Annotated in this window: 215 protein-coding genes, 1 tRNA gene, 2 pseudogenes and 1 riboswitch (2 of these 219 only partly in view); of the genes and pseudogenes, 106 read left to right on the top strand and 112 right to left on the bottom strand. The window is 64.9% G+C overall.

The annotated features are described in order from the left end of the window. The 6 genes from ileS to arfB all read left to right on the top strand — a co-directional run. Positions 1 to 657: the end of an isoleucine--tRNA ligase gene (gene ileS, locus ABIB78_RS14065; protein ID WP_429025242.1), read on the top strand. It extends 2358 nt beyond the left edge of the window; 657 of the gene's 3015 nt are visible here — the last part of the coding sequence; the start codon falls outside the window, past its left edge; the stop codon is at positions 655 to 657. A 168-nt stretch (positions 658 to 825) separates the two neighbouring features. After that, positions 826 to 1323 (top strand): signal peptidase II, encoded by a 498-nt coding sequence (gene lspA, locus ABIB78_RS14060; protein WP_429025240.1) that lies wholly within the window; start codon positions 826 to 828, stop codon positions 1321 to 1323. Between the two features lie 102 nt (positions 1324 to 1425). Continuing rightward, complete coding sequence (locus tag ABIB78_RS14055) at positions 1426 to 2157, top strand: hypothetical protein (RefSeq protein WP_429025238.1); 732 nt, start codon at positions 1426 to 1428, stop codon at positions 2155 to 2157. Positions 2158 to 2310: 153 nt separating this feature from the next. After that, positions 2311 to 3702, top strand: coding sequence for a M16 family metallopeptidase (locus ABIB78_RS14050; RefSeq protein ID WP_429025236.1), 1392 nt, complete (start codon positions 2311 to 2313; stop codon positions 3700 to 3702). Further along, the gene (locus ABIB78_RS14045; RefSeq protein WP_429025233.1) at positions 3699 to 5063 is read left to right on the top strand and encodes a M16 family metallopeptidase; all 1365 of its coding nucleotides are present in this window, start codon (positions 3699 to 3701) and stop codon (positions 5061 to 5063) included. The genes ABIB78_RS14050 and ABIB78_RS14045 overlap by 4 nt, the downstream gene beginning before the upstream one ends. A gap of 188 nt (positions 5064 to 5251) precedes the next feature. Further along, the gene (arfB, locus tag ABIB78_RS14040) at positions 5252 to 5671 is read left to right on the top strand and encodes an alternative ribosome rescue aminoacyl-tRNA hydrolase ArfB (protein WP_429025230.1); all 420 of its coding nucleotides are present in this window, start codon (positions 5252 to 5254) and stop codon (positions 5669 to 5671) included. Positions 5672 to 5930: 259 nt separating this feature from the next. Here arfB and ABIB78_RS14035 read toward each other — a convergent pair whose 3' ends face one another. After that, positions 5931 to 6236 (bottom strand): hypothetical protein, encoded by a 306-nt coding sequence (locus ABIB78_RS14035; protein WP_429025227.1) that lies wholly within the window; start codon positions 6234 to 6236, stop codon positions 5931 to 5933. A 387-nt stretch (positions 6237 to 6623) separates the two neighbouring features. Here ABIB78_RS14035 and ABIB78_RS14030 point away from each other — a divergent pair, with 387 nt between their 5' ends. From ABIB78_RS14030 to ABIB78_RS14015, 4 genes are read left to right on the top strand one after another with little or no spacing between them, the layout of a single operon-like run. Then, positions 6624 to 6944 carry a c-type cytochrome gene (locus ABIB78_RS14030; protein WP_429025359.1) on the top strand — a complete coding sequence of 107 codons (321 nt, stop codon included), beginning with the start codon at positions 6624 to 6626 and terminating at the stop codon, positions 6942 to 6944. After that, positions 6945 to 7340 (top strand): VOC family protein, encoded by a 396-nt coding sequence (locus ABIB78_RS14025; RefSeq protein ID WP_429025225.1) that lies wholly within the window; start codon positions 6945 to 6947, stop codon positions 7338 to 7340. Positions 7341 to 7372: 32 nt separating this feature from the next. Next, positions 7373 to 7921, top strand: coding sequence for a gluconate 2-dehydrogenase subunit 3 family protein (locus ABIB78_RS14020; protein ID WP_429025222.1), 549 nt, complete (start codon positions 7373 to 7375; stop codon positions 7919 to 7921). Between the two features lie 25 nt (positions 7922 to 7946). After that, positions 7947 to 9515, top strand: coding sequence for a GMC family oxidoreductase (locus tag ABIB78_RS14015; protein ID WP_429025219.1), 1569 nt, complete (start codon positions 7947 to 7949; stop codon positions 9513 to 9515). 88 nt (positions 9516 to 9603) lie between these two features. Here ABIB78_RS14015 and ABIB78_RS14010 read toward each other — a convergent pair whose 3' ends face one another. Further along, on the bottom strand, positions 9604 to 9924 hold the full coding sequence (locus ABIB78_RS14010; protein WP_016848007.1) for a ribbon-helix-helix domain-containing protein: 321 nt from the start codon (positions 9922 to 9924) through the stop codon (positions 9604 to 9606). Positions 9925 to 10157: 233 nt separating this feature from the next. Here ABIB78_RS14010 and mutL point away from each other — a divergent pair, with 233 nt between their 5' ends. Next, positions 10158 to 11972: a DNA mismatch repair endonuclease MutL gene (mutL, locus tag ABIB78_RS14005; RefSeq protein WP_429025216.1), complete on the top strand. Its 1815-nt coding sequence runs from the start codon at positions 10158 to 10160 to the stop codon at positions 11970 to 11972. Between the two features lie 3 nt (positions 11973 to 11975). On the opposite strand, the gene ABIB78_RS14000 is transcribed toward mutL, so the two are convergent. The 3 genes from ABIB78_RS14000 to ABIB78_RS13990 form a co-directional block, all read right to left on the bottom strand. Then, entirely contained in the window at positions 11976 to 12599 is a 624-nt protein-coding gene (locus ABIB78_RS14000) for a hypothetical protein (protein ID WP_429025213.1), read from the bottom strand. Positions 12600 to 12698: 99 nt separating this feature from the next. Next, a complete protein-coding gene (gene rsmD, locus ABIB78_RS13995) occupies positions 12699 to 13256 on the bottom strand; it encodes a 16S rRNA (guanine(966)-N(2))-methyltransferase RsmD (protein WP_429025210.1) in 558 nt (185 codons plus the stop codon). Between the two features lie 201 nt (positions 13257 to 13457). Beyond that, positions 13458 to 15644 carry a pseudouridine synthase gene (locus ABIB78_RS13990; RefSeq protein WP_429025209.1) on the bottom strand — a complete coding sequence of 729 codons (2187 nt, stop codon included), beginning with the start codon at positions 15642 to 15644 and terminating at the stop codon, positions 13458 to 13460. A 140-nt stretch (positions 15645 to 15784) separates the two neighbouring features. Between ABIB78_RS13990 and ABIB78_RS13985 the strand changes: the two genes are divergently transcribed. Further along, a complete protein-coding gene (locus ABIB78_RS13985; RefSeq protein WP_429025207.1) occupies positions 15785 to 16231 on the top strand; it encodes a nucleoside deaminase in 447 nt (148 codons plus the stop codon). Positions 16232 to 16304: 73 nt separating this feature from the next. On the opposite strand, the gene ABIB78_RS13980 is transcribed toward ABIB78_RS13985, so the two are convergent. Further along, positions 16305 to 17210, bottom strand: a complete 906-nt coding sequence (locus ABIB78_RS13980) for an alpha/beta fold hydrolase (protein ID WP_429025205.1) — start codon at positions 17208 to 17210, stop codon at positions 16305 to 16307. A 123-nt stretch (positions 17211 to 17333) separates the two neighbouring features. Here ABIB78_RS13980 and ABIB78_RS13975 point away from each other — a divergent pair, with 123 nt between their 5' ends. After that, the gene (locus tag ABIB78_RS13975; RefSeq protein ID WP_429025203.1) at positions 17334 to 18566 is read left to right on the top strand and encodes an acyl-CoA dehydrogenase family protein; all 1233 of its coding nucleotides are present in this window, start codon (positions 17334 to 17336) and stop codon (positions 18564 to 18566) included. Between the two features lie 139 nt (positions 18567 to 18705). Here the strand turns inward: ABIB78_RS13975 and purD are convergent, their stop codons facing one another. Beyond that, positions 18706 to 19983 (bottom strand): phosphoribosylamine--glycine ligase, encoded by a 1278-nt coding sequence (purD, locus tag ABIB78_RS13970; protein WP_429025201.1) that lies wholly within the window; start codon positions 19981 to 19983, stop codon positions 18706 to 18708. Positions 19984 to 20148: 165 nt separating this feature from the next. On the opposite strand from purD, the gene xseA reads away from it, so the two are divergent. After that, positions 20149 to 21768 carry an exodeoxyribonuclease VII large subunit gene (xseA, locus tag ABIB78_RS13965; RefSeq protein ID WP_429025198.1) on the top strand — a complete coding sequence of 540 codons (1620 nt, stop codon included), beginning with the start codon at positions 20149 to 20151 and terminating at the stop codon, positions 21766 to 21768. Here xseA and ABIB78_RS13960 read toward each other — a convergent pair. Further along, positions 21765 to 22595, bottom strand: coding sequence for a dienelactone hydrolase family protein (locus ABIB78_RS13960; RefSeq protein ID WP_429025196.1), 831 nt, complete (start codon positions 22593 to 22595; stop codon positions 21765 to 21767). The two genes, xseA and ABIB78_RS13960, sit on opposite strands and share 4 nt — an antisense overlap. Before the next feature lie 186 nt (positions 22596 to 22781). On the opposite strand from ABIB78_RS13960, the gene ABIB78_RS13955 reads away from it, so the two are divergent. After that, positions 22782 to 23009 (top strand): DUF2093 domain-containing protein, encoded by a 228-nt coding sequence (locus ABIB78_RS13955; RefSeq protein WP_429025194.1) that lies wholly within the window; start codon positions 22782 to 22784, stop codon positions 23007 to 23009. A gap of 14 nt (positions 23010 to 23023) precedes the next feature. Here the strand turns inward: ABIB78_RS13955 and lpxK are convergent, their stop codons facing one another. From lpxK to ABIB78_RS13925, 6 genes are all read right to left on the bottom strand, one after another. Further along, complete coding sequence (gene lpxK, locus ABIB78_RS13950) at positions 23024 to 24046, bottom strand: tetraacyldisaccharide 4'-kinase (protein WP_429025191.1); 1023 nt, start codon at positions 24044 to 24046, stop codon at positions 23024 to 23026. Further along, positions 24039 to 25343 carry a 3-deoxy-D-manno-octulosonic acid transferase gene (locus tag ABIB78_RS13945; protein ID WP_429025189.1) on the bottom strand — a complete coding sequence of 435 codons (1305 nt, stop codon included), beginning with the start codon at positions 25341 to 25343 and terminating at the stop codon, positions 24039 to 24041. Before ABIB78_RS13945 ends, lpxK begins: the two co-directional genes overlap by 8 nt. After that, positions 25336 to 26049 (bottom strand): lysophospholipid acyltransferase family protein, encoded by a 714-nt coding sequence (locus tag ABIB78_RS13940; RefSeq protein ID WP_429025187.1) that lies wholly within the window; start codon positions 26047 to 26049, stop codon positions 25336 to 25338. Before ABIB78_RS13940 ends, ABIB78_RS13945 begins: the two co-directional genes overlap by 8 nt. Then, on the bottom strand, positions 26046 to 26294 hold the full coding sequence (locus ABIB78_RS13935; RefSeq protein ID WP_016848023.1) for a DUF4170 domain-containing protein: 249 nt from the start codon (positions 26292 to 26294) through the stop codon (positions 26046 to 26048). The genes ABIB78_RS13940 and ABIB78_RS13935 overlap by 4 nt, the downstream gene beginning before the upstream one ends. A gap of 145 nt (positions 26295 to 26439) precedes the next feature. After that, a complete protein-coding gene (locus ABIB78_RS13930) occupies positions 26440 to 27249 on the bottom strand; it encodes a 3'(2'),5'-bisphosphate nucleotidase CysQ (protein WP_429025184.1) in 810 nt (269 codons plus the stop codon). Next, the gene (locus ABIB78_RS13925; RefSeq protein WP_429025182.1) at positions 27236 to 28624 is read right to left on the bottom strand and encodes a TldD/PmbA family protein; all 1389 of its coding nucleotides are present in this window, start codon (positions 28622 to 28624) and stop codon (positions 27236 to 27238) included. Before ABIB78_RS13925 ends, ABIB78_RS13930 begins: the two co-directional genes overlap by 14 nt. Positions 28625 to 28899: 275 nt before the next feature. Here ABIB78_RS13925 and ABIB78_RS13920 point away from each other — a divergent pair, with 275 nt between their 5' ends. Continuing rightward, on the top strand, positions 28900 to 29424 hold the full coding sequence (locus ABIB78_RS13920; protein WP_429025179.1) for a DUF6101 family protein: 525 nt from the start codon (positions 28900 to 28902) through the stop codon (positions 29422 to 29424). Positions 29425 to 29748: 324 nt separating this feature from the next. Here the strand turns inward: ABIB78_RS13920 and ubiA are convergent, their stop codons facing one another. From ubiA to ABIB78_RS13905, 3 genes are all read right to left on the bottom strand, one after another. Further along, entirely contained in the window at positions 29749 to 30681 is a 933-nt protein-coding gene (ubiA, locus tag ABIB78_RS13915) for a 4-hydroxybenzoate octaprenyltransferase (RefSeq protein ID WP_429025177.1), read from the bottom strand. A gap of 25 nt (positions 30682 to 30706) precedes the next feature. Continuing rightward, entirely contained in the window at positions 30707 to 31444 is a 738-nt protein-coding gene (locus ABIB78_RS13910) for a hypothetical protein (RefSeq protein ID WP_429025174.1), read from the bottom strand. Between the two features lie 463 nt (positions 31445 to 31907). Further along, on the bottom strand, positions 31908 to 32378 hold the full coding sequence (locus ABIB78_RS13905) for a hypothetical protein (RefSeq protein WP_429025173.1): 471 nt from the start codon (positions 32376 to 32378) through the stop codon (positions 31908 to 31910). 96 nt (positions 32379 to 32474) lie between these two features. Here ABIB78_RS13905 and ABIB78_RS13900 point away from each other — a divergent pair, with 96 nt between their 5' ends. The 6 genes from ABIB78_RS13900 to ABIB78_RS13875 all read left to right on the top strand — a co-directional run bounded on the left by ABIB78_RS13900 (position 32475) and on the right by ABIB78_RS13875 (position 38580). Next, a complete protein-coding gene (locus ABIB78_RS13900; protein WP_429025170.1) occupies positions 32475 to 33224 on the top strand; it encodes a 16S rRNA (uracil(1498)-N(3))-methyltransferase in 750 nt (249 codons plus the stop codon). A gap of 230 nt (positions 33225 to 33454) precedes the next feature. Next, entirely contained in the window at positions 33455 to 34633 is a 1179-nt protein-coding gene (locus ABIB78_RS13895; protein WP_429025168.1) for an ATP phosphoribosyltransferase regulatory subunit, read from the top strand. Continuing rightward, the gene (gene hisG, locus ABIB78_RS13890) at positions 34630 to 35607 is read left to right on the top strand and encodes an ATP phosphoribosyltransferase (RefSeq protein ID WP_429025166.1); all 978 of its coding nucleotides are present in this window, start codon (positions 34630 to 34632) and stop codon (positions 35605 to 35607) included. The genes ABIB78_RS13895 and hisG overlap by 4 nt, the downstream gene beginning before the upstream one ends. Positions 35608 to 35746: 139 nt before the next feature. Continuing rightward, entirely contained in the window at positions 35747 to 36793 is a 1047-nt protein-coding gene (locus ABIB78_RS13885) for a glycosyltransferase family 2 protein (protein WP_429025164.1), read from the top strand. Then, a complete protein-coding gene (locus tag ABIB78_RS13880) occupies positions 36790 to 37635 on the top strand; it encodes a ChbG/HpnK family deacetylase (RefSeq protein WP_429025162.1) in 846 nt (281 codons plus the stop codon). Before ABIB78_RS13885 ends, ABIB78_RS13880 begins: the two co-directional genes overlap by 4 nt. A gap of 129 nt (positions 37636 to 37764) precedes the next feature. Beyond that, on the top strand, positions 37765 to 38580 hold the full coding sequence (locus ABIB78_RS13875; protein ID WP_429025161.1) for a DUF2076 domain-containing protein: 816 nt from the start codon (positions 37765 to 37767) through the stop codon (positions 38578 to 38580). Between the two features lie 208 nt (positions 38581 to 38788). Here ABIB78_RS13875 and ABIB78_RS13870 read toward each other — a convergent pair whose 3' ends face one another. Then, positions 38789 to 39595, bottom strand: a complete 807-nt coding sequence (locus tag ABIB78_RS13870; protein WP_429025159.1) for a L,D-transpeptidase — start codon at positions 39593 to 39595, stop codon at positions 38789 to 38791. 307 nt (positions 39596 to 39902) lie between these two features. On the opposite strand from ABIB78_RS13870, the gene ABIB78_RS13865 reads away from it, so the two are divergent. Further along, positions 39903 to 40679 (top strand): protein phosphatase CheZ, encoded by a 777-nt coding sequence (locus tag ABIB78_RS13865; RefSeq protein WP_429025158.1) that lies wholly within the window; start codon positions 39903 to 39905, stop codon positions 40677 to 40679. Positions 40680 to 40994: 315 nt separating this feature from the next. On the opposite strand, the gene ABIB78_RS13860 is transcribed toward ABIB78_RS13865, so the two are convergent. Next, positions 40995 to 41513, bottom strand: coding sequence for a hypothetical protein (locus ABIB78_RS13860; RefSeq protein WP_429025157.1), 519 nt, complete (start codon positions 41511 to 41513; stop codon positions 40995 to 40997). A 319-nt stretch (positions 41514 to 41832) separates the two neighbouring features. On the opposite strand from ABIB78_RS13860, the gene ABIB78_RS13855 reads away from it, so the two are divergent. Both ABIB78_RS13855 and groL read left to right on the top strand, forming a co-directional pair. Continuing rightward, complete coding sequence (locus ABIB78_RS13855; protein WP_429025156.1) at positions 41833 to 42129, top strand: co-chaperone GroES; 297 nt, start codon at positions 41833 to 41835, stop codon at positions 42127 to 42129. A gap of 190 nt (positions 42130 to 42319) precedes the next feature. Further along, entirely contained in the window at positions 42320 to 43966 is a 1647-nt protein-coding gene (groL, locus tag ABIB78_RS13850; protein ID WP_429025155.1) for a chaperonin GroEL, read from the top strand. Positions 43967 to 44683: 717 nt separating this feature from the next. Here groL and ABIB78_RS13845 read toward each other — a convergent pair. Further along, on the bottom strand, positions 44684 to 44938 hold the full coding sequence (locus ABIB78_RS13845) for a hypothetical protein (RefSeq protein WP_429025154.1): 255 nt from the start codon (positions 44936 to 44938) through the stop codon (positions 44684 to 44686). 16 nt (positions 44939 to 44954) lie between these two features. Next, positions 44955 to 45323, bottom strand: coding sequence for an antibiotic biosynthesis monooxygenase family protein (locus ABIB78_RS13840; RefSeq protein ID WP_429025152.1), 369 nt, complete (start codon positions 45321 to 45323; stop codon positions 44955 to 44957). Positions 45324 to 45419: 96 nt separating this feature from the next. On the opposite strand from ABIB78_RS13840, the gene ABIB78_RS13835 reads away from it, so the two are divergent. Further along, entirely contained in the window at positions 45420 to 45896 is a 477-nt protein-coding gene (locus ABIB78_RS13835) for a MarR family winged helix-turn-helix transcriptional regulator (RefSeq protein WP_429025150.1), read from the top strand. 132 nt (positions 45897 to 46028) lie between these two features. Beyond that, a complete protein-coding gene (locus ABIB78_RS13830; RefSeq protein ID WP_429025148.1) occupies positions 46029 to 47228 on the top strand; it encodes a hypothetical protein in 1200 nt (399 codons plus the stop codon). 8 nt (positions 47229 to 47236) lie between these two features. Here ABIB78_RS13830 and ABIB78_RS13825 read toward each other — a convergent pair whose 3' ends face one another. Continuing rightward, positions 47237 to 47434, bottom strand: a complete 198-nt coding sequence (locus ABIB78_RS13825) for a hypothetical protein (protein ID WP_429025147.1) — start codon at positions 47432 to 47434, stop codon at positions 47237 to 47239. 248 nt (positions 47435 to 47682) lie between these two features. On the opposite strand from ABIB78_RS13825, the gene ABIB78_RS13820 reads away from it, so the two are divergent. Continuing rightward, a complete protein-coding gene (locus ABIB78_RS13820; protein ID WP_429025146.1) occupies positions 47683 to 48147 on the top strand; it encodes an ester cyclase in 465 nt (154 codons plus the stop codon). An 83-nt stretch (positions 48148 to 48230) separates the two neighbouring features. On the opposite strand, the gene ABIB78_RS13815 is transcribed toward ABIB78_RS13820, so the two are convergent. Both ABIB78_RS13815 and ABIB78_RS13810 read right to left on the bottom strand, forming a co-directional pair. Further along, entirely contained in the window at positions 48231 to 48698 is a 468-nt protein-coding gene (locus ABIB78_RS13815; RefSeq protein ID WP_429025144.1) for a PaaI family thioesterase, read from the bottom strand. A gap of 12 nt (positions 48699 to 48710) precedes the next feature. Beyond that, positions 48711 to 49289 (bottom strand): bifunctional transcriptional activator/DNA repair enzyme AdaA, encoded by a 579-nt coding sequence (locus ABIB78_RS13810; RefSeq protein WP_429025357.1) that lies wholly within the window; start codon positions 49287 to 49289, stop codon positions 48711 to 48713. A 309-nt stretch (positions 49290 to 49598) separates the two neighbouring features. On the opposite strand from ABIB78_RS13810, the gene ABIB78_RS13805 reads away from it, so the two are divergent. Further along, the gene (locus ABIB78_RS13805; protein ID WP_429025142.1) at positions 49599 to 50207 is read left to right on the top strand and encodes a hypothetical protein; all 609 of its coding nucleotides are present in this window, start codon (positions 49599 to 49601) and stop codon (positions 50205 to 50207) included. A gap of 16 nt (positions 50208 to 50223) precedes the next feature. On the opposite strand, the gene ABIB78_RS13800 is transcribed toward ABIB78_RS13805, so the two are convergent. Beyond that, a complete protein-coding gene (locus ABIB78_RS13800; protein ID WP_429025140.1) occupies positions 50224 to 50628 on the bottom strand; it encodes an META domain-containing protein in 405 nt (134 codons plus the stop codon). A 157-nt stretch (positions 50629 to 50785) separates the two neighbouring features. Next, a complete protein-coding gene (locus tag ABIB78_RS13795; protein ID WP_429025139.1) occupies positions 50786 to 52456 on the bottom strand; it encodes an L-lactate permease in 1671 nt (556 codons plus the stop codon). A 308-nt stretch (positions 52457 to 52764) separates the two neighbouring features. On the opposite strand from ABIB78_RS13795, the gene ABIB78_RS13790 reads away from it, so the two are divergent. Continuing rightward, positions 52765 to 54510 (top strand): ABC transporter ATP-binding protein/permease, encoded by a 1746-nt coding sequence (locus ABIB78_RS13790; RefSeq protein WP_429025138.1) that lies wholly within the window; start codon positions 52765 to 52767, stop codon positions 54508 to 54510. 156 nt (positions 54511 to 54666) lie between these two features. On the opposite strand, the gene ABIB78_RS13785 is transcribed toward ABIB78_RS13790, so the two are convergent. Continuing rightward, positions 54667 to 55662, bottom strand: coding sequence for a TorF family putative porin (locus tag ABIB78_RS13785; RefSeq protein WP_429025135.1), 996 nt, complete (start codon positions 55660 to 55662; stop codon positions 54667 to 54669). Positions 55663 to 56173: 511 nt separating this feature from the next. Here ABIB78_RS13785 and ABIB78_RS13780 point away from each other — a divergent pair. Next, on the top strand, positions 56174 to 56494 hold the full coding sequence (locus ABIB78_RS13780) for a hypothetical protein (protein WP_429025133.1): 321 nt from the start codon (positions 56174 to 56176) through the stop codon (positions 56492 to 56494). A 184-nt stretch (positions 56495 to 56678) separates the two neighbouring features. Here the strand turns inward: ABIB78_RS13780 and glcF are convergent, their stop codons facing one another. The 3 genes from glcF to ABIB78_RS13765 are packed head-to-tail and all read right to left on the bottom strand — an operon-like array spanning position 56679 to position 59952. Further along, the gene (gene glcF / locus ABIB78_RS13775; RefSeq protein ID WP_429025132.1) at positions 56679 to 57995 is read right to left on the bottom strand and encodes a glycolate oxidase subunit GlcF; all 1317 of its coding nucleotides are present in this window, start codon (positions 57993 to 57995) and stop codon (positions 56679 to 56681) included. After that, positions 57992 to 59230 (bottom strand): FAD-binding protein, encoded by a 1239-nt coding sequence (locus tag ABIB78_RS13770; protein WP_429025129.1) that lies wholly within the window; start codon positions 59228 to 59230, stop codon positions 57992 to 57994. Before ABIB78_RS13770 ends, glcF begins: the two co-directional genes overlap by 4 nt. Before the next feature lie 32 nt (positions 59231 to 59262). Then, a complete protein-coding gene (locus ABIB78_RS13765) occupies positions 59263 to 59952 on the bottom strand; it encodes an ArsR/SmtB family transcription factor (protein WP_429025128.1) in 690 nt (229 codons plus the stop codon). On the opposite strand from ABIB78_RS13765, the gene ABIB78_RS13760 reads away from it, so the two are divergent. Together ABIB78_RS13760 and ABIB78_RS13755 are read left to right on the top strand one after the other, a co-directional pair. Next, complete coding sequence (locus tag ABIB78_RS13760; RefSeq protein ID WP_429025125.1) at positions 59951 to 60124, top strand: hypothetical protein; 174 nt, start codon at positions 59951 to 59953, stop codon at positions 60122 to 60124. The two genes, ABIB78_RS13765 and ABIB78_RS13760, sit on opposite strands and share 2 nt — an antisense overlap. Positions 60125 to 60141: 17 nt before the next feature. Further along, on the top strand, positions 60142 to 60627 hold the full coding sequence (locus ABIB78_RS13755; protein ID WP_429025123.1) for a putative quinol monooxygenase: 486 nt from the start codon (positions 60142 to 60144) through the stop codon (positions 60625 to 60627). 53 nt (positions 60628 to 60680) lie between these two features. On the opposite strand, the gene ABIB78_RS13750 is transcribed toward ABIB78_RS13755, so the two are convergent. The 3 genes from ABIB78_RS13750 to ABIB78_RS13740 all read right to left on the bottom strand — a co-directional run bounded on the left by ABIB78_RS13750 (position 60681) and on the right by ABIB78_RS13740 (position 64816). Beyond that, the gene (locus tag ABIB78_RS13750) at positions 60681 to 61835 is read right to left on the bottom strand and encodes an acyltransferase family protein (protein ID WP_429025122.1); all 1155 of its coding nucleotides are present in this window, start codon (positions 61833 to 61835) and stop codon (positions 60681 to 60683) included. A 92-nt stretch (positions 61836 to 61927) separates the two neighbouring features. Then, the gene (locus ABIB78_RS13745; RefSeq protein ID WP_429025120.1) at positions 61928 to 63115 is read right to left on the bottom strand and encodes an acyltransferase family protein; all 1188 of its coding nucleotides are present in this window, start codon (positions 63113 to 63115) and stop codon (positions 61928 to 61930) included. 207 nt (positions 63116 to 63322) lie between these two features. After that, positions 63323 to 64816: an FAD-linked oxidase C-terminal domain-containing protein gene (locus tag ABIB78_RS13740; RefSeq protein ID WP_429025118.1), complete on the bottom strand. Its 1494-nt coding sequence runs from the start codon at positions 64814 to 64816 to the stop codon at positions 63323 to 63325. 248 nt (positions 64817 to 65064) lie between these two features. Here ABIB78_RS13740 and cycA point away from each other — a divergent pair, with 248 nt between their 5' ends. After that, positions 65065 to 65460: a cytochrome c-550 CycA gene (gene cycA / locus ABIB78_RS13735; RefSeq protein WP_429025116.1), complete on the top strand. Its 396-nt coding sequence runs from the start codon at positions 65065 to 65067 to the stop codon at positions 65458 to 65460. 60 nt (positions 65461 to 65520) lie between these two features. Here cycA and poxB read toward each other — a convergent pair whose 3' ends face one another. Next, a complete protein-coding gene (gene poxB / locus ABIB78_RS13730; protein WP_429025115.1) occupies positions 65521 to 67257 on the bottom strand; it encodes a ubiquinone-dependent pyruvate dehydrogenase in 1737 nt (578 codons plus the stop codon). Between the two features lie 83 nt (positions 67258 to 67340). Continuing rightward, positions 67341 to 68324 carry an alpha/beta fold hydrolase gene (locus ABIB78_RS13725; RefSeq protein WP_429025113.1) on the bottom strand — a complete coding sequence of 328 codons (984 nt, stop codon included), beginning with the start codon at positions 68322 to 68324 and terminating at the stop codon, positions 67341 to 67343. Between the two features lie 344 nt (positions 68325 to 68668). On the opposite strand from ABIB78_RS13725, the gene ABIB78_RS13720 reads away from it, so the two are divergent. Next, entirely contained in the window at positions 68669 to 68845 is a 177-nt protein-coding gene (locus ABIB78_RS13720) for a hypothetical protein (protein ID WP_429025111.1), read from the top strand. A gap of 96 nt (positions 68846 to 68941) precedes the next feature. Here ABIB78_RS13720 and ABIB78_RS13715 read toward each other — a convergent pair whose 3' ends face one another. Further along, the gene (locus tag ABIB78_RS13715; protein ID WP_429025109.1) at positions 68942 to 69625 is read right to left on the bottom strand and encodes a tetratricopeptide repeat protein; all 684 of its coding nucleotides are present in this window, start codon (positions 69623 to 69625) and stop codon (positions 68942 to 68944) included. A gap of 124 nt (positions 69626 to 69749) precedes the next feature. Beyond that, complete coding sequence (ykgO, locus tag ABIB78_RS13710) at positions 69750 to 69875, bottom strand: type B 50S ribosomal protein L36 (protein ID WP_002718645.1); 126 nt, start codon at positions 69873 to 69875, stop codon at positions 69750 to 69752. A 462-nt stretch (positions 69876 to 70337) separates the two neighbouring features. On the opposite strand from ykgO, the gene ABIB78_RS13705 reads away from it, so the two are divergent. The 4 genes from ABIB78_RS13705 to ABIB78_RS13690 are packed head-to-tail and all read left to right on the top strand — an operon-like array spanning position 70338 to position 73332. Then, positions 70338 to 71222 carry an amidohydrolase family protein gene (locus ABIB78_RS13705; RefSeq protein ID WP_429025106.1) on the top strand — a complete coding sequence of 295 codons (885 nt, stop codon included), beginning with the start codon at positions 70338 to 70340 and terminating at the stop codon, positions 71220 to 71222. Between the two features lie 36 nt (positions 71223 to 71258). Further along, positions 71259 to 72101: a dienelactone hydrolase family protein gene (locus ABIB78_RS13700; protein WP_429025104.1), complete on the top strand. Its 843-nt coding sequence runs from the start codon at positions 71259 to 71261 to the stop codon at positions 72099 to 72101. Then, a complete protein-coding gene (locus ABIB78_RS13695) occupies positions 72098 to 72841 on the top strand; it encodes a haloacid dehalogenase type II (RefSeq protein WP_429025102.1) in 744 nt (247 codons plus the stop codon). Before ABIB78_RS13700 ends, ABIB78_RS13695 begins: the two co-directional genes overlap by 4 nt. A 5-nt stretch (positions 72842 to 72846) precedes the next feature. After that, positions 72847 to 73332: a YbaK/EbsC family protein gene (locus tag ABIB78_RS13690; RefSeq protein WP_429025100.1), complete on the top strand. Its 486-nt coding sequence runs from the start codon at positions 72847 to 72849 to the stop codon at positions 73330 to 73332. A gap of 2 nt (positions 73333 to 73334) precedes the next feature. Here the strand turns inward: ABIB78_RS13690 and ABIB78_RS13685 are convergent, their stop codons facing one another. Both ABIB78_RS13685 and ABIB78_RS13680 read right to left on the bottom strand, forming a co-directional pair. Then, positions 73335 to 73694 (bottom strand): hypothetical protein, encoded by a 360-nt coding sequence (locus ABIB78_RS13685; protein WP_429025097.1) that lies wholly within the window; start codon positions 73692 to 73694, stop codon positions 73335 to 73337. A gap of 532 nt (positions 73695 to 74226) precedes the next feature. Further along, a complete protein-coding gene (locus ABIB78_RS13680; RefSeq protein ID WP_429025095.1) occupies positions 74227 to 75141 on the bottom strand; it encodes a LysR family transcriptional regulator in 915 nt (304 codons plus the stop codon). 116 nt (positions 75142 to 75257) lie between these two features. Between ABIB78_RS13680 and ABIB78_RS13675 the strand changes: the two genes are divergently transcribed. The 4 genes from ABIB78_RS13675 (at position 75258) to ABIB78_RS13660 (ending at position 78640) form a co-directional block, all read left to right on the top strand. Beyond that, positions 75258 to 76010, top strand: a complete 753-nt coding sequence (locus tag ABIB78_RS13675; RefSeq protein WP_429025094.1) for an SDR family NAD(P)-dependent oxidoreductase — start codon at positions 75258 to 75260, stop codon at positions 76008 to 76010. 70 nt (positions 76011 to 76080) lie between these two features. Further along, on the top strand, positions 76081 to 76779 hold the full coding sequence (locus ABIB78_RS13670; RefSeq protein ID WP_429025092.1) for a pirin family protein: 699 nt from the start codon (positions 76081 to 76083) through the stop codon (positions 76777 to 76779). A gap of 141 nt (positions 76780 to 76920) precedes the next feature. After that, complete coding sequence (gene wrbA / locus ABIB78_RS13665) at positions 76921 to 77520, top strand: NAD(P)H:quinone oxidoreductase (RefSeq protein WP_429025089.1); 600 nt, start codon at positions 76921 to 76923, stop codon at positions 77518 to 77520. Between the two features lie 172 nt (positions 77521 to 77692). Further along, positions 77693 to 78640: a DUF5996 family protein gene (locus tag ABIB78_RS13660; RefSeq protein ID WP_429025087.1), complete on the top strand. Its 948-nt coding sequence runs from the start codon at positions 77693 to 77695 to the stop codon at positions 78638 to 78640. A 31-nt stretch (positions 78641 to 78671) separates the two neighbouring features. Here ABIB78_RS13660 and ABIB78_RS13655 read toward each other — a convergent pair whose 3' ends face one another. The 3 genes from ABIB78_RS13655 to ABIB78_RS13645 are packed head-to-tail and all read right to left on the bottom strand — an operon-like array spanning position 78672 to position 80842. Continuing rightward, entirely contained in the window at positions 78672 to 79418 is a 747-nt protein-coding gene (locus ABIB78_RS13655; protein WP_429025085.1) for a GNAT family N-acetyltransferase, read from the bottom strand. Next, the gene (locus ABIB78_RS13650) at positions 79334 to 79861 is read right to left on the bottom strand and encodes a hypothetical protein (protein ID WP_429025082.1); all 528 of its coding nucleotides are present in this window, start codon (positions 79859 to 79861) and stop codon (positions 79334 to 79336) included. Before ABIB78_RS13650 ends, ABIB78_RS13655 begins: the two co-directional genes overlap by 85 nt. A gap of 33 nt (positions 79862 to 79894) precedes the next feature. Continuing rightward, on the bottom strand, positions 79895 to 80842 hold the full coding sequence (locus tag ABIB78_RS13645; protein WP_429025080.1) for a cupin-like domain-containing protein: 948 nt from the start codon (positions 80840 to 80842) through the stop codon (positions 79895 to 79897). Positions 80843 to 81087: 245 nt separating this feature from the next. Between ABIB78_RS13645 and ABIB78_RS13640 the strand changes: the two genes are divergently transcribed. Beyond that, positions 81088 to 82179 (top strand): hypothetical protein, encoded by a 1092-nt coding sequence (locus ABIB78_RS13640; RefSeq protein WP_429025078.1) that lies wholly within the window; start codon positions 81088 to 81090, stop codon positions 82177 to 82179. Here the strand turns inward: ABIB78_RS13640 and ABIB78_RS13635 are convergent. Together ABIB78_RS13635 and ABIB78_RS13630 are read right to left on the bottom strand one after the other, a co-directional pair. Continuing rightward, on the bottom strand, positions 82176 to 83489 hold the full coding sequence (locus tag ABIB78_RS13635) for an O-antigen ligase family protein (RefSeq protein WP_429025077.1): 1314 nt from the start codon (positions 83487 to 83489) through the stop codon (positions 82176 to 82178). The genes ABIB78_RS13640 and ABIB78_RS13635 overlap by 4 nt on opposite strands. After that, positions 83486 to 84481 carry a glycosyltransferase family 2 protein gene (locus ABIB78_RS13630; protein WP_429025074.1) on the bottom strand — a complete coding sequence of 332 codons (996 nt, stop codon included), beginning with the start codon at positions 84479 to 84481 and terminating at the stop codon, positions 83486 to 83488. Before ABIB78_RS13630 ends, ABIB78_RS13635 begins: the two co-directional genes overlap by 4 nt. Positions 84482 to 84877: 396 nt before the next feature. On the opposite strand from ABIB78_RS13630, the gene ABIB78_RS13625 reads away from it, so the two are divergent. Next, the gene (locus tag ABIB78_RS13625) at positions 84878 to 85966 is read left to right on the top strand and encodes a radical SAM/SPASM domain-containing protein (protein ID WP_429025071.1); all 1089 of its coding nucleotides are present in this window, start codon (positions 84878 to 84880) and stop codon (positions 85964 to 85966) included. 79 nt (positions 85967 to 86045) lie between these two features. On the opposite strand, the gene ABIB78_RS13620 is transcribed toward ABIB78_RS13625, so the two are convergent. Beyond that, positions 86046 to 87014: a glycoside hydrolase family 26 protein gene (locus ABIB78_RS13620; RefSeq protein WP_429025070.1), complete on the bottom strand. Its 969-nt coding sequence runs from the start codon at positions 87012 to 87014 to the stop codon at positions 86046 to 86048. A 418-nt stretch (positions 87015 to 87432) separates the two neighbouring features. On the opposite strand from ABIB78_RS13620, the gene ABIB78_RS13615 reads away from it, so the two are divergent. The 7 genes from ABIB78_RS13615 (at position 87433) to ABIB78_RS13585 (ending at position 96601) form a co-directional block, all read left to right on the top strand. Then, positions 87433 to 88359, top strand: a complete 927-nt coding sequence (locus tag ABIB78_RS13615; RefSeq protein WP_429025068.1) for a DUF6492 family protein — start codon at positions 87433 to 87435, stop codon at positions 88357 to 88359. After that, positions 88353 to 89801 carry a lipopolysaccharide biosynthesis protein gene (locus ABIB78_RS13610; protein ID WP_429025066.1) on the top strand — a complete coding sequence of 483 codons (1449 nt, stop codon included), beginning with the start codon at positions 88353 to 88355 and terminating at the stop codon, positions 89799 to 89801. The genes ABIB78_RS13615 and ABIB78_RS13610 overlap by 7 nt, the downstream gene beginning before the upstream one ends. 4 nt (positions 89802 to 89805) lie before the next feature. Beyond that, complete coding sequence (locus ABIB78_RS13605; RefSeq protein WP_429025064.1) at positions 89806 to 90621, top strand: class I SAM-dependent methyltransferase; 816 nt, start codon at positions 89806 to 89808, stop codon at positions 90619 to 90621. After that, complete coding sequence (locus ABIB78_RS13600) at positions 90618 to 91370, top strand: polysaccharide deacetylase family protein (RefSeq protein ID WP_429025061.1); 753 nt, start codon at positions 90618 to 90620, stop codon at positions 91368 to 91370. Before ABIB78_RS13605 ends, ABIB78_RS13600 begins: the two co-directional genes overlap by 4 nt. A 153-nt stretch (positions 91371 to 91523) precedes the next feature. Then, the gene (locus ABIB78_RS13595; RefSeq protein WP_429025059.1) at positions 91524 to 93839 is read left to right on the top strand and encodes an exopolysaccharide transport family protein; all 2316 of its coding nucleotides are present in this window, start codon (positions 91524 to 91526) and stop codon (positions 93837 to 93839) included. A 67-nt stretch (positions 93840 to 93906) separates the two neighbouring features. After that, positions 93907 to 95013 (top strand): glycoside hydrolase family 5 protein, encoded by a 1107-nt coding sequence (locus ABIB78_RS13590; protein ID WP_429025057.1) that lies wholly within the window; start codon positions 93907 to 93909, stop codon positions 95011 to 95013. Between the two features lie 94 nt (positions 95014 to 95107). Further along, the gene (locus ABIB78_RS13585) at positions 95108 to 96601 is read left to right on the top strand and encodes a hypothetical protein (protein WP_429025054.1); all 1494 of its coding nucleotides are present in this window, start codon (positions 95108 to 95110) and stop codon (positions 96599 to 96601) included. A gap of 67 nt (positions 96602 to 96668) precedes the next feature. Here the strand turns inward: ABIB78_RS13585 and ABIB78_RS13580 are convergent, their stop codons facing one another. After that, positions 96669 to 97274: a 3-keto-disaccharide hydrolase gene (locus tag ABIB78_RS13580; RefSeq protein WP_429025052.1), complete on the bottom strand. Its 606-nt coding sequence runs from the start codon at positions 97272 to 97274 to the stop codon at positions 96669 to 96671. 213 nt (positions 97275 to 97487) lie between these two features. Here ABIB78_RS13580 and ABIB78_RS13575 point away from each other — a divergent pair, with 213 nt between their 5' ends. Next, on the top strand, positions 97488 to 97958 hold the full coding sequence (locus tag ABIB78_RS13575) for a cupin domain-containing protein (RefSeq protein ID WP_429025050.1): 471 nt from the start codon (positions 97488 to 97490) through the stop codon (positions 97956 to 97958). Positions 97959 to 98014: 56 nt separating this feature from the next. After that, a complete protein-coding gene (locus tag ABIB78_RS13570; protein ID WP_429025047.1) occupies positions 98015 to 98356 on the top strand; it encodes a hypothetical protein in 342 nt (113 codons plus the stop codon). Here the strand turns inward: ABIB78_RS13570 and ABIB78_RS13565 are convergent. Continuing rightward, on the bottom strand, positions 98330 to 102436 hold the full coding sequence (locus ABIB78_RS13565) for a bifunctional diguanylate cyclase/phosphodiesterase (RefSeq protein WP_429025045.1): 4107 nt from the start codon (positions 102434 to 102436) through the stop codon (positions 98330 to 98332). The genes ABIB78_RS13570 and ABIB78_RS13565 overlap by 27 nt on opposite strands. A gap of 403 nt (positions 102437 to 102839) precedes the next feature. On the opposite strand from ABIB78_RS13565, the gene ABIB78_RS13560 reads away from it, so the two are divergent. The 3 genes from ABIB78_RS13560 to ABIB78_RS13550 are packed head-to-tail and all read left to right on the top strand — an operon-like array spanning position 102840 to position 106082. Then, positions 102840 to 103892 carry an Ldh family oxidoreductase gene (locus ABIB78_RS13560; protein WP_429025042.1) on the top strand — a complete coding sequence of 351 codons (1053 nt, stop codon included), beginning with the start codon at positions 102840 to 102842 and terminating at the stop codon, positions 103890 to 103892. A 24-nt stretch (positions 103893 to 103916) separates the two neighbouring features. Further along, a complete protein-coding gene (locus ABIB78_RS13555; protein WP_429025040.1) occupies positions 103917 to 105284 on the top strand; it encodes an LLM class flavin-dependent oxidoreductase in 1368 nt (455 codons plus the stop codon). 12 nt (positions 105285 to 105296) lie between these two features. Next, a complete protein-coding gene (locus tag ABIB78_RS13550; RefSeq protein ID WP_429025038.1) occupies positions 105297 to 106082 on the top strand; it encodes a fumarylacetoacetate hydrolase family protein in 786 nt (261 codons plus the stop codon). Between the two features lie 815 nt (positions 106083 to 106897). Here ABIB78_RS13550 and ABIB78_RS13545 read toward each other — a convergent pair. Further along, positions 106898 to 107818, bottom strand: a complete 921-nt coding sequence (locus ABIB78_RS13545; RefSeq protein WP_429025035.1) for a LysR family transcriptional regulator — start codon at positions 107816 to 107818, stop codon at positions 106898 to 106900. A 132-nt stretch (positions 107819 to 107950) separates the two neighbouring features. On the opposite strand from ABIB78_RS13545, the gene ABIB78_RS13540 reads away from it, so the two are divergent. The 3 genes from ABIB78_RS13540 to ABIB78_RS13530 all read left to right on the top strand — a co-directional run bounded on the left by ABIB78_RS13540 (position 107951) and on the right by ABIB78_RS13530 (position 109877). Continuing rightward, positions 107951 to 108364 (top strand): hypothetical protein, encoded by a 414-nt coding sequence (locus tag ABIB78_RS13540; RefSeq protein WP_429025034.1) that lies wholly within the window; start codon positions 107951 to 107953, stop codon positions 108362 to 108364. 45 nt (positions 108365 to 108409) lie between these two features. Next, a complete protein-coding gene (locus ABIB78_RS13535; protein ID WP_429025032.1) occupies positions 108410 to 108910 on the top strand; it encodes a hypothetical protein in 501 nt (166 codons plus the stop codon). A 136-nt stretch (positions 108911 to 109046) separates the two neighbouring features. Next, entirely contained in the window at positions 109047 to 109877 is an 831-nt protein-coding gene (locus ABIB78_RS13530) for an MFS transporter (protein WP_429025029.1), read from the top strand. Between the two features lie 95 nt (positions 109878 to 109972). Here the strand turns inward: ABIB78_RS13530 and ABIB78_RS13525 are convergent, their stop codons facing one another. Further along, positions 109973 to 110428 carry an Lrp/AsnC family transcriptional regulator gene (locus ABIB78_RS13525; RefSeq protein ID WP_429025027.1) on the bottom strand — a complete coding sequence of 152 codons (456 nt, stop codon included), beginning with the start codon at positions 110426 to 110428 and terminating at the stop codon, positions 109973 to 109975. A gap of 157 nt (positions 110429 to 110585) precedes the next feature. On the opposite strand from ABIB78_RS13525, the gene ABIB78_RS13520 reads away from it, so the two are divergent. After that, on the top strand, positions 110586 to 114146 hold the full coding sequence (locus ABIB78_RS13520; protein ID WP_429025024.1) for an indolepyruvate ferredoxin oxidoreductase family protein: 3561 nt from the start codon (positions 110586 to 110588) through the stop codon (positions 114144 to 114146). Here ABIB78_RS13520 and mctP read toward each other — a convergent pair. From mctP to ABIB78_RS13500, 4 genes are all read right to left on the bottom strand, one after another. Then, the gene (gene mctP, locus ABIB78_RS13515) at positions 114117 to 115607 is read right to left on the bottom strand and encodes a monocarboxylate uptake permease MctP (RefSeq protein WP_429025022.1); all 1491 of its coding nucleotides are present in this window, start codon (positions 115605 to 115607) and stop codon (positions 114117 to 114119) included. The two genes, ABIB78_RS13520 and mctP, sit on opposite strands and share 30 nt — an antisense overlap. Before the next feature lie 10 nt (positions 115608 to 115617). After that, positions 115618 to 115803, bottom strand: a complete 186-nt coding sequence (locus tag ABIB78_RS13510) for a DUF3311 domain-containing protein (protein WP_429025020.1) — start codon at positions 115801 to 115803, stop codon at positions 115618 to 115620. Positions 115804 to 115948: 145 nt separating this feature from the next. After that, positions 115949 to 116920, bottom strand: coding sequence for a tripartite tricarboxylate transporter substrate binding protein (locus ABIB78_RS13505; protein ID WP_429025017.1), 972 nt, complete (start codon positions 116918 to 116920; stop codon positions 115949 to 115951). Positions 116921 to 117086: 166 nt separating this feature from the next. Continuing rightward, positions 117087 to 117998, bottom strand: a complete 912-nt coding sequence (locus ABIB78_RS13500) for a LysR family transcriptional regulator (RefSeq protein WP_429025015.1) — start codon at positions 117996 to 117998, stop codon at positions 117087 to 117089. Between the two features lie 143 nt (positions 117999 to 118141). Here ABIB78_RS13500 and ABIB78_RS13495 point away from each other — a divergent pair, with 143 nt between their 5' ends. The 3 genes from ABIB78_RS13495 (at position 118142) to ABIB78_RS13485 (ending at position 121699) form a co-directional block, all read left to right on the top strand. Further along, positions 118142 to 119290 carry an HlyD family secretion protein gene (locus tag ABIB78_RS13495; protein ID WP_429025013.1) on the top strand — a complete coding sequence of 383 codons (1149 nt, stop codon included), beginning with the start codon at positions 118142 to 118144 and terminating at the stop codon, positions 119288 to 119290. 295 nt (positions 119291 to 119585) lie between these two features. Then, complete coding sequence (locus tag ABIB78_RS13490) at positions 119586 to 121205, top strand: MDR family MFS transporter (RefSeq protein WP_429025011.1); 1620 nt, start codon at positions 119586 to 119588, stop codon at positions 121203 to 121205. Positions 121206 to 121240: 35 nt separating this feature from the next. Beyond that, positions 121241 to 121699 (top strand): carboxymuconolactone decarboxylase family protein, encoded by a 459-nt coding sequence (locus ABIB78_RS13485; RefSeq protein WP_429025009.1) that lies wholly within the window; start codon positions 121241 to 121243, stop codon positions 121697 to 121699. A gap of 156 nt (positions 121700 to 121855) precedes the next feature. Here the strand turns inward: ABIB78_RS13485 and ABIB78_RS13480 are convergent, their stop codons facing one another. From ABIB78_RS13480 to ABIB78_RS13435, 10 genes are all read right to left on the bottom strand, one after another. After that, entirely contained in the window at positions 121856 to 122716 is an 861-nt protein-coding gene (locus ABIB78_RS13480) for a D-amino-acid transaminase (RefSeq protein ID WP_429025007.1), read from the bottom strand. Positions 122717 to 122918: 202 nt separating this feature from the next. After that, positions 122919 to 123650: an amino acid ABC transporter ATP-binding protein gene (locus ABIB78_RS13475; protein WP_429025005.1), complete on the bottom strand. Its 732-nt coding sequence runs from the start codon at positions 123648 to 123650 to the stop codon at positions 122919 to 122921. An 18-nt stretch (positions 123651 to 123668) separates the two neighbouring features. Beyond that, on the bottom strand, positions 123669 to 124361 hold the full coding sequence (locus tag ABIB78_RS13470) for an amino acid ABC transporter permease (RefSeq protein ID WP_429025002.1): 693 nt from the start codon (positions 124359 to 124361) through the stop codon (positions 123669 to 123671). Positions 124362 to 124363: 2 nt separating this feature from the next. Then, positions 124364 to 125095 (bottom strand): amino acid ABC transporter permease, encoded by a 732-nt coding sequence (locus tag ABIB78_RS13465; RefSeq protein WP_229183736.1) that lies wholly within the window; start codon positions 125093 to 125095, stop codon positions 124364 to 124366. A gap of 151 nt (positions 125096 to 125246) precedes the next feature. Beyond that, positions 125247 to 126164, bottom strand: a complete 918-nt coding sequence (locus tag ABIB78_RS13460) for an amino acid ABC transporter substrate-binding protein (RefSeq protein WP_429025000.1) — start codon at positions 126162 to 126164, stop codon at positions 125247 to 125249. Positions 126165 to 126194: 30 nt separating this feature from the next. Further along, positions 126195 to 127058 (bottom strand): alpha/beta fold hydrolase, encoded by an 864-nt coding sequence (locus ABIB78_RS13455; RefSeq protein ID WP_429024998.1) that lies wholly within the window; start codon positions 127056 to 127058, stop codon positions 126195 to 126197. After that, positions 127055 to 127471: a hypothetical protein gene (locus tag ABIB78_RS13450; RefSeq protein WP_429024995.1), complete on the bottom strand. Its 417-nt coding sequence runs from the start codon at positions 127469 to 127471 to the stop codon at positions 127055 to 127057. The genes ABIB78_RS13455 and ABIB78_RS13450 overlap by 4 nt, the downstream gene beginning before the upstream one ends. Before the next feature lie 152 nt (positions 127472 to 127623). Continuing rightward, entirely contained in the window at positions 127624 to 128469 is an 846-nt protein-coding gene (locus ABIB78_RS13445) for an IclR family transcriptional regulator (protein ID WP_429024993.1), read from the bottom strand. Between the two features lie 187 nt (positions 128470 to 128656). Then, entirely contained in the window at positions 128657 to 129940 is a 1284-nt protein-coding gene (locus ABIB78_RS13440; RefSeq protein WP_429024991.1) for an MFS transporter, read from the bottom strand. A gap of 139 nt (positions 129941 to 130079) precedes the next feature. Then, complete coding sequence (locus ABIB78_RS13435; protein WP_429024989.1) at positions 130080 to 131465, bottom strand: M20 family metallopeptidase; 1386 nt, start codon at positions 131463 to 131465, stop codon at positions 130080 to 130082. Positions 131466 to 131716: 251 nt separating this feature from the next. Here ABIB78_RS13435 and ABIB78_RS13430 point away from each other — a divergent pair, with 251 nt between their 5' ends. Then, on the top strand, positions 131717 to 133102 hold the full coding sequence (locus ABIB78_RS13430) for an LLM class flavin-dependent oxidoreductase (protein WP_429024988.1): 1386 nt from the start codon (positions 131717 to 131719) through the stop codon (positions 133100 to 133102). Positions 133103 to 133284: 182 nt separating this feature from the next. Here the strand turns inward: ABIB78_RS13430 and ABIB78_RS13425 are convergent, their stop codons facing one another. From ABIB78_RS13425 to ABIB78_RS13415, 3 genes are all read right to left on the bottom strand, one after another. Then, complete coding sequence (locus ABIB78_RS13425; RefSeq protein WP_429024986.1) at positions 133285 to 134949, bottom strand: thiamine pyrophosphate-binding protein; 1665 nt, start codon at positions 134947 to 134949, stop codon at positions 133285 to 133287. 130 nt (positions 134950 to 135079) lie between these two features. Further along, positions 135080 to 135598, bottom strand: a complete 519-nt coding sequence (locus ABIB78_RS13420) for a GFA family protein (protein WP_429024984.1) — start codon at positions 135596 to 135598, stop codon at positions 135080 to 135082. A 47-nt stretch (positions 135599 to 135645) separates the two neighbouring features. After that, positions 135646 to 136773, bottom strand: coding sequence for an alkene reductase (locus tag ABIB78_RS13415; RefSeq protein ID WP_429024982.1), 1128 nt, complete (start codon positions 136771 to 136773; stop codon positions 135646 to 135648). A gap of 102 nt (positions 136774 to 136875) precedes the next feature. On the opposite strand from ABIB78_RS13415, the gene ABIB78_RS13410 reads away from it, so the two are divergent. Beyond that, on the top strand, positions 136876 to 137259 hold the full coding sequence (locus tag ABIB78_RS13410) for a winged helix-turn-helix domain-containing protein (protein WP_429024979.1): 384 nt from the start codon (positions 136876 to 136878) through the stop codon (positions 137257 to 137259). A 387-nt stretch (positions 137260 to 137646) separates the two neighbouring features. Here ABIB78_RS13410 and ABIB78_RS13405 read toward each other — a convergent pair whose 3' ends face one another. Next, entirely contained in the window at positions 137647 to 139143 is a 1497-nt protein-coding gene (locus tag ABIB78_RS13405; protein WP_429024977.1) for an aldehyde dehydrogenase family protein, read from the bottom strand. Positions 139144 to 139344: 201 nt separating this feature from the next. Here ABIB78_RS13405 and ABIB78_RS13400 point away from each other — a divergent pair, with 201 nt between their 5' ends. After that, the gene (locus ABIB78_RS13400) at positions 139345 to 140196 is read left to right on the top strand and encodes an SDR family NAD(P)-dependent oxidoreductase (RefSeq protein WP_429024975.1); all 852 of its coding nucleotides are present in this window, start codon (positions 139345 to 139347) and stop codon (positions 140194 to 140196) included. A 345-nt stretch (positions 140197 to 140541) separates the two neighbouring features. Here the strand turns inward: ABIB78_RS13400 and ABIB78_RS13395 are convergent, their stop codons facing one another. Next, positions 140542 to 140922 (bottom strand): hypothetical protein, encoded by a 381-nt coding sequence (locus ABIB78_RS13395; RefSeq protein ID WP_429024973.1) that lies wholly within the window; start codon positions 140920 to 140922, stop codon positions 140542 to 140544. A 335-nt stretch (positions 140923 to 141257) separates the two neighbouring features. Between ABIB78_RS13395 and ABIB78_RS13390 the strand changes: the two genes are divergently transcribed. Both ABIB78_RS13390 and ABIB78_RS13385 read left to right on the top strand, forming a co-directional pair. Next, positions 141258 to 142667, top strand: coding sequence for an aldehyde dehydrogenase family protein (locus ABIB78_RS13390; RefSeq protein ID WP_429024971.1), 1410 nt, complete (start codon positions 141258 to 141260; stop codon positions 142665 to 142667). A gap of 67 nt (positions 142668 to 142734) precedes the next feature. Continuing rightward, complete coding sequence (locus ABIB78_RS13385) at positions 142735 to 143310, top strand: DUF2478 domain-containing protein (protein ID WP_429024969.1); 576 nt, start codon at positions 142735 to 142737, stop codon at positions 143308 to 143310. Positions 143311 to 143317: 7 nt separating this feature from the next. On the opposite strand, the gene ABIB78_RS13380 is transcribed toward ABIB78_RS13385, so the two are convergent. The 8 genes from ABIB78_RS13380 to ABIB78_RS13345 form a co-directional block, all read right to left on the bottom strand. After that, positions 143318 to 143524: a hypothetical protein gene (locus ABIB78_RS13380; protein ID WP_429024967.1), complete on the bottom strand. Its 207-nt coding sequence runs from the start codon at positions 143522 to 143524 to the stop codon at positions 143318 to 143320. 89 nt (positions 143525 to 143613) lie between these two features. After that, positions 143614 to 144609 carry a hypothetical protein gene (locus ABIB78_RS13375; protein WP_429024965.1) on the bottom strand — a complete coding sequence of 332 codons (996 nt, stop codon included), beginning with the start codon at positions 144607 to 144609 and terminating at the stop codon, positions 143614 to 143616. Beyond that, positions 144606 to 145727: a GNAT family N-acetyltransferase gene (locus ABIB78_RS13370; protein ID WP_429024963.1), complete on the bottom strand. Its 1122-nt coding sequence runs from the start codon at positions 145725 to 145727 to the stop codon at positions 144606 to 144608. The genes ABIB78_RS13375 and ABIB78_RS13370 overlap by 4 nt, the downstream gene beginning before the upstream one ends. After that, entirely contained in the window at positions 145724 to 146923 is a 1200-nt protein-coding gene (locus ABIB78_RS13365) for a hypothetical protein (RefSeq protein WP_429024960.1), read from the bottom strand. Before ABIB78_RS13365 ends, ABIB78_RS13370 begins: the two co-directional genes overlap by 4 nt. Continuing rightward, positions 146920 to 147795: a HesA/MoeB/ThiF family protein gene (locus ABIB78_RS13360; protein ID WP_429024957.1), complete on the bottom strand. Its 876-nt coding sequence runs from the start codon at positions 147793 to 147795 to the stop codon at positions 146920 to 146922. Before ABIB78_RS13360 ends, ABIB78_RS13365 begins: the two co-directional genes overlap by 4 nt. Continuing rightward, complete coding sequence (locus tag ABIB78_RS13355; RefSeq protein ID WP_429024954.1) at positions 147792 to 148847, bottom strand: hypothetical protein; 1056 nt, start codon at positions 148845 to 148847, stop codon at positions 147792 to 147794. Before ABIB78_RS13355 ends, ABIB78_RS13360 begins: the two co-directional genes overlap by 4 nt. 174 nt (positions 148848 to 149021) lie before the next feature. After that, the gene (locus ABIB78_RS13350) at positions 149022 to 149297 is read right to left on the bottom strand and encodes a YiaA/YiaB family inner membrane protein (RefSeq protein ID WP_429024952.1); all 276 of its coding nucleotides are present in this window, start codon (positions 149295 to 149297) and stop codon (positions 149022 to 149024) included. Positions 149298 to 149352: 55 nt separating this feature from the next. Next, positions 149353 to 150048: a PspA/IM30 family protein gene (locus ABIB78_RS13345; RefSeq protein ID WP_429024949.1), complete on the bottom strand. Its 696-nt coding sequence runs from the start codon at positions 150046 to 150048 to the stop codon at positions 149353 to 149355. A gap of 112 nt (positions 150049 to 150160) precedes the next feature. Here ABIB78_RS13345 and ABIB78_RS13340 point away from each other — a divergent pair, with 112 nt between their 5' ends. From ABIB78_RS13340 to ABIB78_RS13325, 4 genes are all read left to right on the top strand, one after another. Then, a complete protein-coding gene (locus ABIB78_RS13340; protein WP_429024948.1) occupies positions 150161 to 150769 on the top strand; it encodes a TetR/AcrR family transcriptional regulator in 609 nt (202 codons plus the stop codon). Positions 150770 to 150983: 214 nt separating this feature from the next. After that, entirely contained in the window at positions 150984 to 151193 is a 210-nt protein-coding gene (locus tag ABIB78_RS13335) for a cold-shock protein (RefSeq protein WP_429024946.1), read from the top strand. A 232-nt stretch (positions 151194 to 151425) separates the two neighbouring features. Then, complete coding sequence (locus ABIB78_RS13330) at positions 151426 to 152544, top strand: acyl-CoA desaturase (protein ID WP_429025354.1); 1119 nt, start codon at positions 151426 to 151428, stop codon at positions 152542 to 152544. A 300-nt stretch (positions 152545 to 152844) separates the two neighbouring features. Beyond that, positions 152845 to 153081, top strand: a complete 237-nt coding sequence (locus ABIB78_RS13325; RefSeq protein WP_429024944.1) for a hypothetical protein — start codon at positions 152845 to 152847, stop codon at positions 153079 to 153081. 23 nt (positions 153082 to 153104) lie between these two features. Here the strand turns inward: ABIB78_RS13325 and ABIB78_RS13320 are convergent, their stop codons facing one another. Together ABIB78_RS13320 and ABIB78_RS13315 are read right to left on the bottom strand one after the other, a co-directional pair. After that, positions 153105 to 153470, bottom strand: a complete 366-nt coding sequence (locus tag ABIB78_RS13320; protein ID WP_429024942.1) for a cupin domain-containing protein — start codon at positions 153468 to 153470, stop codon at positions 153105 to 153107. Positions 153471 to 153590: 120 nt separating this feature from the next. Further along, complete coding sequence (locus tag ABIB78_RS13315) at positions 153591 to 153791, bottom strand: hypothetical protein (RefSeq protein ID WP_429024939.1); 201 nt, start codon at positions 153789 to 153791, stop codon at positions 153591 to 153593. Here ABIB78_RS13315 and ABIB78_RS13310 point away from each other — a divergent pair. After that, positions 153781 to 154065 (top strand): hypothetical protein, encoded by a 285-nt coding sequence (locus tag ABIB78_RS13310; protein WP_429024937.1) that lies wholly within the window; start codon positions 153781 to 153783, stop codon positions 154063 to 154065. The two genes, ABIB78_RS13315 and ABIB78_RS13310, sit on opposite strands and share 11 nt — an antisense overlap. 59 nt (positions 154066 to 154124) lie before the next feature. On the opposite strand, the gene ABIB78_RS13305 is transcribed toward ABIB78_RS13310, so the two are convergent. From ABIB78_RS13305 to ABIB78_RS13290, 4 genes and pseudogenes are all read right to left on the bottom strand, one after another. Beyond that, positions 154125 to 154949, bottom strand: a complete 825-nt coding sequence (locus ABIB78_RS13305) for a molybdenum storage protein subunit alpha (RefSeq protein WP_429024935.1) — start codon at positions 154947 to 154949, stop codon at positions 154125 to 154127. 14 nt (positions 154950 to 154963) lie between these two features. Beyond that, positions 154964 to 155777, bottom strand: a pseudogene (locus ABIB78_RS13300) (uridine kinase). Positions 155778 to 155956: 179 nt separating this feature from the next. Continuing rightward, the gene (locus ABIB78_RS13295; RefSeq protein ID WP_429024934.1) at positions 155957 to 157261 is read right to left on the bottom strand and encodes a sensor histidine kinase; all 1305 of its coding nucleotides are present in this window, start codon (positions 157259 to 157261) and stop codon (positions 155957 to 155959) included. Further along, a complete protein-coding gene (locus ABIB78_RS13290) occupies positions 157258 to 157920 on the bottom strand; it encodes a response regulator transcription factor (protein WP_429024931.1) in 663 nt (220 codons plus the stop codon). The genes ABIB78_RS13295 and ABIB78_RS13290 overlap by 4 nt, the downstream gene beginning before the upstream one ends. A 259-nt stretch (positions 157921 to 158179) precedes the next feature. Between ABIB78_RS13290 and ABIB78_RS13285 the strand changes: the two genes are divergently transcribed. The 3 genes from ABIB78_RS13285 (at position 158180) to ABIB78_RS13275 (ending at position 160233) form a co-directional block, all read left to right on the top strand. After that, positions 158180 to 158935 (top strand): COG4705 family protein, encoded by a 756-nt coding sequence (locus tag ABIB78_RS13285; RefSeq protein ID WP_429025351.1) that lies wholly within the window; start codon positions 158180 to 158182, stop codon positions 158933 to 158935. A 56-nt stretch (positions 158936 to 158991) separates the two neighbouring features. Then, entirely contained in the window at positions 158992 to 159387 is a 396-nt protein-coding gene (locus ABIB78_RS13280) for a hypothetical protein (RefSeq protein ID WP_429024929.1), read from the top strand. 75 nt (positions 159388 to 159462) lie between these two features. Beyond that, positions 159463 to 160233 carry a COG4705 family protein gene (locus ABIB78_RS13275; RefSeq protein WP_429024927.1) on the top strand — a complete coding sequence of 257 codons (771 nt, stop codon included), beginning with the start codon at positions 159463 to 159465 and terminating at the stop codon, positions 160231 to 160233. Between the two features lie 68 nt (positions 160234 to 160301). On the opposite strand, the gene ABIB78_RS13270 is transcribed toward ABIB78_RS13275, so the two are convergent. Continuing rightward, positions 160302 to 161285, bottom strand: coding sequence for an MDR family NADPH-dependent oxidoreductase (locus tag ABIB78_RS13270; protein WP_429024924.1), 984 nt, complete (start codon positions 161283 to 161285; stop codon positions 160302 to 160304). A gap of 125 nt (positions 161286 to 161410) precedes the next feature. On the opposite strand from ABIB78_RS13270, the gene ABIB78_RS13265 reads away from it, so the two are divergent. Continuing rightward, a complete protein-coding gene (locus ABIB78_RS13265; RefSeq protein WP_429024922.1) occupies positions 161411 to 161986 on the top strand; it encodes a TetR/AcrR family transcriptional regulator in 576 nt (191 codons plus the stop codon). Positions 161987 to 162127: 141 nt separating this feature from the next. Beyond that, positions 162128 to 162484 carry a hypothetical protein gene (locus ABIB78_RS13260; RefSeq protein WP_429024920.1) on the top strand — a complete coding sequence of 119 codons (357 nt, stop codon included), beginning with the start codon at positions 162128 to 162130 and terminating at the stop codon, positions 162482 to 162484. A gap of 38 nt (positions 162485 to 162522) precedes the next feature. Here the strand turns inward: ABIB78_RS13260 and ABIB78_RS13255 are convergent, their stop codons facing one another. The 4 genes and pseudogenes from ABIB78_RS13255 to ABIB78_RS13240 form a co-directional block, all read right to left on the bottom strand. Then, complete coding sequence (locus tag ABIB78_RS13255) at positions 162523 to 164598, bottom strand: pyridoxamine 5'-phosphate oxidase family protein (protein ID WP_429024918.1); 2076 nt, start codon at positions 164596 to 164598, stop codon at positions 162523 to 162525. A gap of 61 nt (positions 164599 to 164659) precedes the next feature. After that, positions 164660 to 165277: a glutathione S-transferase family protein gene (locus ABIB78_RS13250; protein WP_429024915.1), complete on the bottom strand. Its 618-nt coding sequence runs from the start codon at positions 165275 to 165277 to the stop codon at positions 164660 to 164662. Positions 165278 to 165529: 252 nt separating this feature from the next. After that, positions 165530 to 165778, bottom strand: coding sequence for a Rieske (2Fe-2S) protein (locus ABIB78_RS13245; RefSeq protein ID WP_429024913.1), 249 nt, complete (start codon positions 165776 to 165778; stop codon positions 165530 to 165532). Between the two features lie 26 nt (positions 165779 to 165804). Continuing rightward, positions 165805 to 165951: pseudogene (locus ABIB78_RS13240) on the bottom strand (amidohydrolase family protein); the annotation flags it as partial. A gap of 181 nt (positions 165952 to 166132) precedes the next feature. On the opposite strand from ABIB78_RS13240, the gene ABIB78_RS13235 reads away from it, so the two are divergent. Together ABIB78_RS13235 and ABIB78_RS13230 are read left to right on the top strand one after the other, a co-directional pair. Further along, positions 166133 to 166612 carry a hypothetical protein gene (locus tag ABIB78_RS13235; protein WP_429024911.1) on the top strand — a complete coding sequence of 160 codons (480 nt, stop codon included), beginning with the start codon at positions 166133 to 166135 and terminating at the stop codon, positions 166610 to 166612. A gap of 122 nt (positions 166613 to 166734) precedes the next feature. Beyond that, positions 166735 to 167247, top strand: coding sequence for a lipocalin-like domain-containing protein (locus ABIB78_RS13230; RefSeq protein WP_429024909.1), 513 nt, complete (start codon positions 166735 to 166737; stop codon positions 167245 to 167247). A gap of 121 nt (positions 167248 to 167368) precedes the next feature. Here the strand turns inward: ABIB78_RS13230 and ABIB78_RS13225 are convergent, their stop codons facing one another. Further along, the gene (locus ABIB78_RS13225; protein ID WP_429024907.1) at positions 167369 to 168103 is read right to left on the bottom strand and encodes a DJ-1/PfpI family protein; all 735 of its coding nucleotides are present in this window, start codon (positions 168101 to 168103) and stop codon (positions 167369 to 167371) included. A 64-nt stretch (positions 168104 to 168167) separates the two neighbouring features. On the opposite strand from ABIB78_RS13225, the gene ABIB78_RS13220 reads away from it, so the two are divergent. Further along, entirely contained in the window at positions 168168 to 169163 is a 996-nt protein-coding gene (locus ABIB78_RS13220) for a GlxA family transcriptional regulator (protein WP_429024904.1), read from the top strand. 57 nt (positions 169164 to 169220) lie between these two features. Here the strand turns inward: ABIB78_RS13220 and ABIB78_RS13215 are convergent, their stop codons facing one another. After that, entirely contained in the window at positions 169221 to 169769 is a 549-nt protein-coding gene (locus ABIB78_RS13215; protein ID WP_429024902.1) for a carboxymuconolactone decarboxylase family protein, read from the bottom strand. A gap of 192 nt (positions 169770 to 169961) precedes the next feature. Beyond that, the gene (locus ABIB78_RS13210) at positions 169962 to 170876 is read right to left on the bottom strand and encodes a LysR family transcriptional regulator (protein ID WP_429025348.1); all 915 of its coding nucleotides are present in this window, start codon (positions 170874 to 170876) and stop codon (positions 169962 to 169964) included. A gap of 117 nt (positions 170877 to 170993) precedes the next feature. Here ABIB78_RS13210 and ABIB78_RS13205 point away from each other — a divergent pair, with 117 nt between their 5' ends. The 3 genes from ABIB78_RS13205 (at position 170994) to rnk (ending at position 172811) form a co-directional block, all read left to right on the top strand. Beyond that, positions 170994 to 171560 carry a chromate transporter gene (locus ABIB78_RS13205; protein ID WP_429024899.1) on the top strand — a complete coding sequence of 189 codons (567 nt, stop codon included), beginning with the start codon at positions 170994 to 170996 and terminating at the stop codon, positions 171558 to 171560. After that, the gene (locus ABIB78_RS13200; protein ID WP_429024897.1) at positions 171557 to 172087 is read left to right on the top strand and encodes a chromate transporter; all 531 of its coding nucleotides are present in this window, start codon (positions 171557 to 171559) and stop codon (positions 172085 to 172087) included. The genes ABIB78_RS13205 and ABIB78_RS13200 overlap by 4 nt, the downstream gene beginning before the upstream one ends. A gap of 343 nt (positions 172088 to 172430) precedes the next feature. Then, on the top strand, positions 172431 to 172811 hold the full coding sequence (rnk, locus tag ABIB78_RS13195; protein ID WP_429025345.1) for a nucleoside diphosphate kinase regulator: 381 nt from the start codon (positions 172431 to 172433) through the stop codon (positions 172809 to 172811). Positions 172812 to 173098: 287 nt separating this feature from the next. On the opposite strand, the gene ABIB78_RS13190 is transcribed toward rnk, so the two are convergent. Continuing rightward, positions 173099 to 173296: a hypothetical protein gene (locus ABIB78_RS13190; RefSeq protein WP_429024894.1), complete on the bottom strand. Its 198-nt coding sequence runs from the start codon at positions 173294 to 173296 to the stop codon at positions 173099 to 173101. A 141-nt stretch (positions 173297 to 173437) separates the two neighbouring features. Then, positions 173438 to 174502: a ketopantoate reductase family protein gene (locus ABIB78_RS13185; protein ID WP_429024891.1), complete on the bottom strand. Its 1065-nt coding sequence runs from the start codon at positions 174500 to 174502 to the stop codon at positions 173438 to 173440. A gap of 94 nt (positions 174503 to 174596) precedes the next feature. On the opposite strand from ABIB78_RS13185, the gene ABIB78_RS13180 reads away from it, so the two are divergent. The 6 genes from ABIB78_RS13180 to ABIB78_RS13155 all read left to right on the top strand — a co-directional run bounded on the left by ABIB78_RS13180 (position 174597) and on the right by ABIB78_RS13155 (position 181201). Next, on the top strand, positions 174597 to 175871 hold the full coding sequence (locus tag ABIB78_RS13180) for a TetR/AcrR family transcriptional regulator (protein ID WP_429024889.1): 1275 nt from the start codon (positions 174597 to 174599) through the stop codon (positions 175869 to 175871). A 277-nt stretch (positions 175872 to 176148) separates the two neighbouring features. After that, entirely contained in the window at positions 176149 to 177387 is a 1239-nt protein-coding gene (locus ABIB78_RS13175) for a branched-chain amino acid ABC transporter substrate-binding protein (protein ID WP_429024887.1), read from the top strand. 136 nt (positions 177388 to 177523) lie between these two features. Then, the gene (locus ABIB78_RS13170) at positions 177524 to 178471 is read left to right on the top strand and encodes a branched-chain amino acid ABC transporter permease (protein ID WP_429024886.1); all 948 of its coding nucleotides are present in this window, start codon (positions 177524 to 177526) and stop codon (positions 178469 to 178471) included. Continuing rightward, positions 178468 to 179760, top strand: a complete 1293-nt coding sequence (locus ABIB78_RS13165; protein ID WP_429024884.1) for a branched-chain amino acid ABC transporter permease — start codon at positions 178468 to 178470, stop codon at positions 179758 to 179760. Before ABIB78_RS13170 ends, ABIB78_RS13165 begins: the two co-directional genes overlap by 4 nt. Continuing rightward, positions 179757 to 180506: an ABC transporter ATP-binding protein gene (locus tag ABIB78_RS13160; RefSeq protein ID WP_429024883.1), complete on the top strand. Its 750-nt coding sequence runs from the start codon at positions 179757 to 179759 to the stop codon at positions 180504 to 180506. Before ABIB78_RS13165 ends, ABIB78_RS13160 begins: the two co-directional genes overlap by 4 nt. Beyond that, on the top strand, positions 180506 to 181201 hold the full coding sequence (locus ABIB78_RS13155; RefSeq protein ID WP_016847028.1) for an ABC transporter ATP-binding protein: 696 nt from the start codon (positions 180506 to 180508) through the stop codon (positions 181199 to 181201). The genes ABIB78_RS13160 and ABIB78_RS13155 overlap by 1 nt, the downstream gene beginning before the upstream one ends. A gap of 80 nt (positions 181202 to 181281) precedes the next feature. On the opposite strand, the gene ABIB78_RS13150 is transcribed toward ABIB78_RS13155, so the two are convergent. Both ABIB78_RS13150 and ABIB78_RS13145 read right to left on the bottom strand, forming a co-directional pair. Beyond that, on the bottom strand, positions 181282 to 182274 hold the full coding sequence (locus ABIB78_RS13150) for a helix-turn-helix domain-containing protein (RefSeq protein WP_429024881.1): 993 nt from the start codon (positions 182272 to 182274) through the stop codon (positions 181282 to 181284). 263 nt (positions 182275 to 182537) lie between these two features. Continuing rightward, entirely contained in the window at positions 182538 to 182789 is a 252-nt protein-coding gene (locus ABIB78_RS13145; RefSeq protein WP_429024878.1) for a hypothetical protein, read from the bottom strand. A gap of 38 nt (positions 182790 to 182827) precedes the next feature. Here ABIB78_RS13145 and ABIB78_RS13140 point away from each other — a divergent pair, with 38 nt between their 5' ends. Next, positions 182828 to 183007 (top strand): hypothetical protein, encoded by a 180-nt coding sequence (locus ABIB78_RS13140; protein ID WP_429024876.1) that lies wholly within the window; start codon positions 182828 to 182830, stop codon positions 183005 to 183007. Positions 183008 to 183126: 119 nt separating this feature from the next. Continuing rightward, complete coding sequence (locus ABIB78_RS13135; protein ID WP_429024874.1) at positions 183127 to 184389, top strand: OpgC family protein; 1263 nt, start codon at positions 183127 to 183129, stop codon at positions 184387 to 184389. A 35-nt stretch (positions 184390 to 184424) separates the two neighbouring features. On the opposite strand, the gene uca is transcribed toward ABIB78_RS13135, so the two are convergent. The 11 genes from uca to ABIB78_RS13080 all read right to left on the bottom strand — a co-directional run bounded on the left by uca (position 184425) and on the right by ABIB78_RS13080 (position 203184). Next, positions 184425 to 187967 (bottom strand): urea carboxylase, encoded by a 3543-nt coding sequence (gene uca / locus ABIB78_RS13130; protein ID WP_429024872.1) that lies wholly within the window; start codon positions 187965 to 187967, stop codon positions 184425 to 184427. Between the two features lie 3 nt (positions 187968 to 187970). Next, positions 187971 to 188624: an urea amidolyase associated protein UAAP2 gene (locus tag ABIB78_RS13125; protein WP_429024871.1), complete on the bottom strand. Its 654-nt coding sequence runs from the start codon at positions 188622 to 188624 to the stop codon at positions 187971 to 187973. Further along, positions 188621 to 189466, bottom strand: coding sequence for an urea amidolyase associated protein UAAP1 (locus ABIB78_RS13120; RefSeq protein WP_429024869.1), 846 nt, complete (start codon positions 189464 to 189466; stop codon positions 188621 to 188623). Before ABIB78_RS13120 ends, ABIB78_RS13125 begins: the two co-directional genes overlap by 4 nt. Further along, on the bottom strand, positions 189463 to 190296 hold the full coding sequence (locus ABIB78_RS13115; RefSeq protein ID WP_429024867.1) for an ABC transporter ATP-binding protein: 834 nt from the start codon (positions 190294 to 190296) through the stop codon (positions 189463 to 189465). The genes ABIB78_RS13120 and ABIB78_RS13115 overlap by 4 nt, the downstream gene beginning before the upstream one ends. Beyond that, on the bottom strand, positions 190293 to 191111 hold the full coding sequence (locus ABIB78_RS13110; protein ID WP_429024865.1) for an ABC transporter permease: 819 nt from the start codon (positions 191109 to 191111) through the stop codon (positions 190293 to 190295). Before ABIB78_RS13110 ends, ABIB78_RS13115 begins: the two co-directional genes overlap by 4 nt. 111 nt (positions 191112 to 191222) lie before the next feature. Continuing rightward, positions 191223 to 192296, bottom strand: coding sequence for a putative urea ABC transporter substrate-binding protein (locus ABIB78_RS13105; RefSeq protein WP_429024863.1), 1074 nt, complete (start codon positions 192294 to 192296; stop codon positions 191223 to 191225). Positions 192297 to 192374: 78 nt separating this feature from the next. Then, positions 192375 to 192485, bottom strand: a riboswitch (guanidine-I (ykkC/yxkD leader). A gap of 295 nt (positions 192486 to 192780) precedes the next feature. Next, complete coding sequence (locus ABIB78_RS13100; protein ID WP_429024861.1) at positions 192781 to 193479, bottom strand: hypothetical protein; 699 nt, start codon at positions 193477 to 193479, stop codon at positions 192781 to 192783. A gap of 361 nt (positions 193480 to 193840) precedes the next feature. After that, positions 193841 to 194419 (bottom strand): invasion associated locus B family protein, encoded by a 579-nt coding sequence (locus tag ABIB78_RS13095; protein WP_429024859.1) that lies wholly within the window; start codon positions 194417 to 194419, stop codon positions 193841 to 193843. Continuing rightward, a complete protein-coding gene (locus ABIB78_RS13090) occupies positions 194416 to 199500 on the bottom strand; it encodes a beta strand repeat-containing protein (RefSeq protein WP_429024858.1) in 5085 nt (1694 codons plus the stop codon). Before ABIB78_RS13090 ends, ABIB78_RS13095 begins: the two co-directional genes overlap by 4 nt. Positions 199501 to 199833: 333 nt before the next feature. Beyond that, the gene (locus ABIB78_RS13085) at positions 199834 to 200886 is read right to left on the bottom strand and encodes a helix-turn-helix domain-containing protein (RefSeq protein ID WP_429024856.1); all 1053 of its coding nucleotides are present in this window, start codon (positions 200884 to 200886) and stop codon (positions 199834 to 199836) included. 828 nt (positions 200887 to 201714) lie between these two features. Next, positions 201715 to 203184 carry a peptidoglycan-binding domain-containing protein gene (locus ABIB78_RS13080; protein ID WP_429024854.1) on the bottom strand — a complete coding sequence of 490 codons (1470 nt, stop codon included), beginning with the start codon at positions 203182 to 203184 and terminating at the stop codon, positions 201715 to 201717. A gap of 78 nt (positions 203185 to 203262) precedes the next feature. Here ABIB78_RS13080 and ABIB78_RS13075 point away from each other — a divergent pair, with 78 nt between their 5' ends. From ABIB78_RS13075 to ABIB78_RS13065, 3 genes are all read left to right on the top strand, one after another. Beyond that, a complete protein-coding gene (locus tag ABIB78_RS13075) occupies positions 203263 to 203652 on the top strand; it encodes a hypothetical protein (protein WP_429024852.1) in 390 nt (129 codons plus the stop codon). Between the two features lie 288 nt (positions 203653 to 203940). Continuing rightward, positions 203941 to 205326, top strand: coding sequence for a cytochrome P450 (locus ABIB78_RS13070; RefSeq protein WP_429024851.1), 1386 nt, complete (start codon positions 203941 to 203943; stop codon positions 205324 to 205326). Positions 205327 to 205508: 182 nt separating this feature from the next. Next, positions 205509 to 205934: a hypothetical protein gene (locus ABIB78_RS13065; protein WP_429024849.1), complete on the top strand. Its 426-nt coding sequence runs from the start codon at positions 205509 to 205511 to the stop codon at positions 205932 to 205934. Positions 205935 to 206140: 206 nt separating this feature from the next. Here the strand turns inward: ABIB78_RS13065 and ABIB78_RS13060 are convergent, their stop codons facing one another. Beyond that, positions 206141 to 206584 carry a hypothetical protein gene (locus ABIB78_RS13060; protein ID WP_429024848.1) on the bottom strand — a complete coding sequence of 148 codons (444 nt, stop codon included), beginning with the start codon at positions 206582 to 206584 and terminating at the stop codon, positions 206141 to 206143. 411 nt (positions 206585 to 206995) lie between these two features. On the opposite strand from ABIB78_RS13060, the gene ABIB78_RS13055 reads away from it, so the two are divergent. Continuing rightward, entirely contained in the window at positions 206996 to 207202 is a 207-nt protein-coding gene (locus tag ABIB78_RS13055) for a hypothetical protein (RefSeq protein ID WP_429024846.1), read from the top strand. On the opposite strand, the gene ABIB78_RS13050 is transcribed toward ABIB78_RS13055, so the two are convergent. Further along, positions 207173 to 207247: transfer RNA gene (locus ABIB78_RS13050), tRNA-Val, on the bottom strand. The genes ABIB78_RS13055 and ABIB78_RS13050 overlap by 30 nt on opposite strands. A 79-nt stretch (positions 207248 to 207326) precedes the next feature. After that, the gene (cpdR, locus tag ABIB78_RS13045) at positions 207327 to 207686 is read right to left on the bottom strand and encodes a cell cycle two-component system response regulator CpdR (RefSeq protein WP_429025342.1); all 360 of its coding nucleotides are present in this window, start codon (positions 207684 to 207686) and stop codon (positions 207327 to 207329) included. 304 nt (positions 207687 to 207990) lie between these two features. Between cpdR and ABIB78_RS13040 the strand changes: the two genes are divergently transcribed. The 3 genes from ABIB78_RS13040 (at position 207991) to ABIB78_RS13030 (ending at position 211297) form a co-directional block, all read left to right on the top strand. Next, positions 207991 to 208878, top strand: a complete 888-nt coding sequence (locus tag ABIB78_RS13040) for an N-formylglutamate amidohydrolase (protein ID WP_429024845.1) — start codon at positions 207991 to 207993, stop codon at positions 208876 to 208878. A 587-nt stretch (positions 208879 to 209465) separates the two neighbouring features. Next, positions 209466 to 210245: a histidinol-phosphatase gene (gene hisN, locus ABIB78_RS13035; protein WP_429024843.1), complete on the top strand. Its 780-nt coding sequence runs from the start codon at positions 209466 to 209468 to the stop codon at positions 210243 to 210245. Between the two features lie 83 nt (positions 210246 to 210328). After that, positions 210329 to 211297 carry a tripartite tricarboxylate transporter substrate binding protein gene (locus ABIB78_RS13030; protein WP_429024841.1) on the top strand — a complete coding sequence of 323 codons (969 nt, stop codon included), beginning with the start codon at positions 210329 to 210331 and terminating at the stop codon, positions 211295 to 211297. Positions 211298 to 211304: 7 nt separating this feature from the next. On the opposite strand, the gene ABIB78_RS13025 is transcribed toward ABIB78_RS13030, so the two are convergent. Further along, entirely contained in the window at positions 211305 to 212198 is an 894-nt protein-coding gene (locus ABIB78_RS13025; RefSeq protein ID WP_429024839.1) for a LysR family transcriptional regulator, read from the bottom strand. 91 nt (positions 212199 to 212289) lie between these two features. Here ABIB78_RS13025 and ABIB78_RS13020 point away from each other — a divergent pair, with 91 nt between their 5' ends. Continuing rightward, positions 212290 to 213042: a sulfite exporter TauE/SafE family protein gene (locus ABIB78_RS13020; protein WP_429024837.1), complete on the top strand. Its 753-nt coding sequence runs from the start codon at positions 212290 to 212292 to the stop codon at positions 213040 to 213042. 74 nt (positions 213043 to 213116) lie between these two features. On the opposite strand, the gene ABIB78_RS13015 is transcribed toward ABIB78_RS13020, so the two are convergent. After that, on the bottom strand, positions 213117 to 213752 hold the full coding sequence (locus tag ABIB78_RS13015) for a LysE family translocator (protein WP_429024836.1): 636 nt from the start codon (positions 213750 to 213752) through the stop codon (positions 213117 to 213119). A 238-nt stretch (positions 213753 to 213990) separates the two neighbouring features. Here ABIB78_RS13015 and ABIB78_RS13010 point away from each other — a divergent pair, with 238 nt between their 5' ends. Both ABIB78_RS13010 and ABIB78_RS13005 read left to right on the top strand, forming a co-directional pair. Then, positions 213991 to 215790 (top strand): adenylate/guanylate cyclase domain-containing protein, encoded by a 1800-nt coding sequence (locus ABIB78_RS13010; RefSeq protein WP_429024833.1) that lies wholly within the window; start codon positions 213991 to 213993, stop codon positions 215788 to 215790. Between the two features lie 59 nt (positions 215791 to 215849). Further along, a complete protein-coding gene (locus ABIB78_RS13005; RefSeq protein WP_429024831.1) occupies positions 215850 to 216509 on the top strand; it encodes a hypothetical protein in 660 nt (219 codons plus the stop codon). A 63-nt stretch (positions 216510 to 216572) separates the two neighbouring features. On the opposite strand, the gene ABIB78_RS13000 is transcribed toward ABIB78_RS13005, so the two are convergent. Then, positions 216573 to 217520 (bottom strand): alpha/beta hydrolase, encoded by a 948-nt coding sequence (locus tag ABIB78_RS13000; protein ID WP_429024830.1) that lies wholly within the window; start codon positions 217518 to 217520, stop codon positions 216573 to 216575. 221 nt (positions 217521 to 217741) lie between these two features. Between ABIB78_RS13000 and ABIB78_RS12995 the strand changes: the two genes are divergently transcribed. After that, positions 217742 to 218218, top strand: a complete 477-nt coding sequence (locus ABIB78_RS12995) for an Hsp20 family protein (RefSeq protein WP_429024829.1) — start codon at positions 217742 to 217744, stop codon at positions 218216 to 218218. 115 nt (positions 218219 to 218333) lie between these two features. Here ABIB78_RS12995 and ABIB78_RS12990 read toward each other — a convergent pair whose 3' ends face one another. Then, the gene (locus ABIB78_RS12990) at positions 218334 to 219131 is read right to left on the bottom strand and encodes a hypothetical protein (RefSeq protein WP_429024827.1); all 798 of its coding nucleotides are present in this window, start codon (positions 219129 to 219131) and stop codon (positions 218334 to 218336) included. 471 nt (positions 219132 to 219602) lie between these two features. Here ABIB78_RS12990 and gltB point away from each other — a divergent pair, with 471 nt between their 5' ends. After that, entirely contained in the window at positions 219603 to 224366 is a 4764-nt protein-coding gene (gene gltB, locus ABIB78_RS12985; RefSeq protein ID WP_429024825.1) for a glutamate synthase large subunit, read from the top strand. Positions 224367 to 224510: 144 nt separating this feature from the next. Beyond that, a protein-coding gene (locus tag ABIB78_RS12980) for a glutamate synthase subunit beta (RefSeq protein ID WP_429024823.1) crosses the window boundary here: on the top strand, positions 224511 to 224829 show its 5' end (the start). It continues 1139 nt past the right edge of the window; 319 of the gene's 1458 nt are visible here — the first part of the coding sequence; its start codon is at positions 224511 to 224513; its stop codon lies off the right edge, out of view.

Raw genomic sequence — 224829 nt, 5'->3', positions numbered from 1 at the left:
GCCTTCATGAACTCCGAGCTGTCGGCGTTCTACTTCGACATCCGCAAGGACACGCTGTATTGCGATCCGCCGTCCTCGATGGCGCGCAAGGCGGCGCTGACCACGATCGACCTGCTCTGCGACGCGATCCTGAAATGGCTGGCGCCGATCCTGAGCTTCACCACCGACGAAGCCTGGCGGATGTACCGGCCGAACGCGGAGCCTTCGGTGCATCTCACGCTGTTCCCCGAGGGTCTCGAGCAGTTCCGCAACGACGCCCTCGCCGCGAAGTGGGAGACGATCCGCAACGTCCGCCGCGTCGTCACCGGCGCGCTCGAGCTCGAACGCGCCGCCAAGCGAATCGGCTCCTCGCTCGAGGCATCGCCGGTGATCTACGTCGCTGACCGGGAGATGCTGGCAACGCTGTTCGATATCGATCTCGCCGAGGTCTGCATCACCTCGAACTATGAGGTGCGCGAAAGCGAGGCGCCGGCCAATGCCTTCCGCCTGGACGCGGTGCCCGGCGTTGCGGTGGTGGTCGAGAAGGCGGTCGGCACGAAATGCGCGCGCTCGTGGAAGATCCTCCCGACGGTCGGCGAGGATCCGGAATATCCCGACGTCTCGCCGCGCGACGCGCAAGCGCTGCGCGAATGGAAGGCGCTGGGGGTCAGCGCCTAACGTCCGCTGTCGTCCCTGCCTAGTGCGCAATTGCGCACGGGAGCAGGGACCCATAACCACCGCTGCCTGGAATGGACTGAGGTTGATGACTCCGAGTCATTCAAGCAACACCCGACACGGGGTATGGGTCCCTGCTTTCGCAGGGACGACACCTTTGGTGGGCTGGCAATGAGCCCTCCCGTTCGCGCCGGCGTGCTGGCGGCGGTCATCACCCTGATCGCCGACCAGGCCTCCAAGCTCTGGCTGCTCCACGTTTTCGGCATTGCCCACCGCGGCGCGGTGCAGGTGACGCCGTTCTTCGACCTGGTGCTCGCCTGGAATCCCGGCATCAGTTTCGGCTGGTTTCAGAGCGAGACCCCGGCGGCCCAGATTCTGCTGATGGTGATCAAGGCCGCCGCCGTGATCGCACTGGCGATCTGGATGGCGCGGTCGCGGACCTGGCTGGCGACCCTGTCGCTCGGCTTGATCATCGGCGGTGCCATCGGGAACGGCATCGACCGCTTCGCCTATGGCGCCGTGGTCGATTTTGCCCTGTTTCATGTCGAGATCGAGGGAAAAACCTTCAATTGGTACGTATTTAACCTCGCCGACGTGGCGATCGTTGCTGGCGTGGCGGCCCTATTGTATGATTCCGTCGTGGGGACCCCCGCCGTAAAAGCGCCCTGATCCCGGCCGATACGAGCCGGTCGGCGCGGTTGACCTGCACCTAGCGGAACTGAGCGCTAAGCCAGTGATCGCTTTGGCGAATTTTGAGATGGGAATAGCGCGATGCGCAACACCAAAGCCCGCGGTTACCTGATCGAGACGTCCCGGCTGTCGCTGCTGCGTGGCCTGCATCTGGCATTGGTTGCGGCCGGAATCGGCCTGGTCGTGACGGCTGGCCCGGTGCGTGCCGGCGACGACGAGGATGACGGCGATGATGGCCTGACCTTCGAAGAGCGGATCGTCGACAATCTGATGACCGGGCTCGGCGCCAAGAGCGCGGCCAGCAAGGGCATCGACTATCGCGAACGGTCGCCGCTGGTGGTGCCGCCGAAGCTCGACCTGCCCCCGCCCGCCTCGGCCACTCAGGCCAACGCACCGAACTGGCCGAAGGACCCCGATATCGCCAGGCGCAAGGCCGCGATCGCGGCGCGCAAGAAGGAAGTCAAGAAGGAGTCCTGGGAATCGGCGATGCCGCTGACGCAGGCCGAGATCGAGGCCGGCCGCAAGCAGCAGACGGCCACCGAAGGCAGGAAGGAACCGCTCGAGCCCGGCACCAACACCAATCCATCGCTGATGCCGAACCAGCTCGGTTACACCGGTGGCCTGCTCGGCATTTTCAAGGGGAACAGCAGCGAGTCCAAGCCGTTCAAGGGCGAGCCGACGCGCGATTCCCTGACCGAGCCGCCGCCGGGCTATCAGACGCCATCCTCGGGCTTTGCCTATGGCACAGGACCGATGCAGCCGATGGCGAAAGAGGGCCAGTTCGACGTCATGACCGGAAAACCGGTGCAGTGATCGCTTGGCCTCCACGGGCGAAGGCTGACATGTGCAAAGCTTAATGCGGGGTGGCGTGCGTCTCGCCGCTTCGTGACGACGGGCACGGGCATGACCGTGTACGATGGCTTGCTTTCGCGCCCCCGGCCGTGTGTCCGGGCTTTCATAAGGACCATGATGCGCTCACGCCGATCGATTGCCCTGTTCGCTGCCGCGTTCGTTTCCACGATCCCGCTATCGGGCGCCAGCCTCCGCGCCCAGACCACCGTCACCTCGGAACGTCCCGCCAGCTTCACGCTCGATAACGGCCTGCAGGTCGTGGTGATCCCCGATCACCGCACGCCGGTCGTGACGCAGATGATCTGGTACAAGGTCGGCTCCGCCGACGAGACGCCCGGCAAATCGGGCCTCGCGCATTTCCTCGAGCATCTGATGTTCAAGGGCACCGCGAAGCACCCGGCCGGCGAGTTCTCGCAGACCGTGCTGCGTGTCGGCGGCAACGAGAACGCCTTCACCTCCACCGACTACACCGGCTACTTCCAGCGCGTGCCGCGCGAGCAGCTCCCCACCATGATGGAGTTCGAGGCCGACCGTATGACCGGCCTGATCCTGAAGGACGAGAATGTGCTGCCCGAGCGCGACGTCGTGCTCGAAGAGTTCAACATGCGGGTCGCCAACAACCCGGATGCAAGGCTCACCGAACAGATCATGGCCGCGCTCTATCTCAACCATCCCTACGGCCGGCCGGTGATCGGCTGGCATCAGGAGATCGAGAAGCTCGACCGCGAGGATGCGCTCGCCTTCTACCGGCGCTTCTACGCTCCGAACAACGCGATCCTCGTCATCGCCGGCGACGTCGACGTCAAGGATATCCGTCCGCTGGTCGAGAAGAATTTCGGCCCGGTCCCGGCGCAGCGTGCGATCCCCGAAAAGCGGGTCCGGCCACAGGAGCCGACGCCGGCGGCGCCACGTACCGTGACGCTGTCGGATCCGCGCGTCGAGCAGCCGAGCCTGCGGCGCTACTACCTGGTGCCGTCGGCGACAACTGCGGCAGCAGGCGAGAGCCAGGCGCTCGATGTGCTCGCGCAATTGATGGGCGGCGGCGCCAACTCCTACCTCTATCGCTCGCTGGTGATCGACAAGGGTCTCGCGATCGGCGCCGGCGCCGGCTACCAGGGCACCTCGCTCGATCCGTCGCAATTCTCGATCTCGGTGACGCCGAAGCCGGGCGTCGAGTTCGCACAGATCGAGGACGCGATCGACAAGGTGATCGCCGACCTCGCGCAGAACCCCGCGCGCGCCGAGGACCTCGAACGGGTCAAGACCCAGCTCATCGCGGAGGCGATCTACGCTCAGGACAACCAGGCGACGCTGGCACGCTGGTATGGCGGGGCGCTGACCACCGGGCTCAGCATCGACGACATCAGGAGCTGGCCGGATCGCATTCGCGCCGTTACCGCCGAACAGGTGCGCACTGCTGCCGCCACCTGGCTCGACAAGAAGCGGTCGGTGACCGGCTATCTGATCAAGGATACTGCGCCGAAACGCGAGGAGAAGCGCTCGTGACCTATTCCCTCACCCGCCGCGCGGCGCTGATCGGCGGCGCCTGCGCCGCGCTGCTGACGCTGACATCGGCGCCCTCGCAGGCCGCGGCCAAGATCCAGCGGCTGGTGTCGCCCGGCGGCATCGAGGCGTGGTTCGTGCAGGATGCGACCGTGCCACTGATCGCGATGGAATATTCCTTCGGCGGCGGCGCCAGCCAGGATCCGCCCGGCAAGTCCGGGGTCGGCAATCTGGTCGCCGACCTGCTCGACGAGGGCTCCGGCGATCTCGATTCCAAGACCTACCATGAGCGGCTCGAACGCCGCGCCATCGAGCTCGGCTTTCAGTCGAACCGCGATCAGTTCCGCGGCTCGCTGCGCATGCTCAAGGACAACAAGGACGAAGCCTACGACCTGCTGCGGATGGCGCTGACCTCGGCGCGGTTCGAGCCGAAGGACGTCGAACGCATCCGAGCCCAGGTGATCTCGAACCTGCGCCGCGAATCGACCAATCCCTCCTCGCTGGCGGGCCGCAAGTTCCTCGAGCTGGCATTCGGCGACCATCCCTATGGCCGGACCGCCACCGGCACGCTCGAGAGCGTGCCGACGATCGAGATCTCCGACCTCAAGGACTATGTCCGCCGCATCGTTGCGAAGGATACGCTGCGCATCGCCGTGGTCGGCGACGTCGATCCCGAGACGCTCGGCAAGCTGCTGGACAAGACCTTTGGCGGCCTGCCGGCGAAAGCCGAATTGACGCCGATTGCCGACGTCGTGGCGAGCAAGCCGCCGCAGCGCGCCTTTGTCCCGCTCGACGTGCCGCAGACCGTCGTCACGTTCGGCGGCCCCGGCATCAACAGGCACGACCCGGATTTCATGCCGGCCTATGTGGTGAACCACATTCTCGGCGGCGGCGGGCTGTCGTCGCGGCTCTACAAGGAAGTGCGCGAGAAGCGCGGACTGGCCTACTCGGTCTATGAAGCGCTGCTCTGGATGGATCACTCCGCGCTGTTCATCGGCAACACCGGTACCCGCGCCGACCGCGCCGGCGAGACCGTCGATGCGATCGACGCGGAGATCCGCCGGATCGCCGAGGAAGGCCCGACGCAGCAGGAACTGGACGAGGCGAAGTCCTATCTGAAGGGCTCGCAGATGCTGGCGCTCGACACCTCCTCCAAGCTCGCGCAGGCGATGCTGCAATACCAGCTCGACAAGCTGCCGATCGATTACATCGAGAAGCGCAACGCCATCGTCGATGCGGTGACGCTCGACGACGCCAAGCGGGTCGCCAGGAAGCTCTGGGGCAATGGTCTGCTCACCGTAATCGTCGGCCGCGCGCCGCAAGCCGCAGCGCAGCCGGTCTCGGCGCCGCCAAAAGCGAACTGACGCGTTTCGGCATGGCTGCGCACCTCCTTGTGGCCACCCCTCTCCCCACCCTCCCCCACTGAGGGAGGGTTGGGGAGAGGGGTGCCGCGCACTCGGATCGCAGTCGTCGAACACTGCATCAACACCACCCAAGCACAGCCAAACCCGCTATCCTGCGGCCGCCGATTCTTCCCTCCACGGGTGATGCCATGCTGCGGGTGTCCCGCGACCTTACGATCGACGAGAACGACATTGAGATCGTCTTTGTCCGCGCCTCCGGTCCGGGCGGGCAGAATGTCAACAAGGTCTCGACCGCAGCGCAGCTCCGCTTCGACACGCACAAGATCGCGCTGCCGCACGACGCCGCGCAGCGGCTGGCGCGCCTCGCCGGTAGCCGCATGACCAAGGACGGCGTGATCGTGATCCAGGCCTTCCGCTTCCGCACCCAGGAACGAAATCGCGCCGATGCGATCGAGCGGCTACTCGATATGCTGAAGGAAGCGATGGTGCGGCCGACACCGCGGCGGCCGACCAAGCCGACGTTCGGCTCCAAGCAGCGCCGGCTCGAGGGCAAGAAACGCCGCGGCGACATCAAGGCAGGTCGCGGCACCCGCCGCTTCGAAGACTAAAGCGTTTTCAAGCGAAGTGGGCTCGGGTTCGCGCAAAGAAAACGCGTCAAACATGACTCCAGAGCCCGTTCCGATTCAATCGGAACGGAAAATCACTCTAGGGAGCACCGGACACAGCGCACGCGCAGCGCTGCATCCGGGATCCGATCATCGCGGGGAGACGCGTTTTCGCGCGAAGCGGATGCCGATTCGCGTGAAGAAAACGCGTCAGACCAAGAGACTGGAGTTTCGGTTCTGATTAATCAGAACCGATCATGCTCTAGTACTTCTTGGTTCCAGGCGCCGTCTCGGAACCGCTCGACTTCGGTGTCGGATGTCCGCTGCCGACCGTACCCTTGCTGCCCGATTTGGCGCTGGTACCGCTCTTCTGGGTCGGAGCAGTCGGCTGGGCCGCCATATCCTCGTCGCCACTGCCGGACATGCCGCCGCCCTGCTGCATGGTACCTCGGCCCTGTGCACCGCCGCGAAGCTGGGTATCCGGTGCAGCCGTCCCCTGTGCCAAGACGGGGCCGGCCATCGCGGCCGAGATGGCAAGGGCGAGCACGCTGGTTTTTGCAAACGTCATCCATTTCTCCTGGACTTTAATTGACGATGGAGGAGCGGCGCTGGCGTGCGCCGTTTGCAGCGCCGACCCTGAACCCCATCGCGCGAGATTGAATTTCCGCAAACGGCGCACACGAGATGCAAGCTGCGTCGTGTGGTGATCGTGCAGGGATTTCGCGGTCATTTTGCGAAATTGTCGTCCGCATATTTGGCAATCGTCGGTTCCGCGCCAGATCGCCGCCCATCTTTGTTCTGCTGTGAAACAGCCCGCTACTACCAACGGCTGATTTCAGCCCCCTACAGTCACCGCGCAGAGGCGGTGATGTATATGACAAGGCTGCGCGCGATGTGGACGATCGGGCTCGGATTTTGCAGCGCGATATTTGCAGTGCAAATGGCCGCCGCGCAAATGCCCTTGCCCGCCGCCAAGCCGCCCGATGGGGCGACGCTGTTCAGGCAGCAATGCGCGACCTGCCACACCACCAACACGTCAGATCCCGTCCGGCAAGGTCCGTCGCTTAACAAAATCATCGGCCGCCATGCCGGCAGGGCTGACGGCTTCAAATATTCCGCGGGCTTCGCCAAGGCGGATTTCGTCTGGGACGACGCCAGGCTCGATGCCTGGCTGACCAATCCGCAAGAGGTGATCCCCGGCGCGGTGATGGCCTATCGGCAGGCCAAGGCGGACACCCGCGCCATCATCATCGCCTATCTGAAGGAGCTGAACTGAATGGCGAAACCCGTGCATTCGATGATCCGCGTTTTCGACGAGGCCAGGGCGCTCGACTTCTACAAGCGCGCCTTCGGCCTCGAGATCGCGGACAATCTGAGATTTCCCGATTTCGCGCTGATCTACCTGCGCCATCCGTCCTCGCCCTTCGAGGTCGAGCTCACGATCAACTTCGATCGCAAGGAACCTTATGCGCTCGGCGACGGCTACGGCCATCTCGCCGTCGTCGTCGATGACGTCGATGCAGAGCACGCGCGCTTCGAGCAGGAGAAACTGTCGCCCGGGCCACTGCGCGACTTCAAGCATGACGGCAAGACGCTGGCGCGCTTCTTCTTCGTCTCCGATCCCGACGGCTACAAGATCGAGGTGATCCAGCGCGGCGGGCGCTTTGGTTAATCCAATTAGAAAATAAATTACGGAGGAAACCCATGAGAGAAATCGATCGACGCAGCAAATTTGACCGGCGTGTGTTTCTCAAAGGCGCGGCCGCCACCGCACCGGCGGTCGCGATCGCGACCTCGGCCGGGCTTGGCATCGCCGATGCCTGGGCCGAAGACGCCTCCACGCTGACGCCAGCCACGCTGAAGACACTGCTGAAGATGGCGCGCGACATCTATCCGCACGACTTCCTCGGCGACAGTTACTACATATCAGCGGTCAAGCCGTGGGATGAGAAGGCCGCGAAGGATCCGGTGGTCAAATCGCTGATCAATGACGGCGTCGCGCGGCTCGATCAAGCGGCCAACGACCGCCACAAGATGCCGTATGCCCAGGTCGCCTGGGAAAACGATCGCGTCGCGCTGCTGCAACAGATCGAGGGAAGCGCGTTCTTCCAGAAGGTCCGCGGCGATCTCATCGTCTCGCTCTACAACAACAAGGAGGTGTGGCCGCGGTTCGGCTACGAGGGCTCCTCCGCCGAGCATGGCGGCTACATCAAGCGCGGCTTCGCCGATATCGACTGGCTGCCCAAGGCATAGCGTCGGAAACGGTCAGGAGGAAACAATGGCAAAATTTGATCTGAATGACAGCGGCGTTGTCGTGATCGTCGGCTCCGGTGCCGGCGGCGGAACGCTCGGCAATGAACTGGCGCAAAAGGGCGTCAAGGTGGTGATCCTCGAGGCCGGCCCACGCATCGAGAACCAGGACTTCATCAACGACGAATGGGACAGCTTCACCCAGCTCGCCTGGTCCGACGCGCGCTCGACGTCGGGAAGCTGGCGCGTCCACCAGGACTTTCCGGGCCTGCCGGCCTGGATCGTGAAGGCGGTCGGCGGCTCGACCACGCACTGGGCCGGCGCATCGCTGCGCTTCGACGAGCATGAGTTCAAGATCAAGTCGGCCTATGGCGGCATCCCCGGCGCCAATTTGATCGACTGGCCGATCACGCTCGCCGAGATGGAGCCGTACTACGCCAAGGCCGAGGACAAGATGGGCGTCACCCGCACCAACGGCATCCCCGGACTTCCCGGCAACAATAACTTCAAGGTGATGGAAGCCGGCGCCAGGAAGCTCGGCTACAAGGAAGTGCACACCGGGCGGATGGCGATCAACAGCGAACCGCGTGACGGCCGCGGCTCCTGCCAGCAGATCGGCTTCTGCTTCCAGGGTTGCAAGTCAGGCGCCAAATGGTCGACGCTCTACACCGAGATTCCGAAGGGCGAAGCCACCGGCAATCTCGAAGTGCGTCCCGGCAGCATGGTGATCAAGATCGAGCATGACCAGTCCGGCAAGGTGACCGGCGTGGTCTATGCCGATGCGACCGGCGCCATGCAGCGCCAGAAGGCACGCGTCGTCGCGGTCGCCGGCAACTCGATCGAAAGCCCGCGGCTGTTGCTCAACAGCGCCTCCAGCATGTTCCCGGATGGGCTCGCCAATTCGTCCGGCCAGGTCGGCCGCAACTATATGCGGCACATGACCGGCAGCGTGTATGCGAGCTTCGAGAAGTCGGTGCACATGTATCGCGGCACCACGATGGCCGGCATCATCCGCGACGAGGCGAAGAACGACCCGAAGCGCGGCTTCGTCGGCGGCTATGAGATGGAGACGCTGTCGCTCGGCCTGCCCTTCATGGCCGCGTTCCTCAACCCCGGCGCCTGGGGACGCAGCTTCACCAGCGCGATCGAGGGTTATCCGCGGATGGCCGGCATGTGGCTGGTCGGCGAGGATATGCCGCAGGAGACCAACCGCATAACACTTGATCCGAAAATCAAGGACAAGTTCGGCATGCCGGTCGCCAGCGTGCATTTCGACGACCACCCGAACGACGTCGCGATGCGCGATCATGCCTACAGGCAAGGCTCCGCGGTCTATGAGGCGGTCGGCGCCACCGTGACCTATCCGACGCCGCCCTATCCTTCGACTCACAACATGGGCACCAACCGGATGAGCGAGAAGCCGCGCGATGGCGTCGTCAACAAGTTCGGCCAGACCCACGACATCAAGAACCTGTTCGTCTCCGACGGCAGCCAGTTCACCTCGGGCGCGGCGTGCAACCCGACGCTGACGATCGTGTCGCTGGCGATCCGGCAGGCCGACCACATCGCCGGCGCGATGCAGCGCAAGGAGATCTGAGAACGAAATCTAGGTCCCTCTAACTGGCGCGGCCTTGCCCAACTGGACAAGGCCGCTTTTCTTTCTGTGTGACGGGTTGGCGCGAAGGCTATTCCGCCGCGTCCATGATCGCCGCCGCGCCGCGATAGTCCGGGACGACCGCCGGCGCATTCGCCTTGGCGCGGTAGATCAGGCAGGAGCAGCGCAACAGCGACGCAAAGTTGTTCACCTCGCCGTGATGGTCGAGCACCTCGTTGTGCAGGGTGGTGAGGAACTTGGCCAGCGTCATGCCTTCCTTGGCCGCGATTTCCTCCAGCGTGTCCCAGAACGACATTTCCAGCCGGATCGAGGTGCAATGGCCGTCGATCCGCAGCGATCGGGTCTGCGATTCATAGTCGCGTTGCGGCTGGTGCGCGAAAAGATGGCACATGGCGTTCCTCCGGCGAGAACTTATAATTTTTCTAAACGATATACCTGTGCATGCGGCCCCACAATCGCGACGTAGGACGTAACGCGCCAGCCGCCGAAGATGAGCGTCTTCAATGTGATAGCCCGGAATCATCCCCAACGCGTAGCGGGCATCCCGAGCGCTCCCATGCATTTGCCGGCGCGGCGACTTATAGTGACGGCCAGCCGCGAATCGCTCTCCCAACGTTCAAATCCATGCCCGTCCGCCAGCTTCCCGAACAGCTCGTCAACCGCATCGCCGCCGGCGAGGTGGTCGAGCGCCCTGCGAGCGTGGTCAAGGAACTGGTCGAGAACGCGATCGACGCCGGCGCGAGCCGGATCGACGTCTTCACCGACGGCGGCGGGCGGCGCCGGATCGGCATCACCGACGATGGCGGCGGCATGACGCGCGCCGACCTCGCGCTTGCGGTCGACCGTCACGCCACCTCCAAGCTCGACGACGAAGACCTCTTGCGCATCCGCACGCTCGGGTTCCGCGGCGAGGCGCTGCCATCGATCGGCGCTGTCGCAAAGCTCGGCATCACCACGCGCCATGCCAGCGAGCCGCATGCCTGGTCGCTCTCGGTCGACGGCGGGGAGAAGTCGGAAGTCATGCCGGCCGCGCTCGGCCAGGGCACCCGCGTCGAGGTCAACGAACTCTTCTACGCGACGCCGGCGCGGCTGAAATTCCTCAAGACCGACCGCACCGAGGCGGAAGCCATCCGCGAGGTGGTGCGGCGCCTCGGCATGGCGCGCCCCGATATTGCCTTCACGCTGGCCGGCGAAGAGCGGGCGCCGGTCACCTGGGCCGCCGCGCTGCCCGGCGCGGCCGGCCGGCTGACGCGGCTCGGCGATATCCTCGGCGCAGACTTTCGCGCCAGCGCGATCGAGGTGCGCGCCGAGCGCGAGGGCATCGTGGTCGAAGGCTTCGCCGCGGCGCCATCGTTGACCCGGGCCAATGCGCTCGGGCAATATCTGTTCGTCAATGGCCGCCCGGTGCGCGACAAGCTGATCCTCGGCGCGGTGCGCGCGGCCTATTCCGACTATCTGCCGCGCGACCGCCATCCCGTCGTGGCGCTGTTCGTGACTTGCGATCCGCAAGAGGTCGACGCCAATGTGCATCCGGCCAAGACCGAGGTGCGCTTCCGCAACGCCGGCCTCGTGCGCGCGCTGATCGTGCATGCCCTGAAGGACGGCCTCGCGCGCGAAGGCAAGCGCACCGCGGCCAACACCGACGGCGCGGCGCTTTCGGCGTTCCGCCCTGCCTTCACGCCACAGCGCCCAAGCAATTGGGACTGGCGCGGTTCGCCGTCATATCCGGTCAATCCGCTGCGCTCGTTCGAGGGCGCGGCGGCGCCCGCTTTCGCCGAGGCCGGACAGGCCGCCTTCGACGTCGGCACCCCGACCGCCGATGTCCGCTTCGAGGCGGCACCTGGTCTCGATATGCTCGACCGTCCGCTGGGCGCTGCACGCACCCAGATCCACGAGACCTACATCGTCTCGCAGACCCGCGACGGCCTGATCGTGGTGGACCAGCACGCGGCCCATGAGCGCATCGTCTATGAGAAGCTGAAGGCCTCGCTGGCGAAGAACGGCGTGCAGCGGCAGATCCTGCTGATCCCCGAGATCGTCGAGCTCGATGAGGCGACCGTCGAAAAACTGCTTGATCGCGCCGAGGAGCTGGCGTCGTTCGGGCTCGCGATCGAATCCTTCGGTCCCGGCGCGGTCGCCGTGCGCGAGACCCCCTCGCTGCTCGGCAAGGCCAATGCGGCGGGCCTGCTGCGCGACCTCGCCGAGCACATGGCCGAGTGGGACGAGGCGCTGCCGCTGGAGCGCCGGCTGATGCATGTCGCCGCCACCATGGCCTGCCACGGTTCGGTCCGCGCCGGCCGCCGCCTCAAGCCGGAAGAGATGAACGCGCTGCTCCGCGAGATGGAAGATACGCCGAATTCCGGCCAGTGCAACCATGGCCGCCCGACCTATGTCGAATTGAAGCTGACCGATATCGAGAAGCTGTTCGGGCGGCGGTAGATTCTACGCATTCTTGCGCGCGAAAACCTGCAACGCCGTGCGAAGCTGCGCAATCCATTCGTCGCCGTCCTCGTACCCGCCTGCCGCGATCCGGGTGCAGATCTGATCGGGATCTTCACCACTGGATGAGGCCTGATCTCCGGCAAGTTGCCGCGCGATCGCGACATAGCCGTCCGTCAGCAGCACCAGGCCAGGTGCGCTCGCGGCGACATAGTGCTGACGCGCGCCGCGAAAGATGTCGATCGCCTCGTGATGTCGACCAAGCGCCAGATCGAAGGCACCCACCAGCCAGGCGCCCGTTCCCAGCCGCAACGGTCCGAACCCCAGCTCCTGCACAAGGTCCAGCGAGCGCTCTGCAAGTTCGCGCGCCGCCAGCAGACGATCGGGGTTGATCGGCTTGTCCGAAACGCTCCAGCCCGGCCAGCAATCGGCTGCGGCGTTGAACGTGATCCGCTGAACCATCTTGAGCGCCTCACGCTCGTCACCATCCCGCGCGCCGCGACGGCGCTCGATCTGGTCGGCCGCGTCGCGCGCGGCCCCAAGCAGCGCCGCGTCATCGCCCGCGCTGCGCAGATCCTTGACACGCATCTCCAGCTGACTCGCGAGCTCTGCAAGAGTGTCGGCCATGGTTCGCCCCCGCAAATGGCGCTGAAACCGCCATGTGATGGATTAGCCGAATCCGTGCCCCACCATAAGGTCGGCGGACTGCCCTGACGCCAGTTCGCCCTACACTTTTTCGCGAAGAAACACGAACTCGGTGTCGTCATACGCGCGCCGCTCGAGCTCCTCAAAGCCCTCGGGCGCCGTGAAGGCCGCGGCCTTGGCCTCCTCGACCACGAGCAACGCGCCCGGCGTCAGCCAGCCGCCGTCGCGCAGCGAGGCGAGTGCCTTGTCCGCGAGCCCCTTGCCATAGGGCGGATCGAGGAACACGAGCGAGAATGGCTCGACCGGATGCGCAGGTCCGAGATCTGTCGCATCGCGGCGATAGACCTTGGTCGTCCCGCCAAGGCCGAGCGACTCGACATTGTTGCGCAGCAGCGCCCGCGCCTCGGCGCCATTGTCGACGAACAGCGTGAACCTTGCGCCGCGCGACACCGCCTCGATGCCGAGCGCACCGGTGCCGGCAAACAGATCGAGCACGCGCGCGTTCTCGATCGGATTGCCGTAGGCGTGGAGCAGGATGTTGAACACGGACTCGCGCAGGCGGTCCGCGGTCGGACGGATCTCGCGGCCCGAGGGCGAAGCGAGATTGCGGCCCTTCAGCCTGCCCCCGACGACGCGCATCAGAATGCCCACACTGTTTCGGCGCGGGTAGTCGGCTCCCCTCCCCCTTGTGGGGAGGGGTTGGGGAAGGGGGTGCCCCACGGGCAGACCACCCGTGTGGTACCCCCCTCCCTGACCCTCCCCCACAAGGGGGGAGGGAACGGAGAGAGCGTTGATCGCGTCGTAGCGAACGAAGACGACTTATCCATCGTCGCGACGCCCCTACTCGTCCTTCGGCGTGAGATCGCGCTTGCCGTGATAGCCGCGCTTGGGACGGCGTGGCGGACCGTAGCCGCTGGCCTCGTCCTCGTTGCGGGCACGCGCTTCGTCGCTGCCGGTACGCTGCACCAGCACGCGGCGGCCCTTGCGGTCATTGATGGTTTCGCGCTTGCTGGCCTTCGGCTTCGGCATATGGTCGACTTCGCCGGCGTCGCGCTGCTCCGGCCGCGTGAAATCCGCGCCTGCGACCTTGGCGATCTTCTCGCCGAGCTGCTCGCGCAGCACCCGCGTCTTGACCTCCTCGACCTTGCCCTCCTCGAGCTCGCCGAGCTGGAATGGGCCGTAGGAGATCCGGATCAGGCGGTTCACCTCGAGCCCGAGATGCGCCATCACGTTGCGCACCTCGCGGTTCTTGCCCTCGCGGATCGCGAACACCACCCAGACGTTGGAGCTCTGGTCGCGCTCGAGCGTCGCGTCGATCGGCCCGTATTTGACGCCGTCGACCTCGATACCGTCCTTCAGCTGGTCGAGCTGACCCTGCGTCACCTCGCCATGCGCGCGCACGCGGTAGCGGCGCAGCCATCCGGTGTCGGGGTGCTCCAGCGTCCGCGCCAGCCCGCCGTCATTGGTCAGCAGCAGCAGACCCTCGGTGTTGAAATCGAGCCGGCCGATCGAGATCAGCCGCGGCAGGCCCTCGGGAAGATTGTCGAACACGGTCGGCCGCCCCTCGGGGTCGGCATGCGTCGTCATCAGCCCGCGCGGCTTGTGATACATGAACAGCCGCGTCCGCTCGCGCGGCGGCAACGGCTTGCCGTCGACCGCGACGACGTCGTTCTCGGTGATGTCGAGCGCCGGCGAGTTGATCACGCGTCCGTTGACGGTGACGCGCCCCTGGGTGACGATCTCCTCGGCATCGCGGCGCGAGGCAAGGCCCGCGCGCGCCAGCACCTTGGCGATGCGCTCGCCAGCCTTCTTCGGCTTCGGCTCGGGACGTTCGCGGCGGTCGTCGTAGGAGCGTTCGCGATAGGCGCCGCGGCCGCCGAAGGCCGGGCGCTTCGCGAAGACCTTGCTGTCGTCCTCATTGTCGCGGCGCGGACGATCGCCGAAACGGCCCTCGCTGCGCGGATGCTCCTGCCAGTCCGTGCGGCCTTCGGGGCGCTCACGTCGGCGGTTGTCGCCACCAGCCTCGTCTCTCTCCCAGCGCGGCCGGCTGAACTTCGGCCGCTCGTGGCGATCGCCCTGCTCGCGATCGTCGCGGGAACGCGAGAACCGCGGCCGCTCGCCGCCGCCGCGATCGTCGCGCGGCCTGTCGTAACGCGGTTTGTCGAAATTGCGCGGGCCGTCGCGGAATGGACGCGAACCACGCTCCGGACGATCGGAACCGCCTTCGCGCTTCTGCCACGGCTTGGATTCGCCGCGCGGCGGCCGGTCGCCAAAGTCCTTGCGCGGGCCGCGATCGCCACGATCACGATCGCCCCCGCGATCCGCCGCACCGCGCTTGAACTTGCTGTCGCCGCCGAATTTCCGCGCGGGCCGGTCGCCATCGCGCGAAGGACGGTCGCCGAACGATCGCTCGCCACGCGGCGTATAGGGCCGCTTCTCGCCGTCACGCTCGCGCGGCGCGTAAGGCTTCCGGTCGCCGAATTTCCGATCGGAAGACCGCCCTGCCGGGCGGGCGTCATCGCGATCGCGACGCGGCGCGCGGTCGTCCCGATTATAGTTCGGGCGATCGCCACGGGGCGCGTAGGGACGCTTTTCGCCGCCGCGATCTTCACGCGGCTTGAACGTGCGCTTCTCGCCATCCCCGCCTCGATCAAATCTCGGCCGGTCGCCGCGCGGCTTGAAGGTACGCTTCTCGCCGTCGCCGTCACCAGCCGAACGATCGCGGAACGGCCGATCGCCGCGGGGACGGTCGTCGCGATTGAATCTCGGCTTGTCGCCGAACTCGCGGCGCGGCGGACGATCCTCGCGGTCGCCGCGATAAGGCCGCTTTTCGCCATCGCCCCTGCTGGCAAACTTCTTGTCACCGAAACCGCGCTTGGCAAATTTCTTGTCCGGCCCACGGGCGGCTCCGGAGCGGCCCTTGCCACCGCCGGAACGGCCTTTGTCACCGCCGGCGCGGCCCTGGCCGCCGCCGGGCCGATCACGCCGGCCGCGGGAATCGTTGTTTTTGTCGCTGTCGCGGGGCATGAATAATCTCGCTGGACGTTCAATTGGGGTGCAAGGGCAGCCGGGCATACGCGCCTGTTGGCAGCGCATTTGACGCAAAACCGGCATCCACTTTTGCTGAAGGCGAAGCTACTAGCAGGTTTCTTGCGATGATACGAGGCATGTCAGCCCCTTCTTTCATGGATTTGGCGCTGAAAACGGCCGAAAACGCCGGAAAAGCCGGCGAAGTTCCGATCGGATGCGTGATTGTCCGGGGTTACGAGGTGATCGCCACGGCTGGCAACCGCACCCTGACCGACCGCGACCCCACCGCCCATGCCGAAATCCTTGCGATCCGGCAGGCCGCTGACGCAATCGGTACCGAACGGCTGGTCGACTGCGACCTCTACGTGACGCTCGAGCCCTGCACCATGTGCGCCGGCGCGATCTCCTTTGCGCGTATCCGCCGGCTCTATTACGGCGCGGCCGACCCCAAGGGCGGCGCGGTCGAGTCAGGCGTGCGGTTCTTCGCACAGCCGACCTGCCACCATGTGCCGGAGGTCTATGGCGCAGTCGGCGAGACCGAGTCCGCACGCCTCCTGCGCGAGTTCTTCAGGGAGCGGCGGTAACGGCGAAAGATAAACCCGTCATCCCCGCGCAAAGGCTCCGCCTTTGCGCGGGGATGACGGTGCTAGAGAAGATTCATCCCGCCAGGAAAAACTCCCGCAGCAGCTTCGCCGTCACCTCTGGAGCCTCCTCGGGCAGAAAATGCCCCGACGCCACGGGCGCGCCACTGACATTGGTCGCCCAGTTCTTCCAGGTGTCGAGCGGCGTCGTCGCGGCGCTGGCAACGCCCGCGTCGCCCCACAGGGCCAGCATCGGGATCGTGATCTTCTTGCCGGCGTCGACATCGGCCTTGTCGATCTCGTAGTCGGCATAGGCGCCGGCGCGATAGTCCTCGCACATCGCGTGGATGCGCGCGGGATCGCGGAATGGCGCAAGGTAATGCTCAAGCGCGCGCGGATCGATCGCATCGAGCGTCCTGCTTCTGGTCTGGCTCGCCATCTTCTCCTTGAGGAAGAATTCGCCCTGGCTCGAGATCAGCTTCTCCGGCAGCGGATACGGCTGGGCCAGAAACGCCCAGTGGTAGATCTTCAGCGCCGAAACGCGATTGAGCTTCTGCCAGTAATCATAGGTCGGCGCGATATCGAGCACCGCAAGCTTCGACAGCCGGCCGGGATGATCGAGTGCGAGCCGGTACGACACCCGGCCGCCGCGGTCATGCCCGGCGAGCGCGAAGTGCGCGTGTCCGAGCTGCTCCATCACCTCGACCATGGTCTTCGCCCAGGCCCGCTTGGTGTAGGGCGTGTGATCCTTGTCGCTGTCGGGCATGTCGGACCAGCCATAGCCCGGCAGGTCGGCGATGATCAGCGTGAACTTGTCGTCAAGTTTCGGCGCGACCGTGTGCCACATCACATGCGTGGAGGAGAACCCGTGCAGCAATAGCAATGGCGGACCCTTGCCGCCAACGCGGGCGAAGATGCGGCCCTGCGAGGTGTCGATCCATTTGGACTCATAGCCGGGAAAAAGATCAGCGAGATCAGGCATCGGTGGTTTCCTTCCCTGTCGCGGCCGTGCTGCTTCAAACTTTGTTCGGCGTTGCCGCTGGCTCGGGCGAGGTTTATGCCATCCTCAAGTCCTGCCAACAACAACACGAAACGAGGAAGTGCCATGTCGATCGATTTCGAGATTCCCGCCGAAGCCAAGGCGATCCGCGAGAAGGTCCGCAAATTCGTGCACGACGAGTGCATTCCGGCGGAAAAGGAACTCGACACCAAGCCGCTTGCCGAAGTGCTGGGTCCGTTGCGGAAGAAGGCCCGCGCGCAAGGCCTGTGGTGCCCGTTCGTGCCGAAGGAATATGGCGGCATGGGCCTCGGCCCGCTCGCCAACGCCCTGGTGCAGATGGAGCTCGGCGAGAGCATGCTCGGCGCGCTCTCGATGAACACGCAAGGGCCGGACGACGCCTCGATGATGACGATCCTGGCGCACGGCACCGAGTACCAGAAGGAAAAATACCTCAAGCCCCTGCTGAACGGCGAGAAGCGGATCTGCTTCTCGATGACCGAGAAGGCCGCCGGCGCCGATGCCACCGGCATGCAGACCACGGCCGTGAAGGACGGCAACGAGAACTACATCCTCAATGGCGAGAAATGGTTCTCCTCGTCGGCGAGCGTCGCCGACCTCGCGCTGGTGATGGCAAAGACCGACCCGAGCGCGCCGCGCCACAAGCAATACTCGACCTTCATCGTCGAGCTGCCCAATCCCGGTTACCGCATCAAGCGCAACGTCGCCAACATGGCGATCGAGGGGCCGCATGACGACGTGATCCACGGCGGCCACTCCGAGATCGAGATCAAGGATCTGAAGGTCCCGGCCGACAACCTGCTCGGCGGCGAGGGCAACGGCTTCAACATGGGCCAGCACCGCCTCGCCTACGGCCGGCTGCGCCACGGCATGCATAACGTCGCCAAGGCGCAGCGCGCGCTCGACATGGCGGCGGCCCATGTCACCAAGCGTTCGACCTTCGGGCAGTTGCTGGCCGACCGCCAGGCGGTGCAGTTCATGCTCGCCGACTGCGCGAGCGAGCTCTATATCGGCCGGCTGATGCTGCTGCACATCGCCTACAAGGCCGAGAAGGGCCTCGACATCCGCCAGGAGAACTCGATCGCCAAGATCTTCCACGCCCACATGGTGCACAAGGTGATCGACACCGCGATCCAGCTGCACGGCGCGCTCGGCTTCAGCCAGGATACGCCGCTCGCGAAATGGTACACCCAGGTGCGCTCGCAGCGGCTGGTCGACGGGCCGGACGAAGTGCACAAGTGGAAGATCGGCAAGAACGTCATCAAGGCGTTCCGCGAGCACGGCACCACGGCGAGCGCGGCGGGCGGGGATTTGCTCTGACCCATTCCGTCATTCCAGGGCCGCGCTGCCCCGCACACACCGTCATTGCCGGGCTTGACCCGGCAATCCATCTCACGAAGAGACTCTCTCGAAGGCGATGGATGCGCGGGTCAAGCCCGCGCATGACGAGCGAAGCGCGCTAACCCTTTTCCGCCTCCACCGCCTGCCAGGCGATGTCGCGGCGGCAAAATCCGTCGGGCCATTTGATGCGGTCGACGGCCTGATAGGCGCGGTCGCGCGCCTCGGTCACCGTCTTGCCCATCGCGCAGACGTTCAGTACACGGCCGCCGTTGGCGAGGATGGCGCCATCCCTCGCCACCGTGCCGGCGTGGAAGATCTCGACGCCCTCGACCTTGGCGGCGTCATCGAGGCCATCGATCCGCGTGCCCTTGATGTAGTCGCCGGGATAGCCCTTGGCCGCCATCACCACCGTCAGCGCCGGGTCCGGATACCAGCGCAGATCGAAATTCTTCAATTGCCCGTCGCAGGCGGCGAGCAGCGCCGGCACGATGTCCGACATCATCCGCAGCATCAGCACCTGGCACTCGGGATCGCCGAAGCGGACATTGTATTCGAACAGTTTTGGACCCTGCGCGGTCAGCATCACGCCGGCATAGAGCACGCCCTTGAACGGCGTGCCGCGGCGCTTCATTCCGGCGACCGTCGGCAGGATGATCCGCGCCATGATCTGGTCGTGCACCTCGGGCGTCACGAACGGCGTCGGCGAATAGGCGCCCATGCCGCCGGTGTTCGGCCCCTTGTCGTGGTCGAACACCCGCTTGTGGTCCTGCGCGGTGGCGAGCGGAATCGCGGTCTCGCCGTCGCACAGCGCGAAGAAGCTGATCTCACGGCCCGAGAGAAATTCCTCGATCACCACCTCGGCGCCGGCCGAGCCGAACGCGCCCTCGAACATCATCGCGATCGCGGCTTCCGCTTCGGACAGCGTCTGCGCCACCACGACGCCCTTGCCGGCGGCGAGCCCATCGGCCTTGACCACGATCGGCGCGCCCTGCGCGCGGACATAGGCCACCGCATCCTTTGCATTGTCGAAGCGGCGATAGGCGCCGGTCGGAATGTTGAACTCGCTGCAGAGGTCCTTGGTGAAGCCCTTGGAGCCCTCGAGCTGCGCGGCCTGCCTGCTGGGCCCGAACGCCTTGACGCCGACCGCGGCGAGGTCGTCGACGATCCCGACTGCCAGCGGCGTCTCAGGTCCGACCACCACCAGATCGACCGCATTGCGCCGGCAGAACTCGATCACCGCGGCATGGTCGGCGACATCGAGCGCGATGCATTCGGCCTCGCGCGCGATCCCGGCATTGCCCGGCGCGCACCAGAGCTTCGTCACCAGCGGGGACGCGGCGATCTTCCACGCCAGCGCATGTTCGCGGCCGCCGGAACCGAGCAGGAGGATGTTCATCTGTGTCGCCGATTAAAGGGGTTGTAACGCCATTTCGTCCGGTTTAGCACGCTCCCCGACCGCAGCAACAAGCGGTTCGATCAGATGTGGATATGTGATTCGACTCGTGAAACGAGGGGTCCGGACCTTGCACACGGGGTCGAAAACCCCGATTCTATAAGCCAGATGACCGCTGCTCCGAATCTCGTCAACGCGCCTGAATTCACAGTCTCGGAACTCTCTTCCGCGTTGAAGCGGACGGTGGAGGACCGGTTCGGCCATGTCCGCGTCCGCGGCGAGATTTCCGGCTTTCGCGGCCCGCACTCCTCCGGCCATTGCTATTTCGCGCTGAAGGACGAGAACGCGAAGATCGAGGCGGTGATCTGGAAGTTCGCCCACGCCCGAATGCGCTTCAAGCCGCAGGAGGGCCTCGAGGTCATCGCCACCGGCAAGCTGACCACCTATCCGAACTCCTCGAAATATCAGATCGTCATCGACTCGCTGGAGCCGGCCGGCGTCGGCGCGCTGATGGCGCTGATGGAGGAGCGCAAGAAGAAGCTCGCGGCCGAGGGCCTGTTCGACGAAGCCCGCAAGCAGCTTTTGCCCTGGCTGCCCGAGGTGATCGGCGTCGTCACCTCGCCGACCGGCGCCGTGATCCGCGACATCCTGCACCGGCTGGAGGACCGCTTTCCCCGCCGCGTGCTGGTCTGGCCGGTCAAGGTGCAGGGCGAAGGCTCGGCCGAACAGGTCGCGGCGGCGATCCGCGGCTTCAATGCGCTGCCGGAGGGCGGCAGGATTCCGCGGCCTGATCTGTTGATCGTCGCGCGCGGCGGCGGCTCGCTGGAGGACCTCTGGTCGTTCAACGAGGAGATCGTGGTCCGCGCCGCGGCCGAGAGCCACATCCCGCTGATCTCGGCGGTGGGCCACGAGACCGACATCACGTTGATCGACTTCGTCGCCGACAAGCGCGCGCCGACGCCGACCGCCGCCGCCGAGATGGCGGTCCCGGTGCGCAGCGAGCTGTTCGTCGAGGTCGAAAGCCTCGCCCGCCGCACCATGGTGTGCTGGCAGCGCGGCCAGGAGGGCCGCCGCAACGAACTGCGCGCCGCCGCCCGGGCGCTGCCGGCGGCGAACGAACTGCTGGCGATCCCGCGGCAGCGGCTCGATCATCTCGCAGCCGGGCTGCCGCGCGGGCTGAAGGCCAATACGCACGCGCATTTCCGCCGCTTTGCCGCGTCGAGCGCGCGCCTCACCATCGGCGTGCTGCGCGGCCAGGTTGCGCATGCGCGGCAGCGGCTCACCGTCTCGGGTGAGCGCATCACGCTGTCGGCGCGCGCGCTGCTGCATCGCCGGCGCGAGCGCTTCAGCGGGCTCGAGATCCGGCTCAAGGCCTCGAAGCTCGCCAATGCAAAGGCCCAGCGCAACGCGATCGCGCGAGACCTCGAGCGCACCCACCGCCTCGCCGAGCGCGCCCGGCGCGCGCTGGTGACGACGATGCAGCGGCTCGAGGCGCGTGTCGCCCATAGCGGACAGCTGCTGTCGGCGTTGTCCTATCGCGGCGTGCTGGCGCGCGGCTTCGCGCTGGTGCGCGACGAGCATGGACACGCGATCCATTCCGCGGCGGCGGTCGGCCCGAACGCCGGCCTGTCGATCGAGTTCGCCGACGGCCGCGTCGCCGCCACTGCGAATGCCGATCAGCCCCCGGCGACAGCGACGCCTGAGAGCCAGCCGAAGCCTCAGCGCGAGGCGAAACCGGCGGCGCCGAAGCGCGTCACCAAGCCGGTCGATCAGGGCAGCTTGTTTTAGCGCGCCAGCCACTCGGCGACCTGCTTCTGCGCGTCCTTGCGCGCATCCGCATCGGTGCCGACATGGCCGCGCTCGGCAATCTCGGCGTCGGAGGCCGCGACCGCATGCAACGGCAGGTTGGCGCGGTCGAAGTCGTGATAGGCGTCGGGATAGACAACGATCCTTGCGAGCGCACTGCGGCCGCGCGCGCCGTCGACCATCTGGTGGCAGGCCGACGGTGACGAGACATCGTCGCGCGCGCCGATCAGGACCAGCGTCGGCACCCGCGCGCTCCAGCCGAGGCCGAACGAGGTGCGGCAGTCCGGATAGAAGGCGACCGCCGACCGAAAATCCGGCTCGGCGTTGCGCGACCACATTTGCGGCCGCACCGCCCATAGCAAGGCGGCCGCGCCATTGCCCCAGCCGATCAGGCTGATGCGGCTCTTCGCCACCCATTTCTGCTGCACCAGCCACTGCCGCGCGGCATTGATGTCGGCGACGCGCGCGCGGCGGGTCTGGACCTGATGCTCCCTGATGCGGCACTGCGGACCCAACTCGCGCGAGCCGTAGCTGTCCGGCAGCAGCACCGCATGGCCGGTCGTGAGCAATTGCTCGGCCCAGTCGCGATAGCGCGGTGCGACCTGCTCGGATTTGCCGGCCAGACCGCCGCAGCCGTGCAGCGCGATGACCGTCGGGAACGGTCCATCGCCGTCGGGCCGGAAGAGCTGCGCGTGCAGCGTGATATTGCCTTCGGGAATTTCGACCTGATGCGGGGCCGGGAGCGGCGCCGCGGCCGCGGCCGGCACGGCAAACATCGCGAGGCACATGAAAACTGACTTGAGGCGCATCCGATCCGGCCGGCTCGTTATGGCGCTGCAAACACAGCGGACCGCGGCTGCAACGCTACCATGCGCGTCCGCCGCCAAATCATCACAAGTCGGTGGTTTAATGGGCGGACATGCCACCCTATCTGTGATAGACGGCTTCATGAACATCCAGGAGGCCTCGTCAGAGGCAAGGCGGAGAGCTCAATCGTGCTGAACAAGTTCGGTCCCTCGGGCAATGGCGAGGCGCAGGTGCAATATCTCGACGGCGATTTCCGCGTGATCTCGCCCGGCACCTTTGTGCGTTGTGCCATCACCGACGTCCGGATTCCGCTCGACGAGCTGAAGTACTGGAGCGTCGACCTGCAGGAGGCCTACGCCACCCCGACCGCCGTGCTTCAGCGCCACCATCCGGGCGTGCTCAAGCCGCAGGTTTAGGCTTTGGACGAGGCTCACTTGCGCAGCCTCCTATCCCGCGCCTTGAACAGTTGATCGGTCACGAAGCGACGCAGCGCCGCGGGGTCCTCGAATTCAAGCGTCACCGCAAATGGCGCGATTCCTCGCGTCCAAGGCAGCATCCCCTCGCCGCCGTATATCCGCGCAAGATCCTTTTCCGTCGTTACCAAGGTCAGCGCGTCTTGCGTGGCTTCGGCATGAAGCGCGGAGATGTCGCGCTCCGAAAATGGATAGTGGTCCGCGAACACCCGCTCCTTAACAATTTCGATTCCGCTTGCTCGAAGGGTTTTGAAGAATCGTGCGGGATCGCCAATTCCCGCAAAGGCGAGTACGCGCCGACCGCGCAGAGCGCTCAATGAAGCCTCGTCCGGCCTCAGATGCGCCGACAACACCGGCTTGCCACGGGACGCGATGCCGGCCGCAATCTTCTGCGCCCCACTTCCCTCGCCGACCACGATCAGCGCGTCGGTCCGTTCTAGCTGCGGCGATAGCGGCGCACGCAACGGTCCGGCCGGGATGACGCGGCCGTTGCCGACGCCGCGCGTACCGTCGATCACGATCAGGCAGGCATCCTTGACCACGTTCGGATTCTGGAAGCCGTCATCCATCAGGATCACGCTTGCGTCCTGCGCCCGCGCCAGCGGCAGGCCCGCGGCGCGGTCGCGCGACACCACGACCGGCAAGGTCGCCGCCATCATCAGCGGCTCGTCGCCGACATCGGCCGCCGTGTGGCTGTCACGGTCGACCTTGACCGGGCCACCGAGCCTGCCGCCATAGCCGCGGCTGAGCACCACCGGCCGCTCGTCGAGCTCGCGCAGCAGCTTTGCCAGCGCCAGCACCGTCGGCGTCTTGCCGGCGCCGCCGACATGGTAATTACCGACGCAAACCACGGGAATGCCGGCGTCGACGCCGTCGCGCCGCATGCGCCGCGCGGCAACCGCGCCGTACAGCGCGGCAAGCGGTCTCAGCAGTTGCGATGTCCAAGACGACGGCCGGTGCCAGAAGGCCGGCTCACGCATTGGCGGCTCCCATCTCGAGCCGCAACTGCAACAGATAGGGCTCGAGAGCGGTCACTGTACGCTCCAGCGCACCACCGAGCTGCTCGACGACGCGCTCGGAGGCAGCCAGCGAGGTGTCGCGCGCCGCGGGATCGGCGAGGAACTGGCCAAGCTGCTTGACCAGCGCTTCCCGATCATCGGCGCGCCGCGCGCCGCCGGAACGATCGAGCGCCTCATAGACGTCGGTGAAATTGAAGACGTGCGGGCCATGCACGATCGCAGCGCCAAGCTTGATCGCCTCGATCGGATTCTGGCCGCCATGCGCGACCAGCGAGCCGCCCATGAACACGATCGGCGCGAGCCGGTAGAACAGACCGAGCTCGCCCATCGTATCGGCGACATAGATATCGGTGGTCGCGACCGGCAGATCCTCATACGAGCGCAGGCCGGGGCGCAGGCCGGCCTCCGTCACGAGCCGCGCCACCGCCTCGCCGCGCGCGGCATGCCGCGGCACGATCACCGTGAGCAGCCCGGGGAAAAATCCGGCGAGCGATCTGTGCGCCTCGATCAGGATCTCTTCCTCGCCCGGGTGGGTGGACGCGGCAACCACGATCGGGCGGCCGCGCGTCACCGACATCAGCCGCTCCAGCTTGGCCGGATCGGCCGGCGGCGCCGCGACGTCGAGCTTGAGGTTGCCGGTGACCATGACATTGTGGCTGCCGAGCGCGGCAAAGCGTTCGGCGTCGGTCTTCGACTGCGCGAGGCAGATGTCGAACCGTCCGAGCAGCGCACCGATGGTGTTGGAGACCCGGCGCCAGCGCGGGAACGAGCGCTGCGACATTCGCCCGTTGATCAGGACCATCGGCAGCCGCCGCGCGGCGCTCGACAGGATCAGGTTCGGCCACAGATCGGACTCGATGAACAGCGCCAGCGACGGATGCCAGTGATCGAGGAAGCGCGTGACATAGCGCGGCGAGTCGTACGGCACATATTGGTGGATCACGTCGGGCGGAAAGCGCTTGGCCACGATCGCAGCCGAGGTCACCGTCCCTGACGTGAGCAGGATGCGCAGGTCGAGCGCACGCAGCCGTTCGATCAGTCCCGCCGCCGCCAGCACCTCGCCGACGCTGGCGCCGTGGATCCACACCAGCGGCCCGTGCGGCCTGACATCGGCGCTCATGCCGCGCCGCTCGCCGACGCGTTCGGGATCTTCCTTGCCGAGCTTGAGCCGCCGCTTGATCAGGGCAGGCGCGAGCGGCACCATCGCGGACGACAGCTTGCGATAGACACGCAACGTCATCGGTAGCGAGCTAGCCAAGCGCTGCCTCCGGCCGCCCGACCGCTGCGTAGGCGCGTCGGGTCGCTTCGTTGAGAAGATCCTCCACGTGCTGCCGAAGCCTTTCCATCGTCGCGGCATCGGCGTCGGACGGCACATAGACCGGCTCAATACCTACCACTGCGCCCCGCCCGAATGGCAAATTGATGGTGCTGGAATCCCAGTTTTTCAACCGGATGAATCGGCTGGTGACCATCGCAAAGGGGATGATCGGCCGGCCGGTCTCCCGCGCCAGCATGATGGCCCCGAGCCCCGCCACCCGGGCCCGCTTTGGCACGTCGGCGGTGGTCGCGATATTGCAGCCGTCTTCCAGCGACCGCCCCATCTCCTTGAAGGCGCCGACGCCGCCCTTGCGATGGAACGCGCCGGAATGGTCGCCGGAACCCCTGATCGTGCCGATGCCGAGCCGCTCGGCCGCGATGGCATTGAATTCGCCGTCGCGGTGGCGGGAGATCAACACCTTGGCGCGGTAGCTCTCCTTGGTCTTGATGAACGGCGTCATGAAGTGCTGGCCGTGCCAGAACACGAAGATCGCCGGCATCAAGGGCTCGACGATCCCATAGACGTTGGAAGGCTCGTAGCTGAAGCGGTTGGTAAGCCAGACCAGCCGCAGATACTCGGCCGCAAGCACACCCAGCGCGCGCTGCACAAAGCCGCTGCGCAGCAGATCGCGAAGAAGGCGTTTCAATGGGAGTGCTTTGTGTCCTGCTCAGGATCGAGCAACCGGTGGAGGTGAACGACGAAATAGCGCATCTGGGCGTTGTCCACGGTCTGCTGCGCCTTGGCCTTCCAGGCCGCATAGGCGGTCGCATAGTTCGGGTACACGCCAACGATCTCGACTTCGTCCAAATTCTTGAAGGTGTTGTGCTCGAGATCGGTCAACTCGCCGCCGATAACGAGGTGAAGCAGCTGCGGCTGGGCATTGTCTGACATGATGGTGCTTTTCCTAACGAGATGCCCGGCAAAGAACTGAAGTCGTGGTCGTCACAAGTCTGGTCGTCACAGGTCTGGTCGTCACAGGTCTGTCGTAACAAGTCTGTCCGTCACAATCGGAAACGCGGCGCGGATCGGCGGGGCCTCACGGCAATGGACGGTTGCGAAAATGCTCGACAATGCGTGCATGACGTTCGTGTCCTGCTGCCACCAGCACCCCATGCGTCACGTCCCGGCGATTGTACTCAATCGCATCCCCCGAGAGCGCGGTCATCTTACCACCCGCTTCCTGCACGATCAAATTCGCGGCAGCGAGATCCCAGTCGCGGCTTTGCCCGCCCGCAAAGGCAGCGTCAAGTCGACCTTGTGCTACACGGCACAGCCTGAGCGCCAGCGATCCGATCCGCGGATGCAGCGTGATCTCGTCCGGCGTTGGGCTGAGCCGCTGCACCAGCGGTTTCGGCCCCGCCATGCGCGGAAAATTGAAGTCGATGCCTGCGGTTGCATGCACGGCGCCGTCGTTCAGGGTCGCGCCCTGCCCACGGGCGGCAAAGAAGAATTCCTCGCTCACCGGCGCATACACCGCCGCGAGCACCGGAGATGCATTTTCAACCAGCGCCACACTGACGCACCAGTCCTCGCGTCCGGCAAGATAGGCGCGGGTGCCGTCGATCGGATCGACGATCCAGGTGAAGCGCTTGCCGAGCCGGGTCTCGTCGTCGGCGCTTTCCTCCGACAGCCAGCCGTAGGTAGCCGTTGCCGAACGCAGCTGCTGCTCAAGGAGGTCGTTGACCGCGATGTCGGCCTCGGAGACCGGCGAGGACGCGCCCTTGATCCAGTTCTTCAATTCGGTGCGGAACAGCGACAGCGCGAGCCGCCCTGCCTCCTGCACCGATCTGATCAGCAAGGCGGCATCACGCGCCTTGGTCCAGTCGTCCGTATCAGCGTCCGCCAAGCGTCAGCCCCTCGATGCGCAGCGTCGGCGAATTGACGCCATAGCGGAATTCCAGGTCGTTGGCGGCAACCAGCGATTTGAACATCGGCAGCAGATGGCCGGCGATGGTCACCTCGCTGACCGGATAGGTGATCTCGCCGTTCTCGATCCAGAAGCCGGACGCGCCGCGGCTGTAATCGCCGGTCACGCCGTTGACGCCGGAGCCGATCAGGTCGGTGACATAGAAGCCCTGCTTGATGTCGGAGACCAGCTCCTTCGGCGTCACTGCACCCGGCTCGAGATGCAGGTTATACGTTCCGGGCGACGGCGAGGACGACACGCCGCGATGCGCATGACCCGTCGTGACCAGCCCAAGCTCACGCGCGGTCGCCGAGTCCAGCACCCAGGTGGTCAGCACACCTTCGTCGATCAGTGCCGTCTTCTTCACCTTGACGCCCTCGGCATCGAAGGTCTGCGAGCGCAGGCCGCGCACCCGCAAGGGATCGTCGATGATGCGGATATCGCTGGAGAAGAGCTGCTCGCCGAGCTTGTCCTTCAGGAAGCTGGTCTTGCGCGCGATCGAGGCGCCGTTGATGGCACCGACCAGATGGCCGATGATCGAGCCGGCAACCCGCGGATCAAACACCACAGGCACCTTGCAGGTCTCGACCTTGCGCGGGTTCGACCGCGCCACCGCGCGCTCGCCGGCCTTGCGGCCAACGCTCGTGGGTGAATCGAGATCGGACGCATGCGGCGCGCTGGTGAAGTTGTAGTCACGCTCCATGCCGGTGCCGTCACCGGAAATCGCCGTCGTCGAGATGCCGTGGCTGGAACGCAGATAAGAACCGTGGAAGCCGGTCGATGTCACCAGCACCATGCCGCCGATCCCGGTCGAGGCCGAGGCCCCGCCGGACTTGGTGACACCCTTGACCGCGAGCGCCGCAGCCTCCGCTTCGATGGCGCGCTGCTCGAGCTCGGCAGTGGTCGGAACCTTGCGGTCGAGCAGATCGAGATCGGGGAAATCATGCGCATGGAGCGCGGGATCGGCCAGGCCGACATATTTGTCGTCCGGCGCGACACGCGCCATTGCGACCGCACGCTCGGCGAGCTTTGCGATTCCGTCGCCGCTGACGTCATTGGTCGACACCACCGCCTGACGCTGGCCGACGAACACCCGCAAGCCGACGTCATCGCCTTCGGAGCGCTCGGTTTCCTCGACGCGGCCGTCGCGCACCTCGACGCCCTGCGAGACACCGCGCACCGCGATGGCATCGGCGGCATCGGCGCCCGCGCGCTTTGCAGCGTCGACCAGGCGCTGCGCGAGGTCGCTCAGGCCGGATTGGTCGAACAGATCGGAGGTATCGCCGTGTCGCGATGCAGATGGTGAAGGGTTCACGAACGAATTCCTGCGGATTGAGGGGGGCCCGGAACGAAGTCGACAGACCTAACCAGATGTGCCGGATTCTCAGGGATTTCAAGCACTTTGCACCGGCGGGCAAGAAAGATTTGAGTGACCGCTGCAAGGCTTCGTCAATCATGCGGGCCAACCTCTTGTCAATCATGGCGGCAGGTGAGGAGGGATTAACCAGGCTTTTTAAGCCGAAACGGACATCGCTCGGCTAGGCTCACCCCCATCGACCGGGAACATAATCCCGGCGGGGAGACAAAGCTTTGAGGCGTCAAACACCAACAAGCGGAATCAATTCCGCCGGGTCGAGCCGCGCACTACGGCTCGACCCTCTTTCCCTTCCGCTCAGCTTCCACGCGCAGGATGCGCGCGCGGATGGCGGCATGCGGCAGGTCGAGCTTCATCGCGAACACGTCGTGCTGCGCCGTGCCGTTCTCGGCATGCGGATGGCGGTCAATGTTCGCGTCAGTGATTTCCTCGGCGTCGCCGTGCGCGGCATCGACGACGCGCAGATGCTGGTGCTGGTTCACCGCGATCCCGCGCTCACCATTCCGCTCGGCTCAAGTCCGGATGCCGACGAGATCACGACCGCGTGGCAGATGTGGAGCGACATCTTCCGTCTCCCGCAACTGACCGAGCGAGCGCCGCGCAAGCCTTCTCCGCGCCGCCGTCGCCGCAACGCGATCCGCGCCCGCCGCCCGAAATTCCTGGTCCGCCGCCGCACCGGCGTCCAGCTCAACGAACCCAGCGTGCATCGCGACGAGCGCGAGATCATCGCGCGGGATTGAGTTCGTTTCGCGCCTCGGTGCGACGGCGACGGAATTGCGCGCACGGCTCTCGCCCCACCGTCGTCCCGGCGCAGGCCGGGACGACAGTGAGCATGTGGCGCCGCTTGCGAGTCATGATTTCGCATTCTCGCGACATGATCTGTCCGGGCTTTGCTCTTCGTTTCGCCGCTCTGAAGACAGAGGGCGCAGGGACTTGCGCCGTCGGGCAACTCAGTGGCACGCGCGCGCAATGGGCGCACCGGCGGCAGGATTCCCCTTGCGGGAGTCCGGGCGAGCTTGAGAGGTGTGTTCACCTCACTGTCAATCCGGAGCAGTAGGTCGCCGTTACGCCGCGCGCAGCACCGCGTCGACAACCAGGCTCGCGAACAGGATAAGGCCGGCGTCGCGGTTGGACTTGAAGATGCGCAGGCAGAGCGCGGGGTCGCTGGTGTCGAGCCGCTGGACCTGCCAGGCGAGATGCAGCGCGAACGCCGCAAGGCCGATCCAGGCCGGCCAGTGCGCGCCTGCGAGCGCGAATGCCACGCCGATCAGCAGCACGGCGAGACCATAGAAGATCACGAGCGCGCGATGGGTGCGTGCGCCGAACAGGCGCGCGGTGGATTTGACGCCGATCAGCGCATCATCCTCGGCGTCCTGATGGGCGTAGATGGTGTCGTAGGCGATCACCCAGGCGATCGATCCGGCGTAGAGCGCAATCGCGGTTGCATCGATGCGTTCGAGCGTCACCGCAAATCCCATCAGGGCGCCGTAGGAAAAGGCGAGGCCGAGCACGACCTGCGGCCACCAGGTGATCCGCTTCATGAACGGGTAGATCACGACGATCACGAGCGAGGCGATGCCGGTCATCAACGCGAAGCGGTTGAACTGCAGCAGCACCGCGAGCCCGATCAGCGCCTGCAGCACCATGAAGACCACGGCCTGCGTCACCGTGACCTGCCCGGCCGGGATCGGCCGCGACCGCGTGCGCTCGACCCTGGCGTCAAGATCGCGATCGGTGATGTCGTTCCAGGTGCAGCCCGCGCCGCGCATCACGAAGGCGCCGACGAAGAACAGCAGGACGACGAGCGGCAGGGAGCGGACGTCGTGCGCGACGCCGGCGGCGAGCGCCGCCGACCACCAGCACGGCATCAACAACAGCCAGGAGCCGATCGGCCGGTCGTAGCGCGCAAGCCGCAGATATGGCCGCGACCAGACCGGCGCACGGGTATCCACCCAGTTGCCCGTGGAGTCGGCAACGCGGGCGGAAACGTCACTCATGGGCGGTCGATCATCGGGCTGTCCCTTATCGGGTGAGGACGTTGCCGTTCAGCGTATCGAAAGTGCTGCCGCCCTTCTTGGTCGGGGTCGCTTCGGGCAGCGAGGCGGACGAACCCAGCACATCGCTCAGCGACGGCCCCGCGGGGCCGCGCGGCTGCGCCGCCGCCTGCTCTGCGACATTGCAGACCTTCTTCAGCAGCGCTTCCGTGTTCTTGTGGCCGTCCTTGAGCTGGTTGGCGATCTGCGGCGGAATTCCGCACTTGGCCGCGTTGACGTCGACATATTTGATCATCTTGACCTCGGCCTGGCTGTAATTTCCGATCAGCTTGCAGGCCTCCTGCGGGCTGGCGTGGCGATCGCTCGCGGCCTTGATCGCCTTGCCGCGCTTCTCCGCTTCCTCACGTAGCGGAACGAAATTCTTCATGCAGGCGTCAGCCGCGCCACCACCTGCGCCGGCGCCTTGCGGGGGCGGCGGCGATGACAGACCGCCGCCGGCGATAGGGGCAGCACCACTGCTCGGAAATGGCGACGGCGCCCCGCCGACCCTGGCTGCCGGCGCACCGTTAACCGGCGGGAATGCAGGATCCGAGGCGGCGCCGGCCCGGCTTGTGCGCGCGCCATTGACCGGCGGGAACGCGGGATCCGAGGCGGCGCCGGCTTGGCCTTGATTGGGCAGCGGTGCCGGAAAAGCGCTCTGCGCAGCGGCTTGCCCCACAGACAGGGCGGTCGCGGCAACGGTCAGCACGATCAGTCGGCGGATCATCGAGGGTATTTCTCCGGCAAAAGGTCCAGGCAACCCCAGCGCAACAAAAACGAAGCAACAAATTTTGGGGGCGTTTTACGATTCCTGTGAGGCCTTAACAACCCGTGGATTTGGGCGGGAGCGCGGCGTAGGGCCACATCGGCCACATTAAATTGTTCCCCGATTCTAAGCCTTTAGACTACGAACGGCGGTAAAACCGGACCATCAAATATACCTGAACACGATTTTCGGTCAGGCCTCAGTTTGAATCTGCGGCCCCCACGCCGACCGAAAAAACAAAAGGGGCCGCGTGCAAGCGACCCCTCGGACTTGAAAAATGACTTGGTGACCGAAGCAATATATCGACGCCACTGTAGTAGTTGGCCCGAGAGTGCCTGACGAGTCCGCGGGACTACGGTGTCGCGCGGTGTGGTTAACTTGCCGCGCCGCATTGAAGCGGCTTAGCGCTGGCACATGATGTCAGTTATGGAATCTGACGATCGATCAGGTGATCGAAGTCGCCGACCGGCAGGGCGGGCAGGCTTGGCGCCTGTGCTGCCTGCGCGCAGACCTTCCTGAGCAACGCTTCGGTATTGTTGCGACCAGCCTTCAACTGGTTCGCAATCTGTGGCGGGATTGCACATTGGGTCGCGTTGGCTTCGACATAATCGATCATCTTGATCTCGGCCCGACCGTAGTTGCGGATCAAGACGCAGGATTCGGCCGCAGGCGCATGGCGGGCCGCAGCCGTCTTGATCAGCCTGCCCTTCATCTCGGCGTCTTCGCGCAGCGGAGCGAAATCCCTAATGCAGGACTCGGCGGATGGCGCCGGGAAGCCCGGCGTGATGAGCGTGGTGCCGTTGCTCGGAAACGGCGCAGGACCACCCTGAGCCGACGCTTTTTCGGCCGACACGGGCACAGCCAGTGCCAGCAGCAGCAATGAGCGGTAGACCATGACGACCTCCCCGATCGCAATCAGCGTGGAGCCATACTTCGCAGCTACTTGGCAGCGCCTTTTGGGCTAAAACGCGGCCCGGAACCGGAATAGGACATGCCTGAACTCGATTTTCACAGCCCCCGCCTGTTTGTCGGTGCCCCGCTTCGTGCCGGCGCTACCGTTCCGCTCGAGCGCGACCAGAGCAACTATCTCGGCAACGTGCTGCGGCTTAACGCCGGCGACACCGTGCTGGTGTTCAACGGCCGCGACGGTGAATGGCGCGCGGAGATTTCCGGCCGCAAGCGGGCCGACGTGCTGACGATCACGGCGCAGACCCGCGCGCAGGACCGTCTGCCCGACGTCACCTATGTGTTCGCACCGCTGAAACATGCGCGGCTCGACTACATGGTGCAGAAGGCGGTCGAGATGGGCGCCGCGCGGCTCGTGCCGGTGCTGACGCGGTTCACCCAGGTGTCGCGGGTCAACAGCGAGCGGATGCGCGCCAATGTGGTCGAGGCCGCCGAGCAGTGCGGCATCATCTCGCTTGCCGAAGTGGCCGATCCCCTGCCCCTCGAGCGCTTCCTCGCCGGCCGCGACCAGGCACGGCTGCTGGTGTTCTGCGACGAAGCAGCCGAGGTCGAAAGCCCCGTGCAGGCGTTACGGGCGGCGACAACCGCGAATGGCGGGATCGACGTCCTGATCGGCCCCGAGGGCGGCTTTGCCGAGGAGGAGCGCACGCTGCTGCTGCGCCAGCCCAAAACCCTCCGTCTCGCGCTCGGCCCGCGCATCCTGCGCGCCGACACCGCCGCCGTCGCCGCGCTGGCGCTGGTGCAGGCGGCACTGGGGGACTGGGGGGGTGCGTAGCTCCGACGCAATCCGACCTCCCCCGCAAGCGGGAGCGGTGGACCGCCGGTGCCGCAGCAAGTTTGGTTCACTTCCGCCTAGCCAAGCCGTCGTAAAATCGTTAACGCACGCAATCATTAAGCCACTTGGCCGATCGCTGTCGAAACCCTGATACGGCCATGGTAAGGGCTGCCCCGAACCAACCCTGGAACCCGATGCGGAACCCGAAGCCGCAACCTTTGGACGTCGAGATGACCGAAGCTGCCGCACCACGATCCGCCGCCGGATCCGCCCCAAGGGTGGCTTCTTGGGCGGATGCGCTGCTGGCCTCGTTCGCGCAGGCCGGCTATCTCAGGTCCGAGCCCGCGATCCTGCAGCCGGCCGAGCCGTTCCTCGACCTCTCCGGCGAGGACATCCGCAAGAGCCTGTACCTGACGACGGACCCGAGCGGCGAGGAGCTCTGCCTGCGCCCGGATCTCACGATTCCGGTGGCGCGCGACTACCTCGCCTCTACCCGCGCCGGCCAGCCGGCCGGCTTCAGCTATCTCGGCCCCGTGTTCCGCCATCGCGGCGGTGCGCCCAGCCAGTTCCTGCAGGCCGGCATCGAATCCTTCGGGCGGCGGGACCGCGCCGCGGCCGACGCCGAGATGCTGGCGCTGGCGCTGGAGGCGACCACGGCATTTGGGTTGAAGGACGTCGAGATCCGCACCGGCGACGTCGCGCTGTTCAACGCGCTGATCGATGCGCTCGAGCTCTACCCGGTGTGGCGGCGCCGGCTGATCAAGGATTTCAACCGCAAGGTTTCGCTGACCGACGACATCGAGCAATTGACGCTGGCGACTGCGCCGGGCCGCAACGAATATGAGGGCGTGCTCGCCGCGCTGGCCGGCTCCGACCGCAAGGCGGCGCTGGCGCTGGTCACCGATCTGATGTCGATCGCCGGCACCACCAATGTCGGCGGACGCACGGTCGCCGAGATCGCCGACCGCTTCCTCGAGCAATCGACGCTGAAGGGCGGCGCGCTGCCGCGCGACGCGGTCGCCACCATCAAGCGCTTCCTTTCAATCACCGGCGATCCCGACGACGCGGTCGCGCAACTGCGCGCGCTTGCCTCCGACGCCAAGCTCAATCTTGCCGCCGCGATCGACCAGTTCGAGAGCCGGGTCGGCTTCATGGCCGCGCGCGGCATCGACCTCCGAAAGACACGGTTCTCGACGGCGTTCGGCCGCGGCCTCGACTACTACACCGGCTTCGAGTTCGAGCTGCACGCCAGTGGCAACGGCGCCGAGCCGCTGATCGCGGGCGGCCGCTACGACGGGCTGATGACGCAGCTCGGATCAGTCAATCCGATCCCCGCGGTCGGCTTCTCGGTCTGGATCGAGGCGATGACCCGGCATGGCAAGGCCGGTGCCGACGGAGGCGTCCAATGAGCACGCCCTTCGTCGTCGCCGTTCCCTCCAAGGGGCGCCTGCAGGAAAACGCGGAAAGCTTCTTCGCCCGCGCCGGGCTGACCTTGTCGAAGGCCGGCGGTGCGCGCGACTATCGCGGCATCATCGCAGGCGTCGACAATGTCGAGATCGCCTATCTCTCGGCGAGCGAGATCGCGGCCAATCTGGCGCGCGGTTCCGTGCATCTCGGCGTCACCGGCGAGGATCTGGTGCGCGAGAGCATTCCGGATGCCGACAAGCGCGTGCTGATGATCGAAGGCCTCGGCTTCGGCTTTGCCAATGTCGTGGTCGCGGTGCCGCAGGCCTGGATCGACGTCCGCACCATGGCCGATCTCGACGACGTCGCCTCCGGCTTCCGCGAGCAGCACAATCACCGCATGCGGGTCGCGACCAAATACATCAATCTGACGCGCGGCTTCTTTGCGAAGCACGGCGTCGGCGACTACCGTATCGTCGAGAGCGCCGGCGCCACCGAAGGCGCACCCGCGGCCGGCGCCGCCGAACTGATCGTCGACATCACGACCACAGGGGCAACGCTCGCCGCCAACGGGCTCAAGGTGCTGGACGACGGCGTGATGCTGCGCAGCCAGGCCAATCTCGTTGCGTCGCGGGATGCCGACTGGTCGACCGGCGCCCGCGAGGCCGCGCGCGTCATCCTCGACCACATCGCCGCGCGCGCCCGCGCCAGCAAGTATCGCGAGGTCCGCACCCGCTTTGCCGGCTGCAACGATGCGCTGCTGTCCGAGGCGCATAACCGCTTCGGCGTGGTCGCCCCGTTCGGCGGCCCGACCTCGTCGGGCATGCTTACGCTGCACTGCCCACCGGGCAAGCTTTACGCGCTCGGCAGCTTCCTGCGCGAACATGGTGCCGAAACCGTGTCGGTGGTGTCGCTGGACTATGTGTTCGACCGCGAGAACCCGCTGTTCGGCAGGCTCGAGGCGTTCCTGCGACAATGAGCGGGCGGCGCCGTTCATGTTGGCGACAGCTACCCCGCGGTACCATATTGTGTTCATGCTCTGTCGTTTTGACGCGTTTTCTTCACGCGAACCGGAACCGTACTTCGCTGGAAAACGCTCTAGTTCTGGAATCTGACCGATGATGCTGGGCTCTGACGTTTCCAGCCTGACCACAACCGCCAAGACCGCCGCCGCGCAGGGTCTGTCGATCGTCGTGCCCGTCTACAACGAGGCCGCGGGGCTTGTGGCGCTGCACGAGCGGCTGATCGGCCTCGCGAAGACGCTGCGCGCCCGTTACGGGCTCGACTGCGAAGTGATCTATGTCGACGACGGCAGCGCCGACAACACGCTGGCGATCGCCCGCGGCCTTCCCGCCGACACCATGGACCTGCAGGTGGTGTCGCTGTCGCGCAATTTCGGCAAGGAGGCTGCGCTGATGGCCGGCCTCGACCACGCCCGCCGCGGCGCCGTGCTGTTCATGGATGGCGACGGCCAGCATCCGCCTGATCTGGTGGAGCAGCTGGTCGCACACTGGATCAATGACGGCTACGACGTGGTCTACACGGCGAAGGCGCATCGCGACAACGAATCGGCGTTGCGGCGGCTTGCCGTGCGCGGCTTCTACGCGCTGATCAACTGGGGCGCGCGGCAGCAGATCCCCGAGGATGCCGGCGACTTCCGCCTGCTGTCGCCGCGTGCGGCCGCGGCCTTGCGGCAATTGCCGGAGCGCAACCGCTTCTTCAAGGGCCTCGCCAGCTGGATCGGCTTCAGGCAGATCCGCGTCGACTACGAGCCGGCGCCGCGCGCGCATGGCGTCACCACCTTCAACGCCGGCCGGCTGATCGGCCTGTCGATCGAGGGCCTGACCTCGTTCTCGGTGGCGCCGCTGCGCTTTGCCAGCCTGCTCGGCGCGCTGCTCGCCGGCGCGGCCTTCCTGTTCGGTCTCTCGATCCTGTGGGAAGTGCTGACCACCGGCAAGCAGGTCCCCGGCTATCCGTCGCTGATGATCGGCGTGATGACGATCGGCGGCGTGCAGCTGATCATGATCGGCATCGTCGGCGAATATATCGGCAAGATCCTCTCCGAGCTGAAGGCGCGGCCGATCTACTTCGTTGCCGAGCACACCGAGAAGCACGCCGACGGCGGCGCGGCGCAAAGCGCCACCGAGCGGACCGCCGCCGAATGAACGGTTCGACGCCGCGCCGCCGGATCTGGCTGTGTGCTGACGACTACGGCTTGAGCGACGGCGTCAATCGCGCGATCCGCGATCTGATCGAGCGCGGCCGCCTCAATGCAACGTCGGTGATGGTGGTGACGCCGGCGATCGGCCGCGAGGCTGCCGCCGCGCTCATGGCCTCGGCGGCGAAAAGCCCGCGCTGCGCGATCGGGCTGCATGTGACACTGACCGCGCCGTTCCGGCCGCTGACGATGCATTTCCGCCCGCTCGACGGCGACATGTTCCTGCCCTTCCCAAGGCTGTTGCGCGCCGGGCTGATGCATCGGCTCGACGCCGAGCTGATCCATGCCGAGGTGCTGGCGCAGCTCGACGCCTTCCACGACCTGTTCGGCCGCGCGCCCGATTTCGTCGACGGCCATCAGCACGCACAGCTGTTCCCGCAGGTGCGTGACGGGTTCCTGCGCGCCGTGAAGGAGCGCGCGCCGAACGCCTGGGTGCGGCAGTGCGGACGCGAAGGCCCGCTCGTGCGCCAGCTGGCGGCGCCGAAGGAGCTGGTGCTGAACGTGCTCAGCACGCAATTCCGGATCAAGGCTCAGCGATCAGGCTTGCGCTTCAACCCGGCCTTTGCCGGCGCCTATGATTTCGCGCGCAGCAGCGAATTCGCGGCGCTGATGCAGGGCTTCCTCGACAGCATGCCGGAGGACGGGCTCGTGATGTGCCATCCCGGTTTCGTCGATGAAACACTGAAGAACCTCGACCCGCTGACGACGCCGCGCGAGACCGAACATGCCTATCTCGCAGGCGAGGACTTCTCCGCGCTGCTGGCCCTGAATAAAGTTACACTGGCCTGACAAGGTCCACGAAAACCCTCCGGTCGTATTGTCGCATACATAAATTTAATCCTGGCCCCCACTCCTTGCGCCACAAACCCCGTCCTACATGAGCCGCGCGCCGATTCGATCGACGCGATGGAGAACGCCATGACACCGCAAGAACGCCAACTGATCGACGATCTCTTCGACCGGCTCGCCAAGCTGGAGAATGCCCCGCGCGACGGCGAGGCCATGTCCGCGATCATGCAGGGCCTGCGCAGCGCGCCCAATGCGGTCTACGCGCTGGTGCAAACCGCGCTGGTGCAGGACGAGGCGCTGAAGCGCGCCCATGATCGGATCCAGGAGCTCGAGGCCGCGGTCGGCCAGCAGCAGGGCGGCCAGCAGCAAGGCGGCGGCTTCCTCGATTCGATGCGCGACGCGATCTTCGGACAGGGGCAGCAGCCGCACGGCTCGGTGCCGCCGGTGCGCGCGCCCGATATTGCCGGCGGCCGCCCGGTCTGGAACTCGGGCCAGGCGATGCAACAGGCAGGCGGCTATGGCCAGCCGCCGCAGCAATACGGTCAACCTTATGGCGGCCCGCAGCCCCCGGCCTTCGGCGGCGGCGCTCCCGGCAGCGGTGGCGGCTCGTTCCTCGGCACCGCGGCTGCGGCCGCGGCCGGCGTGGTCGGCGGCGGGCTCCTGCTCTCCAGCATCCGCGGCATGATGGGCGGCGGCAGCCACCAGTCGCTCGCCGATGCCGGCAATCTCGGCGGCGGCTCGCGTCCCTGGGGCGGCGACCAGTCGTCCAGCGATCTCGCGCGTGACGCCGGGATCAACGATGTCGGCTCGTCCAGCCGCGACAATGACAGCGGCTCGCGCTCCGGCGCATTCGATCAGGCGCAGGCCGACCGGGACAGTGACGATGATCAAGACGCCGACGACTTCGACGACAACGGCGGCGACGACAACAGCGATTACGCGTAAACGCGATCGCTGAAACGACAACGGCCGCTCCAATCGAGCGGCCGTTTTGATTCCGTCGTCCCGGCGAAAGCCGGAACCCATAACCACAACCGTGCGAGATTTGATACGGCCGGGGCTACAGCTTCTCTCGGTAACAACCGCCTGTGGTTATGGATCCCGGCTTTCGCCGGGACGACACCATCTTTGGGGCAGCTGCTTCAAAACCACCTCACATCACCACGACCTTGGCGCCGACATTGACGCGGCCGTAGAGGTCGATCACGTCCTCGTTGCGCATCCGGATGCAGCCGGACGAGACGTTGGTGCCGATCGTCCAGGGCTCGTTGGAGCCGTGGATGCGATAGAGCGAAGAGCCGAGATACATCGCGCGGGCGCCGAGCGGATTCTCCGGGCCGCCTTCCATGTGCCGCGGCAGATCGGGACGGCGTGCCAGCATTTCCGGCGGCGGCGTCCAGGCCGGCCACTCCTTCTTCGCCGAGATTGTCTTGACGCCGGCCCAGGTGAAGCCGGGCCGGCCGACACCGATGCCGTAGCGCAGCGCCCGGCCTTCGCCCTGCACCAGATAGAGGAATTTGTTCGGCGTATCGACGACGATGGTGCCGGCGCCTTCCTTGCCCTGATAGTCGACCAGCTGCTTTTCATATCTGGGATCGAACGGACGCTGGGTCGGATCGACCGCCGCCTCTTCCTGCTGGCGGATCATCTGCTGCTGCGGATCCATCGGCGGCAACTGGCGATTGCCGTAATAGCCGGGCTGCTGCTGATACATCGGCCGCGGCGAATAACCCTGCGACGATGGCGCATCGCCGAACAGGAATTCGATGAAGCCGCCGCCCATGTTGGAGCGCTGCGGCTGCACATAGGCGGTGCGCATCGGCGGCTGCGGTGCGCCCTGGTTGGCGTAGATCACGTTGGGCTCGGACGGAGCCGACGCGTCGATCGCCATGGCGGGATGGGGAATTGCAATAAGCGAAGAGGCGCCGGCGAGCAGCGCAAGCGTGGTTTTCCTGAACATCGACGTACTCTGTACTGGTTTCGTCGTGACTTGTTTCGCGAGGGCGCAGACGGCGCCGTTGCACGTGGTCAATAAGCAATGAAAACCGCATCGGTTTGGTAAACGGATCGGCCGTTTGGATTCACCACGTCGGCAATGGCGTGCGGTTTTGTCGGGTAGCGTTTATTTTGCATGAACGCCGCGGCAACATGGTTAATCAGCGGTGTCGCGACGCTCGCGCGCTGTCCGCGCAAACTGTTCCGCGTGAACCTGACGTTAAATCCGCTCCGCCTAGAACGGACTGCAGTGAAGGGGCGGGAATGAAATCATGTCAGTGAAGCGTAAGCGTTTTCGTGTCGAGCAGGCGATGGACGAGATTGTGATGCTGGAGCCGGAAGTTGCCGGCGCCGCCGATCTCGGTCCGATGCATCGCGAGATCATGGCCGAGCTTCGCTCGATCCGCGCCCAGATGGCCGCGGCGCCTGCGCAGCGTACCGGCGACAGCGTCGATGCCGCCGTCGCCCGCGAGGTCGCTGAAACGCACGCACTGCTCGAGACCTACCGCGCCCAGGTCGAACAGTGCGAGAAGCTCAAGGTCGAGCTCGACCTGATCCACGACGCGATCAGCCGCACCAAGCGCGAGATCGCCGTGCTGCACGGCAAGAGCTTCAACGGCGAGGAGATGGCCAAGGTCAATGGCGAGCTCGGCGCCGTGGTCGGCGGCACCGAGCAGGCCACCCAGCAGATCCTCGAAGCGGTCGAGGCGATCGACCAGGCCGCGACCGCGCTGGCGAGCAACGTCACGCCCGACCAGCAGAAGCGGCTCAGCGAGGATATTCAGGAGCGCGTGGTCTCGATCTTCGAGGCCTGCAATTTCCAAGACCTCACCGGCCAGCGCATCAGCAAGGTGATGCACACGATGAAGTTCATCGAGCAGCACATCAACGAGATGATGAACATCTGGGGCGGCGTCGACGCCATCAAGACCCATGCCCCGGCGATCGTCGACAGCCGCGAGGGCGATGCCCGCCTGCTCAACGGCCCGAAGCTCGACGGCGACGCCGGCCACGCCTCGCAGGACGACATCGACGCGATGTTCAACTGAGGTCTGTGTCGGATCAAAACGAAAAAGCGCCGGCCCTTGGGGCCGGCGTTTTTGTTTGCCCTGTCGGCGGTCCCTCTTCCCTTCTCCCCTTGTGGGAGAAGGTGGCATAGGCGGCCTCGCAGCCGCCGTCTCCGATGCTTCGCATCGGTTATGGCGCCGGATGAGGGGTCTCTCTGCGAACTCGGAATGAGAGGGTCACTCGCGGAGAGACACCCCTCACCCGGATCGCATCGGTCGATGCGATCCGACCTCTCCCACAAGGGGAGAGGTGCACTGCCGATGTGGCACTATCTGATGCTGAAGTGCTCCGCCCCGTCACGCCCGTGGCGCGCAGCGGACATAGACCATGTTGCCGTAACGTACGGCGGCGTCCTTGTCGACGAAGCGGGTGATCAAGACCCGACCGTCGAACGAGATGATCTCGCGGTCCTGCTCGCCGGGCGTAGGTCCTGGCGGGCCGATATAGTTCTTGCCTCCAGGGGAACCCTTCAGCCGCAGTTCCTGCGGGGTGGCCTGGTCAGCCAGATGCATGATGACGCCGCCGTTCTGGCCGGCGCCGATCACGTAAGGCTGCTTGCATTGGCCGCGCGCGGCGGCCTCGGTGCGGGCGCGGTCGGCGGGATTCTGGAACGAGGCGAGACCCCAACGGCCGACGATCTCGTCGGGGCGGATGCTCGCAGGCATCTCCGGGGCTACCCCCGGTTCGGCGGGCGCCGGCCCGGGGTTCGACGACAACGACGGCAGGCTCATGCTGCCGCACGCCCCCAACAGTGTCGTCAGCGCCGAGACAGCCGCGAACCGTGCGACCAATCGCGCGTTGAGTGACGTGATCATATGCATCCCCCGACTATGTCCCCGGCCGCACCCGTCCTGCAGCCAAGCGTAAAACTAAAGGCGGAGCAATGACGTCTGACAAAATTACGTCATCGCTACGATTTGGTTTCTGGTCCACCATCCTATATTGGCCTCACCAAGGCCTTAACCCGTTTGCTTGACAGAAACTGCGCCAAGCCATATTTCCCCGCCCACAATTAGCACTCTCGCACCACGATTGCTAACTGCGCCGGGCGTCCTGCCTGGCGCCGACCGGGCCGGCATCCAACGCCGGCCTCGATGAACCGGACCTGAAACCGAGCCTCCAAGAGGGAACGTCATGGCTAAATCCACCTTCCGCCCACTGCATGACCGCGTCGTGGTCAAGCGTATCGATGCCGAGGAGAAGTCCAAGGGCGGCATCATCATTCCCGACTCGGCCAAGGAGAAGCCGTCCCAGGGCGAGATCGTCGCCATCGGCCCGGGTGGCCGCGACGAGGCCGGCAAGCTGATCCCGATCGACCTCAAGGTCGGCGACCGCGTGCTGTTCGGCAAGTGGTCGGGCACCGAGGTCAAGCTCGACAACCAGGAGCTCCTGATCATGAAAGAGTCCGACATCATGGGCGTGCTGGCTTAATTGCCATTCAACTGCGCGGCGGCCGTACCCCGTTCGTCGTCATGCCCGGGCAGAAGCGCGAAGCGCGTCTTCGCGCTAGATGACCCGGGCATCCATCGCTCTTCGAAAGATGGATCGCCGGGTCAAGCCCGGCGATGACGAACGCGGAAGCGGCAAGCGCATTTCTCAAAGCTGACAGGAGTTCAAGACAATGGCTGCCAAGGACGTAAAATTCGCCGGAGACGCCCGCGACCGCATGCTGCGCGGTGTCGACGTGCTCGCCAATGCCGTGAAGGTGACGCTCGGCCCGAAGGGCCGCAACGTCGTGATCGAGAAGAGCTTCGGCGCCCCCCGCATCACCAAGGACGGCGTCACCGTCGCCAAGGAGATCGAGCTCGACGACAAGTTCGAGAACATGGGCGCGCAGATGCTGCGCGAGGTCGCTTCCAAGACCAACGACACCGCCGGTGACGGCACCACCACCGCGACCGTGCTGGCGCAGGCCATCGTCCGCGAGGGCGCCAAGTCGGTCGCCGCCGGCATGAACCCGATGGACCTCAAGCGCGGCATCGACACCGCGGTCGCCGCCGTGGTCAAGGACATCGAGAAGCGCGCCAAGCCGGTCGCCTCCTCCTCCGAAGTCGCCCAGATCGGCACCATCTCGGCCAATGGCGACGCCGCGATCGGCAAGATGATCGCGCAGGCGATGCAGAAGGTCGGCAATGAGGGTGTCATCACCGTCGAGGAGAACAAGTCGCTCGAGACCGAGGTCGACATCGTCGAGGGCATGAAGTTCGACCGGGGCTATCTGTCGCCCTACTTCATCACCAACGCCGAGAAGATGACCGCCGAGCTCGAGGATGCCTACATCCTGCTGCACGAGAAGAAGCTGACCGGCCTGCAGGCGATGCTGCCGGTGCTGGAAGCCGTGGTGCAGTCCGGCCGGCCGCTGCTGATCCTCGCCGAGGACGTCGAGGGCGAGGCGCTGGCGACGCTGGTCGTCAACCGCCTGCGCGGCGGGCTCAAGGTCGCCGCCGTCAAGGCGCCGGGCTTCGGCGATCGCCGCAAGGCGATGCTGGAGGACATCGCGATCCTGACCGGCGGTCAGCTGATCTCCGACGACCTCGGCATGAAGCTCGAGAACGTCACGGTCAACATGCTCGGCCGCGCCGGCAAGATCGTGATCGACAAGGAGAACACCACGATCGTCAAGGGCGCCGGCAAGAAGAAGGACATCGACGCCCGCGTTGGCCAGATCAAGGCGCAGATCGAGGAAACCACCTCGGACTACGACCGTGAGAAGCTGCAGGAGCGCCTTGCCAAGCTCGCCGGCGGCGTTGCCGTGATCAAGGTCGGCGGCGCGACCGAGGTCGAGGTCAAGGAGAAGAAGGACCGTGTCGAGGACGCGCTGAACGCGACCCGCGCCGCGGTGCAGGAAGGAATCGTGCCGGGCGGCGGCGTCGCGCTGCTGCGCGCCAAGAAGGCGGTCGGCCGTCTCACCAACCCCAATGCCGACGTCCAGGCCGGCATCAACATCGTGCTCAAGGCGCTCGAAGCTCCGGTCCGCCAGATCTCGGAGAACGCCGGTGTCGAGGGCTCGATCGTGGTCGGCAGGATCCTCGAGAACAAGTCGGAGACCTTCGGCTTCGACGCCCAGACCGAGGACTATGTCGACATGGTCGACAAGGGCATCATCGACCCCGCCAAGGTGGTGCGCACCGCGCTGCAGGACGCCTCCTCCGTGGCCGGCCTGCTGGTGACCACCGAGGCGATGGTCGCCGAACTGCCGAAGGACGCGGCGCCGGCGATGCCGGGCGGCGGCGGCATGGGTGGAATGGGCGGCATGGGCGGCTTCTAAGCCCCGTCGGCACATCCGCATCGAGATCGAAGGCCGCCTCCGGGCGGCCTTCTTTTTTGTGGGCCGCGGGATTCCTCAACAGACATTCGGGTCGGCCTTTGGTTCAGGAACATGCGCGGCGGCCTTCTGTCCGTATCCATCCGAGGCTGGCATCCAAGTCTGGCGATCCAAGTCTGGCGACCCAAGTCTGAGCCGCCCGAACTTCGCGCAGGAACCTTGCCCTGCCTGGGATGTTGGAAAGCAATGCAATAACTCAGGAGGAAACTCTTATGAGAACTCTGTTATTGGCTGGTGTGCTGGCGGTTGCTGGTTTCGCTATCGCCACGCCGATCTCCATTGCGCCCGCGTCAGCTCAAGTTGCCGTTGATACTCCGCTCGGCGGCGTGAGAGTGGGCCCGGAGCCCCGTTACTACCGGGACTATGATCGACCCGCTTATCGCGCCTACGGATATGATCGCGGATATCGCGGATGCCGCACCGTCACGATCGAGCGTGACGACGGTTCGGTCCGCAGGGTCCGTCGTTGCGACTAGTAGTACCGGACTGGAAGATCGATCCTGGGGCTCGCAACAGCGTCGAGCCGGCTCTCGCAACCAAGGAATTGGAAGCCATTCACTGAGGCCGCTTCAGTTGGCGGCCTTTTTCATTTCACGAATGTCGCCTGTTGGCGCTTTTCAGACCTCATCCAGTGGTCTGCGGATGTCTGCTCACCAGGGTCTATCGGACGAGCTCGATGTCGTTCCCATCGACATCTTGCTTGATGTCGGTTTGCGAGAGCAAAACGAAGCAATCCATTTTTTCCGCTTGCGGCGCGATGGATTGCTTCGCTTCGCTCGCAATGACATGGATAGAGCAGTGCACAATATCTCCGTCATCCTGAGGAATGATGAGATCAGGTTGAGCTGGAAACGGCAACGGAGGTCCACCTCTCCCCGCTGGAGAGAGCTGAACCGAATCCGTGGCCGAACCCATTTCGATCCATCGTCACTCAAGCAACGCAAATACCGGGCACCGCCACCTTCTGGAACAGATGCGGGGACGCCACCGCCGAGGCCGGATAGGCCGAAAGCTTGGCCCTGAACTCGGGGTTCATGAAGGCGGCACGGAAGGCGGCGGTCGATTCCCACATGGCGTAATTCAGGTAGGCCGGGCTGTCGCCGACTGCGCGGTGCAACTGCGTCGAGATGAAGCCGGGCTGCCTCTTCATGATGGCGGCGTCGTCCTGCCAAGCCTTCAGGAAGGTCTCCTCGTCGGCCTTGTCGAGTGTGAAGACGTTGACGAGCACGACGTTGGTGGCATCGACCGCGAGCTGGCGGTCGATCGGGAATGCGGGGTCCAGGGGACGCATCTGCGGCATGGTTGGCTCCATTAATATGGTGCTATGATGTCATTCCGTTACGATGGATACATAGAATATTGACATCATGATGTCAATATCAACTTATGGTGACAAATGCCGCAGACCAAGCGAACGCCGGCGGGCGAAGCCCTGAGCAACCTGATTCTCGATCTGTTCCGGCTCAACAGCCTGCTGTTCACCGCCGGCGACCGGATGGTGGCGGGACTCGGCCTGACCAGCGCCCGCTGGCAGATCCTCGGCGCGATCGTCACCGCCGAACGCCCGCAACCGGTTGCGTGGCTGGCGCGCGATCTCGGCGCTGCCAGACAGAACGTGCAGCGGATCGTCAACGACCTGCAACGGGACGGGCTCGTTACCTTCGAGACCAACCCGCACCACCGCCGCGCCCAGCTCGTTGTGCTGACCGACAAGGGACAGCACGCCTTTGACGCGGCCATGCGTCTGCAGCTGCCCTGGGTGAACGGCCTCGCCGACGGATTGTCGATCAAGGACCTCGAATCCACCAGCCGCGTCGTGAGTACGCTGCGCGGCAGGCTGGAGAATGGCGAGGAACCCGACGAACGTGCATGACCCTGGATCACGCCGGAGCCGTTCCGATCGAATCGTACCGCCGCCGCCGTTAGGTGGCCTTCTTTTTTGGCCAATGACATAGAGGTTTGCTAGTTACGACGGAACCGATTCTGCCCTTCGAGGACTTATCGTATGCGCGCGCTCCCGCTCCTGCTGCTCGGTCTTGCCGTCGCCTCGACGCCTGCTCTCGCCCAGATGAAGCTGCAATCGAAGGCGGCACCAGGTGGCGGCCCCGAGACACGCTATTTCACCGCGATCGATGGCCTGATGGACGGCAATGCCGACGTCGTGCTGAAGGAAACCCGCCAGGGCAAGACCGTGACCGCGGCGGTGCTCGACGTCTGCTATCCCGCCGACAAGACCTCCGACCGCAAGGACCGCTTCGTCGCCAATCTCGCCGTGAACGGCCAGACGCTCTCCGGCACTGCCCAGAGCGTCGCCGACAAGCAGCCGATCACCGTCAAGCTGAACCGCAAGCAGACCGGCGACAGCTTTGAGTTCCGCGGCCAGATCACGATCGGCCAGACCGTGACCGAGGTCGCCTCGACGGACAATTCCGATCTCAGCGAGAAGGAATTCCAGGACAACCAGGCCACCGAGGACGGCATCACGCCGCAGCCGAAGGACTTCACCGACGTCTCGCCGGAATCGATCGGCGTGCGGGTCAAGCTCGATGCGGCGGCGGATTTCCTCAAGAGCCTGAAGGGCGAGCCGGTCGAGATCGGCACCAGCAGTCTCGCGGTGACCTGCGATGCGATGCGCTCCGGCGAGCAAACCATCAACCTCACCGTCGATCCCGAGCGCGCCAGCACACTGCTCGCCAAGGCGAAATCAGCGCCCGGCGTGACAGCGGCCGGCTGGACCAGCGGCGTAGTCGAGATGGATCGCACGATCCGCTTTGCCGCCGCCGATTGGCGCGACGGCGACAAAATCAACAAGGACAAGCTCGCATCCGCGGTCGCGGGCGTGCTGGCGAAGACGCTTGTCGCAAAGCCCGCCTCCGCGACATGGAACGCCAACACCGGCAAGCTCAAGCTGGTGCTGAAGCGGCCGAGCGCCGTCTACCCTGCGCTCGGGCTCACCCAGAACTACGAGGTCACCGCCCTCGTCTCGCCCGACAAGCCCGGGAGCTCGGACAGGCTGATGCTGTGGGTCTCGAGCCCCACCGTGTCGACGTCGGACGACGGCGCCGGCGCCAAGCTCAATCTGTCCGACGATTCCAGCAGCGACGAGGAAGGCAGCGAGGCCAAGGACGACAACGGCGCGATCGACGCGTTGCTCAAGGAGCTCAAAGGCCAGCGCTGGGACGCCGACAAGTCGGTGTGGCGCTGAGGCGCGCTTCAGGCCGCGCTGCGCCTTAGCGGCACAACGTTGTCGCACACAGCCTGTGGAACGGCGTCCGGACCGGACTGAAGCATCCCGTCGCTTGTGACGACCAGTTCGGCGCTGTGCTCCGTCGTTGCACGATCAAGCAGCGCCCGTAGCTCGGAGCGAAGCCCGTCGCTACGCAGCGCGGCGATCGCATCGAAGTCACGCATGATGTTCTCCTGCGTCATCGCGAAGACGCTTTCGCGTTCGTGTTCAGCGAACCACCCGCTTCCCGATCGCACGACGACGTTCGAGAACGTGCGCTAAGCGCCATATCGACAAAGCGGAATTTCTCCTGAAGGCAGACAGCACGCCCGATCCGGAATCGGGTGGCACGACGCGCGTCTTTGAATGCCTACTGCGCACATCGAGACAGCGCCGGTCGCGATACCGGCAACGCGCAAATGGAGACGATCCGATGTCAGAGGAAAACAAGAACGTGGTAGGGCGGTGGTTCAAGGAGTTTTGGGGCAACCCCTGGAATCCGCGCATCATCGATGAGCTCGCCACGCCAGACATTGTCGTGCACTACCCGATGCACGAACCGAAGAAAGGCCGCGCCGCGGTCATGACGTTCATGACCGAGTTTCGCGAAGCGTTTCCGGATCTCAATTTCTGGGGCGTCGGCGATCTCGTCGCGGAAGGCGACCTCGTCGTTGGCCGCTGGGAAGGCGGCGGCACCCACACCGGGCCTGCATTCAGCGACTTCCGTCTCGGCTCGCTTCCGGCCGCCTCGGGCCGCAAGATGACGTTCGCCGGCACGACCGTGCTGCGCGTACGCGACGGACGGATCGCCGAAGAGCTCGGACAGGAGGACGCGCTGACCGCTATGCTGCAGCTCGGCCTCATCCGCTTGCCTGAGCCAAGTCGCTACGCCGGGTGACCGGGCGGCGAATTGCTTCCCGGCTGCGCCGGCATTGCATCCCTCGATGCAGTGCCGGCGCAGCCTCTTCACGACGCTCCGCGTCAAGCCGGGAAGATCAGGCACGTCGTCGTGCCATGGGCGAGCAGCCGGCCTTTTTCGTCTGTGACCCGGCCCTCGGCGATGCCGATGCGGCGGCCGCAATTGATCACCTGGCCCTCGGCCCTGATCGGGCCGGTGTCCGGCGTGATCGGACGCACCAGCGAGATCTTGAACTCGAGCGTGGTCTGGCTGGTGCCGGCATCGAGCATCGACTGCACCGCAAGCCCCATGCAACTGTCGAGCAGCGTCGCGGTAAGACCGCCATGCACGGTGCCTGCCGGATTGAGATGCGCGTCGGTCGGCACCAGCGTGACGACGACGCGGCCGTGCTCGGCTTCAGTGACGTCATAACCGAGCGTCCGCGCGATCGTGTTGAGCGGCAGGTCACCACTGGCGAGCCCCTGGACGAATTCGAAGCCGCTCATCCTAAGTTTCTGTTTGGCACTGACGGTGCCGTAGCGCTCGGCCATTACTGATCTCCATCATTGCGTCGTGACATCTGGCGGCCGCTTCCGTCGCAGCGAGACAGGAGATCGGCCGTAGAGTTTTGCGAATGCGGCATTCATGCGCCTTGCGCTGGAGAAGCCCGCGCGCTGCGCCACCACAGAGAGGGGAAGCTCGCTCTCGTCGATCAGGCGCTTGGCGCGCTGCACGCGCAGCGAAAGCGCGACCTGCAGCGGCGAGGCATCGAGATGCTCGGCAAACAGTCGCGACAGATGCCGCGCGCCGATGCCGAGCCGATCGGCCAGCGCGGCGACATTGCCGCGGTCGAGTGCGCCCTGTTCGACCAGCGCCAGCGCGCGCTCGACGGTGGTCCTGGTGCCCTTCCATGCCGGGCAGAACGGCGCCGCCTCAGGACGGCAGCGCAGGCAGGGCCGGAAGCCGGCGCGCTCGGCCGACGCCGCGCTGCCATAGAACCGCACGTTGCGCGCCAGCGGCGTGCGCACCCGGCAGACCGGTCGGCAATATACGCCCGTCGTCCTGACCGCGACGAACACGATGCCGTCCCAGGCCGGATCGCGGCGCTGAAAGGCTGCATACTGTGCGGCGAAGTCGAGCATGCAATCGCTATAACCGCGCCCGCGCGCCGCGACGACCCGCTTTGCGGAGACGACGTCCGGAAACGACCGCTGCATGCGGGGCACCAGCCCTGGCCGTTCTGCTCGTGATGCCCGCGTTACCCGTCAATCTACGGGGCCTGCGACCAAAAGACTTCGTGCTGCCGCAGTTCGGTCACCGAAAATTAAGGCTCGATTTAGTTTCGAGGATCATCCTTTGCGTCGCCGAACACGGGTCACGCCATGCAAGACCGCGAGCCGATCAATCCTGGGAGCATCTGGCCAACAGATGTGACGGAGGGTCATTCGCCGGTGCAGACGGCGGACCTCTGGGATGTCTCAGGCGAGAACCACGACGCCGCCCAACTGTTGCGGGAGCCGTTTGCCGATCGCATCGGCACCGCGCTGCTGGCAGCCACCGCGCTCGCCGCAAGCTTCGTGCTGGGATGGACCGGCGGCGCCAGTTGGCACGACATCGCAACTCCCGCGCCGGTCCCGGTGGCTCAGAAGGAAGCGCCTGCCCCGCACATTGCCGAGGCGCCGCCGAGCCGAAGGAGTGAAAACCCGCGCCGGACCGCGTCCAACGCAGACCCCGTCGTCACCGGCAGCATTCCCAGGACCACCGCTGCAAGTCCGCGCCCGCTCGCGCTGGGCGCCGCACCCACCACCCTGAACGCGCAAGCCGCGGCGCTCGGGCCGAAGCAGCCCTTGGCGACGGCACCCGAGACGCGGCCGAGCACGATCCCCGGATGGTCGGTGGTCGAAGTCCGCGACGGCACCGCCGTGCTCGAGGGGCCGGAGGGCGTCAAGATGGCCGGACGCGGCGACGTCGTCCCCGGACTCGGCCGGGTCGATTCCATCGTGCGCTGGGGCAATCGCTGGATCGTCGCCACCGCAAGCGGATTGATCGCGACGCCCTGAGCGGCGAAACGGCGTGTCAGTTGCTGTTGATCACGAAACGCAGCGGCTTGCTTCCCATGAACGTGACCTGATCACCCTGCCGCCGCCAGCTCGTCATATCACCGAGCGCCGCGAGCAGATCCCTGTCGGCCTGGGCCCGCTCCGGCGTGCAGTTGCGATTCTCCATTGCGCCGGGAACGAAGACGATGGTGTCGCCGGCGACCGAGAACTGGCCCTTGCCGCCGTCGCACCAGAGCTCGAGGATCACCTCGCCATTGTCGCCGACCTCGATCGAGGGAATCCGCCTGGAGCCGGGCATGCGCGCGGCATCGAGCGTCATTACGAAGCCGAACGGGAATTCCTCCTGGGCCTGCGCCGGAACCGCAGCAAACAGCGCCAGCGCGGCAACGCCGCCGTTCAGAATCCGCTTCATCGAGATCATGCCATTCCCAGGAATTGCGACGCCGCCCTTGTATGGGACGAGGCCGCGATTGGCCAGAATGGCGGCGCGAGAAAAAGCGCTTGAAAAGCCAGATCCCCGCGGGCTCTCACCCGCAGGGATCTTCGCTTGATATCCTCTTGGGCGACGCCTCGCCTCGTTATTTCAAGACCATCGCCGTGAATGGGTACACATAGGCCTGCAGGGTCACGAACAGACCGACCAGACACGCCAAGACGATCGAGTGCAGGAACACGTAGCGCAGGATCGAGCCCTCGTGGCCGTACCAGTTGGTCGCGGTCGAGGCGACCACGATCGATTGCGCGTCGATCATCTTGCCCATCACGCCGCCCGAGGAGTTCGCTGCCGCCATCAGGACCGGCGACAGGCCGAGCTGCTCGGAGGTGATCTTCTGCAGATTGCCGAACAGCACGTTCGATGCGGTATCCGATCCGGTCAGCGCCACGCCCAGCCAGCCGAGCAAGGTGCCGAAGAAGGGATACAGCACGCCGGTCGCGGCAAAGGCGAGACCGAGCGTGGCGTCGACGCCGGAGAGCCGGGTCAGCGTGCCGATCGCCAGCATCGCCGAGATCGTGATCAGCGAGATCGCGCAGAGGCGGATGGTGCGGCCATACTCGGCGATCAGCTTGAGCGGCGAGAAGCCCATCAAGAGACCCGAGATGATCGCGGCGATCAGCATGCCGGTGCCGGTGAACGACAGGTAGGTGAAGCCGAACACGGCACCTTCCGGCGTCGGCTTGGCGGCCACCGGCGGCACCTTGAAGATCAGCTTGTCGAGCTCGGGGACCGGATAGTTCCAGGTGAAGTTGGCGTTCGCCCAGGTCTTGAAGGCGCCGTTGCCCCAGATCAGCATCAGGATGCAGACGATGATCCACGGCAGCAGCGCGCTCCACAATTCGCCCTGGGTCAGCGGCGTCTTGTCGAGCGGCGGAGCGGCGGCCATCGTCGCTGCCGATTCATCGCGGCCGCGCAGCGCCGGCGACAGCCAGAGCTGCCTCGGCTGCCAGACCTTCAGGAACAGGATCAGCGCCCCCATCGAGATCAGCGAGGCGCCGATGTCGACGATCCAGGGGTTGATGTAGTTCGAGATCACATATTGCGGGACCGCAAACGACACGCCGGTGACCAGGATCGCCGGCCACACCTCCTTCATGCCGCGCCAGCCCGCGAACGCCCACACCACCCAGAACGGCACGATCAGCGAGAACAGCGGCAGCTGCCGGCCGACCATGGCGCCGAGGATGTAGGGATCGAGCCCGGTGACCGAGGCCAGGCCCTGGATCGGCGTGCCCAGCGCGCCGAAGGCAACCGGGGCGGTGTTGGCGATCAGCGACAGGCCGGAGGCCGCGAGCGGCGAGAAGCCGAGCCCGATCAGCACCGCGCCGGTGATGGCGACCGGCGTGCCGAAGCCCGAGGCGCCCTCGAAGAAGGCGCCGAACGAGAACGCGATCAGCAGCAGCTGCAAGCGCCGATCCTCGGTGACGCCACCGACCGCGCGCTTCAGCAGCTCGAACTTCCCGCATCGCACCGTGACCTGGTAGAGGAAGATGACGTTGAGCACGATCCAGCCGATTGGGAAGAACCCGGTCACGATGCCGAGGATCGTTGCGCGGAACGACATGCTGGCGGGCATGGTGAAGATGAAGATCGTGATCAGGTTGGTCACGATCACGGCGATGATGGCCGCGATATGCGCCTTCACCTTGCCGCTGGCGATCAGGACCAGCAGCGTGACCACGGGAATGGCGGCCGCGATGGTCGACAGCCCGGCATTGCCCAGCGGGTTGTAGATTTGATTCCAGGTGTTCATCTCGGGTCCTCCCATGTTCTTATGCAGCGCGCCGGCCCCGGTGCGGGCAGGCGCGGCTGGTGCGATTGCGGGAGTCCGTCTGAATAGTTGAAGCCCCGGCCCGCGAATGAACGATCGGTAAGGATCGCTCACATCCTCGCGAAAAATCGAAGGTCCCCCGCCCCTCGCCGTTGTCGTCATGCTAGGGTTGACTTGATCGCCGGGACAAGCGAACGCTTGCATGCCAGACCTACGACTTTAGTCGAGGACCACTCCGATTGTCCCGATTCTTCAGGCCTTTGCAGCCCATTCCCCGGAGACGATAATCTGTGAACAACATTCGCTCGACGCTCGCGATCGTATGGCGCATCGCCTCGCCCTATTTCAACTCCGAGGACAAATGGGCAGGCCGCGGCTTGCTCGCAGCGGTGATCGCGATCGAACTGGCGATCGTCGGCATCAACGTCCTGCTCACGCAGTGGAACAACCGCTTCTACAACGCGCTGCAGGAACGCAATTGGGACTCCTTCGTCAGCGAGATCATCTATTTCTGCGTCCTCGTCGCCGTTTTCATCCTGCTGGCGGTCTACCAGCTCTACCTCAATCAATGGCTGCAGATCCGCTGGCGGCAATGGATGACGACGCACTATCTCGGTGACTGGCTGCGTCAGGCCAATCACTACCGGATGCAGCTGCAGGGGGATGCTGCCGACAACCCCGATCAGCGCATGACCGACGACGTCAAGCTGTTCGTCGATCGCACGCTCAATCTCGGCCTCGGCCTCTTGAACTCAGTCGTCACGCTGGCGTCCTTTCTGACGCTGCTGTGGGGCCTGTCCAATGAGGCGCCGCTGCATTTGTTCGGCACGGAATATTCATTTCCCGGGTACCTGGTCTGGGGCGCATTGCTCTATTCGGTGCTCGGCACCGTGCTGACCCATCTGATCGGCTGGCCGCTGGTCGGGATCGATTTCAAGCAGCAGCAATATGAAGCCGATTTCCGCTTCAACCTGGTGCGCGTGCGGGAAAATTCCGAGCAGATCGCCTTGCTGCAGGGCGAACAGGCCGAGCGCGAGCGCCTGCGCGTTCGCTTCGGACGCGTCGTCGAGAACTGGATCGCCCTCATGAACCGGACCAAGAAGATCACGGCGTTCACGGCGAGCTACAATCAGGCCTCGGTGATCTTTCCCTATGTGCTGGTGGCGCCGGCCTACTTTGCGCAAAAGATCCAGCTTGGCGGCATGATGCAGACCGCGTCGGCATTCTCGAACGTTCAGGGCGCGTTTTCGTACTTCGTCACCATCTATCGTCAGCTGGCCGAATGGCAGGCCGTGGTGAACCGTCTCGATGGATTCGAGACCGGGATCGCGACGGCGTCAAACCTGGCCAAGCGCGACGACCGAATTCATGTCACCGCAACGCCGGGCGGCGACGACGTCGGCCTGCAGAACCTGGTGCTGCGGCTGCCCGACGGCACGCCACTGGTGAACGCGGACCGGTTCGACTTCCGCAAGGGCGAGCGCACGCTCATGACCGGTCCGTCCGGCGCCGGCAAGTCGACGCTGTTCCGCGCGATCGCCGGCATCTGGCCGTTCGGCAACGGCGCGGTCGACATCCCCAGGGACGCGACCTTGATGACACTGCCGCAGCGCCCCTATCTGCCGATCGGGTCGCTGCATGACGCGGTCGCCTATCCGGGCGAGGCCAGGCAATTCGAGGCGGGACGGGTCCGCGACGTCCTCACCGCGGTCGGACTGCCGCAGCTCGCGGCGCGGCTCGAGCAACAGGCACACTGGAACCGGATGTTGTCGCTCGGCGAGCAGCAGCGGCTCGGCATCGCGCGGGCGCTGCTGCATCGGCCGCAATTCCTGTTCCTGGACGAGGCGACGGCGTCGCTCGACGAGCCGTCGGAAGCCGCGCTGTACAAATTGATCGCCGAGAAGCTGCCCGACACCACGGTGGTTTCGATCGGACATCGCTCGACGCTCGAGGCCTTCCATCAGCGCAACGTTGCGCTGGTCCGCGACGGCGACCGCTTCACCCTGCGCGACACGGTCGAGGCCGCCGCGTCATAGCGGCATTACCGGGTCAGCCGCGGCCACGGCCTGCGGCTGCCCCAGCGGTGCCAGCCCATAGGCCAAGGCGGCCAGCACCAGCACGCCGGCGAGCATCGCCCGCAAAACAAAGGGGGCGGCAGATTGCTCTGCCGCCCCCGCGATCCTCCGAGGAAATTACTTCAGGTTGGACATCGCGGTCAGGTCGACCGAGAGCTTGGCGATACCAGCCGCACCGCACCAGTTGGAGCTCGTGCCACCCGGATTGATCGGCGTAACGGCAGTGGTTCCGCCCGCGGTGAAGTCGCTGGTGAAGGCGCTGCAATCACCCTTCGACATATCCGTGTCGGAGTAGCGCAGATCGAGCGTAAACACCTTGTAGGTGAAGCCGATGCCGATGTTCCAGGTGTTGTAGTCGGCATACTTGATGCCGTTCGGGAACGCCGGAACGCCGTAGAAGCTGTCCGAGGTGCCGAGCCACTGCCGGCCGAACTCGCCCGAGACGTACATGCCGATGCCGCTGGTTCCGAACGCGGTGCTGGGCGCGGTGTACTTGCCGATGATCGAGGAGTAGTTGCCCCAGGCACCGGTGTTGAGGAAGTTCGGCGAGTAGTACTCGTTGATGGTGAAGGCCCAGTTGTCGTTGATGGTCCAGGTCGCCTTGCCGTATACTTCGAAGAACGAGACGTCCTTTTTCATGACGGCGAGGTTGGTGAGGGTATTGGCCTGGCAGTCGGCGCTCAACGGGTTGCCTGCGAAGTCGGCCACGGCGCCACCGCCGTAGTAGCAGGTTCCACCCGGATACAGGTAACCCCAGACACCGATGTCGAACGCGAAAGCGCCGAAGGTCGGGCGGATACCTCCGTAGACGTCGACTTCGGCCGCAGCGCGGTTGGCGAAGGAGATGCTTTCGGTCGAGGTGCCGATGTAGAGCTGCAGGTCCTTGTTGACGTTGTAGCGCGGCTCGAAATAGGCGGTGACCGACGGTTTGTGGTTCGACTGGGTGACGCCGCGGAAGATGTAGTCGTTCATGATGCCGGCGCCGAAGGCGATGTCCCAAGGCTCGAACGGAGCCGGAGGCGGCGCCTTGACGGCCTTGACCGCCATGTCAGCTGCCATTGCCGAGCTCGAAATCATTGCTAGCGCCGTTGCTAACAAAGCCAGTTTCTTCATGACGGTCCCCATCTACTTTTCCAGACAGCCCAGCTCCGGTGGCCCCCAGGGCGCGCGATAACGGACTGCAACTAAATCGCGTGGGTTCAATCTGAGGCTCGTGCACGGTACCGTGAAGCCAAAAAGACATGCATGTGCCGACTTTTTAGGCGTTCTGGCAGTCTCGGCACACGTTGGTTGGCGGGTGTTGCATTTGCACCACAAGATTGACGCTCCCGCACCGGTTGAGCGGCACATCGGACGTGGGAGGCGAGCAACAGCGGGCCTTGGGCGAAAGCGTCGAGGCGAATCGCCGTGCCCGCAAGAACACGGATGCCGTCGCGATGCGGAAAAGCCGCAGCGGCGTCCGCTGCGGCTTCGATCGATTGAACCTCGGCAGATCGGCGGCTAGTGGTGTTCGCCTCCATCGGCCGTCCCGGCGATCCAGCCCGGTGCCGGTTCGTGACTCGGCGTCGCCCAGCTCGGGGCCGGCTGCGGTGCAGGCTCGGGCGCCGGGGGGGCTGCGACCGGCTTGGCCGGCTTCGGCGCCGCGGCCTTCTTCGGAGCAGCAGCCTTCTTCGGCGCGCTCTTCTTGGCAGCTTTCTTCGCGGCCTTCTTGGGCGCAGCTTTCTTCGAAGCAGCTTTCTTTGCTGTTTTCTTTGCTGATTTCTTGGCCGACTTCTTCGCCGACTTCCTTGCAGACTTCTTCGCAGCCTTCTTGGCTGACTTCTTCGCGGATTTCTTCGCGGACTTCTTCTTGGCCGCTACCGCCTTCTTGGCCTTTTTGGCCTTCTTGCTTTTCTTCGCCTTCTTCGACTTCGCCATCGTGGTCCTCCTGTTGCCGCTGATTTGAGTCCACGGCGTATTGAAGTGATCGCTTGCCGGACGTTGGCTGCACCTCGGGAAGAGGTACCCTCCACTTCGCTTGTCGGGCATGATGGCCGCGCGATCGCTTCGCGTCTGTGGCAAGAAGCGCCGGTCCTTCACGTTGCGTCAGGGCAAGGCTCGGGTCCGGATCATGCTCGAGTGGCAGTCGATCAATTCAATCCTGGCCGGGGACCTCCTGTCGCCCAATCGAGAAGCTCAATCGTGTGCACCACAGGAACTGACGTACCGCCGGCAATCTGAACCATGCAGCCAATATTGCCCGCAGCGATCATGTCCGGTTTGACAAGCGCGATGTTGGCGACCTTGCGATCGCGCAATCTGCTCGCAATGTCGGGCTGGAGAATGTTGTAGGTCCCCGCCGAACCGCAACACAAATGGCTCTCAGGCACATCTTTCACCACGAATCCATTCTTGGAAAGCAATTCTTTCGGAAGTTGAGTGATTTTCTGTCCATGCTGCAACGAACAAGCCGAATGATAGGCCACGGTGACGTCGCCTTTCTGCGTTGAAGGCGTGAGCTCGAGAGCTGAGAGATACTCGGTGATATCCTTTGCCAGCGCCGAGATTCGCTTGGCCGGCTCCGCGAATGTTTTGTCCTCGCGCAGCAGGTAGCCGTAGTCTTTGACAACTGTCCCACAGCCCGATGTCGTCACCAGGATGGCGTCGAGCCCGTTCTGGTCCGCTTCCCTTTGCCACACCGAGATGTTGGCCCGTGCACGCGCCAGTGCGTCGCCGTCCTGTCCCATGTGATGGGTCAGCGCGCCGCAGCATTGCTCGTCCTTGACCAGCACCACCTCGACGCCGTGCCGGGTCAGGACGTTGATCGCTGCCTGATTGATGCGTGGCGCCAGCACCTGCTGGGCGCAGCCCTGCAGCAGCGCGACCCGGCCCCGCCGCCGGCCGATCGGCGCAAACACGGTTCCCGCAGCCGGCCCCGGCTGTGGCAGGCCGCGCGGCGCGAGTGCCAGCATCGCCTTGATCCGCCGCAGCAGACCCGGGCTCGACGCGCCGACCGACGGCGTCGGCAACAGCGCGGCGAACGGACGGGCGAACCCGGCAAGGATCATGCTGATCCGGAACAGACCCGGCCGCGGCAGCACCAAGGCGAGCACCGACCGCAGCAGCCGCTCGGTCAGGGGCCGCTGGTAGTCCCGCTCGATCCGGACCCGGGCCTGGTCGACGAGGTGCATGTAGTTCACGCCCGACGGACAGGTGGTCATGCAGGCAAGGCACGACAGACAGCGGTCGATATGCTTGACCACGTCTGCCGTCGGCGGCTTGTCCTTCTCCAGCATCTCCTTGATCAGGTAGATGCGGCCGCGCGGGCTATCGAGCTCGTCGCCGAGCAGCACATAGGTCGGGCAGGTCGCGGTGCAGAAGCCGCAATGCACGCAGGCGCGCAGGATCTTGTCGGCTTCCTTGACATCGGGATCGGCAAGTTGCGCCAGGGTAAACTCGGTCTTCATGCCCCCTCGCTTCGAATCATCCGCCCGCGGTTGAGGATCGACCTCGGGTCGAAACTCACCCGGACCCGTTCGCTGAGCGCGGCAAGCCCGGCCGGCTGCGGCTGGAACACGTCGACCGCACGGCGCACTTCTTCGGTGGCGCGGATCAGGGTGGCGTGTCCGCCGATCGCCTCGACCTGGCCGCGCACCAGCGTGGCCTGGGCGTCGGCGTTGGGCGGCACCGCGGCCCAGATCAGCCCGCCGCCCCAGTCGAAGATCACGTCGCCGCCGGTGGCGCGCGACAGCGCCTGTCCCAGGGCGCCGCCTGCAGCCGGCGGGCAAACGATGCGCCACACCGGCCAGGCTCCGAGTGCGCCGTTTGCCGCGAACGGCACCACGTCGCGCAGCGCGCTCCAGATCGCGACTGAGGCGTCGTCGGTGAGGCTGTCGACCGTTCCATAGGACGAGAGAGTCTGGCTCAGTGAAGCCGCCCGGTGCGCTGCCGACGCCGAAATCCCCTCGAGCCGCACCAGCGTGACCGGCTGGCCGGAGCCTGCAAGGCCGGCGAGCGCGCCGGTCCCGGACCGCAGCCCCGAACCAGGCAGATGCGCCGCGCCCGAGACGTCGAAGGGCGAGCCCAGCGCTGCCGTCATCGCCTTGTTGGCGGTGACGTCGTCGAGCCCGCGCAGCACCAATGTCCGCTCGGCTTCAGGCTTCGGCATCACCTTCAAGGTCACCTCGGTCATGACCGCGAGTGTGCCCCAGGAACCGGAGAGCAGCTTGCAGAGATCGTAGCCGGTGACGTTCTTCACCACCCGCCCACCGGTCTTGAAGCTGTCGCCGAACCCGGACACGGCATGGGCGCCGAGCAGATGATCGCGGGCGCCGCCGGCCTTGATGCGGCGGGGACCGGCGAGGCCGGCGCCGATCATGCCGCCGATCGTGCCGGCTCCCGCGGTGCCGAGCAGCACGGACGTGTCCATCGGCTCGAAGGCGAATTGCTGGTTCTTGGCGTCGATCAGGGATTGCACATCGGCGAGCGGCGCGCCGGCCTGCACGGTGATGATCAGCTCGTTCGGTTCATAGGAGGTGACCGCGTTCAGCACCGAGACGTCGAGCACCGCGTTGGTCGCCATCGGATGGCCGATGGCGCGCTTCGATCCATGACCTATGACCTCAAGAGGCTGCTCGCCGGCGATAGCCGCGCGCACCACCTCTTCGACGTCCTTGATGTCCCTGACTTTGAGCGTTTCCACACGCTAGGCGGTAACGAAATTTGGCTCCGAAATCAAATGCGCGCGCCGAACAAACCTTTGAATGCGGCGGACCCGGCATCGGTGATCTCGACGGAACGGCCCTGCGGCCGGCGCCGGATCCAGTCGCGCTGCAACGCGAGGTCGGCAACCGCAGCCCCTGCCCGCCCGGCCAAATGCGGACGCCGCTCGCTCCAGTCGAGACAGGGCCGGCACAACACCCGCCGGCTTCGCACCGGCGCACGCAGGTCGACGCCGAGATCACGGAGAAATGCACGGCCCGAGGCGGTCAGCTCGCCCGCCTCCTGGTCGAGGTGGAGGTGGCCGCGTTCCCGCATCGCGTCGGCAACGGCGACGCCAAGTTCGCCGGCAAGGTGGTCGTAGCAGGTCCGGGCCCGGCGCATCTCCGCATCGATCCGCGGCAGCGGGCGGGACGGATGCGGATCGATCGCCGCAACCGTCATCATGCCCTCGAGCATCCGCGCAACCAGCGGCGTGGCCAGCCGGTAGAAGCGGCGCGGACCGCGCCGCTCGACCTTGAGCAGCGCGCGCTCGACCAGCCTCGAAAGATGCCAGCTCGCCGTCTGCGGCGTCACGCCCGCGACCAGCGCCAGTTCGCCCGCGGTCTGTGCGCGCCCGTCCATCAGCCGCGACAGGATGCTGGCGCGACCGGGATCGGCAATCAGCCCGGCCAGTTCGGCAAGCTCTGGTGCGATGATCTGCATGGCCGGCTCCGGCATCGATCGAGGTCATCCGTTTGTCGCACGCCACGCCGCGCAACGCTTCGATCATGATCGAAATGTTCACGACATCGACAATTCGATCATCACCGAACCGAGTTCGCAGAACGATCCACTATCTCTCGCATTGCGGTTCGGCCGGCAAGACGGGGCGTGAACCATCTGGAGGCGATCATGAAACGTCAGGAAGTCACGACCACGACGATGATGCTCACCCGAAGATCGGCCATCGGCTCGTTCGCTGCGATCATGACGATCGCCGGCGTCTCGCCCTGGGCCGGATCGCAAGCTCGATCGAAGCAAAGCAACAGAGGAATACCAATGAAGCACTATGCGATGAGCACAAGAACCATCAGCGATGCAATCAACACATCAGGCCTTCTGGTGGTGGCGCAATGGGAAGCCAAGGAAGGCCAGGCCGACAAGGTCGCGGAGATTCTCGACGGCTTCCTGCCCGAGGCGCAGAAGGACCCCGGCACCAAGCTGTTCCTGATCGGCCGCGGCAAGGACAATCCGGCGCAATTCCTGTTCTACGAATTGTTCCAGGACGAAGCGGCGTTCAAGGCACATTCGGAGAGCGCCTACTTCAAGACCTACATCGCGGAGCAGGCGCTGCCGCTGCTCGCCAGGCGCGAGCGGACGCAATACGCACTGCTGTAGGTGACGGTGCCGCGGGAGGGCTTGTGGTGCAGGTCCTCCCCTCCGGTGCAATATCAGACCGACGCGCGGCTGCCGCCGAGCGTCGCACCCAACTCGATCCGCTCGGGCGATTTGCGCCAGAACGCTGCGATCGAAATCCGGGAGAGCACCGCCGCCTCGATCTGTTCGACCTGCGCTCTGAGCCGAAGCGCATGCTTCTCGACGACATGCCAGGACACGAACGCGACGCCGAAGGCAATGGGCAGGCTGATCAAGATATTCAGATACCAATGCTGAACCGGGGGGCCCAACGCCGCGACGCTCTGCTGGACGACGACTCCGTAGAGATACATCCCGTACGAGTAGTCGCCGGATGACACGATCCAGCTGCGCCGCGGGTTCATAAGCCCCAGATAGCACGCGACATACGCGGCGGGTCCAACAATAAACGCATCGGTGTATCCAGTAGTCATCCCGGCTGCGCAAAGCGTCAGCGCGAGCAGGAACGCGGTGCGGTTGAACGGGACCTTGTCGCGCCAGAGATAGAAACCGACACCTGCAAGAAAGCAGAACACAAGCAGCGGCGGGCGAAGGTGAAGATAGTGTACGTCCGAATGGTAGATATCGTGGCAGGCGTAACCGATCTGGGCGAACACCAGAAACGCCAGATACAGTACCCTGTTGAAGCAGATCGTGGTCACGGCAAGCAGCGCCAGGATCACGTAGCACCACAGCTCATACGGGACCGTCCAAAGCTGCGCATTCACCGCAAAAGGTACCGGATTGTGCAGAAACACGCCCGGGAGCTCATAGTGGATGTCGCCGACGATATTGTGAAAATAGGCATAGAATTTCGGGTCCACGAAATACTGCGCCAGGGGAAGCGCAGTGAAGATCGGGCCGATGATGATGGCCGAGAGTGTCGTCTCGACCGCAAGCGCGGGCACAATGCGAAGCACGCGCAGGCCGAGAAATGAAATCAGGCTCTTGCACCTCAGCAGGCTCGCCGTCACCAGAAACCCGCTCAAGGCGAAGAAGAGCGCAAGGACCATTGCGCACCCGATGCGGATGTGGCCCAAGATCTCCATCGCCCGGTCGATCCCAAAGACGACGTTCGCACTGTGCAGGCAGATGATGCTGGCCGCCAGCGCGATCCGCAGATAGTCGAAGCCTGCGGGGCGATTGCGCGAAAGAGCCAACTGATCGGCCAGGCTAAACATGGGCTGCATTGCGCTTCCGGGACAACTGCATCATCACAAACTATCCAGCGACAAACTAACGAGATATCAACGCATAACGTGTATTTCTGAACGGACGCAATCTAGGCGACCCGCCTCCGAATTCGGCTGGAAAGGACGATCGGTCGAACTGGATTGATCGGCCCCGGCTGGACGACAGCCTCTCGTTCGGCCTGCTCGGCCCGGCGCCCGAATCCGAGGATCGAAATCCTGGAAAGCATCGCTGCTTCCAACCGTTCGACGGCACCTCTGAGCCGCAGTGCATGCTTCTCGACGAGATGCCAGGACGCGACGGCAACGCCGAAGGCGAGCGGCAGGCTGATCAGGATGTTGAGATACCAGTGCTGAACCGGCGGTCCGAACGTCGCTACGCACTGCTGGATAACGAAGCCATAGAGATACAGCCCGTAGGAGTAATCGCCCGACGACACGATCCAGCTCCGCCGCGGATTCATCAGGCCGAGATAGCACGCGACATAGGCGGCCGGCACGGGAGCCAGCGCGTCGCCACGCCCGGTGGCCATGCCAGCGGCACACAGCATCAGCGCGAACAGGCAGGCGGTCCGGTTGAACGGCACCTTGTCGCGCCAGAGATAGAAGCCAACGCCGGCGAGGAAGCAGAACACCAGAAGATGCGGCCGAAGCTGGATCGGCACCTCGTCCCAGCGGTAGAGGTCGTAGCTCACCAGCGCGACCTGAGCGATCACCAGGAACACGAGGTACGCCACCCTGTTGAAGCAAATCGTGGTCACCGCAAGCAGCGCCAGGATGACGTAGCACCACAATTCATACGGCACCGTCCAGAGCTGGGCATTCACCAGGTCCGGCATCGGATTGTGCAGGAAGACACCCGGCAGCTCGTAGTGGATGTCGCCGACGATATTGAGAAAATAGGCGTGGAATTTCGGGTCGGCGACATACTGCGCCAACGGCAGTTCGGTGAAGACCGAGCCGATGATGACGGCCGACAGCGTCGTCTCGACCGCGAGCGCCGGCCCGATCCGAAGCACGCGCAGGCCGAGGAAGGAAATCAGGCTCTTGCATCGCTGAAGGCTTGCCGTCACCAGGAAGCCGCTCAGCGCGAAGAACAACGCCAGGATCATCGCGATGCCGATGCGCAGCGTGCTCTGGATTTCCAGCGCCGGGCCGAGCCCGAGCGTCACGTTGGCGCTGTGCAGGCAGATGATCGCCGACGCCAGCGCAATCCGCATGTAGTCGAAACCTGCGGGCCGATTGCGCGAAAGAGCCAGCTGATCAGCCAGGCTGGGCATCGATGTGTTGCCGAAGACGTGCATCTCCGGAAAATACCGAACAACAGTTGAAGGCGGTGTAAATGGCGCCCGCCGCAATTGCAGCGACGTGCGATTGCGGCCCCGATGGTTTGCCGTGCCATCGCGCGGCAAGCAGCGATTAAGGTTATCGACTTGATAGGATGATCGGTCGAATTGCATCGACCGCCCTCACCGGCCGACGAAGCGTTAGAACCGCGGGATGTCCGGGAAGGCCAGCTTGCCGGCGTGGACATGGACGCGGCCGAGTTCGGCGCAGCGATGCAGGGTGGGAAACACCTTGCCGGGGTTGAGCAGGCCCTGGGCATCGAAGGCGCATTTCAGCCGCTGTTGCTGGTTGAGGTCGATCTCGGTGAACATTTCCGGCATCAAGTCGCGCTTCTCGATGCCGACGCCATGCTCGCCGGTGAGCACGCCGCCGAGCTCGACGCAGCAACGCAGGATGTCGGCGCCGAACGCCTCCGCCTTCTCGATCTCGCCCGGCTTGTTGGCATCGTAGAGGATCAGCGGGTGCAGATTGCCGTCGCCGGCGTGGAACACATTGGCGACGCCGAGGCCGTATTTCTCCGAGAGCTCGCGGATCCGTGCCAGCGCCTTCGGCAACGCGCCACGCGGGATGGTGCCGTCCATGCAGAGATAGTCCGGCGAGATGCGCCCGACCGCGGGGAACGCGGCCTTGCGGCCGGCCCAGAACAGATTGCGCTCGGCCTCCGAGGTCGAGATCTGGCACGAGGTCGAGCCGCAGCCCTGCGCGATCGCCTCGACCCGCTTGATCAGCTCGTCGACCTCGACCTGGGGACCGTCGAGCTCGATGATCAGAAGCGCCTCGACGTCGAGCGGATAGCCGGCATGGACGAAGGCTTCCGCGGCATGGATCGCGGGCTTGTCCATCATCTCCATGCCGCCCGGGATGATGCCGGCGCCGATGATGGCAGCCACGCATTCGCCGGCCGCCTCGACCTCGGCGAAACCGACCATCAGCGCGCGCGCCGTCTCCGGCTTCTGCAGGATGCGCACCGTGATCTCGGTGATGACGCCGAGCAGGCCCTCTGAGCCGGTGATGATCCCCATCAAATCGTAGCCGGCATTCTCGGCCGACTTGCCGCCGATGCGCAGGATCTCGCCATTCATCAGCACGATCTCGCAGCCCAGCACATTGTTGGTGGTCATGCCGTATTTCAGGCAGTGCACGCCGCCGGAATTCTCCGCGACATTGCCCCCGATCGAGCAGGCGATCTGCGACGACGGATCTGGCGCATAATAAAAGCCGGCATGGGCGACCGCCTGGCTGATCGCGAGGTTGGTGACGCCGGGCTCGGTGACGACGACGCGGTTGTCGAAATCGATCTCACGAATCCGCTTGAACTTGCCGAGCCCCAGCAGCACGCCGTCGGCAAGCGGCAGCGCGCCGCCGGACAGCGAGGTCCCGGAGCCGCGCGGCACCACCTTGATGCCCTGCTCCTGGCAATATTTGAGGACCTTCGAGACCTGCTCGGTGGTATCGGGCAGCACCACGACCATCGGCGGCTGCCGGTAGGCGGTCAGGCCGTCGGATTCATAGGCCAGCATTTCGGCGGCACTGTCGATCACGCCCTCGCCCGGGACGATTGAGCGCAGGGCGGCCACGATTTCGGCGCGGCGCGCAAGCACGGCCTGGTCGGCCGCCGGCATCATGATGGACATTGGTGTTCCCTCGAAGAGCTCAGCCTTTTGCCGATTTGTTACGACAAATCAAGCAGGTCTGCACCTGTTTCAGTCGCCCTGTTTCAGTCAACCGGCCGAAGGTCGGATTGCCCTGCCCCGCGATGGCGAGTTCTCTCTCGGGCAAGCGGGCGGCCGCGAAACCTGTCAAAGTTTCGTGGCTTGTCCTGTCCAAGCCGGACATGCCACAAACGCTTCACTACCCCCCGGGACGAAACGAAGAGAACCCCATGAACCTAAAGACCTTGAGCGTGCTGGCGGTCGTCACATCGCTGGCCACCGCATCCTCCGCGCTGGCGCAGGATGCCGCCGCCGGCAAGACCTCGTTCAACAAATGCCTCGCCTGCCATGCGATCGGCGAAGGCGCCAAGAACAAGGTCGGCCCCGAGCTCAACGGCCTCGACGGCCGCCACTCCGGCACCGCGCCGGATTACAGTTATTCCGATGCCAACAAGAATTCCGGCATCACCTGGAACAAGGAAACCTTCCTCGAATACATCAAGGATCCGAAGGCCAAGATCCCCGGCACCAAGATGGCCTTCGCCGGCATCAAGAACGAGACCGAGGCCAACAATCTGTGGGCCTACGTGTCGTCGTTCGACAAGGACGGCAAGCAGAAGCAGTAATCGGCGGTATCGGACGTCGTCCGCCCTGCGCCAAATGCCAGGGCGGACGTGTTACCGCGATCAGCGCGGCAACAGATTGGTCTTGGCGAGATCGACCACCTCGTCGCCGCGTCCGTTCATCACGGCGCGCAGCACCCACAGGCTGAAACCCTTCACCTGCTCCAGCGTAATGGTCGGCGGCATCGACAATTCCTGCGTCGCGGTCACGACGTCGAGCACAGCCGGACCGTCATGCGCGAACACGTTGCGGATCGCGCCCTCGAGCTCGCCGGGATCCTCCACCCTGACGCCGTGAATGCCCATGGCGCGGGCCATCGCCGCGAAATCGGGATTCTTCAGATCGACGCCGGTCTCGATGAAGCCGGCAGCCTTCATCTCCAGCGCCACGAAGCCGAGCACGCTGTTGTTGAAGATCACGACCTTCACCGGCAGCTTCGCCTGCGTCAGCGTGATCAGGTCGCCCATCAGCATCGCAAAGCCGCCGTCGCCGGACATCGACACCACCTGGCGTCCGGGCTCTGCCGCCTGCGCGCCGATCGCGTGCGCCATCGCATTGGCCATCGAGCCGTGCACCCAGGAGCCGACGAGCCGGCGGCGGCCATTCATTTTCAGATAGCGCGCGGCCCAGATCGTCGGCGTGCCGACGTCGGCGGTGAACACCGCATCCTCGGTCGCCTGCTCGCTGAGCAGACGCGCCAGATATTGCGGATGGATCGGCTTTTGCCCCGGCTTGCCGCGGGCGAGATCGTCGAGGCCGGCGCGGGCGTCCTGGTAATGCGCGCGGCTGGCGTCGAGAAATTTGCGCTCTGTCTTTGTCGTCAACTTCGGCAACAGCGCGGCAATGGTCTCGCCGACGTCGCCGACGATGCCGAGGTCGAGCTTGCAGCGGCGACCGAGATTTTCCGGGCGGAGATCGACCTGGGCGATGCTGATGCCGGTCGGGAAGAACTGCTTGTAGGGAAAATCGGTGCCCAGCATCAGCAGCACGTCGCAGCCATGCATGGCAGCATAGCCGGAGGAGAAGCCGATGAAGCCGGTCATGCCGACGTCATAGGGATTGTCGTATTCGACATATTCCTTGCCGCCGAGCGCATGCACGATCGGACTCTTCAGCGTCTCGGCAAGCCTGATCAGACCGTCATGCGCGCCGGCGCAGCCGCGACCGCAGAACAGCGTGACGCGCCTCGCGCCATTAAGCAGCGCGGCCAACGCGTTCAGTTCGGGTTCGGCCGGACGCACCACCGGCACGGGCGGCAGCAGGCCCGCGTTCGGCGCGATGTCGCGCTTCGGCGCCGGCCGCATCGCGACGTCGCCCGGCAGCACCAGCACCGCGACGCCGCGCTGGCCGACCGCGGCGCGGATTGCGTTCTCCAGCATGTAGGGCAGCTGCGACGGATCGGACACCAATTCGCAATAATGGCTGCATTCGCGGAATAGGTCCTGCGGATGGGTCTCCTGGAAATAGCCGCCGCCGATTTCAGCGGAGGGGATCTGGGCCGCGATCGCCAGCACCGGCGTGCGGCTGCGATGCGCATCGAACAGACCGTTGATGAGGTGGAGGTTGCCCGGGCCGCAGGAGCCCGCGCACACCGCGAGGTCACCCGTGATCTGGGATTCGGCGGCGGCGGCGAACGCCGCCACCTCCTCGTGGCGCACATGCAGCCAGTCGATCGTGCCGCGCTTGCGCAACGCCTCGGTCAGGCCGTTGAGGCTGTCGCCGACGACACCGTAGACGCGCTTCACGCCGGCCTGGGCAAGGGTTTCAGCGATGAGGTCGGCGATGTTGTCGATCCGCATGGGGCTTGTCCTTTGGGTGAGATCTGTCGAACCGCGCAGCCGCATGATGTTCGGCAGGATGCAACCGCGCAAGCCTCACCGGATCACAGATTCGCGGGGGCAATCTTGGCCGCGGTTGCTGTCGGTTGGACCAACCGGTCAGCCATCGCCTCGATCTCGGACGCCACGCGATCGGGCGCCGCGTACTGCACCATGTGGCCGACACCCGGCAGCACAATGAGCCTGGCGTTCGGTGCGGTGGCTGCAAGCGGCCGCGAGTGGATGCCGGTCGAGACCGTCTTGTCGACGTCGCCCGAAATGATAGACACCGGCACCTTCATCGCCACGTAGCGCGGGGCCTGTTCGACGACGGCGGCCTTCAGCGTGACGAGGTCGCGCGCATTGGCGATGAACTCGCGCGGACGCAGCAAGAGCAACGTCTCGCTATCGCGGACGAAATCGGCCGGCATCGGCTGCGGCGCGAACACGCCGCGCGCGCCCGAATTGGCGACGAGGCAACCGAGCGGCAGCGTGACCGTGTGCGCAAGCAGCGGCCCGATCAGCGGCGTCGAGATCACATCATTGTAGCAGCCCGCGCCGCCACGCCAGGGATAGGCGACGGGGGCGAGCAGCACGAGGCCCGCGACGCGGTCCGGATGATCCAGCGCGATGCGCAGGGCGAGCGCGCCGGCCCAGGAATGCGCCACCACGATCGCGCGATCGACGCCGAGCCTGGCCAGCGCCTCCGCGAGCATCCGGCCCTGGATCGCGGGCGTCGAATCCGCGACGCGCTCGCGTGTGCTCCAGCCATGGCCCGGCCGGTCGATCAGAATCACCCGGCGTGTTTTGGCAATGCGGTCACCGAGCGGCTGCATCGCACGAAGGTTGGAGCTCGCGCCATGCAGCATCACGATCGGCGGACCCGCAGCATCGCGCGGGCCGAGTTCGACCACATGCAGCCGCGCACCGGACACATCGATGATGCGCCCGAGCGGCGGAAAGGCGCGATGGATCAGCTGGACGCCGAGCTGTGTCGCCACGAACAGCGCCAGCCCCGCGGCCACCAGCGCGATGATCGCGGTTAACATCGAGGGGGTCCGAAAGATCTTGGGTAGCTGGGGCACTTGAAAATTACGACGAAGCTGAATCGAGGTTTCGCGTGGATTTGCCCGCAGCCCTGGGATGCTGTTGTTCGGAAAGCCAATTTTCGGTTGTCCGGTTCACACCCAGGGCGCAGTTGTCCACAATGCGCCCAGCCTGTGGATAGCGGGTTCATACCTGCGTCATTAGTAATTTCATAGATTGGCGGTGGCAATTTCGCCATCAGACGCGAGGCTACATCGAAACCGGGACGCTTCTTGACTTGTGCACAGTATCCACGGGAACCCGCGTCCGCACGACGAGTTCAACGGGAAGTAATCGGAGGAGTACCATGATTTCCGACCCTAGCGAAACGGCCATCGATCAGATCGTGGCGAGTTGCAATGGCGACCTGCGCGGCGCCCTGAAGGCACTGTTGCTCGTGAATGAGCACCTGGAGGCGGAGCTTCAGCAATTCTATGCTGCCGTGGCCCAGGACAGCGCGTCCCGCGGCAAGTTCCTGCACTAGCCTCCTGCGCCAGACCGTATCGCGAGCAAGCTTCCGCTCGCGACTAACCTGCCCACTCGCGTCCATCGGACCGCGATCGCGATTAATCGCATGCAATCAGATGTCGCGGCCTTCGACCTTCTCGGTCAGCTGCTTGACGATCTGCGGCACCTTCTCGAGGTAGGGATCGACAGCCAGCGCCTTGCGGAAGGCGTCCAGCGCACGCTTGTCGTCGCCCATGTCCTGCATGATCATGCCGACACCCGCCAGCGCGCCGAAATGGCGGGGCTCACGGGTCAGCACCTGCTGCAGATCTGCCAGCGAACGGACGTAGTCGTTCTTGAGGTAGTAGATCGTCGCCCGCCGGTTCCAGGCCTCGACATAGTCGGGCCGGAGGTTGATCACCGCGTCCAGAAGCTTCAGCGCTACATCGACATTCTGGGCGTCGAGCGCAGCCTTGGCGCGCACCATCAACAGCGCCGCGGTATCGCTCGGGGTTTGCAGCCACAGCGCCCAGATCCGCGCCTCGACATGGCGGGCACTGTCCTCATCGGGCGCGGCCTTCAGGGCGCCGAACAGGAAATCCAGCCCGCGGGTGCGGTCGGCCGGAACCTTCGGCAGCTTGGTCGGAGCTTCGGGCAGCTTCTTCTGGGCCCTGGGTGGCGGCACCACCCGTGGGTCATCCTGCGCGGCGGCCGCGACAGGCATGGCGAGGACCGGCACGGCAAGTAGCGCGGCGATCAGGATCGCCAACCGGCGTTTGCTAGGCCCAAGGAGCTTAAATCCGAGATTTAATTCCATGGCCGAAGTCTAGACGCACAACGCCGCGCTGCAAAGCAGCACGGCGTCAAAGACCTGTGAAAGGGGGATCGGATTCAGCCGGCGATCCGCGCGGGATCAACCGTCTCGGATCAATCTTTTCAGATCAGCCCTGGCGCGCCTTGAAGCGGCGCTGGACCTTGTTGATCACGTAGACGCGGCCCTTGCGGCGGACCAGACGGTTGTTGCGATGGCGGCCGCGCAGCGACTTCAGCGAGTTACGGACCTTCATGGGACAATCCTGCTACTTCGAAAGGCCCGTGTTGGAGGCCGTACCTGATCAATGCCAAAAGGGTGGCAAAATGGGATTTATCCCGACAAGCGGCCTGCCGCCCGGGACGGCCGGGTTCTAAGCCATCGAACCGTTAAATGTCAACCGAGACGGGCCGATTTTCAGGCATATCCTGGAGTGGAACCTGCGTCGATCCACCCGCCACTGCATTGAGATCGCTTCGGAAACGGCGACCATCGCGATTATGCGTGCCAGGGCCTGGTCCCGCCGTCTCACCCTGACGATGGCTTCACGGCCGGCGAATCGTGTTTGCCCACCCGGCTTGAGCGCGCCCCTCGGGCCGAACGGCACTTCGCGGCCGAACGGAGCTCAGTCAGCGTCCGGCTCCAGACCGCTTGCGAAGATCGTTATATAGTATAATTATTTTCCATCACCAACAAACAGGCCGCCGGGGAAGCCGCAATGCCCAAGCTCAAACTGCCCGACATCGAAAAGGTCACAGCGATCGACATCCACACCCATGCCGAGGAGCCGTGCGGCATGCATGGCGACGACGGCTATGACGACTTCCAGGCGCAGATGGCGGACTATTTCAAGTCGCCGCACAAGCACCCGCCGACCGTGCCGGAGACCGCGGCCTACTACCGCGCCAAGAACATCGCCGCGGTGATCTTCCCGGTCGACGCCGAGCGCGAGACCGGTTTCCGCCGCTACGACAATTACGAAATGCTCGAGGTCGCCTCCGATCATCTCGACGTCTTGATCCCGTTCGTCTCGATCGACCCGCACAAGGGCAAGCTCGGTGTGCGCGAAGCGCGCAAGCTGATCGAGGAGTACGGCGTCCGCGGCTTCAAATTCCATCCGACCATGCAGGGCTTCTACGCCAATGACCGCATGGCCTATCCGCTCTATGAAGCAATCAACGAGGGCGGCGCGATCGCGCTGTTCCACACCGGCCAGACCGGCGTCGGCTCGGGCATGCCGGGCGGCATGGGGATGCGGCTGAAATACTCCAACCCGATGTACATGGATGACGTCGCCGCCGACTTTCCCGACCTCAAGATCATACTCGCGCATCCTTCCTTCCCCTGGCAGGAAGAGGCGCTGTCGGTCGCGACCCACAAGCCGAACGTCTATATCGACCTGTCCGGCTGGTCGCCGAAATACTTCCCGCCGATCCTGGTGCGCTACATCAACTCGATCCTGCAGGACAAGATGCTGTTCGGCTCGGACTGGCCGGTGATCACGCCGGACCGCTGGCTCGCCGATTTTGCCAAGCTCGACATCCGCGAGGAGATCCGGCCGAAGGTCCTGAAGGCCAACGCGCGGAAGATTTTGGGGATTTAAGGGAGTATCATCGGCCGCACGCTTGCGGGGCGGCCGATGACGAGCTGGGCCGGACTTGCCACCCTCCTCGCCGTGCTCCTGGTCGGGAGCGCGGGCGGCAAGTCTGCGGCGGCAGCCGAGGCGCCTTCCGTGCTGATCGAGTTCGAAAGCCCGCTCAGCAGCGCGCAGCCACTGCAGGGCCTGCTGCGGCGGCCGGAGCGACCGGGTCTCCTGCCCGCCGTGGTGTTGCTGCATGGCTGCAGCGGGCAGTGGCGAGAACTCGACGAGCGCTGGGGCAAACGGCTCGCGGCCTGGGGCTATGTCACGCTCACCGTGGACCGGTTCGGCCCGCGTGGCATCAGCGACACCTGCGCCGGCGGTGTCCCTGCCGCAACGGTTCACGACGCCTATCGCGCGCTGAGCTTCCTGACCCGGCAATCTCTGGTCGATCCGACACGCATTGCCGTGATCGGATTTTCGCAGGGCGGATGGCTCGCATTGCTCTCGGTGGAGCGCGGCGCGATCGAGGTCAACGCGACGGAAAAATTCCACGCCGCCGTCGCCTTCTATCCGCGCTGCCTCGGCATCAAGGGCGACATGACCGTGCCGACCCTGATCATGGTCGGTGAGCTGGACGACTGGACGCCGGCGCAGGAGTGCCGGAACCTGGCGGAAGGCCACGACGATGATGGCATCTCGCGGCAGCAGGGCCTCGGCTATCCGATCGAGCTGATCGTCTATCCCGGCGCCCATCACGATTTTGACGTGCCGCAATACCGCACGCCGGGGCAGCTGCTCGGTCATCACCTCAAATTCAACGAGCAGGTCCGCGATCAGTCCATCGACGCTCTCAGGAAATTCCTGTATGCGACCATTGGCGGACAAGAGAAAACTCAATGAGCATCAAAGCAATCGTCTTCGACGCCTACGGCACGCTCTACGACGTGCAGTCGGTGGCCGATGTCACCGAGGATGCGTTCCCCGGCTATGGCGACATCATCACCCAGGTCTGGCGCATCAAGCAGCTCGAATACTCCTGGCTGCGCACGCTGATGCGGCGCTACCAGGATTTCGCCACGGCGACCCGCGATTCCCTCGCCTACACGCTGCGCTGTCTCGGCCTGCAATATGACGCGGCGACCTTCGCCCGCATCATCGACAAGTATCAGCATCTCGCGCTGTATCCGGATGCGGTCGCCGCGCTCGAGGCGATGAAGGACAGGAAGCTCGCGATCCTCTCCAACGGCAGCCCTGACATGCTGAACGCACTAGTGAGCAATTCGGGGCTCGACCGCCTGCTCGATGCGACCATCAGCGTCGATGCCCACAAGGTGTTCAAGCCGGCGCCCGAGGCCTACTCGCTGATCGAGGAGGTGCTGAAAGTGCCGCCCGCGGAAGTCCTGTTCATCTCCTCCAATCCGTGGGACGCCTGCGGCGCCAAGGCGTTCGGCCTCAACGTCGCCTGGATCGAGCGGGTGACGCCGGAAGCGATGGCACTGGCCTGCGTCGAGAGTGAGACGGTCGCCCCATTGACGATGTTTTGGGCGTTGCGTACCCAGATGGACGAGCTCGGCGTGGCGCCTGATCACCGGATCCGCGGTCTCTCCGAGCTTCCTGCCCTGGTGTCTGCAAGGTCCTGAACATCATGAGTCTCGAGTCCGTCCGCGCCTTCTTCGCCGAGAAGGCGCCCGACATCTCCGTGATCGAATCCAGTGTGAGCTCCGCGACCGTCGCGCTGGCGGCGGAGGCCTATGGCGTCGAGCAGGCGCGGATCGCCAAGACGCTGAGCCTGCGGGTCGGCGACCGCGTGGTGCTGATCGTCGCCGCCGGCACGTCGCGAATGGACAACAAGAAGGTGAAGGCGGCCTTCGGCGGCAAGCCGAAGATGCTTGGCCTCGACGAGGTTGCCGACATCACCGGCCACGAGGTCGGCGGCGTCTGCCCGTTCGGGCTGAAGACGCCGCTGCCGGTCTATTGCGATGTGTCGCTGAAGGCATTCGACATCGTGGTGCCGGCCGCCGGCTCGACCCACAGCGCGGTGCGCATCACGCCCGACAGGATGGCCGAGCTGACCGCGGCCGAATGGGTCGACGTCTGCGAAGCCAGGTCCCAGGCAGAAGTCAGTCCCTAGACCTAGTCTTCATCATCTTGGGGCGGCCGCGGCGCAACCGGGGCCCGCTGCATCTGCTGCGGCGCGCGTGGCCGCTGCATCGTCTGCGGCTGGGGTGCGCGCCCCTGCGTTTGTGCCTGTTGCTGCGCATTCGACTCGAACACCGCGCGGCAGGAACTGCCAAGCAGCGCCGTGTTCTGCCGCAGGCAGGCGACGATCCGGTTGGTATCGGGAATCTGATCGCTGCACAGGCGCATCACGTCGGGCGTGCACGCCATCTGCTGTTCCCAGGTGCCGCGATACTCTTGCGACAGCGCAGGCGCCGCAGCGCCAAGGCCGCCGATCGCGATCGCCAAGCTCAGGACAATCCGCTCCGTCTGCATGTCCAGTGCCCTTGTTCGATTTGAGTTCGACTTGATCCGCGCACGCGCGGGTTCCGCGCAGCGATTTGCTTCAAAAATTGCAAATGAATGCGGCCAAGGATCGTTCAACAATCGTTCTTGCAGACAACTAAATGTGAAGGCGAATGAACCCGAGTTCCCTATTCGACCTTGCCGATCTTCTTCACTGCGGCGATCAACCGCGCGCTGTCGTCTGCAACAAATCTTGAGAACTCCGGCGCGTCCATTAGGCGACCGGACTGCAGCGGTCTGCGGGGGCGAGCGGCAATGCGGCAACAGCGCGCAGGAGTTCACGGCGATTCATCGAGAGTTTCTCCCCAGTCATCTTTCTGGCGATCGCAGCCGATCGCGATGCCACGGTCAAAGCCGCGGGTTGTCCGCATGGCGCAAGAGCGGGATGTGACGGATCGCGCGGCCTGCGGCCTCGCCCGCGCGAGGAATTGCGATTTCGGCTGAGCGCGGCTCTCTAATTATTTGCGCTGGGCGCGGCTCTATTTGCGCTGGGCGCGGCTCTCTATTTGCGCTGGGCGCGGCCCTTGGCGAAATGCTTCGCGAGGAAATCCGCCAGTACCTCGACGCGCGCGGGCCGCGGGCCGCCCGGCGGGGTGACGAGATGCACGGCGCCTTCGGGCTGCTTCCAGCCCTTCAGGATCACCTCGACTTCGCCGCTAGCGATCGCATCGCCGACGATGAAGTCGGGCAGATCGGCAATGCCGAGCCCGGCGAGCAGCGCGGGCATCACGGCCTCGCCATTGTTGACCCGCAGCTGTCCGGCGGGACGCACACTCGCCTGCTCGCCCGACGCGTTGGCGTAGTGCCAGACGCCCTGGGTCGAGAGATAGGCGTAGCCGAAGCATTTGTGCTCGGCGAGATGCATCGGATGGGTCGGCCGGCCGTAGCGCTTCAGATAGGACGGCGCCGCCACCGTGTAGCGCGGCATGCCGCACAGCCGCCGCGCGATCAGCGAGGAATCCGGCAGCCGTGCGATGCGCAGGCCGGCATCAAAGCCCTCGCCGATCAGGTCCACCGTCGCGTCGCTCAGGTGCAGATCGATCGCGACCTCCGGATAGACCTCCATGAACTCCGGCAGCAGCGGCGCCACCGTCTTGATACCGAAGCTCATCGGCACCGCGAGCCGCACCAGCCCGCGCGGCGTGGTCGATTGCGCCAGCGCCTCGTTCTCGGCAGCCTCGCCGTCGGCCAATAGCCGCGCCGCGCGCTCCGACAATTTCTGCCCGGCATCGGTCAGCGCCAGCCGCCGCGAGGTGCGGTTGAACAGCCGCGCGCCAAGCCGCTCCTCCAGCCGGCTGACCGCCTTCGACACCGTCGCCTTGGACAGCGAGAGCTCGGTCGCGGCCGCTGCAAACGACCGTAATTCCATGACTTTTGCGAAGATCGCGAGCGCCTCGAAGTCGGGCAGTTTCGACATGGGCAGTTGTCCTGATTGCTCAATAATGGAAACAATGAGTTTCAATAGTTTCTATTTCTATACCACAGCCGGAGGCATATCCAAGTGCCATCAAATTCAACCGATGGAGAAATCCAATGACCAAGAAGCTTTCCGGCAAGGTTGCCCTCGTCACCGGCGGCTCGCGCGGTATCGGCGCAGCCAGCGCCCGCGCACTCGCCGCGGAAGGCGCCAACATCGCGATCAGCTACGTCGCCTCTCCCGAGAAGGCCGAGGCCGTCGTCGCCGAATTGAAGGGCAAGGGCGTCAACGCCCGCGCCTACAAAGCCGACCAGGCCTCGTCATCCGATGTCGATCAGCTGGTGAAGCGCGTTGCCAAGGATTTCGGGCGGCTCGACATCCTCGTCAACAACGCCGGCGTCGCCTCCGGCGGTGCGGTCGACGATCCCAAGGCCGACACCGCGACGCTCGCCCGCCAGGAGGCGATCAACATCGACGGCGTGATCACCGCGATCCGCGCTGCTTCGAAGTTGATGAGTGAAGGCGGCCGCATCGTCACCGTCGGCTCCATGCTGGCCGATCGCGCCTCGTTCCCGGGCCTTGCCGACTACGTTGCCACCAAGGCGGCCGTCGTCGGCTACACCAAGGGCGCGGCGCGCGACCTCGGACCGCGCGGCATCACCGTCAATGTGGTGCAGCCCGGCTCGATCGACACCGACATGAACCCGAAGGACGGCGGCGAGTTTGCCGAGACGCAGCGCTTGCAGCACGCGCTGCAGCGCTTCGGTCGCCCGGAGGAGGTCGCCGCAGGCGTCGTGTTCCTGGCAAGCCCGGAAGCCTCGTTCGTGACCGGCACGGTGCTCAACGTCGACGGCGGCTTCGGCGCCTGATCGCAAGTTTTCCGGAGACGCCGGGTGCAAGGCCCGGCCCTCCTCAACATCAAAATCAAGGGGAATGACCATGATCGAACTCAGACCATTCGCTGAGCTTGGCGGTGCCGACCACGGCTGGCTGAAGGCCAAGCACCACTTCTCGTTTGCCAGCTACTACGATCCCGACAATGTCAGCCACGGCGCGCTGCGGGTGTGGAATGACGACGAGATCGCGCCCAATTCCGGCTTTCCGGCACATCCGCATGCCAACATGGAGATCATCACCTATGTTCGCGAAGGCGCGATCACGCATCAGGACTCGCTCGGCAACAAGGGACGTACCGAAGCCGGCGACGTGCAGGTGATGAGCGCCGGCAGCGGCATCCGTCACTCCGAGTACAATCTGGAGCCGGCGAAGACCAAGATCTTCCAGATCTGGATCGAGCCGACGACGAAGGGTGGTCATCCGACCTGGGGCTCCAAGCCGTTCCCGAAGGCGGACCGCTCGGGCAAGCTCGTCACCATCGCCTCGGGTATTGACGGCGACAACGACGCGCTGCCGATCCGCGCCGATGCGCGGGTGCTCGCCACCACGCTGAAGGCCGGCGAGAGCGCGGAATACGTCCCCGACAAGGCCCGTCACCTCTATCTGGTGCCGGCGGCCGGCAGCGTCGAGGTCAACGGCGTGCGCGTCAATGCACGCGACGGCGCCGCGATCCGCGACGAGGCCAAGCTGAAGATCACCGCGCTCGAGGATGCCGAGCTCGTCCTGGTCGACGCAGCGTAACGCACAACTCCCTCCATCATCATGGCCGGGCTTGTCCCGGCCATCCACGCCCAACCGCGAGGAAGACGTGGATGCCCGGCACAAGGCCGGGCATGACGACCGATTGTCCAACTCCCCTACCCAACCCCAAAGGAGGCCATCATGGCCAAGGTTCTCGTCCTGTATTACTCCGCCTACGGTCACATCGAAGCGATGGCGAACGCCGTCGCGGAAGGCGCGCGCGAAGCCGGCGCCACTGTCGACATCAAACGCGTGCCCGAACTCGTGCCGGCCGAAGTCGCCAAGGCCTCGTATTACAAGCTCGACCAGGCCGCGCCGGTCGCCAAGATCGATGATCTCGCCAACTATGATGCGATCATCGTCGGCACCGGCACCCGGTTCGGCCGCATGGCCTCGCAGATGGCGAACTTCCTCGATCAGGCCGGCGGCCTGTGGGCCAGGGGCGCGCTGCACGGCAAGGTCGGCGGCGCCTTCACCTCGAGCGCGACCCAGCATGGCGGCCAGGAGACCACCCTGTTTTCGATCATCACCAACCTCCTGCATTTCGGCATGACGGTGGTCGGGTTGAACTACGGTTTTGCCGGCCAGATGAAGCTCGACGAGGTCACCGGCGGCGCGCCCTACGGCGCCACCACGATCACCGGCGGCGACGGCAGCCGCCAACCCAGCGAAAACGAACTCGCCGGCGCGCGCTACCAGGGCCGCGCAATCGCGGAGACCGCCAAGAAGCTGCATGGCTGAGGTCAGCGGCCGGACTTCGCGCCGGACTGCATGATCGACGCGATAAGGGCGGCATTCTCGCTGGAGATTGCCGTCCCAGCTGCTGCTTTGGGAAGCACCGGTTCCCGAGGTCACCACACCTAATTCGTGATATGCCGCAATGCTTCTTGTCGGAGCAGCCCCGAGGTTTGCCATGACCAACGCACCGAAGACCCGCTGGCCGGAACTGCCGACCGCGGCGTGGCGTGACAGCTGTGCCACGCTCCAGCTCTTCACCCAGATCGCCGGCAAGATCCGGCTGGCGAAGTCGCCCTGGCTCAATCACTCATGGCACGTCGCGCTCTATGTCACCGCGCGCGGACTGACGACCTCACCGATCCCCGACGGCGACCGCACATTCCAGATCGACTTCGATTTCATCGATCATGTGCTACGCATCTCGACCAGCGACGGCACCGAGCGGCAATTCGCGCTCGCTGGGCGATCGGTCGCGAGCTTCTACGTGGCAATCATGGCCGACTTGAAGGCGCTCGGCGTCGACGTCGCGATCGACGAGATGCCGAACGAAATCGCCGACCCGATCCGGTTCTCGCAGGATACGCAGCATGCCTCCTACGATGCGGACTCCGTGCACCGTTTTCACCAGATCCTGGTCAATTGCGACCGCGTGTTCAAGCAATTCCGCACCGGCTTTCTCGGCAAGGCAAGCCCGGTGCATTTCTTCTGGGGCAGCTTCGATCTCGCGGTGACGCGGTTCTCCGGCAGGACGGCACCGCGGCATCCCGGCGGCGTGCCGCATCTGCCCGACGAGGTGGCGCACGAAGCCTATTCGCATGAGGTCAGCAGCGCCGGCTTCTGGCCGGGCGGCGGCGCCATCGACTATCCTGCCTTCTATTCCTATGCCTATCCAGAGCCTGCGGGCTATCGCGGCACGCCGGTCCGGCCTGACACCGCGTTCTTCAGCGAGGCGCTCGGCGAATTCATCCTGCCCTATGACGCCGTGCGCGCGGCGGCCGATCCGGACAAGGCGCTGCTCGCATTCCTGCAATCGAGCTATGAGGCCGCGGCGGTCAACGCGAACTGGGACCGCGATGCGCTTGAGTGCGCGCCGGGCCAGCCGGGCGTGGTCCGCGGGATCTAGCACCGGCGCGGTGACGCGTCCCGCCAGCGGTTCACTCGTCTTCGCGCGAAGGCTCCGACTTTCCGAGCAACGTCTTCAGCCGCGCTGAGAGTTTCGGATAGCGACGCAGCGCCAGCACGGCGCGGTCACGCAGCGCGTGAGGCCGCCCGCGCCGGCTCAAGGGCGCACCGAGATCGACCAGCGGCATCCGCTGCGGTCCGAACCGCCGCTTGTAGCTGTAATTGCCAATCGAGAAATCGAACTCCCGCACGCCGTCTTTGTGCAGCGCTTCGATGGTGCGGTCGATGATCAGCCGGCCCGGAGAACACACCGACCATTTCTCGCCGGCATTGCTGATGCGGATCATGACGTAGCGCGAGCCGGTGCGGATGCCGAGCAGCGTCGCCACCACTTCGTTGCTGGTCGTGAGTGCGGTCATCACCGCATAGCGGCGGTCAGTGCCTTCGCGCACGAGGTCACGATAGAAAGCGGTGCAGTCCGCATTGTCGAGAACATAGTTGAGTCCAAGACCGAGCAACCGATCCCCTTGCTGCACTTCCGTGACCGAAAGAAGGTCCAGCGCCTCGTCGGTATCGGCAGCGAATTTGAAGGCCGCGGACGGTTCACGCGTGAATACGCGCCAGCTCCGTCCCAACTCCTTGCGAACCTTCCGGTCCAGCTCGTAACGCCAGGCGTCGTAGTCATCGCCGATGGTCAGCAGATTGCCATTGACGACCGACGGCCCGACGCCATCGAGCAGCGCCAGCGGATTGGCACGCGCCGCGAGCTTGAGCGGCATCTTGCGAAAACGAATAAGATCGGCTCCGCCGTGCGACTGGCGCAGCGCGGCCTGCAGATCACGCCAAAACTGCCATGCGCGACGTCGTCGCGCGGCGCAGCGGGGCCGAGCAGCGGCGCGTTGAAATCGGTGAGGTTGAGGTCGGCGAATTCGATGATGCGGAGGCCGCCCTGCCGGTTGCAGATCAGCGGCAACAGCGCGGCCCGCTCGCCGGTCGCGGCATCGCGGACAAGTGCGATCAGCGGCGAGACACCGTCGGTCGACGCGAAGGCCCGATACCACGACGCATACCATTGCGGATGCTGGAACGCAGTGAGCGGCTCGAATGCACCCCAGCGGGCGACCGCCTGCGCCCAATCGGAAACCAGCTCGACGCGATAGCCGACCGCATAGGAAGCGACCCGCGCCCCGAATTTCTCAACCGCTGTCGTCAAGACCGTCATGTCAGCACCTGCACCTGCGACCGGCAAGCTCGCTTACGCCGCCTCCAGCGCCGCCTTGGGCAGGTCGACGATCCTGCCGAGATCACTCTCGTCGAGGCGGAAGTCGATCGCGCGCCGCACGGCGCGTTCGCGCTTCACCCATTTGCCGTCACGCAGCAGCTTCTGCATCACCTGCTTGGCGAAGAAGGCCGGGCCTCGGATGCTGCGGCTGCGCGGCCTGTAGCCGAAGCGATGACGCAGCATGCCGTTGGCGAGATGCAGGATCTGGGCACGACGGATGTCGTCGTTCACATAGGAGATCGTCATCGAGATATTGACCGTGTCGAGGTTCTCGACACGGTGCGGCGCATTGAGCGGCCAGTTCAGCATCTGGCCGGGTTCGAGATCGATCACCTGCGCATGCCAGTCGTACCAGGACTCGTAGGGGATATCGACCTCGACGTCGAACAGCGCGATGTTCTCGAGATGCTCGGGCCGGATAAACGGCTGCGTGTTGGGATAGATGTAGACCCGCTTGCGGCCGGCGATCTGAACCAGGCCCTGCCCCGGCAGATCGGCGTGGTAGTAGACCTGCGCATCGGGCGACGAAATCAGGATGCCGGCCTGATGGGTCGGCGCGTCGAAACCGGGAACCTTGGCCGCGATCTCGCCGAACATCCGCTCGATCATGTCGCGGTAGCGGCGATCGACTGCGGTGACGTTGCGCAGATTCAGCCACAGGCCGCCGCGCGAAATCGCCTCGATCACCTGCTGGCCGCGCAGCCTGCCGATCTCGCCCTCGCGCCAGACGCGGCTCGAACCCTTGGCGCCGGTCTTGACCAGGCTGTAATGCTCGCGCGGATAGTGCTCGATCAACTTCGCGAGATCGTCCATCGAGAACGCCGGCTGCTTGTGCATGGTGTGCTCGAGCCGGATCGGCTGATGACTCCAGAGCTTGGAATGGTTGTCATCCCAATTCGCGAAAATCTTGCCTATCGTCATCGTCGCGCTCCTGGCTGCTGCGCCGTTTCGCTTCATCCGATGTCCTGTTCCGGGACGAGCGGGCAGCTCTTGAGCAAGGATTGGCAAGATCGGTGCCGTCGCGTATGCGCGCGGGGTTACCCAACGCTAATGTCTCGCCGATATGGCTAGCCGCGCCAGTTCCGGAACCGTTCGCCAAGACGAACTACCAAGACCAACTACCAAGACCAACTACCAAGACCCGTCACCAAGACCATCTGAGCGCGATGACTGAAGAACCCCGATATCGTGCGCTGTTCCTTGGCGCCGGGCCGCAGATGCACTGCGGCGTCGGGCAATTCACCCGCCTGCTGCAGGAGACGATCGAGAAGATCGAGCCCGGCGCTAACAGAGCGTTAACCCTGACGCAGACCGACGGCACGATCGCCGAGATCTGGCGCGCGGTCGGTGCCGCTGACAGCGTGGTCTGCAACTTCCCGATCGTGGCCTGGAAGCGCGTGATCGCGCGACCGCTGCTCGCGCTTCTGTTCGCCCGGCTGCGGCGCCGCAAAATTGTCCTGATTCAACATGAATGGGCCGGCCTCAACGGCATCCGCCGGCTGACCTACATCCCGGCGCTGTGGCTAGCCAATACCGTCGTGATGTTCTCGCCGCTGGTCCGCCGCGAACTCGCCGACGATCCGATCATGCGCGGCATGGTGCGGAAATGCGTGCTGGCGCCGCTGCCACCGAACATCGCCGCGCCCGCCGGCTTCGCGGATTCGATGCTGTTGCAGCGGCTCGTCGGCGCGCGCAGCAACGGCCAGCTCATCGTCGGGCATTTCGGCTCGATCTATCCCGGCAAGCAGCCGAACGGATTGCTCGAGATCGGCGCGATCCTGAAACAGCGGGGCTTGCGGCCCTTGATCGTCTATGTCGGCTCCTTCATTCGCGGCACCGACAACATCGAGCAGAAGTTCTACGCCCGCGTCGCCGAGCTGGGGTTGAAGGGCGACGTGATCGTCTCCGGCTATGTCGCGTCCGATCACGAAGTGTTCGGCCTGCTCGGCGAGATCGACGTGTTCTGCTATTCGTTGGCCGAAGGCCTCACGGCGCGGCGGTCGAGCATTCTGGCCTGCGTGCAGTCCGGCCGGCCGCTGATTGTCACCGGCCCGGCGCTGCCGGACGAATTCGACCACCATCCGCGGTTCAAGGAGCTGATCGACCGCGGCGCCATCCTGCTGGTGCCGCGCGACGCCGACAGTGCGGCCTATGCCGACCGGATCGTCACAGCGCTGAAGCGGCCCACCGTGCCTATGCCGTTCGACTTCGATGGCTGGTGGACGGACGTCGCCAGCGCGGTCCGCGCGCAGCTCTAGGCCCGCATCCGGAACCGGGCGAGATAATGCAGCCCAAACACCGCGATCAGGAATGTCACCCAGATCGTGTCTGCGCGATCGAGGAAAAAGCTCTCCATCGACGACAGATAGAGGCCGAACAGCCAGATGCGCAGGAACAGCATCGTCAGCGGCGTGTCATTGCCGCCGAGATCCGCGGCCTGGAAATCACGAAACGGCTTGATGACAACAGCCGCAATCAGCAGCACGAGGCCCGGCAGACCGGTGCCCAGCGCGGTGTCGAGATAGCCATTGTGGCTATGCGAGGCGTAGCCCGCCCACTCCTTGCCTTCCTGCAAATTCTGGATCGCGTTGGTGCCCCAGAAGGATTCAAAGCCGTAGCCGGTCCATAGCCGCTGGTGCAGCGAGTCGAGCGCAAAGGCCCAGATATCGGCGCGGCCGGTGAAGGAGGTGTCGAGCGGCATCCGGTCGGCGATCGCAGCCAGCGTGTCGCTCATGACGGTGCCGACGCTGAACAGATTGAGCAGCACCAGCGGCGTCAGCAGCAGCAGCGCGCGGCCCCAGAGCGAGCGGATCACCGCCATCAACGCGGTCAACATCAGCACGGCGACACAGAGCACGATCGCGCTCTTGCCGGCGGTGAAGAACAGGAACACCGCGGCGAGCGCCGTTACGGCGATGCCCGACAGCCAGCCGCCGGCCTGCATCAAATAGATGCCGAGGAAGATCAACATCGCCATCATCGCGGCGGCGACGTTCTTGTGGCCGAACACGCCGCGCCAGTTGCCGGCGAGCGCAGGCTCCTGCGGATCGGTGGCCTGATGGATCGACAGATGCGGCGCCAGGAAAACGCCGAGATAGCAGGTGACGAGCAGGACCAGCGCGGCAATGCTGAACCAGCGCATCAATTCGCCCTGCGACTTTGGCAGCAGCAACAGCGCCGCCGTCACCATGATGACGAACACCGAGAGTGCCAGCCGGCGCAGCGAGGTGGCCGGATCGAACGACAGAACGACAGTGACGCATATCCAGCCCGCGAACAGCAGGAACGCCGGTGTCAGCAGCGATGTCAGCGCCGGCAGATTGTCGCGCAGGGTCAGCGCCAGCATCGCGACCATCAGCACGCCGAACAGGCCGTAGAGAAACGCCTCGCGGCCGGAGGTCACCTCGCCGACATGGAAGCCGCTCAGATCCTCGAACGGATGCAGCGAGATCCAGACCAGAAGCAGGATGCCGATGAAGAACGCGCAGCGGACGATATCCATCACCGGCCGGCGCGCGATGTCGGCGATCAACGCCCGGCTTTCCGTGGTGACGGACAAATCGCTCACGAGGCGATCTTGGAGGCCGCGTAGGGCTGCGGCTCGATGCCGAGCACCGCAAGCGCGCTACCGACGGCAACCACCATCGGATGCATCGCGATCACGGTCTGATGTTCGCGCAGCACGATGCGCGTGAAGCGGTACAGCGAGAACGGTACCAGGCCGAACATCTTGGCCTTCACGGCCGCGCGCGACCACATGGTCTGAGCAGCCTTGCGCTCGATGTGATAGTTGATCGCGCCGATCCGCAATCCCCGCCGCACGATCCAGCCGAGATTGGTCCGGGTCGAGGGAACGGTCTCGCTGACGACGGCCTCCGTCACCCAGAAGAAGCGGAAGCCCGCGCGGCGCGCCCGCGCGAAGAAGTCATGATCGCCGCCGCCGAGGAAGTTGAAACGCAGGTCGAAGGCCGGATCTCCGAGCCGCTCGAACACCGCGCGCCTTATCAGGCAGTTGCCGCAGCCGTAGATCACCGGGACGGGGCCGCTGGCATGATAGGCCGGCGCGAATGCCGGATGGCGCTTAAGCCCGCCCTTGTGCTCGTCATCGAAATTCGGCCACGCCGGCCCGCCGATGATCTCGGCGCCGGAGGTCTCGGCCGCCTGCACCATCCGCTCCAGCCAATCCGGCGAGGCGACCTCGTCGTCATCGATCATCAGAAAATTCAGGGCGTTCGGGAATGTCTCGAGCGCGGTCTCGAACGCCGCGTTGATTGCCTGACAGTTGCCTTGCCTGGGTTCGACGATGCAGACGCCGCGGAGCTTGCCGGAATTGATAAACTCGGCCGCGACCGGCGCGCTCTCGCAGTGCGCGGCGTCGTTCTCGACCACCACAACCGCGAAGCTGCGCCCGGTGCGCTGGGCCGCAACGGATTCCAGCGTCAGCCGCAAGTGCTTCGGCCTGCGGAAGCTCGGAATGCAGATAACGGTTTCGACGGAGCAATCGAGCGCAGGTGAAGTCGTCACCCAGGCGCGGTCAGCTGCAGCAAGCTCGGTCGACATCTCCATGCCCTCCTGGCAATCGCGATCCGCGCACCTTCCCGGCACGGATCGGAATGGGACATGGCCGTCCCAAAGTGACCGACACAGGCGGCAATACGGACGCGGAGCGAACGTTACGGCGACCTCATGGCAAAATCCGCTCCAGACGAGACACGCGTTACCGCAACTACGTCGCAAGGTTAATTTGAAGTCTAATGAAGCGATTTTGCTGAAATAGAGGACCGCGCGAGCGCTGCCTTGTGATCCGCCACGCCGTTAGCGAGCCTTTAGGGTTAAGAGCCCCTCGCGCGCGGGCGGCGCGCGCTCCGCGTTCCGGGTGGCATCCAATTTGCTGATAGACCCATAAATCGATCGTCGATCCGATCGCAGCAACGCAAAAATCGCCTGAGGTTCACCTTGAAAGCGCTCGACCTCGTCACGCTCGGCACCAAGCACGTCCGCAACGCCTTCTCGGAAGAGCTTTACCTGCATACCGGACGCGACGTCACGCGCCCGGCCGCGATCTTCGCGGAGGTGGTCGAACGCTGCAATTACAAATGCCGTTACTGCGACTACTGGCGCCGCCCGAACTATCGCGACGAGATGACGATCCCGGAGTGGCAGCGCGCGCTCGCGAGCCTGAAGGAATTCATCGGCGCCTATCATGTCGAGTTCGCCGGCGGCGAGCCTTACGTCAAGAAGGGCTTTCTCGATCTGCTGCGGTTCTGCCGCGACAACGACATCCATTGGGGCGTCACCACCAATGGCGGCGCCTATCTCAACAAGAAGATCGTGGCGCAGACCGTCGAAGCGCACCCGTTCAACATCAACATCTCGATCGATTCCACCGATCCGAATGTCCACAATTATTCGCGCGGCGTCGAGAACTCGCTGAACGACATCGTGGCGGGCATCCGCAATGTCGCCGAGCAGCGCCGCGCCGAAGGCCTGGACTTTCCGATCATCATCAAGCCGGTCGTGCACAAGCTGAACTTCCGCCGCCTGCCCGAAATGGTCGACTGGATCCAAGAGATCGGCGCCACCGCGCTGAGCTTCCAGCCGGTCGAGCAGGGCACACAGGAGGTCGAGGACGAGCTTTGGATCGGCGAGAGCGAGATCGACGATCTGATCAAGGTCCGTGACGAGCTGTTGCGTTTGAAGCGTGCGGGCGCGCCGATCCTCAACGGCGAAGCCGTGCTGCGGGCCTGGCCAAACCATTTCCGCCGCGAGAAGGCGCCGAAGGAAGTGATGCCCTGCCGCGTCGGCATGCGGAACTACTTCATCCGCTCCGACGGGCGTCTCGAAGTGTGCTGGTTCTTCAAGCCGATCGGCAATGTCCGCACCCAGACCGCACGCGAGATCTGGTACGGCGAGGACGCGCAGGCCCGCCGCAAGGAGACCATCGCTTGCGACAAGCTCTGCCTGTTCACCTGCCTTGCGCAGCGCACGCTGCAGGACAAGCTGAAGATGGGCCTGACGCTGCTGACCAACACCAAGGTCGCCTGACGCAGCAACGAGAAGCGCAAAGGCCCGGTCAGTCAGAGGACGGACCGGGCCTTTGCTTGAGGGGATGGCCGGCAGCCGGTCAGCCCGCAAACAATTTGCGGAACAGGCTGGCGGATTCCGGAATCCGGCCGCTGTCGATCTGCGTCGGCCACAGGCCGTCGACATCGAAATAGGCCGCATAGGCGATTGCGGCCTGGTTGGCCGCGAACCAGTCGTGCATCTGCTGCACGAAAGTGGCGTTGTCGCCGGACTGGCCGACGCCCCATTCCGGATAGCTCATCAGCTTGCCATGGCCCAGCGCGAACGCGCGCTGCCATTCCAGGCCGAACGGCGCCTTGAGGTAGGAATTGGTCCATCGCTCCGCCGCGCCGCCTTCCGATTTGAAGTCGTAGACGTCGAGGCCGATGTAATCGACAACGTCATCGCCGGGATAGGCGGCGTCAGCCGGCATGTCCTGAAGTCCCCAGCCCGGACACCAGTCGAACTTGAAGTTGCCGGAGCGAGCGCGAAAGATCGCGACCACGTGGCGGAACGCCTTGATGTAGTCGTCCTCGCGTCCCCTGGCGAACCAGCCCATGCTGGAGATGTTCATCTCCCAGCCGAGGCGGATGATCGCCTTTGGATGTGACCCGGCGATTGCGCGCGCGGCCGCCTTGAACTCGGCGTCATGCAGCCCGCCGGCGACATCGGCGAGCGGCGTACCGGTGATGGTGAGCGGCACCGACCAGACCACATTGCGCGCCGGATTGAGCTTCTTCCAAAGCCCCGGCACCCAGTCCAGCTTGTGAAAGTCCTCCCAGCTGTTCTGGCCGTAGAAGTCGACACCTGGCACGGACGAACGCGGCCGATTGAGCCATTTCTCCCAGGCCTGTAGCACGTGCTCGCGGCCGGTCTCGCCCCAATTGACGAAGGCGCCGGCGAACCGCGCCGAATTCGCGCCGAGCAGCGGCCGGGCTGCCGGCGCGGCCCACGCTGGCGGTGGTCCGCTGACCGCGAGCGCCGCGATTGCGAGGGCTCCACGTCGCGTGATTCCACGATCAGTTGGCATCGCGCGCTCCGGCCGACTCACACGCGGCGCGCGTACCAAAAGCGCACAGCGCTGACAGCAAGGGTGTCTCGAAATGGACTGATAATGCAGCCGGCCATTCGGCCATGCTGCCTACCCATCGGAAATGCCACCGAATCTGCATACGCACCCACCTGCGCCGACCGCATCGGCAATCGAGGAACCAGCACTGCAATATCCGGGCAAGGTCGCGATCCAGCGGCAAAATCGCGCAGCCGAACGATGACTTCCGATCCGTTGACCGCCGCGGCGCGCCGCCATTTACCAATGCTCAACCATCAGGGCCGCCGACGAGGCGGTCAAAACACTCCGGCACCGATCTTGCTGACCTGAGGCTCAGGACAAGTCTGGCGGCAGCGATGTTCCGCCTTGAAACGGCGTCGCTGGAGAGAATTACGAGATGAACCCCGTGGCGTTGCTGACCCCGACCTATGGGCGCGATCTGGAAATCTGCACGCTGCTTTGCGAAAGCGTGGATCGCCACGTCACGTCCTTCTCCAAGCACTATCTGCTGGTCCCGGATTGCGACCTGCTGCTGTTCGCGCCGCTCGCAAGCGAGCGCCGCATCGTCATTCCGGCCTCGTCCTTCCTGCCCGACTGGCTGCGGCCGCTGCCGCGCATGATCCAGCGCAAGCGCCGCCAGTTCTGGTGGTCGCTGCGTGCCAAGCCGGTCAACGGCTGGCACGTGCAGCAGATCCTGAAGATCGCGGCGACGATCTCGTTGCCCTATGAGCGGTTCTGCATCCTGGATTCCGACATCGTATTCTTCCGCGATTTCGATCTGGCGCGCTTCCAGTATCCGAACACGATCCCGCTGCTGAAGATGGCGGATGCCGTCACCGCCGACCAGCCGCGCCATTCGCGCTGGCTGGGAACCAGTCACCGGCTGATCGGCCTGCCGACGCCGCCCTTCCCGGCGCCGGATTTCATCGGACACATCATCTTCTGGGACAAGCAGACCACCCGCGCGCTCGCCGAGCGCATCGAGACGGTCACCGGCATGAGCTGGATCGAGGCGCTGTGCCGGACCCGCGAGTTCTCCGAATATCTGCTGTACGGCTTCTTCGTCGAAAACGATGAGGCATCCGCGCTGCGTCACTCCGTCGTGCCGAAGACGCAATGCGTCAGCTATTGGGATGATCCGACCTTGAGCAAGGACGAACTCACCCGGATGCTGCTGCGCGCCAACAAGGACGACGTCGCGTTCTCGATCGCGTCCTTCTCGGGCACGCCGGTCGCGACCATTCGCGAGGTCGTGGCCGAGAGCGACGCCATCCTGGCGTCGTCGGCGGCCACGAGGCCGGCGGAGCTTGCCGCATCATGCTGATCGGACAGGCCAGCATCAACCTGTCCGCCAACGTCCTTTCGGCGTTGCTCGGGCTGCTGAGCGTGGTCATTTTCACGCGGCTGTTCGCGCCGCATGACTATGGCGTCTACCTGCTGGGCACAGGTTTCGCTTCCGTCATTTCCGTCTTCCTGGTCGGCTGGTTTCGCAACCTGATCCTCAGTGGCCATGCCCGCAACGACGGCACCGACATCCGCGGCCTCGTAGCGTCGGGCTATCTGATCTCCTGCCTCACTGCGCCGTTCGCCTATCTGCTGGCGCGTCTCGTCGGCCTCGATGCGACCGCCGCGCTGGCCGCCGTCGTTCTCGCAATTGCGATCGGCCTGTTCGAGCTGACGCAGGACCTGCTGCGTGCCAGGTTGAAAGCGCTCTCGGTGATGAAGGCAACGCTGCTTCGCGCCGGCGCCCTGCTCGGCTTCGGCGTTGTCGTTGCCCTGCTCGGCCCGACCGGCGTCCTGCTGTTGCTCGCGGCCGCCTCGGCCTATCTCGTCGCCGTGCTCGTGCAGTCGCGCAGCGCGTGGCGCGGCACCATCATCAATTTTGGCCGCGCCGACCTGTGGTCGCTCGCCCGTACCGGCCTGCCGCTAACCCTGTCGCTGACGCTGCTTGCGATATCGAGCGTGACCGACCGCTTCATGATCGCGAACCTGATCGGCATGGCCGACGCCGGCAAATATGTCGCGGCGCTGGATCTGGTGCGCCAGACCCTGATGATGCCCGCGATGAGCATGGCCGCGGCCTTCTTTCCGATGGCCGTGCAGATCCAGGCCCGGCAAGGCGACGCCGCGGGCGCCATCAGGACGCATCTCGCCGATTGTATCGAACTGCTGGCCGGCGTCACGCTGCCGGCCTGTCTCGGCTTCGCCTTGATCGCCCCGCATGTCGCCAACATCATCCTCGGCGTCGACTTCCGCGCGCTCGCAAGCGAGATCATGCCGATCATCGCAGCCGCCGTGCTGTTCCAGGTGCTGACGCAGCAATATCTGCATGCGAGCTTCCTGCTGTCGGGACGCAACTCCTTCTATCTGATCAACACCGCCTCGATCATCGCTGCCAATGTGATCCTGTCCTACGTACTGGTCAGCCTCAACGGCACGATCGGCGCGGCCTGGGCGCGCCTCGGCGCCGACATCACGGGCTTTGCCTGCGCCCTGATCCTGAGCCGCTTCGCCTTCCGGATTCCAATCCCGCTCGGCCGCCTCGCCCTGATCGTCATCGCCGCGCTCGCGATGGCGCTCACCGTCGGCGCGCTGGACCGCGTCCTGCAACTTGCCGATCTGGCCGCCAGCATCGTGCTGGTCGGCGCAGGGTTCACCGTCTACGTCGCGCTCTGCTGGCTATTCGATATCGCGCGCCTGCGCGGCCGGCTGACGCGGGGCCTTCTCATGTTCCGTACCAAATTCGCAAACAGCAACGTTGGATGAGCCGATGACCAAATCCCTTGCGCTTGCCACGCGGCCTGCCCCGATCGCCGAACTCTCGATGCCCGCCCCCGCTGCAATCCATCCGGAATCGCTGCTCGCATTGCCGCCCGGCGAGGCCAAGCAGAGCCTGCTCACGGTTCACAGCATCCTCGAGGCCCGGCTGCCGGCCGGTTCGCTTGCGATCTACGAAGCCGGCGGCGGCTCAACCAGCTACCTGCCGCTTGGCGTGCTGCGCCGTGCGCACGTGACTGTCGTCGACATCGACGCCGATCAGATCCGCAACAACAGCTATGCGCAGGAAGCCGTCCTCGGCGACATCCAGACCTATCGCTTCCTGCCGCAGCGTTTCGACCTGATCATCTGCTACAACGTCATCGAGCACATCCCCGATGTGGAGGCCGTGCTGAGCCGGTTCTGCGAAGCGTTGAGGCCGAACGGGCTGTTGCTGATCGGCGCACCGAACCCGAAGTCGCTATCGGGCATCGTCACGAAATACTCCCCGCACTGGTTTCACGTCTGGTTCTACCGCTACGTCCGCGGCGAGAAGCAAGCCGGGATGCCGGGCGAGGCGCCGTTCCCGACCCATTTCCATCCGCTGGTCACCCTCGACAAACTCGAAGCATTCGTGGCCGCCCGCGGACTGCAGGTCATCTATCGGAAGAAATACGAGAGCCCGCGCTATCCCGAGATGCGCCGCCGCAAGCCGATGCTGGCCGCGGTGATCGACGCCGCGGCGAAGACGATGAACGCAGTGTTGCCGGGCAAGATCGACGTCCGGCACGGCGACTATCATGTGATCTTGCGGAAGCTTGGGCAATGAACGCATTGTGGTCAGAAGCGAGGGTCAAGGTCCGCCACCGGCTGGCGATGCATGTGCAGGTCGAGCGCTTCCGCCTGAACAATGCCACGCCGATGGTGACCTTCACCTTTGACGATCTGCCGAAGAGCGCGGCGACGTTCGGCGCCGATATTCTCGAATCCTACGGCGCCCGCGGCACGTTCTACGTCTCGGGCGGACTGGTTGGGCTCGACGCCCCCGATTGGGCGACCGGCAGCGCCGACGACGTCGTCTCGCTGCATCGCCGCGGCCATGAGGTCGGCTGCCACACCTTCTCGCACCGCCGCGCCTGCGACCTCGACGAGACGTCGCTGGCCGCGGAGATCGCGCGCAACCGCACCTATCTCCATTCGCTCGATCCGACCATGCCGGTCGAGACCTTCGCCTACCCGTTCGGCTACGGCTCCTACGCGCGGAAGCATCAATTGAAGTCCGAATTCCGCACCTGCCGCAGCATCGTGCCGGGCGTGAACAGCGGCGAGGTCGACCTGCAATTCCTTCGCGCCATGCCGCTGATCGACCGGCAGATGTCGCGCGAACGGATCGAGGTGGCCTTCGCCGAGGCGGCAAGCATGAACGGCTGGTTAATTTTCTACAGCCACGACGTCGCCGATGAGCCGAGCCTCTATGGTTGCACGCCCGACCTGATGACCTACGCGCTGGAAGCGGCGGCGCGGCGGAATGTCCCTGTCTTGACCATGGCGGAGGCGTTCCGATGCGCCCGCGCTTAAACCCTTTGTTTGCCTTTCTGGTGAATAGTCGGCGAATGAGTATGGTTAATTTTTCGTGTTGCGTTTTTCCCGCGTCGTCCCGTGCGCGTTTCGTGGCCCGAAAGATAGCTCCTCAGCCGATGCGTGCGGCCATTCAGACGGAAGCTGGGGTCGATGCTTAGCTATGACCAGCCGATAGACCGGGCCAGGCCGGAGCCGCTCCGGGCCGCAATCCCGGCCGGCTTCAACGTGCTCGAGCTGATCCGGTTGTTGTGGGAGCGCAAGGTCGCGATCCTGTCGGCCGCCCTGCTCAGCGCCTGCATCGTGGTTGCGATCGGCAAGAGCCTGACACCGAAATACACCGCGGGCGCCCAGCTCTATGTCGACCCGCGCGAGCTGCAGCTCGTCGAACGCGAGCTGACCCCGCGCGCCCAGGACGTCTCCGGCCTTTCGATGGTGGTCGAGAGCCAGTCGCGCCTAATCACGTCCAACAACGTGCTGCTGCAGGTGATCCGCGACACCAACCTCGTGAGGGATTCCGAGTTCGGCGGCGGCACCGCGAGCAAGGGCCTGCTTGCCGCGTTGCTCGGCCTGTTCGGCATCGAACCGAGGACGACGGCGGAGCAGCAACAGCAGATCGAGATGAATACGCTCGACACATTGAACCGCCATATCAGCGTCAAGAAGACCGATCGTACCTTCATCGTCGACATCGACGTGTGGTCGCACGACCCGGTCAAGGCGGCGATGCTCGCCAACGCGATCGCCAAGGCCTATCTCACCGAGTCCAAGCAGTCGCAGGCCGAGGCTGCGCGGCGCGCCACCCGCGACCTGTCCGGCCGCTTGAAGGAGCTGCAGCAGCGCCTGCGCAATGCGGAAGAGGCGCTCGCGACCTATAAGGCGCAGAACAATTTCGTCGGCTCGCAGGACAATCTGCTCACCGATCAGCAGCTCTCGGTCGGCAACCAGCGGCTGGCCGCGGCGCGGGCGCTGACGCTCGATGCCCAGGCGAGGTATGATCAGATCGAGGCCAGCCGCCGGGGGTCGATGGACCCGGGAGCGACTTCAGAAGCGCTTCAATCGCCGACCATCGCCAATCTGCGCTCGCAATATGCCGATGTGAAGAAGCGGCAGGCCGAGCTGCAGGGCGAGCTCGGGCCGCGGCACCCGGCGCTGCGCCAGATCGAGCAGCAGGTCGAGGACCTGCGCCGGACCATCAAGGAAGAGATCGATCGCGTCGCGCTATCCGCGAAGAACGATCTGACCCGGGCCCGCGACTACGAGGCGTCGCTCAACAAGGCGCTGGACGTTCAGAAGCGCCAGAGCGTGCAGATGAGCCAGGCCTCGGTACGGCTGCGCGAGCTCGAGCGCGAGGTCGATGCCAGCCGCGACGTCTACCAGTCCTTCCTCAAGCGCTCGCGCGAGACCGAGGAACAGGAGAGCCTCAACACCTCGAGCGCACGCGTAATCGGCGATGCCACGATCCCGCAGCAGCGGACCTTCCCGCCTGCGATGAGCCTGCTCGCGATGATCGGCTTCATGTTCGGCGGGCTCGCCGCCGCAGCGTGGATCGTTGCCGCCAGCCAGCTGGCGCCCGGCGCCGATCCGATCCGGTCCAAGGTCCAGCCGAAGCAGGATGCCGCGCCGGAACGGCAGCCCGTCATCGCGAAGCCGAAGCCGCCCGTGAAGACACAACCCGCGGTACAACCCGCCGCCGTTATCATCGACAAACCCGTGGTCGAGAAGCCGCTGATTGCCGAGCTGCGGGAATCCGACGTTATGCGCACGCTCGGCGGAATCCTGGGCGGCAACAATCCCGCCGACGTCACGCGGTTCGGCTGGCCGACGCTGCGCACCAGTTCGGCGCTCGGGCCGTTCTCGAACATCGTGCGGCAGATCCAGGCGGCGCTGGCGGGGGCCACCTCGAGAGCCGTCCCGGTGCTGGCTGTGATCGGCACAGCCGACGATCCCGACCGCAGCGTGGTCGCGCTCAACATCGCGCTGGTCGCCGCGCGCGACGGCGCCCGGGTCCTGCTGATCGACGCGGACACGAGCGTCCACGCCCTGACCGACAGGGTTGCGCATCCGGTCCAGAGCAAGCCAAGCCGCCTCGACTGGCTCACCATCGGCAGCAAGGCATCCCGCGCCATCAATACTTCCAACGGCATTGCGATCCTGCCCGCGATCAAGGGCAATCCCGCCAAGGCCAGCGAGGCGATCCAGAAGGCGATCGCGCAAGCGCGCTCCGCCGGCGGCCACGACCTCGTCATCCTGGACGGGCCGCCGATGCTGTGGGGTGTGGAGGAACGGCGGCTGTTCGACATGGCCGACGGGCTGATCGCGGCGCTACCTGTGGATCGCGACATCAACGCGTCAATGGAAGACATCATCACCGCGCTCGGCGGCGCCGAGTGCAAGCTCGCCGGCGTCGTCCTCAACGAGCTCCAATCCACCGTCGCAAATCGGCAGCACGACAAGCAGTATGCGTGAGCGACGCGCCAGCCCCGCAGGCTTGTGTGCATCGCTCCTGCGACTGCGATCGCGAGTTGATCATCCAATGGCCCGGCTATCGATCCTCGCCATCTTCGCTGCCGCATCCATTGTGCTGTCGGTCACTGCCCGGGCCTGCCCCGTCTTGATCGAAAGTGTCCCGGCGGATCGGCTCAAGGCCTTGTCGCGCGGCGTCAATGCCGACGGCTGGATCGCCGATCCGCGGTCGGCACCGCCAAACAGCCTGCTGCTCGAGCTGCGCAAGGCCGGCATGACCCACATCCGACTGCCTGTGCCCGCCGACTTCATCATGCCGCGCTTCGCCGCAAAGGCGGAGATCGACAGCCGCCTGCACACCGTCGATACCGCGCTGAAGACCCTGCTCGCGCTCGGCTATGCCGTGTCGATCGACCTGCATTCCGGCGAGCGCTTCAACGCACTGCACAAGGACGATCCGCCCGGCGCGATGACCGAAATGAAGAGCGCCTGGACCGAGCTCGCGCGGCTCATGCAGCGCTACCCGTCCGATCGCGTCTTTGCGGAACTCCTGAACGAACCGGAGGTCGGTGCCGCGCAATGGCAAGGCGAAGTCCGGGAGCTGGGTGGTTTCATTCGCCGGTTGCTTCCGCGGACCACGCTGATCGCAGGTCCGGTCAACTGGCAGCGCGCAGACTCGCTGCCGGGCTTCACACCGCTCGACGATCCAAACGTCGTCTATGCCATCCACTTCTACGATCCGATGGTGTTCACCCATCAGGCTCATTGGGACCCGAATGAGCCGCTCCACGACGTCACCGGACTGCCTTATCCGGTCCGCGCCGACGATCCGAAGGTTCAACAGCTGCGGGAGCAGCTCACCGCGCTGAACCGGCGCAAGGCACTCGCGATGGTGGACCGCGCCATTCCCGATCGCGGCATCGACAAATGGCTCGAGCCGGCCGCCGCGTGGCAACGGCAATATTCCCGTCCGATCATCATCAATGAATTCGGTGTGCTCAAGGCCGGAGCGCCGCGCGACAGCCGGCTGCGCTGGCTCGCCGGCGTTACGGCCTACGCCCGGCAACAGTGCTGGGGCTGGACCCATTGGGAGCTGTCGCAAGGCTTTGGCCTCGCCGACGCCGTCACGGGCGAGGCCGACCGCGGGGCGCTGAAGGCATTGCTCGGCACCCGCTAACCGATCTGGTTAACCGGTTCTTACACAATGAGCGGCTAGATCGACGATGCGGGTGTGGCACGCCCATACGTCCGGTCACTTTAGGTCAGAGCCTGTGCGAGCAGAGATAGCCCCGCGGCCGCTGTTGGCCGGCGACCTCGTTCCTGCGCTCGGCATCGCCGTGGCATCGATCGCATTCGCGCCGATCATGCAGGCGGCCAATGCCGGGCTCGCGATCGTCGTCGAAAGCCTGATCGGCTGCGCCATCGTCCTCGCGGCGCCTGCCTATGCGCCGTCGATCGCCATCTTCATCATCTTCTTCCAGAATCTCTTCGTCTCGATTCTGTCGTCCTATGTGACGACCGAGCAGGAGATGGATTTCGTCAAGGGCTACAATTTCCTCGTTTGCGCGGTGATGTGGCTGGTGACGCTGGCGCTGTATGCGCTGCGCGAGCGCAAGCATTCTCCAGAGATCGACCGGGTCATGACATGGGGGTTGGTCACTCTCGCAACCGTGACGGCGTATTTCCTGCTCGGCGCCACACAGGATTCGCATGCGGCGCTCGTTTATCTGCGCAACATTGCGCTGCCGCTGTTTCTGTTTCAGCTGTCGCTACTGACGGCTGCAACCTTCGAAATCCGCGTCACGCCGTTCCTGGTGGCGGTGGCCGCGCTGCTGATCGTCTGCGGATATGTCGAACTGCTGTTCCGCGACTTCTGGCTCGATATCACCAACGGCTACACGTTCTGGCATTTCGACGAGCTCAAGGCGAGCCGCTCCGGGTCCTGGGAAGCCGAGATGCGCGCCACCGGCAACGTGCCGGTGGATTTGATCGACCGCTTCCGCTTCAGCTTTCTCAACAGCCCGTTGTTCGAAGATCTCGGGCTCTCGTCATTGCTGCGCATCTTCGGACCGAACATGAGTCCGATCAGCTTCGGTTACGGGATCGCTTTCTCCATCCTGTTCCTGTTCGCGGTCGGATATCGCTGGCTGGCGCTGGCCGCGATCCCGCTGCTGATCTGCTGCAGCGTGAAGGGCGCGCTCATCCTGGTCATCTTCGTCGCCCTGGCCTGGACGTCGACCTGGCTGCTCGGCGCCGCCCTCACGCTTGCCGTGGCGCTCGTCGGACTCGTGCTGTACGCCATCGCGGCGATCTATATCGGAATCCAGATCGGCGACTTTCACGTGATCGGATTCATGGGCGGCTGGAACGGCTTCTTGCAGAACCCGATCGGCCGCGGCCTTGGCGTCGGCGGCAATCTCTCCGAAGGTTACTTCTCGATCGACTGGAACGCCGCACAGCAGGCCGGCACCATCGACGGCGCCGTTGAGAGCGCCGTCGGCGTGTTGCTCTATCAGATGGGAATCGGTTCGCTGGTGCCGCTTGGGTTCTTCCTGGCGATGGCGCTGAAGGCCTGGCGCCTCTACGCTGCTTCCGGAATTCTCACGCAGGGGCTCGCCGCGTTCGGCACGATGGTGGTGCTGGTGAACGGCATCTTCCAGGAAGAAGCGCTGTTTGCGCCGCCGGCACTCGGGCTGTTGCTGTGCCTGACCGGGCTCGTGATCGGTCATCACTTGCGAACGCAAGGCGACGATCTGAAGGTCTAAGATCGATGGCGTACGGCGCACAAGAAGCCCGGCCGCGCCGCGACCGGGCTCCTCCCAATCTGCGCCGTCAGAGCGGCTTGATCTGCACCTTGCGGAACTTGACCACGCCCGAACCGTATTGGAGCGCGATGTAGCCGCTGGCATGTTTGGAGTCCTGGGCGTCGACCGTCTTCTGGCCGTTCAGCGTCACGACGAAATGCGGCCCCTGCGCCGTGATCTCGTAGACGTTCCACTTGCCGGCCGCCTTCGGCATCGGATCGACCTTGCCGACGTCGACGATCGCGCCGGTGCCGTAGGTCGGATCCGGCCGCTTGTCGAAGATGTTGACCTCGTAGCAGACCTTGGAGTCGATCACCTTGTTGCCTTCGCAGCGGATGAAGACCCCGCTGTTGGCATCTTCATCGGTCCAGAACTCGGCCCGGATCTGGAAGTCCTTGTATTGGGTCTTGCTGACGAGATAGGAGAGATCCTTGCCGTCGAGCTTGTCGGCGACCAGCGCGCCGTCCTTCATTTCCCAATTGGCCTTGCCGACCTCGTCCCAGTCGCCCTTCTTGGTGCTGTCGAGCAGCGTGACCCAGCCGTCCTGACCCGATGCGGTGGTGGAAAATTGCAGCGCGGCCGCACCGATCATAAGTCCCGCCGCCAGTATCGACAGATGCTTCTTCAAGGTCATCCTCCCGTTTTTGGTTGGCGCGCAACCTATCATCGTCTGGGGCGGCGTAAATCCGTTTTTCATATTGCAACTGCGTTGTGTCACGGAGCGTTGTCGCAATCTTGAGAGCAGACATGCGTGGACGTGTCTTGCCCGGCGGAAGCGCGAGCGATTAGCATCATGCAACATACGGGCGCGGCAGTTGCCCGAGAAATCTGATCTGGGGAGGACATGATGACGGTGTCGAACCGGTCCTGGCGATACCTGATGACGCCGCTGGCCCTTGCGGCGATGCTGAGCGTCAGCTCGGCGGCGGAACTCAATCCGGCCGCCGTCACCTACAAGCTGCCGGACCAGATTCCGTGGAGCCCGGTCGACGCGCGCGGCGCGCAGAATGCCGTCGTGGTCGGCGATCCCTCGAAGCCCGGCTTCTACATGGTTTACACCAAATGGACCAAGGGCAATCACTTCAGCCGTCCGCACTTCCATCCCAACGACCGCTACATCGTCGTGCTCAAGGGCACCTGGTGGGTAGGCTCGGGTCCGAAATTCGATCCCGATCACGGCACCGTGGCGATGCCGGCCGGCAGCTTCGTCACCCATTTCGGCAAGCAGGTGCATTGGGACGGCGCCAAGGACGAGGACGCCGTGCTGCTGATCATGGGCGAAGGCCCGGCCACCGCAACCGAAATGGAGCAGAAATAGCCGCGTTGCGCGGGTTCGGGGCGATGCTATCATCGCGGCTTGAGGAAGGCCTTTCGATGCATCCCGCCGCCAAGCTGCAATTTGCCCGCATCGCCGACGAGTTCGCGCGCTGGCGCGCCATTCCCGAGCCGGAACGGCCGCCCGCGCCGGCGTGGTGGTGGGGACCGGCATTCGAGATGCGCGACGCCGCCGAGCCGCTACCGTCCAATTCGAGCCGCCAGTTCCGCCTGCCCGACGGCGCGAGCTTTGCCGAGGGCGCTCGCGTGTTGCGCCAGACGCTGGCCGGACAGGACGTGCTGCCCTGGCCCTATGATTTCTCGCGCAAGGTCGCATCGACCGATTCCGACGTCCGCGACCTGCCCGTGCAGCCGTCAGACGACAGCGCGTTTCCGCCCTAGCTCGGCCTCGCTCGCATCGTCGTCCAGCGATGGCTGCAACGGCGGCGACGTCAGCACCGGCGACGTCTTCAACAGCTCGGCGAGATCGCGCGGCGGCAGCGGCCGGCTGAACAGGAAGCCCTGCATCTCGTCGCAGGCATGCGCGCGCAGGAACTCCCGCTGCTCGGAGGTCTCGACGCCCTCGGCGACGATCGTCATGCCGAGCGCCTTGCCCATGCTGATGATCGCCTGCGCGATCGCGACGTCTTCGGAATCGTCAGGCAGGTGGCGCACGAAGGAGCGATCGATCTTGATGGTGTCGATCGGGAACTGCTTCATCAGCGACATCGACGAATAGCCGGTGCCGAAATCGTCGATCGCCAGCCGAATGCCGCGGTTCTGGATCGCGTCGAGCACGCGGACCGCGCGCGTCACGTTGCGCATCACCATGCTTTCGGTGACCTCGAGCTGCAGCAGCGCCGGCGGCATGCCGCTCGCCGCCAGCGCCGCGTCGATGTCGTCGAGCAGGTTGGGATCGCCGAACTGCCGCGGCGAAAGATTGACGGCCATCGTCACCGCCTTGAGGCCGCGGTGCTGCCACGCCATGTTCTGCGCGCAGGCTTCCTTCAACACCCAGCGGCCGATCGGCACGATCAGGCCGACTTCCTCGGCGAGCGGAATGAACTGCCCCGGCGACACCTTGCCAAGCTCGGGATGGGTCCAGCGCAACAGCGCCTCGACGCCGCTGATCTGCCCGGTCGCCATGTCGACCTTGGGCTGATACTCGAGCAAGAACTGGTTGCGTTCGAGCGCGCGGCGCAGCGCGCTCTCCATCGTCAAGCGCTCGATCGACTGCGCCCTGACCTCGTTGGAGAAGAAGCGGAAGCCGTTCTTGCCATCCTCCTTGGCGAGATACATCGCCATGTCGGCATTCTTGGTGAGCGTCTGCACGTCGGAGCCGTCGGCGGGATACGTCGCGATCCCGATCGATGCCGTGGTGTGGCACTCGTGCCCGCTGAGCTGCAGCGGTTGGCTGAGTGCAACCAGCAGATCGCCGGCGATCCGCTCGACGTCGCCGCGTTCGGCGGCTTCCTCGAGGATGACCACGAACTCGTCGCCGCCGAGCCGCGCCACCACGTCGCTCGCGCGCAACGATCCCCGCAGCCGCTCGGCGATCGCTACCAGCAGCATGTCGCCGGCGTCGTGGCCGAGCGAATCGTTGATCACCTTGAAGCGGTCGAGATCGATGAACAGCACCGCGAGCTGCCGGCGATGGCGATTGGCCGCCGAGATCGCGTGATGCAGCATCTCGTTGAACGTCTCGCGATTCGGCAGATTGGTCAGGCTGTCATGCGAGGCGAGATATTCGATACGCTCGTCGGCCTTGTGCTTCTCGTCGGTGCGATCGAAGCTTTCGAGCGCGAAGGCCAGATTGTCGGCGAGCCGCTGCAGCAGCTCGGCGAACTCCGGCGTGAACGTGTCCTTCTCGGTCGCGACGAAGATCATGACGCCGACCACCCACCCGCTGACGATCAGCGGAAACGAGGCACTGGACTGCGTTCCGTCGAGGCGAGCCCGCTCATGGAAAGCCGCGGTCTCGGGATCGGAAAAATAGTCGTTGATGATGCAGGCCTTGCCGGACCGGAACGCCCTGCCGCAGGCGCCGCGCCCCTCCGGGTGCGCCGCGCTGCTCGAGAGCGTCACCTGGCGCGCACCCTCGGCCGCCGGGCCCGCGATCGCGACAATCCGGAGATAGTCGCCTCCGCCCTGCGCCAGCGCGATCGTGGTCGAGGTGAACCTGCCGCCGGTCGCGGCCGCCTCGCAGACCAGTTGATACAATTCAGTGCGGGACTTTGCCCGCATGATCGCCTCATTGGTCGCGCTCAGCGCCGCGAACATCCGCGACAGCCGTTCCTTCTGCTCGTCGGCCCGCGCCTTCTCGTCGGCGCGGTCGAAATTGGCGAGCGCAAACGACACGTTCTCGGCGAGCCGCTGCAACAGCGCCATCATCTCCGGGCTGAAGGTGCCGAACTCGCTGGAGAGAAACACCAGCGCGCCGATCGCCTCGCCGTTCTTGAGCAGCGGCAGGGCCGCGCCGGACTTGCTGCCGCTGTCGCGAACGGCCGGGTAGACATGCGATTCGGGGCCGAAGTCGCTGAGGTAGTCATTGCTGATGCAGGGCCTGCGGGTCCGGATCGCAACGCCGGTCAGGGTCTGTCCCTCCGGACGCGTCGCGTCGGCCGACAGCTGGATTTCGCGGGCCCGCACCCGATCGGGACCGGAGGCAGCTACGTTGTCCAGGAAGACCGCGCCCGGGCGGACCAGCCTGATCGTGGCCGAGATGAATTGGCCACCGACCGCCGCGGCGTCGCAGACCAGATCGAACAGCTCGCTGCGGGATTTTGCCCGCATGATCGCCTCGTTGGTCGCGCTCAGCGCCGCGAACATCCGCCTCAGCCGTTCCTTCTGCTCCTCGGTCCGCGCCTTCTCGTCGGCGCGGTCGAAACTGCCGAGCGCGTAGGACACGTTATCGGCGAGCCGCTGCAGGAGCTCGGCGAATTCGGCCGAGAAGGTGTTGCGCTTGGCGGAGATGAACAGCATCACGCCGACCGGCTCGTCGTCGACGATCAACGGAAACGCCGCGCCCGATCGCGCATCCTCGCGGTCGATGACGTCGCGGAACGGGTTGTTGGCGACGTCGCCCGGAAAATCATTGTCGATGCAGGCGCGCCGGGAGCGGAACGCCCGGCCGCAGACGCCGCGCCCTTCGGGCCGCGCCTCGCTGCGCGAGACGTTGAGGCGGCGCGCATTCTCCGCGGTCGGACCTGCGACCGCCATCATCTCCAGGATGTCGTCGCCGGGCTTCGCAATCAGGATGCTGGTGGAGTTGAACCCGCCGCCATGCGCCGCCGCGGCGCAGACCAGCTCGAACATCTCGAGCCGCGACCTGGCGCGCATGATCGCCTCGTTGGTCGCGCTCAGCGCCGCGAACATCCGCGACAGCCGTTCGCGCTCGGCATCGGCCTTGGCCTTCTCGGTGGCCCGGCCGAAATTGTCGAGCGCAACCGAGACGTTTTCGGCGATCCCCGCCAGCAGCGCGATGATCTCCTCGTCGCGGGCCCAGGAATTACCGATGAAGAAGATCAGGACACCGACGCTCCTGCCGAACCGGGTGAGCGGCAGCGCGACGCAAGCCATCAGGCCACTGCCATCAGCCTGCGTCTGCGACGGGCTCGTCGATATCGGAATGTCGTGCTCGATGCACGGCCGTTGGGTGCGGAACGCCTCGCCGCAAATGCCCTTGCCGTAGACATTGTCCGGGTCGGTCGAAAAACGCGTCTGGGTGATCAGGTCGAGCGCCTCGCCGGTCCCGGCGACGGGCTCGAGCCAAAGTGTGTCGGGTTCCGCCAGCAGCACCACCGTGGCGAAGGATTTTCCGCTGAACACCGCGGCATCGCAGACCCGCTGATAGAGATCGTGCTCGGTCTTGGCGCGAAGGATGGCTTCGTTGGTCGCGCTGATGGCGCCGAACATGCGGTTCAGCCGGCGCATCGCCCGCTCGCCGCTCTTGCGGGATGCCTCGTGGTCGAAATTGTCGAGCGCAAAGGACACGTTCGCGGCCATGCGCCCCAGCAGCGAAACGATCTCCTCGCCGAGCGAGTGGGCCTCGCGCCGCGTCACCATGAAGACGCCCACGCTGCGCCGGTTGCAGACCAGCGGCAGCGCCGCCGCCGCGCCGACACCGGCCGCCGCGGCACCGCTGCGCCAGGCCGCCGAACGGGCGTCGTTGACATAATCGTTGCTGACGGAGGCCGTCTGGTCGCGGAACGCCCGCCCGGCGACGCCTTCGCCTTCCGGCATGTTGGCGATCGCGGAAATGGTGATGCTGCGCAGACGCGCGACGTCGTCGCCGCAGCCAGCCGCGAACTTCAGGAGGCCGGTATCCGGCTCCAGCAAAAAGACGGTCGCAGCCAGGAAGCTCCCGCTCGAAAACGCGGCTTCACAGACCTTTCCGTACAATTCTTCCGGTGATTTGGCGTAGAGGATCGCCTCGTTGGTGGCACTCAACGCCGCGAATGTACGCCCGATGCTCGACTGCACGATTCCTGAAGGCCCGGGGGCCACCCCCTCCGATCTGCCGGGGGACATTGCCCGCGAGAGGCCTAAGTGATGGTTAGTATGTCCGGCAAGTTGCACGACAAAGTAAACGGCTGACGAATGCGGGAAGCCGTTTTCCGGGATATTACGGACGCTGGTGTGCCGGCCTGAGGCGGAGGAGCGTGAGGCGCGGATGGCCGTCCTGCTGGCGCCGCCGGAGCCGCCAAATTCCGCATCGCGACCGCCCCCGTTTCATTCGGTGAAATCTTGGCCGGAGCACCCTGCTCCCGGTATGGCGGACCCGGATTTTCTGCCCTTGCTCGGCCAGCTGCGCTTTGAGAGCATGACGCCGACAACAGCAAGCAAGACCCGCGCATCATGCGGGCGGACCGCGAGGAAAAATCCCATGCCGATCGTCCAGGCCGACCGTCTCACGCGCATCGGCGCGGCGCTCCTGCGGGGCGCCGGCGCATCGGAGGAGGAGGCCAGCGCCGTCGCCTCCGGCTGCGTCAACGCCAACCTCGCCGGCCACGATTCCCACGGCGTGATCGCGATCCCGACCTATATCGACCGCATCAAGGCCGGCCATATCGTCCCCGGCGCGAAATGGACCATCGTGCAGGAGACGCCGACCACGACCGTGATCGACGGTCATTGGGGCTTCGGCTTCCACGTCAACGCCAAGGCGATGGAGATGACCATCAACAAGGCGAAGACCGCCAATGTCGCGGCGTGCACCGTGTTCCGGCAGAGCCATGTCGGGCGTCTCGCGCATTACCCGCTGATGGCGATGCGCGAGGGCATGATCGGGATTGCCGCCGCGGATTCCGGCCGCTCGCCGAAACATGTCGCGCCGTTCGGGGGCCGCGAGGCCCGGCTCGGCACCAACCCGATCTCGATCGCGGTGCCCTCCGACCTCGAGGCGCCGTTCTATCTGGACATGGCGACCTCGGCGGTCGCGGCCGGCAAGATCCAGCTCGCGGTGGCGCGCGGCGAGACCATCCCGAAGGGCTGGATCATCGATGCCGAGGGGCGGGACACCACCGATCCGAAGGACTATCGCAAGGGCGGCGCGCTGCTGCCGCTCGGCGGCAGCGAAGGCTACAAGGGCAGCGGGCTTGCCGCGATGGTTGAGGTGCTGTGCGGCCTCCTGACCGGCCTTGGCTTCGGCGTCGAGCCGACCGGCCGTCACAACGACGGCTGCTTCATGGCGGTGTTCAATGTCGCCGCGTTCCGTCCGCTCATGGACTTCAAGAAGGAAGTCGCCGACTTCGCCCGCTACCTGAAATCGACGCCGCCGTCGGAAGGAAGCCGCGGCGTGTTCTATCCGGGCGAAGTCGAATATCTGCGCGAGCAGCAGCGCCGCAAGGACGGCGTCGAGATCGAGGATGCGACCTGGGACAAGCTCAAGGCGCTGGCCGCCGACTACAAGCTCACCGACGAACTCAACCTGCGCTGACACAACCGGACACGGGAGAACGACATGACACGGCAAATGGCGCTGGTTGGCTTTTTGCAGGCGCAGAACTGCACCAACCTGCCGGGCTCCTGGCGCCACCCGGAGTCGCGGGACGATTCGATGTCGGCGGATTACTACCAGGAGATCGCGCGCATCCTGGAGCGCGGCAAGTTCCACATGGCGTTCTTCGACGATCGCCTCGCGATGCCCGATCGCTACGGCAATGATCACGCCCACACCGTCGAATACGGCATCCGCTGCGTGAAGATGGACCCGATCGTGGTGCTGACCACGATGGGCATGGTCACCACCAAGCTCGGCCTCGCCTCGACCGCCTCCACGACCTATTTCGAGCCGTTCGACGTCGCCCGCCGCTTCGCCACGCTCGACCTGATGACGGGTGGCCGCGCGGCCTGGAACGTGGTGACGTCGGTCAACGACGGCGAAGCGCTCAACATGGGCCGCGCGCAGCATCTCGAGCACGATCACCGCTATGATCGCGCCGACGAGTTCATGGAGGTGGTGCTTGGCCACTGGGACGCCTGGGAAGACGGCTCGCTTGTCATCGACAAGACATCCGGCCGCTTTGCCGATCCGACCAAGGTGAAGCGGCTCGATCACAAGGGCGCGTTCTTCACCTCGCGCGGCCCGTTCACGGTACCGCGCTCGGCGCAGGGCCATCCGGTCGTGATCCAGGCCGGCGCCTCCGGCCGCGGCCAGCGCTTTGCCGGGCGCTGGGGCGAGGTGATCTTTACCGCGGCGCGCAACCTTGCCAACGCCAAGCAGGGCTATGACGCAATCCAGAGCGAAGCCGCCAAGGCCGGCCGCGATCCCGACCAGATGTTCCTCTGCAATCTGATCACGCCGGTCACCGGCGCGACCAAGGCCGAGGCCGAGGACCGGATGGCGGTGATCCAGAAGCTGCCGCTCGAGATCGACGCGCTGTCGCTGCTCGCCGAAGGCCTCAACTTCGACTTCGGCGCCAAGGGGATCGACGAGCCGCTGACATCAGAGGAGCTGCAGGGCATGCAAGGCATGCTCGGCATCCGCGACGGCGTGCTGCGCACCTCCGGCAAGACCAATCCATCGACCCGCGACTTCATCACCTTCTCCGGCCGCGGCCAGGTCCAGGACGCGATGGTCGGCGGCCCGAAGGAGATCGCCGACCGGCTGGAGGAAATGTTCGTCGGCCGCGGCTGCGACGGCTTCGTCGTCGCGGCGAGCTATGTGCCGGGCTCCTACGCCGACTTCGTCAACCATGTGGTGCCCGAATTGCAGAAGCGCGGCCTGTTCCACCAGGACTACGCCGGCACGACGCTGCGGGAGAACCTCGGGCTTAAGCGCCCGGCTGCCGGCGCCTGGAAGATCCGCGCGCAGGCCGCCGCGGAATAGAAGGACATCATCATGCGCTGGCTGAAATTCACCGCCGCGGGCACAAGCTCCTGGGGCCTCGTCGAGGGCGACACCGTCACCACCGTCAGCGGCGATCCGTTCGGCGAATGGAGCAAGACGGCGAAGACGCACGCATTGAAGGACGTCAAGATCGAGCTGCCGCTGATCCCGCGCACCTTCTACTGCGTCGGGCTGAACTACCTGAAGCACCTCAAGGAAGCCGCCGACAAGGCCGGCACGGTGCCGAACGTTCCCGACCGTCCCGAGATCGGCTACCGCGCGCAGAACGCGCTGATCGCCCATGGCGAAGATGTCGTGATTCCGGCGAGCGCGACAGAGAAGATCCATTACGAGGGCGAGCTCGTTGTCGTGATCGGCAAGAAAGCCAAGCATCTGACTGAAGCCAACGCGATGGACTGCGTGTTCGGCTACACCATCGGCAACGACGTCTCCGAGCGCAGCTGGCAGAAGGCCGATCGCAGCCTGTGGCGGTCCAAGAACGCCGACACGTTCAAGCCGATGGGCCCGTGGATCGAGACCGACGTCGATCTCGACCGCATGGAGACCGCGATCCGCGTCAACGGCAAGGAGACCGGCCGCTTCCACACCAACGAGATGATCTTCGGCATCGTGCCCTTCCTCGTCGAGCTGAGCAAATACTTCACGCTGTCGCCCGGCGACGTGATCTGGATGGGCACCGACGGTGCCTCGCCGGACCTCAAGGACGGCGACGTGGTGGAGATCAACATCACCGGCATCGGGACGCTGCGTAACCGGTTCGTGAAGGCGAAGGTGTGAGACCGGTGGTCTGAGCCTGCGCGCGTGCCTCATCCTCAGTTGTCGTCCCGGCGAAAGCCGGGACCCATACTCCGCAGCGGAAGTTGGGAGCAGGACTCGTCGTTCCAGCATCGTGAAACAATGACCATCGGCGGTTATGGGTCCCGGCCTGCGTCGGGACGACACCGAAATTGCAGCATGGCCTGTGAGTCACACATCCGCATTCTCGCGACATGGACCGTCCGAGTTTTGCTCTTCGTTTCGCCGCTCTGAGGACAGAGGGCGCAGGGAAAGCCGGGTGCCGATCGCACCCATGGGTCCCGCGTAATAAAGAACGCGGGAGGTAGGACCACAGGTGTAATCGGAAACAACCCGGCTTTCCCTGCGCGATGGGTTACGGCTTACTTCGTGCTCTCCCCGGCGAGACTGGGCTTGCTTGTCACCGTCTTCGCAAAACGCTTTCGCGCTTTGCGAAGAGACACCGGCCGCTAGGGCGTCAGGACCACACGACTTCGCCGGTCCGCGTCATGCGCACTCGTCAGTTGCGCAATCAGCGTCCACCGCATCTCACCGCAACACCCGTGACGATGCGCAGCGCCCCTCGATCGGGTGAGACGGACAAAACCATACACTGAGTTGCAATTACGATAAACCGAAATATTTCTGCTGCGGGGGCTTGCGCCGTCGGGCAAATCAGCGGTAAGGGCCCCGCCCCTCCATCCCACCCGTCATTCCCTGGTGCGCAATTGCGCACCGGGGAATGACGCGCTGAGAGAGCGGTGCGCAGGCTCGCGAACATGTCGGCCAATCGACGCGATCGCCAATCCGGCCTCAGTTCACCGCACGGTCCCCGGCCGGCTCTTCACATGATCGATGAAGGCCCGCAGTTTCGGCATGATCTGGCGGTGGCCGGGATAGTAGAGAAATACGCCGGGCGTCGTCGTCGCGAATGGCTCCAGCACGCGCACCAGCTTTTTCTCTTTCACGGCGCCGGTGATCAGCGGCGCCGGCACCTGCGCCAGTCCCACGCCTTCGATGGCAGCACCGACCAGGGTGGGGAAGTCATGGCCGATGAAGGAGCCCGAGACGGCGAGCTCGATCGAACGGCCGTTGTCGTTCAGCGGCCACGGCGCGAGCCCGCCATTCGATCGTCGCAGCCTGAGGCACGTGTGTTCGCGCAGATCGTCCGGACGTTTGGGCCGGCCGCGGCGCGCAAGATAGTCCGGGCTGCCGACAATGGCGAACGGGAACGGCTTGGTCAGGCGCACCGCGACCATGTCCGGGTTGATGAACTGGCCCATCCGGATGCCGGCATCGAAACCTCCGGCCGCGAGGTCGACCAGCTCCTCGCTTGCGGCGAGCTCGACCTCGATCTCGGGATAGGCCTTGCAGAATGACGCGATCAGCGGCTCCAGCAGGATCGGCACCACCGAGCGCGGCACGGTGAGGCGCAACAGCCCGGCCGGCTTCTGCCCGAGCTCGCGCGCGGCGCCGCTTGCCGCGACCAGCTCCTCGAACGCCGGCCTTGCGCGCGCCAGGAATCGTTCGCCCGCTTCGGTCAGGCCGACGCTGCGGGTGGTGCGGATGAAGAGCACGGCGCCGACCCGCCCCTCCAGTGCGCGCACCGCCTGGCTGATCGCCGACGGCGTCACCCCGAGCTCGGTCGCCGCGCGCCGAAAACTGCGGTGCTGGGCGACACTGAGGAACGCCTCCACGCCGTCGAGCGCGCCCTGCCTGACTGTGAAGTTCTGCTTCATGGCCCGTCAACATTATCGCGAATAGTCGCGCGCGGGAAGCCGCCCTACATCGGAGCCACAGGCAGCAGCACCGCGACGCGCGCTGCTCCACGCGACATCACGACGGCAGTCGTGAATGGAGACCTGCGACCGATGAAAACAATCCGTCACACCCTCCTTGCCCTCACCCTCACTTCGACAGGCTTAACCTCCATGACCGCTCCCTCCCTTGCCCAGGCCCAAACACAGGCCCAAGCCGCCTCCACCATCACCACCGGCGTGATGGTCATCCTGACCGTCAAGGCGGGCGTCACCCGCGAACAGGTGATGGCCGTCATGCCGGATGAAATCCGGCAGACCGTGCAGCTCTATCTCAATGGCAAGGTTCGCGAATGGTATTCGCGATCCGACGGGCGCGGCGTCGTCTTGCTGCTCGATGCCAAGGATACATCCGAGGCGCACGCGATCATGGAGGGCCTGCCGTTTTCCAAGCTGGACATCATGGACCACGAGTACATCGCGGTCGGCCCGCTGCTGCCGCTTCGCCTGCTGGTCGCCAAGCCTTGAATGCAAGCCGACCGAACCGGACCGACAATCACGAGGGAGCCGACCGTGCCAGCAACCTTCAATCTTCCATTCGTGCTCAGCGTCATCGGCGCCTTCCTGACGAGCACCGTGGTGGCCACCACCTATGTCTGGCCGGCACTCCGCACATTGCCGCGCTACGATGCTCTGAGACTTCTCGCGGCGTTCCACGCGTTCAGGTTCCTGGGGATGAATTTCATGGTCGCCGGGTTCGTGTCCCCGCAGTTGAACGCGACCTTCGCGAGCGAGGTCGGATGGGGTGATCTCGTCGCTGCCGCTCTCGCGCTCGTTGCGATGGCCGCACTGTCCTGGCGCTGGTCGATCGCGATCCCGATGGTCTGGATCTTCAACGTCTGGGGCACGCTGGATCTTCTGAACGCCTACTACAATGGCGTGAAGATCGGGGATCCCGGCCTGTTCGGCGCCGGCATTTATATTCCGGCGCTTTACGTGCCGCTGCTGCTGGTCAGCCACATACTCATCTTCATGATCCTGTTGCGAGCCGGATCAGCAGAAGAAAAATCGTGACGCAGCGGGACGATCGCGATCCGCTACGGCTCCAGACAGCAGTACATCGCAGTCGGCACGCTCTTGCCGTCCCGCTTGCGCATAGCCAACCCCTGAGCGCCCGCAACCAGGACGCGCCTCTCACGGAGGAATGCCGATGAGCACCGATGCTGTTTCCGCCGCCGCGATCGCCCCGCGTCCCGCTCTGTTCACCCTGACGTGGACCGTTCCATTCACGGTGCTGTGGACTTGGCTGATTTATGCGCTGCCCGTGCTTTCGGAGAGCGGCCTTGCGGCCCTGACCGTTCGGCTGATGGCCCACGGGCTCATCGCGCTTGGCTTGTGGCTCGGCCTCGAAAGCGCCGAGTTGACGCCGATACAACGCCGATCGACCTGGCTGGCCATCATGGTGCCCTTCACGCTTTGGGCCGCCGTCGTCTGGACGGCAGCCATCGACGGCCTGTTCCGCACGGGTGCCTCCCAGTTGCCGCTGCTTCCAGCGGCAATGCTCCTGCCGGTGATCATCGGTGCTCCACTGTTGCTGTTGTCGAGGCGAGTGGGGCAGTTGCTTGATGCAATGCCGCCGACGTGGCTCATCGCCCTGCAGCTTTACCGCATCTTTGGCAGCCAATGGCTCGCCTATTGGCTGCGAGGGGCGCTGCCGGGCCTATGGGCGTTGCCGGCAGGAACGGGCGACGTGCTGACCGGCCTGTTTGCGGTGCCGGCGGCGATTGCCTTGGCGACTGGAACGGCTGAGGGGCAGAAAGCGGCGACCCTTTGGAACATCTTCGGCCTCGCGGACTTCGCCATCGCGATCACCCTCGGGCTGATCATGTCGCCCGGCGCCTTCCAGCTCATCGTTCCAAGTGGCCCGAGCATGGGCGTGGACGCCTTCCCGAATGTGCTGACCCCTGCTTTCGTGGTGCCAAGCTCGATCCTGTTGCACGTGCTGTCGCTGCGGCAACTGCGGCGGCGCAGCCGGGCTTAACGGATGAATGGATTCCGGGTTCTCGCTTCGCGAGCCCCGGAATGACGAAGGAGAGAGATGAGCGCGCTCGGGGATGACGGAGGGATCACGCCACATCAAAACGGCAGCGCCACGCCGGTCTTGATCTCCTTCAGGATCACATTGGTGCGGACGTGGCGGATGCCGGGGATGCGGAACATGAACTCATCGAGGAATTTGTTGTAGGCGTCCATGTCGCGCACGACGACGCGCAGATGATAATCGGCGTCGCCGGTGGTCGCGAAGCATTCCAGCACCTCGCGGCGCTGCATCACCCGCGCGACGAACTCGTCGACGAATTTCGTATCGTGCCGCTCGAGCGAGACGTGCAGGATCGCCGACGTCGCAAAGCCGGCGCGTTCGCGCGCGACCAGCGCCGAATAGCCGGATATCACGCCGGCCCCCTCAAGCGCACGGACCCGGCGCCAGCACGCCGACGTCGACATGCCGACGGTTTCCGCAAGCTGCTGGTTGGTGGCGCGGCCATCCTTCTGCAGCTCGGCGAGGATTTTTTCGTCGTGCTCTTCGACCACGGTGAAGTCCCCAGTTCGGTAGATCCTACCTGATTGGCCTGATTGCAGCAATCTCCTACCGTTTTTGGCCTGTCGATCGAATAGATAGGTAAGACCTACCAGGCCCAAGGGCATAGCGTTGTCGGGTCAGACATTGCGATTCCTTCAGGGGTCAGTCATGGGCCAGATGCCGTTGCTCGACGCCTACCAATTGTCCGAGCGCTACAGCCGCGAACGCGGCCGCGTCTTCCTCACCGGCACGCAGGCGATCGTCCGCATCGCGCTCGATCAGGCGCGCCGCGACCGTGCCGCCGGGCTCAACACCGCGGGCTTCATCTCCGGCTATCGCGGCTCGCCGCTTGGCGGCGTCGATCTCGAACTGTGGAAGATCAAACAACAGCTCGGGGACAGCCGCGTCGAATTCCTGCCCGCGGTCAACGAGGACCTCGCGGCCACCGCCGTGCTCGGCTCGCAGCAGGTCGAGACGCAGGAGGACCGCGAGGTCGATGGCGTATTCGGACTTTGGTACGGCAAGGGGCCCGGCGTCGATCGCTCGGGCGATGCGCTGAAGCACGGCAATGCCTATGGCTCCTCGCCGCATGGCGGCGTGCTGGTCGTCGCCGGCGACGACCATGGCTGCGTGTCGTCGTCGATGCCGCATCAGTCCGACGTCGCCTTCATGAGCTGGTTCATGCCGACGCTGCATCCGGCCGATGTCGGTGAATATCTCGCGTTCGGCGAATACGGCTATGCGCTCAGTCGATTTTCCGGCATGTGGGTCGGCTTCAAGGCGATCTCGGAGATCGTGGAGTCGGGCGCCTCGGTCGAGCTGCGGCCGCCGCGCGTCTTCGCGCAGCCGGATTTTTTGCCGCCGCCCGGCGGGTTGCACTATCGCTGGCCGGATCTGCCGGGCCCGCAGATCGAGGAGCGGCTGGAGGCGAAGAAGCACGCGGTCTACGCCTTCGCCAAAGCCAATCCGATCGACCGCCACATCTACGACATCAGGGGCGCGACCTACGGCATCGTCACCACGGGCAAGGCGCATCTCGATCTGATGGAGGGGCTGCGGCTGGTCGGCCTCGACGAGGCCGCCTGCCGCCGCTTCGGCATCGACATCTACAAGGTCGGCATGGTGTGGCCCTTGGCGCTGCATGACGCTATGGAGTTTGTGAAGGGCAAGCGCGAGATCCTCGTGGTCGAGGAGAAGCGCGGCATCATCGAGAGCCAGTTCAAGGAGTATTTTTACGACTATCCCGGCGCCAAGCCGGAACGGATGGTCGGCAAGCACGACGAGCGAGGCGCGCGGCTGATCTCCTGGACCGGCGAATTGTCGCCGCGGATGCTGGCGGATGTGCTGGCGCGGCGGCTCGATCCGATGTTTCCGGAACTACAACTCGCGCGGCGCGTCGCCGCGCTTGCGCCCGAGCAGGACCGCATGATCGCAGTCCCGGGCGCGACGCGTACGCCCTATTTCTGCTCGGGCTGTCCGCACAATACCTCGACGAAAGTGCCCGAAGGGTCGAAAGCGCTGGCCGGCATCGGCTGCCACTTCATGGCGAGCTGGATGGACCGCGAGACCTCGTCGCTGATCCAGATGGGCGGCGAAGGCGTCAACTGGGCGGCGTCGTCGAGATTCACCGGCAACGCCCATGTGTTCCAGAACCTCGGCGAAGGCACCTACTATCACTCCGGCTCGATGGCGATCCGCCAGGCGATCGCCGCCAATGCCAACATCACCTACAAGATCCTGTTCAACGACGCGGTCGCGATGACCGGCGGCCAGCCGGTCGACGGCCCGGTCAGCGTGCAGGCGATCGCGCACAGCGTCCGCGCCGAAGGCGTCGCGCGGATTGCGCTGGTGTCGGATGATCCCACGCAGTTCTCGCCGGCGGATTTGCCCGGCGGCGTCACCATCCACCCGCGCGAGGAGATGGACGCCGTGCAGCGCGAGCTGCGCGCCATTTCCGGCGTCACCGTGCTGATCTATCAGCAGACTTGCGCCACCGAGAAGCGGCGGCGCCGCAAGCGCGGGCAGATCAAGGACCCCGCCCGTTTCGCCTACATCAACGACCTCGTCTGCGAGGGCTGCGGCGACTGCTCGGTGGAATCCAACTGCCTCAGCGTCGAGCCGAAGGAGACGCCGTTCGGCCGCAAGCGCAAGATCAACCTCTCGACCTGCAACAAGGATTTTTCCTGCCTCAACGGCTTCTGCCCGAGTTTTGTGACCATCGAGGGCAGCAAGCGGCGGGCGAACAACGCAAGCGCGATCGATCCTCTCGTGCGCGCCGGCGCGCTGCCGCTGCCGGAGCTTGCGCCGCTTGAGCGGCCCTACGATCTGCTGGTCACCGGCGTCGGCGGCACCGGCGTCATCACCGTCGGCGCATTGATCGCAATGGCAGCACATCTCGAGGGCCGCGGCGTCTCGGTGCTCGACTTCACCGGCTTCGCGCAGAAATTCGGTCCCGTCCTGAGTTATCTGCGGCTGGCAGCGGCGCCCGAGGCGCTGCACCAGGTGCGGATCGACCAGGGCGCGGCCGATGCGCTGATCGGCTGCGACCTCGTGGTGAGCTCATCGGCCAAGGCCTCCGGCACCTATCGCAAGGGCATGCGTGCCGCGGTCAACATCGCCGAGATGCCGACCGGCGACGTGGTTCGATTCCGTGACGCGGACCTCGCCTCGCCGGTGCGGCTGCGCGCCATCGAGCGGGTGATCGGATCGGGCAACCTCACCACCATCGACGCCAACACGCTGGCCGAGCGGCTGCTCGGCGACAGCGTGTACGCCAACATCATGATGCTCGGTTTCGCCTGGCAGCAGGGCCTGGTGCCGGTGTCGCTGGAGGCGCTGACCCGCGCGATCGAGCTCAACGGCGTCACCATCGAGCGCAACAAGCAGGCGCTGGCCTGGGGCCGGCTCGCCTTTGCCGACCCGGAGTTTTTGCCGAAGGCGGACGGTGCTGCGGCCAGCGTACTCGAGACGCTAGAGCAGATCATCGCACATCGCGCGGAATTCCTCAGGGACTATCAGGACGAGGCCTATGCCGCGCGCTATCGCGCGACGGTCGATCGCGTCAGCCGCGCCGAGGCAGCGCTGAGCAGCAACTGCGAAGAAGGTGCGCCCCCTCTCCCGCTTGCGGGGGAGGCGAGCGGAGCACGCGAACAAATCGAACCAAGCAGGCAAGACCTCCCCCTCACCGACGCTGTCGCCCGCTCGCTGTTCAAGCTGATGGCCTACAAGGATGAGTACGAAGTGGCGCGGCTGCATATGCAGAGCGGCTTCCTCGACGAACTCAAGCACGAGTTCGATGGCGGCTTCACGGTGCAGTATCATCTCGCGCCGCCCTTCCTGCCAGCGCGGCGCGATGCCCGGGGCAGGCCGAAGAAGCGTGCGTTTGGTCAATGGATCCAGACGCCGCTGCGGCTGTTGGCGCGGCTCAAGGGGCTGCGCGGTACGCCGTTCGACGTGTTCGGCTACACCGCGGAGCGGCGCGCCGAGCGCGAGCTGATCACCTGGTATGAGATACTGATCGATACGATCATCGGCAAACTCGATCCAGCCCGGCTGCCCGATCTCGTCGCGATCGCAAAAGCGCCGATGGAGATCCGCGGCTACGGGCCGGTGAAGAACGTCGCGATCGACAAGACCAAAGCGGAGGTGGCGCGCCTGACCGCGCTTCTCATCTCCGCCCCGTCAGATACGGGCGACGGCTCAGGCCGCCGCGCCGCGCTTGGCGGGTGATATCAAGCCGACCACGACGGTCGCCAGCACCGCCACCACGATGTTGAGCAGCAGCGCACCGAGGCCGACATAGAAGGTATAGCTGGAATCGCCGAGCGAGATGCTGGCGAGCGGCTTCAGCCCGTTGCTCCACGCCGTGTAGGTGCCCCAGCCGATGCCGACCGCCCAGCCGAGCAATAGCGCTTCGGCACGGAACCAGGCGGTGAACAGGCCAAACACCAGCGCCGGCAGCGTCTGCACGATCCAGAGGCCGCCGAGCAATTGCAGGTCGAGCGCATATTGCGTCGGCAGGAGCAGGATGAAGGCGAGCGCCCCGACCTTCACCACCAGCGAGGTGATTTTCGCCACCGACGCCTCACCGGCATGCGAGATGTCCGGATTGACATAGGACTTCCAGACATTGCGGGTGAACAGATTGGCGGCGCCGATGCTCATCACCGCCGCCGGCACCAGCGCGCCGATCGCGATCGCCGAGAACGCAAAGCCCGCGAACCATTCCGGGAACAGCGTCTTGAACAGCAGCGGCACTACGTCGTTCGGCGACGTCACCTTGATGCCGGCGGCATAGGCCATGTAGCCGAGCAGCGCGATCAGGCCGAGCAAGAGCGTATAGGCCGGCAGCAGGATCGCATTCTTGCGGATCGTATCCGCCGACTTCGAGGCGAAGATGCCGGTCAGCGTGTGCGGATACATGAAGGCGGCCAGCGCCGAGCCGAGCGCCAGCGTCGCGTAGGGCAGATACTGCGCCCCCTTCAGCGTCAGCCCGGTGGCGCCGCCCTTCGCCGTGAAGGCGTCGTTGGCGGCCGAGAACACCGCGCCATAGCCGCCGAGCTTCGACGGCACCACGACCACGGCCGTCAGCACCACGATGTAGATCATGATGTCCTTGACGAAAGCGATCAGCGCCGGCGCACGCAGGCCGGAGCTATAGGTATAGAGTGCAAGGATCACGAATGCGGCGATGATCGGCACTTCACCGGATAGCCCCATCGCCTTGATCACGACCTCCATGCCGATCAGCTGCAACGCGATATAGGGCATGGTCGCGACCAGGCCGGTCAGCGCTACCGCGAGCTCGAGGCTGCGCGAGCCATAGGCGCCGTGGACGACGTCGGCGGCGGTGACGTAGCCGTTGGCATGCGCCTTCTTCCACAGCACCGGCATCACGGCGAACACGAAGGGATAGACGATGATGGTATAGGGCAGCGCGAAGAAGCCGTAGGCGCCGACCGCATAGACCAGCGCCGGCACCGCGATCACGGTGTAGGCGGTGTAGAAATCGCCGCCGACCAGGAACCAGGTGATCCAGGTGCCGAACTGACGGCCGCCGAGGCCCCATTCGTCGAGATGCTCGCTCACCGGGCCGGATTTCCAGCGCGCGGCGAAGAAGCCCATCACGGTGACGAGGGCGAAGAAGAAGATGAAGACGGAGAGCGCCACCCAGGCGATGTGATCGGTCATTTCTGTCCCCTCACCGCTGCTCGTCGGCGTCGGGCCGGCGGCTGCGATAGACCAGCAAGATCAGCAGCGAGGAGATCGGCACCCAGGCGAGCTGGTACCAGTAGAAGAAAGGAAAGCCGAACAGCGAGGGTTCGGCGAAATTATAGAACGGCACCCAGAGCAAGCCGACAAACGGCAGCAGCAACAGAATCCACATGGCCCACTCCCAGCCCAAGGCCTGACCCACCGGCGAGGTTGCCGGCGTCCCGTCATCAACGACCCAGGAACCCGTTTGTTGCGTCTAGAATCACGGTCGCGGCATGGCGATGCAAAAAGATGTGATCGCCGTGCGCGGCGGCGGCCTATTCGGCCTTGATGCCGGCGTCCTGGATCACCCTGCGCCAGCGCGCCTCCTCCCCGGCAAAGTAGCGGTCGAGCTCGGCCGGAGGCTGTGCGACCATCACGAGGCCCTCATTGACGCCGAGCTTCTTGAAGGCCTCCGCCCGCACGGCCTTGGCCGCCGATTTGTTGAGGCGATCGATGATGTCGGGCGGCGTATTCGCAGGCGCGTAAAGACCGTACCAGGACTCGGCGAGATAACCGGATACGCCGGCTTCCGACACCGTCGGCAATTGCGGGAACGCGGGCGAGCGTTCAGCCGAGGTCACCGCGATGGCGCGCAGCTGCCCGGCTGCGACCAGCGACGCACAGCTTGCGACCGTCGTGAACATCACCTGGATCTTGCCGCCGATCAGGTCGGTGATGGCGGGTGCCGCGCCCTTGTAGGGAACAGTGGTGAGATTGACGGAAGCCATGTGCTTGAACAATTCGCCGGCGAGATGCGCCGAGGTGCCGGTGCCATAGGTCCCATAGGACAGTTTTTCCGGATCAGCCTTCGCGACCGCGATCAAATCGGCGATCGACTTGATCGGCGAAGCCGGACTGACCACGACGACGTTGAAGGAGCGCGCCACCAGCGCCACCGGCGCAAAGTCCTTGTGCGCGTCATAGGGCAGCTTGCTGTGGAGGCTCGGATTGACCGCGTTGGCGAAGGTCGCCATCAGCAGCGTGTAGCCGTCGGCCGGGCTCGCCGCGACGCTCTGGGTGCCGATGATGGTGCCTGCCCCCGGCTTGTTCTCGATGATGACGGTGACGCCGAGATCCTTCTGCATCTCCTGCGCCAGCGTGCGCGCCACGACGTCGGTGCCGCCGCCCGGCGCGAACGGCACCACGATTTTCACGATATGATCGGGATAGCCGGCGCGCGCCGGCGCCTGCAGCAGCAGGTTTGCTGTGAGCGCGAACAGGAGTGGTGCGAGGAGACGAAGCGGCATGACAGCCCCCGGCAAGTGACGCGATCTTCATACACGCCCACGCCATGCAAGGGATGCCGGGCCGTCATGACGCTGAAGGAAGCGCTGCTAGACCCGTCATCCCGAGGTGAGAGCGGAGCGAGCCTCAGGATGATGGTGATGGATTTGAGCGCGAGCTATTTCCCCCTCACGAATACGGATTGATCAGCTTCTGCTGCTCGGTGGCGTGATGCACCAGGAGGTCGATGAAGGTGCGCACCTTCGCCGAGAGATGATGGCGGTGCGGATAAACCGCGTTCATCGTGAACTCGACCGGCCGGTACTCGGGCAACAGCCGGACCAGCTGTCCCGACTCCAGCTCGTCGCGAACCAGGAAGCCTGCCGCGAGGAATACGCCGACGCCGGCCAACGCGGCGAGCCGCAGTGTATCGCCGCTATTGGCGACCAGATTGCCCGTGACCTTCACCGACGCCGGGGTGCCCTTGCGGTCGACGAAATGCCACTCGTCGCCGTAGGGATAATTCACGTGACGGATGCAATTGCGTTCCGTGAGGTCGGCGAGCTGCGCAGGCTTGCCGTGCTGTTCGATATAGCTGTGCGAGCAGCACAGCACGTGCCGCCAGGTCGCGATGCTGCGCACGATCAGGCTGGAATCCGGCGGCGGGATCATCCGCACCGCGAGATCGTAGTTCTCGTCGATCAGGTCGACGTTGCGCTCGCCGATTGCGAGGTCGACCTTGACCTCGGGATAGGTCGCCAGGAACTCGACAACTGCGGGCGACAGGAACTGGGCGAGATGGGTGTTGGTGTAGATCCGCAGCGTGCCGCGCGGCACGGACTGTAGCGCGCCTGCGATGTCGTCGGCCTGCTCGATGTCGGCGAGGATCTGGACGCAGCGGTCGTAATAGGCCTGGCCGACGTCGGTAAGGCTGACCTTGCGCGTAGTGCGGTTGAGCAGCCGCGCGCCGAGCCGGTCCTCCAGCGACTGGACATGGTTGCTCACCATGGTCGTGGACATGTTGAGCTTGCGGCCCGCGGCGGAAAAGCCACCGGTATCCACGACCCGGACGAAGGCGGTCAAACTGGTCAGGCGATCCATGCGGCAAGGTCCGGATTATCAGCGCTGGCTTGATAATGCTTCCAGTTTTATCGGGATTATCACAGGGCACAGGACATTGCATCTAAGGGGCCGTAGCCGGCGCCCTTTCTGGAAGGACGCAAATGTTCGGCCAGGAGACGACCATGTTGACCACCACCTATGTCCCTGAAGATTCTGCCAAAATCGGCCTTCGCCCGTCGCGGCGGACGATCAAGCGGGTGGCGCTCGGGCTCGCCGCCGTGCTCGGCGTCGTCGTGGCTACCGATTTTGGCTACGACTACCTCACCACCGGCCGTTACCTGGAATCGACCGACGACGCCTATGTGAAGGCGGACTCCACGATCATCGCGCCGAAAGTGTCGGGCTACATCGCCCGCGTGCTGGTGACCGACAACCAGCCGGTGAAGGCCGGCCAATTGCTGGCCCAGATCGACGACCGCGACTACCGCACTGCGCTCGGCCAGGCCAAGGCCGATGTCGATGCCGCCGAAGCATCCGTGCGCAACCTCGATGCCCAACTCGAGCTGCAACAGCCGATCATCGACCAGAGCACCGCCGATGTCACCGCCGCCGAGGCCAATCTGAAATTCGCCCAGGAAGAGCAGACCCGCTACGACGGGCTGATGAAGTCCGGCTCCGGCACCATTCAACGCGCGCAGCAGACTGACGCCGCGCTGCGCAGCAATACGGCGCAGTTGCAGCACGCGAAGTCGGCGCTGTCGGCGGCGCAGCGCAAGGTCGACGTGCTGACCACGCAGCGCGCCCAGGCTGTCGCGCAGGCCGACCGGGCCCGCGCGGTCGAGCAGCAGGCCGAGCTGAACCTGTCCTACGCACGGATCACCGCGCCGGTCGACGGCACCGTCGGCGCCCGCACGCTGCGCGTCGGCCAGTATGTGCAGGCCGGCACCCAGCTGATGGCCGTGGTGCCGCTCGATGCGGTCTATGTGGTCGCCAATTTCAAGGAGACGCAGCTGACCCATGTGCGCAACGGCCAGCCGGTCGAGCTCACCGTCGACAGTTTTCACGGCACCACGCTGAAGGGCCATGTCGACAGCCTGTCGCCGGCCAGCGGCCTCGAATTCGCGCTGCTGCCGCCCGACAACGCCACCGGCAACTTCACCAAGATCGTGCAGCGGGTGCCCGTGAAGATCGTGCTGGACGATCACAGCCTGACCGGCCTGCTGCGGCCGGGCATGTCGGCGATCCCGACCGTCAACACCAAGGCGACGGTGCTGGCCGAGCGCGAGGAGAAGCGCCGGCTTGCATCAGCGACGCGGCCACACGGCGGGTAGAGACGAACGACCACCGATTGGCTTCGCGCGATCGATCACCACTCGGTGTCGATCGCGTTTTGCTGTGCCCTTCTTCGTGCCGCAATCACCAGCGGCAGGGCTCCCTGCCCCCGCAGAGGGCCTGAGAGGCTCGCTCACCTCACCGGTGAACCGGGATCGCGGATGAGCCGCTGCGCGGCAAGACATGGTGGCATGCCGATTATCAATTGTGGCCGGACAATCCTTCCACTCTTTCCCCGATTATCGAAAGCGGCCGCCTAATACATCTTATGTGGGCAAGCCAGAGAACACTCCGATGACCGCGCTTCAGCCTACCGTCGATGCAGCCAAATCAGCCGATCTCACCACGCTCGCAACGCTGGCGACGCCCGCGATCCCGACCAAGACCTGGATTGCGGTGATCGGCGCCACGCTCGGCGCGTTCATGGCGGTGCTCAACATCCAGATCGTCAATGCCTCGCTCGCCGACATTCAAGGCGGCATTGGCGCCGGCATCGATGACGGCGGCTGGATCTCGACCTCCTACCTCATCGCCGAGATCGTGGTGATCCCGCTGTCCGGATGGCTCGCGCAGGTGTTCTCGGTGCGCATCTATCTGCTCACCAATGCGTTCCTGTTCCTGGTGTTCTCAGGCGCCTGCGCGCTGGCACAGGACCTGCCGCAGATGATCGCGCTGCGCGCCGTGCAAGGCTTCACCGGCGGCGTACTGATCCCGATGGCGTTCACGCTGATCATCACGCTGCTGCCGAAGGCGAAGCAGCCGATCGGGCTTGCGCTGTTCGCACTGTCGGCGACATTCGCGCCCGCGATCGGCCCGACCATCGGCGGCTATCTCACCGAGAACTGGGGCTGGCAGTACATCTTCTATGTCAACCTGGTGCCGGGCGCCGTGATGATCGCGATGCTGTACGTCTCGCTCGATCCGAGCCCGATGAAGCTGTCGCTGATCCGCCAGGGCGACTGGCTCGGCATCATCACCATGGCGATCGGCCTCGCCGCGCTGCAGACCGTGCTGGAAGAGGGCAACAAGGACGACTGGTTCGGCTCGCCCTTCATCGTCCGCCTCTCGGTGATCGCAGCCGTCGCGCTGGTCGCCTTCCTAATCGTCGAATTCACCGTCGAGAAGCCGCTGCTCAATCTGCGCCTGCTCACCCGCCGCAATTTCGGCTTCGGCATGCTGGCCAACTTCCTGCTCGGCATTGCACTGTACGGTTCGGTGTTCATCCTGCCGCAATATCTGTCGCGCATCCAGGGCTACAACGCCGAGCAGATCGGCATGGTGCTGGCCTGGACCGGCCTGCCACAGCTCGTGCTGATCCCGCTGGTGCCGCGGCTGATGCAGCGCTTCGACCCCCGCATCGTCATCGGCGTCGGATTTGCGCTGTTCGCCGGCTCCAACTTCATGAACATCTACATGACCAACGACTATGCGGCCGATCAGCTGCTTTGGCCGAACGTGGTCCGTGCCGTCGGTCAGGCGCTTGCGTTCGCTCCGCTGTCGGCAGTTGCGACGGCTGGAATTGAGGCGGAGAATGCCGGATCGGCGTCGGCGTTGTTCAACATGATGCGCAACCTTGGCGGCGCAATCGGCATTGCCGCGCTGCAGACACTGCTGACCAAGCGCGAGCAGTATCACTCCAACGTGCTGATGCAGTCGGTCTCCATGCTTGAACAGGCGACCCGCACGCGGATTGAGGGACTGACCCAGTATTTCCTGAACCACGGCGTTGCCGATCACGCCGACGCCACCCACCGCGCGATCGCGGCGATCGGCAAGGTGGTGCAGAAGCAGGCCTACATCCTCGCCTTCAGCGACACCTTCTATTTGCTCGGCGTGGCGCTGATCATAGCGCTGGTGGCGACGCTGTTCCTGAAGAAGCCGGGCCAACTCGCCGGCGGCGGCGGTGCACACTAGCCTTTTTACTGAACCCATAACCAAGGAGAACGACCATGAAACCCCGCATGAACTTCTACCAGGCCGCCCCCGAAACCATCAAAGCGCTGGTGGCGGTCGAAAGCCAGATCACGGCAAGCGGCCTCGAGCAATCGCTGATCGAACTGGTCAAGACCCGCGCCTCGCAGATCAACGGCTGCGCCTACTGCATCAACATGCACACCGAGGACGCCCGCAAGCATGGCGAGACCGAGCAGCGGCTCTACCTGCTGAACGCCTGGCGCGAGTCGCCGCTCTACAGCGAGCGCGAGCGCGCGGCGCTGGCCTGGACCGAAGCGCTGACGCTGGTTTCAGAGACGCATGCGCCCGACGCCGACTACGAGGCGGTGCGCGCGCGGTTCACGGACAGCGAGCTAGTCAACCTGACCACGCTGATCGGCGCGATCAACGCCTGGAACCGGATCGCGATCGGCTTCCGCGCGGTGCACCCGGTGAAGGTGAAGGTCGCGGCGTGAGGGTGATATTGTTCGCCATATATTCCACTGTCATGCCCCGCTTCATGCGGGGCATCCAGTACGCCACGACGTCTCGGCTGAGTCACGAAGGTCTCTGGAATGCTGGGTCGCCCGGTCGAGCCGGGCGATGACAGCGCAAAGCGCGGCGCGACTGCTCTAAACCGCCATCGCCCGGGCGAACTCGACATAGATATCGCGCAGGCGATCGGTGATCGGGCCGACCTTGCCGCTGCCGACCTTCTTGCCGTCGATCGCGACTACGCCTTGCACGAAGACGGAGGCACTGGTGATGAAAGCTTCCTTGGCGGCAAGCGCTTCCTCGACCGTGAAGGCGCGCTCCTCGATGCGAAGCTGGCGCTCCTCGGCGAGCTTGACCACCGCCTTGCGGGTGCAGCCGGGCAGGATCTCGTTGCCATTCTGCCGGGTCACGATGACATCGTCCTGGGTGACGATGAAGGATGAGGACGAGCCGCCCTCGGTCACCTTGCCGTCCTCGATCATCCACGCCTCGCCCGCGCCGGCCGCAGCCGCAGCCTGCTTAGCCAGCACCTGCGCGAGCAGCGCCACGCTCTTGATGTCGCGCCGCTCCCAGCGGATGTCGGGCACCGTGATGACGTTGATGCCGGTCTTTGCCGACGGCGCGTTGATGATGTCCTTTTCCGAGGTGAACATCACCAGCGTCGGCTTGACGTCGGCCTTCGGGAAGGCGAAGTCACGACCCTTGTCGGCGCCGCGGGTAACCTCGAGATAGACCATGCCGTTGACGAGGTCGTTGCGCTTGACGAGCTCCTTCTGGATCTCCTCGATCCGCTCGAGCGTCTCGGGCAGCGCAAGCTGAATCTCGCCGACCGAACGCTTGAGCCGCGCCAGGTGCGAGGCGTTGTCGATCAGCTTGCCCTCGAGCACCGCGGCAACCTCGTAGATGCCGTCGGCGAACAGGAATCCGCGGTCGAACACCGAGACCTTGGCATCGGAATGCGGCACGAACGAGCCGTTGACGTAAGCGATCTTTTCCACGCGAGTTCTCCTGCGGACGAAGGGGGCTTTCAGGCCTTCGTATACGCAAATTGTTAACGGGGGAAAACCCCTGGAAGGAGCCAGTGGCCCATCCCCGTCATTGCGAGGAGCGACAGCGACGAAGCAATCTATCTATCCCGCACCCGCGGCACGATGGATTGCTTCGCTCCGCTCGCAATGACGAAAGAGGCTGCCGCCGGCCTCAGTGCTGCAAGATCTTCGACAAAAACTTCTGCGCGCGGTCGCTGCGCGGCTTGCCGAAGAAGTCGGCCTTCTTGGCATCCTCGACGATCTCGCCGCGGTCCATGAAGATCACGCGGTCGGCGACCTTGTTGGCAAAGCCCATCTCGTGGGTGACCACCATCATGGTCATGCCCTCGCGGGCGAGGTCGACCATCACGTCGAGCACCTCGCTGATCATTTCCGGGTCGAGCGCCGAGGTCGGCTCGTCGAACAGCATCGCGATCGGGTTCATCGCGAGCGCGCGAGCGATCGCGACGCGCTGTTGCTGGCCGCCCGACAATTCGGCCGGGAATTTCTTGGCGTGATCCTTCAGCCCGACGCGATCGAGCAGCTTCATGGCCGTGACGACGGCGTCGTCATGCTTGCGTCCGAGCACTTTCTCCTGCGCGAGGCAGAGATTGTCGATGATCCGCAGATGCGGAAACAATTCGAAGTGCTGGAACACCATGCCGACGCGCGAGCGCAGCTTCGGCAAATCGGTCTTGGGGTCATTGACCTTGATGCCGTCGAGGATGATGTCGCCACCCTGGATCGGCTCCAGCGCGTTGACGCATTTGATCAGGGTCGACTTGCCCGAACCCGACGGGCCGCAGACCACGACCACCTCGCCCTTGGCGACACTGGTGGTGCAATCCTTCAGCGCCTGGAAGCTCGGCCCGTACCATTTGTTGACGTGATTGATCTCGATCATGATGGCTCAGCTTGTTGTTCAGCGAACAATGGCAATTCGCGCTTGCAGGCGGCGCACACCATAGGACGCGACACAGGAAATGACGAAGTAGACCAGCGCGGCGAACAGGTACATTTCGACCAGGCGGCCGTCGCGCTGCGCGACCTTGCTGGCGGCGCCGAGGAAATCCGGGATCGACAGCACGTAGACCAGTGAGGTGTCCTGGAACAGCACGATGGTCTGCGTCAGCAGCACCGGCAGCATGTTGCGGAACGCCTGCGGCAGCACGACGTAACGCATGGTCTGGCTGTAGGTCAGGCCGAGCGCGTTGGCGGCGGCCGGCTGGCCGCGCGAGATCGACTGGATGCCGGCGCGCATGATCTCGGAGAAATAGGCCGCCTCGAATGCGATAAAGGTGATCAGCGAGGAGGCGAAGGCGCCGACCGAGATCGGCCGCGACGCGCCGGTCAGCCACTGCCCGATGTAAGGCACCAGGAAGTAGAACCAGAAGATCACCAGCACCAGCGGCAGCGAGCGGATGAAGTCGACATAAAAGCCCGCGATGCGCCCGAGCACCTTGTAGCTCGACAACCGCATCAGGGCGATCAGGGTGCCGAACACGAGGCCGCCGAACGCCGCGAGCGCCGTCAAGGTCAGCGTGAAGCGCATACCCTCGAAGAACAGATAGGGCAGCGAACGGCGGATGACGTCGAAATCGAGATTGCCGAGCATCGTTATTTGCCCGTGATGTAGCCGGGGATCGCGACATAGCGCTCGAGGAAGCGCATCGCGGTCACCACGACGAAATTAAGGAGAAGATAGAGCACGGTCGCCGCGGTGAACGCCTCGAACACCTGGAACGAGAACTCCTGCATCGAGCGGGCCTGGCCGGTCAATTCGATCAGTCCGATGGTGATGGCGACCGCACTGTTCTTGATGGTGTTGAGGAATTCGGAGGTCAACGGCGGCAGGATGATGCGGAACGCCATCGGCAGCAGCACGTAGCGATAGGTCTGCACCGTGGTGAGGCCGAGCGCGGTCGAAGCCTGCTTCTGCCCGCGTGGCAGCGAGCCGATGCCGGCCTGCAATTGCACGGCGACGCGCGCCGACATGAAGAGGCCGACGCCGACCGCGGCCGTCCAGAACGGAGCGTTCGGCAACTGCTTCATCCACAGCCCGGCGGATTTCGGTAGCAGCTCAGGCAGCACGAAGAACCACAGGAAGAGCTGCACCAGGAGCGGCATGTTGCGGAAGAACTCGACCCAGCAGAAGCCGATCCACGACGCCGTCCGCGACGGCAGCGTACGCAGCACGCCGATCACCGTGCCGGAGACCAGCGCGATGATCCAGGCGAGCACCGACACCTTGACGGTGACCACCAGTCCCGCCAGCAACATGTCGAGATAGGTGCCGGTCCCCATCGGGTTCGGCTCAAGAAAGATGTGCCAGTTCCAATTATAGTTCACAGGTCCCCCGCGCTCCCGCGCTGATCACGCATTACGCCGACATCGCGCGCGGCGTCTATGCAAATGTCCGGCCATTTTCCTCCAAAATGGCCGGACACGCTTATTTTCGGGACCCGCCCCGAGGAGCGACGGGTCATACCCAACCTTGCGGTCAGTTGACCAGATACGCATCCGGATCGGGTGAATCCGACGGCTTCGTGAACTGCTTTTTCAACTCCGGCCCGAGCGGCACGCTGAGGTTCAGGCCCTTCGGCGGGATCTTCTGGTTGAACCACTTGTCGTAGATCTTCTGGCCCTCGCCGCTGGTGTAGAGCGCCGCAGTGGCGGCGTCGACGACCTTCTTGAACGGCGCGTCATCCTTGCGCAGCATGATGCCGTAGGGCTCGGGCTTGGAGAACGCGTCCTTGGAGATGACGTAGTCGTCCGGCGACTTCGAGCCGGCGACGAGGCTCGCGAGCAGGATATCGTCCATCACGAAGGCGACCGCGCGGTCGGTCTCGACCATCAGGAAGGCCTCGGCATGATCCTTGGCCGGGATGATATTGACGCTCAGCCCGCGCGCGAGGTTGGCTTCGGTGAGCTGCTTGATGTTGGTGGTGCCGGCGGTCGAAACCACCGTCTTGCCCTTCAGGTCGTCGATCGAGTTAATCTTGCTCGCCTTCTTCGTGACGTAGCGGCTCGCGGTCAGGAAGTGGGAGTTGGTGAAGGAAACCTGCTTCTGGCGCTCGGCATTGTTGGTGGTCGAACCGCATTCGAGGTCGACGGTGCCGTTGGCCATCAGCGGAATGCGCGTCGCCGAGGTGACCGGGTTGAGCTTGACCTCGAGCTTGTCGAGCTTCAGCTCCTTCTTGATGGCATCGACGATCTTGTAGCAGATGTCCATCGCGTAGCCGATGGGCTTCTGGTTGTCGTCGAGATAGGAGAACGGGATCGAGGAATCGCGATAGCCGAGCGTGATCGCGCCGGTGTCCTTGATGTTCTTCAGCGTGCCCGTCAGCTCTTGGGCCTGCGCCTGGCTCGCGCCGAGCGCGGCGGCGAGCGCGAAGCCGATGAGATATTTGCGTGTCATACGTCTACTCCTTGCGTGGAAACGGTCGATTTACTGCGTGAGAATGTCGGCGAGGACGGGTGCGATGTAGCGGCGAAACTGTTCCGGATTCTCGCTCATCGGAAAATGACCGAGCTGTTCCATGATCGTGACGCTGGCGCCCCCTATAGCCGCTGCCGTCCGCCTCGTGTCCTCGGGCGTGCAGGAGAAATCATACTCGCCCGTGAGGAGATAGAGCTTGCATACTTTAGTATCGATTGACGCGACCCGGCCGCGCAGGTCGCCGTCGACACGGTAGAAATAGAGGTCGCCCTTGAACACGCCGGGACCGCCCTGCTTGTAGGCCCACAGCGTTTCCATCCGCGTAGCTTGCGGGCTTTGCGGCGCAATCAGCCCCGACACCAACGCGGCGCAGACCTCGCCGCCGTGAACGTCCGCCCGATTCAGCCAGTTGGTGTCATACCACGGCGCCTGGAAGTCGGCGGCCTCGAGCCCGACCAGCGCGCGGAACTCGACGGCATGTTCGATCGCAAGGTTGAGCACGATGCGGCCGCCAATCGAGCAGCCCATCACGACCGGCTTCTCCAGCGCGAGCGCACGGCAGAAGGCGCGGATGGTCTCGGTGTAGCGCGCAGTGGTGAGTTGATATTCATCGCCGGTCCAGCTCATCGGCGGATTCGACTTGCCATGCCAGGGCATATCGAAGGCGATGATGCGGAAATTTTCGGCAAATTGCGCGTCTGCGAGCAGATGCCGCCACTGCCGCGCGTCGGCGCCGGCAGTGTGCAGGCAGACCAGCGGAACGCCCTTGCCGTTCTCCTCGAAATAGATGCGGTGCAGCTCGCCTCCGATCTCGACGTGCACGTAGCAGCCGACCATCGGCTCGATATGACCGTTCATGATGGTGCCGCTCATGATACGGCCGCCGCGAAATGCTGCCGCGGCAGCGCCAGCAGGTCCTTGAAGTATTGCAGATGCGCCATGAAGGGATGCAGGTCGCCTTCCAGCACCGCCTCGCCGCGCTTGGTCAGCGCCAGCAGGTCATGCCAGCCGGGTTTCGGCTCGGCCTGCCAATAGGCGGCCCAGGCCTGCGGCGTCGCGCGATAGGCGAAGTGCCACGAGCGCATCAGGACCGGCGCCGGCGTCAGCTCGACGATCCGGCCGGCGCGGATGGCGGCATGAAACGGCCGCTCCATCGGGCCGATCAGGCAGTCGCAATCGAGCAACCGCCCGCGCGAGACCAGCGAGGGAGCCTGGTCGAGCAATGCAGGAAGGCCGGCAAACGCCATCGTCACAGCGTCGTCGGTGGCGTCGGGCGGTCGCGTCATCTGTCGGCGGCGTTCCTGCAGCGGGGCGGTGACATGATGACGGCAAGCGCGCGATCCCGCAAGGCGCCGATGCCCGCGGATGCCTTTGGATGCCGTTGGGTTCCCTGGATTATTCGCTTGACCAAACGCGGCATGCCGGTCCCACGCGCGCTCTACCCCGCCTTGACGCTACGCCCGGTCTTCGGCGCCTGGGCCATCGCGCGGGCCAGTACCTGGGCTTCCTTTTTCAGCATGTCGGCGAGCTCGGCCTCGCGACGGCGGATGCGGTCGGATGCGGCGCCGATCGAGAGCGCGGCGACCACCTCGCCGGCATCGTCGCGGACCGGCACGCCGACGCCGCCCATCCCGGGAAACGCGGCGTCGATCAGCACGGTGTGGCCGGCCTTGCGCGCCAGGCCGATCCGCTCGCGCAGGAATTTTGGCGTGATGCGCGGCGATTTCGCCAGCCGCGGCACGATCACCTCGATCACAGCCTCGATCTCGGCATCCGGCAGCCAGACCAGCAATGCCAGCGCGCCGGCGCCGACACCGAGCGGGCGGCGACTGCCGATCTGCAGATAGTTCGGCTGCAGCGGATGGCTGCCGACCGAGCGTGCCAGATACAGCGCCTCGACGCCGGAGCGCACCGACAACAGCGCCGTATCGGCGGAGCGCTCCGACAACCGCAACAGACTCGGCTGCGCCAGTTCGGCGATGTCGACCGAGCGGCGCGCGCCGACCGCCATCACCCGCGCCTCCTGGCCGAGCTCATAGGTCTTGGCGCCTGCGACCCGGCTGACGAACCCTTCCTCGATCAGCGAGTTGAGGATGCGCAGCGCGGTCGCCTTGTTCAGCGAGGTGGTATCGGCGATGTCGGTGAGCCGCAGCGGCGAGCGCTGCGCCAGCACGCGCAGGATCGCGCAAACCTTCTGGATCGCATTGAACTTGTCGGGTTGGCCCGGCTCCGGCAGTGGCCTCTTGCGGCTGGTCCGTGTGGTCGCAGTCGTGGAGGCGTTCATGCCTTGGCCTTCCTTGCCTCAATTCCAAATTCCTGAACCGGGCACGATGAAGGGACGGGCCCGGCAACATCATCCTAAGACGGATGACACGCGCCGGACACCGCATACTTTCGTCAGATGAAACTTTGATTTCGACAATTTACGCTGCTTTGCAGCAACAAGGGCATTTAAATTTCGTTTCACGAAATCAAGCCAGCCGCAACCGGCGGATCGTGAAGAGCGCCCACAGGCTGAGCAAGCAGACGCCGGTGAGGTAGTAGCCCGGCGCGAGATCACCGATCGGCGCGAAGCCACCCAGCCAGGTCATGATCGCCGGTCCCATGCCACCGAACAGTGTCACGCCGATATTGTAGCTGAGCCCGAGCCCGGTCGCCCGCGTCGCCGCCGGAAACAGTTCCGACATCAGCGCGGCGAGCGGCCCGTAATACAGCGACTTGAGAACGCCGAGCCAGAGCACGCCGAGCAGGATGATCACAGGCGTCGGCTTGCCGGTGAGCAGCAGGAAGGCCGGGAAGATCGAGACCAGCAACAGCAGCGCAAACAGGATCATGTGCGTGGTGCGCCCGATCTTGTCGGAGACGAGGCCGGCGATCGGCGCCAGCAGCGCGACCGCCGTCTGTGCGGCGAATGCGGCGATAAAGCCGACCGACGGCGCGAGGTTGAGCGTCTTCACCACATAGGTCGGCATGTAGACAATGAGGTAGTTGACCGCGGTCGACACCGCGAGCGCGCCGATCGCCAGCGTCGTGGCGAGCTTCTGCCGCGCGAACACTTCCGTCACAGGCGATTGCTGCTTCGCGGCCGGCGGCGGCGTCGCGTCGTCAACATGGTTGCGGATGTAGATGCCGACCGGGCCGATCAGCACGCCGAACAGGAACGGCAGCCGCCAGCCCCAGGACTGCAGGTCCTGCGAGCTCATCAGCGAGGTCAGCAGCGCACCGAAGCCCGCCCCTAACAGGCCGCTGACGCCCTGGCTGGCGAACTGCCAGCTCGCCACAAAACCGCGCCGCTCCGGCATGTGCTCGACCAGGAACGCGGTCGAGGAGCCGAACTCGCCGCCGGCGGAGAAGCCCTGCACCAGGCGGGCCAGCATCACCGCGATCGGCGCCAGGATGCCGATGGTCTGGTAGGTCGGCATCAGCGCCAGCACCAGCGTGCCCAGCGTCATCAGCACGATCGACAGCATCAGCGAGGCCTTGCGGCCGCGACGGTCGGCAAAGGCGCCGAGCACGACGCCGCCGATCGGGCGGATCAAAAACGACAGGCCGAAGCTGCCGAAGGTCAGCAGCAGCGAGGTGGTCGGATCATTGGCCGGGAAGAACGCCCTGGAGAGATAGACCGCAAAATAGGCGTAGACCGAGATGTCGTACCATTCGAGCGCGTTGCCGACCGAGGTCGCGACGATCAGGCGGGTGATGCTCTTCTTCGCGACAATTTCGGCTTCGGAGGTGAGCGGCGTCGATAGGGTCATCTAATTTCCTTGGCGAACTGGGCACCGGTCTCTCAACGTGTCATGGCCGGGCTTGTCCCGGCCATCCACGTCTGTCTGCGCGGAGGTCAAAGACGTGGATGCCCGGCACAAGGCCGGGCATGACGACTTGGGACGTGCATCACGCGTTGCGCGGTGCCTCGCCGAGATCCCAGAACAGGCCGGCCATGATGGTCAGCGCCTCCTCGGTGACCGGCAGCAGGATGTGCTCGTCGGGTGCGTGCTGCGAGCAGCCCGGATAGGAATGCGGCACCCAGATCGTCGGCAAGCCGAGGCCCTCGGAGAACACGTCGTTCGGCAGCGAGCCGCCGAAGTTCGGCAGCACGGCCGGCGCCTTGCCAGTGGTGGTGCGGATCGAGTTCGCTGCCCAGTCGATCCATGGGCTGTCCATGTTGGTGCGCGAGGCGCCAAAGCGCTGTGCGCCCGAGACCTCGACCATCGGAAAGCCGTTCTTGTGCAGATAATCGCGGACCCCATCGATCACTTCGAGATATTTCGTGCCGACGACGAAGCGGAGCTGCAGCACCGCGTTGGCCTTGCCCGGAATCGCGTTGGCAGGCTTCTCGATATTGCCCGACGACATCGCCAGCACTTCCAGCGTGTTCCAGGCATAGAGCCGCTCGGCCGCGGTCAAGCTCTCCTCGCCCCAATCTTCCGCCAGCGCCGGCTCGTCCGCCGTCGGCTTGATTTCGACGTCGGCGAGCGCGGCGCGGACGCGGTTCGAGATCGGCGGGGGTTTCAGGATGTCGAGCTTCATGCGGCCCTTGCCGTCGACCAGGCTCGCGATCGCATTCGCCAGGATCGTCGCCGGGTTGGCCAGCACGCCGCCCCAATTGCCGGAATGGTTGCCGCCCTCGCGCAGATTGACGTCAAGATGGATGCGGTTGCCGCCGCGGCAGCCGAGGAAGATGGTCGGCCGCTCCGCCGACAGCCGTGGCCCGTCGGAGGCAATGAACAGATCGGCCTTCAGCTCCTCGCGATGCGCCTCGCAGACCTCGCGCAGATCGGGCGAGCCGATCTCCTCGCCGGTCTCGATGATGAACTTGGCGTTGAAGCCGAGCTTGCCGCCGCGGGCCTGCTTCACCGCGCGCAGCGCAGCCATGTTGATCGAATGCTGGCCCTTGTTGTCGGCAGTGCCGCGGCCATAGACACGGTCGCCCTTGACCGTGGTCTGCCACGGATTGAGCCCGTCGCGCCATTCGCCGACCATGCCGTCGACGACATCGCCGTGGCCGTAGGTCAACACGGTCGGCCGCGCCGCATCCTCCTGGTAGTCGGCGATCAGATAGGGCCCGCGGCCGGTCGGCGACTCGATCAGGCGGGTCGTGAAATCAAGCTCGGCAAAGGCCGGCTGCAAATTCTCGACCAGATAGGCGCGCAGCGCACTGGCCTTGTCGGCATTCAGGCTCTCGGTCTGGTAGCCGACCCTGCGGTCCAGCTCCTTCAAGAACTGTCCCGATTGAAAATGCTCTCGCACATTTGCGATTGCGTCGGCCCGTGTCGCCATGATTGTTCCTTCGTCAGGTCGCGTCTTGATATGATCCCTTGGCATGAACCCGCCGGATAGCCGCATCGCAGATCCGGATCATGCTTCTGAAGAGGCGCAACCTATCGGGATCGGAACGCGACCGGAAGGGCGTGAAATGCGAATGGGCCTTGCCAAAACGGGGGAAGTCGCAACAAGTTGATGCAGGGACGCCCGGCATCGACCGGGCAGCAATCGAAGCGGCGCTCAAGGTTTCGACCAAGGTTTCGACAATGACAAAACAAATCCGGCTCAACGCCTTTGCCATGAACTGCGTGGCGCATCAGTCGCCGGGGCTGTGGACCCATCCGCGCGATCGCACCAAGGACTACAACAAGCTGTCCTACTGGACCGATCTGGCGAAGACGCTGGAGCGCGGCCGGTTCGACGGCCTGTTCCTCGCCGACGTGCTCGGCGTCTACGACGTCTATGCCAACAGTCCGGATGCGGCGCTGCGCAACGCGGCACAGACCCCGGCCAACGAGCCGCTGATGCTGATCCCGGCGATGGCTGCGGTGACGGAAAATCTCGGCTTCGGCGTCACCAGCAACCTCTCCTTCGAGCCGCCCTACCCGTTCGCGCGGCGGATGTCGACGCTCGACCATCTGACCGGCGGCCGGGTCGGCTGGAACGTGGTGACCGGCTATCTCGATTCCGCTGCGCGCGGCGCCGGCAAGGACAAGCAGGCCGCGCATGACGACCGCTACGAGCTCGCCGACGAATATATGGAGCTGGTCTACAAGCTCTGGGAAGGCAGCTGGGAGGACGACGCCGCGATCCGCGACGTCGCGCGCGGCATCTTCACTGACCCGAGCAAGGTGCATCGCGTGCAGCACGAGGGAGCCAACTACCGGCTCAACGCGATCCATCTCTCGGAGCCGTCGCCACAGCGCACGCCGGTGCTCTACCAGGCCGGCACCTCGCCGCGCGGCCGGCAATTCGCCGCCGAGCACGCCGAATGCGTGTTCATGTCGGGCCCGTCGTCGAAGGTGATCGGCCCACGGGTGTCGGCGATCCGCGAACTCGCCGCGGAGAAGGGCCGCAACCCGGCCGAGATCCTGATGTTCTCGATGATGTGCGTCGTGGTGGCGCCGACCGAGGCAGAAGCCAAGGCAAAGTATGCCTGTTATCGCAGCCATATCAGCCACGAGGGCGCACTGGCGCTGATGTCCGGCTGGACCGGCGTCGATTTCTCGACCTATTCGCTCGATCAGGAAGTGCGCCATGTGCAGAACGACGCCGGCCGCTCCGCGATGGACAACGTCACCCGCGCCGACCCCGATCGGGTCTGGACCGTGCGCGAGGTCGCCGAGCATGTCGGCATCGGCGGCGCCGGCCCCGTGGTGGTCGGCTCGCCGGAGCAGGTCGCCGACAAGATCGAGCAGTGGTTCGAGGACACCGACGTCGACGGCCTCAATGTCGCGTTTGCGATCTCGCCCGGCGATTTCGAGGATATCGCCGACATGCTGGTGCCGGAGCTGACCAGACGCGGCCGCTACAAGCGGGACTACGCCAAGGGCACCTTGCGCGAGAAGCTGTTCGGCGCGGGCCGCGCGAGGCTCGACGCGACGCATCCAGCGGGCCGGTATCGCGTCAAGACGCATATTGCTGCGGAGTAGACGACACCGCTCTTCCTCCCGTCATCCTGAGGTGCTCGCCCCTTCGGCGAGCCTCGAAGGATGCACGGCCACGAGCCGGGCCGTCGATCCTTCGAGACGCGCGCAAGAGCGCGCTCCTCCAGCGACAACGGCAAAGCCGTTGCGCGGGGATGACGGCGAGAGATTGAGCGCGCGGCGAAAACTCAATTCACCGAATTGCTCACCACTACCTCGATGAGCTTCGCACCCGGACGGCTGAATGCGGACTGCATCACGCCCTTCAGCTCCTGCGGGTCCGTCACCTTGATCGCCTCGAGCCCGAGCGAGCGCGCGAGGGCGCTGAAATCGACCGGCGGATCGATGAAATCCATACCGACATAGTTGTCGTCACCATGGAAGGCGAGCAGGCGCTGCTTGATGATGCGGTAGCCGCCATTGTTGACGATGACGAAGGTCAGCGGCAGCTTGTGGTTGGCCGCGGTCCACAGCGACTGGATCGAATACATCGACGAGCCGTCGCCGGAATAGCACACCACCGGCCGCTGCGGATTGGCGAGGCTGACGCCGACCGCCGCCGGCAGGCCCCAGCCGATACCGCCGGAGGCGAGCGCGTGATAGCCGTAGCGATCGCGATGCGCGCGCAGCGCGAGGATCTGGCGCGACGAAGTCAGGCCCTCGTCGACCAGGATCGCATTGTCCGGCATCGCCTCCACGACCTGCAGCGCGAGCCAGTCCGGATCGATCGGCGAGGTGTGACTGGCCTTCGAGATCTGCTCGACCAGCGTCTTGCGCTTCGCCGCCCAGTTCTTCGTCGACAATGCCGCAAGGCTCTGCTTCGCACGCGTCTCCAGCGCGCCGCCGCCAGCTTCCTTCAACGCCGGCACCAGCGCGCGCAGCGTTTCCTTGACGTCGGCCTTCACCGCAATCTCGGCGCCATAGTTCCTGGCGAGATCGCTGTCGACCAGGCCGACCTGCACGATCGAGAGGCCGTCCGGCAGCGGATCGACCTCGCTGTAGACCGACATTCGCAACGGATCGCCGCCGAGCGCGATCAGGAGATCGTGCGGCGCCAGCACATCGCGGGCGACCTTCTGCAGCCGCGCGATCGCGCCCATGAAGCTCGGGCTTTCGGACAGGAAATGCGCGCCATAGGGCGTCGAGGATTGCCAGGCCGGACAGCCCAGCGTCTCGGCCAGATCGGCCGCCTCGCGCAGTGCATCGCTTTTCACGATCTCGTCGCCGACGATGATCACCGGGCGCTCCGCTTTGAGGATGCGCGCGGCCAGCGCCTTCAGCGAATCCTCCGACGGCCTGACGCGCGTATCGACCCGGGTGGAACGGCCGAGCTCGATGCCGGCCTCGGCATTGAGGATGTCGCCGGGCAGCGAAATGAACACCGGCCCGGTGGGCGGCGTGGTCGCGATCTTGGCGGCGCGGCGCACGATGCGCGGCAGGTCTTCGAGACGCGTCACTTCGACGGCCCATTTCACCAGCGGCGTCGCCATCTGCACCAGCGGACCGTAGAGCACCGGCTCGGTCAGGCCGTGGCCCTGCTCCTGCTGACCGGCGGTGAGGATCAGCGGCGTGCCGGTGAAGCTTGCATTGTAGAGCGAGCCCATCGCATTGCCGAGGCCGGGCGCGACATGGACGTTGCAGGCGACGAGCTTGCCGGAGGCGCGGCTGAAACCGTCGGCCATCGCGACGACCAGGCTTTCCTGCATCGCCATCACATAGGTGAGGTCAGGATGGTCCTTCAGCGCATGCATGATCGGCAACTCGGTGGTGCCGGGATTGCCGAACAGATGGGTGACGCCCTCATCCTTCAGCAGCGCCAGAAATGCCGAGCGGCCGGTAATGCGATTCTTCATGTTCCCTCCAGGCCAGCCGGCGCGTTGGCCGGCGGGATCAAGGGGAGATGACCAAACTTGCGCTTTGGGAGCAATCGAGCGGCCGGTCATGGCCGCATTCCGCAGGCGCGCGCCTGGGGTCACGCGCTCTCTAGACCATCCCCTCGCGCTCGCTGCGCTTCTTCTTTTTCGAGCGTTGCCAGACCACGCCGGGATAGCCCTTCAGCGGCACCAGCGGCTCGCCGGTATAGGCCCATTCCTGCAATTCCTCGATCGCGATGTGATAGAGCGGCTGCCGGCCGGTGCGCCCGTAAAACAGCGCGCGCGGGATGTTGACCATATGCGGCGAACGCGCCCGTTCGTAAGAAATCGGCGTGCCGCAATTGGCGCAGAAGCTGCGCGCGGTTTTGCTGGCGGCATCCTCGTAACGCGAGAGCTCGCTTTCGCCTTGCGTGATGCGGAAGCGCTTCTTCCAGCTGCCGACATAGGTCGCATAAACCGCGCCATGGGCACGACGGCTGGCGGCGGTGTGATCGTGCCAAGCCCAGCGCGCCGGCACGTCGATCTCGAAGCGCACCTTGCCGCACAGGCATTGGCCGACCGCGGGCTTTGCCAGCGCCACGGGCTTTGGCTTCTTGCTCGGCGAGGACTCCTCGTCTTCCGGAAACATCGGGGACTCCCATCAAGCCATTGTAGCCCGGATGAAACAACGGGCGTCTAGGCCCGCGCCATTTCATCGTGCACGGGATAGTCCGTGTAGCCCTTCTCCTCGCCGGCATAAAAGGTGGCGCGGTTGTACTTGGTCAGCGGATAGCCGCGCTGCAGGCGGCGCGGCAGGTCCGGGTTGGAGATGAAGTAGCGGCCGAACGCGATCGCATCGGCGTGACCTTCGGCGACCGCGCGCTGCGCGCTGTCGCCAACAAAGTTGCCGGCGGTGATGAGCACACCGCTCCACATCGGGCGGTACAGCACCATCGCCGACGGCACGTTCTGCCAGTCGACCTCGGCGCGCCCGGTGCCCGAGGCGCGCGGCTCGATGAAATGCAGATAGGCGAGCCCGAGCTTGTCCAGCGCCTTGATGGCGTGACCGTAGAGCGGCATCGGGTCGGCCTCGCCGCTGCCATTGGCAATGCCGTAGGGCGAGAGCCGCACGCCGACGCGATCGGCGCCCCAGACCTCGGTCACCGCCTGCGTCACCTCCATCAGGAAGCGGACGCGGTTCTCGATCGAACCGCCATATCGATCGGTGCGCAGATTGCTGCGCGATTGCAGGAACTGCTCGATCAGATAGCCATTGGCGCCGTGGATCTCGACGCCGTCGAAGCCGGCGGCGCGCGCGTTCTTCGCGCCCTGCCGATAGGCCTCGACCATCAGGGCGACCTCGTCGGTCTCGAGCGCACGCGGCGTCTCGTAGTCGACCACCTTGCCGTCCGCGGTCATCGCCTTGAACTCGGAGGGGATCGCGACCGCCGACGGCGCCACCGGCAGCGCGCCATCAGGCTGGAACGAGGAGTGCGAGACGCGGCCGACGTGCCAGAGTTGCAGGAAGATCAAGCCGCCCCTGGCATGCACGGCATCCACCACCTCGCGCCAGCCCGCGATCTGGACCTCGGTGTAGATGCCGGGGACGCCGGGATTGCCGAAGCCGGTGGCGACCACCGGTGAGGCTTCCGCGATGAGCAAGCCGCCCGGCGTGGCGCGCTGCGCATAATATTCCGCGTTCAGCGGCCGTGGCGCGAGGCTCGGCCGCGCCGCCCGCATCCGCGTCAGCGGCGCCATCACGACGCGATGTTCGAGCTGGTAAGGACCGACCTTGAGCGGAGAGAACAGCGACAGAGGATTCATGCCTGCCCCAAATAATCTTATGTCATTTCCCGTTATCTAACGGGTTCATCTTGTTCATGAAAGCGGGTAGTGGCAATCTGTTGCCAAGAGAACAGGTCTGCCATGTCGAAATCGAGCGCCACATCGCTCCCCTCATTGAGCGTTCGCATCGACCTCGATGCCGAGGACCGGATCGGGCCGGGCAAGATTCTGCTGCTCGAGCGTATCAGGGAATGCGGCTCGATCTCCGCGGCCGGCCGCGCCATGGACATGAGCTACAAGCGCGCCTGGGACCTCGTCGACGAGATCAACCGCATCTGCCGACAGGCGGCGGTGGAACGGCAGACCGGCGGCAAGAACGGCGGCGGCGCGGTGCTGACCCCGTTCGGCCTCTCTCTGGTGGCGCGCTACCGTAAGATCGAGCGCGACGCGGCGACCGCCGTGCGCAAGGATCTCGAGGCCCTGCGCAGCGACATCGGCAAGCCGAGGAAGGCAGCGGGACGGTAAGCGCAAGAGCCGGCGACCGTCGCAGAGGCGCGCTGCCAAAATATCGAAAACAACCCCATGCAAAGGAGCCGGCAGCGTCCGGCGTTCGACAAGGCAACTTGACACGTCGGGCAAATCAAGAATACATTTCCAATTTTCCGAAATCGTGCAAGCGCCCCCTCGCCCGCAAACGCGGGGCGATCGCATTTGGCAGCGAAAGGCACGGTTCTGTCATTTCCACATTCGTCATGGCCGGGCTTGTCCCGGCCATCCACGTCTTTTCTCGCGCGGAATCAAGACGTGGATGCCCGGCACAAGGCCGGGCATGACGAGTTTGTGCAGGCATCGAGCGCATATGCGATTGCCCTCCCCCGCAAACGGGAGAGGGAGCGCAGTGCCTTCGAGGCTCTAACCCGTCTTGATCCAGACCGCCTTGACGTTGAGATATTCCTCGACGTGCTGCTTGCCGGACTCGCGGCCGTAGCCGCTCATCTTGTAGCCGCCGAACGGCACCGCCGGGTCCATCGTCTGGTAGCAATTGACCCAGACCGAGCCGGCGCGCAGCGCCTTGGCGACCTGGTGGGCCTTGCTGACATTGGTGGTCCAGACACCGGAGCCGAGGCCGAAGGTGGTGGCGTTGGCGCGCTTGATCAGCTCTTCCGGATCCTTGAACGAGATCGCCGAAATCACCGGGCCGAAGATCTCCTCCTGCGCGATGCGCATGTTGTCCTGCACATTGGCGAACACGGTGGGCTGCACGAAATAGCCCTTCGACAGCGCGCCCTCGGTGAGGCGGCCGCCGCCCGCAAGCGCCTTCGCACCTTCCTTCTGGCCGATGTCGAGATAGCCGGACACGCGATCCATCTGCTGCTGCGACACCAGCGGGCCGATCTGGGTGCCGGGATCGAGGCCGTTGCCGACCTGCAGCTTCTTGCCGAACTCGGCGACGCGGCCGACGAATTCGTCATAGACCTTCTGCTCGACGAACAGCCGCGTGCCGGCGCTGCAGATCTGGCCGGAATTAGCGAACACCGCCATCGCAGCGCCCGGCACCGCGGCGTCGAGATCGGCATCGGCGAACACGATGTCCGGCGACTTGCCGCCGAGCTCGAGCGAGACGCGCTTCAGGTTGCCGGCCGAGGCGCGGATGATCGATTGCCCGGTGACGTGCGAGCCGGTGAAGGCGACCTTGTCGACATCGGGGTGCGAAGCAAGCGCCGCGCCCGCGGTCTCGCCATAGCCGGGCACGACGTTGACGACGCCGGGTGGAATGCCGGCCTCCATGCAGAGCTCACCGATCCGCAGCGAGGTCAGCGGCGATTCCTCGGCCGGCTTCAGCACCACGGTGCAGCCGGTCGCAATCGCCGGCCCGATCTTCCAGATCGAGGCGGTCAGCGGCCCGTTCCACGGGATGATGGCGCCGACCACGCCGATCGGCTCCTTCAGCGTGTAGGAGAATATCTCGCCGGGCAGCGAATTCTCGATGGTCTCGCCATGGATCGCGGTCGCCTGTCCCGCGTAGTAGCGCAACATGCCGAGCGCGCGCAGCCGGTTGCCGCGGGTGCGGCTGATCGGTGCACCCATGTCGAGCGTGTCGAGTTGGGACAGTTCCTCGAAGTTGGCTTCGACGAGTTCGGCGAGCTTCAGCAGCATGTTCTGCCGCTCGAACGGCTTCACCTTGCTCCAGGGCCCTTCGAACGCACGGCGCGCCGCCGCAACCGCGCGATTGATGTCCTCGGCATCGCCTTCGGCGACAGAGGCCAGCAGCTCGCCGGTGGCGGGGTTGTGGGTTTCGAATTTCTTGCCGGAGGCGGCGTCGACCCATTTGCCGTCGATCAGCATCTTCTTGTAGGAGCCATCGGCGTAAGGATGGCGCGTGATCGGAACAGCCTGCGAAACAGCCATGTCTGCACTCCCTGTCAAATTGTCGGCTGAGGTCTTTGGAAGCGTTATATCCCGAATTCTACAGCGCAGGCGCGAAACCGTAAAGCCGAGCCGGCGTTGTCGAGGGTGGCGCGCATGAAAACCTCCCATGCGCCTGCGTGCATGGTAGGTGCATTATGTTAAGTCTTGAACCTCAGCCACAGATGTGTCCGGAGACCGCCGATGCCCCACCCCGTGATATCAGCCAATCATGTTGCCGTGATCACCGGAGGCGCGTCCGGCATCGGACTTGCCGCCGCATTGCGATTCGCGCAGGCTGGCATGAAGGTCTGCATCGCCGATCTCGGCGATGACAGGTTGAAGGCGGCTGCGACAAAACTGTCATCTGCGGCGCCCGGCGGCGCGGCCGATATCATGACGGCCGAGGTCGATGTCAGCCACGCCGATGAGGTCGCAAGGCTCGAGGCCGCCGTCGCGAACAAGTTCGGCAGCACCGATATCCTGATGAACAATGCCGGCATCCAGCCCGGCAGCGCGATGTTCGGGCCCGCGGACAATTGGCAGCGTATCCTTGGCGTCAATCTGTGGGGCGTGATCAACGGCACGCAGACGTTTGCGCCCAACATGATCAAGCGCGGCCGGCCGGGGCTGATCATCAACACCGGCTCCAAGCAGGGCATCACCACGCCGCCGGGCGATCCCGCCTACAACGTCTCCAAGGCCGGCGTGAAGGCGTTCACCGAGGCGCTGCAGCACGAGCTGCGCAACACCGACGGCTGCAAGATATCAGCGCATCTGCTGATCCCGGGCTTCGTCTTCACCGGGCTGACCGCCCGCGGCCGTACCGAGAAGCCGGCCGGCGCCTGGACCTCGGAACAGACTGTCGACTTCATGATCGAGCGCCTCGCCGCCGGCGATTTCTATATCCTCTGCCCCGACAATGACGTGCCGCGCGCGCTCGATGAGCGCCGCATCCTGTGGGCCGCCGGCGACATCGTCGAAAACCGTCCGCCGCTGTCGCGCTGGCATCCTGACTACGGCGACGCGTTCGCGGCATTCGTGAAGGGGAAGTAGGGAATCCTAGCAGGGCAATTGCATTTGGGAAAAATCTGGCGAGAAGCGTCCCTGCGGCCATCCTTCGAGACGCCCGCCTCTGGCGGGCTCCTCCAGCGACAAAGGCGAAGCCTTTGCGCGGGGATGAGGGCTTGTTTTGCGGCACAATAGTAGACCTTCATGGTGAGGAGCACCGCTTGCGGCGCGTCTCGAACCACGAGGCCGAGTACGTGCACAGCCGCTTAAGGAGCATATGTGATCGCCCTGGGCATCGTAGGGCGGGTTAGAGCCGCGTAACCCACCTCTTCTCCCGCCGCGGCGGAAATGGTGGATTACGCTTCGCTAACCCACCCTGCAAAGCCGGCCTCAATTCGCCCGCACCCGCACCGGCGTCGCCGGCGGCGCCACCAGCGCCTCGCCGAGCTCGCTCTGCTGCGCGCGCGGGATCGAGAAGCACACGCTGAAGCCGTCTGACGTCTTGAGCGTCATCATGCCCTGGGCCGGATCGGTCGACTGCTCGATTGTCCATGAGTCCAGCGGATAGGCGTAACGCAATGTCTGGTCGCCGAAGCGGGTCTGCAGCGCTTTGCTGATCAGCCCGGGCAACGTCATGACCAGCGCGCCGACCTGGTTGATCGACAGGCGGATGGTCGCGGGCTCGCCCTTGCCGTCCACGAACCCCAGCGAAATGGCGCAGCCGTCGGGCGCGACCTCGCAGGTGGTGAGCTCCTGGGTTTCGATCTGCATACCGGCACTCCGGATCATCGTTATATTTGTTGTAATATATCGATAGGACGGCCAGCGTCCAGTCCTCAATATAACCACAGAGTATCCGGTGTGATCGCGCGCGACGTTAGAATACATTGAAGCCCGCGCCGTCGCCGTTGACGCCGGGCCGGCAACCGCAAATAAGTGATCGCAAGGCTCAGGCTGATTTTTCTTCGACATTTTCCGAGCGAGCTTATTCGGTTCGGCGATCAGGCGCGCGCCGTGGATGGCCGTGGCGTCCTCGTTGTAGTCGTGATATACACATGAATATAGCGAGGCCCGAACGGCCCGTTTGACTAGGGAGAGCAAAGCCTATGAGTGATTACAGTCTTCTCATTGACGGCAAGATGGTACCCGGCGACGGCACGATGCCGGTGCTCAATCCGGCGACCGAAGAGGTGGTGGCGCAATGCCCGCGCGCTTCCAGGGAACAGCTCGACAAGGCCGTCGCCGCCGCGAAGGCCGCCTACCCGGCATGGGCCGCGACGCCGATGGAGGAGCGCCGCAAGCTGATCATCAAGATGGCCGAGGCGATCGAGGCCAACGCCAACGAGCTCGCGCGCATCCTGACCAGCGAACAGGGCAAGCCGCTCGCGGATGCCACCGGCGAGGTCATGGGCATGGCCGGCTTCTTCCGCTATCTCGGCTCGCTCGATCTGCCGATGCGGGTGATCGAGAATTCCGGCGACCGCAAGGTCGAGGCCTATCGCCGCCCGCTCGGCGTGGTCGGCGCGATCATTCCCTGGAACTATCCGCTCCTGATCCTGGCGTTCAAGCTGCCGTCGGCGCTGCTCGCCGGCAACACCCTGGTGGTGAAGCCTGCGCCCACCACGCCGCTGGCCTCGCTGCGCTTTGCGGAGCTGGTCAAGGACATCCTGCCGAAGGGCGTGTTGAACTTCATCGCCGACGCCAACGATCTCGGCGATCACATGACCAAGCACCCTGACATCCGCAAGATCTCCTTCACCGGCTCGACCGCGACCGGCCGGAAGGTGATGGCGAGCGCATCGCAGACGTTGAAGCGGATCACGCTCGAACTCGGCGGCAACGACGCCGGCATCGTGCTCGACGACGTCGATCCGAAGAAGGTCGCGCCTGGCATCTTCGAGGGCGCGTTCCAGAACTCCGGTCAGGTCTGCCTCGCCATCAAGCGGCTTTATGTGCACGAATCCGTCTATGACGAAATCTGCAACGAGCTGGTCGCGATTGCGAAGAACACCGTCGTCGATGACGGCTCCAAGCAGGGCACCAAGCTGGGCCCGCTGCAGAACAAGATGCAGTACGAGAAGGTGAAGGCGTTCCTCGACGACGCCCGCAAGAACGGCAATGTGATCGCCGGCGGCGCCGCGATGAACCGCCCCGGCTACTTCATCGAGCCGACCATCGTGCGCGACATCAAGGAAGGCTCCAAGCTGGTCGACGAGGAGCAGTTCGGTCCGGTGCTGCCTGTCATCAAATATTCCGATAGGGATGACGTGATCCGCCGCGCCAACGCGACCACCTACGGCCTCGGTGCGTCGGTCTGGTCATCGGACATCGAGCGCGCGCATGAGATCGCCACCCGGATCGAAGCGGGAACGGTGTGGATCAACAAGCACCTCGACATGGCCCCGAACATTCCGTTCGGCGGCGCCAAGCAGTCGGGCATCGGCACCGAATTCGCCGAGGAAGGTCTCGCCGAATTCACCCAGCTGCAGATCATCAACGGCCCGCCGGCCGCCTGATCCTGGAAAACATGCGGCCGCGACGCTTTGGCGCCGCGGTCGCCCCTCTCAACGAACAGAGCTCATCATGTTCGATGCCCAATGCGACCTTGCTGCCCTGGTCTATGACGACAACGACGATCCCGATGCCATCCTGCGCGACTTCGCCGGCGCTCTGAACGCGCACGGCGCGCGCGTCGTCGGCATGGTGCAGACCGGCCAATGCGCCGATTCCAGCCTGTCGGCGGTGCTGCTCCATAGCGGCGAGATGCTGCTGCTGGCGCAGCCGCCGAGCCCAGGTACTACAAGTTCGGGCGCCACCGGCTGCAAGCTCGATCTGTCGCGGCTGCAGGCCGCCGGCGTCCGCGTCGCCGATGCGCTGGCGGCAGGCGCCGATCTCGTCATCATCAACCGCTTCGGCAAGCGGGAACGCGACGGCAAGGGCCTCGGCTTCCTGATCGAGCGCGCGCTGGGTGCCGATGTTCCCGTCGTGATCGCGGTGTCACATCAGAGCTTTGCGGACTGGATCAAGTTCGCCGGCGGGATGAGCGTGAAGCTCACCTGCAATCGCCACGCGCTGGACGCCTGGTGGCGCAACGTCTCGCTGCGGACCGCAGCCCGGACTGCGCCGGATCACATCACGGTTTGCGAAGTGTTCAAGTAACGCGCGCTTACAGCGTTTCCTGCTTGTGGTCGCACTGCTTGCAGGTGAACTTGACGCGGGCCTGGCCCTTTTCCGCCTGCACCCGGTTCGGCGCGCCGCATTTGCCGCAGACGGCCTCGATCCGGGTCGTGCCCTGCTTGATGACCAGGTTCCGCTTCTCCATGGTTTCGCGGATCAGGCGTTCGGCCTCCTCGCGCAACGATTGCTTCGACATCATATCCACCGGTCATTGGTTTGCGGGCGGCGTCATAGCACGACCCCGTGAAGCTTTGACAGCGGATATCGCACCTCATCTGTCGGCGCCTAGACAATAAGCCGATCGACCGGCAGCCGGAAATGCCGCGGTTTCTGCGGTTTCGATGGCCGCCCAATGCGGAACACGTTGACGAGGCGCAGGTCGGCACTGAGCTGGCCAAGTTTGCGCAGCCGATCGTTGAAGTCCGGATGATCGGCCAGCGCCGAGATCGGGCACGCCGCAAAGCCGGCGCGATCGATCTCGAGCCAGGTGCGATAGAAGTGCCGGCCCGTCATGAGTGGATCCTCACCGACCGGACGGCAGAACAGGATGATCGCCGAAGCCGACGCGGTCTTGGCATTGTCGGCGAGCAGCGATGCGGCGATACCGAGACGATCCAGCGGCTTGAACAGGCCGCCGAGCACGAAGCGGGCGGCGGTGGCCTCGATCGCATTCATGGCGAGCGCGTCGCGGTTGAGGCCGTCCAGCAGATAGTGCGGATGATCGGGCGACAGCCGCATCCATGCAAGCAACTCGGCCCGGTAATCGTCGCCGCGGACAAAGGAGAACTCGGCCTGATCGGCCCAGCGGGCGATGTCGGCGATCGCCCGGCGATCCCCAATGCAGATCAAATCGTCACGCGCTACGGCAAGCTGGGCCAGCGCCGCCGCATCGTCAGCCGACGCCGCGAACTTGCCGCGCCACGACATGCGGCGCGCCACATGGCCGGCCAACGGATCGGGCGCGACGCCTTGCCTGATCGCAAAGTTGCAAAGCACGGCCAATTGCGGCGACAGCGGCTGCTCGATCGTGGTCATGCCCGTGATTGCGAAGCCGCGGCGGTTGAGCGCGAGGCTCATGCCCTCCAACGCCGCGCCGTGCGAGACGAGAACATCATGTCCCGCGGGGTCCGCGACCGGCGCACGGACGCCGGTCGCGTCGACCAGCGCCAGCCGCCCGTCGTCGAGCAGGCGCCAGCGCGTCGGCTGGATGTTGTGGACGCTCGGCGCCAGCCGCGCCTCCGCGACCAGCTCGCGCAGCAAATCCGGCGTCAGCTCGCTCATGCCGCGACCAGCCTCTTGGTGAACAGATGCAGCCGGTGCAGCGGCCGGGCCCCGGCCTTCTCGACCTGGCGCAGCGAGGGAGCATTGATATCAGCGATCCAGGTGCCGCCGAGCGTGCGGTAGCCGGCCTGCTGCAGCGCCAGCGCGGTGTGGTAGAGCATCGCACCATTGAGGCCGCGATTGTGCAGGTCGCGGCAGACCGATTGATAGATCAGCACGGCGCGCGTGTTCATGATGCGGTGCTGCACGAATCTGAACGGGGCCGTCAGCCCGATCCGGCCGCCGATCGCCTTGATCAGCGGATTGAGGTCGGGGATCGCGATGATCGCGCCGGCGGGCCGGCCGCGGTGATAGACCACGGTGGAAATCCGCTTGTCGATAACCCACATCATGTCGCCGGCCTGGAACAGATACTCGGCCGTGGTCGGCGGCACGAACATCGGATTATCGGCAAAGCCGTCATTGAGGATCAGCCGCGCATCCTCCAGCCGCACCTTGAAGGCGGAGCGCTTGATCGGCTGCCAGACGAAATCCTTGTCGGCCAGCACCGCGCGCTGCTTGTCACCGAGCAATTGCTCCGGCTTGCCGCCGTCGAGCGCGATCTCGAACGTCGTCATCGGGAAGGTCGCAACATAGCCGGCGCGCTCGAGGTGGCGCGCGATGTGCGGCGGCGACCGCATCATGTCGGTGAACGGCGCATGGTCGAAGCCGTCGGTCATCACGCCGATCTGCTGCATCGCCGTCAGATTGAAATTGCCAGCGATGTGGCTCATGCCGCGCGCGGACAGCCATTGCTCGGCGGCGCGCAGCAGCGCATCGGCCACATCGGGGTCGTCGATGCAGTCGAAGAAACCGAACGCGCCATGGCGGGTGCCGTGCTTGCGGTTGGAGGCGTCGTGGATCGAGGCTGCGATGCGGCCGACCGGCGTTCCGTCGCGATGCGCGGAGAATAGCGCGTAGCGGCCATGACCTTCGGTGATGAACGGATTCTTCGCGGAATCGGACATCCGGTCGAAATCGCTCCACAGCGGCGGCACATAGAGGCTATCGGGCCCATAGGCATTGAGGGCGGCGTCGAATGCCGCCCTGCGATCGCCCTCCTGGATCTCTGATATCATTTGGCCTCCGGGGTCAACGCCAACAGCCGCCGCACCAGCGCCAGCGCGGTTTCAGTGGCGGGATCAGCCGCGGTCACCGGCACGGCGAGCACGATCAGATCGAGCGGATCGTGCGCGAGCACAATGACGTGGGAGGCGCTGTTGGCGGTCATCAGCGAGACCATGCGCTCGGCCGCCGGATCGGTCGGCGACAGCCCCCACGGCGCATCGGGCCGGCGCAGCACGCGCCTGGTCGACAGGGCATCGCGGAGCAGCGGCGGATCGTAGGGCGCGAGCTCGTTTTCACGGAAACGCCGCGCGCTCTCGAAGATCGGATGCCGCGCGAGCTCGGCGATCAACTGCTCCCTGGTCTGCGCCGGCGACGCCGCGACCGAATTGAGCACACCCGGCTCCTGCGACTCGAACAATGCCCGCAGCGCGTCTGTCATCAGGCCGATGGTCAGCACGCCGGCGATCGCAACCGCGACGAACCGGATCATCTGCGCAGCGTCGACGTCGGGCGCCATGAAGGCGACGGCGAGGCCCAGCAGGCCCGAAGAGACCAGCCGCAACGCCATCATCGCAAGGCCATGCCGGCGCGTCTCGGCGCCGCCGCCGGCGATCAGCATCACGGTCACAGTCAACAGCGCACCGAGTGCGCCGAGCCGGACCGGAATATCCGGAAACAGCGTGCGGAAGTCGGTGAGGATGAACGGGATCACGACCAGCGCGCCGACCGCCATGCGGCCGATGCTGCGGTTTTCCGACGCCATCAGCGACGCGCGGTCCCGCGTCGCCAGCAGCAACGCGCAGGTGGCAAAGCCACCGAGCTGGAACAGCGCCAGCGTGATCGCATAGGGCATTGCAAGGCGCTGCAGCCCGAACGTGCCGCCGAGGCCGAGCAGGACGCCGCCGGCGAGCGCCGCGATCTTGACCGCGCGCGGCGCGTGGCGGCGCAAGATGCCTTCGGTGACGATCAACGCACCGAGCGGGATCAGCGAGGCCGGGATCACCGAGAGGCGATCGAGCAGCCAGCTTCCACTCCACCACGCAAGGCCACGGTCGAGGAACAGGGCCGCGATCGCGCCAAGCGCGAGCAGCAGGCGGCGGGTCAGCGGGCTCCTCGGATCACGCCGATAGAACGTCATCATCGCCACCGCGATGCCGATGGCGCCGCAGAGATTGACGATGGAATCGGCAATCACCCCCGACGTCATTTGTGACCTGTCAATTCATCGATAGCCCGCCGCACCAGCGGGCGCATCAGGGCGGCAATCAGGGCATTGCGCGGCTTCTCGATCGCGGGCCGATGCGGGTTGAGGAACCAGCCGCGGCAATCGGTGCCGGAGGTGCGGCCGAGGATCAGCGCGACCGCCTCATAGGCCATCAGCATGCCGGTCGAGATCACCATCGGCGCGAACGACATCCGGCTGCGTCGGCCGGCTGCAACTTCGCCGGCGATCGCGAGATCGACATAGTTGCGCGACGAGGAATGCAGCATGACGTGCTCGATCTCGGCACGCATCGCGGCGCGGCGGTCGTCCTCGGTGATGTCAGTCCAGTCCTTGCCGGTGGTCGGAAAGCCGAGGCGCTGCTCGGGCCGCGGATCGTGCGGGCGCACCACGATCACCGACGGCAGCGGCGACATGTAGGCGTCGATCACGGTTGAATCAGCGCTCTCTGCTGTCCGGTACAGATGCACACCGGCAGCGATATCGTCCATGCCGTTGACGATCACCGGGCAGCGCGCGGCAATCCCGGCGAGCTCGCCGGTCCAGTTCTCGCCAAGCACCTCGATCTCGATGGTCGGGTTGATACGCCTGGCGGCTTCGGCGGCAACCGCCGCCTTTTCGCGACCGACCCCGTCGGCGAAGGCGAACACCTGGCGATTGAGGTTGGAGACCTCGAAGCGATCGATGTCGGCGATCACGAACTTGCCGACGCCGGCGCGCGCCAGCGCCATGAAGGCCGCACCGCCCATGCCGCCGACGCCGCAAACGAACACCCGCGCCTGGCGCAACAGCTGCTGCTCGTGCTCGTCGATGAAGCCGATATTACGGCCGGTGAAGGAGTAATAGTCGAAATTCATCGCAAGGCCCCGTTATCCTGCTTGCGCGGACGCAGCGTACCGAAGGCGCGGGTGTCGTCCATCCAGTAGACCACCGGCAGCACCAGCCGCTGCAGCGCCAGCATCGCCGACGCCGCGAGCAGTGCCGGCAGCGAGCCCGGGGGCACCTCGCTCATGAGGTAGCGGCGCGCGCCGGCGAGATCGACACGGCCGATCTGCAGCACGTCGTCGCCGCGGCCGTAATCCAGCTCGCGCTCACAAAATTCGTTGTAGATCGCGTCACGATGTTTCGGTGCGATCTCGAAGGTCTTCTTCAGCGCGTCCGAACCGCCGGTATAGGCGTTGGTGATGACCGAACGCGCCTCGTCGAAGCCGGCCTCCTCGCCGACGCCGAACACCGCGCGATGCCGTGCCATGATGCCGCGCGCGAGCTGCAGATGCGCAAAGCTCTGTCGTGCGCCCGGCAGCGGCGACGGGAACACATCCGAGAACGTGTCGCTGACCATGCCGACCACCGCCGGCACCTGGGTGACGTTGGATATCCATTTCGGCCGCAACCCGTCGCGGGCGAACAGCACCAGCGCGGTCAGGCCGTACAGGACCCATGACAGCCCCTGCCCGCGCACATCGGGATCGACCATGACGAGGCCGAGATGGGTGACCTCCGCCGGCTCGCCGTCGAGCGGCACGTCCATCACCGACAGTGCATTGAACGCGATCGGCCGTCCGGTGTCTTCCTCTGATATCAGGGTGATGATGGCGCGCGACAGCCGCTCCGGCTCGCCGGAGAAGATGCCGTAGGTCAGGCTCTCCTCGGGCAGCGTCTTCGCGGCGACGATGCGCAATTGTCCGACCAGCGCGTCGAGCTCGTCCTTCGGCAGCGAGAGGCCCGGCGCTTCGACGATGCGCGTTCGCTGCCCGGCCTGGGTGCGCAAGGTGAGATCGATGGTCGGCTGCGACAGCGCCTTCAGCCAGAAGCTGCCATGGCTGCGCAGGCGGTCAAAGGCCGCGCGCGCCTTCGCGAGGCCCTTGCTGCCGCGCGAAGCGGGCGTGCGATTGTCCGTGGACGCCATTTCTCTGTCCCTCGGGCGCGATCTCTGCACTCACCCCTGTTAAGGAGCCATGAGCGCAACCTGCCGCTGTTTGCCGCAGGGTAAACAAGGCCTTTTGGAAACGGAACAAGTTGCCCCGAACTGCAAACGGCGGGTGAAAATACCCGCCGCTTGGCATCGGCTCCGGCCGCGTTCTTACCCCGCCTTGGAGACTTCCATCAGCAGGCGCTCGGCCTTGGCGTCCTCGATGCGGTTCACGAACTTGCTGCTCTCGTAATTGTCGCGCACCGTCTTGGTCAGCGTGATGCAGGTCTGGATCAGCATCACGATGCCCATCGTGAGGTAGCCCTGCATCCAGAGGCTGATCGGCAGGAAGAACACGCCGACGGCGACGAGGAAGGCGGAGGCCGCGAAGGACGCGTAGGTGAAGGTGACCCAGGCGCCGCTGTGGGGTTGGATGGTCTGGTTCATGGTCGTCTCCTGATGATGCGTGGTTTGAAGTTGGCTTGGTTTCAGGCTTGAGGTTTCAGGCGGCGGACGGGCGCTTGGCTTTCAGCCGCGCCAGCACGTCGTCGGCAGTCGATTTCATGCGCGGACCGAAGCCCTGCTCCGCGAGCTTCTCGGCGATGACGAGCGGTCCGGAGGCGGTATCGATCTCGAACAGGGCGTCGTCAGCCGCCTGGGCTTCCAGCTGCCGCTCGCGCAGCCGCTTCAGCGTCGCCTCTGCTTCCGGCAGCGTCGACTCGTAGGGACGCGCCGCCTCAATGCCGCTCCGGCGCAGCGAACGCACCGCCTCCGAAGCGCGAGCCAGCCGGCGGCCGCGATCGAGCTCGGCAATGCGCGCCTCCGCGTTGGCGACGTGGCGCTTCAGCCGGGTGATCTCGCTGGCGAACAGCGTGCGCGCGGTCATCGCGGCATCGCGTTCGGCTTCGAGGTTGGCGATCGCCTGCGCGGCTTCGCGGGCGAGGTCTTCCCGGCCGCCCTCGAGCGCCGCTGATGCGCGCACCTCGAGATCGGCGATCCGGCCGTTGGTGGCGTCGAGCCGGCGGCCCTCCTGCTGGTCGCCGGCGATTGCGAGCGCCAGCGACCGCTTTGAGCGCTCGACCGCGGCGGCGGCATCGCGCATCTGCTGGTCGAGGACGACCAGCGCGGTCCGGTCTTGCAGTTCCTCCTCGGCTGCCGCCACACTGCCGCGGAAAATCGTCAAAACAGTTTTGAACATTTGGTCACTCCCTGTTATGAGCATCGCTCATGACTCTTTTGTACCAGATAATGAGCGACGCTCAATTAATATTTGAGCAACGCTCAAGACTATGGTTAACGACGGGTGAAACATGTCCAAAGCGTTGGAACGACGTGCAAAACTGCGCGAAGCGCTGATCGAGGCGGCGGAACGGGCGATTGCGGCAAAAGGTCTCGGCGGCCTGAAAACGCGCGAACTGGCCCAGGAGATCGGCGTCGCCAATGGCGGCGTCTACAATCTGGTCGAGGATGTCGACGAGCTGATCCTGCGCGTCGGCTCACGCACCCTGGCCCGGCTGGATGCGTCGCTGTCGCTGGCCGAGATCGGTGGGGCGGCGGCACCGCGCGAGATGCTGGTGCGGATCGCGGTCGCCTATTGCGACTTCGCCGCCGACAATCTCGAACTATGGCGCGCGCTGTTCGAGCACCGCATGCAGCCCGGCAAGCCGGTGCCGGAATGGGCCATCACCGAGCAGATGGAATTATTCCGCCACATCTACAAACCGCTCTCGGTGCTGCTTCCGCAGCGCTCGCCGGCGCAGCTCGGCGTCACCGCGCGCAGTCTGTTCTCGGCCGTGCACGGCATGGTCGCGCTCGGGCTGGAACACAAGCTGATCGCGGTGCCGATCGGTGCGCTGCGCAGCGAGATCTCGACATTGACGCGCGCGATGGTCGATGGCCTGACCGCGAAAAAGGAATAGCGCCTGGGGACGCAGCGATCGAGGTCGGAAAGGGAAAGCTTGCAAAATGATCGAATAGTAGTCATATACCGTGGATCGAGTTTCGGCCGAACGACTTGGCCTCGCCGCTGACAGCGCGCCTGACTGACGACCCTCACCCCCTGAACTTCGAATTCGCCTGCTGCGCTCTTGAGTGCGGCTACAAACACGCATCTACATTAAAGGACGATCTCCCATGAATACGGGAACCGTGAAGTGGTTTAACAGCCAAAAGGGATTCGGCTTCATTCAGCCGGATCAGGGAAGCCAGGATGTTTTCGTTCATATCAGCGCAGTCGAACGCGCCGGCATGAGCACCCTCAACGAGGGACAGAAGGTTTCTTTTGACATCGTTGCAGACCGCCGGACTGGCAAATCTGCTGCGGAAAATCTGCGCGCCGCGTAAGCCGCCGCTATCGACGCCATGCTGCTTTGACCACGGATGTACTGGCAGAGCCTCTGGTTTCACGACCCCGCGACTGGTCTACCGGCCGCGGGGGTACTTTCTAGAACACCGCGTGCAATGCCCGCCAAGACCAGGACTTGAGCCGTCTGCCGGCGGGCGGCCCGCGCATTAAGCAGCCGAGGTCGCGAGCTTGTCCACCGATATCGATCCAGATCAACAACACGACGACATCATGTACCCGCAGGTGCTGCCGTTTCTGCTGGTTCACGCAGGGTGTCTGGCGGCGATCTGGTCGGGCGTCTCATGGCAAGCGATTGCAATTTGCGTAGGTCTGTATTGGCTGCGCATGTTTGCGATCACGGCCGGATATCATCGGTACTTCTCGCACCGAGCTTACTCAACAAGCCGGGCGTTTCAATTCATCCTTGCATTCCTTGCCCAAAGCAGCGCCCAGAAGAGCGTCCTCTGGTGGGCTGCGAAACATCGGCATCACCATCTTCATTCGGATACCGAGCAGGATGTGCATTCACCCGGGCACAAAGGCCCCGTGTACAGTCATCTCGGCTGGATCTTTTATCGACAGCACGATGCGACTGATCTGACGAAAGTTTCGGATTTTGCCTCGTATCCAGAGTTGATATGGCTGCACAGATTCGAGGTTTTTCCGGCGGTCGTGGTCGCAGGTCTGTGCTTCCTCGTTGCGGGCTGGCCGGGCCTCCTGGTCGGTTTCTTCTGGAGCACCGTGCTGCTGTATCACGCAACGTTTTGCATCAACTCCCTCGCACATGTTCATGGACGCAAGCGCTATGTTACGGGCGATGACTCCCGCAACAACTGGCTGCTGGCTCTGTTGACGATGGGCGAGGGTTGGCACAACAACCATCACGCCTACCAAAGCAGTGCGCGGCAAGGCTTCCGCTGGTGGGAGATCGACCTGACCTATTATGTTCTGGTGGCCTTGTCCTGGCTCGGTCTCGTCTGGGATCTGAAGGCGCCGCCCGCGCAGGTTCTCCGCAACGAGCAGCGCCTGGGATCACGTGTGATCAAGCGAACGGCTGAGCAGCTCGCCGGCCGTTTCAATCCCGAATACATCGCGCAGGCCATCAAATCGTCAGTCCATGAAACCGGATTGTCGGTGCGGGAGGCACTTTTCCTGTTGCAGCACCGTGCCGACATGCGTCTGCCCAGCATGCCGACGCGTGACCAGTTGCTGGCTGAAGCCCAGGCCATGTTCGCGAAGACGAGATCGCTGGACGACATCGTCGACCGAGCGCATGAACTCCTGGTGGAATCGGTTTGCTTTCTTCTGGCCGTTCCGCCCCCGGTGGCCGGCGTGACCCAGAAACCTTGAGTGAGCGGTAGCATTTTGCCTCATCCATCCCCATATGAGGTCAATGAGCAACTGGCAAAAACCGAGCAGGCGGGAACCACCCAAGACCAAGGCTGAATTGCGCGAGATGCTGACCGAGGCTGTGCGCAACACGCCGAGCCCGGACCAGGTGTCGAAGCGGCGCCCGGCAAAAGCCAAAAAGACCGCGGCCGGAGCCGCCGACGTCGATTGAGCCGCGCGCGCCACGCGACCGGATCGCCCGCCCGGGATGCGACCGAATTCCATCCGCGACGAGCGCGAAAATCTTCGTGAAGGAGCAGCATGCGCAAGCTTCCCAAGCCGACCGAACAAGAGATCAATGAGGGACCCCAAGCGGTGTCTTTTCAGATTGCGAACGGAAACGCACGACAGGACTGCATCCTGCAAACCACATTCCCAACGAAGATGCAGGCGCAGAAGTATCTTCTCGCGAATTGGCCGACGATTGAAAAAAGAGCTCGCGATGCCCTTGCGGCGGGGACCATTGAAGACGGCCAGATCAAGCTCATGATGACCTGAACAGCCCACGGAAACGCCCGGACTCACGGCTCCATCGTATACGCACGCCCGGGTTCGAGCGCGTAGATCGTCAGAAAGCGCAGCGGCCGTTCCGGATCGCAGTTGCGAAACAGCGTGTGCGGAACATCGGCGCGATCCTGCAAGGTCTCGCCTGTCCGATACTGTCGTGGAGCCTCGCTGCCATAGGCGGATTCGGCGACACCTTCGACGATAAAGACCACTCCCCCAACAGGATGCCGGTGAAGCGGGGCAACCCCGCCGGGCGGATAGGTCACCTCGGCAACGACCAGCTCGCGATGATCACCGGGTAGTCGCAGTCGCTCAAGGGTCTTGCGCGTGACGCCGGCAAAGCCGGCTTGCTGGGCGCGACCGTCGTTGCTTTCAGCCATTGGAACCCTTCCTTGTCACGCGAACTATTGTGTCCCGACCAAGTCGCGGTTGCGATGACTATGGGGGCGCTTCAGCGACGCAACAAGGTGCCCAAGCTGTTTCAACCCGTGCGACGCAGATCAGCCGAAGTCCTTGCCTCCCCTGCTCCCACGTTGCAGGATTCCTGCGCCGAAAACCTTCAGCAGTGGGACTTGCATGAGAACAGGTATCGTCACGACGCGGTTGTCGAGCGTCGCCGCATTGGCGGTCATCTTTGCAGCATCAAGTGTCATGCCCGCGTCTTCGGCGCAGGCCGCGCCGGAATGCTCGATGTCGGTCACTTTGGCGGATTGGGGCGAGAATTCGACCGGCGATATCGACGTCGCGTCGGGCGAGAGCTGCCAGATCCCGATCGGAATACGCGGCACCGTGACGGACTCGGCGATCTCGCAAAAGCCGGCCTACGGCAAATTGAAAAAGATCAACGCATCGACCTTCGAGTACAGGGCGAAAGCCAAATACAAAGGCAGCGATACGTTCGCCATCAAGGCAACGGGTCAGGGGCCGAAGGCTTCCGGCACCTCAGTCATCACCGTGCACGCGACAATCAAGTAATCGCCCCGTCGCGCGCTGAACAAACCCGGCGCGCGACGATTTTCTGGATGAATGCGCGCTTAAGCCGGCCGCGCGCCGGTGCGGATGATCGACCCGACATGCTGGCCGCGCAGCGCCGCGGTGAGCCGGCCGGGAACGAGGCCGTTCACGACCTGCACCCGCTCGATGTGCCGCGCATTGGCCATCACTTCGAGCAGCGCGGGATCGAACGGCAGCGTGCCTTTCAGTTTCGTGAGGTCCGCGAGGCTGGCCTCCCGCAGCAGCTGCGCCTTCTTCCCATCGGGGCCATTCGGATCGTCGGTGTACACGCCGTCGACGTCCTCCACGATGGTGAGGCCGGCGGCGCCGAGCGCATCGGCGATCAGGAACGCGCCGGTGTCGGCGCGGTGCAACGGGATGCGCGACGCCGGGAATTCGTGATGGTGATACGGCGGAAAGGCGCTGCCAACGACCGCGCGGGCGGCGGAGAGATGGATCGCGAGCTGACTAGCAATGGTCGGATGCTCGATATAGGACACGCCGTCCGGCGCGAGCAGGCAGCCGAGAATATGGCCGTTCTGGCCGGCCTCGCTTGCGGCGAGCGGCGCGAGCGAGCCGACCGGCAGTCCGAGGTCGAGGCCGACGCTGTAGAGATGGCGGGCGCGGATGCCGGCCCCGGTCAGGATCAGCAGCCGATGCTCTGATAACAGCGAGCGCAGCTCGTCGACGATCGGCAGGATCGCCTGATGGCCGCGGTCCATGATCGAGCGGCCGCCGATCTTCACCACCTGCACCCAGGGCAGCAGCGGGATCGGGCGTCCGCCGGCGACGGGACGGGTGAGATCGCTGTCGAGCAGGGTCTGGCGCGCAAGCGGCGAAGTGACGTGCTTGATGGTGTCATCCATGGTCGGGTCTCTCTTCAGCTCGCGGTGATGATGGTGCCGACATGCTCGCCCGCGAGCGCGCGGGTGAGGTTGCCGGGGACGAGGCCATTGACCGACCTGCACCTGGCGGACATGGCGTGCGGTGGCGAGTAGATCGAGCACCGGGAATTCGAGGATCGAATCCTGCAATCCCTTCGCCTTCATCTCGGCGACCGAGATTTTCGGGATGAAGGAGGCGCCCTTCGTGGTCTTCGGGTTCGCGGTGTAGAGGCCGTTCTCGTCCTTCACATAGATCATCGCCTTGCAGCCGAACTGCTCGGCGACCAGGAAACATCCGGCGTCGGTGCGGTAGGGCGGGATCGTGCCCTCGGCCGCGGGCCGCATCCAGAGACCGTAAGGCGGCATGCCGCTGAAGATGACGGCGCTGACCTCGGCGAGGTAAAGCGGCACGGCCGAAAGCCCGGCGCCGCTGACCGCGGAGATGCCGTGCTTGGCCAGCAGCTGGCCCAGCATCACGGCGTTCTGATCGGCGACAGAGGCGCCGAGTTGCGAGAGCACGCCGGCCGGCAGCCGAAGCCCGGCCGCGATCGAGTAGAGATGCCGGGCGCGGGTGCCCGCGCCGGTCCCGATCAGCAGCTTGTGCGCCTTGCGGACCGCGACGATCTCGTCGACCAGCGGATAGACGGCGGCGCGGCCACGGTCGATGACGCTCTGCCCGCCGATCTTGATTACCGTGGCGTCCGGCAGGATCCGGAAGTCCGATGCCGCATCCGCCGCAGCCAAAAGCTGCGGATCGGTCAGCGACTTTTGCATCAGGAGCGCTTCAAGCTCCGCCGTCGTGTTTGCCACGAGAAACGTCCTTTCTCCAATGCCCTGCATTGCTTCCGTCGGCCCGCGAAATCCGAACCGGTCTCGACCGGCGGCTCGCAAAGGCCCGCATCCGAACTGCACTGGTAGCGATAAGCCGCGCGGGTCTCAAGATGCAATGGCAATGATGCTGCGCGGGGCATTCTGCGGCCCGCCTTATCTCAGCGGTCGACAGCCGGCAGCCTGACGGTCACACGCAGACCCGCGCGTTCGGTGCCGGTCATATTCTCGAACTGGATCGAACCGCCGCACCGATCGATGATCCGTTTCACGATCGAGAGCCCGAGCCCGGCCCCGTCGCCGCTCGGCTGGCCACCGCGGAAGAACGGCTCGCCGATCCGATCCAGATGCCGCGGTGAAATCCCCGGCCCGGAGTCCTCGATCTGGATGACGGCCATTCCGTCCTCGCGATAGATGCCAAGGTCGACGCTCCCCCCTTCGGGCGTGAACTTGACCGCGTTCTCGACCAAATTTCGGACGACCGAGGTAAGGGAGAACTGATCGCCGTCGCTCGCGACTGTCTCGACCATCGTGAAGCCGAGGTCGATATTGCGCGCTGCCGCCTCAGACAGAAGATCGGCGACGACACCTTTTGCAATCCTGTCCAGATCGACCGCCTCGCCGGCAGCAGGCGTCACGGCATCCTGACGGGCGAGCGCCAGCAATTGCTCGAGCAGATGCCTGGTCCGCTGCGCGCCACTCTTCAGCGCATCGAGCCGCTCGCGCGTCGACGCCGGCATGTCGAGGGAAGCGAGATTTTCCGCCTGCAGGCTGAGTGCAGTGATCGGCGTCCGAAGCTCGTGCGACGCGTCAGCGATGAAGCGTTGCTGCTGCTCCATCATGGCGCGCATCCGTCCCAGCAACCCGTTGATCGAGCCGAGGAACGGCTGCAGCTCGCTTGGCGCGCCCGACGCTGCCAACGCGCTGACATCGTCTGCCGGCCGCGCGTCGAGATCGCCCGCGAGACGCAACATCGGACGGAACGATCGCGCGATCACAAAGGCGGTCACCAACAGCAGGCACGGCACAAGCGCCGCGATCGGCAATAGCGTCCGCACCGCCATGTCGCCTGCAATCTCCGTGCGGATCTCCGTGCGCTGCATCACCGCAAACCGGCTGTTGTCCGGCCGCGTGCGAAGCAGGACCCGGACCGGCTGCCCCTGATACACATCGTTCCGCAGCCCATCCTTCAGTGCCCACAGCCGGCGGTCTTCGGCGGCTCCGTGCGGCACGTCGCCAAGCTCGACGACGGCGACCTCGGATTCCGCATCGACGCCGTTCACTGGCCGGCTTTCCCTGATCGAGGCGTTGATTGCGAAGCTGCCGATCTGGATCAGGACGGAATCCTGCATCTCGATTGCTTCGCTGTAGGCCCATTTATAGGCGAGAATTCCACCGATTGTCCCCATCAGCACCATGATCGCGGTGAAGCCGACGAACAGCCGTCCGCGCAGCGAGGTCATCATTTCGACCGATCCGCCATCCATCCGACGCCGCGAACGTTCCGGATCGCGGCGGCGCCGAGCTTCTTGCGCACGGCGTGAATCAGGAATTCGACCGCGTTGCTTTCGACCTCCTCGCTCCAGCCGTAGATTTGCCGTTCGAGCTCGGCCCGGGACAGAATGGTCCCCGGCCGCATCAACAAGGCTTGCAGCAGTGCGAACTCTCGCGCGCTGAGCACGGCTGTCTCGCCGCGGAACGAAACTTCCCGCGTCGCGGGGTCAAGCTGAAGCTCGCCGTTCGTCAGGAGCGGCGGCACCCCGCTGCCCTCGCGCCGCAGCACCGCGCGCATGCGCGCCAGCAGCTCCCCGATCTCGAACGGCTTGATCAGATAGTCGTCGGCTCCGAGATCGAGACCCTGGATTCGATCATTCAACGTGTCGCGCGCCGTGAGGATGATCACGGGAAGACGCCTGCTATCCGCTCGGATGGTCCTGAGCACGTCGAGGCCATCCACCACTGGAAGACCAAGATCGAGAAGCGCGATGTCATAGGTCTCGCCTCGGCTGGCCTCGATGGCGACCTCGCCATTGCGCACCCAGTCAACGGCATAAGCGGCATCCCTTAGCGCGTCGACGACCGCGGCGCCGATCATCCTGTCATCCTCCACCAAGAGCACGCGCATCGCGACGACCATCCTGATCCGCCGGGTTCCTCGGCGACGTCACGCCTCCCCAATCAACCAACCGGTGACGCTGCGGTATCATAGCAGTTCGGACTTAGCTGCGACTTAGGGCTTTCGGAGTGCCTGCGTCGGCCAGTCCGCCCGCCTAAGCAGGAGCTAAGTCTGACCGTGCACGCTTGCTTCCAAGCTCGGCGAAAGCGCCGAACGTTTCAAGACGGAGCTTCGCAACGTGCAGAAAACCCGACATCTCGGCCGCGGCATGCTGAACAAGGTCCCGGAGGTTACCCTCGTCTTCTGGCTGATCAAGATCATGTCGACCACGGTCGGCGAGACCGGCGCGGACTATCTTGCCGTCCATGTCGGCCTCGGAACAACCGTGACCGGCGTGCTGATGGCCGGACTCTTTGCGGCGGCGTTGCTGATCCAGCTCACCATGGACCGTTACGTGCCGTGGATCTACTGGCTGACCGTCGTGCTGGTCAGCATCGTCGGGACGCAGATCACCGACGCGCTGACCGACAAGCTCGAGATCAGCCTCTACGTCAGCACCGCCGCCTTCGCGATCGCTCTCGCCGCTATCTTCGCGGCCTGGTTCGCCGTCGAGCGAACGCTGTCGATCCACACCATCGTGACCACGCGGCGCGAGCTGTTCTACTGGGCCGCGATCCTCTGCACGTTCGCGCTCGGCACCGCCGCGGGCGACCTCGCCACCGAAGCGCTGGGTCTCGGCTTCAACATCGGCGTCGTGGTGTTCATGGCGCTGATCGCGGGCGTCGCCGCGGCCTACGCCTTCGGCGCCGACGAGGTGCTCGCCTTCTGGATCGCCTACATCCTGACCCGGCCGCTCGGCGCATCGTTCGGCGACATGCTGTCCCAGTCCCGCGACTACGGCGGGCTGGGCCTCGGCACGATCTACACCAGCCTCGCCTTCCTCGCGGTAATCATCGGGCTGGTCACCTGGCTGTCGTTCGAAGGCGACACCGGCCGAAAGCCGGAAGCATCGCCCGGCGCATGAATTCGCCGTGCGTCCAGGCGGACGACGGCCGAAGCAGCCCCAAAAGGAGAACCATGATGAACAGGACAACACTCAGCCTTGCGGCGATCCTCGCGCTCGCAGTCGCCCAGCCGCTTCCCGGCGCGAGCGGCGGCCTCACATTGCTGCCGCGCGCGCAGGCGGCGGTGTCCAGGCTCGGCGACCTGACGCCATTCCGCAACATCGCTGTCGATGTCGCAGCATTGGTCGACAAGGGCGACCCGGCCGGCGCCAAGACACGCATCAAGGACCTCGAGACCAAATGGGACGAGGCGGAAGCTGGACTGAAGCCACGTGCCGCGGCGGACTGGCACACCGTCGACAAGGCGATCGATCGTGCGCTGGAGGCGGTTCGTGAGGCCAATCCGGATCCCGCCAAATGCAAGAAGGTGCTCGCCGAACTGCTGTCGATCATGGACTCGATGAAGGCCTGATCTCTCCGTCCATCGTCGACCACCCGCCGGCAACATCGTCCGCCGGCGACCCGGCCTCTTGGAGTGAATGACCCCATGGAACTATTATTGCGCGACACCGCCACGGACGACCGCGCCGGCAAGGTCCCCGCCGTCACGCTCGGCTTCTGGATCATCAAGATTCTCGCCACGACGCTCGGCGAGACCGGCGGCGACGCCGTCACGATGTCGATGAATCTCGGCTATCTCGTCGGCACCGCGATCTTCGCGGTCATCTTCGCTGTCGCTGTCGCGGCGCAAATGGCAGCGAGGCGCTTTCATCCGGCTCTCTACTGGATCGTGATCATCGCGACCACGACCGTCGGTACCACCTTTGCAGACTTCGTCGACCGCTCGCTCGGGATCGGGTATCTCGGCGGCGCGTCGCTGCTCGCCGCACTGCTGGTTGCATCCCTTGCCGCATGGCATCGCACGATGGGAACGGTCTCGATCGCGTCGATCGACAACAAGGCGGCCGAAACCTTCTATTGGGTCACGATCCTGTTCTCACAGACGCTGGGAACCGCGCTCGGCGACTGGATGGCTGACTCCACCGGCCTCGGCTACAGCGGCGGTGCCATCGTGTTCGCGGCAGGCATCGCCATTGTTGCCGCCGCCTATCTCTGGACCAGGGTGTCGCACACCGTTCTGTTCTGGATCGCCTTCGTCCTGACCAGGCCGCTCGGCGCCACTGTCGGCGATTTCCTTGACAAACCGCTGGATCACGGAGGCCTTGCCCTTAGCCGCTACACGGCATCCGTCGCCCTCGCCGTTGCGATCGCCGCTTTGGTATTCGTTCTGCCGCAGCGAGCGGGGGAGCACGCATGACCAACCGGCCTCTCCCCGCCCCAGACATCGTTCTCGAGCTACCGGCGCCGCGGCGAGACCCCCGTGGATCAAGCCTTGCCGGGCGTAAGGATCACCTTGCCCTTGAATGCGGCGGCCTTTGCGATGGCTTCCGAGAATCCCTCGAGACCATAGCTCCCGACGACCGGTGCGCTGATCGCGCCGGATGCGACCATCGGCACCAGATGATCGTACATCGTGGCCAACGCGTCGTCGGTTGCAGTCTTGCCCCAATGACCAAGCCAGAAGCCGCGCACCGACACTTCATTGAAGATCACGCTCAAGGCTGAGCCGGAGAACGGCTGTCCGCTCATCGCGCTGTAGATGACCAGCACCCCTTTCGGCGCCAGGCAGTTCATCAGGTTCAAGGCGGACGCGCCACCGACGACGTCGAGCGCCAGCTGGATCGGCGCCCCACCGGTCTCCCTGGCGACTCGCTTGGCGAGGTCCGGCCCGTCGACCAGCACGATATCACCGCCGACCGACTTGACCTCGTCGACGACCTCCTCGCGCCGGACGACATTGACCGTCTTGAGCCCAAGCGATTTGGCAATTGCGATCACCGCCCGCGCCGTCGCCGAATTGGCGCCGTTCTGGATCACCCAGCCGCCTGGCGGAACCTTCACGAAATCGGTCAACAGCAAATAGGCGGTCGCCGGGTTGACGCCGATCATCGAGAGTTGCTGGACGTCCGCTTTCTCAGGCAACGGCCGCTGCCAGGACGCCGTGAACTTGACGCGTTCGATCCAGGTCGGGACCGTGAACGGGATCAACGTTCGATCGCCGACCTTCAGGTTCGTCACCTGCGATCCCACCGCGATGACCCGCCCGACGCCCTCGATCCCAAGCGTAGCCGGCGGCGACGGCAGATAGCCGTAGCGCCCCGCAATGATCATGAAATCCGAGTTGTTGATCGGCGCGGCCTCGACCGCGACCACGACTTCGTTGGGACCGGGGCTGCCGACGTCGGGCACCTCGCTGAGCTTGACCACATCCTGAGCACGTCCGAACGCAACGACCTGAACAGCCTTCATGGCACGATCTCCAAACTTTGTTATGTACTAGTAAGTACAGAATATCGATGACGTCAATGGCCCGGAGTGCCTTCACAGCAAGGTGAAGGCTTCACATCCGACGCGGGAGTACATAAAAGGGCGGTATGGCAAGGCCGCGCAGCTTCGATCCGGACGACGTCCTGGAAATCGCCCGCCAGATGTTCTGGCAGAAGGGTTTTCAGGCGACCTCGCTCGACGAGATCACGGCGGTGAGCGGCGTCGCCAAGCCCAGCCTCTATGCGGCGTTCGGCGACAAGAACGCGCTGTTCCTGAAAGTGCTGGACCGCTATCACGACGGCATCCTGGGCTGGGCCGAGCGGGTGCTGGCGCAACCGGGGCCGGCTCGCGAGGCCATCAGGCAGTGGCTCACCGGCTTCATCCCCTATTGCTCGGGCGAGAAGGGCCAGCGCGGCTGCCTGTCGATCAATTCCGCGACCGACGGCTCGCTCGATCAGGCCGAGCTCCGCAAGAGCATCGAGCGCTACAACCGGCGGCTTGAAGAACTCCTGCGCACACGGCTGCGCGCCGATCGCGCCGAGTTCAGGAAGGGCTTTGACCCCGACGTCACCGCACACACGATCATGGTCGTGCATGCCGGGCTGCTGGCGCTCGCGCACCAGGCACCGGACCCGAAGCGGGTGAAGGCCGTGATTGATCAGGTGATGAGCCTGCTCGCCTGATTTTGCCGGCACCGGCCTTCCGGCAGCGCTCCGCGCGCCCTCGCACGAATGTGAATATATGACAATTATCATCTCATTGATGTTGAGCGCTCGATGACCATTTCCGGGTTGGCTGCCATGGGCGTCCGGATTTAGGATCAGATGGACAAACCGTTTTGGCGTGCGACGCTTATTGCATTCACCGCCGTGCTGACGATGCCGGCGGTCGGCCCAGTGCAGGCCCATGATCACCAGCATCCCGAGATGAACGGCTGGTATGAGAGCCTGCACAGCGGCCAGGGCCCGTGCTGCGACGGCAGTGATGCGCAGCGCGTCGACGATGCCGATTGGGACACCAGGAACGGGCACTATCGGGTCCGTCTCGAGGGCGAGTGGGTCGACGTTCCCGATGACGCCGTCGTCGCCGGACCGAACCGCGCAGGCCGCACCATGGTCTGGCCGTACTACCTGGATGGTCACCCGAGGCCGCGCTGCTTCATGCCGGGCAGCATGGGCTGAGCGGCCGCCAAGGCGCTGCACAGGCAGAGTACGGTTGATCAGAGATCCAGCTCGATCCGATTCTCGCCCTCGGCCTCCGGCTTCGCCGGCACCGCGCAGCAGATCAGCACCTCGTCATCGGGCACCTCGGCGGTCGGCTCCTTCACATAGGATACAGCGCCAGCCTGCAATCGGGTCCGGCAGCTTCCGCAATTGCCTTCCCGGCAACTGAACGCGGGGCTGAGGCCGCGCGCCTCGGCGAGGTCGAGCAGCGTTCCGGACTCCGGCGTCCAGCGCGCCTCCTTCAGCGATCCGGTGAAGGCGACTGGGACCGGCATGGTCGCGGGCGGCCGGCGCGGCGGCGGCGCTCTCAGGACGTCGGACTTCCGCACCAGCGACGACGGACCGAACGCTTCCGCGTGAATCCTCTCGTCCGCGACGTGGTAGCCGCGCAGCCCGTCATAGAGCGATTGGGTGAATTGCGGCGGTCCGCACAGATAGAAATCGTAATCGTTGAACGGCAGGACGCGCGACAACAGCGCCATGTCGATCCGCCCTACGGCCTCGTAATCTGTACCCTGCTCGGCGCCATCGACGTCACTGAGGACGCGGATGATCCGGACTGCGCCACCTGCAGCATCGGCCAGTTGCTGCAATTCGTCGCCGAACGCACGTTCCTGCCTGGCATGCGCGGCCTGGAACAGGAAGGTCGGCCGGACGCCGCGGGTGCGCAGCCCTTCGTAGACCACGTGGCGCAGCATCGCGAGCATCGGCGTGATGCCGACGCCGCCGGCAAGCAGCACCGCGGGCCGCTTCTCGCGCGCATCGATCGTGAAGCCGCCGCGCGGCGCGCGCGCTTCGATGATGTCGCCGACATGGATCGTGTCGTGCAGATGCCGCGACACTAGCCCGTCGCGCTCCACGCTGATGCGGTACATGCCATCCGACGGCGCGACCGACAACGTGTAAGTGCGAATGACCGGCTTGTCGGAGCCGGGCATTGAGAGGCGGATCGGCAGATGCTGTCCGGCCTGATGCGGAAGCAGCCCTGCGCCATCGTCCGGCTGCAGATGAAACGAACGGATCGAACGGCTCTCGTCGACGATCCTGGTGACCTTGAACGGGCGCCATTGCGTTGCGCGCTCGGTTGCTCGAATGCGATCTGCGGCCTGCGCCCAGTCGCCGGTCATCAGCGCATTCGGCGACCAGCCGTCGCTGCGGAAAGCCCAGCGCAGCGGCAGCGCGCCGCGCCTACGCACGATCCGGCGCGGACGGAAGCTCCAGAGCCGTTCGGCGCCCTGAAACGCCGCGATCTCGGGCGAGTCCAGGATCACCTCGGCGTCGCCGGTCAGCTGCAGCATATCGCCGGTTTCGAAATCGACGAACAGCAGCCCCGCCTTGCCGTTGACGAGGATGTTGCCCAGCGTGTTGAAGAACAGATTGCCGGCGAAATCGGGGATCGTCAACGTGCCGTCGGCGGCGACGCGGACGAAACCCGCTCTGCCGCCGCGATGCGAGACGTCGACCTGGCGACGGTCCTCGCGCTCGGCATAGGACGCCACGAAAAACGTATCGGCCGCAGCGATCATGTCGCGCGCCGCCTGATCGAGCGTCGTGCTTTCCTCGATCTTTCCCTTGAAAGGTTGATCCGGCTCGCGCACGAGGGCGAAATCCCGCAGCTGGATATACTGCGGACAATTGCCAAAACTCTGATCGAGCCCGAAGCTGAGCGCCCTGCCTGACGATGCACGAAGCAGCCCGTTGGCACGGTTGCGGCGCCGTGTGTGCAGTTCTATTCCCAACAACCCGATCGCATCGCCCTCGCGCATGCCCTCGCTGACGGGATCGCCGGGCTCGGGCCGCGCCTCGATCTCGAGGCTGCGCGGTGTCGGCGAGGAGATGAAGCCGGGCTTACCGGCCAGCAGCGACGCCCACGCGTCGCCGCTGCGGTCGACGCTGCCGACGACGATGAAGGGAATCTGCGCGAAGAAGTCGCGATGCTGGTCGGGCATGAAGTCCCGCACGGCGCGCCGGCCGACGGCCTCCATCTTTTCGGCAACGCCTGCCTTCTGCTGGATCGCCCTCTCGCCGGCATGCCAGGTCGCGAGCTTGCTCTTGGTTCGCCTGTCGCTCATCTCGTTGCCTCCCTTTTCGGGCTTGGACGGGGCGCGCCCGAAGGCACGCCCGGTCAGCACGTCACGCAGCCGTCGCCAGACCGACGAGGGTCTTGGCAAAGGGCACGAAGCCCGGCAGCGCCTCGATCCGGCGCAGGAAGGCGTTGACGCGCGCATAGGCGGAGAGATCGACGTTGCCTTCGGGCGCGCTCGAGAGATAGCTGTAGAGCGCCACATCGGCGATCGTCGGCTGCGCGCCCACCACCCAGTCGCGATCGGCGAGATGGGCTTCGAGCCGCTTCAGCAGCACATGGGCGCGGGCGATCACATCGTCCGGATTGTGCTTCGCGCCGAACACGGTGATGAGCCGCGCCGCGGCAGGCCCGAACGCGAGATCGCCGGCGGCGACCGACAGCCAGCGCTGCACGGCTGCGGCACTCTTTGCATCCCGCGGCAGCCAGTCGGTTCGGCCGAGCTTGGTCGCGAGGTACACAAGGATCGCGTTGGAATCGGCAATAATGGTGCCGTCATCGTCCAGCACCGGCACCTGACCGAACGGATTGAGCGCCAGGAATTCCGGCGTCTTTTGCGCCGCGGATTTGAGGTCGATTTCGATCAGTTCGTGCGGAATTCCGAGCAAGGAAATGAACAGGCGCGCGCGGTGCGCGTGACCGGAGAGAGCGAAGTGATAGAGCTTCATGGTGCCGTTCCCGATGTCGTGGGCGGGGTCATCCCGACCGCGAACCCAAGGTGGCCCATTGCAGCTCACATGAGAATTATCTGTTACGACACTTCATTATTGCGATTAATGCAATAAATTAGAATTCTCGTCATGGCCGGGCTCGTCCCGGCCATCCACGTCTTTTCTGCCCGGCGAAACAAGACATGGATGCCCGGGACAAGCCCGGGCATGACGAGCTTTGCGGAAGCGCCCGCCTCCAAGCTGCGCCCTTCAAACCTCGACGATCACGTAATTGCCTTCGATGTGCACCGGGAACGTTTCGGCGACATAGGGCCCCTTCTGCAATTCCGCGCCGCTCTCGACCGCGACCGGATAGGAGCGGATCCTGAACCGTTTCGGATCGAACCAGGACTGGCCGTTGCGCATATCGAATTCCCAGCCGTGCCACGGACAGCGCAGCATCTCGCCGACGCGGTCGCGCTGATAGATGCCGGGCTCCGGCGAGGTCAGGCGCGCCACGCAGGCGGCCTTCTCCAGCGGCGCGCCTTCCAGTGATCGCTCAGATAGGGCAGCAGCGTGGTGCGCGTTCCCCCCACCGCGGGATGGATGTCGCAGTCGATGCGCGTGGCCGCCATGGCGTTCCCCGGATTGATCTTCTTGTCATCGTTGTTGGCGGCATCGCTGCCGCAGATCGGACTGTGCCGCCGATAGCGCGGTCGTGCAAGCCGATCCACGCGGGGCCGCTCTGCCCTGCGCGCGCATCCGCGCCTCACGCGAAGTTGCAGGACGCCATGTGAATGGCATCACCCCATTCAGGCCGCGAGATATGCTAGCGATTCCGCGCCGTGGAAAGCGCTGCACCAGGAGACGGGAATGAAACTGAGCCGACTGACGATCCTCGCATGTTCATTGTCGCTGGCCTCGTCCACGGCATTGGCCGCGCCCGCGACCACCTCCGGCTCGGTCGCGCTGGCGCTCGCCGGCGTCGTGGCGCCCTATTCGCCGCTGCCGGCCAAGGAGAAGAAGGCGGTCGCCGCGTTCTTCAACGGCGACAGCAATGTCCCCACCACCAAGAAGATCACCGTCACCGCCGACAAGGTCGTCTGCCGCGCCAGCAATGTCGACATCACTGCACGCTCCTGCGCGCTGACATTCGGCAGCAGAACCCACACCGTGAAGGGTCGCGAAGCCAACGCGATCTTCGCCACCGTGGCGCTGGCCGGCGTGCCGCCCGACGGCGCCGCGGGCGCGATCTACGAGGCGCTGTCAAAACTGTCCTGCACGCTCGATCCGAACGTGATCAGGGACAAGGCCGGCGGCGGCGCCGACTGCAGCTTCGAGCCGGGGAATTAGGACAGGTTCATTGGCGCGCAGCCTTGGGCACGCGGCACGCTGCACGGGACTTGTTTTAGGCAAGCTTCGATGCGCACAATCCTCGGCAATTTCAGAAGTCAGTTTTCAGCACGGAGAGACATATGAAAAAGGCTCTTCTCGCCGTCGGCCTTGGCCTCGCCCTGTCGGGCGCCGCCTTTGCTCAAAATCAACAGAAGATAGCCAAGGAACAGATTGTCGGAGCATGGACCCTTGTATCGGTCATCAGTGAGATGGACGATGGAAAACGGGGAGAGCCTTTCGGTCCAGCGCCAAGGGGCGTGATCATATTCTCGAACGATGGACATTTTTCACTGTTTCAGTCTCGCGACGAGATTCCGAAGATCGCGGCCAATGATCGGGCGAAGGCCACCCCCGAGGAAGCACAAGGGATCGTCGCGTCCAGCATCGCATACTATGGCACTTACTCGATTGACGAGAATACGAAGGTGATGTCGGTCAACCTTGCTGCCAGCACCTACGCGAACGTCGCAGCCATTCCCAATCAAAAGAGAACCATCACCCTCTTGACTTCCGACGAGCTCAAATTCGACAATCCCAGAACACCCAACGGGATGACGCTCCGAACCGCATGGAAACGTGCAGCGGCGCCCTAGAGCACGATGAGATTAGGTTGAATCGTCATCGCGCTCTAGCTTGTTGTCTAAGCATGATCTTTTCGGAAAACCGCTTCGCACTTTTCCGGATCATGCTCTAGAAGAACACCGATTTCCGAGTTCAGGGTATCGCCAACCTAAAGCCGATGCGCTCAGTCTCGACGCCCAGCCTGGCAGCCACGCGGCGCGCGGTTTCCTCCCGCTGCGCCGTGATCGCGTGCACGGCCAGCCGCGCTTGCTGAAGAATCGCAGGCGGCGCGGTCTCCGGCGTGCCACAGTCGAACGGCGGCTCCGGCGCATACACCATATAGAGCTGGATCGCCCGCGCGGCATCGTCGCCGCGCAATTCAGCCGCGAGCCGCAATGCGCCGTCGATGCCTGCCGTGACCCCGGCGGCAAAGACATAGCTTCCGTCCACCACCACGCGCTCGTTCACGGGAATAGCGCCGAAGAATGGCAACAGATGAAACGACGCCCAGTGCGTCGTCGCGCTGCGTCCCTTCAGAAGGCCGGCCGCTCCGCAGATCAGCGCCCCGGTGCAGACCGAAAAGACCCTGCAAGCTCCCGCAGCCTGCTGACGGATCCAGCCGAGAACCTCTGCATCCTCCATCAGAGCTTCCTGACCGAAGCCGCCCGGCACATGAAGCACATCGAGCGGCGGCGCATCGGCCAGCGTCGCGTCAGGCACGAGCCGCAGTCCCCTGATATCGCGCACCTGCTCCATGCTCTTGGCGTAGATGCGGTAGGTCGAATTCGGAATCCGCGACAGCACCTCGAACGGCCCGGTCAAGTCGATTTGATCGACGCCTTCGAACAGCAGCGAACCGATCCGCAAGTGGACATCGTGAGCAATCATCGAACCTCCCTTGAACTTCCCTTGCACTATGGACAAAGCGAATCTAGCGCGGCACGTTTCGGCGATGACGCCAACCAGCCCACATTTCTCGCCAAAAGGCCGCCGCCTGATCGAAGTACTGGCTTACCCGGCGGTGCAGTTGCTCGACGTCACCGGGCCACTGCAGGTGTTCGCGTCGGCCAACGCGCTGACAGCCAAGGCAGGCAACGCCGAGCCATATGACGTCCGCGTCGTTGCCAAGGATGGCCCGACGATCGAGGCATCGGCCGGCGTCGGGCTCGCGGTGCATCCACTGCCCGCCATCGGCACCGCGATCGACACGCTGGTGATCCCGGGCGGCGACGGCGTCAACGCTGCGGCGGCCGATAGCGTTTTGGTTGACTGGGTGCGCGGACGCGCCGGGCATGCACGCCGCACCGCATCGGTCTGCACCGGCGCGTTCCTGCTCGCCGCATCGGGCGTCCTCGATGGCCGCCGCGCGGTCACCCATTGGGGATTTTGCACAGAACTGGCCGAACGTTTTCCCGATATCCGCGTCGAGTCCGATCCGATCTTCGTGCGCGACGGATCGTTCTGGACGTCCGCCGGTGTCACTTCCGGCATCGATCTCGCATTGGCGCTGGTCGAGGAAGATCTTGGCCGCGCAGCGGCGCTTGCCGTCGCCCGCTATCTCGTGGTGTTTTTCAAGCGGCCCGGCGGCCAGGCGCAGTTCAGCGAAGTCCTGTCGCTGCAAACGACTGACGACAGGTTCGGCGCGCTGCATGACTGGATCAGTGGCCATCTGGCCGACGACCTCTCGCTTTCGACGCTGGCGAAACAGGCCGGCATGAGCGAGCGCAGCTTTAGCCGGCATTACGCTGATGCGACCGGGTTGACGCCGGCACGTGCGATCGAACGGTTGCGGGTCGAGGGCGCGCGGCACCTGCTCTCGGAGACGCGATTGCCGATCAAACGGATCTCGCAGCGCTGCGGCTTCGGATCGGAGGAGACGATGCGCCGCAGCTTCCTGCGCGTGCTGTCGACCACACCGCAGGACTATCGCGCCAGGTTTGCGCATTGAAGCGCACGCCGGCTGCACGGCCGATGTGCCGGTGATCGGTGCCCAGGCGAGAACCGGTCAGCCGTTCCAGACATGCGCCTGCAACGCCGCCTCCAGCGGCGGATTGGTCACGCTGCCCGTGTAATTCGTGATGGTCGACGCCGCCACGATGGCAATTACTTCAAGCACGAGGTCCTTGTAGAACCCGGCCGCCAGGAATCGTTCGATCTCCTCATCGCCGAGCCGCCCGCGCTTTTCGATCAGCGACCGCGCCAGCGTCGAGAGTGCGCCGAGTGTTTTGTCGGCGGGCGAGCCGCCGGCACGCATCGCGTCGACATCGGCCGGAGCAAGGCCGGCCTGCAGGCCGAGCGCAGAGTGCAGTGCGACCGCCCAGGTGCAGCCATTGGTCACCGCATCGGTGAGCAGCACGGTCTGGATCTGCTGTTCGGTGAAGCTGCCGCCGTGAACCTTGTCGAAGATGCCGATGAAGCTCTGGATTAGCACCGGTGACGTCGCCATCGTCGCCGCAAGATTGGGGATCATGCCAAACCGCGCCTCGACGTCACGCAGCGCGGGCCTTGAGGCTTCCGGTGCGGAATCGAGCGTATGGACAGGAAAACGTGCCATTGAACTGCCTTTCACTATGGTGATTGAACCCGAGGCCGCCGGACGCAACTGAGCTATTGCGATCGACGCGCCGGCATCAGAGTTCGATGGGAGCTATCTACCGCGCCCTGACGGCAGCGTTCGCCAAACTCCCCACATTCCACGCCATCGGCAGCCGAGCGTGTTGATGCTCAGCTACGTCGTGCAACTCAATCAAACGGCAGCCCGGTCCTTCACCCGCCGCGTCACGATCCCGAGCAGGCGGCCGAGCGTGCCGCCGGCGGGGCCCTTCTTGCGCGCCAGCGCGAGCGGCGCGACCAGGCCTGTGGCGCGGTCGAGGCGGAGATAGGAAACGCCGGCCGTTTCAAGCCGCGCCATCGATTCTGGCACGATCGAGATGCCGAGCCCGGCCGCGACCAGGCTCAGCGTCGACACCATCCGCGTCGCCTCCTGCGCCACCTTCGGGCTGAAGCCCGCCGCGCGGCAGGCGGCGATGATGCTGTCGTAGAGTCCCGGCCCGGTCGGACGGCGGTAGAGGATCAGCGGCTCGTCGGCGAGCGAGGCCAGCGCAATCCGCCGGCGCGTGTCCTTGCGGGCGCGCGGATGATGATCGGGCAACGCCACCAGCATCTCCTCGTCGAGCAGATGCGCGATCGTGAGGTTCTCCAGCCGCTCGCTCGGCGAGCGCACGAATGCGGCATCGAGCCGGTCGGCCTCGACGGCTTCGATCAGCTCGCCGGTCGAGGCCTCCTCGAGCGAAAGCGTGATCGCCGGCGCGCGCTCGCGCATTTCGCGCATCACGCCGGTGACGAAGGGATGGAAGGCGGCCGAAGAGGTGAAGCCGATCGCAAGCTGACCCTCCTGGCCGCGGCTCGCGCGGCGCGCGGCTTCCACGGCGAGCTCGGTATCGCGCAGGATCGCGCGCGCCTTGCCGACGAAGGCCCGGCCGGCGGCGGTCAGCTCGACTCCGCGCGGCTGTCGGCGGAACAGCGGCGCGCCGATCGCAGCTTCCAGCGCGCGGATCTGCTGGCTCAGCGGCGGCTGCTGGATGCCGAGCCGGGCGGCGGCGCGGGTGATGTGGCTCTCCTCGGCGACCGCGACGGCATAGCGGAGATGGCGCAGCTCGATCATCTGATGCATCCATATTCAACGCGTATGACAATTACCTGATCCATATATTTGATATTTGGAGCATCGCAAACTAGGTTCGGATCGAACACGACAAGAACCGGAGCCGATGTGCCGATGGATGCAGCACCCGCCACCCTCACCACCAAGCACGAGGCGCCATATGTCGGCGAGCTGTTCACGGGCTTCTTCATTCTCGGCCTGACCGGCTTCGGCGGCGTGCTGCCACTGGCGCGGCACATGATGGTGGAGAAGCGCGGCTGGCTCTCCAGCGCCGAGTTCACCGATCTGCTTGGGCTCTGCCAGTTCCTGCCCGGCGGCAACATCATCAACATGTCGGTGGCGGTCGGGCTCAAATTTCGCGGCATTCCCGGCGCGTTCGCGGCGATCCTCGGCCTGATCGCGGTGCCGACTGCCGTCGTGATCGGTCTCGGTGTGATCTATGGCCGCTTCGCCGACGACCCGGTCGTCCGTCATCTGTTCGGCGGACTGGCTGCCGCCGCCGCCGGCCTCCTGATCTCCACCGCGATCAAGATCGCCTGGCCGTTGCGGCGCGATGTGCTCGGCCTGTTCATCGGTGCGCTCTGCGTGCTGGCGATCGCGGTGTTCAGATTGCCGCTGCTACTGACCCTGCTGACGCTCGCGCCGCTCAGCATTGTCCTCAGGTCGAGGCAGGCGTCATGAGCGAAACCCTCATCACGCTCGCACTGATCTTCGCCGAACTCTCGCTGCTCGCCTTTGGCGGCGGCAACACCATCCTGCCGGAGATGCAGCGTCAGGTGGTCGACATCCATCACTGGATGACGGCGCAGGAATTCGGCGCGCTGTTCGCGCTGGCGCAGGCCGCACCGGGGCCGAACATGATGGTGGTCCCACTGGTCGGCTGGCATGTCGCCGGCTTCCCGGGCGTGCTGGTGACCTCGCTCGCCAAGTTCGGGCCGTCGTCGCTCGTCACCGGCTTCGCGCTGCGGCTCTGGGAACGCTTCAAGGACCGGCCCTGGCGGCGCACCGTGCAGGCCGGGCTGGTTCCGGTCACCGCCGGCCTCGTCACCGCCAGCGCCATCGTCATCACCCATGCCTCCGCCTTGAGCTGGGGCACCATCCTGATCGCGGCAATGGTCGCAATCGCCACGACCACGACCCGCATCCATCCGCTGCTTGCGCTCGCCGCCGGCGCGGCACTCGGCCTGTCCGGCATCGGCCAACCCTGACGCCAGGCTGTTGCGGCGATGACGCGTCGTTTTCCACGCGGCGCGTGCGCGCTTTCGCCGCAATGGATGCGACGTCACGAGCAACTATGTTGATGTTGCCATGATCGACATGTTGAGCATCGACACCCGTATTGCGCGCCTCGGTTTGCGCGCCGGACGTCTGCACGCAGGCAATTAGCCGGCCGGCGATCGCGCGCCGTCCGGATTCTCAAACGTCATCCAAAATCATTCAGCCCGTCGCGTCGCGAGATGTCCACGCGCCGGCGTTGGCGCGCCTTCGATCAACCGCAAAAGATCATCCGACATGACCCAAAGCATTCAGAGCAGCTTTACCGCCCCTGCGTTGCCGCCGATCATCATCACCACGAGCGAGGCGCATCGCCTCAGCGCGCTGGCCGATTCCAGCATGGCGGTATTTCCTCGCGTCGCCCAGTTCCTCGCGCGCGAGACCGACCGGGCCACGCTCGTCGCCGATGATACCGACCTGCACGACGTCGTCCGCATGGGCTCGCGCGTGCGCTACCGCGACGACGAGAGCGGCGACGTCAGGGAAGTCGTGCTCGTCTATCCGCACGAAGCCGACATCGCGCTGCGGCGCATCTCGGTGCTGACGCCGGTCGGCGCCGCACTGATCGGATTGTCGGTCGGTCAGACCATCGATTTCCAGACGCCGAGCCAACGGACGCGCTCGGTGACGATCCTGGCCGTGACGCATCGGGGCTAGCGGCGCAGCCTATCTCGCTTCGACGCGGGAGCCACCGGCGGACGGGCTCCCTCCCCCCTTGTGGCCCCTTGTGGGGAGGGTTGGGGCGAGGGGTGCCACACGGCACACTCTCTCAACGGAGCGTCGAGAGACTCGCACGCGGACGTTTGCGATAGCGCCGCGGTGTTTCGATCATCTCGCCCGGGGCCACCCCTCTCCCCACCCTCTCCCGCAAGGGGAGAGGGAGCCTGAGAGAGTACTCACCTCACGTGGATCAGTCGCGATACTCGAACGCTCTCCGTGAACGCTCACGCCGCGAGGTGACACTGCTGCCCCATCTCGAGGCCGTGCCTTCGTCCGCGCGCGATGCCCTCGGCGATCGCCTTCACGACGATCTCGGCGTCGTCGGGGGAAAGATGGTCGAGCGGCTGCCAGGCGCGCATGATATCGCGCGCGCGCTCGAGGTCGCCATAGATTGCAAGGAGAGGAAGCGATTTGATCGGCATGTGCGTGGCTCCCAACCGCAGCTGCGTGAGCTTACCCCAGCCGCACAAGGCCGAGCCATGCGTTCGGCAACCGCAATTGCGCTCTTGCCGATCGCCGATGCATGGCGAGGGCGTTCCTGCCCCCGCCATCAGCGCGTTCCGTTACTCGGCGCCCGAACCGCCCTGCACGATCTTCTCGTTCAGCTTCTGATCGACGGTCTCGACCGTGCGGTCGATCTCGGCGCTCGGCGTGCCGAGCTGGTGCGAGATCAGCTTCACCAGCAGGTCGACGCGCTCGATGAACGGCGCGCCGGCGGCGACCGCGCGGGCCGCCGATGACGGCTTGAGCAGGCTTTCCGCCGCCTTGGCGTACTTCGCGAACGGCACCTGATCCGCAGGATCGGCGCCGAGCTTCCGCGCGATGGCGTCGACATGGTCATAGATCGCCTGCGAGCGCTTGAGGTCGCCGTGCACGGCGTCGCGGATCGATTGCGGCTCTGATGGCGTGATGCAGCGATAATTGCCGGTCAGCAGCATCGACCACTTCGCCAGCGGCACGAACAGCGAGTCGAACACCTTCAGCTTCACCGGAACGTCCTGGCCGTCGAGCGTCACCGCGTCGATGTCGGCTTCGAGTTCGCGCAGCACCTTGTTGTGGTTGTCGTCGGCGAAAACCGAGGCCTTGAAGTTGGTCGGCAGGCCGACATGCAGCACGTTGGCCTTCTCTTCCGGCGGACGGAAGGCCTGCGGATCCGGCGAGCACAGGGTCACTAATCCCGGCTCGAAGCGCTCCCACACCTGCGCATTGGTGTAGGCTTCCTCGAGGTCCATGCCGGCGAGCGCGGGGATCCGCTTCAGATACGGCAGCGGCGGCATGTTCATGATCGACAGGCACGGCAGTTTCGCCGCCGCGATCTTGATCATCAGCACCCGAACCGTGTGGTTGGTGTATTGCGGCTCCTGCATCGCTAGCCCAACCATGTCGTAGCGCGACACCTCGACGTCGGCGGGCGTGAGGGCGTTGAGCTTGCCCGGCAGGTCGCGCGAGAAGATCGAGCGGTGCTCCTTCTCGTCGCGCAGCTTGATCCGTACCTCGGTGCCGTCGCGGTTGATCAGGTCCGCCGTGTTTTTGCGGCACACCAGGGTCACGTTGTGACCCGCCATCAGCAGCTTGGTCCCCAGCAGGGAGCCGTAGGAAGCTCCAAGGATCAGAATGTTGCGCGCCATGCTCTCTCCAACAGCCACTGGTGTATGGTATACCAACGTCTATCGCAGATCGACAAGCTACTGCCAAGGGGATTATCTCGGGTGCAGATTTTCGTTGCGCGATCAGGAAGGGCATTCGAGCTTGCAAGTCGCCGCCGACCCGACGGATCGGGCTGAAGAAATCCTCGTCTCAGCTTCCCGGCTGTTTGCTCGCCACTCCTACGCGAACGTGACGATGGAGCAGGTCGCGGCGTCGGTTCGGGCCGTGCCGGGCGCGCTGTACCACTATTTCCGCGACAAGGAAGATCTGATCTTTCACTGCTACCTGCGCGGCCTTGCGATCTATCGGCACGAAATCGAAGCGGCGGCCGAACCCGGTATCGACGGGCTCGAGATCGTCAGGCGCTTTGTGCGCGGCAGGCTTAGGCCCGAAGGCCAGCGCATGATCCTGTTCACCGATATCGATGCACTTGCTGCGCCCTACAGCGACGAAGTCCATGCCAAGCGCTGGCAGAACGCCGCACTGCTTGCGGACATTCTGGATCGGGGCGTGGCCGACGGCTCGATCGCCTGCGACGAACCGCTGCTCACGGCGGTGGCGCTGATCTCCATCCTGGACTGGGTTCCGTTCTGGCTGTCCGAACGCGACTACTACACGCGCCAGCAGGCGATCGATGCGATTGATGACATCATCACGCACGGGGTTTACCGGCGCGAGATCGCGCTTCCCGGCATGCCCGAGTCGCTTAGCCTTGCCCCTTTCCTGGAATCTCGCGCGGCAATGAACAAGCGGGCCGCAAAGTTCGACAGGATGCTTTCGATTGCTTCCGACAGCTTCAACCGCAGGGGGGCATCAGGCACGTCGCTTGAAAGCATCGCTGTGGATGCGGGCATGACCCGCGCCGGCATTTACTATCACTTCAGCGAAAAAGAGAGCCTGTTGCTGGCTTGCCTGCGACGCGGGCTGGCCGGCGAGATCAGCATCCGCGAGCACCTGCAAAACCAGAGCCTCGGCGCATTCGATCACATCGTTCAGCGAATCCGCTTGCTGCTGATGCTGCACGACACGCCCTGCGGCCCAAAGGCGACCTACCACAACATCAATTATCTCAACGACGCCGACCGGAAGGCCTATGTCGGCGAGGTGCTGGCGACGATCCGGCAAGACCAGAACAGCTATCAGCGCTGGATCGACGAGGGCCGCTTCCGCCGCATCGACACGTACTTTGCAGAGCGTATTCTCACCGGAATGGGCCATTGGTATCCGATCTGGTTCAAGACCAGGCGCGACTGGTCACCAGCGCAGATCGCCGATCATTTCGCGCGGCTGTTTCTCTCGGGCCTCAAGCCGCGCCGGCATCCGGCCCACCCGCTTCGCTCTGGCGAGTGAAGCGACCTCCCCTTTTCAAAGGGGAGGTTTAGAGCCGGGCCACAGACGACGCCGGTTCCGAACCGCGAACGAGCGTAAGCCCTCATCCAAAAGTTTACCTGCAATTCAAAACAGCGCCCCGATTTCGATGGCATATAGCCTATAACATCATAATACCACCCGCTAAAACTTGACGCAGTATTCAAAGCGAAAGTTGCGAAGGCTTGGCAATTGGGGTTATGAGACGGCCTAGATTGCTGAAGACCAATCAGAAACATGAGCAAAGGGAGAACGCAGGATGCATAAGCTGATCGTTGCCGCCGCGGCAGCGCTGACGGTGTTGGGAGGCGCGGCGTCCGCGCAGGAAACCATCAAGATCGGCTATATCGATCCGCTCTCCGGCGGTGGCGCCAGCGTCGGCGAAGGCGGCCTGAAGACGTTTCAGTACCTTGCCGACGAACTGAACGCCAAGGGCGGCATCCTCGGCCACAAGGTCGAAATCGTCCCGCTCGACAACAAGACCAATCCTCAGGAAAGCCTGGTGCAGGCGCAGAAGGCGGTCGACGCCGGCATCCACTACATCACCCAGGGCAACGGCTCGTCGGTCGGTGCGGCGCTGGAAGATTTCGTCACCAAGAACAACTCGCGCAACCCCGGCAAGGAAGTGCTGTACTTCAACTACGCCGCGGTCGATCCGAGCATGACCAATGAAAAGTGCAGCTACTGGCACTTCCGCTGGGATGCGAACTCGGACATCAAGATGGCGGCGCTGACCAATTACATGAAGGGCCAGCCCTCCATCAAGAAGGTCTACCTGATCAACATGGACTACTCGTTCGGCCAGTCGGTGCGATCCGAGGCGCGCAAGATGCTGGGCGAAAAGCGGCCGGATATCCAGATCGTCGGCGACGAATTGCACCCGATGCTCAAGGTCACCGACTTCTCGCCCTACATCGCCAAGATCAAGGCGTCCGGCGCCGACACTGTCGTGACCGGCAACTGGGGACAGGACTTCGCGCTGCTGCTGAAGGCCGCGGCCGATGCCGGCCTCAAGGTCAACTGGTACACTTATTATGCCGGCGGCGCCGGTGGACCGACCGCAATCAAGCAGACCGGCCTCGACCACCAGGTGTTCCAGATCAGCGAGGGCATCCCGAACTCCGGCAACAAGGCGGCGATGGATTTCGAGAAGGACTTCCGCGCCAAGACCGGCATTTCCGTGTGGTATCCGCGCGCCGTCAACGAGATGCGGATGTTCAAGGCCGCCGCCGAGAAAGCCAATTCGATCGATCCGGGGAAAGTCGCGGCCGCACTCGAGGGCATGAAGTTCGAGGTGTTCGACGGCGGCGATGGCTTCATGCGCAAGGACGATCACCAGTTCTTCCAGCCGATCATTATCTCCTCGTTCGGAAACTTGGCCGACAAGGCCAAGGAGCCGTTCGACGAAGAGAACACCGGCTGGGGTTGGCACCCCGTCTCCAAGATCGACACCGATCAGACGATGCTTCCGACCACCTGCAACATGAAGCGGCCCTGATCGGCCGCCTGGAAGGCGCCTCCGCGACCACAGGGTTGCGGAGGCGTTCGCCTTCCGGCAGCGTGGTGGTGCCGGAGCTCATTTCACCGACAGGTCTTTGATCACGTGAACCGTTCGTCTCTCAAGCGAGTGCGCCGTGGCTGAGCTCATCGTCATCTCGACGCTCAACGGCGTCCTGTTCGGCATGTTGCTGTTCCTGCTCTCCAGCGGGCTCACCGTCATCTTCAGCATGATGGGCGTGCTCAACTTCGCGCATGCCAGCTTCTACATGCTCGGCGCGTTCTTTGGCTATCAGCTCACGCGCTGGATCGGCTTCTGGCCGGCGCTGGTGATCGCACCGCTGCTGGTCGGCGTGGTCGGCATGGGCGTCGAGCGCTACGGCCTGCGCAACACCCACAAGCATGGCCACGTCGCCGAACTGCTGCTGACCTTCGGTCTCGCCTTCGCGATCGAGGAAATCGTCTCGATGATCTGGGGCAAGAGCCCGGTCGACTATCGGGTCCCGGCGGCGCTCGACTTCCCGGCGTTCACCGTGTTCTCCACCAACTACCCCGCCTACAAGATCTTCATGCTGGTGGTCTCGGTCGCGATCTTCATCGCGCTCCTGGTCACGCTGAAGAGGACGCGGGTCGGCCTCATCGTGCAGGCCGCGCTGACCCATCCGAGCATGGTCGGCCATCTCGGCCACAATGTCGGCCGCGTCTTCATGCTGGTGTTCGGCGTCGGCAGCGCGCTGGCGGGTCTCGCCGGCGTCATCGCCGGTCCCTCGCTGGTGACGCAGTCCGACATGGCCGCGCTGCTTGGCCCGATCCTGTTCGTCGTCATCGTGTTCGGCGGCCTCGGCTCGCTGCCCGGCGCCTTCATCGCGTCGCTCTTGATCGGGTTGATCCAGACTTTTGCGGTCGCGCTTAATGGTTCGCTGGCCAGCGTGTTCGGCCCGCTCGATCCGAGCCTCGGCGCCTCGCCCCTCACCGACATCTGGAACGTCACGATTGCGCAGATCGCACCGATCCTGCCCTATGTGCTGCTGGTGCTGGTCCTGATCTTCCGCCCCATGGGCCTGTTGGGGACGCGCGAGTCATGACGAACGCTCCCAAGCCCGCGTCCGCCACGGCCAAGCAGGAATCCGGCGGCGCCCTGAGCTTCTATGGCATCTGGCTGCTCGCAGCCGTCGCGCTGGTCGTGCTGCCGCTGGTCTTTTCGGCGGGCGGTTCGCTGACCTCGTTCAGCCTGATCGGCATCGCGATCATCTTCGCGCTGTCCTACAACATCCTGCTCGGCCAGACCGGGCTGTTGTCGTTCGGGCATGCGGTACAGTACGGCCTCGGCGGCTTCCTGGCGGTCCACGCCATGAATGCGGTCGCGACCCACAACTGGCCGATCCCGCTGCCGGCGATCCCGCTGATGGGCGGCATCGGCGGCATGGCGTTCGCGTTGCTGGTCGGCTGGGTGATGACCAAGCGCGCCGGCACCGTGTTTGCGATGATCTCGCTCGGCATCGGCGAACTGGTCGCCTCGTCGTCGCTGATCCTGCGCAGCGTGTTCGGCGGCGAATCCGGCATCACCACCGACCGCACGGCGCTGGCGCCGATGTTCGGCTGGACCTTCGGGCCGCAGATCCAGGTCTACTATCTGATCGCGTTCTGGGTAATGGTTTCCGCGATCGCGATGTACGCGCTGACCCGCACGCCGCTCGGGCGCATCTGCAACGCGGTGCGCGACAATCCGGAACGCGTCGAGTTCATCGGCTACGATCCGCATGTGGTGCGCTATCTCGCCTACATGTTCGCCGGCTTCTTCGCCGGCATCGCCGGCGGCCTCGCCGCAATCAATTTCGAGATCGCCAATTCCGCCTATCTCGGCGCGACGCAGTCGGGCCTGGTGCTGTTTTCCGCGTTCATCGGCGGCACCGCCTATTTCTTCGGTCCGATCCTCGGCGCTATCCTGGTGACCTATCTGCAGCTCGGGCTGACCAGCGTCACCTCGGTCTGGCAGCTCTATTTCGGCATTATCTTCATCGCCATCGTGATGTTCGCGCCGGGCGGCATCGCCGGCATTTTGATGAAGCACCGTCCGCTGATCCGCGCCGGCACCGTTGGCACCGTGATCCCGTCCTATCTGGTCGCGACGATCCCGACGCTCGCGCTTGCGCTCGGCATCATCCTGACCATCGAGACGGTCGCGCGCTTCTCCGGCGGCGACGTCATCAATCTGCTCGGCATTCCCTTCGTCGCGACGGCGCCGACAACCTGGGCGGCAGCCGCGGTTCTGGTGATCGGCGGCTTCCTGGTCGCACGCATCACCTGGCGGCGCGTTGCGGAAGCCTGGGATCGCGCTGCGACGGTGGCCCGTGATCGGGGGTATCTCGCATGACCGCGGCCATCCAAGTCAACGCCGTCGAGAAGCGCTTCGGCAATGTCGGCATCATCCGCGACCTCAATCTGAGCGTCGCCAAAGGCGAGCGTCACGCCATCATCGGCCCGAACGGCGCCGGCAAGTCGACGACGTTCAACCTGATCAGCGGCCACATCAAGCCGACCTCGGGCGAGATCCGCCTCAACGGTGAGGTGACCTCGGGCCTGCGGCCATTCGAGATCAACCGGCGCGGGCTGTCGCGCTCGTTCCAGGTCACCAACGTGTTCGCCCGCATGACGGTGTGGGAGAACGTCCGCTGCGCCGTGCTGTGGGCGACCGGCCACCGTTACGCGTTCTGGAAGAACGTCGACAATCTCCCCGAGGTGAAGCAGCGCACCGCGCAAATCCTCGACGACATCCATCTCAGCCATCGCCGCGACGTACCGGCGGGCCTGCTGACCTACGCCGAACAGCGTGAGCTCGAGATCGGCATCACGATCGCCGGCGGCGCCAGCGTCATCATGCTGGACGAGCCGACCGCGGGCATGAGTCACGCCGAGACCGAGCGCGCCGTCGCGCTGATCCGCCGCCTCACCGAAGGGCGCACGCTCGTCATCGTCGAGCACGACATGAGCGTGGTGTTCGGGCTTGCCGACCGCATCTCGGTGCTGGTCTACGGCCACATCATCGCCTCAGGCACCCCGGAGGAAATCCGCGGCAACCCGAAGGTCAAGGAAGCCTATCTCGGCGAGGAGGTCGACTGATGCTCGAAGTCAGGAATCTCCACGCCTATTACGGCAAGAGCCACATCCTGCAGGGCGTCGACCTCGACATCGCGGCCGGCGAGGTCGTGAGCCTGCTCGGCCGCAACGGCGTCGGCCGCTCCACCACCGTCAAGGCGATCATGGGCGAGGTGCCGCCGCAGGGCACGATCCGCTTCAAGGGCCAGGACATCGCCGGCCTGCCGAGCCACAAGATCGCCCGCCTCGGCCTCGGCTATGTGCCGGAGCATCGCGACATCTTCCCGGGACTGACGGTTCGCCAGAACCTGATCCTCGGCATCAAGGACCCGCGCCGCCCCGGCAAGTGGCGGCTGCAGGAAATGCTCGACATGTTCCCCAACCTCGCCGCGCGCGCCGACACGCCGGCGGGCGTGCTGTCGGGCGGCGAGAAGCAGATGCTGACCACCTGCCGCACGCTGCTCGGCGACCCCGAACTGATGATGATCGACGAGCCGACCGAAGGTCTGGCGCCGCTGATCGTGCAGCAGGTCGGCGAATTGATCGCCCGGATCGCGAAAGCCGGCGTCGCCATCCTGCTGGTCGAGCAGAAGCTGTCGATCGCGATGAAGATCTCGAACCGGGTCTACATCATGGGCCACGGCCGCGTCGTGTTCGAAGGCACCCCCGACCAGCTAAAGTCCAACGCCGCCGTCCGCGAGGAATGGCTCGAGGTGTGAGGCGGGACGGGCGGACCAGGCGTGGCCTCAACAATCCGCGGACGTCGGCTGCTAGGGCTACGCAGAGGGCGCTTTCCCGATCAGAGCCGCGCGGCTCTGCTCGATCCCTTTCGCCCGAACCGAACGCCGCGCGGCGAATCCCCGAAGCGGGCCCGGAACAAGCGGTTGAAGTGGGAAACATCCGAGAAGCCAACCTCTAGCGCGATATCGGAGATTCGCTGATGGCTGGCGTGAGCCCGGGTCAGCAGCTGGAACGCCCGTTCAAGACGCAGCCCATTCACTCGCTCGGTGAACGACGACCCCGATGATGCCATCAGGCGCTGCAGATAGCGAGGCGAAATGCGCTGGCAATGCGCGACCGTTTGAACGCTGAGCCCGGGCTCCTCAAAGTGCGTGGCCATGTAGTCGAGCGCTGCATCATGCCGCGCAGCCACGACGGCACTCGCGCTGCTCTCGCCCAACGCTGGGCACTCGTCGATTGCAAACGCGACGAGATCATGGATGTGGGCCACGACCGCATCACGAAGCTTGGGGGCAGTTAGCGCTCTCGTCTTGAATACCGACTTCAGATATGCCGTGAACAGCCGGAATGCTTCCGTCTGGTGCCAGATCCGCCGCATGACCAGGCCTTCCACATTCGTCACGCGCTGCGCGAGCGCCTCGCGCGGAACGGCCAGACCGAATTGTAATCCTTCGGCATAGGTAACGCTGACGGGCTCGGAATGCAGAATGGCGATTGCATCGCCGGCGCGAAGCTCAACGTCCTCCCCGCGCTGCGACAGCCGGCTTTTGCCGGACGAGCAGAAGATTATGCCGATGGAGTCATCCCCGTCGGCGAGGTTCGCCTGCAAACGCCTGAAACGCATGGACGTGCCTTTCAGCGTGAGCGTACGCAAACCCTGAACCACGTGCAGGCACGCATCGGCCTGGAACGGAACGTCCGATAGAGGCTCGATATCGGCGTGCACGATGCACCGTCCGAAGTGCTCGCGCCATAGAGGAACCCGGATACGCTCCGGATGATCGCGCGTCGAAAATCGATACGATGCGAAATTGGCTGCGTCCGTAGCCATGGGGACCTCCAGCCTTCACAAACATCAGAACGAAATGCTGCGGCACACCACCGTCAGTCTCTGCATTTTGCAGATCACGCACCGACCTTCGCCCGATCCGTGCGCATGAGTCCAAGAAGCCATGCCACCGGTCTGCTAGTCTCACTTGCCTGTGATTGATGCAATGTGAACTGGTTCACGTGGTGGTCAGCATATTACGAATATGATGACAGCGAAAGTCGCGACCATATTTCTCCCTTAAGAGGAGGCCGGTCGTAATGGCACTATTTGTAATTGCTGCCATCAGATTCAGTTCGAACATTCAGATTCAGTTCGAACATTCCTGGCAGGATGCAGGTGCAAATCAGCATCACGCGCTGTTCGCGGTTGGTCCTGGCTAAGGCGCCGCGCGCAGGCCATTCTGTAAAATGATTGAAATCGATGTTGGTTGCCCTAGCCAAATGGCTACCGGAATTCGTTGGACTGCCGGCGGCGCTCTTTATTGGCCGTTGGTTGAAATGGTCGAAATCTGTCACGTGGGAAGTCAGCCTAGTGATCAAGAAGGCGTTCGATCATGTCCACCATATTCGACATGCTTTATCATGAATACTGTCGTGCCCGCCTCGCCGAAATGCGGAAGCAGCTATTGATACCTGTCATCGGCGAAATCTTGCTGGCGCCTCCGGAAGACAGCGATCCCCCCGGCCCCCGTGATTGCGGCTGGCCGACGAAAACGTCGCCAACCGCCGGATAGCCGGAATACACAATCCTGTAGATTGCGCGGAGGCTAGTCCGGCACGTGCGCTTCGGAGCATCCGAGCGCTGACGGACCATTGCCCGAAGAGGTCGCGCGCACGCCAGACAGATCAACAGATGCATGATCGAACGCACATCTCGAAGCGAATGATTGGCGAAATTCCGCCGGAGTTCAGATCGACTGGCCGCGACCCGCGCATCGATGCCTGTCGCGGGATCGCGTTATGGTGGATCTTTCTCGATCATATCCCAAATAATGTCGGAAGCTGGCTGACGCTGCGAAACTACGGCTTCTGCGATGCCGCCGAAATATTCATGTTCATCTCGGGCGTCACCTGCGCGCTGGCTTACGGCAGAGCATGTCAGCGCGAGGGCTGGACAGGCATGATCGGCCGTTCGCTGCGGCGCGGGTGGGACATCTATGCCGCCTTCCTTCTGCTTACGCTCGCTTGCGCCATCCTCGTCTACCTCGCAGGCAGCGATCGTCTTGCCGATGAGAGCAATACGCGTATTCTATTCGAACTTCCGGGCGCGACGCTTGCGCACGCCGCGGTCCTGCAATACCGACCGGTCAATACCGATGTCTTGCCGGTTTTTGTGATCTGTCACGTCTTGTTCGCACCACTGTTGTGGCTGCTGCTGCGAGCGCCAAACGCGACACTTGGCCTTTCGTTGTTGCTCTACACACTCGTGCACATCTTCCGATGGAGAGTTCCTGCCTGGCCCGACGGCGCCTGGTTCTTCAATCCACTGGCCTGGCAGCTTCTTATCGTGCTGGGCGCATGGTGCGTCATCGAGGGGCAAAAGATCCCAAAATGGGTGACTTCGCGCTCTGCCCTTGTGCTTTCCGTTCTCTATCTGGCGTTTAGCCTGGTCCTTGCACTCGGCCAGGACATCAAGCCGCTGGTCCCGCAGACTTTGACGGATCTGCTACTTCCGTTGGACAAATCCAATCTGAGCCCGTTGCGGCTGCTGCATTTCCTGGCTCTCGCGATCGTGGCGTCGCAGCTCGTTCCCCAAGACTGGCGGGGACTATCGACACCGATACTGCTCAGCGCGAGGCGTTGTGGCGAGAATTCGCTACCGATCTTTTGTCTCGGCGTGCTCCTGGCGCTCGTCAGCCGGTTCGATCTGTTCGACATGTCGAACCGGCTTTCGGTTCAAATCGCGCTCAGTCTTGCGGGCATCTTGATGATGATCGCCGCCGCGACGCTCCTGAACGCCCTCAGCGCCAAGCGTGAACGACAGCCCCCGGCGAACGCAGCCGATCGAGAAATCCCCTCGGCCGGTACGAACTGGAAAGTTCGGTTGGCACACGCAGGCCCGCTGTTGGTCCGCCTCGGAACTCGCGCAACGGCCGCGTTCGCGCCACCGTCGTGAGCTAAGCGGACGTTACGCCTCCAAGCGTACCCAACCTATCCCGGCCAGATCAACGCCACGACGTCGCCCGCGCGCAGCGTCTGGCCGGGCTTGACCGGCACGGACGCGATGCGGCCCGCAGCGGGCGCTTGCACAGATATCTCCATCTTCATGGATTCGATGATGGCGAGCGTGTCGCCGGCTGCGACCTCGCTGCCCTCATCGACCAGGATCTTCCAGATGTTGCCGGGGACTTCGGAGAACGCTCCGATCTGACCGTCAGGAATACCAGTCGTCGCGGCGCCCATCTCGACTGATTCAGCCGGCGCCTCGTCGAGCTTCATCTCGCGCCAGCGCTGGCGCTCGGCATCGAAGGCGGCCTGCTGCGTCGCCTTGAACGCCGCGATCGACGGCCGCGCCTCGGCCAATGTCTTGGCATAGTCGGCGTAGGAGAATTCGCCCTGCTCGATTTTGATGTCGTACTGCCCGTGCGGGAATGCGGCGCGTGCGTCCAGGAGCTCGTCGGCATCGACCGGGAAGAAGCGGATCTTGTCGAAGAACCGCAGCAACCAGGGATGACCAGGCTCGAACACCCGTGTCGTGCGCCAGCTGTTCCAGACCTGGATGGTGCGGCCGAACAGCTGGTAGCCGCCCGGCCCTTCCATGCCGTAGATGCACATATAGGCGCCGCCGATCCCGACCGCGTTCTCGGGCGTCCAGGTCCGCGCCGGGTTGTACTTCGTGGTCACCAGGCGGTGCCGCGGGTCGAGCGGCGTCGCCACCGGCGCGCCGAGATAGACGTCGCCGAGGCCGAGCACGAAATAATCTGCGTCGAACACGATGCGGCGGACATCATCCTCGCCGGCGAGCCCGTTGATGCGCCGGATGAACTCGACATTCGACGGACACCACGGCGCATCCGCGCGCACCAGCTCCTGATACTTGCGCATCGCAAGCTCGGCCTCCGGATCCCGCCACGACAGCGGCAGATGCACGGTGCGGCTCGGCACCCGCATCGCATCGACCGGCGGCAAGTCGCGCTCGATCCGCCTGAGCACGTCGAGCAGCTTCTGACGCGACAGCGCCGTGCCGTCATAATGGATCTGCAGCGAGCGGATGCCGGGCGTGAGATCGATCAGGCCGCCGAGCTTCGCTTCCTCGAGTGCCTGCGCCAGCACATGCACGCGCAACCGCAGCGCGATGTCGAGTTCCATCGGGCCATATTCGACCAGCAGGTTGTCGTCGCCGGCGCGGCGGTATACCACCGGGATCGGGCCATCATCATTGCTACCGACGATGGCCGCGCCGAGATCGGGCGCGCGCAGAACCGTGGGCCCTGCGACCGGATCGTCGCGCCTGACAGCCACGAAGCGAACCGTGTCGCCGGGCCGGAGCTGACCGATCTTCCAGAGTTCGTCGCCCGCGACGACCGCCGGGCAAACGAAGCCGCCGAGGCTCGGTCCGTCGGGGCCGAGAATGATCGGCATGTCGCCGGTGAAGTCGATCGAGCCGACCGCGTAGGCGTTGTCATGAATGTTCGACGGATGCAGCCCGGCCTCGCCGCCGTCGGTGCGGGCCCAGCGCGGCTTCGGACCGACCAGCCGCACGCCGGTGCGGGCGCTGTTGAAGTGTACTTCGTAGCTCGCCGCGAACAGCGTCTCGATGTCCTCGTCGAGGAAGAAGTCGGGCGCGCCGTGCGGGCCGTAGATCACGCCGATCTGCCACGCCGAGGTCAGCGGTCGCCACTCGCTTTCCTCGGCGCGCCGCGGCGCTGCAAGACCTGATCGCTCGGCACCGATATGCAGCACGTCGCCCGCCTTCAGCGAACCCGTCGCATGGCCGCCGAAGGCGCCGAGCGCAAACACGGCGCGCGACCCGAGAATCTCCGGCACGTCGATCCCGCCGCGCACGGCGAGATACGCGCGCTGGCCCGGCCCCTTGATGCTGCCGATGGTGAGCGTCTGGCCCGCGTGCACCGCGACCGGCTCGTCATACGCAACATCCGCGCCGTCGAGCGACGCCTTCATCTGCGCGCCTGAGAGCGCCACGATCGCATCGGTGTTGAAGCGCAACGTCGGCCCGTTGACCGTCAGCTCCAGCGCGGTCGTCGTCTCCGGATTTCCGACCACGCGGTTGGCGAGGCGAAACGACCGCTCGTCCATCGGGCCGCTCGGCGGCACGCCGACATGCCAGAGGTGCAGGCGGCCCGGCAATTCCTGCACGCCGCTCTGCGCGCCCGGCGCGACGACATCGATGGTGCGGGGGCGATAGGCGAACTCGCCGAGCACGCTGGTCGCGACCTGACCGCTGCGGAACACGTCCGACGCCGCGATCGCGCGCAGATAGTCGAGATTGGTCTCGATGCCGGCGACGATCGTATCATCCAGTGCCTGCCTCAGCCGCGCGATCGCGGCCTCCCGCGTGTCGGCCGACACGATGATCTTGGCCAGCATCGGATCGTAGAACGGCGACACCTCGGTGCCGGTCTCGATCCATCCATCGATCCGCGCATCCGGTGAGAACGTGACCTGCGTCAGCCGCCCTGCGCTCGGACGAAAGCCGGCGCCGGGGTTTTCGGCATAGAGCCGGACCTCGATCGCCGCGCCCTTTGGCGTGAGCGCGCCAGCCTTGCCCAGCACGTCCTCACCAGCGGCCTGGCGGATCATCCATTCGACGAGATCGACGCCGGTGACCTGCTCGGTGACGGGATGCTCGACCTGGAGCCGGGTGTTGACCTCGAGAAAGTAGAAATCCTCGCGTTCGACGTCGTAGATGAACTCCACCGTGCCTGCGGATTCGTAAGCGACCGCCCTGCCAAGCGATACCGCGGCCGCGTGCAGCCGCTGGCGGATCCCGGCGGAGAGCCCCGGCGCGGGGGTCTCCTCGAAGACTTTCTGGTTGCGCCGCTGCAGCGAGCAATCCCGCTCACCGAGCGCGACCACGTCGCCCATCCCGTTGCCGAAGATCTGCACCTCAATGTGGCGGGCACGGGCGACGAACCGCTCGAGATAGACCCGGGCGTCGCCGAAACTCGCCCGTGCCGTGCGCTGCACGGATTCAAAACGCTCGCGCAGTGTCGCCACGTCGTGACAGAGCTGCATGCCGATGCCGCCGCCGCCGGCCGTGCTCTTCAGCATTACCGGAAAGCCGATCACGTCCGCCTGCTGCACCGCCTCGTCGATGGTCTCCAGCAGGCCGGAGCCCGACAACAGCGGCACGCCGCTGGTCTCGGCGATCTGACGTGCCTTGTGCTTGAGGCCGAAGGCATCGAGATGCTCCGGCCGCGGCCCGATGAATTTGATGCCGTGCTCGGCGAGCCGCTCGGCAAAGCGGCGGTTCTCCGACAGGAAGCCGTAGCCGGGATGTACCGCCTGCGCGCCTGTCGCGAGACACGCCGCCATGATCGCATCGACGTTGAGATAGCTCTCGGCGGCCGGCGCAGGGCCGATGCGCAGCGCCTCGTCGGCCTCGAGCACCGGCCGCGTGAAGCGGTCGGCGTCGGAATAGACCGCGACCGAGCGGACGCCCATACGGTGCAATGTTCTGCCGATCCGCCCGGCGATCTCGCCGCGGTTGGCAATCAGGACCTTGCTGAACATGCCTCACGCCTCCGGCTCGAAGATCGTCGCATCGAAGATCGTGACTTGCACCGGCGTCGGGAAGAAGCCGTTGCAGGGATTGTTGATCTGCGGACAGTTCGAGATCAGGCAGAGCACATCCATCTCGGCGATCAGCTCGATGGTGTCACCCGGCTTGGAGACGCCGTCCACCACGGTGAAATTGCCCGCGGGATCGATCGGCACGTTCATGAAGAAATTCAGGTTCGGCACGATGTCGCGCTTTGATAAGCCGTGTTTCGCAGCTTCCAGCACGAAGTTCTCGCGGCAAGCATGCTGATATCGGGTCTGATGTCCGAACCGAACTGTGTTGCTCTCGCAGGAGCAAGCACCCGCCGAGGTGTCGTGCAGGCCGCAACTGTCGGCCACCACGCGCAGCATCACGCTGCCTTCGTTGGACATGATCTGTGTGCCGAGCCCGACATAGGCCGAGCCCTGCGCGCGCAGCGTATCCTGGCCGCTGTAGCGCTCCCCGAAGTCGTCGGCACGATAGAACAGCGTATCGACCGCCTGTTGGCCATGGGTATCTGTGATCCGCAGCGTCTGCCCCTTGCGGATGATCGCCGACCACGGTTTGCGCGCGGGAATTTCGACATCGAGAACGATGCGGCCGCGGGTCTGAACGGATTGCTTGGTCATCGCGCGGCTCCTTCCAGCGCTTCGCCGAAATAGAGCGTGTTGTTCTCATAGGCACGGATCGCCTCGGCCGTCGCGGTACGGCACAAATCGTCTGCCGCGGGCTTGGCTGAGCGGTAGCGCACGATCTCCACGCCCGTCTGCGGATAGGTTTTGGCGGGATCAAGCGGATGCGGACAGTTCGACAGCGCGACCAGGAGGTCCATCTCCGCGCGCAGATCGACGAAGTCGCCCTTCTGCCTGCGTTGTTCCGACCAGACGAACTTGCCGTCCGCGTCGATCGCGACCGGTGCAAAGAAGCTGACGCAGGGATGGACGTCGCGGCGATCGAGTCCGAGCTTCGCCGCGGCCAGAATGAAATTGTCGCGCGTGTTGCGGAAATTGCCTTCGCCGTATTTCGCCTGGTTGGTCGCAGCGGTCGAGCCGCCGACCACGGCATCATGCGCGGCGCCGGTGTCCTCGATGATGCCGAGCAGCGCGCGCCCCATGTCCGACAGCAGCACGCGCCCCTTCTGCAGCCTCGCCGCCCACTGCACCTTGATGGTGTCGGCGTGGTTGAGCCGTTCGGTGGGATCGGCCGCGTTCCAGGCCAGCAGGCTGACGGCGGACGTCCCCGCCGTGTTGACGATGCGCAGCGCGTCGCCACGGTTCAGCCGCGTCGTCCAGTACCAGCCAGCCGGAATTATCTCGCGATGGATGATCGCATCGGCATCGATCGGTGCGGCGTCGCGCAAAGTCGGCGCCGGCAGCGCACGCGGCGCGTGCTCCTGCCCCGTCGCCTTCAGCTCGGCATAGCGTCGCGCATGGACGGCGACTTCGGCCTTCTCTTCCTCAGTGAGGATCATGGTTGCTCCTTCAAGACGAGAGCGCCGGGCCGTCCCGGCTGATGCTCCTTGCCTGACCGGGTCGTCCCGGCCGGAGCTGGTTGAACTGATGACCGCAGCTCGGCGCTGCGGCGCGGGAAGATCTCGAGATCACGCGACACCGTGGCGCCGTAGCGGTCGCGCTCCTCGGGCCGGTTGCGCTGCCGTTCCAGCGCGATCACGCGTGTCGCGAGCCCGAAGGCTTCGCTGAGGTCGTGCGTCACCATCACGACCGTCAGATGGGTCTCGTTCCAGAGCCGCTTCATCAACAGATGGATGTCGGCGCGGATTCCCGGATCGAGCGCACCGAACGGTTCGTCGAGCAGCAGGATCTTTGGGCCGCGCATGATCGCCTGGGCGAGCGCAAGACGCTGCTGCATGCCGCCCGACAGCGCGGACGGATATTTGCTCTCCTGGCCGGCGAGCCCGACCTCGGCGAGCAGCTCCATGGCATCGTCGGCAGCGGCGCGCCGCGCGGCGCCGAACAGCCGGCCGGTGAATGTGGCATCCCGCAATTCACGGCCGAGCATGACATTCTGCAGCACGGTGAGATGCGGAAACACCGAGTAGCGCTGAAACACCACGCCGCGGTCGGCGTCCGGCTCGCCAGGCAACGGCTTGCCGTCGACCAGTATCTGGCCACGCGTCGGCTGCTCCTCGCCGAGCAGCATCCGCAGCAGCGTGGTCTTGCCGCAACCGGACGGTCCGACCAGCGCAATGAAGGCGCGCGGCTCGACCTCCATCGTGATGCGCTCGAGCACGATGTGATCGTCATATTCCTTCCACACGTCGTCGAAGCGGATCGCGCTCATTCCGCCCTCACCGAGGCAAACCACGGAAACAGCCTGCGCTGCGTGACGCGCAGGCCGACATCGATCAGGAACGCCAGCAACGTGATCCAGGCGACGTAAGGAATGATGACGTCCATCGCGAGATAGCGGCGGACCAGGAATATCCGGTAGCCGAGCCCGGAATCGGATGCGATCGCCTCGGCCGCGATCAGGAACAACCACGCCGGCCCGAGCTGCAGGCGCAGCACGTCGATCAGCCGCGGCAAGGTTTGCGGCATCGCGACGCGCAGCGCGATCTGCCAGGTCGAGGCGCCGAGCGTCTGCGCCTTGATGATCTGCTCGCGCGGCAACTCCTGCACCTTCATGGCGAGGTCGCGGATCATGCAGGGCAGCGTCCCGATCACGATCAGCGCGACCTTCGCGTTCTCCCCTAACCCCATCACGATGAACAGGATAGGTAACAGCGCCAGCGGCGGCACCATCGAGGTGACCGACACGAACGGCCCGAGCAGGGCATTGGCGCCCGGCAACAGCCCGATCACGATGCCGAGCACGAGCGCCGCCACCGTCGAGATCGCCAGCGCCGACCCCAGCCGCCCCAGGCTGGCGACGGTGTCTGACAGCATCAGATGGCTTCCGGTGCGTGGATCAACCTCGAACGCCATCTGCTTGACTGCCTGCACCATGTTCGGCAGCGCCGGCAGCAGCTTGTCGTTCGGGTTTTGCGCGAGCCGCGCGCTGGAGCCGGCGAAATAAGCGATCGCGACCAATACGAACGGCAGCGCGAGCAGATAGAATCGCGTCTGCCGTCCCGGCCGTATGTTCACAAGTCGCATCGTCGGCTCCTGCTTGAGACGGCACTAAGCAAGCGTTTTCGAGCGAAGCCTGTCCCGGACTTGATCCGGTATGGATACCGGTTCGCGTGAAGAAAACGCGTCAAGCAAGGATCACAGCTTGCCCTTGGCGGCTTCGTCCATGTAGGTCGGGTCGAAGCGCAGCTTGACGTTCGACTTGTCGCCCAGCACCGACTTGTCGGCGAGCTCGATCCCGACCGCGTCGGCTGATTTCGCGCCTTTGCCGAGCAGGTCCTTCTCGAACAGGAACTTGCGCACGCGATCCATCGTCGCCCCGACGGCCTTGCTGCGCGTAAAAGCTTCGGCATCGGTTGCCTTGTCGAACAGTTTTGTGGTCGAGAGCTGGCTGTCGAAACCGGCGAGGTCGGTGCCGGAGGCCTTGGCCATCGCCTCCTTGGCGGCTTTCGCCGCAGAATCGTTCGCGTTCATTTTGGACAGCGTCTCGTACCAGATGCCGACCAGTGCCTTGGCGAAATCCGGATTGTCCTTGGCGACCGCCGTGTTCACCACCATCAGATCCATGATCTCGCCGGGAATCTGCGAGGAGTCGAACACCTTCCTGGCATCGGGCGAGCCGAGGATTTCCGTGACGATCGGATTCCAGGTCACGACCGCGCTGACGTCTGCTGTCTTGTAGGCCGCCGCGATATCGGCATCGGACGTGTTGATGACCTTGACGTCCTTCTCGCTCAGCTTGCTGGTCTCGAGCGCGCGCGCCAGCAGATAATGCGACACCGAGAATTCGACCAGATTGACCGTCTGCCCCTTGATTGCGGCAAGATCGGACTTGTTCTTCAGGATCACGGCATCGTTGCCGTTGGAGAAATCGCCCATCACGACGGCGGTGGTGTCGACGCCGCCCGCGGCGGGAATCGATAGCGCGTCCATGTTGGTGATGGTGACGGCGTCATAGCCGCCGGCGGTGTACTGGTTGATCGATTCGACGTAGTCGTTGAACTGCTTGACCTCGATCGAGATGCCGTATTTGTCGGCCCATTTCTTCACGATGCCGGTGTCGGCCGCATAGCCCCACGGCATCCACCCGACATAGATCGACCAGGCGACCTTGAAGCTTTTCTTCGGCGCGGCGTCGGCGACTGATGCGGCCGCGAGCACGATCGCGCAGCCGATGACAACAGAGCGAAGGTGGAAAACGAATTTGTTCATTGCCGATCCCTCTTGCGAAACTTCACAAAAAGGGACTGGCGAAAAGACCATCGCTCCGCCAATCCCTTGGCTAACGAGGTCTCCCGGGCTTTTATCCCGCCGTGCACCTGCGGGGATGTCTCCCCCGCAAGCGGCTGCTCTCGGACCAGCACCTTCCCTTGGAAGATCGGAACCCTAGCGGCCAACTCAACGCCTTCGATGCACGAGGCGTGCCACGGCGCCGGCAATTGAATCTCATGATATTTTTCGGCGCGCGCCGCTCGGCCGCGACAACGCTCTGCTTAAAAACTGCGCAGGCCTGCTCAGAATTGGCTCTGTCATTTCGTCGACGCCGTCAGCAGGATCACGCAGCGGCTGATGTCGAGGGGAAGTTCGATGCGCAAGCTTCTGAGCGTTCTGTGCGGCAATCTCTGGCGCGGCCTGCACGGCCGGTTCGGCCTGGTGCCGACATCCGACGTGAAAGGCCCAAGCGCCTAGGACGGTGTTACCCGGCCACCCGCAGCGCGGTCACCGCGACGCAGGCGTTGCCGAACGGAATCAGCACCACCTGCGCGCCGTTCGGCAGCGCGATCGTCGCGAGATCGCCGAGCGTGCCGTTCTGCCCGTTGAGCTTGGCGAGCTCAGCGGCAACCGTCGGGCAGTTTTCCGCGCTTGGCGTCACCCGCACCAGATTGCCTTCGCAGGACGACCCGACCGGCGCAGCAAACACGATACCGGCAGCGCGCTGCGCCGCGTTGCTCTGGTTGGCCTGGCTTGGTGCGAGCGCGACCAGCGACTGCACCGAATGCGAATTGCCGGCCTTGGCGTCCCACAGGGACTGCGCGGTGTAGGTCGAGTTCGTCGCGAGACCGCGGCCGAGCGTCCCGAACAGGTTGGCGCAGGTCGCGATGTTGCCCTGCCGCGCATGATCGTCGAACACCGTCGGTTGCTGCCCGGCCTGTGGCGGCGGAACCGATGCCGCGGCGGCCGCCGGCGTCTGCGCCTCCTGCGCACGCTGTTTGTGCGGCTGCGGCTTCGCGGCGGCGGCGGGCTTCTTGGCCGGTGCGGGTGTGCCCTGCGGCTGCAGTGGCATCGGCTGCGCCTGGGCAGGCTGCATCTGCTGGGCATAGCCCACGACGCCGGCCGCACTGAGCGCCGCCACGACGACCGCCGTGAAAATCAGGATGGGGGTCTTCAGTCGCATCGGGGTACTCATCTTCTCGGGTATGATGAAGTCAGGTTGAATCGGTCGGGCGGCAGACTACCGCACCTCTCCCGCTTGCGGGCAGGGCAATCGCATTTGGCATCAATAGCCTTTCCACGCCGTCATGGCCGGGCTTGTCCCGGCCATCCACGTCTTTCTTCCGCGGAAACAAAGACGTGGATGGCCGGCACAAGGCCGGGCATGACGAGTTTGTGGAGGCATCGAGCGCATATGCGATTGCCCTGCCCGCAAGCGGGAGAGGGAGCACACCGCCTTTGCGATCGCCATTCAACCTGATCCCATCGTCCTGTTGTCCTATACCTCGCGGCGCACCGAATCCTGGGTCCGCATGCATCTCGCGTCACTTCAGTTTCGCCAGCACGCCGGACAGTCCGTCCAGCGGCGCCTCCAGCACGATCGGCCCGCCTTGCGGAAGCTGATAGGACACCAGGCACGGCGTCGCCGCGCGAATGTGCCGCCTAAGCACGTTGCCGATCGCAATCGTGGCGAAACAGAAATTGGCATCGCAGCGATCGGTCTGCGCGACGATGCGGTCCGGGCTGTCACCCATGGCGAGCTCGATCCGCGCGCCGACACCGGCGGCTGCGGGAATGCGCATCGCCATCAGCGGCTTGCCGTCCGCGGTCGCGATCAGCGACCAGTTGAAGGCGACCGCGCCCTGCGCGTTGACGATCGACTGCGTGACGTTGCAGACGCGGCGCTTCGATTTGAGACTCTCGTCGCAAATCAAGGTCCAGTTCTTGAACGGCTGGATCATCCGCCTGAACTCGCCGAGCGTCTCGCCTTCCGGCACCACGACGTCGGACGGCTTCACGGTGTAGGCGGACGGCGGCGCGCCCTGCGCGGCCGCACTCGCCGCCGTGCAGAGCCAGATTGCCGAAGCCAGACACGCCAGCCGCCTCGTCGCCGTCAGAGTCAATTGAGCGTCAAGCTCACGCCGGCGCTGACGCCCCAGTCGCCACCGGCGGTGGTCGCCGCCGCGTTGGTGCGGAGCTTCCCGTTCTCGCTGGTATAGCCGATGCCGAAGGCGAGCGCGCCCTGGCTGCGCCAGACGCCGCCGCCCGCCGAGGCGCTGACCTTGCCGGGCCGGTCGTCATAGCGCAGCGACGCCGCGGCCATGCCGATCGCGGCCGCACGCCAGGCGTCCTGCCGCACCTCGCCGATCTGGCCGTTGAGCTGCTGGAACGCACTGTTGAGCTGGTTGACGTTGACCGCATCGGTGCCGGCGACGCCCGCCGCCACGTTGCTGATGGTCACCGGCGCGCCGTTGCCGCTGTTCAGCGTCAGCTTGTTGGTGGTGCCGCCCGAGCCGTCGCTGTCGTAACGGATCGAGCTCGACGCAACCGCCTGGAGCTGGCTGACGTTGACCGCATCGGTTGCGGCCGAGCCCGCCGCAACGTTGGTGACGCGGCGTTCGGCGCCGGACGAGCCCACCGACACTTCGCCGGTCGCAACCCCCGCGACGGCCTTGCCGACGACCGGCGTATAGGCCGCATCGCTCAGATTGGCCGTCGTGGTGGCGTTCGCACCGAGCGCCAGCGAGTTGGCCGCCGTTGCCTTGGCGCCGGCGCCGATCGCGACCGAATTGTCGGCCGACGCGGCGGACCCGTTGCCCATCGAGATCGCGTTGGCGCCGCTCGCGACCGACTGCGGTCCGATCGCGACGCTCTCCGCACCAGTTGCAATCGAATCCGCCGCCGTCGAATTGGCGTGGAAATATTTCACGCCGCCACCTCCGGTCGAGATGTTGCTGACCGTGGTATAGAGAGCGGCGAGCGAGGTGTTGGTGGCCCAGAGCTGCGAGCCGTTGATCGCATCCGTCGAGGTCGAGGTGATCTGGCCCGCCGCCACGTTGGTGATGGTCCGCTCCGCACCGGCGCTGCCGACGCTGACGGTCGAGGTCGGCGCGGTGCCGGCGAAGTTGTAGGTGGTGCCGCCGATCGAGGTGCTTGCTGTCTTGACCACCGTCGAGGTGGTCGAATTGGCGCCGAGCGCGACGTCGCCGGCCTGCGAGGTCGCCTTGGCATTGGCACCGAGCGCGACGCTGGTCGGGTTCGAGGTCTGCGCCCCCGCGCCGAGCGACACCGACTGGATGCCGCTGGCCACCGCGCTGGTTCCGAACGCGATCGAATCGGCAAAGTTGGACACCGAATTCTGGCCGATCGCGATGCCGCCGGGCGCGGTCTGCTGCACGGTTGCGCCGAATCCCATGCCGATGCCGTTGTCGCCGTTGACCACGGTCTGCGGTCCCACCGCGACCGAATTGTTGCCGACCGCCAGCGAGTCGGCGAGGGTCGAGTTGGCGTGGAAGTACATCGAAGTCGTGGTCGCGAATGATTGCAGCGCGCCGGTCAACTGCCGCACGGTGACGGCGTCGCTCGACTGGGTGCCGTCGGCCACGTTGGTAATCTGCCGATAACTCGTCGCATTGCCGACCGACACCGCGCCGAGCAGCGCGAGATCGGTGGTGTTGTAGGGGATGATGGTGCCGCCGATGGTGCCGGAAGTCGGTGCGACCGCACGGTTGGATACTGAACCCGAACCGATCGCGACGCCGTCGGCGACCGTGGCCTGGGTGTTGAAGCCGAGCGCCGTGGCATTTGCCGCGGTCGCCGACGCGGCAACGCCGGCGGCCATCGAGTTGGTGCCAGTCGCGCCATTGTTGTTGTAGTTCGCCTGCTGGGTGCCACCGTCGTTGACGCCATAATAATGCGTCAGGCCGTTGCTGACGATGGTCGAGAGGCTGTCGATCGCCGAAGTAGCGGCCCATAGCTGCGAGCCGTTGATCGCGTCGGTCGAACCATTGCTGATCCGTCCCGCCGCGACATTGGTGATGGTGCGCTCGTTGCCGACCGTGCCGACGCTGACCGTCGAGAGTGGATTGGTGCCGGCGAAGGCGTAGTTGGTGGTGCCGATGGTGATGCCTGATGTGCCGACCGCCGTGGTGGTCTGGCTGCCCGCGCCGAGCGCGATATCGTTGGCGTTGGCGGCGGTCGCGCCGTTGCCGATCGACACCGAGCCACTGCCGGTCGCGGTCGACACCGGCCCGATCGCAACCGAGTCGGTCCCCGCGGCCGAGGAATCGGCCAGCGTCGAATTGGCGTGGAAATACTTGATGCCGCCGCCGGTATTGATGTTGTTGACGGTGGTGGCGAGGCCGTCGACGGTCTGGTTGGTAGCCCAGAGCTGCGAGCCGTTGATCGCATCGGTGGAAGAGTTGCTGATCCGGCCCGCCGCGACATTGGTGATGGTGCGCTCGTTACCGACCGTGCCGACGCTGACCGTCGAGAGTGGATTCGTGCCGGCGAAGGCGTAGTTGATGCCGCCGACGTTGACGCCGGGCGTACCGACCGCCGTCGTGGTCTGGCTGCCCGAGCCGAGCGCGACATCGTTGGCATTGGCGGCCGTCGTGCCGTTGCCGATCGACACCGAGCCGCTGCCGGTCGCGGTCGACACCGGTCCGATCGCAACCGAGTTGGTCCCGACGGCGGACGAATCGGCCAGCGTCGAATTGGCATGGAAGTATTTTATGCCGCCGCCGGTGCTGATGTTGTTGACGGTGGAGGCGAGGCCGTCGACGGCCTGGTTGGTGGCCCAAAGCTGCGAGCCGTTGATCGCGTCGGTCGAAGAGTTGCTGATCCGGCCCGCCGCGACATTGGTGATGGTGCGCTCGGCGCCAGGCGCACCGACGCTGACGGTCGAGGTTGCCGTCGTGCCGGCGAAGCTGTAGGTGGTGCCGTTGATCACCGTGTTCGGCGTGTTGACGGCCGTGGTGGTCTGGCTGCCCGAGCCGAGCGCGACGTCATTGGCATTCGCGGCGTTCGCGCCGTTGCCGATCGACACCGAGCCGCTGCCGGTCGCGGTCGACACCGGTCCGATCGCAACCGAGTTGGTTCCGACGGCAGACGAATCGGCCAGCGTCGAGTTGGCATGGAAGTACTTGATGCCGCCGCCGGTGCTGATGTTGTTGACGGTGGAGGCGAGCCCGTCGACCGCCTGGTTGGTGGCCCAGAGCTGCGAGCCGTTGATGGCGTCGGTCGAAGAGTTGCTGATCCGGCCCGCGGCGACGTTGGTGATGGTGCGTTCGTTGCCGAGTGTGCCGACGCTGACTGTCGAGGTCGGCGTCGTGCCGGCGAAGCTGTAGGTGGTGCCGTTGATCACGGTGTTTGGCGTGCCGACTGCCACAGCGGTGACGCTGCCGGAGCCAAGCGCGACGTCGCCGGATTTTGCCGCCGCCGTTGCGCCGTCACCCAGCGCGATGTTGCCGGCAAGACCGGCCGCGCCCGCGGTGGAGCCGTTGCCCAGCGCCACGGAGCCCTGGCCGATCGCCTTGTTGTTGTTGCCGATCGCGACCGCGCCGGCGGCCTGATTGGCAGCGGTGGCGGTCGCGGTGCCGTCGCTGTTGGCGATGTTGTTTGCGCCGCCGGTGAAGGCACCGGTGCCGCTGGCATAGCTCGGATCGCCGATCGTCACGGCGCCGTTGCCATAGGCGACGTTGTTCGCGCCGATGGAGACCGCCTGACCGCCGGTCGCCACCGCGTTGGTGCCCAGGGCGACCGCGTTAGCCGAACTGGCCGCGGCATTGTTGCCGACGGCGATGGCGTTGGCCGCCGATGCTGCGGCGCCGATGCCGAGTGCGGTACTGGCGACTCCGCTGGCGTTGGCACTGACGCCGGCAGCGAGAGAATTGTCTCCTGTCGCGTTCGCTCCAGACCCTAATGAGGAGGAGTTCTGGCCGCTGGCTACGGCCGTGTTACCAACTGCTGTGCCAGCGCTGGCGCTCGCACTTGAGGCGGTGCCGATCGCGACGGCGAAAGCGCCTGAAGAGAGCGAATTCGTACCGATCGCAATGCTGTTGGGCACGGCGGTGTTGGCCTGGACGCCTGCCTGCGCGCCCACGCCGAATGCGATGGACTGGTTGCCCCAGGCACTGGCTGTATTGCCCATCGCCGTGGCGCCCGTTCCCGTCGCTTTGGTCAGGACACCTATGGCAACCGTTCTTTGCTGAGATGCCTGCACATCCGTGCCAAGGGCGATAGCGCCCTGGGCCGTTGCACCCGTTCCCGCAACGGTGCGCGCGCCAATATTGATCGAGTTGATCTGGGACGCGATCGACTGGAAGCCGATCGCGATGGCATTCTGGTTGCCTGCGTTAGCGGTGGTGCCTTGGGCAATGGAATCGGTTCCGGTTTGCGTTGCCCCACTTCCAATGGCGACGCCGCGCAGTCCGCCGGCATTGGCCTGATACCCGAGCGCGGTCGCATACGTGGCGCTGGCGACGGACGACCAGCCTCCGGCGAACCCGTAGCTGGCGCTGGCCGAGGAGCTGACACCGACCGCCGTGGAGTTTCCCCCCGAAGCGGTGGCGCCGTTGCCGAGGGCGGTCGCGGATGTGCCACTTGCCGTGGTGTTGACGCCGAAGGCGCTCGCTCCGTCCGCAGTGGCGTGCGCGTTTCCGCCTACCGCGAGGGCATTGACGCCGGTCGCGTTTGCAAAGACACCCATACCGATCGCATTGAGGCCGTTCACAGAGTTGGCATAGCCCACGATGATCGAACCATCGCCGGTTGCGCTGTTCGCATCGCCGATCGCCAGCGAGTTCTGGCCATTCGCATTGGTGCCAGTGCCGATGGCGGTTGAACTCGCACCGGCGGCGTGGGCGCCGCACCCCATAGCAGTGCTGCCAGCGGTTGCAGCAGTGGGACTGGTGCAGTTGGCGGGGTTACTCAAAACCCCATTGCCGATGGCAACCTGAGCAAACGCCGCCTGTGGAGCCACCATGGTCGCCATCACGGCAAGCAGCGCGCCGCCCGCGCCCAGCGAACCGAGCCCCAGCCGGTCGCGCTTCATGCCGAGCGCCCGGTGCGCCTGGCGCAGCACGGCCAGCAGCCGGCGCCGCAGCGAACGGCTGCCCGCATCACCCGACGCGACCCAGCTCCGGACGAAGCCAATGCGGCCCCGACGCTTCAGCGATCCGGTTGAGTTGTGTGCGACAGCCATGGTGTGCCCCTTTTGTGACATCTTGCCCAGACGTCGGAGGCACCGCGCCGCTGCAGACCGAATGCGGGCCCGCCGGGCACGCATGTGGAGAAATCGAGAGGACGCGATGCGCGCCCGTCTTCCGGTCTTGGTTGATGATCTGTCGAGTTCAGCGAGCGCGTCTTGCCACCCAGCGCCCGCCCGACTGCCCCATCACCGTTGCCCCGAGTCGTCATGTCGAAATGATAGACACAATTTTGCCAGCGTCACTCAGCAGGCCGTCCAAATAGATGGCAGATCGTCTCACAAGTTGAAGGATTTATCCGATACACCGTGGGGTGTTCGCCGAAAATTTCAACCGGCAGTTGATCGGCGACGCGCGCGTTCGCGCATCTCGCGCGGACTGACGCCGAATTCGCGGCGGAAGGCGCGGGTGAAGTCCGACGCCAGCTTGAAGCCGTGGCGATAGGCGATCTCCTGAACCTGCCTGCCGGGGCTGCCGACGAGTTCTGCATGCGCCGCGCGCAGCCGCTTGCGCAGGATGTAACCGGCAACGCCGCCGACACTCTCGAATGCACGATAGAGGTTGGAGCGCGAGATCCGCAATTGCTGCGCGATCCGATCCGGCGTCAGGTCGAAGTCGCCGAGATGCGTCTCTATATAGAGACGCGCACGCTCGAACAGCACCGACTCGATCGAACCGCGGGCCTGTTCCAGCCGGTCCGACGATAGCTGAATGCATGCGGCGATCATCTGCGCGGTCGCGCGGCCCGCCTGCCTCAACTCCTCCGGGGACATCAGCACCAGGCGTGTTTCGAGTCTGTCGAGATAATCCGCCAGCAGTTCGATCAGATTGCCAGATAGGAGAACATTGCAGACGTCGTCGAGCTGATCAGCCATCTCGACGAATGACCTGCGCGGCAGGCCCAGCACCAGGCCGTCGTAATTCGTGATGCTGCCGCGGAAATCCTCGTCGAGCGAGATCAGGAACATGGCGCCCGGTCCGGCATGAATCCGCCGATCGACGGTTTCGAAACGCGCTTCGCCGGAGCGCACCCGGTACAGCCACCAGATATCGACCGGCCCGCCATGCGACGGTTTGATGACGCGCGCGAACGATTGCGCGGCAAATCGCCCCGATGTGAAGACGACATCGGCCATGTTGCAGGTCAGGTACTCCACCAGGAACCCTTCCGCAGGGCTGTGATCTTCCGGTGGCGCGACCTCGACCAGCGAAGCCATCCGCGTCTTCCAGACCTCGAATTGCTCCGACGGCGGGTAGTGTCGTGTCGAGAACAGCCGTGGCGGTGCCGGGGCTACATCCCTGATGTTCCGCGGCTCGCGCGGCAGGGGATCATGTTCCAGGAACTGGGCTGCGCGGGCCGGCGTATTGTCGTCTGGTTGCATGTACTTTCGTGCCCCGTTGCTGCAAACGACGAACGTCGGCTCAACGGAGGCATATTCCCAAGGTTGCATCGCCGGCCGCTGACAGACAGGCGAATTTCGGGGAAACCAAGAAGCATTTTAGGACGCGGACACGTTCGTGCTTACGCCGGCCGCTCCTGATAGGGCCGATGCAGGTTCCTGGGGCAGTCGTGCTCACACATGGCATTCGTCACTGTCGCGTCATTGTCGGATTCGGCTTGGAAGCTCGGTTACCGAACCGGCTTGACTGATCTAGAGAACAATCGGTGCGAGAACCAGAGGGGCGGCAACGCGGATCGTGAAGAAAACAAAAATTGCTTGCGTGCGATGCGACCGGGCAACGCATCGTCGTTGAGTCTTCAGAAAATTTTCTCGATCTCCGCACTGCGACGAAACGAATGTTGCAAGACAGACGCGACCTAAGCACGGTACATGACACATCGAGAATCCCGCGCACGGGATTCTCGATGACCGCATCTGAAGACGCGTGCCTAATCATGCGGCAATCCACCACGACGTGAATGCAATCCAGGGAGACGGAGCGCGCCGCACGAGGCGCGCATGTTGTCGCATGCTGCGGCATTCACAGGATGAGCGTCGAGCTGACGAAAGTCATGACGGCGCATCTTATTTCTCGTCGAGACGCCGCAGCCCGGGGGGCGGCGCGAGAAAGCACTCCGCAAGAATCGACCGAGCCGCCGCGGCATCGTCGCGACCTGGCCGTGGACGCGGGCGACATCCGCCAATCGAGTGGACGCCTTGACAAAGAAAAAAGAGCCCCGCCTGCAGCGGGGCTCTTGCTTGACCGTCCTATTTGCGATCGGAGTTTTGCGCCGGCGTCTGTGTGCTCTGGCCTGAGCTTGACGATGGCGGATTGTTGTTCTGGTTGGGCTGGCTGGACTGCGTGTCCCGACCAGCGCTCGGCTGGTTGCCGCTGCCCTGACCAACAGTCGACTGGTTCTCTGGCGCAGCCTGTCCCGTATTCTGCTGCGGGGCCTGCTGCTGGGCGGACGGCTGATTTCCGCTCTGACCGGATGTCGACTGGTTCTGCGGCGAATTCGCCTGACCCGTCGTCTGCCCAGTCGTGTTCTGCTGGGCAGGCTGCTGAGTGCCGCTCTGGCCGGATGTCGACTGGTTCTGCGGCGAGTTCGCCTGTCCCGCCGCTTGTCCGGTCGTGTTCTGCTCGGCAGGCTGCTGCCTTCCGCCGCCCTGGCCGACCGTCGACGCGCCGCCTTGCCCGGCGCCCCCGCCGATCCTGTCCGACAGGCCAAGTGCGGCGACCGTGCGCGTGTCGATGCTGCCGCTCGTGGTGATGCCCTGCTGACGCTGGAACGTAATCAACGCCTCGCGGGTCCGCGAGCCGAGCACGCCGTCAGCCTCGCCGACCAGCAGGCCGCGATCGATCAGCACCTGCTGCACCTCGCGGATCTGCTGCGGATTGAGGTCCATCATCGCATAGCTGTTGCTGCTGCCGCGACGGTGGCTGAAGCGCGTCCGCGGTCCGACCGGGACCACGTCGACAACCCGGCGGTCGCGGTCGAGGAACACGACTTCATCCTCGACGATGAAGAAGCTGTCGTCGCGATAGTATGGGAACGCATCGATCAGCACCGGGAAGGCGGCAACCGACACAACATTGAACCTCCGGGGTACCACCACGCCCGGATTGACCGCGAAGTTGATCGCGTTGACGTTGACGCGCGGCGCGTTGCGCGCCGACAGCACGGAGCGCTGGATCGTGCTTTGCTGTTGCGCCGTCACGGTGCGCCCGGCCTCGGTCTGGACCGTGGCGTTCGACTGGGTCTGAGCGGTCGTACCGGTTTGTCCCTGAGCCTGACCGGTGGTCTGCCCGGAATTGATCCGGCCTTGCGCCGTACCGGACTGCTGGGTGGCCGCGCCCGTGGTCTGGCCGGCTCGCGTGTTCTGGCCCGTGGTTGTGCTCTGGCCGGTCGTTGTGCTTGCGCCCTTGCCTTGAACCTTGCCTTGAGCCGTCCCTTGAGCCGTCCCTTGGCCCGTCGTGGTGCCCTGACTGCGGTTCGTGGTGTTGGCGCGATTCTCCTGCTGCTGGCTCTGCCGCGTGGTGGCGCTGCCGCGCTCGCGGGATTCAGATCGGCCGATCTGCTCGCGTCCGTTTCGGCTCTGGCCGACGGTCTGCTCCTGCCGGCCCTGGCTGCGCTGGCTCTGCCGCTCGCCTCTCTGTTCGGCGCGGCCGCTCTCGCGGGCCTGCCCGGTGGTCTGGCCTCGCATGCTCTCGCTGCGCGCGGCGGCGCCGCGGCCCATCTGGCCTTCAGCCCGTCCGCTTTCTCGAACGCCTTGGCTTTGAATGCCTTGGCTTTCTCGTGCCCCTTGGCGTACCCCTTGGCCTTGACCGACAGTCATGCCTTCGCTTCGCGCCGCCCCGGGACTTCCATGCATCGCTCCGCCGGAACGTCCGGCCGATGGGCCTGCGGATGGTCCGCGTTCACCACCGCCGCCACCGGCACCGATGCTGCCGCCGCCCATGCCGCCACCGCCGCCTTCGCGCATGCCTTGTGCCGATGCGAGACCGACGCCAGCCAACAGCACGGCCGTTGTCAGCAGAAACTTGCTCTTCATGATTTTGCTTTGCATTGCCGATTCCTCCTGAAGCTTGGCGGCTGTTCGGTTCGCGAAAGCCGGCGCCAATGGCTGGCGCGCTCTCCGCCGCAGCCGCTTTCCTACAAAGCCGACGAGCTATGCGGCACGGGCGTGCGCGCTACTCATCGGTGAACCTGCCTTGCTGGAAAACAGCGGAGCCGCCGCGCCGTTCCTAGAGGCGGGCTCGACGCGACATTTCGCGCCAGGGAACAGCTTCCGGATCGTCTCGCGTCTGGCGATCTGAGGCCTGATTCCGCCTCAGGAACCAATCGCCACTTTTTCCCGTTGTCGCCGGAGCGTGGGACTTGGAAGAAGTAGCGTGGTGCTTGGAAGAAGTTGCGTAGCGTACTGCGACGGCGACCGCCGTGTTGCGAGCCGCCGGCCGCCAGCATTGTCGCTTCTGGGGGCCGGAGCACGTTCATGCCGAATCGCTCTGTCGAGTATTGCCCGCCCAGACCGGAGCCATTGCGGCAACGACCGGGATTGCTTGAGTTGCTGACGCGGCTACGCCGCAATCCGCTCGAGTGCTGGAGTACCGAATTCTTTTGCGAACCCATCGTTCACATCAAGCTTCCACTCCTGAACGCCTATGTCGTGAACGATCCGGAGGCGATCAGATGCGTGCTGATGGAAAACGCAGCCAACTACCGCAAGGACCCGATCCAGCGCCGCATTCTTTCCAGCGGGCTTGCAGATGGTCTGCTGAGCGTGGAAGGCGAGCGATGGCTGATGCAACGCCGAACGCTCGCACCTCTGTTTGCGAGGAAGACCGTCAACTCCTTCGCCGCAGCGATGCTCCGGGCTGCCGAAGAAATCGCAGCCAACTGGCGCAAGCATGGCGACGGAGCGGTTCGCGACATTGCGGCCGAGATGACCCTGCTCACGCTCAACGTGCTCGCGCTGACGATCTTTTCGGACGGGATCGGCGGAGAGCTCGACGAATTCCGTTCGGCCATGAACGCCTATTTCGGCATCATCGGACGCATCGGTGCGCTCGATCTTGTCGGGCTGCCGTCGTGGGTGCCGCGTCCGGGACGTGCGCGCTTGCGCCGGACCATGGCCTATTTTGAAGGGGTGATCGACGAGATCATCGAAACCAGGGAACGCCGGCTTGCTGCAGCCGTGTCCGGGCGGCCAAACGACCTGCTGACATTGCTTCTGCGCGTGCTCGATCCTGTCACCGGGCGCGCAGTGAGCCCCGCCGAGATTCGCTCGAACATCCTTACTTTCCTCTCGGCAGGTCACGAGACCACCGCGAATGCGCTGACGTGGTCCATCTTCCTGCTGTCGCAATCGCCGGAATGGCGATCTCGCGTGCGGCAAGAAGCAGACCGGGAACTGGACGGACCTGCCGACGATCTTGTCGACCGGCTCGTGCTGACCAGAGCGGTGGTCGAGGAGGCGTTGCGGCTCTACCCACCGATTGCCGCGCTCAGCCGGACCGCCGAGCGCTCCGACACACTCGGCCGCTACAAGCTCGAGAGAGGAGCGCTGGTCGTGATTGCGCCGTACCTGCTGCACCGTCACCGGCAGCTTTGGGATCGGCCGGACGTGTTCAATCCCGCGCGATTTCTGCCAGAGGCAAGAAGCGCGATCCCGCGCTTTGCCTACCTGCCGTTCGGAGTCGGTTCCAGAACCTGCATCGGAGCGTCCTTTGCGTTGCAGGAGGCCACCATCGCTCTGTCAGTGATCATGCGGCAGTTCGACCTCGCGCTGATACCAGGCACCGCGGTCTGGCCGGTTCAGAGCGTGACGTTGCGTCCCGCCAAAGGCTTGCCGATGCGGGTGGCGTCGCGGTCGCACTGATCGATCGCGCCTTTCGCTCGCCTGATCCCGAGATCAACGGAACCTGATGGCGCGCTTCGGCGCGGCAAGTGAACTGGAACCTGGCTCGCACGCGCAGAGCCCGGCACGACGGCACAGCCATTCGCAACCAATGCCGCCCTGTCCCGTTGACGGGCTGGGCAATGAATATCGAGGAGGAGCTCATGAAGGCAGCCCTTGTTCTTGCAACAGTCGGGGCGCTTGGGGCGAGCACAATCGCAGCCCCGGCCCCCGCCGAAGCACGCAGCGGTTTCGGTCCCGCGCTCGCAGGCGGATTGATCGCCGGCGCGGTCGTCGGCGGCCTCGCATCATCGGCCTATGGCTGGGGTCCCGGTTACGCCTACGGTTACGGCTACCCCGGCTACGGCTATGATTATGGCTACGCACCCGCCTACTATGCGCCGGCTTACGGCAGCTACGCCTATGACTACGACGCTGCGCCGTATCGTTGGGGCGGCGGATACACCACGACATATTATAGCGGGTACAGGCCGGCCTATTACGGCTATCGCTATCGTCACGTGGTGCGGCCGGCCTACGCCTACTATGGCGGCGGCTATCCGCGCTGGCATCGCTGGCATCGGTGGTGAGATCGAGTAGACCGATGCGGCGCGGCAAGCGAGCCGGCGCCGCTGGCAGCCGATCGACCACGCCCGGTCGCAGCGTGACCCTGCGATCGGCAGCGCGGTCAACGTGATGCAAGCGTCGCCGAACGGCAGCGTGATCGTCGCAAGCGGTTTTGCCCGCTGAACCGAGCCCGGCGGCAACCGCCGCGTCTCCCCGCGAGGCAGCTCGCTTATGCTTTGCCTTGGCTGACTTGGCCGATCTGGTCGAGCCATGCCGCAAAGCGCGGATGCGTTGCAAACCGCCCTTGCACGGCCGCCAATTCCTGCTGGAAGACCGGCAGAGAGAGCACCCTCTCGATGTCAGGCTCCCTGATCTTCCAGATCCCCGGCGGAACGAAGCCATGCACTTTGAGCTCATAAAGTTCGAGGATCGAGAAGATGACTTCATGCACGATCCGGCGTTCTTCCAGCGTCATCTCGATGGTGCCGGCAGCGCCGTCATCATGGAACGCTGCCGTCGGCAGACGGCGCCGCAGATCGGAAATGCGTTCGGAGTATCTCAGGAAGATGTCGGCTCCCAGTCGCCGGTTGTTGGTGTGCAGCGCCGTGTAGATCGCGGTGATGCCGACGATGATGGTCCCGAGCGTCATGAATTTCAGAATATGATCGAGCACCGCGATGTCTCCTTCGACGTTCCGTGATCGCGCGAGGAGCCATGTGCGACCTGTGCTCCCCACTCTTTATTGCCCGAGGCGCAGCGATCGTCGAGATGCGGATCACTGGGTTGCCCGACGGCGCAAGCCCTCACAGCAAGAATATTTCGGTTTATCCGTAGTACAACTCCGTGTATGGTCTGCCCGTCTCACCCGATCGAGGGGCTGCGCTTACTCCGCGGGATCCATGGGTGCGATCGGCACCCGGCTTTCCCTGCGCCCTCTTCAAGAGGAGGCGGAATGTGAAGCAAAGTTCGGGCGCAACGCGCCGCGAGAATGCGAAGCTGTATCCCATCCTCAGCTGTCATCGCCCGCGAAAGCGGGCGATCCAGTACGCTGCGGCCTCTCGGCTCAATCGTTGGCGTCTCAGGAATGCTGGATCACCCGCATGCGCGGGTGATGACACTGAACAAGCTGTTTGACAGGTTGAAGCAGAAGCCCCGCCGTCATGGCGAAGCGCGGCTTGCCGAGCCCGAGCTCGCGGCCAAAAGCCCGCTCCGCCCTTTGGGCTTCGGCGTGGCATCCTTCTCCCGCTTCGCGAGCGAAGGATGGTGGGTGCGACAGGGATCGAACCTGTGACCCCTACCATGTCAAGGTAGTGCTCTCCCGCTGAGCTACGCACCCAAAGCCATGTTTGGATCGGGTCCCTATAACGGACCCCGGCGGGGCAGGCAAGGACACAAAGTGAAGGTTTTTTGACGAATCAGGCCGCCAGCAACTTGTTCACTTCGCTGACCAATTCCCTGAGGTGCACCGGCTTGGACAGCACCTTGGCGTTTTTCGGCGCCTCCGAATCGGAATTGAGCGCCACCGCGGCGAAGCCGGTGATGAACATGATCTTGATATCAGGATCGAGTTCCGAGGCACGGCGCGCCAGTTCGATGCCGTCCATCTCGGGCATCACGATGTCGGTGAGCAACATTTCGAACGGCTCCTCGCGCAGCCGCTGGTAGGCCGACATGCCGTTATCGTGCGGCGAGACCGTGAAACCCGCGTTTTCGAGCGCCTTGACCAGGAAGCGGCGCATATCGGTGTCGTCTTCGGCGAGGAGAATTTTCGGCATGACAGGAATCGTCGAATCCGGCTGGAGGAGCAGTCCGAACAGTAAGCCCGACAGACGGTAAATTTCGGGTGAAATTTGCGTCAAGCCAGCGGCAAATGCGCACCATCTTATGTGGACTGAACCGGGCATCGAATCAACCGGGTGCGGCATTTCCTGCCTTTAAGACGCGTTCCAGCGGACGCCACGCTCTTTTCACTTGGCAGAATGATCGCGATTACCGACAATGCCCGCCCATAAATCTCCGCTTTTCCGGCAGAATCAGTTCTTGCGGGGCAAGGCGGACGCAAGGGACGGCGCCAAGGGAATGACCGAATTTGCTGGCGAGTTGTCGCCCCCGTTCGAGATCGTTGAGCCGCAGACCTGGCGCGCGCCGATCATCTTCAATTCCCCGCATTCGGGCTCGGTCTACCCGGCCGAATTCCTCGAAGCGTCGCGCATAGATCTGGTGTCGCTGCGCCGCTCCGAGGATTCCTTCATGGACGAGTTGATCGCCGGCGTGAGCGATCGCGGCTTTCCGATCGTCCGCGTCAACTTCCCGCGCTCCTATGTCGACGTGAACCGCGAGCCCTACGAGCTCGACCCGCGCATGTTCACCGGGCGGCTGCCGAGCTTTGCCAACACGCGCTCGATGCGGGTGGCCGGCGGCCTCGGCACCATCCCGCGCGTGGTCGGCGACGGGCAGGAGATCTACCGCGAACGGCTCGACGTCGACGACGCGCTGCGCCGGATCGAGGTGCTCTACAAGCCCTATCACCGCGCGCTGCGCCGGCTGATCAACAAGGCGCACCAGGCGTTCGGCGCCGTGATCGTGGTCGACTGCCACTCGATGCCGTCGGTCGGCGTGTCGCGCGATGAGCCGCGCCGCCCCGACGTCGTGATCGGCGACCGCTATGGCACAAGCTGCGCGCCGCTGCTGCCCGACCTGGTCGAGCAGATCATGAGCTCGCTCGGCTATTCGATCGGCCGCAACAAGCCCTATGCCGGCGGCTTCATCACCGAGCATTACGGCAACCCGGCGAGCGGCCTGCACACCGTGCAGGTCGAGCTCAACCGCGCGGTCTACATGGACGAGCGACGCCGCGAGCGTGGGCCGCGCTTCGCCCAGGTGGCGGCTGACTTTGCGGCGCTCGCGGATGCGCTGGCGAAAATTCCGTTCGGGGATCTCGGCCCGTTCCAGGCGGCAGCGGAGTAGGCAATTTCTGCTCCAGCCGACACCGCGGTGTCTGGCGAAGTCATGAACACAGAATCCATTTTGGCGCCGCCAGCCAGCGCCGAACCGGATTCCGGGTTCACCGGTGGAAACGTTGAGCCAAGAAAAGAGCCAAGAAAAAAGGGCCGCTTGAATGAACAAGCGGCCCAAGTCTAGGGAGGAAACGCCCAAGGAGGGCAGCGATAGCGCGAGGCGCTACCGCACCGCAACAATATGCGACCGCGCTGCACAAAACGCAAGAACTTTCGAAACATTTCTCGGGTAATGTTGGAAAGTCTGGCGAAACTGCAACAGGCCGACAGGAGCGGCTTTCCGTATGTAGGATCAATATCTTACGAGGGAAGCCCTGCGCGGCCAGCGCTCTGCGCATAGCTTGTATACCAGAATTCGCAACTTCGTGATCCGCAGCTGGGCCGGGGAAGCTTTCGAATCGAAGCCAAATCGAAAGTCCGGAACCCGGTCATCAGGCTGGGATAACACTGCGTTAATCGTGCGCGCCGCACCGGATTGAGCTAGGCAAGAGCGCATCCGATTTCTACCGCGTCGTTTGCGCATTTCAGGGACATGCCGTGACGGTCATCGACTTTACCGCCTTCATCGGCCGCCTCGCGACCGCATCCGGCGAAACCATCCTGCCCTTCTTCCGCACCTCGCTCTCGATCGACAACAAGAGCTCGAACGATTTCGATCCGGTGACCGAGGCCGACCGGGCCGCGGAAGCCGTGATGCGGCGGCTGATCAAGTCGAACTTCCCTCGGCACGGCATCGTCGGCGAGGAATTCGGCAATGAGCGGGAAGACGCCGACTATGTCTGGGTGCTCGATCCGATCGACGGGACCAAGTCCTTCATCGCCGGCTTCCCGATCTGGGGCACGCTGATCGCGCTACTGCACAAAGGTACGCCGGTATTCGGCATGATGCACCAGCCCTATATCGGCGAACGCTTTTCCGGCGACAATGGCTCGGCGCATTACTCCGGCCCGTCGGGTGAGCGGCGGCTCTCGGTGCGGCGCTGCGCCTCGCTGAAGGAAGCGACCATCTTCACCACAAGCCCGCTGCTGATGAATCCGGATGACCGCGCCCGCTTCGGCCGCGTCGAGAATGCGGCTCGCCTGTCGCGCTACGGCGGCGACTGCTACTCTTATTGCATGCTCGCAGCCGGCCATCTCGACCTCGTCGTCGAGACCGACCTGAAACCCTACGACATCGCCGGCCTGATCCCGATCGTCACCGGCGCCGGCGGCGTCGTCACCACCTGGGATGGCAAGCCGGCGCAAGGCGGCGGCCGCATCATCGCAGCCGGCGATCCACGCGTGCACGAAGCCGCGATGAAGCTGCTCAACGCCTGATTTCTTGGCCTGATTTCTTGAGTTGCCGGGCGATTGATCTGCGCCCATCCTGACGGCAACGAAAAAAGTCAGGGACGGGCCACATGACGATTTGCGGCAGGCTGCTGGCGGCCCTTCTCCTGCTTCTCGGGCCGGTCACGGCCAGTGCCCAGGAGTTCCCGACCAAGCCAATCCGGCTGATCGTGCCGTTCCCGCCCGGCGGGCCGAACGACATCATCGCGCGGGTGATCGGGCAGAAGATGTCGGAGCTGGTGAAGCAGCCGATCATCGTCGACAACCGCGCCGGTCAGGGCGGCGTACTCGGCACCGATGCGGTCGCGAAGGCTGCGCCCGACGGCTACACGGTTGCGATCGCGAGCGCCGGGGCGCTGGCGATCAGCCCGAGCATGGAGAAGGTCGCCTATGACACGCTGAAGGATCTCGCGCCGGTCACGCTGGTCGCGACCGTGCCGGAGATGCTGGTCGTCGCCACCGACGTGCCGGCAGGGAACATGAGCGAACTGGTCGCACTCGCCAAGGCGCAGCCGGGCAAGCTCAACTTCGCCTCCTCCGGCCCCGGCAGCCTACCGCATCTGGCCTGCGAATTGTTCAAGCTGACGGCGAAGATCGACATCGTGCACGTGCCCTATCGCGGCGCCGCGCCGGCGGTCAACGATCTGCTGGGGCAGCAGGTGCAGATGACCTTCCTCGACCTGCCGGTGATCCTGCCGCAGATCAAGGCGGGCGCGCTGCGGCCGATCGCGCTCGGCGGCCGCGAGCGCGCCCCGACCGCGCCCGACGTGCCGACCACGACGGAGACCGGCATGCCCGACCTGATCATCGAGAACTGGTACGGCATGGTCGCGCCCGCCGGAACGCCGCCGGCGATTGTCGCCAGGCTGAACATGATCGCCACCGAGGCGATGGCGGATCCGATCGTGAAGGCCAGGCTCGCCGAGCAAGGCCTGACATTGGCCGGTGACACGCCGGAGCATTTCCGCGATTTCATCGCCGCCGACATCAAGAGATGGGCGAAGGTGATCCAGGACGCCGGCGTGGTGACGGCGAAATAAGCCTTCGTCAGCGCTGCGCCTCGGCGCGCAAATACTCCACGAGTTGCTTGGCTGCCCGCGGCAGCGCCTTGAAGCTGCGGGCGCAGATCGTCAGCCGGCGGTTGGCCCAGGCGTCGCGGATCCGGATCGTTGTGATCGGCATCGCCGCCGCACAGCGGCGCGCCGCGGTTTCCGGAATCACCGCGATGCCGACATCGGCTGCGACCATCTGGCAGATGGCGTCGAAGCCGCGCAGGCGGGCGCGAAAGCGCAGCCGCGCGCCGAGCTTCGCCGCGTGCCGTGAAATATGGACCTGCAGCGCGGACGTTGCCGTCAGGCCGACGAAATCGCGACCAACCACTTCCTGGAAGTCGATCTGGCGTCGGCCGCCGAGATCGCTGCGCCGCGACGCGACCAGCATCAGCCGGTCCTCGCTGAACAGAAAGCGTTCGACGCTGTCAGGCAGGGCGTGCTCCGCCGCAAAGCCGAGATCGGCGGCACCGCTGGCGATCGCGGTCGCGATGTCGGTGCTCTCGCGCTCCTCGACATCGACGCTGATATCGGGATGTTCGTGCAGGAAGGCGGCCAGCGCGCGCGGCAGATGCTCCGACAGGCCCGAAGTGTTGGCGAGCAGCAGCACGTTGGCTCGGACGCCGCTGGCATAGGCGGCGAGATCGCCCTGCAGGGCCTCGACATTGTGGATCACGATGCGGGCATGGCCGAGCAGGCTTTCGCCCGCCGCCGTCAGTTCGACGCCGCGGCGGCCGCGCTTGAGCAGCGCGACGCCGAGCGCCTCCTCGAGGCCCTTGATTCGCTCGCTTGCCGAGGCTAGCGCCATGTTCGCCCGCGCCGCGCCCTGGGTAATGCTGCGCGCATCGGAAACCGCGATGAACAATTGCAAATCGATCAGGTCGAACCGCATGCCGTTTCCCACTCCGCCCTTCGGGCTGCCCGAAGGCTAACTCCGTAACCTCCAGATTGTGCCGATCGGCTCGATCGGTCAATGTGCCGCGATGGTCGACCATCTTCTGATCTTCATCGCTTTCGCCTTTCTGCTCGCCGGCTTCGTCAAGGGCACACTCGGCCTCGGTCTGCCGACGGTCGCGATGGGACTGTTGGCAACCACGATGCCGCCGGGCCAGGCAATTGCGATCGTGATCGTGCCAGCGATCGTCACCAACATCTGGCAGACCTTCGTCGGCCCCTATCTGCGCGACATCATCAAGCGGCTGTGGCCGCTGATGCTCGGCACTGTCGTCGGCATCTGGATCAATGCCGGACTATTGACCGGGCCGTACGCGGCTTACGGCACCGTCGTGCTCGGCGTGCTGCTGGTGATCTACGCGATCGTCGGCCTGAGCAGGTTCAATTTCAAGGTTGCGCGGCGCGACGAGAAATGGATCGGCGGCATCGTCGGCGTCATCACCGGGCTGATCTCGGCGGCAACCGGCGTTCAGGTCATCCCGTCAATGCCGTTCATGCAGGCGATCGGCATGGAGAAGGATGAGCTGGTGCAGGCGCTCGGCGTCTTCTTCACCACGGCGACCTTGGCGCTCGCCTTCAACCTCACGGCCTCGGGCCTGCTGACGGCGGCGACCGCGCTACCCGGCGCGGTCGCGATGGTGGCGTCGTTCACCGGCATGTTCATCGGCCAGGCGGTCCGCACGCGGATGCAGCCCGACGTCTTCCGCCGCTGGTTCCTGATCTCGATGATCCTGCTCGGCATCTATCTCGCCGGCAGTGCGCTGCTCAAGATTCACGGCTAGAGATTCTTGTTTGACGCGTTTTCTTCACGCGAACCGGTAGCCACTTCGCTCGAAAACGCTCCAGCGATCAACGGCTAGCGCGCCTCCAGCGTGGCGACTCGGACGCCGAGATAGATGAAGAGCGCGCCGAGCGAGCGGTTGATCCAGGCGATCACGCCGGCCGATTGCCGGATGCGGCCGGCGGCCCGTGCCGCAAAGGCCGCGAGGCCAAGGCACCACAGCGTGCCGCCGGTGATGAAGATCAGCCCGAGCACCAGGAAGGCGAGCGCCTTGTGCGGCGAGTCCGCCGCCACGAATTGCGGCAGGAAGGCCAGGAAGAACAGCGCCACCTTGGGGTTGAGGATGTTGGTCAGCGCGCCCTGCCAGAACACCCGCGAGATCGAGGTCTCGCCGCCCTGTCCGGCGATCTCCGCGATCGGCTTGGCGCGCGACAGCAGCATCTGCAGGCCGGTCAGCACCAGATAGGCCGCGCCGATCAGCTTGACGGCCAGGAAGGCGGTCGACGACGCCATCAGCAGCGCCGACAGCCCGATCGCGGCGCCCAGCACGTGAACCAGACAGCCGCAGCTGATACCGATTGCCGCAGCCGCTCCGCCGCGCCAACCGAGCTGAATCGTGCGCCCAATGATATAAGCGGTATCCGGCCCCGGCGTGACGTTGAGCAGCAGGCCGGACAGGACAAACAGCCAGAGTTCGTGAATTCCCAGCATTAGGCGAGATTAACCTATGTCAGTAACGAACCGGAAAGGACGGTCAGCCAACCTGCGCCATCCCAGCGACACACGAATTCAGTAGAGAAACGGACTGTAGGATCCGTTGGTCGCATGCCATTTCCTGCTACTATGCATTATAGGTGCCTGCAAACCGGGCTTCCGCCGGACCCAGCCTGTCTTGTAAGTATCGGATTCGGTCACATCGGCTAAGTGGCCATTGCAGGGCACAGGAGACATGGAAAGAAGGCTCGCCGCCATCCTTTGCGCTGACATCGCCGGCTATTCCCGCATGATGGGGGTCGACGAGGCGGGGACGCATGCGTCGTTCAAGGCGCACCGCAGCGCGATCTACCCCATCATCCTCAACCACGGCGGCCGCATCGTCAAAAACACCGGTGATGGCTTCCTGCTGGAATTTCCGAGCATCATCGGCGCGATCGAGGCTGCTGTCGCGATGCAGACCTTGATGGCCGAGCGCAACGAACATTTGCCGGCAGACCGCGCCATGCACTTCCGGATCGGCGTCCACATGGGCGACGTCATGGCCGACGAGGACGAGGTGTTCGGCGACGACGTCAACATCGCCGTCCGCCTCGAGACGGTCGCAGCGCCCGGCGGCATCGCGGTATCGGACAAGGCCCGCACCGAGGCTGGGCGGCGGCTTGCCGTCACCCTGATCGATGCCGGCCCGCACCGCTTCAAGAACATCACCGAATCGGTCAATGTCTGGACCTGGGTGCCGGCCGGCTCCGACAAGCAGGAGCAGGTTCCGGAGGACGGGCCGCATCTGCCGGGGCAATACCGGACCGCGATCGTCGGCGTGCTGCCGTTCGACAATCTGAGCGGCAGCGCCGACGAATATTTCTCGGACGGCCTGACCGAGGACCTGATCCACGCGCTGTCGCTGCAATCCTTCTATCGTGTGCTGAGCCGCAACTCGACCTTCGCCTACAAGGGCAAGAACCTCAGCACGCGTTTGATCGCACGCGAGATCGACGCGACCTATTTGATCCAGGGTTCGGTGCGCCGCGCCGGCAACAAGATCCGCGTCTCCGCCGAACTGATCGCGCCCGAGAGGGGCGAGCAGCTGTGGACCGGCCGCTATGACCGCGACATGGGCGACCTGTTCGCGATGCAGGATGAGATCACCGCCAACCTCTCCGCCGCGGTGGCCCAGGAAATCTACCGCGCCGAGGCATCGGCGCCGGCGCGCTCGCCAAACTCCGAGCTGACGGCGTGGGATCGCTTCCTGAAGGGCCTGTCGCACTACTATCACCAGACCAAGGACGATTGCGAAACCGCGATCGCGCTGTTCCAGGAGGCGATCGAGCTCGACCCCGCGCTGTCAATCGCGCGCGCCTATCTCGCGCTGATCCAGATTCAGAGTGTGCAGTTCGGCTGGATCCCGAGCACACGCGAATTGTGGGCCTCGTCGGTCAGCCTGGCCGAGAGCAGCGTCCGGCTCGACCCGCGCTCCTCGTTCGCATTTTCGCTGCTGGCCTATCTGCACGCGATGCAGGGCCATTACGAAGCCGCGATGGATGCCATCAAGCGGGCGATCGAGCTCAACCCCTACGACATGGGCGCGCGCGGCGTGCTCGGAATTTGCCACATGGTGATCGGCGACCACCGCAAGGCGGTCGATCTGTTCTCGACGGCGGTCCAGCGCGGCAACAGCGACCCGCGTTACCAATGGGCCGCGCTGAACGCGTTCAGCCATTATCTGCTCGGGCAATATGACGCATCGCTGTCGTGGTCGCGCGAGGGACTGTATCTCAACCCGAACCATCTGCAGTGCCTTGCGGTGCGCACCGCGGCGCTCGCCCAGCTCGGCCGCGTCAGCGAGGCCGCGCAGGCGGCAGAGGCGTTGCTCGCCAACCATCCCGAACTGACGGTCGAACGTCATTTGCGCAATTTCCACTGGAAGAACCCGGCCGACATCGCGCATTACCGCGACGGCCTCTTGAAAGCCGGCCTTCCCTTCGGCAAACTCGCTCTGGTTGCGTCCTCGTCGAAATTCGCCATCGATTCCTGAGCGAATTATCCACCGGTAATGGATGCTTTTTAAGCTGAAGCTTTTCAGGATGTGGGTTGATGTCCGATACGGCTGCAAGCGCGGCGCCCGCCCCGCAGATTTCCCCTGACAATCCCTGCCCATTCCTGCGCGCACTGGTCGCCGGCGACTATGTCGGCGGTCATATCGTGCCGTTGCCTGAACTGACCGGGACGATCGGGCGTGCGACCGGCAAGACAGGGTTCGAGGGGCTCACCGCGCGGGCGAAGATCTTCATGGTCGCGCAGATGGCCAACGGCATCGGTCCGTTCAGCCAGATGCGCAGCCTGTTGCAGGGCGCGATCCTTGACCAATTGCGCAACGGTCCGCTCGACAAGCACGGCGCCGGCTCGCGCATCCTCGACCAGCATGCAGTGGTTCATGAGGACGAGATCGCGCGGCTCGCCACATTCGGCAAGGATTACAAGGCCCCCGACGGCAGCATCGAACGCGGGCTGTCGGCGTCCGAGATCAGGACCTTCATGGCGGCCAACTTCCAGCGCGCCAAGGATGAGCATCCGCCGTCCTACGGCATCCTGCGCTGCTACTATCCGCTGCTGATGCTCGGCGAGTGGCCGGTGCTGCTCGACATCATGGGCAAGGGCGAAGGCAAGGACCGCTATCTCAGCGTCGCCGAGGTCAGGATCCTGTTTGTGGAACGGCGCTTTCCGGACCGGATCGTCGCGCTGCTGAAGGGCTAGATTCTTTATTGACGCGTTTTCTTCACGCGAACCGGTATCCACTTCGCTCGAAATCGCTATCGCTCACTTGAACAGCGGCGTGCCCGGCACGAAGGCGTCGAACGCCGCCCAGAATTGCGCGCGGTAGCGATCCTGCTCCTGCAGGATCTCGTGCTTGGAGCCGGCAATCACCAGATGCGAGCCAGCACGCAAATGGTAGGCGAACTCCTCGATCGCAGCCGTCGACACCACCTCGTCATTGCTCGCCGCCAGCATCAGGATCGGCTGGCGGATTTCGGACGGATACGACATGCCGCGGAAGGTGCGCATCGCGGTGAACGCGGTGTCGGCCCAGGCGATCGTCGGCGCCGCGATGCCGAGCGTCGGGTCTTCTTCCAGGATCGCGGCGTTGCGGGCGTGGCGCACAGGGTCGCTGGTCACAGGGTTGCCAATGAAGGGCGCGAGGCCGACGAGTTCGCCGCCGCCGCCCGGCACGTAGCGGCCGCCCTGCCCGGCCAGCCGCATGATCCTGAGCAGCGCGCTCGGAAAGAACGACACGCGGCGGCGCGGCAGGTCGATCATCGGCGCCGACAGCACCATGCGGTCGAACCAGCGCTTGCCGGCATGCGCGAGGCGCAGCATCACCGCGCCGCCCATCGAATGCGCGAGCGCGAAATAGGGTGGCGGGCAATCCGGCAGCACCACCTGCTGCACGAAGGTCTCGACGTCGACCTCATAGTCGGCGAAGTCGCGCACATAACCCTTGCGGGGATCGCGCAGCCGCCGCGACGAATGGCCCTGTCCGCGCCAGTCGATCATCGCCACCGCAAAGCCGCGGTCGCGCAGGTCGCGCACGGTCTCGAAATATTTCTCGATCATCTCGCCGCGCCCGCCGAACACGCAGACCGTGCCCTTGCGGCCTGGCGGCGGCGCCCAGCGCGCGAAGCGCAACTCCGCCCCGTCTGATGTCTTGATGGTGCCACTGACAACGTCGTCCGGAACCGGATTGGCGGGAATCGAGACGAGCGTCATAAAGGAGACCGCAGTGGTGAGACAGGTTGGAGATCAGGGACGCCTGCGCCAAAAAAAGCGACGCGGTTTCCGCCTCTTGAACGCGACTTGACCCCTCCCATATCACCTCAGTGCAGGCCGCTACCAGTGTTTCGGAACCGGAACATGAGGCTGCACACATCTAAGCCCGGCCCGATGGCGGGCGGGTAACTGAAACAGTCGCTCAATGGAGGACTAATCCTATGCGTAGCTACGACCTCACTCCGTTTTATCGTTCCACCGTCGGCTTCGACCGCCTCTTCAGCCTGCTCGATCAGGTAACCTCGGACGGCAGCCCCGGCTATCCCCCCTACAACATCGAGCGCACCGGCGAGAACGCGTACCGGATCAGCGTTGCGGTATCCGGCTTCTCGCAGGCCGAGCTTTCGATCGTCGCGAAGGAGAACACGCTGACGATCAAGGGCGAGAAGACCGCCAACGAGAACTCCGGCAACGGCTCTGAAGTGCTCTATCGCGGCATCGCCTCCCGCGCCTTCGAGCGCGTCTTCCAGCTTGCCGACTTCGTGCAGGTGAGGGACGCTTCGCTCGAGAACGGCCTGCTCCACGTCGATCTCGTCCGCGAGATTCCCGAGGCCAAGAAGCCCCGCAGCATTCCGATCGGCGGCGGCGAGAAGGCCCCGCAGGTCGTCGACGGCTCGACTGGCAAGGTCGCGGCCTAAGCAACAGATCCCGCGTCAGCAGATATTGGCTGATCGCGAAAACGCCCCGGGAAACCGGGGCGTTTTTTGTTGCGCGCTCGACCTTCGCAGCCCGCATGGAACGCAGCGACGCTGGTCACTCCAATCCCTGCACCTTCGGCATTTCCTGGGTCGGCAGGATCGCGGGCGCCGGCGTCGCGGGCGGCGGAGCGGCCTGACCGACGGTTGGAGCTTCGGCCTGCTGAACGGGCTGCGGCGCCGCCGCCTGCGCCTCGGCCGGTTTCGGTGCAGCGGCTGCCTGTTCGGCTGGCGCGGGGGCTGCTGCCTGCCCGGGTGATGGCGCCGGCGCGGCGGCCTGCGGGACGGCGGCCTGGGCCGCAGGGGCCGGAGCCTGGGCCGCAGGCGCCTGGGCCTTGGCCGCGAGCGGGCTCCGCTTCGGCACCGGCACGCGGCTTGCGACATGGGGGATCGGGGCCGGCGGTCGAGGCACCCGGGCCTGGATCGGCCGCAGCATCGGACCGACCGGGCCGTAGGTCGCGCTCATCTCCTCTTCGTAATTGTCGCCCAGCCGAAAGGCCGGGGCGAAGCGGATGATGTGCCCGTCGCGGGCGTCGATCACCAGCCGGCCATCGTCGCCACCCTGGTCGATCACCGAGATCGTGTAGACGAAGCCGCGCTGCTGCGGGGCACCGAGCGGCAGATAGCCGTTCTCGCGAAGCACGGTGTAGACCTCGACCGGCGGCAACAGGCTCGGGACGCGGCCATAGCGCGGCGGCGGCGGAACCTCGGGCATGGCGGCATAGGGTCCGTCCATATCGGATACCCTGACGAACGACGGGCTGCCGATCCGGGCGGGCGTCGCCAGTTGGGCCTGGGCCGAGGCTGCGCTGAGCGCGAGAGCGGCGGCTGCAACCGAACCTGTGAACAACTTCATCGCCGTAACTCCTGTCTGCCCCGCCTTCAGGAGCTTTCCGCTCTCTTGCTGGCTTGCCCGGATAAAACTTCAGTTTGAAATCCGGCGGTCCTTGGTCCCTCCTTGGGCCAGATCGCGGCGTGTTTGCTTCGAATCAGGGGCGCCGGGCGGCCGGCCGAGCCGCTCGATCCAAGCATGCGGGCGAGGACTTCCTCGCGCTTGTGTGATAGACAAAAATTTGGCAAGGTCGGAGTTAGGACAGCAAGACTGTCTAAATTTCGAGGCCATCCCGGCATAGGGATTGCAACGAGATCTCGGCGCCGCGGGCTCCGAGAATGCTGCAGGCAGGGCCGTCCCTCAGGGGACGTTGAAACGCCCGTCGCCTGAATTTAGGAAAATGCGGCTCGCGGCGGACGAGCGGTGGCCCGGTGGGTGCCGCAACGTCCAAGGTGCGCCAAATACGGTGGGGCCCTTACGAAAGGGAGAGGACACATGAGCGGGTCGGAATTCGAGCGCGAAAACATCGTGGCAGGAACGCTGTCGGCGACCGCGGACTCGAAAGCCGCCGATGCCGCGCATGATGCTTCTTTTGGGCCGCACACTCCCGAACTGCATACGTGGCGCCCGCAAGCCGAAGGCCTGTACGACCTGAGCCTAGAGAAGGATTCCTGCGGCGTCGGCTTCATCGCCAACATCAAGGGCCAGAAGTCGCACCAGATCGTCTCCGACGCGCTGAGCATCCTGTGCAACCTCGAGCATCGCGGCGCCGTCGGCGCCGACCCGCGCGCCGGCGACGGCGCCGGCATCCTGGTGCAGATCCCGCACGCCTTCTTCGCGCGCAAGACCGCGGAGCTCGGCTTCAAGCTGCCGCAGCCCGGCGAATACGCCATCGGTGCGCTGTTCATGCCGCGCGATGCCGCGTGGCGGAACGTGATCAAGAGCATCATCGCCGACGAGATCAAGAACGAGGGCTTCAAGCTGCTCGGCTGGCGCGATGTGCCCAGTGACAATTCCTCGCTCGGCGTCACCGTGAAGCCGACCGAGCCCTACCACATGCAGGTCTTCATCGGCCGCAACGGCGCGGCCAAGACCGAGGACGATTTCGAGCGCCGCCTCTATATCCTGCGCAAGTCGATCTCGCAGGCGATCTATCAGCGCCGCGACCGCGGCATGGCGGGCTATTACCCGTGCTCGCTGTCGTGCCGCACCGTGATCTACAAGGGCATGTTCCTCGCCGACCAGCTCGGCAAGTACTATCCCGACCTGCATGAAGCGGACTTCGACAGCGCGCTGGCGCTGGTGCATCAACGCTTCTCGACCAACACCTTCCCGACCTGGTCGCTGGCGCATCCCTACCGGATGATCGCCCATAACGGCGAAATCAACACGCTGCGCGGCAACGTCAACTGGATGGCGGCGCGGCAGGCGTCCGTGCATTCGGAGCTCTACGGCAAGGACATCAGCCGTCTGTGGCCGATCTCCTATGAAGGCCAGAGCGACACCGCCTGCTTCGACAACGCGCTCGAATTCCTGGTGCAGGGCGGTTACTCGCTGCCGCACGCCGTGATGATGATGATTCCGGAAGCGTGGGCCGGCAATCCCCTGATGGATGAGCAGCGCCGCGCCTTCTACGAATACCATGCCGCGCTGATGGAGCCGTGGGACGGTCCGGCGGCGATCGCCTTCACCGACGGGCGCAAGATCGGCGCCACGCTCGATCGCAACGGGCTGCGCCCGGCGCGCTATCTCGTCACCAAGGACGACCGCATCGTGATGGCGTCCGAGATGGGCGTGCTGAAGATTCCGGAGGACCAGATCGTCACCAAGTGGCGGCTGCAACCCGGCAAGATGCTGCTCGTCGACCTCGAACAGGGCCGGCTGATTCCGGACGACGAGATCAAGGCCGACCTCGCCAAGAGCCATCCCTACAGCGACTGGCTGCATCGCACCCAGATCCAGCTCGAGGAGCTGCCGGATGCGCTGGCCAAGGGCGTGCGCTCCAACCTGCCGCTGCTCGACCGCCAGCAGGCGTTCGGCTACAGCCAGGAAGACATCACGATCCTGATGACGCCGATGGCGGCCACCGGCGAGGAGGCAGCCGGCTCGATGGGCAACGACACGCCGATCTCGGCGCTGTCGGACAAGCCGAAGCAGCTGTTCACCTACTTCAAGCAGAACTTCGCGCAGGTGACCAACCCGCCGATCGACCCGATCCGCGAGGAAATCGTGATGAGCCTCGTCTCGATCATCGGGCCCCGACCGAATCTGTTCGACCTGCAGGGCGTCGCCTCGACCAAGCGTCTCGAAGTACGGCAGCCGATCCTGACCGACGCGGATCTGGAAAAGATCCGCTCGATCTCCGACGTCGCCGAGACCCACTTCAAGTCGCGCACGCTCGACACCACCTTCCACGCCGGCTTCGGCGCGGCGGGCATGGAGCAGGTGCTCGACGAGCTTTGCGCGCGCGCCGAAGGCGCGGTGCGCGAGGGCATCAACATCATCATCCTGTCGGACCGCATGACCGGCACCGACCGGATTCCGATTCCCTCGCTGCTGGCCTGCGCCGCCGTGCACCATCACCTGATCCGCACCGGGCTGCGCACCTCGGTCGGCCTCGTCGTGGAATCCGGCGAGCCGCGCGAGGTGCATCACTTCGCCTGCCTCGCCGGCTACGGCGCCGAAGCGATCAACCCCTATCTCGCCTTCGAAACCATCCTCGCGATGAAGGACCGGCTGCCAGGTGCGCTCGACGACTACGAGGTCGTCAAACGCTACATCAAGTCGATCGGCAAGGGGCTGCTCAAGGTGATGTCCAAGATGGGCATCTCGACCTACCAGTCCTATTGCGGCGCGCAGATCTTCGACGCAGTCGGCCTGAAGGCGGACTTCGTCGCCAAGTATTTCGCCGGCACCCACACCCGCATCGAGGGCGTCGGTCTCGGCGAGATTGCCGAGGAGACCGTGCGGCGTCACAACGACGCGTTCGGTGACGGCCAGATTTACAAGAGCGCGCTCGATGTCGGCGGCGAATATGCCTACCGCACCCGCGGCGAGGACCATGCCTGGACCGCGGAATCGGTCTCGACGCTGCAGCATGCCGTGCGCGGCAACTCGCTGGAGCGCTACCGGGCGTTTGCCAAGATCCTCAACGAACAGTCCGAGCGTCTGTTGACGCTGCGCGGCCTGTTCCGGATCAAGAGCGCCGGGGACGACAAGCGCAAGCCGGTCAAGCTCGAGGACGTCGAGCCGGCCAAGGACATCGTCAAGCGCTTCTCGACCGGCGCGATGTCGTTCGGCTCGATCTCGCGCGAGGCGCACACCACGCTCGCGATCGCGATGAACCGGATCGGCGGCAAGTCGAACACCGGCGAAGGCGGCGAGGAGTCCGACCGCTTCAAGCCGCTGCCCAACGGCGACAGCATGCGCTCGGCGATCAAGCAGGTCGCCTCGGGCCGGTTCGGCGTGACGACGGAATATCTCGTCAACTCCGACATGATGCAGATCAAGATGGCGCAGGGTGCCAAGCCCGGCGAAGGCGGCCAGTTGCCCGGCCACAAGGTCGACGCGACGATCGCTCGCGTCCGGCATTCGACGCCGGGCGTCGGCCTGATCTCGCCGCCGCCGCATCACGACATCTACTCGATCGAAGACCTCGCCCAGCTGATCTATGACCTCAAGAACGTCAATCCGGACGGACTGGTCTCGGTCAAGCTGGTGTCCGAAGTCGGCGTCGGCACGGTCGCCGCCGGCGTCGCCAAGGCACGCGCCGACCATGTGACCATCGCGGGCTTCGAGGGTGGCACGGGTGCCTCGCCCTTGACCTCGATCAAGCATGCCGGTTCTCCGTGGGAGATCGGTCTTGCCGAAACCCATCAGACGCTGGTGCGCCAGCGGCTGCGCAGCCGCATCGCGGTTCAGGTCGACGGCGGTTTTCGCACCGGCCGTGACGTCGTGATCGGCGCCCTGCTCGGCGCCGACGAGTTCGGCTTCGCCACCGCGCCGCTGATCGCGGCGGGCTGCATCATGATGCGCAAGTGCCATCTCAATACCTGCCCGGTCGGCGTCGCGACCCAGGACCCGGTGCTGCGCAAGCGCTTCACCGGCCAGCCCGAACACGTCATCAACTACTTCTTCTTCGTCGCCGAGGAAGTGCGCGAGATCATGGCGCAGCTCGGCTACAAGACGTTCGACGAGATGGTCGGCCAGGTCCAGATGCTGGACCAGACCGCGCTGGTCTCGCACTGGAAGGCCAAGGGCCTCGATTTCTCCAAGCTGTTCGTGCGGCAGAAGGAGGAGAAGGGCCAGACGATCTATCACTCGGAAAGCCAGAACCACCATCTGGAAGCCGTGCTCGACCGCCGGCTGATCGAGAAGGCGCAGGCCGCGCTCGATCGCGGTGCGCCGATCAAGATCGAGGAACAGATCAACAACACCAACCGTTCCGCCGGCGCGATGCTGTCGGGCGCGGTGGCCAAGATCTACGGCCATGCCGGCCTTCCGCTCGACACCATCCATGTCGGCCTGAAGGGCACGGCGGGACAGGCGTTCGGCGCCTGGCTCGCCAATGGCGTCACCTTCGAGCTCGAGGGTGAAGGCAACGACTATGTCGGCAAGGGCCTCTCGGGCGGCTGCATCATCGTCAAGCCGCCGAAGATCTCCGGCATCGTGCCGGAAGAGTCGATCATCGTCGGCAACACCGTGATGTATGGCGCGATCGCGGGCGAGTGCTACTTCCGCGGCATCGCCGGCGAGCGCTTCGCGGTGCGCAACTCCGGCGCGGTCGCAGTCGTCGAAGGCGCCGGCGATCATTGCTGCGAATACATGACCGGCGGCATCGTGGTGGTGCTCGGCAAGACCGGCCGCAACTTCGCGGCCGGCATGTCCGGCGGCATCGCCTATGTGCTGGACGAGGCCGGCGACTTCGGCAAGCTCTGCAATCTTTCGATGGTCGAGCTCGAGCCGGTGCTGTCGGAGGAGATGATCAACGCCGGCACCTACCACCACTCCGGCGATCTCGAGGCGCATGGCCGGGTCGACGTGTTCCAGAACCTGCTCGACTCCGACGTCGAGCGGCTGCACGTCCTGATCACGCGTCACGCCAAGCTGACCGGCTCGGAGAAGGCGGCCGAGATCCTCGCCAACTGGAAGACCTGGCTGCCGAAATTCCGCAAGGTGATGCCGGTGGAGTACCGCCGCGCGCTGAAGGAAATGAAGGCGAACGCCGACGCCGAGCCGAAAATCGCGATCGGCGCGTAAGTTTCATCAAGCGTCGTTCCGGGGCGCGCGAAGCGCGAACCCGGAATCTCGCCAACCAACTTCGAGATTTTCGGGCGTGCGCCTTGAGGCGCATCCCGGAGTGGCCAACACGACGAACACATGATGCAGGGGCATCGGGTTTAAATGGGCAAGATCACAGGTTTCCTCGAGATCGACCGCAATGAGCGCAAGTATGAGCCGGTCGCCGAGCGGCTCAAGAGCTTCAAGGAATTCGTCGTTCCGCTGAGCGAGAAGGACACGCGCGACCAGGCCGCGCGCTGCATGAATTGCGGCATCCCCTATTGCCACGGCACCGGTTCGACCGCGCCGGGCACGCCGGGCTGTCCGGTCAACAACCAGATCCCCGATTTCAACGACCTCGTCTATCAGGGCAACTGGGAAGAGGCCTCGCGCAACCTGCACTCGACCAACAATTTCCCCGAGTTCACCGGCCGCATCTGCC

Origin of the sequence: Bradyrhizobium sp. I1.14.4, assembly GCF_050435825.1 — a bacterium.
In the GTDB taxonomy this organism is placed as follows: domain Bacteria; phylum Pseudomonadota; class Alphaproteobacteria; order Rhizobiales; family Xanthobacteraceae; genus Bradyrhizobium.
This window is presented reverse-complemented; position numbering and strand designations above follow the sequence as displayed.

Bases quoted from the DNA above. Each gene is read 5' to 3' on its own strand.
- ABIB78_RS13615 (WP_429025068.1), top strand. From the start codon at position 87,433: ATGAACCCCGTGGCGTTGCTGACCCCGACCTATGGGCGCGATCTGGAA.
- xseA (WP_429025198.1), top strand. From the start codon at position 20,149: ATGACCGCTGCTCCGAATCTCGTCAACGCGCCTGAATTCACAGTCTCG.
- ABIB78_RS13125 (WP_429024871.1), bottom strand. From the start codon at position 188,624: ATGACCAAGCAATCCGTTCAGACCCGCGGCCGCATCGTTCTCGATGTC.
- ABIB78_RS13420 (WP_429024984.1), bottom strand. From the start codon at position 135,598: ATGTTTCCGGAAGACGAGGAGTCCTCGCCGAGCAAGAAGCCAAAGCCC.
- ABIB78_RS13175 (WP_429024887.1), top strand. From the start codon at position 176,149: ATGCATAAGCTGATCGTTGCCGCCGCGGCAGCGCTGACGGTGTTGGGA.
- ABIB78_RS13365 (WP_429024960.1), bottom strand. From the start codon at position 146,923: ATGACGTCGGGGGTGATTGCCGATTCCATCGTCAATCTCTGCGGCGCC.
- ABIB78_RS13290 (WP_429024931.1), bottom strand. From the start codon at position 157,920: ATGCGCGTGCTCTTGGTGGAGGATGACAGGATGATCGGCGCCGCGGTC.
- ABIB78_RS13330 (WP_429025354.1), top strand. From the start codon at position 151,426: ATGTACCCGCAGGTGCTGCCGTTTCTGCTGGTTCACGCAGGGTGTCTG.
- ABIB78_RS13765 (WP_429025128.1), bottom strand. From the start codon at position 59,952: ATGCAGATCATCGCACCAGAGCTTGCCGAACTGGCCGGGCTGATTGCC.
- lpxK (WP_429025191.1), bottom strand. From the start codon at position 24,046: ATGCGTGAGCCGGCCTTCTGGCACCGGCCGTCGTCTTGGACATCGCAA.
- cycA (WP_429025116.1), top strand. From the start codon at position 65,065: ATGAACCTAAAGACCTTGAGCGTGCTGGCGGTCGTCACATCGCTGGCC.
- ABIB78_RS13690 (WP_429025100.1), top strand. From the start codon at position 72,847: ATGAGTCTCGAGTCCGTCCGCGCCTTCTTCGCCGAGAAGGCGCCCGAC.
- ABIB78_RS13595 (WP_429025059.1), top strand. From the start codon at position 91,524: ATGCTTAGCTATGACCAGCCGATAGACCGGGCCAGGCCGGAGCCGCTC.
- ABIB78_RS13325 (WP_429024944.1), top strand. From the start codon at position 152,845: ATGCGCAAGCTTCCCAAGCCGACCGAACAAGAGATCAATGAGGGACCC.
- ABIB78_RS13520 (WP_429025024.1), top strand. From the start codon at position 110,586: ATGGGCCAGATGCCGTTGCTCGACGCCTACCAATTGTCCGAGCGCTAC.
- mctP (WP_429025022.1), bottom strand. From the start codon at position 115,607: ATGACCGATCACATCGCCTGGGTGGCGCTCTCCGTCTTCATCTTCTTC.
- ABIB78_RS13610 (WP_429025066.1), top strand. From the start codon at position 88,353: ATGCTGATCGGACAGGCCAGCATCAACCTGTCCGCCAACGTCCTTTCG.
- ABIB78_RS13285 (WP_429025351.1), top strand. From the start codon at position 158,180: ATGCTGAACAAGGTCCCGGAGGTTACCCTCGTCTTCTGGCTGATCAAG.
- ABIB78_RS13220 (WP_429024904.1), top strand. From the start codon at position 168,168: ATGACGCCAACCAGCCCACATTTCTCGCCAAAAGGCCGCCGCCTGATC.
- ABIB78_RS13650 (WP_429025082.1), bottom strand. From the start codon at position 79,861: ATGACGGTCTTGACGACAGCGGTTGAGAAATTCGGGGCGCGGGTCGCT.
- mutL (WP_429025216.1), top strand. From the start codon at position 10,158: ATGCCCGTCCGCCAGCTTCCCGAACAGCTCGTCAACCGCATCGCCGCC.
- ABIB78_RS13385 (WP_429024969.1), top strand. From the start codon at position 142,735: ATGTTCGATGCCCAATGCGACCTTGCTGCCCTGGTCTATGACGACAAC.
- ABIB78_RS14010 (WP_016848007.1), bottom strand. From the start codon at position 9,924: ATGTGCCATCTTTTCGCGCACCAGCCGCAACGCGACTATGAATCGCAG.
- ABIB78_RS13410 (WP_429024979.1), top strand. From the start codon at position 136,876: ATGTCGAAATCGAGCGCCACATCGCTCCCCTCATTGAGCGTTCGCATC.
- ABIB78_RS12995 (WP_429024829.1), top strand. From the start codon at position 217,742: ATGCGTAGCTACGACCTCACTCCGTTTTATCGTTCCACCGTCGGCTTC.
- ABIB78_RS13400 (WP_429024975.1), top strand. From the start codon at position 139,345: ATGCCCCACCCCGTGATATCAGCCAATCATGTTGCCGTGATCACCGGA.
- ABIB78_RS13795 (WP_429025139.1), bottom strand. From the start codon at position 52,456: ATGAACACCTGGAATCAAATCTACAACCCGCTGGGCAATGCCGGGCTG.
- ABIB78_RS13675 (WP_429025094.1), top strand. From the start codon at position 75,258: ATGACCAAGAAGCTTTCCGGCAAGGTTGCCCTCGTCACCGGCGGCTCG.
- ABIB78_RS13800 (WP_429025140.1), bottom strand. From the start codon at position 50,628: ATGATCTCGATGAAGCGGATTCTGAACGGCGGCGTTGCCGCGCTGGCG.
- ABIB78_RS13070 (WP_429024851.1), top strand. From the start codon at position 203,941: ATGCCGAATCGCTCTGTCGAGTATTGCCCGCCCAGACCGGAGCCATTG.
- ABIB78_RS13580 (WP_429025052.1), bottom strand. From the start codon at position 97,274: ATGACCTTGAAGAAGCATCTGTCGATACTGGCGGCGGGACTTATGATC.
- hisG (WP_429025166.1), top strand. From the start codon at position 34,630: ATGAGCACGCCCTTCGTCGTCGCCGTTCCCTCCAAGGGGCGCCTGCAG.
- ABIB78_RS13500 (WP_429025015.1), bottom strand. From the start codon at position 117,998: ATGGATCGCCTGACCAGTTTGACCGCCTTCGTCCGGGTCGTGGATACC.
- ABIB78_RS14025 (WP_429025225.1), top strand. From the start codon at position 6,945: ATGGCGAAACCCGTGCATTCGATGATCCGCGTTTTCGACGAGGCCAGG.
- ABIB78_RS13810 (WP_429025357.1), bottom strand. From the start codon at position 49,289: ATGCTCGACTTCGCCGCACAGTATGCAGCCTTTCAGCGCCGCGATCCG.
- ABIB78_RS13540 (WP_429025034.1), top strand. From the start codon at position 107,951: ATGAAAACAATCCGTCACACCCTCCTTGCCCTCACCCTCACTTCGACA.
- ABIB78_RS13350 (WP_429024952.1), bottom strand. From the start codon at position 149,297: ATGAACCAGACCATCCAACCCCACAGCGGCGCCTGGGTCACCTTCACC.
- ABIB78_RS13380 (WP_429024967.1), bottom strand. From the start codon at position 143,524: ATGTCGAAGCAATCGTTGCGCGAGGAGGCCGAACGCCTGATCCGCGAA.
- ABIB78_RS13475 (WP_429025005.1), bottom strand. From the start codon at position 123,650: ATGATCGAGATCAATCACGTCAACAAATGGTACGGGCCGAGCTTCCAG.
- ABIB78_RS14050 (WP_429025236.1), top strand. From the start codon at position 2,311: ATGATGCGCTCACGCCGATCGATTGCCCTGTTCGCTGCCGCGTTCGTT.
- ABIB78_RS13865 (WP_429025158.1), top strand. From the start codon at position 39,903: ATGTCAGTGAAGCGTAAGCGTTTTCGTGTCGAGCAGGCGATGGACGAG.
- purD (WP_429025201.1), bottom strand. From the start codon at position 19,983: ATGAACATCCTCCTGCTCGGTTCCGGCGGCCGCGAACATGCGCTGGCG.
- ABIB78_RS13550 (WP_429025038.1), top strand. From the start codon at position 105,297: ATGCGCTGGCTGAAATTCACCGCCGCGGGCACAAGCTCCTGGGGCCTC.
- ABIB78_RS13370 (WP_429024963.1), bottom strand. From the start codon at position 145,727: ATGATATCAGAGATCCAGGAGGGCGATCGCAGGGCGGCATTCGACGCC.
- ABIB78_RS13030 (WP_429024841.1), top strand. From the start codon at position 210,329: ATGACGATTTGCGGCAGGCTGCTGGCGGCCCTTCTCCTGCTTCTCGGG.
- ABIB78_RS13660 (WP_429025087.1), top strand. From the start codon at position 77,693: ATGACCAACGCACCGAAGACCCGCTGGCCGGAACTGCCGACCGCGGCG.
- ABIB78_RS13005 (WP_429024831.1), top strand. From the start codon at position 215,850: ATGTCCGATACGGCTGCAAGCGCGGCGCCCGCCCCGCAGATTTCCCCT.
- ABIB78_RS13425 (WP_429024986.1), bottom strand. From the start codon at position 134,949: ATGAAGAATCGCATTACCGGCCGCTCGGCATTTCTGGCGCTGCTGAAG.
- ykgO (WP_002718645.1), bottom strand. From the start codon at position 69,875: ATGAAGGTCCGTAACTCGCTGAAGTCGCTGCGCGGCCGCCATCGCAAC.
- uca (WP_429024872.1), bottom strand. From the start codon at position 187,967: ATGTTCAGCAAGGTCCTGATTGCCAACCGCGGCGAGATCGCCGGGCGG.
- ABIB78_RS13720 (WP_429025111.1), top strand. From the start codon at position 68,669: ATGATTTCCGACCCTAGCGAAACGGCCATCGATCAGATCGTGGCGAGT.
- ABIB78_RS13055 (WP_429024846.1), top strand. From the start codon at position 206,996: ATGCTGGATCACCCGCATGCGCGGGTGATGACACTGAACAAGCTGTTT.
- ABIB78_RS13645 (WP_429025080.1), bottom strand. From the start codon at position 80,842: ATGACGATAGGCAAGATTTTCGCGAATTGGGATGACAACCATTCCAAG.
- ABIB78_RS13165 (WP_429024884.1), top strand. From the start codon at position 178,468: ATGACGAACGCTCCCAAGCCCGCGTCCGCCACGGCCAAGCAGGAATCC.
- ABIB78_RS13840 (WP_429025152.1), bottom strand. From the start codon at position 45,323: ATGCCGCAGATGCGTCCCCTGGACCCCGCATTCCCGATCGACCGCCAG.
- cpdR (WP_429025342.1), bottom strand. From the start codon at position 207,686: ATGCCGAAAATTCTCCTCGCCGAAGACGACACCGATATGCGCCGCTTC.
- ABIB78_RS13860 (WP_429025157.1), bottom strand. From the start codon at position 41,513: ATGATCACGTCACTCAACGCGCGATTGGTCGCACGGTTCGCGGCTGTC.
- ABIB78_RS14015 (WP_429025219.1), top strand. From the start codon at position 7,947: ATGGCAAAATTTGATCTGAATGACAGCGGCGTTGTCGTGATCGTCGGC.
- ABIB78_RS13150 (WP_429024881.1), bottom strand. From the start codon at position 182,274: ATGGCTACGGACGCAGCCAATTTCGCATCGTATCGATTTTCGACGCGC.
- ABIB78_RS13640 (WP_429025078.1), top strand. From the start codon at position 81,088: ATGACTGAAGAACCCCGATATCGTGCGCTGTTCCTTGGCGCCGGGCCG.
- ABIB78_RS13960 (WP_429025196.1), bottom strand. From the start codon at position 22,595: ATGCGCCTCAAGTCAGTTTTCATGTGCCTCGCGATGTTTGCCGTGCCG.
- ABIB78_RS13440 (WP_429024991.1), bottom strand. From the start codon at position 129,940: ATGACCCTATCGACGCCGCTCACCTCCGAAGCCGAAATTGTCGCGAAG.
- ABIB78_RS13670 (WP_429025092.1), top strand. From the start codon at position 76,081: ATGATCGAACTCAGACCATTCGCTGAGCTTGGCGGTGCCGACCACGGC.
- ABIB78_RS13155 (WP_016847028.1), top strand. From the start codon at position 180,506: ATGCTCGAAGTCAGGAATCTCCACGCCTATTACGGCAAGAGCCACATC.
- ABIB78_RS13845 (WP_429025154.1), bottom strand. From the start codon at position 44,938: ATGGGTTCGGCCACGGATTCGGTTCAGCTCTCTCCAGCGGGGAGAGGT.
- gltB (WP_429024825.1), top strand. From the start codon at position 219,603: ATGAGCGGGTCGGAATTCGAGCGCGAAAACATCGTGGCAGGAACGCTG.
- ABIB78_RS13980 (WP_429025205.1), bottom strand. From the start codon at position 17,210: ATGCCTGATCTCGCTGATCTTTTTCCCGGCTATGAGTCCAAATGGATC.
- ABIB78_RS13750 (WP_429025122.1), bottom strand. From the start codon at position 61,835: ATGCAGCCCATGTTTAGCCTGGCCGATCAGTTGGCTCTTTCGCGCAAT.
- ABIB78_RS13390 (WP_429024971.1), top strand. From the start codon at position 141,258: ATGAGTGATTACAGTCTTCTCATTGACGGCAAGATGGTACCCGGCGAC.
- ABIB78_RS13975 (WP_429025203.1), top strand. From the start codon at position 17,334: ATGTCGATCGATTTCGAGATTCCCGCCGAAGCCAAGGCGATCCGCGAG.
- ABIB78_RS13910 (WP_429025174.1), bottom strand. From the start codon at position 31,444: ATGATCCGCCGACTGATCGTGCTGACCGTTGCCGCGACCGCCCTGTCT.
- ABIB78_RS13335 (WP_429024946.1), top strand. From the start codon at position 150,984: ATGAATACGGGAACCGTGAAGTGGTTTAACAGCCAAAAGGGATTCGGC.
- ABIB78_RS13405 (WP_429024977.1), bottom strand. From the start codon at position 139,143: ATGGCTGTTTCGCAGGCTGTTCCGATCACGCGCCATCCTTACGCCGAT.
- ABIB78_RS13430 (WP_429024988.1), top strand. From the start codon at position 131,717: ATGACAAAACAAATCCGGCTCAACGCCTTTGCCATGAACTGCGTGGCG.
- ABIB78_RS13250 (WP_429024915.1), bottom strand. From the start codon at position 165,277: ATGAAGCTCTATCACTTCGCTCTCTCCGGTCACGCGCACCGCGCGCGC.
- ABIB78_RS13560 (WP_429025042.1), top strand. From the start codon at position 102,840: ATGCCGATCGTCCAGGCCGACCGTCTCACGCGCATCGGCGCGGCGCTC.
- ABIB78_RS13905 (WP_429025173.1), bottom strand. From the start codon at position 32,378: ATGGTCTACCGCTCATTGCTGCTGCTGGCACTGGCTGTGCCCGTGTCG.
- ABIB78_RS13870 (WP_429025159.1), bottom strand. From the start codon at position 39,595: ATGTTCAGGAAAACCACGCTTGCGCTGCTCGCCGGCGCCTCTTCGCTT.
- ABIB78_RS13490 (WP_429025011.1), top strand. From the start codon at position 119,586: ATGACCGCGCTTCAGCCTACCGTCGATGCAGCCAAATCAGCCGATCTC.
- ABIB78_RS13375 (WP_429024965.1), bottom strand. From the start codon at position 144,609: ATGAGCGAGCTGACGCCGGATTTGCTGCGCGAGCTGGTCGCGGAGGCG.
- ABIB78_RS13590 (WP_429025057.1), top strand. From the start codon at position 93,907: ATGGCCCGGCTATCGATCCTCGCCATCTTCGCTGCCGCATCCATTGTG.
- ABIB78_RS13685 (WP_429025097.1), bottom strand. From the start codon at position 73,694: ATGCAGACGGAGCGGATTGTCCTGAGCTTGGCGATCGCGATCGGCGGC.
- ABIB78_RS13605 (WP_429025064.1), top strand. From the start codon at position 89,806: ATGACCAAATCCCTTGCGCTTGCCACGCGGCCTGCCCCGATCGCCGAA.
- ABIB78_RS13215 (WP_429024902.1), bottom strand. From the start codon at position 169,769: ATGGCACGTTTTCCTGTCCATACGCTCGATTCCGCACCGGAAGCCTCA.
- ABIB78_RS13015 (WP_429024836.1), bottom strand. From the start codon at position 213,752: ATGCTGGGAATTCACGAACTCTGGCTGTTTGTCCTGTCCGGCCTGCTG.
- ABIB78_RS13655 (WP_429025085.1), bottom strand. From the start codon at position 79,418: ATGCCGCTCAAGCTCGCGGCGCGTGCCAATCCGCTGGCGCTGCTCGAT.
- ABIB78_RS13295 (WP_429024934.1), bottom strand. From the start codon at position 157,261: ATGATGACCTCGCTGCGCGGACGGCTGTTCGTCGGCTTCACCGCGATC.
- ABIB78_RS13785 (WP_429025135.1), bottom strand. From the start codon at position 55,662: ATGAAGAAACTGGCTTTGTTAGCAACGGCGCTAGCAATGATTTCGAGC.
- ABIB78_RS13530 (WP_429025029.1), top strand. From the start codon at position 109,047: ATGAGCACCGATGCTGTTTCCGCCGCCGCGATCGCCCCGCGTCCCGCT.
- ABIB78_RS13755 (WP_429025123.1), top strand. From the start codon at position 60,142: ATGAAACGTCAGGAAGTCACGACCACGACGATGATGCTCACCCGAAGA.
- ABIB78_RS13935 (WP_016848023.1), bottom strand. From the start codon at position 26,294: ATGTCAGACAATGCCCAGCCGCAGCTGCTTCACCTCGTTATCGGCGGC.
- ABIB78_RS13630 (WP_429025074.1), bottom strand. From the start codon at position 84,481: ATGTCGACCGAGCTTGCTGCAGCTGACCGCGCCTGGGTGACGACTTCA.
- ABIB78_RS13450 (WP_429024995.1), bottom strand. From the start codon at position 127,471: ATGACGCGACCGCCCGACGCCACCGACGACGCTGTGACGATGGCGTTT.
- ABIB78_RS13460 (WP_429025000.1), bottom strand. From the start codon at position 126,164: ATGACACGCAAATATCTCATCGGCTTCGCGCTCGCCGCCGCGCTCGGC.
- ABIB78_RS13360 (WP_429024957.1), bottom strand. From the start codon at position 147,795: ATGAATTTCGACTATTACTCCTTCACCGGCCGTAATATCGGCTTCATC.
- ABIB78_RS13160 (WP_429024883.1), top strand. From the start codon at position 179,757: ATGACCGCGGCCATCCAAGTCAACGCCGTCGAGAAGCGCTTCGGCAAT.
- ABIB78_RS13825 (WP_429025147.1), bottom strand. From the start codon at position 47,434: ATGCGTGACTTCGATGCGATCGCCGCGCTGCGTAGCGACGGGCTTCGC.
- ABIB78_RS13555 (WP_429025040.1), top strand. From the start codon at position 103,917: ATGACACGGCAAATGGCGCTGGTTGGCTTTTTGCAGGCGCAGAACTGC.
- ABIB78_RS13485 (WP_429025009.1), top strand. From the start codon at position 121,241: ATGAAACCCCGCATGAACTTCTACCAGGCCGCCCCCGAAACCATCAAA.
- ABIB78_RS13340 (WP_429024948.1), top strand. From the start codon at position 150,161: ATGTCCAAAGCGTTGGAACGACGTGCAAAACTGCGCGAAGCGCTGATC.
- ABIB78_RS13345 (WP_429024949.1), bottom strand. From the start codon at position 150,048: ATGTTCAAAACTGTTTTGACGATTTTCCGCGGCAGTGTGGCGGCAGCC.
- ABIB78_RS13680 (WP_429025095.1), bottom strand. From the start codon at position 75,141: ATGTCGAAACTGCCCGACTTCGAGGCGCTCGCGATCTTCGCAAAAGTC.
- ABIB78_RS13135 (WP_429024874.1), top strand. From the start codon at position 183,127: ATGCATGATCGAACGCACATCTCGAAGCGAATGATTGGCGAAATTCCG.
- ABIB78_RS13020 (WP_429024837.1), top strand. From the start codon at position 212,290: ATGGTCGACCATCTTCTGATCTTCATCGCTTTCGCCTTTCTGCTCGCC.
- ABIB78_RS13470 (WP_429025002.1), bottom strand. From the start codon at position 124,361: ATGCTCGGCAATCTCGATTTCGACGTCATCCGCCGTTCGCTGCCCTAT.
- ABIB78_RS13695 (WP_429025102.1), top strand. From the start codon at position 72,098: ATGAGCATCAAAGCAATCGTCTTCGACGCCTACGGCACGCTCTACGAC.
- ABIB78_RS13140 (WP_429024876.1), top strand. From the start codon at position 182,828: ATGTCCACCATATTCGACATGCTTTATCATGAATACTGTCGTGCCCGC.
- ABIB78_RS13080 (WP_429024854.1), bottom strand. From the start codon at position 203,184: ATGGGCCGCGGCGCCGCCGCGCGCAGCGAGAGCATGCGAGGCCAGACC.
- ABIB78_RS13275 (WP_429024927.1), top strand. From the start codon at position 159,463: ATGGAACTATTATTGCGCGACACCGCCACGGACGACCGCGCCGGCAAG.
- lspA (WP_429025240.1), top strand. From the start codon at position 826: ATGAGCCCTCCCGTTCGCGCCGGCGTGCTGGCGGCGGTCATCACCCTG.
- glcF (WP_429025132.1), bottom strand. From the start codon at position 57,995: ATGAAGACCGAGTTTACCCTGGCGCAACTTGCCGATCCCGATGTCAAG.
- ABIB78_RS13115 (WP_429024867.1), bottom strand. From the start codon at position 190,296: ATGAGCGCGATCCGCTTCGACGACGTGTGGAAGGAATATGACGATCAC.
- ABIB78_RS13235 (WP_429024911.1), top strand. From the start codon at position 166,133: ATGAAACTGAGCCGACTGACGATCCTCGCATGTTCATTGTCGCTGGCC.
- ABIB78_RS13065 (WP_429024849.1), top strand. From the start codon at position 205,509: ATGAAGGCAGCCCTTGTTCTTGCAACAGTCGGGGCGCTTGGGGCGAGC.
- ABIB78_RS13185 (WP_429024891.1), bottom strand. From the start codon at position 174,502: ATGGCGCGCAACATTCTGATCCTTGGAGCTTCCTACGGCTCCCTGCTG.
- ABIB78_RS13575 (WP_429025050.1), top strand. From the start codon at position 97,488: ATGACGGTGTCGAACCGGTCCTGGCGATACCTGATGACGCCGCTGGCC.
- ABIB78_RS13600 (WP_429025061.1), top strand. From the start codon at position 90,618: ATGAACGCATTGTGGTCAGAAGCGAGGGTCAAGGTCCGCCACCGGCTG.
- ABIB78_RS13855 (WP_429025156.1), top strand. From the start codon at position 41,833: ATGGCTAAATCCACCTTCCGCCCACTGCATGACCGCGTCGTGGTCAAG.
- ABIB78_RS13455 (WP_429024998.1), bottom strand. From the start codon at position 127,058: ATGAGCGGCACCATCATGAACGGTCATATCGAGCCGATGGTCGGCTGC.
- ABIB78_RS13620 (WP_429025070.1), bottom strand. From the start codon at position 87,014: ATGCCAACTGATCGTGGAATCACGCGACGTGGAGCCCTCGCAATCGCG.
- ABIB78_RS14000 (WP_429025213.1), bottom strand. From the start codon at position 12,599: ATGGCCGACACTCTTGCAGAGCTCGCGAGTCAGCTGGAGATGCGTGTC.
- ABIB78_RS13415 (WP_429024982.1), bottom strand. From the start codon at position 136,773: ATGAATCCTCTGTCGCTGTTCTCTCCGCTCAAGGTCGGTCCTTACCAG.
- ABIB78_RS13260 (WP_429024920.1), top strand. From the start codon at position 162,128: ATGGACAAACCGTTTTGGCGTGCGACGCTTATTGCATTCACCGCCGTG.
- ABIB78_RS13000 (WP_429024830.1), bottom strand. From the start codon at position 217,520: ATGACGCTCGTCTCGATTCCCGCCAATCCGGTTCCGGACGACGTTGTC.
- ABIB78_RS13760 (WP_429025125.1), top strand. From the start codon at position 59,951: ATGGCCGGCTCCGGCATCGATCGAGGTCATCCGTTTGTCGCACGCCAC.
- ABIB78_RS13265 (WP_429024922.1), top strand. From the start codon at position 161,411: ATGGCAAGGCCGCGCAGCTTCGATCCGGACGACGTCCTGGAAATCGCC.
- ABIB78_RS13025 (WP_429024839.1), bottom strand. From the start codon at position 212,198: ATGCGGTTCGACCTGATCGATTTGCAATTGTTCATCGCGGTTTCCGAT.
- ABIB78_RS13835 (WP_429025150.1), top strand. From the start codon at position 45,420: ATGCCGCAGACCAAGCGAACGCCGGCGGGCGAAGCCCTGAGCAACCTG.
- ABIB78_RS14055 (WP_429025238.1), top strand. From the start codon at position 1,426: ATGCGCAACACCAAAGCCCGCGGTTACCTGATCGAGACGTCCCGGCTG.
- ABIB78_RS13820 (WP_429025146.1), top strand. From the start codon at position 47,683: ATGTCAGAGGAAAACAAGAACGTGGTAGGGCGGTGGTTCAAGGAGTTT.
- groL (WP_429025155.1), top strand. From the start codon at position 42,320: ATGGCTGCCAAGGACGTAAAATTCGCCGGAGACGCCCGCGACCGCATG.
- rsmD (WP_429025210.1), bottom strand. From the start codon at position 13,256: ATGCGCGTCGTCGGGGGCAGGCTGAAGGGCCGCAATCTCGCTTCGCCC.
- ABIB78_RS13010 (WP_429024833.1), top strand. From the start codon at position 213,991: ATGGAAAGAAGGCTCGCCGCCATCCTTTGCGCTGACATCGCCGGCTAT.
- ABIB78_RS13875 (WP_429025161.1), top strand. From the start codon at position 37,765: ATGACACCGCAAGAACGCCAACTGATCGACGATCTCTTCGACCGGCTC.
- ABIB78_RS13715 (WP_429025109.1), bottom strand. From the start codon at position 69,625: ATGGAATTAAATCTCGGATTTAAGCTCCTTGGGCCTAGCAAACGCCGG.
- ABIB78_RS13100 (WP_429024861.1), bottom strand. From the start codon at position 193,479: ATGCGACTGAAGACCCCCATCCTGATTTTCACGGCGGTCGTCGTGGCG.
- ABIB78_RS13435 (WP_429024989.1), bottom strand. From the start codon at position 131,465: ATGGCGACACGGGCCGACGCAATCGCAAATGTGCGAGAGCATTTTCAA.
- arfB (WP_429025230.1), top strand. From the start codon at position 5,252: ATGCTGCGGGTGTCCCGCGACCTTACGATCGACGAGAACGACATTGAG.
- ABIB78_RS13505 (WP_429025017.1), bottom strand. From the start codon at position 116,920: ATGCCGCTTCGTCTCCTCGCACCACTCCTGTTCGCGCTCACAGCAAAC.
- ABIB78_RS13990 (WP_429025209.1), bottom strand. From the start codon at position 15,644: ATGCCCCGCGACAGCGACAAAAACAACGATTCCCGCGGCCGGCGTGAT.
- ABIB78_RS13815 (WP_429025144.1), bottom strand. From the start codon at position 48,698: ATGGCCGAGCGCTACGGCACCGTCAGTGCCAAACAGAAACTTAGGATG.
- ABIB78_RS13740 (WP_429025118.1), bottom strand. From the start codon at position 64,816: ATGTCCATCATGATGCCGGCGGCCGACCAGGCCGTGCTTGCGCGCCGC.
- ABIB78_RS13445 (WP_429024993.1), bottom strand. From the start codon at position 128,469: ATGAACGCCTCCACGACTGCGACCACACGGACCAGCCGCAAGAGGCCA.
- ABIB78_RS14030 (WP_429025359.1), top strand. From the start codon at position 6,624: ATGCCCTTGCCCGCCGCCAAGCCGCCCGATGGGGCGACGCTGTTCAGG.
- ABIB78_RS13040 (WP_429024845.1), top strand. From the start codon at position 207,991: ATGACCGAATTTGCTGGCGAGTTGTCGCCCCCGTTCGAGATCGTTGAG.
- ABIB78_RS13355 (WP_429024954.1), bottom strand. From the start codon at position 148,847: ATGGCGTCCACGGACAATCGCACGCCCGCTTCGCGCGGCAGCAAGGGC.
- ABIB78_RS13085 (WP_429024856.1), bottom strand. From the start codon at position 200,886: ATGCAACCAGACGACAATACGCCGGCCCGCGCAGCCCAGTTCCTGGAA.
- ABIB78_RS13190 (WP_429024894.1), bottom strand. From the start codon at position 173,296: ATGCCGATCAAATCGCTTCCTCTCCTTGCAATCTATGGCGACCTCGAG.
- ABIB78_RS13255 (WP_429024918.1), bottom strand. From the start codon at position 164,598: ATGAGCGACAGGCGAACCAAGAGCAAGCTCGCGACCTGGCATGCCGGC.
- ABIB78_RS13900 (WP_429025170.1), top strand. From the start codon at position 32,475: ATGCCTGAACTCGATTTTCACAGCCCCCGCCTGTTTGTCGGTGCCCCG.
- ABIB78_RS13705 (WP_429025106.1), top strand. From the start codon at position 70,338: ATGCCCAAGCTCAAACTGCCCGACATCGAAAAGGTCACAGCGATCGAC.
- ABIB78_RS13570 (WP_429025047.1), top strand. From the start codon at position 98,015: ATGCATCCCGCCGCCAAGCTGCAATTTGCCCGCATCGCCGACGAGTTC.
- ABIB78_RS13395 (WP_429024973.1), bottom strand. From the start codon at position 140,922: ATGCAGATCGAAACCCAGGAGCTCACCACCTGCGAGGTCGCGCCCGAC.
- ABIB78_RS12990 (WP_429024827.1), bottom strand. From the start codon at position 219,131: ATGAAGTTGTTCACAGGTTCGGTTGCAGCCGCCGCTCTCGCGCTCAGC.
- ABIB78_RS13320 (WP_429024942.1), bottom strand. From the start codon at position 153,470: ATGGCTGAAAGCAACGACGGTCGCGCCCAGCAAGCCGGCTTTGCCGGC.
- ABIB78_RS13985 (WP_429025207.1), top strand. From the start codon at position 15,785: ATGTCAGCCCCTTCTTTCATGGATTTGGCGCTGAAAACGGCCGAAAAC.
- ABIB78_RS13110 (WP_429024865.1), bottom strand. From the start codon at position 191,111: ATGCGACTTGTGAACATACGGCCGGGACGGCAGACGCGATTCTATCTG.
- ABIB78_RS13105 (WP_429024863.1), bottom strand. From the start codon at position 192,296: ATGAACAAATTCGTTTTCCACCTTCGCTCTGTTGTCATCGGCTGCGCG.
- wrbA (WP_429025089.1), top strand. From the start codon at position 76,921: ATGGCCAAGGTTCTCGTCCTGTATTACTCCGCCTACGGTCACATCGAA.
- ABIB78_RS13225 (WP_429024907.1), bottom strand. From the start codon at position 168,103: ATGATTGCTCACGATGTCCACTTGCGGATCGGTTCGCTGCTGTTCGAA.
- ABIB78_RS13120 (WP_429024869.1), bottom strand. From the start codon at position 189,466: ATGATCCTCACTGAGGAAGAGAAGGCCGAAGTCGCCGTCCATGCGCGA.
- ABIB78_RS13090 (WP_429024858.1), bottom strand. From the start codon at position 199,500: ATGGCTGTCGCACACAACTCAACCGGATCGCTGAAGCGTCGGGGCCGC.
- ABIB78_RS13270 (WP_429024924.1), bottom strand. From the start codon at position 161,285: ATGAAGGCTGTTCAGGTCGTTGCGTTCGGACGTGCTCAGGATGTGGTC.
- ABIB78_RS13880 (WP_429025162.1), top strand. From the start codon at position 36,790: ATGAACGGTTCGACGCCGCGCCGCCGGATCTGGCTGTGTGCTGACGAC.
- ABIB78_RS13510 (WP_429025020.1), bottom strand. From the start codon at position 115,803: ATGTGGATTCTGTTGCTGCTGCCGTTTGTCGGCTTGCTCTGGGTGCCG.
- ABIB78_RS13280 (WP_429024929.1), top strand. From the start codon at position 158,992: ATGAACAGGACAACACTCAGCCTTGCGGCGATCCTCGCGCTCGCAGTC.
- ABIB78_RS14035 (WP_429025227.1), bottom strand. From the start codon at position 6,236: ATGACGTTTGCAAAAACCAGCGTGCTCGCCCTTGCCATCTCGGCCGCG.
- ABIB78_RS13205 (WP_429024899.1), top strand. From the start codon at position 170,994: ATGGATGCAGCACCCGCCACCCTCACCACCAAGCACGAGGCGCCATAT.
- ABIB78_RS13885 (WP_429025164.1), top strand. From the start codon at position 35,747: ATGATGCTGGGCTCTGACGTTTCCAGCCTGACCACAACCGCCAAGACC.
- ABIB78_RS13310 (WP_429024937.1), top strand. From the start codon at position 153,781: ATGTCGGTCACTTTGGCGGATTGGGGCGAGAATTCGACCGGCGATATC.
- ABIB78_RS13200 (WP_429024897.1), top strand. From the start codon at position 171,557: ATGAGCGAAACCCTCATCACGCTCGCACTGATCTTCGCCGAACTCTCG.
- ABIB78_RS13230 (WP_429024909.1), top strand. From the start codon at position 166,735: ATGAAAAAGGCTCTTCTCGCCGTCGGCCTTGGCCTCGCCCTGTCGGGC.
- poxB (WP_429025115.1), bottom strand. From the start codon at position 67,257: ATGCGGATCGACAACATCGCCGACCTCATCGCTGAAACCCTTGCCCAG.
- ABIB78_RS14020 (WP_429025222.1), top strand. From the start codon at position 7,373: ATGAGAGAAATCGATCGACGCAGCAAATTTGACCGGCGTGTGTTTCTC.
- ABIB78_RS13895 (WP_429025168.1), top strand. From the start codon at position 33,455: ATGACCGAAGCTGCCGCACCACGATCCGCCGCCGGATCCGCCCCAAGG.
- ABIB78_RS13745 (WP_429025120.1), bottom strand. From the start codon at position 63,115: ATGCCCAGCCTGGCTGATCAGCTGGCTCTTTCGCGCAATCGGCCCGCA.
- ABIB78_RS13305 (WP_429024935.1), bottom strand. From the start codon at position 154,949: ATGGATGACACCATCAAGCACGTCACTTCGCCGCTTGCGCGCCAGACC.
- ABIB78_RS13700 (WP_429025104.1), top strand. From the start codon at position 71,259: ATGACGAGCTGGGCCGGACTTGCCACCCTCCTCGCCGTGCTCCTGGTC.
- ubiA (WP_429025177.1), bottom strand. From the start codon at position 30,681: ATGAGTGACGTTTCCGCCCGCGTTGCCGACTCCACGGGCAACTGGGTG.
- ABIB78_RS13830 (WP_429025148.1), top strand. From the start codon at position 46,029: ATGCGCGCGCTCCCGCTCCTGCTGCTCGGTCTTGCCGTCGCCTCGACG.
- ABIB78_RS13495 (WP_429025013.1), top strand. From the start codon at position 118,142: ATGTTGACCACCACCTATGTCCCTGAAGATTCTGCCAAAATCGGCCTT.
- ABIB78_RS13725 (WP_429025113.1), bottom strand. From the start codon at position 68,324: ATGTTAACCGCGATCATCGCGCTGGTGGCCGCGGGGCTGGCGCTGTTC.
- ABIB78_RS13545 (WP_429025035.1), bottom strand. From the start codon at position 107,818: ATGAAGCAGAACTTCACAGTCAGGCAGGGCGCGCTCGACGGCGTGGAG.